Here is a 228,942-nt window from a genome sequence, read left to right on the forward strand (position 1 = left end):
GTGCCGGTGGGGGTGGCGGGTGAGTTGTATATCGGTGGGGTGCAGGTGGCTCGTGGGTATCTGGGGCGTCGCGGACTGACGGCGGAGCGGTTTGTAGCGGATCCGTTCGCCGGGGACGGGTCGCGGCTGTATCGGTCGGGGGATGTGGTGCGCCGGCGTGAGGACGGTGCGTTGGTGTTCGTGGGGCGTGCGGATGAGCAGGTGAAGATCCTTGGGTATCGGGTGGAGCCGGGCGAGGTCGAGGCGGTCGTGGGAGCGTGCCCCGGAGTGGCGCGGGCCGCGGTCATTGCCCGTGAGGATGCCCCTGGTGATCGGCGTCTGGTGGCGTACGTGGTTGCCGAGCCGGGTGCCGGTGATGATCTGGCGGGCTCGGTGCGGGAGTTCGTGGGGGTGCGGTTGCCGCAGTACATGGTGCCGTCGGCGGTGGTGGTGCTGGAGGAGTTGCCGTTGACGGTGAACGGCAAGGTGGACCGGGCGGTGTTGCCGGTGCCGGGCCGGACGGGCGTGGCGGTGTCGCGGGAGCCGGCGTCCGTGCAGGAAGAGGCGTTGTGTGTGCTCTTCGGTGAGGTGCTGGGTGTTGAAGAAGTGGGTGTGGAGGATGACTTCTTTGTTCTGGGGGGTCATTCGCTGCTGGCGACGCGGTTGATCGCGAGGGTGCGCAGTGTGCTGGGTGCCGAGTTGCGGATCCGGGATCTGTTCGACGCACCCACCCCCGCCCAACTCGCCACCCGCCTACCGGAGACGGCCTCGGCGCGGACCCCCCTCCGGCCGGTACGCCGGCCCGAGCTCGTGCCGCTGTCGTTCGCCCAGCAGCGCCTGTGGTTCCTCGACCAGCTCGAAGGACCCAGCTCGCTCTACAACACCTCCTTCGCCGTCCGCCTCACCGGGTCCCTCGACAAGGAGGCCCTCGAAGCGGCCCTGCGGGATGTGCTGGCACGTCACGAGGTGCTGCGCACGGTCTATCCGCACCAGGACGGACAGCCGTACCAGCGGGTGCTGAGCCCGGAGGAACTGGGCTGGCACCTTCCGGTGGTCGACGTGCCGGCGGACGGACTCCGCGAGATGCTGGCCGAGACCGCTGTCCACACCTTCGACCTGGCCGCCGACCTGCCCTTGTCCGCCCGGCTCTTCAGGACCGGAGCGGATGAGCAGGTGCTGGCCGTGGTGGTGCACCACATCGCGATCGACGGTTGGTCGCTGGGGCCGCTGGCGCGTGACCTGTCGGCTGCGTATGCCGCGCGTCGCCGGGGTGCGGCGCCGGACTGGGTGCCGCTTCCGGTGCAGTACGCCGACTACGCGATCTGGCAGCGCGACCTGCTGGGCGACGAGGACGACCCGGACAGTCTGCTGTCCGAGCAGGTGGCGTACTGGCGCAGCACACTGGCGGGGGCACCGGAGGAACTGGTGCTGCCGACCGACCGGCCCCGGCCTCCGGTCGCAAGCCACCGTGGGCACCTCGCGGGGTTCGAGGTCTCGGCCGAACTGCACTCCCGCGTCGCCAGGTTGGCCGCTGAGCGGGGAGTGACCCTGTTCATGGTGATGCAGGCCGCGCTGGCCGCTCTGCTGTCGCGGCTGGGCGCGGGGGCCGACATACCCATCGGTTCACCGATCGCGGGGCGTCCCGACGAGGCCCTGGAGGAACTGGTCGGGTTCTTCGTCAATACCGTCGTGCTGCGGACCGACCTGTCCGGGGACCCGTCCTTCACCGAACTGCTGGAGCGGGTGCGCGAGACAAGTCTCGGCGCGTTCACGCACCAGGACGTCCCCTTCGAGCGGCTGGTGGACGATCTGGCGCCCGCCCGTTCCCTGGCCCGGCATCCGCTCTTCCAGGTCATGCTCACCGTGCAGAACACCGAACGACCGGTGGTGGAACTCCCCGAGCTGACGGCGTCCGGCCTGTCCGAGGGGCCCACGGTGTCGAAGTACGACCTGGACGTCGTCGTGGACGAGGTGTTCGACGCCGATGGCGTGCCCTCCGGACTCCGAGGGGCCGTAACGGTTTCGGCGGACCTGTTCGACCCGCGTGGTGCGGAGGAGTTCGCGAGTCGGCTGGTGCGGGTGCTGGAGGCGGTGGCCGGGGATCCTGGTGTGCGGGTGAACGCGGTCGATGTGCTGGGTGCGGTGGAGCGTGAGCGTGTGTTGCGGGAGTGGAACGACACGGGTGTGGCGGTTCCTGTGGAGAGCGTGGTGGAGGGGTTCGAGCGTCAGGTGGCGTTGGGTCCGGATGTGGTGGCGGTGGTGTGTGCCGGGGGAGTGGAGGTGTCGTACGGGGAGTTGAACGGGCGGGCGAATCGGCTGGCGCGGTATCTGGTGGGGCTGGGTGTCGGGCCGGAGTCGGTGGTGGGGCTGTGCCTGTCGCGGGGTGTGGATCTGATCGTCGCGGTGCTGGCCGTGTTGAAGGCGGGCGGTGCCTACCTGCCGCTGGACCCGGACTATCCGGTGGAGCGGCTGGAGTTCATGCTCGCCGATGCCCGACCCGTGTGCGTCCTGACCGAGTCGGAGGTGGCGCAGTCGCTGTCCGGTGCGCGGTCATCCCTGGTACTGCTGGACGACCCGTCGCCGGTCGAGGCGCTGGAGGCGTGTTCGCCCGGCGATCTGGCCGACGCCGACCGCCTCGCGCCGCTCCTGCCGGCTCACCCCGCCTACGTGATCTACACGTCCGGTTCCACCGGCGTGCCCAAGGGCGTCGTCATCACGCACGGGAACCTGGCCAACTACGTGGCATGGTGCCGGCGGGCGTACCCGGAGGTCGCCGGGAACAGCCTGCTGCACGCTTCGGTGTCCTTCGACGCCGGCGTCACCGGGTTGTACGGCGGACTGACCAGCGGCGGCCGTGTGGTCGTCGCGGCGGTGGACGAACACCTGCCGGAGCTGCTGGAGGACCGGCCGTTGACCTTCCTGAAGGCCACGCCGAGCCATCTGCCGGTCCTCGAATCGCTGCCGGCGGGCTGGGCGCCCACGGGCCGCATGATGATCGGGGGAGAGGCGCTCGGCTCGGCGACGCTGCGGGCCTTCCGGGACCGCCATCCGGGCATCGAGGTAGTCAACCACTACGGCCCGACCGAAGTGACTGTGGGGTGCACGGACCATCTCACCGCCGACCTCGACGGCGACCGGCCCGGCACGGTGCCGATCGGCGGGCCGATGGCCAACACCCGTGTCTATGTGCTGGACCAGAGGCTGCGACCCGTACCGGTTGGCGTGGCCGGCGAACTGTATGTCGGCGGTGCGCAGGTGGCCCGCGGCTACCTGGGCCGCCGCGGGCTGACGGCCGAGCGGTTCGTCGCCGACCCGTTCGGCGCCGACGGGACGCGCCTGTACCGCACGGGTGACATGGTCCGGTGGCTTGCCGAAGGCGTGCTCGAATACCTGGGCCGCGACGACGACCAGGTGAAGATCCGCGGGTTCCGCATCGAACCGTCCGAGGTGCACACGGCCGTCGCCGCGCACCCGCAGGTGGACCAGGCGGTGGTCACGGTCCGGGAGGACACCGCGGGTGACAAACGACTGGTCGCCTACCTCGTTGCGGCGAGCCCCGCCGACGGAGCGGACATCGCGGCGTCGGTCCGCGCGTTCGTGGCCAACCGCCTTCCCGCCCACATGGTGCCGTCCGCCTTCGTCGTCCTCGACGCGCTGCCGCTGACCGTCAACGGCAAGCTGGACCGAGACGCCCTGCCCGCCCCGCACTTCGCGCCCGGCGCGCAGTCGCGCGGTCCGTCCACCGTGGTGGAGGAGGTTCTGTGTGCGACGTTCGCCGAGGTCCTCGGACTGGAGCGGGTCGGCGTGGACGACAACTTCTTCGCGCTCGGCGGGCACTCGCTGCTCGCCGTGTCGTTGGTCGAGCGGCTGCGGCAACGGGGCGTGTCGGCGAGTGTGCGGACCCTGTTCATGGACCCGACCCCCGCGGGGATCGCCGCGGGCTCCGGCGGAGCCGAGGTGGCGGTGCCGCCGAATCTGATCCCCGCGGACGCCACCGAGATCCGGCCGGAGATGCTGTCGCTGGTCGAGCTCAGCCAGGCCGAGATCGACCTGATCACCGCCGGTGTCCCCGGTGGCGCCGGGAACGTGGCGGACGTCTATCCGCTCGCGCCCCTGCAGGAAGGGATGTTCTTCCACCACCTGCTGTCCGAGGACGAGGACGGTGACGACGTCTACCTGCGGCCCACCGTGGTCGGCTTCGACTCCCGGGACCGCCTCGACGCCGTACTGTCGGCGCTGCGGCAGGTCGTCGACCGGCACGACATCTACCGGACCGCGATCGTGTGGGAAGGCCTGCGCGGCCCGGTCCAGGTGGTCTGGCGCAGCGCGGAGCTGCCGGTGACCGAGGTCGTCCTCCCGGAGAACTGCGACGACGCCGTCGCCGGACTGCTCGCATCGGCCGATGCCCGCATCGACCTCCAGCGGGCCCCCCTGCTGCGGGTGTCCTTCGCCGCGGAGCCGGGGACGGGCCGGTGGTTGGCCCTGCTGCAGACGCACCACATGCTCCAGGACCACACCGGGCTCGAGGTCGTCCTGGCGGAAGTGGCGGCGATCCTGCGCGGTGAGGGCGATCGGCTTCCCGAGCCGGTGCCCTTCCGGGATTTCGTGGCGCATGCGCGGCTGGGTGTCTCCCGTGCGGAGCACGAGGCGTATTTCGCCGGGTTGCTGGGCGATGTCACGGAGACGACCGCGCCGTTCGGGCTCATGGACGTGCACGGCGACGGCACCACGACGGCACGGCATGCCATGGCGCTCCCGGACGACATCGCAGAGCGTGTGCGGGAGCGGGCGCGGGCGGTCGGTGTGTCGCCGGCGACGTTGTTCCATGTGGCGTGGGCGCGGGTGCTGGCGTCGTTGGCGGGGCGTGAGGATGTGGTGTTCGGGACGGTGTTGTTCGGGCGTATGAACGCGGGTGCGGGTGCGGATCGTACGCCGGGGTTGTTCATGAACACGTTGCCGGTGCGGTTGCGGACGGGTTCGGTGGGGGTGTTGGAGGCGGTCGAGGCGATGCAGGCCCAGCTGGCCGGGCTGCTGGTGCACGAACACGCCCCGCTGCCGCTCGCACAGAGCGCCAGCGGTGTTCCCGCCCCCGCCCCGCTCTTCACCTCCCTGTTCAACTACCGCCACACCGTGGCTCCCGGCAGCCGACGCGCGACGTCGGGGACCGGGGGAGCCGACGGCATCCGCACGATGTACAGCCACGACCACACCAACTTCCCGGTGGACGTGGCGGTGGACGACCTCGGCACCGGCTTCGGCATCACCGCCGAGACGGTGGCACCGGTCGACCCCCGGTCCCTGTGCGAGCTGCTGAACACGGCCGTGTCCCACCTCGTCACCGCGCTCGAGGAAGCCCCCGGCACACCGCTGTGGCGGCTCGACGCACTGGCCGCCACCGAGCTGTGGACGATGCTCACGGACTGGAACGACACGGCCCACGGCACGGGGCCGTCCTCGGTGCCCGCTCTGTTCGAGGCCCAGGCCGTGCGACGCCCCGCGGCCGTCGCCGTGACGGCCCACGGTCGGCCGCCCGTCACCTATGCGGACCTGAACGACCGGGCGAACCGCCTGGCGCGACTGCTGATCGCCCAGGGGGTCGGCCCCGAATCGGTGGTGGGCGTGTGCCTGCCGCGAGACGCCGACCTCCTCGCGGCCGTGCTCGCCGTCCTGAAAGCCGGCGGAGCCTACCTGACCGTCGACCCGCACCACCCGGCCGAGCGCAGGGCGTTCATGCTGCGCGACGCCCGGGCCTCCTGTGTGATCACGGTCGCCTCCCTCACGGACCCGCCGGGCGCCGACACCCCCGCGCCGACGGTGCTGGCCCTCGACGAGCCCGACATGGTCTCGCGCCTGGCGGCGACGCCGGAGGGCGACATCACGGACGCCGACCGGCGCGCCCCGCTGCTGCCCGCGCATCCCGCCTACGTGATCTACACCTCCGGATCCACGGGGACGCCGAAGGGCGTCGTCGTCACGCACGAGGGCTTCGCGAACATGGCCGCCGCCGTGCGCGACCGCTTCGGCCTGGCACCGGGCCATCGGGTCGCCCAGTTCGCGTCGGCGGGCTTCGACCAGTTCTGCTCGGACTGGGCGATGGCCCTGCTGTCCGGCGCGACCTCGGCGATCGTCCCGGAGGAGCGCCGACTGGGCGCCGAACTCGCGGGGTTCTTCGCTGAGCACGGCGTGACGCACGCCGTCCTGCCGCCGGCCGTCCTGGCCACCTTGGCGGACGGCGCGATCGCGGACGGGGTCCTGCTGGAGGTCGGCGGCGAGTCCTGCCCTCCGGACCTGCTCGCCCGCTGGTCCGCCGGGCGCGTGCTGTTCAACACCTACGGTCCGACGGAGACGACCGTCGACGCGACGACCTGGCGGTACCGGCCTGACGCGCCCGAGGTGGCGATCGGCTCGCCGATCCCCAACACCCGCGTCTACGTGCTCGACGCACGGCTCCGCCCGGTGCCCCAAGGGGTCGTCGGCGAGTTGTACGTGACGGGTGTCCAGCTCGCCCGCGGCTATGCCGGCCGGCCCGGCCTCTCCGCCGAACGGTTCGTGGCCTGTCCGTTCGAACCGGGCGGGCGGATGTACCGGACCGGAGACCTGGTCCGCTGGACACCCGACGGGGAGCTGGTGTTCGCCGGGCGCGTCGACGACCAGCTGAAGATCCGCGGCTTCCGGATCGAGCCGGGTGAGGTGGAGTCGGCAGTCACCGCGCATCCGTCGGTGGACGGGGCGGCCGTCGTCCTCAGGGAGGACGGCACCGGCGATCGGCGTCTCGTCGCCTATGTCGTGACCGCCGCCGGGGCGGACCTCCAAGTGGCGCAGTCCGTACGGGACTTCGTCGCGCAGCGGCTGCCCGCCCACATGGTTCCCGCAGCGGTCGTCGTCCTCGACGCGCTGCCGCTGACCACGAACGGCAAGCTGGACCGCGCGGCGCTGCCCGTCCCGGTGTACCGAGCCGCCGGGACGGAGCGCGATCCGTCGTCCCGGGCGGAGCAGGCGTTCCGCACCGCGTTCGCCGAAGTCCTCGGCCTGGAGTCGGTGGGCCCCGACGACGACTTCTTCACCCTCGGCGGGCATTCCCTGCTGGCCGTCGCCCTGGTGGAGCGGCTGCGCGACTGGGGGATCCGGATCGGGTTGCAGGCACTTTACGAGGCGCCGACACCGGCCGGCCTCGTCGGGCGTGTCTCCCTCGACTCGATGCGGGACGCGTTCAGCGCCGTGCTCCCCATCCGACGGCACGGCCCCGGGCAGCCGCTGTTCTGCCTGCCCCCGGCCGGCGGCATGAGCTGGGGCTACATGCCGCTGGTGCGTGTCGTGCCCGAGGAATTCCCGGTCTACGGCCTCCAGGACCGCGGGCTGGCGGAGGGCGGCCGGCTCTTCGGCTCGGTGCGGGAGACGGCGCGGGAGTACATCGCGCATATCCGGTCGGTGCAGCCCTCGGGACCGTACCGGGTGCTCGGCTGGTCGTTCGGTGGGGTCGTCGCGCACGAGGTCGGCGTGCAGCTGCGGGCCGCCGGCGAAGAGGTCGCCCTGGTCATCCTGGACACCTACCCCCGGCCGCAGGCGGTCTTCGAGGACGGTGCCGAGCTGCCAGGGGAACTGGTCGACGACGAGCTCGACGACGTCATGGAACGGCTGCGCGGAGTACGCGACCGGGTGCTGCCGGTGGTGTCCGACGACGAACTCGCCGGCATGGCACGGGTCTACCTCAACAGCGGACGGATCCTGGACGAGCACGAGTTCGGGCGCTACGACGGTGACGTCCTGCTGGTCGTCTCCACGCTGGACAAGCCGGAGGACGTCTCCCCGGCGGCGCACTGGCAGCCGTACGTCGCGGGAGAGATCACGGAACACCGGATCGCCTGCACGCACCCGGGGATGATGCAGCCGGAGAACCTGGAGGTGGTGTGGGCGGCGATCGAGGAGTGGACGCGGCCGGCGCAGTGAGCGGTCCGAGGCGGCAGTGAGCCCAAACGCGAACGGGGACGCCGATGCGGCGTCCCCGTGGCCGGGCGAGCGGATGAGACCTCTAGTCCGCGGCCATCCGCAGCGACTCGGACTTCGACTGATCGGCCAGGGAATCGGCGAAGGCCGACCACGTCTGCGCGTACTGCAGCGCGAGTTCGCCGACCAGCGTGGCGCAGTGGGGCGGCACCGTGGACAGCAGGTCCTGCCACTCCTGATCGTCGACGGCGACGTTCCGCAGCAGCCGAAGCAGCCTTCGCCCCGCTTCCTTGTCCCGCAAGGACGGGTCTTTCAGGAGCTTGTCCAGGACCTGGGGAGGGGCCAGCGAGGCCGACGTCGGCCCGGGTCCGGAGCGCTGCAGCCGAGGGGCGCCCGTGGTCGGTGGTTCACCGCGGGCCAGACGTCTGCGGACGTCGCTCGCGGTCGCCGGAGACACCCCCGCCGTGCGCGCGACCTCGCGGACGGAGATCTCGGGATGCCGGGTGAGGAGTTCCGCGGCCCGCAGCCGGCCCGCCGTGTGGTCCAGCGGGCGGACCTTGCCGTCCCGGCCGACCCGGGCGGTGGTCTGCCGGCCCCCCGACTTCTGCCGCAGGGCGACGACGGTCTTGGTTCCCAGACCGGCCACCCTCGCGATGGACCGGTCGGACATGTGGGGGTGCGAGGCGATGATGCGCATCGCGGCCGCCCTGCGCTCCGCCTGCGACAGCGGGAGGCCGTGCCGGATGTTGGACTGCACGGCGTGCAGGAAGGCGTCCGCGACATCCCCGTCGAAGAAGGTCGCCGCGATCGTCCGGTCGCCGCGCGCCTCCGCGGCGGCGAGTCGGTGCATACCGTCGACGACCCGCATGGTCTGGCGGTGCACGAGAACCGGCGGAAGGGGCGCGTCGACCTCGGCGAGCCGGGCGACGTGCGCCTCGTCGCAGCCGTTGAGACGGGGCGAGTCGCCGGGGGCCAGAAGGTGGATGGGGACGTCGACACATTCCTGCGGCCAAGCGCCGGCTCTTCGGCGCGCGGGGACGATGACGTCCGCCGCCGGCTCCTGGATGGTGAAAGTGGTACCGGTTTCTGGGCGTTGCACTTCCATCGGTTCCTCCCCGTTGCGGATACCGCTACTGAATTCGCCGCCCTCGATGCCGCGCGGACGCGCTGCCCGCGCACAAGCATGTTCCTTCTCCAGTCGTGTTGGCTGATTTTTTTTGGTGCCTGAACATTTCCTTGTCCACTTATGTCAATTCATGGTGTTTTCCCTTACGACTCTACTTGCGTCGACGTGACGGCCGTCGAAGCGGTCAGCGCCTGTCCTCTGCCGAGCCGCTGGCCGCCAGGCCGTCCACGGCGTCCCCGGGGTCCGCTCCCAGCGCGAACTGGGTGCGGTACATGAGCGCGTAGAGGCCGTCCGCGGCGAGCAGTTCGGCATGCGTGCCGCACTCCCGTATCCGGCCGGAGTCCAGCACCAGGATCTGGTCCGCGTCGCGGATCGTGGACAGCCGGTGGGCGATCACCAAGGACGTCCGGTCGGCGAGAGCGGCCGTGAGACCGCGTTGGATCGCCACCTCGGACTCGGAGTCGAGATGCGCCGTCGCCTCGTCGAGGAGGACGACCGGCGGGGACTTCAGCAGCAGCCGGGCCAGGGCGACGCGCTGCTTCTCCCCGCCGGACAGACGGTAGCCGTGGTCGCCGACGACGGTGTCCAGACCGTTCGGCAGCGCCGAGATGACGTCCCAGATCCGGGCGGTGACGCAGGCCTCCCGCAACTCGGCGTCGGTGGCGTCCGGCCGGCCGTACGCGAGATTCGCGCGAAGCGTGTCATGGAAGAGGTGCGCGTCCTGCGAGACCACGCCCACGGCGTCGCGCAGGGACGGCAGCGTCAGCTCCCGAAGATCGTGACCGTCGACGCGCACCGTCCCGGCGACCGGGTCGTACAGCCGCGTCAGAAGCTGCGCGACGGTCGATTTTCCGGCGCCGGACGGCCCCACCAGTGCCGTGAGCGTGCCGGCGGGCAGGCGGAAGGACACGTCGTCGAGGATCCATCCCTCGCCGGGCTGCTCCGTCGCGGGCAACCCGATCGACTCCAGCGAGGCCAGCGACACCTCCGAGACCGTGGGGTAGCGGAACGAGACGCCCTCGAAGACGATCTCGGGTGCGGAAGGCGCTCTGTCGCCGGCGGCCGCCGTGCCGTGGAGCAGGGGCCGCGCGTCCTTCCGCTCGGTGACGAGGGGCCGCAGATCCAGAACCTCGAAGACCCGGTCGAAGCTGACCAGCGCCGTCATGAACGAGGCCTGCATGTTGGAGAGCTGGTTGATCGGGCCGTACAGCCGGGTCAGCAGGGCCGCCATGGCGACCAGGGTGCCGAGTTCCAAGGAGCCGCGGACGGCCAGCACACCGCCCAGGCCGTACACGACGGCGCTGGTCAGGGCGGCCAGCAGCGTGCCGATCACGACGAGCAGCCTGCTGTGCACCACCGCGACCACCGCGACGTCGCGAATGCGCCCCACCCGCTCGGCGAACCGGGCCGACTCGGTCCGCGGCCGGCCGTAGAGCTGGACCAGCATGGACCCGGCCACGGTGAAACGTTCGTTCATGAGGGAGCCGACCTCGGCGTCGAGCTGCATCTGCTCGCGCGACAGCCGCTGCATCCGCCGGCCGAGCACCTTGCCGGGGATCAGGAACAGCGGGATGAACAGCAGGACCACCAGGCTGATCTGCCAGGACAGATAGAACATCGCGCTGAGGACCAGCACCAGGGACAGGAGCGTCGACGTGGTCTGGGTCAGCAGAGCCGTGACCGCCTGCTCGGCCCCGACCACGTCGGTGTTCAACCTGCTGACCAGGGCGCCGGTCTGGGTGCGGCAGAAGAACGCCACGGACTGCCGCTGGACATGGTCGTAGACAGCGGTGCGCAGGTCGTAGATGAGTCCCTCGCCGACACGCCCGGAGAACCACGCCTGCGCGAGCAGAGCGGCCGAGTTCAGGACGGCGAGGGCGGTCACGACCAGCGCCCAGGCCACCACCGTGCCGGTCCGCCGGGGGATGATCCCGTCGTCGATGATCGCCTTGAGGATCAAGGGCTGCACCGCCGTCGCGGTCGCGTCGGCCGCGGTGGCAAGCAGCAGGAAGAGCACGCTCCACCGGTGGCGCAGCGCGTACGGAAGGATTCGGCGGATCGTGCCCGGGCGTATCCTCTGACGGGTGATCGACTCGTCGAGGCGGAGCCTCGACAAGGGGCCCCTGGCGTTGCGCATGAGAAGAAGACCTCCGTGCGACGACGATCCGGCCGGATGTTTTCGCTCCTTCAATGAAGCGTCAGGCGGGTGCCGCTGTTCAACCGATGCACGGCAGCGGTTGAACACCTGAGCGACTCCGCCGCCCTTGGCTTGTGTTGCCCGTCCCGGTGGTGCTCGGTCATAGTGACGCGGTCGGCCGCTGAGGCAGACGCGCTGAAGTCACCGCACGCACAGCCCTCATGAGGAGGCCGCGTCGTGTCCTTCGTCAAGGTCAACGGGGTTCGCCTCTCCTACGAGCGCTCCGGCAGCGGGCAACCGGTCCTCCTCGTCATGGGGACGGGCGCCTCGGCGCACGTGTGGACCATGCGCCAGACTCCCGCGCTCCATCGCGCCGGATACGAGACGATCACGTTCGACAATCGCGGGATGCCGCCGTCGGAGGTCCCGCAGGGCAAGTACTCGCTCGACGACATGGTCGCCGACACCGTGGGGCTGATCGAGGCACTGGATCTCGCACCCTGCCGGATCGTCGGCGTGTCGCTCGGGGCCATGATCGCTCAGGAGGTGGCCGCCGCCCGTCCCGAACTGCTCGGCGCCGCCGTTCTCATGGCCACCCGGCTGCGCGCGGACGCCTTCCGGCGCGCACTGCACCAGGCCGACCAAGTGCTGGCCGAGAAGGGGCAGCGCGTGCCCGCGGCACACAGCGTCATCGCCTCGGCGCTGCAGATGCTGTCGCCGCAGACCCTGAACGACGACGCCGCGGTCAGGACCTGGCTGGACCTCTTCGAGCTGACGTACGCGCCGACACCGCCCGGCGGGGGCCAGGTGTGGGTCGATTTCACGGGCGACCGGCGCCAGGCCCTGAGCACCGTCCGGGTGCCGTGCCGCGTCATCGCCTTCGCCGACGACGTGATCACCCCGCCGCACCTGGCCGCCGAGGTCGCCGAGACGATCCCCGACTGCGACTACCTGGAGATCGCCGGCTGCGGCCACCTCGGCTTCCTGGAGCGGCCGGACGAGGTCAACGCGGCGATCATCGAGTTCCTCGACAAGTTCTGAGAGTCCTCGACCCGTTCGGGACAAGGAAGGTGGCGGCCCCGTGAGCGACGAATGGGCTATCGACAAGGGCGATCTCCACCCCGCCGTCTCGGACGCCGTCCTGGACACCATGAACTTCCTGAACGAGGTGACGTTCCGCCATCCCGACGCGATCTCGTTCGCACCCGGCCGCCCCTACGACGGCTTCTTCGAGACCGAGCAGATCTTCCGTCACATCCGTCGCTACCTCGACCACTTGGCGCAGCAGGGCTCGACTCCGGAGCAGGTACGGGACGCCCTGTTCCAGTACGGCCCCACCGCCGGCCGGATCCGTGGCCTGATCGCCGACTCGCTGCGCATCGACGAGGGCATCGACGTACCGCCGGAATCCGTCGTGGTGACCGTGGGATGCCAGGAGGCGATGTTCCTCGCCCTGCGCGCCCTCGTGCCGGGCCCCGACAGCGTCGTGCTCGTGTCGAGCCCCTGCTACATGGGCATCACCGGCGCCGCCCGCCTGCTCGGCATCGGCCTCACCGCGGTCGCCGAGCACCCGGACGGGTTTCGCTGCGCCGACGTGGAAGCGGCGTTCCGCACCGAGACGGCCAAGGGACGGCGACCGCGCGCCCTCTACGTCATTCCCGACCACGCCAACCCGTCCGGCACGACGATGCCGCTCGCCGTACGGCACGAACTCCTCGCACTGGCCCGGCGGTTGGACTTCCTCGTCCTCGAGGACAGCCCCTACCGGCTGGTCAGCCCCGGCTCGCAGGTGCCGACCCTCAAGGCTCTCGACACCGGCCGCCGGGTCGTGCACCTGGGCTCGTTCTCCAAGTCCCTCTTCCCCGGCGCACGCCTGGGTTTCGTCGTCGCGGACCAGCCCGTGGTCGACGCCGAGGGCAGGACGAGCCTGCTCGCGGACGAACTCGCCAAGGTCAAGAGCATGGTGACGGTCAACACGTCCCCGATCAGCCAGGCGGTCGTGGCCGGCATGCTGCTGTCCGCGGGAGGCGGCGCGGCGGCGCTCAACGAGCGGACCTCCGCCTACTACGGCGAAACCCTGCGGGTCACGCTGCGGGAACTCTCCCGCCGGCTCCCGCCGGAGCGCCGGACCGCACTGGGCGTGCACTGGAACGAACCGACCGGCGGCTTCTTCCTCAAGGTCTCCGTGCCGTTCCGCGCCGACGAGGCCGCGCTCGCCCGCTCGGCCCGGGACTTCGGCGTCATCTGGACCCCCATGTCGTACTTCTATCCCGAGGGCGGCGGAGAGTACGCCCTGCGCCTGTCCACCAGCTACCTGACGCAGCAGGACATCGAGGAGGGAGTCGCCAGACTGATCCGCTTCATCGAGGCGGAATCGCGCGACCGTGACCAATCCCCTTCCATGGAGGACGTGTTGACATGACGACGGTGGTACCGCTCGTGCGCAGCAAGCCCCGGATGTGGCCGTGGACGTACCGATGACGATCCAGACCAGCCTCCCGGACCCGAACCTGGTGCCCTCGTGGCCTCCCGTGCCGGAACCCGCGCGGATCGCGGGCCTCGGCACGGCCGTGACCGATCACTCCTACTCGCAGTCCGACGTGCTCGACATCTTCGGCATCACCGACCCCAAGATCCGCTCCGTCTTCGCCAACAGCGCGATCGAACGGCGCTTCCTCTCCCTCCCGCCCACCGGGGCCGACGGCACCCCCCTGCCGGAGGACCAGGAGGACCTCCTGGCCAAGCACAAGCGGAACGCCGTCGACATGGGCATCCGGGCGCTGCGCGCCTGCCTCGCCGACATCGGCGCCGAGCCTGCCGACGTCGAGCATCTGTGCTGCGTCACCTCGACGGGGTTCCTCACCCCGGGGCTCAGCGCCTACATCATCCGTGACACCGGGATGGACCCCCGCTGCAGCCGCGCGGACATCGTGGGCATGGGATGCAACGCGGGCCTCAACGCCCTCGGCCCCACCGCCTCATGGGCCGTCGCGAACCCCGGCCGGCTGGCCGTGCTGATCTGCTCGGAGGCATGCTCGGCCGCGTACACCATGGACGCGACGATGCGCACCGCCGTCGTCAACAGCCTGTTCGGAGACGGCGCGGCCGCCATCGCGGTCATCGCCGGGGACGCCGCACGGACGCGCTCCACCCAGGCCGCCCGCGACGGCTCGTACGACACCTCCGCCGCACTCCGGCCGCGCATCCTGGGCTTCTCCAGCTACATCGTCACCGAGGCGATCGAGGCGATGCGCTTCGACTGGGACAGCGACCAGAACAGGCTGAGCTTCTTCCTCGACCGGGACATCCCCTACGTCGTCGGGGCGCACGCCGAGCGCGTCGTCGACCGGTTGCTGTCCGACGCCGGACTGCGCCGCAGCGACGTCCGGCACTGGCTGGTCCACTCCGGCGGGAAGAAGGTCATCGACGCCGTCCGCGTCAATCTCGGCCTCACCCGTCACGACCTGCGGCATACGACCGGTGTGCTGCGCGACTACGGCAATCTCTCCAGCGGTTCGTTCCTGTTCTCCCTGCAGCGGCTGCACACCGAAGGCGCGGTGCGCCGAAGCGACATTGGAGTCCTCATGACCATGGGTCCCGGCTCGACCATCGAAACGGCGCTGGTCCAGTGGTGACCGGCGGACCGGCACAGGCGAGCGGCCAGGACGCCGAGGAACTCGTCCTGCGGGTCGACGGCGCCCGGCCGCTGTCGGCAGGCACCCTGGCCGACCTCGCCGCACTCTGCGACCGCGCCGAGGACGGCGACGGGGACCACGTCGTCGTGCACGTGTCCGGCTCCCCCGGGCAGACCTGGCCCCACGACCTGACCATCGCGCTGGTGACCAAGTGGGAGCGCGAAGTCCGCCGGTTCGAACGACTGCCCGTCAGTACGATCGCCGTCGCCGACGGGGACTGCGGCGGTCCCGCCCTGGACGTGCTGCTGGCCACCGACTACCGGATCGCGACGCCTGGCACGCGCCTCGTCCTGCCCGTCTCCTCGGCGGCCGTCTGGCCGGGGATGGCGCTGTACCGGCTCGTCCGGCAGACCACGAACAGCGCCGCGATCCGCCGGGCGGTGCTGTTCGGCACCCCGACCCCCGCCGCGGACGGACTGGCCCAGCACCTGCTGGACGAGGTCACGGACGACCCGGCCACGGCCCTGGCCGCAACCCGGGCACGCACCCGGTATCTGTCCGGCCGGGAACTGGCCGTTCGGCGCCAGCTGCTGCACGACGCGGCGGCGGTCAGTTTCGAAGACGCCCTCGGTACGCATCTGGCCGCATGCGACCGCACCCTGCGGCGGGTCACCGCCGAGGTGCCGTCATGACCACACACAGCGCGCTCTCCGGTCAGCGACGCCCGGCGGAGCCGCCCGCCGACCCGGCGGCCGTCCGCGGCCCCCTGCCCGAGGCCCGCCGGGCCCTCGCCGCCGCCGCCCGGCGCGCGGCGGCGGCGATCGCCGCACTGCCGGAACCCGAGCAGCGGTCGCCGGCGGAACGCGCGGCGGCCGCGGCGGAGCAGAACGCCGTCCGGATCCTGCGGTGCGCGTTCCTGGACACGCACGTCGACGCGGTGTACGACGAACTGACCTGCGCCAGAACCCGCCACCTGAGGCTGGCGGAACTCGCCGGGGCCGCCGCTTCCGCGTTCCCGGGACTGGTCCCCTCGGCCGCGCAACTCGTCGCCGAACGCGCTCGCCGGCAGGCGGCGAAGGAGGGCCTGGAGATCGACCAGGGCATCTTCGTCAGCCGGGTGCTGCGCTCCGCACAGGCCGGCCCGCACCTGCTGGACGCCATGCTGCGGCCGACCCCGCGAGCTGTGGAACTCCTGCCCTCGTTCACCAGGACCGGGGTGGCCGACCTCGGTTCCGTGACGGTGGAGCGCAGGGACGGAGCGGCACGTCTGACCCTGTGTCGCGACGACTGCCTCAACGCCGAGGACGAGCGCCAGGTCGACGACATGGAGACCGCCGTGGACCTGGCACTCCTCGACCCGCAGGTGCGGGTCGGGCTCGTCCGGGGCGGCACGATGACGCATCCCCGCTACCGAGGACGGCGCGTCTTCAGCGCCGGCATCAACCTGAAGGCGCTGCACGACGGGAGCATCTCCCTCGTCGACTTCCTCCTGCGCCGGGAACTCGGCTACCTCCGCAAGGTGTGGCACGGGATGCTCGTCGACGATCCGGAACGCTGGTTCGCACGGACCGTCGAGAAGCCGTGGGTCGCCGCGGTCGACGGCTTCGCCATCGGCGGCGGGGCACAGGTGCTCCTCGTGTTCGACCATGTCATCGCCGCCGCGGACGTGTATCTCAGCCTGCCCGCGGCCCAGGAGGGCATCGTGCCCGGTGCCTCCAACCTGCGGCTGACCCGGGCGGCCGGGACGAGGCCGGCGCGCCAGATCATCCTCGGGGGCCGTCGCATCCGGGCGTGCGAGCCGGATGCCCGGTTCCTCGTGGACGAGGTCGTGGAGCCCGAGGAGATGGACGCCGTCGTGGAGCGCGGCCTGCAACGGCTGCAGTCGCCGTCGGTGGTCGCCAACCGCCGGATGCTGAACCTGGCGGAGGAGTCCGAGGACGCGTTCCGGCTCTACATGGCCGAGTTCGCGGTGCAGCAGTCGCTCCGGATCTACAGCGGGGACGTCATCGAGAAGACCGGGCGGTTCGCCGCCCGAAGTGACACCGCGTCACGGTGACGGAATGTCAGCAGGAGGGCGAAGGGGAAGGTGTGGTGCCGGGGGCCGGGCGGGCCGGGACCGCTCGCCGTGGGCGGTCAGTGGTCGCACAGTGCCGCGATCCCCTCGACGGTCTCCGCGTGCCGGACGGCCCCGACCGGGATACGCAGCCGGGGCGTCGCCGGTATCAGCGCGTGATCGGTGCCGAGCCGGGACCGGCCGCCGCCGGTGATGTTCAGCAGGACGACCGAGCCGTCGTCCAGCCGGCCGCGGGCGGCCGCGTCGGCGAGGCAGGCCACGGCCACACCGGCGGCCGGTTCGATGTCGATGCCTTCGGTGTCCAGGAACAGCTTCATGGCCTCCTGGACGGCGGCGTTGTCCGCGGCCAGCACATCGCCCGCGCTCTCCACGAGGCTGTCGCGGACCCCGCCCCCGATCGCATAGGGGGGCGCCAGGTTGGCCAGCTCGTCCGCGCAGGACTGGCGGAGGACCTCCCGGTAATGCCCGGGCGTCCGGTCCAGGGGCTCCGGTTCCGCCTGCCAGGCGTCGAGGATCGGGGTGAAGGGGAGATTCTGGCAGAGCATCAGCCGGGGCAGCGGCCCGTCGATGCCGGCCTCCATGAAGCGGCGGGCGGCCTCCAGCGCGGCGATCGCTCCGGTGCCGCTGCCCACTGCCTGGAAGTAGTGCGAGGGCAGGCGTCCCATCGCCTCGACCGCCGAGATCATCACCGTGGCCAGGCCGTCGCGCCGCCCGACGTTCTTCACGCCGCCCTCGAGCCGGAACGAGGGCAACCGCCCCAGACGCGCCGCGAGATCGATCGCGTCAGGGTAGTCGCCGTCCTCGATGACGACGAGGGTGACACACGGGTCGAGTTCCGTCCGGAAACGCAGCCGGGACAGGCCCTTCTCGGGGACGACGAGCAGGCACGGGATCCGGCCCTGCGAGGCGGCCCAGGCGAATGCCGCCCCGGTGTTGCCGGATGAGGCCACCGTCAGGATCCAGGGATCGTCCGGCAGCCGCCCCAGCACGGTGTGTGCCTCGAACTCCTTGAACGTACAGGTGTCGAGAGCGGCCCCACGCTCGGGCCAGTAGCCGTTGAAGGCGATCCAGAGCTCATCGACGTACAGGGCCCGGGCGAGTCCCCGGCTGCGGAAGACGGTGCTCCGGCCGGCGCTCCGGCCCGCCGCCACCACAGGAAGCCAGTCGCGGTAACGGAAGATCCCCTCCGCACCGGCCCGTGGGGTGAAGCGCCGGTCCCGGTACTCGGTGCGCAGCAGGGCGGGGGCGTGGTCGCCCTGGCACTCCAGGACGGTTCCGTCGTCGCCCTGCCGATGGCCGCACACGGAGCAGACCAGTACGTAGTGGCGTGCGGCGACGGCGGTACCGGCCGCGGACGCGCGGACGTTCTCGCTCAAGCCGGGCGCCTAGTTCGCCCGGGCGTTCTGCTCCATGGCCCGAATGAGACTGCTCGGCCGCATGTCGGTCCACGAGGCTTCGATGTAGTCGAGGCATTCCTGCCGTCCCGCCTCCCCGAAGACGACTTCCCACCCGCCGGGAACGTCCGCGAAAACAGGCCAGAGCGAGTGCTGTCCCTCGTCATTGACCAGAACCAGGAACGGGGCTTCTTCGTCGTCGAACGGGTTCGCCATCGTACCGTCCTCCCTAGGGCGAAGTTCACGTCATTCGTTCCGTGAGGACTATGGCCGACGGGCGTCCACGGCATCAATGCGTCACGTTGAACGTCGCGTTGAACACCGAGCTCGCCTGGATTGTCCGCCGCGGAGCGACTAGGCTCCCGGGAAGGTTTGCCGGGCAAGGGGTCCGGCATTGTTGGGGGTGTTTGTTGTGGCTGTCGGTCGAGTTGTGCGGTTCGACGCGGCGAAGGGCTTTGGGTTTATCGCTCCGGATGCCGGTGGCGATGACGTTTTCCTGCATGTGAATGATCTGCAGATCCCGCAGTCGGCGCTCCGCCCGGGACTTTCGGTCGAATTCGAGGTCGAGGACGGCGGCCGCGGCCTGAAGGCCTCGTCGGTCCGGCTTGCCCCGGATGCCGAGAACCCGTCGGTCGTCCCCGCCAGGGTGGCGGCGGCCGGCGAGGAGCAGATGTGCGATGTGCTCGGCGCTGACGAATACCTGCGGGATGTGACCGAGCTTCTGCTGAACACCGCTGCTGCGCAGCCGCTGGACGCGCGGCAAATCCTGGCGGTGCGTCGCGATTTGGTGGAGTTCGCGGTGAAGCACGGCTGGGTGGAGGGCTGACGCAGTCGGGAACGAAGCGGACCGGGTGCCCACCGGCGCCCGGTCCGTGTGTCGAACGGGATGGCGAAATCTGGTTTTTCAGCTGAATCCCTCCGTTTTCCTGTGGGTTTCTTCCTGCTTTCCGTGCGGCACCTGCGGAACCGGATGGGTAGGTACCGCTTACTGGGCGGAGAAGGGCCATGCGCGGCGCGTCATATTTTTTGTCTTGTATTTTCCGACATTTTACCGTCAGGTTTTGATCAACAAATCGCGCGGCGAAGGGTCGACAGCAGTGGTGCGGTCGGTGAAGATGGGAACCGCAAGGCCGTGATCGACCGACCGGGCGAGGGGCTCCAATGGATCTGCCAGCTGTTGGTTTTCCGGAATCCGAAACCTACGGAAAAGCGGCCGATCCGGCTGCCCCGTCCTTGTCCGCGGAATCCCGACGGCGCGAAGTCTTAACCGTTCCGATCGCCCTGTTGCTGCCGGGTGATACCCCTCGAGTGAACGGGCTGGATCACGAGCACGTGGCCCGCCTGGTGGAGAACGACGGGCCGCTTCCCGCCATACTCGTCGACCGGCGCACCATGCGGGTGATAGACGGCATGCATCGCCTCATGGCCGCATGCCTGCGCGGTCAGGACGGAATCGAGGCGGAGTTCTTCGACGGCACCCCTGAAGAAGCGTTCCTGTGCGCGGTCGAGGTGAACGTGACGCACGGACTTCCGCTGTCGCACGCCGACCGCCGGGCCGCGGCCACCCGGATCGTCCTCTCGCACCCGGAGATGTCCGACCGTGCCATCGCACGGGCCTCGGGGCTCGGTGCCAAGACCGTCGCGAAGATCAGACGCTCGACCGACTCGGTGCCGCAGGTCAACGCCCGCGTGGGCCGGGACGGCAAGGTTCGCCCGCTGAGCAGTGCGGAAGGGCGGCGCAGGGCCGCCGAGGTCATGGCGGAGCGTCCACAGGCGTCGTTGCGGGAGGTCGCGCGGCTGGCCGGTATCTCCCTGGCGACGGCAAGTGATGTCCGCAAGCGGCTCCAGCCCGATGAGGCGGACGAGACCGGCGCACCGGAGGACACCGCCCTGCCCGCGGACGGCCGGCAGGGGACGCGGCGGAAGATACGGATGGTGGAGTCGGACCCGGAATCCGTGCTCGTCAAACTGCGGCGCGATCCGTCACTGCGCCACAAGTCCGGAGGACGTCATCTTCTGCATCTGCTCCAGCAGCACGCGTCGGGGTTGCAGGAGTGGCCGGAACTGGCCGCGGCGGTGCCGCCGCACTGCGGAGACCTCGTCGCCTACCTGGCGCGGCAGTACGCCGACACTTGGCGGGACTTCGCCCAGGAGCTCGGCGCCCGCGTCCAGACCGTTCCCCCCTCGGCGGCCGGCGGCCTCTAGAGATCTTCAACGGCTGAGGTTACGCAGGCCGGACGTCGAGCCCGCTCTTGGCGATGAGGCCTTCGACGATGTCATGAGAATTCTTCCTGGGGTGTGTCAGGGCTTCTGACACACCCCTTTCGGCATGTTCGGGAGTGGATCGGTCACGGCTGGACGGGCATGCTCCAGCAGTTGGAGGAGGCCGCCTTGCCCGCGAAGCGGTCGGTGAGCCAGTCGATGGCGGGGCCCTGGTCGGTGAGCAGGGGGGCGAAGTGGTTGAGGAGGGCGCTGCCGACGCTGGGGAGTACGACGGGTGTGTAGGTGACGTCGGCCCCCTTGCGGCACCAGTCGACGGCGAGTTGGCGGGCCTGGGCGTGGGGGACGAGGTTGTCGCTGACGCCCGTGGCCAGGCGGACGGGTCCGGACGGCTTGAGGGTGCCGATGCGCTGGCTGTCGAGGAAGGCCTGGAGCGCGGGGGTGGTGGCGATGATGTCGCTGATGGACCGGCCGTCGGTGGTCCACTTGGTGCTCTTCGCGTAGCCGTAGCCGAGGAGCGCGTCGCCGACGCACATGGTCGACAGGTCGGTGAGGGCGGCCTTTCCGGCGTCGTTGAGGTGTGCCTCGGCGATGGGCTTGAGGGAAGGGTCGGACTGGAGGAAGCCGTTGAGGGACCAGCCCAGCGCACCGGCCAGTTCACTGCCGTCGATGGCCTTGGTGACGGCGGTCAGGTCGGCGGGCGGTGCGCCCGCGTAGGTACCGGAGAGGGTGACGTCGGGGGCGTAGGAGGCCTGGAGTTCGGCCGCGGCGGCGGTCGCTCCACCGCCCTGGCTGTAGCCGTAGAGCCCGACGGGGGAGGTGTCGGTGACGGAGGCGCCGTCAACCGCGCGGGCGGCGCGCACCGCGTCCAGTACCGCGTGTCCCTCGTCGACGCGGTTGACGTAGGTGTGCAGCCGGTCGGTGGCGCCGAGGCCGACGTAGTCCGTGACGACCACGGCGACGCCCTTCGCCAGGAGGCGGTAGATCGCGAGGTCCTCGTAACCGACGGACAGCGTCTGGCTGTTGACGGTCAGCGGGTGTTCCAGGCCGAGGGAGGCGGCGCACTGGTCGCCCTGCCCCATGGTGCCGGGGGCCAGGGCCACCAGCGGGCGTGGTCCGTCCCCTTTCCAGGCGGCGGTCGGTTCGATGTAGGCGCCGGTGACGGCGACGGGTTGGCCGTTGGAGTCCGTGGACTTGTACATCAGCCGGGTCGCGGTGCCGGGGAGCGGACCGTCGAGGCCGGGCAGGCTGAGGGCGAGCGGGAGGGGCTCGCTGCGGATCAGGGTGCCGTTCGCCGAGGGGAGTTCGGCGGGCGGGTTGTAGAACGAGGGGATGGTGACGCCCCGGGAGACCACCTCGTCCGCCGCCGTGGCGGCGGTGCTGGCGAGGGCCTGGGCGCCGAGGCAGGCGGCAGCGGTCACCGCTGCTGCCAAAAGCTTTCCGCGTGCGGGCATGGCGAACCTCCTGTGATGCGGCCGGCAGTGAGGTGCACAGGTGAATGCGGCGGGGAGAGCAGGCCGTCCCGGGCCGGCTCACACCGCGGTGAAGTGGTTCGCCAGGACATTACGCGCGAGTAAGTTACTCGTGGTACTACCGCGTAGGTTACGGTTCGGTAATTTGACGCAGTGTCTAACTGTGGGCAGGGGTGCCTGGTCGGACCGCCGAAGCCGTGAACGGCCCTCGCCGCGCGTTACGCTCGGGGACTGTGAGTGACGCGCGGCCGAAACGAGCGACAGAGCCCTCAGGGCCATCGCCGACGGAACCGGGGACCGCGCTGCGCGTCGCCGTCGTGCTGCTGGTGGCGGCCTCCGGGGCGGTGGAGACCATCTCCTTCACCGCCCTGGACCATGTCTTCGCCGGGGTCATGACGAGCAACCTGGCCCTGCTCGGGATGGCGGTCGGCCGGGCCCAGGCGACGGGGGTGACCGCGGCGGTGCTGGCGCTGGCGGGATTCGGCGTGGGCGCGGCCGTCACCGCCTGGTTCACCCGCCGGCCCCGGGGCGAGGTCACCCGCTGGTCGCCGCCGGTGCTGTGGTCCCTCGCCGGAGAGGCGCTGCTGCTGGCCGCGGGCGCGGTGACCTGGGCCCTCCTGGACGGAGCGCCGGGGCCGCTCGCCCGGGACGTGCTGCAGTGCGGTGCGGCGCTCACCATGGGCATCCAGTCGGGCGCCATGGTGGCGGCCGGGCACGCGGCGGCGCCGACCACCTATCTGACCGGCAGCCTGGCCACGTACATCGTCAAGGGAGTGGGAGCGGGCCGCCCGAACCGCTGGGTGCCCGCCCGGCTGGCCGCTCTGATGGTGGGCGCGGCGGCTTCCATGGCGGTACTGCGCAACGCGGCGGCATGGGCCGGGGTCCTCCCGCCGGTACTCGTGGTGTGCGCCCTCCTGGCGGCGGGCGTGCGCCGGGGTGGGGCCGCCGGGCCCGCCCGGTGATGTACGGCGTCACCGGGCGGGAGAGGACACCGACACCGGCCGGTGGGCGGCGAGTTCGCCCCAGGACCTGCTCGGTCGCGGCTGTCCGGAAACCGCCGCGGCGACGCCGGCGAACGGGCCCGCGCCGAGCCCGAATCCGGCCAGCAGGGTGGTTCCGGCGGAGAGAACGGCACGGCGGGACGGCGGAGTTGACTGATCCGACATGAACGAGGGCTCCGATCAGGGGAGTTCGAGCCGGGCACCGGGATGCTGACAACGTTGCCATGACGGCTGACAACGTTGCCGAACATGACTCCCCGAAGGTGGAGCCGTCAAGAGTCTGTGCATGCCTTTCGCGCTGTTTCTATTAAATTAGTAATTAATCTTGACGTGGTTTCGGCCTCGGGTCACAGTCTTCGCCGAGACGTTCCCATCCCCCGGGAGGCGCACGTGACCCTGCACCCGCCCGCACCCAGAACCCGGCACCACCGGTTCACCCGGCCCGTCCTCGCGACGGCGACCGCGGTGGTCCTGGCCGCCACCGTGACCCCCGACGCCCTCGCCGGGACGGCTTTCGACCAGGGCGCACCCGCCGCCTACGACAGCGGCCTCGCACCGACGCCCTACATGGGCTGGAACACCTACTACGGCCTCGGCGCGCCCACCGAGAAGGAGGTGCGCTCCGTCGCCGACAAGCTGGTCAGCAGCGGTCTGCGCGACAGCGGCTACGACATCGTGTGGCTGGACGGCGGCTGGCAGGCCGACAACCCCCGTGACGCACAAGGGAGGTTGGTGGCCAACCCGGATCGCTTCCCGTCCGGCATCCCGGCACTCGTGTCCTACCTGCACCGGCGCGGTCTGCGGGCCGGCATCTACACCGACGCCGGCGCCTACGACGGCGGCAGGAGCTGCGGCCTCGGCAGCCGTGGGTACTACGACCAGGACGCACGGCAGTTCGCGAGCTGGAAGATCGACGCCATCAAGGTCGACTTCCTGTGCGGGATCGGCGCCAAGCCCGATCCGGGGCCCGCGTTCAAGGAGTTCAGCGACGCGGTCGCCAAGTCCGGCCGCAGGATGCTGCTCAACCTCTGCAACCCGCTCACCGACGACTGGGGCCTGCCGCACACCCCCGAGCAGGACGCCCACAACACCTACGTCTACGCCCCTTCGATCGCCGACTCCTGGCGCACCGGCACCGACATCGCCTGGGGCACCCCCAGCCCCGGCCAGTGGCCCAACGTGCTCCGCAACATGGACGCCAACGCCTGGCACCCCGAGGCGCAGGGCCCCGGCCACTACAACGACCCCGACTACCTCATCCCCATGCGGAGGATGACCGACGGGTCGTACGAGCTGACGCAGGAGGAGTCCACCACCCAGTTCGTGATGTGGGCCGAGATGGGCTCCCCGCTGGTGCTCGGTTCCGACCCCCGGACCCTGTCCGACCCGATGCTCACCACCCTCCGCAACCCGGAGATCATCGCCGTCGACCAGGACCCCCTCGCGATCCAGGGGGTAAGGGTGGCGACGGACTCGGTCGGTGACGTCTACAGCAAGGTGCTGCGGGGGCAGGGGCAGCGGGCGGTCGTCCTGCTCAACCGCTCCGATCAACCGGCCGAGCGCACCGTGCGGTTCGCCGACACCGGCCTCGGCGGCCCGGTGCGCGTCCGTGACCTGCGGGCCCGCGCCGACCGGGGCACGCACACCGGGTCGTACACCGTGGAGGTCCCCGCGCACGGCACCGCCTTCCTGAAGCTGACCGGCGCCGACGCCCTCCCCGGGACGGACCTGGGCGTGACGGCCACCGCGAGCCCGGCGGTGACGGGCGACGGCGCCGTCTTCCTCCGGGGGCCGCACGGCTCGCTCGTCGAGCAGGCCGGCGGCAGGACGCGGGACCTCGGCGGTCCCGCGCAGGGCCGGATCCTCGGCCAGCCCGCCGTCCACGCCTCGGCCGGCGGCCGGATCGACGTCTTCGTGCGCGGCGCCGACTCCCGGGCCTACCGGCGCGTCCACGCCGACGGCCGCTGGGGCCCGTGGCAGTCCCTGGGCGGCGAGCTGACCGACGCGCCGTCCGTGGCCTTCACCGACCCCGCCCACTGGACGCTGTTCGCACGCGGGGCCGACGGCACGGTCGTGCAGCGCGGTCCGGCGACCGGCTGGTCCTCGCTCGGCGCGCCCGGTGACCGGACGACGTACGGCCGCCCGTCCGCCGTCGTCGACGCCCAGGGCCGGGTCCATGTCGCTGTCCGCACCGCCGCCGACGACGTGTGGACGCGGTCACGGGACACGTCGGGGGAGTGGTCGGCGTGGACCCCGCTCGGCGGGACCGTCAGCGGGAGCCCGACGCTGGTCGCCGCCGGGGACGGGGTGCTGCTCTACGCGCGCGCCGCCGACTACACGCTCTGGCAGCAGCGGTACGCCGACGGCGCCTGGCAGGGCTGGAGCAAGCGGCAGGAGTTCCCGAGCGCCGCGTTCGACGGATCGCTCGGCGCGGTCGCCGGCCCGGACGGAGCCGTGGACGCGGTCTTCCGCGGGGTCGACGGCCACGTGTACCGGACCACATTCAAGTAACCGAGGGATCCATCATGGCCAACCATCAGCCCAGCCGCCGCCGGTTCCTCGCCGGACTCGGTGGAGCCGGGACCGCGGCACTGCTCAGCGGCTGTGTCACCTCGACGTCCTCCGCGAAGAGCTCCTCGAAGGGCGCGGTGACCCTCCAGTCCAACCTCTCCGCCCCGCAGGCCAAGACCGCGATGGAGGACCTGGTCGCGGCGTACGCCAAGAAGGGGTCCGGCAGGGCCGGCCTCAACACGGTCGCCGCCGAGACCTTCCGCACCCAGCTGCCGACCTACCTCACCTCGGCCAACCCGCCGGACGTGCTCACCTGGTACCCCGGCTCGGTGGCGGACGCCTACGCCAGGAAGAACCTGCTGCTCGACCTCGACGAGGTGTGGAGCTCCTCGCCCGACCTCAAGAAGTACAGCAAGGCGCTGAACTCGCTCTGCACCTCCAGCGCCGGCAAGAAGGTCTTCGTACCCGCCACCTACTACTGGTGGGGCATGTTCTACCGGAAGTCCAACTTCGCCAAGTGGGGCGTGAGCGAACTCCCCAAGAACTGGGACGACTTCCTCGGCCTGTGCGAGAAGCTGAAGAGCAAGGGCGTCGCCCCGATCGGGCTCGGCGCCGGCGGCAACACCCCGTGGGTGGCCTCGGCCTGGTTCGACTACCTCGACATCCGGATCAACGGCGCCCAGTACCACCGTGAACTCCTCGCCGGGAAGCACCGGTTCGACGACCCCGAGGTGCGCAGGGTCTTCGACCGCTGGCAGGAGGCGCTGCCGTACTTCGATCCGAACGGCGTCGCCCTCCCCTTCCAGGACGCCACCACGGCCCTGCTCAACGGCAAGACCGGCATGATGCTCATCGGCACCTTCTTCGCCGACGCGGCCCCCAAGAGCGCCCTGGACGACATCGACTTCTTCCGCTTCCCGGTCGTCGACGCCAAGGTCCCGCTCGCCGAAGAAGCCCCCGTGGACGGCTACTTCGCCAGCGCCCGCACCGGCCGCACCGACCAGGTCCACGACCTGCTGAGCTACCTCGCCACCGCCGAGGCCCAGGAGATCTACATCAAGGGCTCCTCCGGCACTGTCCTGCCCTGCAACCCGGACGCCAAGGACGCCGGGACCGCGCTGGTGAAGAAGGGCCGCGAACACATCGCCGCGGCGGCCGAGATCACCCAGTTCTTCAACCGCGACTCCAGCGACGCCCTCCAGCCCACCGCGGACACCGCGCTCACCAAGTTCCTGGCCAGGCCCAAGGAGATCGGCGGCATCCTCACCGACTGGCAGCGCGACGCCCAGAAGATCTGGAACGCCTGACGTGGCCGTGCTCACCGCCCCCGACCGGAAGTCCCCGGCCCGTCCGCCCGCGAGCCGCGGACGGGCCCGGCGCTCCCGGCGCACCCCGCCCCTGGTCCTCGCCTTCGTCCTGGTCCCGCTGCTCGTCGAGGCGTTGTGGGTGTTCTGGCCCGCCCTGCAGGGCTTCTACCTCGCCCTGACCAAGTGGGACGGCGTCTCTCCGCCGCAGTTCATCGGGCTCGGCAACTTCCGGGAGATGGCCCACGACGACGTCTTCCGCAGCGCGGCCTGGCACACGGTCCTCTGGCTGGCCCTCTTCGGTGGCCTGTCCGCCGTGCTGGGCCTGGCCACCGCGCTGCTGCTCCAGCAGGAGCGGCGCGGGGTCGGCTTCTACCGGGCCGCGCTCTTCCTGCCGGTCGTCTTCTCGCTGGTCGCCACCGCCCTCGTCTGGCAGGCGATCTACCAGCCCGACGGCGTCCTCAACCGGCTGTTGCAGGGCGTGGGCCTCGGCAGCCTCCAGCACGCCTGGCTCGCCGACCAGGACACGGCCCTCTACGCGGTGATCGTGCCCGCGCTGTGGCGCCAGATCGGCTATGTCATGGTGCTGTACCTGGCCGGGCTCAAGGGCATCGACCCCGCGCTGTACGAAGCCGCCAAGGTCGACGGCGCGGGCGCCTGGCAGCGCTTCCGGCATGTCACCCTGCCCCAGCTGCGCAGCGTCAACGCGGTCGTCCTGTCGGTCATCGTCATCGACTCGCTGCGCTCCTTCGACGTCGTCTGGTCCCTGACCCGCGGTGGCCCCTACCACTCCTCCGAGTTGCTGAGCACGTACATGTACTCGACCGCCTTCCAGTCCCTGCGCCTCGGCTACGGCTCCGCCCTCGCCGTCGTCATCTTCGTGCTGGCCTTCGGGGTCATCGCCTCCTATCTCGTCCGCGCGTTCCGGGAGGCCGACTGATGTCCGCCCCTTCCACGGCGGTGCGCCGCAAGCGGGCCGCGACCGCCGGATTCCACCTCGGCGCCGGTGCCCTGGCCGTCCTGTGGCTGCTGCCCATCGCCCTGGTCCTGGTGACCAGCCTGCGCACCTTCGACGACATCGCCGCCCACGGCCTGGGCAGTCGGCCGCACTCCTTCACGCTGTCCAACTTCGGCCAGGCCTGGAGCGACGGCGGCCAGCAGCAGGCCATGATCAACAGCCTGCTGGTCACCGTCCCCTGCGTCCTGGTCACCCTCGCCCTCGCCGCGATGGCCGCGTTCGCCCTCAGCCGCTACGAACTGCCCTTCCGGCGGGCCCTGTTGCTCCTCATGCTCGGCGGCAACCTGCTCCCTCCCCAGATCCTGCTCATCCCGGTGTCCAAGCTCAGCGAGCTGATGGGCGTCTACGACACCCTGCCCGCCCTCATCGGGGTGCAGATCGGCTTCGGCGTGGGCTTCTACGTCTTCGTCCTGCACGGGTTCATGCGGTCGATCCCGGTGGAGATCCAGCACGCGGCGGTCGTGGACGGCGCCGGCCCCTGGCAGATCTTCCGGCGGATCATCCTCCCGCTGACCCGCCCCGCCCTGGCCGCGCTCAGCGCGCTCTCCTTCACCTGGATCTTCAACGACCTGCTCTGGGCGATCACCGTCCTGCGCAGCGACTCCAAGATGCCGATCACTGCCGCCCTCATCGGACTCCAGGGCCAGTACGTGTCGATGTGGAACGTGATCGCGGCCGGGTCGGTCATCGCCGCCGCGCCCACGGTCGCCGTCTTCCTCAGATTCCAGCGGCACTTCGTGGCCGGCCTCAACCTGGGAGCGGTCAAGTGACGGACCAGCGCTGGACCTTGCGGACGGCGAACACCTGCTACACCGTCCGGCTCTCCCCGGACGGGCCGTGGGCCGAGCTCGCCGCCTGGGGCCCGCCCGGCGTCGAGGACGGCCCGTCCGCCCTGGACTGGTCCCACCGCACGCACTTCATCACGCCCGCCGACGCGGCCCCGGCCGAGTATCTGCCGTACGGGCTCCGGCCGTTCACCGGATCCGAGGTCGTGGCCTCGCGCCCGGACGGCGACGAGCGGGGCATGTGGTGGGAGTTCGAGGGTGCGGAGGCCGCCGAGGGATCCCTGCGTCTTGCCTTCACGGACGACGTGACCGGGCTGCGGACGGTCCTCGGTTACGAGACCGTACCGGGCACCGACGTGATCCTCCGCTGGGCCGAGTTCACGGCCGGCGACGACGAAGTCCGCCTGGAACGGCTCGACTCGGCCGCCGTGACCGTCCCGGTCACCGCGGCGGCCCGGCTGACGTATCTCTCCGGACAGTGGTCCCAGGAGTTCCAGCGCACCCGACTCGACCTCACCAGGGGCACGTTCACCATCGGCAGCCTCCAGGGCGTGCCCGGACACGCGTACGCCCCCTGGCTCGCCGTGCAGGACGGGGACGCCCCGGCCGCCTACGGCGTCGCCCTCGCATGGCCGGGCAACTGGCACATCACGGCGGAGGCCGAGCCCGGCGGTGCCGTACGGGTCCGCGCCGGACGGGTCCCGCACGAGGGCGCCGTCCGCCTCGGCCCCGGCGAGACCCTGGTGACCCCCCGCCTCGCCTGCGCGTTCAGCCCGGACGGGCTCGACGGACTGTCCCGGGTCTGGCACCGCTACGAGCGCCGCCTCGCCGGCGAGCGGCTGTACCGCCCCCGCAAGGTGCTCTACAACTCCTGGGAGGCCACCGGCTTCGACGTCGACGCGGCCGGCCAGCTGGAGCTGGCGAAGGCCGCCGCGGACCTCGGGGCCGAGCTCTTCGTCGTCGACGACGGCTGGTTCACGGGACGCGCCGACGACACCGGAGGACTGGGCGACTGGTACCCGGACCCGGAGGCCTTCCCGGACGGCTTCGGCCGCTTCGTCGAGGACGTCCGGGCCCTCGGACTCGACTTCGGTCTCTGGGTCGAGCCGGAGGCCGTCAGCCCCGGCAGCCGGCTGCACACCGAACACCCCGAATGGGTCTACCGCGTCGACGGCCGCCCGGCCCGGCTCGTCCGCAACCAGCTGCTCCTCGACCTCGGCCGGACCGACGTCCAGGACTTCGTCGTCGGCACCCTCGACCGGCTGCTCACCGCGCACCCGATCGGCTATCTGAAGTGGGACATGAACCGGCCGCCCACCGAACGCGGGCGCCCCGGCACCGGCCCGGCCGACCTGGACGCCGAGCACGTCGCCGGCTACCTGCGCGTCCTCGACCACCTGCGCGCCGCCCACCCCGACGTCACCGTCGAGGGCTGCGCCGGCGGCGGCGGACGCGTCGACCTCGCCACCCTCGCCCGCACCGACGTCGTCTGGCCCAGCGACAACACCGCGCCCCTGGACCGGCTGCGCATCCAGCACGGCTTCCTGCACGCCCACGCGCCGCACGTCATGAGCTCCTGGGTCACCGACGCCCCCGGCATCCTCGACCCGCGCCCGCGCAGCCTCGCCTTCCGCTTCGTCAACGCCCTGTGCGGAGTCCTCGGCATCGGCGCCGACCTGCGCGCCTGGACCCCGGAACAGCGGGCGGAGGCCGCCCGGTGGATCGCCCGGTACAAGGAGGTGCGGGACGTCGTCCACCACGGGGAGGCCCGGCTGCTCGGCACGCCGGACGACACCACCTGCGGCGTGCAGTACGACGCCGGGGACCGGACCGTCGTCGCCGCGCTCTCCACCGGCCGCCTCGACGGCTCCCCGCTGCTGCCCGGCCGCCCCGACCGGCTCCGGCTGCGCGGCCTGGAGCCGACGGCGCGCTACCGGGAGACGGCGAGCGGAACCTCGTACAGCGGAGCCCATCTGCTCCACTACGGCCTGCCGTTCGCCTGGAATGCCGGGTACGACGCCGACCTGGTGGTGCTGACCCGCCTGTAGGGCGCATATGTTTCCAGCAGCTCACCCTCTAAGGAGCCCGATGGACCAGTCCGTACGACGGTACGGTGCCCGTTTCACCGGCCGAACCGCCGTGGTGACCGGAGCCGCCTCCGGCATCGGAGCCGCCACCGCCGAACGGCTCGCCCGGGAGGGGGCCGCCGTCGTGCTCGCCGACCTCGCGGACGAGCGCGGCCAGGCCGTCGTGGACGGGATCGCGCAGGACGGCGGCCGGGCCCGGTACGTGCACGCGGACGTCGCCGACGAGGCCGACTGGACGCGGATCGTCACCGCCGCCCATGACTTCGGACCGGTCGACGTGCTCGTCAGCAACGCGTACACCGTCGACGTGCGGCCCGCCCACGAGCTGTCCCTGGCGTCCTGGCAGCGGCAGCTCGCCGTCAACCTCACCGCCGGCTTCCTCGGCGTCAAGGCGGTCCTGGCCGACCTGCGCGCCCGGCGCGGCGCCGTGGTGCTCACCTCCTCCGTGCACGCGCACGCCGGCCTTCCCGGCCACCCGGCCTACGCCGCCGCCAAGGGCGGCCTGCTCTCCCTGTGCGGACAGCTCGCCGTCGAGTACGGGCCCGAGGTACGCGTCAACGCGGTGCTGCCCGGGCCGATCCTCACCGGCGCCTGGAACCGGGTCCCGTCGGAGGAACGGGACCGCAGCATCGCCCAGACGGCCGCCCGCCGGTTCGGCACGCCCGAGGAGGCGGCCGCCGCGATCGCCTTCCTCTGCGCCGACGAGGCCTCCTACGTCACCGGGGCCAGTCTCGTCGTGGACGGTGGCTGGAGTGTCGTGAAGGCCTCCGCATGACGCCCTATGAACAGAAAGGCTGTACGACATGACGCCCTACGCCCGCCGCGGTGTGCACGGCCAGACCGTGGAGGCCCTGGCGCGCCGCATCCTGGGCGGCGAGATCCCGGAAGGGGCCACGCTCGACCTGGTGGCGCTGCAGAGCGAACTCGACGTCAGCCTCACCGCCCTGCGGGAGTCCCTGAAGGTGCTCGCAGCCAAGGGCATGGTCGACGCCCGTCAGAAACGCGGCACCTTCGTGCGCGCCCGCGCGGACTGGAACCTGCTCGACGCCGACGTGCTGCGCTGGCAGTTCGAGGGCGGTCGCACCACCGACGCCGACCGGTCGCTGCTGCACAACCTCGCCGAGGTCCGGGCGATCATCGAACCGGCCGCCGTCCGGCTGGCCGCCGAGCGCCGCACCGAGGCCGACCTGGTGGCGCTGGAGGTAGCCCTGGCGGCGATGGGACGGCAGGAGGCCGACCCGGGCGACGCCGTCGACGCCGACCTCGCCTTCCACCGTGCCCTGCTCGCCGCCACCCACAACGAACTGCTCGAACGCATGGAGATGGTGCTGGAGTCGGGCCTGGCCCACCGCGACCGCATCGTGCACAGCGCCCCGCACAGCGAGGACCCGGTCCCCGCCCACCGCGCCGTCCTGGACGCCGTACGCGACGGCGACCCGGCGGCGGCCGAGACCGCGATGCGTGCCCTGCTCGACCAGGCCGGCCGCGACCTGGCCCGGCTCGACGGCCCCGACGCGACGGCACGCTCCGACGCGACGATCGGCTCCGACGCGACGACCGGTTCCGACGACGACACGAAAGGCGGCGGCGGTCAGTGAAGATCGACCGGATAGAGACCTTCCTCGTCCCGCCGCGCTGGCTGTTCTGTCGCGTCGAGACCGACGACGGGGTGGTCGGCTGGGGCGAACCCGTCGTCGAAGGGCGGGCCGAGGTGGTGCGGGCGGCCGTCGACGTCCTCGCCGAGTATCTGGTGGGTCAGGACCCGCTGCGCATCCAGGACCACTGGCAGGTGCTCACCAAGGGCGGCTTCTACCGGGGCGGCCCGGTCCTGTCGAGCGCCGTCGCGGGACTCGACCAGGCCCTGTGGGACATCGCAGGCAAGACCTACGGCGCACCCGTGCACGCCCTGCTGGGCGGACCGGTGCGGGACCGGGTGCGGGTCTACGCCTGGGTCGGCGGCGACGAACCCGCCGAGCTCACCGAGCAGATCGCGGCCCAGGTGGCGGCGGGCTTCACCGCGGTGAAGATGAACGCGGCCGGGGCCACCTCGCCGATCACCACGCCGGCCGAGACCGCGGCCGTCATCGCCCGGGTGGGCGCCGCCCGGGACGCCCTCGGCCCGGACCGCGATGTCGCCGTCGACTTCCACGGCCGCTTCACCGCCGCGAGCGCCCGCCGCGTGCTGGCCGAACTCGCCCCGCTGCACCCGCTGTTCGTGGAGGAACCCGTCCTCCCCGAACAGGGCCACCTGCTGCCCGGCCTGGTCACCGCGAGCCCGGTGCCGCTGGCCACGGGCGAACGCCTCTACTCACGCGCCGAGTTCCTGCCCGCCCTCGCCGCCGGCATCGCGGTCGCCCAGCCGGACCTGTCCCACGCGGGCGGCATCTCCGAGGTGCACCGCATCGCCTCGCTCGCGGAGACCTACGGCGCCCAGCTCGCCCCGCACTGCCCGCTCGGGCCCATCTCGCTCGCCGCCGCCCTCCAAGTGGCCTTCGCCACCCCGAACTTCCTGATCCAGGAGCAGAGCCGGGGCATCCACTACAACAAGGACGCCGACCTGCTCTCCTACCTCGTCGACCCCGAGCCCTTCCGCTTCGTGGACGGGCACGCACGGCGCGGCGACACCCCCGGACTCGGCATCACCCTCGACGAGGGCGCCGTACGCGCGGCCGACCGGACCGGGCACAGCTGGCGCAACCCGGTGTGGCGGCACCCCGACGGCTCCTTCGCGGAGTGGTGATGGAGGTGGTCACCGACCTCGCGCACGGCGGCCGTTGGACCTCCCTGCGGCACGGCGATCGCGAATGGCTGTGGCGGCGTGAGGACCCCGGACGCGACGCCGTGGCACCGGGCGACGTGTTCGCCGACGCGGGCGGACTGGAGGAGTGCGTCCCCACCGTGCGCGGCACCCCGGACCACGGCGACGCCTGGTCCCGCGCCTGGACCCGGGAGGGCACGACCGACCGCGTCCACTGCGAACGCTTCACCCTCACCCGCGAGTTGAGCGCCACCGCCGACGGTGTCGAAGCCGCCTACGCACTGACCGCCGAGCCCGGGTTCCGCTTCCTGTGGGCCGCGCACGCCCTGCTGGACCTCTCCGAGGACGCCGCCGTACGGGCCCGGGACGGGGCGCCCACCCGGCTGTTCCCGGAGGCGGCGCGCCTGCTGGACCACCCCTGGCCTGCCGACACGCCCTGGCTGGAGGGCGGTTGGCCCGATCCGCTCGGGCTGCGGCTCGACCGGTTCGGACCGGACGACGGCACGGCGGTCGGGGCCGTGGTGGCCGGCGGCCGGTGCTGTGTCCACGACGGCGCGGACCGGCTCGCCCTGGCCGTCGAGGCCGAGGGGCAGCCGCTGTCCGTCGCCCTCTGGCGCAACCTGGGCGGCTTCCCCGCCGGCCGGCCCTATCGCAGTACGGGCGTCGAGCCCATGCTCGGCCGCGTCTTCGACCTCGCCGACGCGGGCCCGGACGACGCGGCCCGCGTCCCCGCCTCGGGCGAGGTCCGCTGGCGGCTCACCCTGAGCGCCGCCTGCCACTGTCCGCACTGACCGAGGAAGGAGATGTGCTCGTGGATCTACGAGCCGCCCTCACCGCCCGTCGTCTGATCGCCATCGTGCGCGGCGGCGACCCGGACGCCGCCCTGCGCACCGTGCTGACCCTGGCCGAGGAGGGCATCGAACTGATCGAGGTGTCACTGAGCGGCGCCGACGCGCTCACCGTCCTCACCCGGGCCCGCAAGGAACTGGGCCCCGGTCGTCCCCTGGGCGCCGGCACGGTACTGACCGCCGCCGACGCGCACGCCGCCCACCGCGCGGGCGCCGCCTTCGCGGTCACCCCCGGCCTCGGCGCCGGCGTCGACACCGCCCTGCAGCTCGGCATGCCGGTCCTGGCCGGTGTGCTCACCCCCACCGACGTCATCGCCGCCCGGGCCCGGGGCGCGAGTGCCCTGAAACTCTTCCCGGCCGCCGAGGCCGGGGGAGCCGCGTACCTGAAGGCGTTGCGGGGCCCGTTCCCCGACGCGGCCTTCGTCCCCGTGGGCGGTGTCGACGTCGCCGCCGCCCGGGCCCACCTGGCCGCCGGCGCGACCGCCGTCGGCGTCGGCTCCCCCCTGGTCGGCGACGCGGCCGACGGCGGCGACCTCGACGCCCTGCGCGACCGGGCCCGCGCGTTCCGGACCGCCGTGGAGGAACGCCCATGACGGCGACCTGGCGTCCGCTCCCGGGTCCGGTCGTCTGCGTCGGCGAGACCATGGCGGCCCTGGCCCCCGACCCGCCCCGGCCGCTGGCGGACGCCGAGCAACTGCGGCTGTCCCTCGCGGGAGCGGAGTCGAACGTGGCGATGTACCTCGCGGACCACGGCGTTCCCGCCGTCTGGCTCTCGGCCCTCGGCGACGATCCGCTGGGCCGCCGGGTCCGCGCCGCGGTCGCCGCCGCCGGGGTGGACGTCAGCCATGTGCGCACTGACCCGCACCGGCCCACCGGCCTCCTCGTCAAGAACCCCGGCCCCACCGGGACGACCGTCCACTACTACCGCACCGGCTCGGCGGCCTCGGCCCTGGACCCCGGCCTGCTCGACGGCGAACCGCTGCGCTCGGCCGCCCTCCTGCACCTCACCGGCATCACCCCCGCCCTGTCCCCGTCGTGCCGCGCCCTGGTGTCCCGCGCCCTCGACGTCCCGGCCGCGCAACGGCCGTACGCCATCAGCTTCGACGTCAACCACCGGGCCGCCCTCTGGCCGGACGGCACCGCGCCGAGGGTGCTGCGCGCGCTCGCCGACCGGGCCGACATCGTTTTCGTCGGCCTCGACGAGGCACAGGAGCTGTGGGGCGCGGACCTGACCGTCACCGGGCTGCGGGGCCTGCTGCCCCTCCCGCGGATCCTCGTCGTCAAGGACGGTGCCCGGGCCGCGTCGGCCGTCACCGCGGACGGCGTGTGCACCGTGCCCGCGCTGCGCACCACGGTGGTCGAACCCGTCGGCGCGGGCGACGCGTTCGCGGCGGGCTTCCTCGCCGGTCTGCTGCGCGGCGAGACGACGACCCGCGCCCTCCGGCTCGGCCACATCACGGCCGTCTCCGCGCTCCGGGTCACGGGCGACCACGGCCCGCTGCCCGAGGCGGCGGACATCGACCGGCTCCTCGACCTCCCGGAACCGGACTGGCGGCGGTACGGCGACGGGGCGTCGGGCGGGGCGGGGCGCCGACGGCGGGAGAGGACTCCCCGGGGGTCCGAAGTCAGTTGATCAAGGCGAGGGAACAAAAATGGAACAAGGGGGGCCGTCACTGCGGCCCCGCGCGGGATTCGTAAAGCGCATTGACAAACTCGACCGCTCTTCATAGGTTCGCCGGGCAGCCCCTCCGACCCGCCCTTTCCCCGCAGACCGCCGCGCCCAGCCGTGCGGCGCAGATGGGAGCGTGCGTTCACCTTGACCACCGACATCCGGCGGGCGCTCGTCGTCCGCGGCGGTTGGGACGGGCATCAGCCCGTCGTGATCAGCGACGGATTCGTCCCCTTCCTCAAGGAGAACGGATTCGCCGTCGAGACCTCCGAGGACCTCGCGGTGTACGAGGACGCGGAGCGCCTGGCCGCCACCGACCTGGTCGTGCAGTGCTGGACCATGGGGACGATCACCCGGGCGCAGAGCGACAACCTCGCCGCCGCGGTGCGCGCGGGCACCGGCCTGGCCGGCTGGCACGGCGGCATCGTCGACAGCTTCCACGACCACGGCTACCACCTGCTGACCGGCGGCACGTTCGTCATGCACCCGCCGGGCTTCCACGACCACGCCGTGCACCTGCTGCCCGAACACGCCGACCACCCGGTCATCGCCGGGCTCGACGACTTCACCGTGCACACCGAGCAGTACTGGCTGCTCACCGACCCGCACATCGACGTCCTCGCCACCACCACCTTCCCGGCCGACGAACTCCGCGACCGGCCCGCGGTGATGCCCGCCGTGTGGACCAGGACCTGGGGCGCGGGCCGGGTCTTCGTCTCCACCGTCGGGCACAAGCCCGACGACTTCGACGTGCCCGAGGTCCGCACCCTGACCGAGAGGGGACTGCTGTGGGCGAGCCGCTGAAGCCCCTGAACATCGGCATCGTGGGCGCCGGGAGGATCAGCGGCGCCTATCTCCCGACGCTGGCCCGGACGACCTCCCTGCGGCTCACCGCCGTCACCGACCTCGACCCGGTCCGGGCGGAGTCGGTCGCGCAACAGGCCCCCGGCGAGGTGGCCGTGGCGGCGGACGTCGCCGCCCTCGTGGCCCGGGACGACGTGGACGCCGTACTCAACCTCACGATTCCGGCCGCGCACGCGGAGGTCAACCTCGCGGCGCTCGGCGCCGGCAAGCACGTGTACGGCGAGAAGCCCCTCGCCGCGAACCGCAAGGAGGCCGACGCCGTGCTGGCGGCGGCCCGGGAGGCCGGGCTGCGGGTCGGCTGCGCGCCCGACACCGTCCTCGGCACCGGAACACAGACCGCCCGCAAGGCGGTCGACGACGGCCTGATCGGCCGGCCGGTCGCGGCCACCGCCTTCATGACCACCGCCGGGCACGAGAAGTGGCACCCGGACCCGGAGTTCTACTACCGGCCCGGCGGCGGCCCCCTGCTCGACATGGGCCCCTACTACCTCTCCGCCCTGGCCCACCTGCTCGGCCCGGTGGTCAGGGTGACCGGCGCCGCCTCCCGGCCGCGGGCCGAGCGGACCATCGGCAGTGGCCCGCGCGCGGGCACCGCCTTCCCGGTGGAGGTGGACACCCACGTCACCGGCGTCCTGGAGCACGCCGACGGCGCGCTGACCACGCTGATCATGAGCTTCGACGTCCGGGCCGCCCGGCTGCCGCGCATCGAAGTGCACGGCACCGAGGCCTCGTTGTCCGTGCCCGACCCGAACGGCTTCGACGGCGCCGTCGAACTCCACCACGGCGACGGCTGGCAGACCCTGCCCGTGACCGCCGGCCATCGGGAGGCGGGCCGGGGCGTGGGTCTCGCCGATCTCGCCGAGGCCCTGGCGGACGGCCGCCCGCACCGCGCGTCGGCCGAACTCGCCGCCCACGTCCTGGACGTCATGCTCACCCTCCTGGACGCGGCGGACCAGGGCCGCGCACTCCCGGTGACCAGCACCTGCGAGCGCCCCGCCCCGCTCGGCTGACCCGCCGGCGCGTCGAGGCCGCCGCCACCCCCGACCTCGACGCGAGCGGTCTACCGCTGCGCCACCCTGATGATCGTCTTGCCGGGTGTGCGCCGCTCGGGGCTGAACGCGGCGGGCGCCTCGGCGAGGGGGCGTACCGCGCCGACGATCGGCTTCAGGCGCCCGTCGCGCACTCGCGCGGCGAGGTCGGCGAGGCGGGCGCGGTCGGGTTCGACGACGAAGAAGACAGCCCGCCCGTCCGCAGGGTGGACGGTGACCGGATGGGCGATGGTGACCAGTGTGCCGCCCGGGCGGACCAGTGCCGTGGAACGGTCGAGGATCTCGCCGCCGATCACGTCGAACACCACGTCGACGGCACCGATGTCCGCCAGGCGCCCGGCCTGGAGGTCCACGAACGTGTGCGCCCCCAGTCCCAGCGCGGTCTCGCGGTCGGCGGCCCGGCCGGTGCCGATCACCCGCGCGCCCGCCGCCCGGGCCAGCTGGACGGCGAGGGAGCCGACGCCGCCCGCCGCGCCGTGGATCAGCACGGTCTGGCCGGTGGTGAGGCGGGCGTGGTCGAAGAGGCCCTGCCAGGCGGTGAGCCCGGAGATCGGCAGGGCGGCGGCCGTGACATGGCCGACGTCGGCCGGGAGCGGCGCGAGGTTGCGGGCCTCGACGGCGGTGTACTCGGCCAGCGAACCGTCGCGGGTCCAGTCGGCGAGCCCGAACACCCGCTGGCCGACGGTCAGCCCGGTGGTGCCGTAACCCAGCTCGGCGACCACGCCGGACAGCTCGTGCCCGGGCACGCTCGGGGTGCGGTCGCGGCCGGCCCGGTCGGTCCAGGTGCCCGGCCAGGTCAGCTCGCCGGGAGTGAACCCGGCGGCGTGCACACGCACGATCACGTCGTTCTCCGCGGCGTGCGGATGCGGGAGTTCCCTGAGGGCGAGACCGGCGACTCCGGCCTCGCGGTCCTTGACGGTGATGGCTTGCATGAGGGATTCCTCCGGAGTGGGGCAGTCGCGGCCCGCCCGCTGCGCGGGGCACCGTCACCCATCTCAGCGCCCTCAGCCGAGCCTCGCCACCGCAGCCGCCCTGGTCCTCGGCCAGGCCCTCGACCGTGTGTTCGCTCCGTAGTCGTCGGCGGGAAAATGCGTGGACCGCCCGCCCCCCGTCGCGGGACACTTCCCTTTCCTGACCAGCCGATTCCAGGCCGCCGCGGACCATGTGGCGGCCGACTCGGCATGCCGTGCGACGACTACACAGGGTTGAGATGACATCCTCTGTCGATTTACCGGCGACGGGACCGCGCAAGGGCGCGGTGCTGCTCGCGCTTCGCTACTACGGACGGGAGTTGGCCCGCCTCAAACGGCTCACGCTGCCCGCGATGCTGCTGCCGGCGCTCGGCAACATCGGAATCAACTACCTGGCCCCGCTGGTCGTGGCCAAGCTGGTCGGCCGGATCGCCGACGGCCACGGCCTGGGCCTCGGCACCACACTGCCGTACGTCCTCGGCTTCGCCGGTGTCCTACTGCTGGCGGAGGCGCTCTGGCGGGTCGGTCTGCACTGCCTGAACCGCCTGGACGCCCTCGGCATCGAGCAGCTGTACGTCATCGGCATGGACGAACTGTTCGCCAAGGACGCCGCCTTCTTCCACGACAACTTCGCGGGGTCGCTCACCAAGCGGGTGCTGAGCTTCGCCACCCGGTTCGAGGAGTTCGGCGACACCCTGACCTTCAACATCGTCGGCAGCTTCGTGCCGCTGGCCTTCGGGTCCGTGGTGCTCTGGCGCTACGAACCGCTGCTCGTCGTCGCGCTCCTCACGATGATCACGGTCACGGCGGTGTGCGTGTTCCCGCTGATCCGCCGCCGCCAGCGGCTGGTCGACCAGCGTGAGGAGGCGATCGCCCGGGTGTCGGGGCATGTCGCCGACAGCCTGATGAACATGGACACCGTCCGGGCGTTCGCCGCCGAGGAACGGGAGGCCGCCGAACACCGGTCCCGGGTCGCCGAGTCCCGGCGGCGCACCCTGCGCTCCTGGGACTACGGCAACCTGCGCATCGACACCTTCGTCGCCCCGATGTCCGTGGCGACCAACGCGGTGGGACTGCTGCTCGCGGTGATACTGGCGGGCGGCGGGCACAGCGTGGAGGCGGTCGTGGTCGCCTTCACCTACTACTCCAACGCGACCCGGATCATGTTCGAGTTCAACCAGATCTACCGGCGCATCGAGAGCTCCATGACGGAGGCGGCCCAGTTCACCGAACTGCTCCTGGAACCGCCGACCGTGGTCGACCCGGAGGTTCCGGAACCGCTCGCGCCGCGCGCCGCCGGCGTCCGCTTCGAGAAGGTCTCCTTCACCCACGCGGGTGCCAAACCCCTGTTCGAGGGGCTGGAGCTGGACGTGCCCAGCGGGTCGAAGTTCGGGTTCGTCGGCCGGTCGGGCGGCGGCAAGACCACGCTCACCCGGCTGCTGCTGCGGATGACCGACATCGACGGCGGCCGGATCACCATCGGCGGTCAGGACATCAGCCGGCTGCGCCAGGCCGACCTGCGCGGCCAGATCGCCTACGTCCCGCAGGACCCGGCGATGTTCCACCGCACCCTGCGGGACAACATCGCCTTCGCCCGGCCCGGCGCCACCGACGCCGAGATCCGGCTCGCCGCCGAGGCCGCGCACGTCACGGAGTTCGCCGACGCCCTGCCGGACGGCTTCGAGACGATGGTGGGGGAGCGCGGGGTGAAGCTCTCCGGCGGCCAGCGGCAGCGGGTCGCGCTCGCCCGCGCGATCCTCCGGGACGCCCCGATCCTGCTCCTGGACGAGGCGACCAGCGCCCTCGACTCCGAGAGCGAACTCCTCGTCCAGGAGGCGCTGTGGCGGCTCATGGAGGGCCGCACGGCACTGGTGGTGGCACACCGCCTCAGCACGGTCGCCTCGATGGACCGGCTGGTGGTCCTGGACCGCGGCCGGATCGTCGAGCAGGGCACGCACCACGAACTGCTCGACGCCCAGGGTGCCTACGCCAAGCTGTGGCAGCACCAGTCGGGCGGCTTCCTCGACGAGGGCCCCGCGCGGGAAGCGGTGCACTAGACGGACGCCCGCCGGACACGGGCGGGTGGTAGACAGGTGATCATGAGCCACCTGAACGCCCCCGCCCGCCCGGCCGGCACCCGATGACCGCCGGGGCGGACACCCCCGACCGCCGGGGCCGCACCGGACTCGACCGCACCGGCCTGGACCTGACCGGCAACCCGCGCGTGAAGGTCCGGGAGGTGAAACTGCTTTCCAGCCACTGGTACGTCGAACGGGCCACCACCTTCGACCTCCAGCACGCCGACGGCACCTGGCACACCGAGCAGCGCGAGACCCACGACCGCGGCAACGGCGCCACGCTCCTCCTCTACGACGCCGACCGCGAAACCGTCCTCCTCACCCGCCAGTTCCGCTTCCCGGCGTACGTCAACGGCCACCCCGACGGCATGCTGATCGAGACCCCGGCAGGCCTCCTCGACGAGGAGGACGAGCACCCGGAGCACGCGGTCCGCCGCGAGGTCGTCGAGGAGACCGGCCACACGGTCGGCGACGTCCAGCATGTCTTCGACGTGTACATGAGCCCCGGCTCGGTCACCGAGCGGATCTCCTTCTACGCGGCCGCCTACAGCCCTTCCACCCACACCCACGAGGGCGGCGGCCTCGACGAGGAGGGCGAGGACATCCAGATCCTCGAACTCCCCTTCCGCCAAGCCCTCCAGATGATCCGCACCGGCGAGATCGCCGACGCCAAGACCATCATGCTCCTCCAATGGGCAGCCCTGGAGGGCCCGTTCGCTTCAAACTGACGCCGGCATCCCGCGCCCCAAAGGGGCGCGGGGAACTGCGCGACCAGCCACGACGAAGCCGCAGCCGCCGAACGACCGACCCGGCTCGGCGCTAGGCGGACACCCGACGCTCTCGTACGACGGCGATGTCGCCCGGCGCCACGACAACCGCCCCCTCCACCGGCTTCCCGGACAGCAACTCCACCGCCCCGTCTGCCACCGGCACCTCGGCGCCTTCCCCGGTGTGGTCGATCACGAACACGTAGTCGGCCTCCGCACCCCGCCGCACGACCACCTCGACCCCCTCCGGAGCGACCCGCCCCGGTGTCACGCCGGCCTCGGAACGAATCCGTTCGAGCAGCCCCGCCAGGGTCTGAGCATCCGGCAGCGTCGCCACGTACCACGCGGCACCCGAGCCGTACCCGCGCCGGGTCACCGCCGGCACCCCGGCCAACGGTCCCTCGGCGTACGACGCGACAGCGGCCGCCCCCGCCAGCCGCACCCGCTCCGTCCACAGCGACCCCGTGCCGCCGCCGTCGAGCGCCACACGCTCGTCCGGCAGCAGCGGGAACAGCTCGTCGGTGGACACACCGAGCAGCTCCCGGAAGGCCCCCGGGTAACCACCCAGCCGCACATGGCAGTTCTCGTCCACCGCACCGCTGTGGAAGCCGATGGCAAGGCTCCCCCCGGCCTCCGCGAACGAGGCCAGGTTCGCCGCGCCGGTGTCGTCGACGAGGTACAGGTTCGGCGCCAGCACCGCCTTGTACGCCGACAGGTCCGCGTCCGGCCGTACGAAGTCCACCGCCACGCCGGCCCGCCACAGCGGCTCGTACCAGGCGCGGACGACGTCGAGGTAGCGCAGCTCCCCGCTCGGCTGGGACGGCAGCTCGACGGCCCACCGGGCGTCCCAGTCCCAGACGACGGCGACCTCGGCCGTACCCGTGCTGCCGCGCACCTCGGCCAGTGCCCGCAGGTCAGCGCCCAGCCGGACCACGTCCCGCCAGATCTGGCTGTCGGTCCCGGCGTGCGGCAGCATCGCCGAGTGCCACTGCTCGGCACCCGCCTTCGCCGCCCGCCACTGGAAGTAGGCGATGCCGTCCGCGCCGTGCGCCACATGCGCGAGCGCGTTGCGGCGCAACTCGCCCGCCGTCTTGGCCCGGTTGACGGGCTGCCAGTTGACCGCGCCGGTCGAGTGCTCCATCAGCAGCCACGGCCCGCCCGCCAGCGACCGCATCAGATCGCCGCTCAGCGCGACGTCGATCTGCGACTCGGGGTCGGCGGACATCAGGTAGTGGTCGTTGGCGACCACGTCCAGCTCCGGTGCCCAGCGCCAGTAGTCGAGAGCGTCGAAGTTGTACATCACCATGAAGTTGGTGGTGGCGGGGATGGCGGGGGCCGCCTCCCGCAGGACGTCCCGCTCCGCCTTGTACAGCGACAGCAGCTCGTCCGAGCAGAACCGCCGCCAGTCCAGCTGGTGCGTCGGGTTGGGCACGGCACCGGTCGCGCGGGGCGGCAGGATCTCGTCCCAGTCGTAGTACCACTGGCTCCAGAAGGTGGTGCCCCAGGCGTGGTTGAGCGCGGCCAGGTCGTCGCCGTACCGGGCCCGCAGCCAGCGGCGGAAGGACTCCGCGCTGGTGTCGCAGTAGCAGGCCGCGTTGTGGCAGCCGTACTCGTTGTGGACGTGCCACATCGTCACGGCCGGGTGGCTCGCGTACCGTTCGGCGATCGCGCCCGTGATCCGCAGCGCGGCCTCGCGGTAGGCGGGGCTGCTCGGGCAGAACGTCTGGCGGCTGCCGTACGACAGGGTGCGGCCGTCGTGGTCCACCGGGAGCGCCTCGGGGTGGGCGCGGAAGAACCAGGCCGGCGGGGCGGCCGTGGGGGTGGCGAGGTCGGCGGCGATGCCGTTCTCGTGGAGCAGGCCGAGGATGCGGTCCATGCGGGAGAAGTCGTAGACGCCCTCGGACGGCTCCATGAGCGCCCACGAGAAGATGCCGACGCTCACCATGTTCACGCCCGCCTCGCGCATCAGACGGACGTCCTCCTCCCACACCTCCTCGGGCCACTGCTCGGGGTTGTAGTCGCCGCCGTAGGCGATACCGGGAACGGAAAGGGTGCGGTCGCTCATCGGTCAGCTCCGGTCAGAAGGCGGCGGGTCGTCTCCACGCCCCACGGGTCGAGGGAGAGCAGGCGGTCACTGGAGGCGACCAGCCCGCCGACGGCCTCCACATGGGCGGCCCAGCGGGCGCGGGTCTCCACGGCGGGGCGGGCCATCAGGCAGTCGGGGTCGTTGACCCAGAGGCGGCCGTGCTGCCACTGGCGGCCGACGCCGGTGAACTCGGCCGGGTCCTGGCCGGGTTGGCTGTAGTCGTCGGCCTCGGGGCGGCGGTGCGGGGCCGTGTCGGGGCTGACCCGCATCGCGTCGAACAGACCGAGGGAGGGGAGGATCGGCGCGCCGCAGCCGAGCAGATAGGCGTCCGCGCCGATCGCCTCGCGGATCAGGGCGATACCGAGCCGGTAGGCGGTCAGCGCGTCCGCGCCGGAGTGCCGTACGCCGTCCAGCGCGCCCGCGTAGAGGAAGTCGACCTTGAAGTAGTCGTACCCCTCGGCGCGCAGCGTCGCGAAGACGTCGGTGACGTAGGCCGCGGCGGCCGGGTGGGTGGTGTCCAGGACGTACAGGTCGTGGCCCCAGTTGCGGCCCGCGTGCAGCGGGTTGCCGTCGGGGGCGCGGACCAGCCAGTCCGGGTAGGTCTCGGCGAGCGCGCTAGCCGGGTCGACCAGGAAGGGCGCCGTCCAGATGCCCGCCCGGCGGCCGCGGCCACGGATCGCGTCCGCGATGCCCCGCCGGGAGCGGAAACGGCCGGAGAGGTTCAGCCAGTCGCCCAGCGCGCTCTGGTAGCCGTCGTCGATCTGCACCACGTCGATCGGCAGGTCGAGGGTGTCCATCGCCCGCAGGTTCTCGTGGATGTCGTCCTCGGTGACGGCCGTGAAGTACTCGTACCAGGAGCACCACACGGTGGGCGCGGGGCGCGGCGCCGGCAGGGCCAGGGCGTCGGCCCAGCCGGCCAGTACGGACTGGATGCCCGTACCGCTCCACTCCTTGACCGCGCCGTCGGCCGTCACCTCCGCGACCCCGTCCGCCACGGTCAGCCGGATCGACGGCACCTCGAGTGAGGGTTCCGTCGCCGCCCAGAGCCGGACGGGGGAGCCGTCCCCCGGGTCGAGCGCCAGCAGGCCCTCGCCCTGGAAGGCGCCGGCGGGGACGCTACGGCCGGGGCGGTAGCACACGGTCGCCCAGTTGGCGTTCGCCGGGCGGTACGGGGCGGCGCCGAGGGCGTAGCCACCGCTCGGCGACCAGGACTGCCAGCCCTCCTCGTGGACACGGGCGGTGCGCGTGTCCACGGGCACGGAGGCGACCGGGGTGAACGAGTTGTGCACGGGGTTCTCTTTCGGACGGGGCCGGATCAGCCCTTGGCGGAGCCCAGGGTCAGACCGCTGACGAACTGCTTCTGCAGCGCGAAGTACACGATCAGCGTCGGGATCGCGGTCAGCAGGGAACCGGCGGCGACCAGGTTCGGGTCGGTGAAGTACTGGCCGGAGAGGTTGTTCAGCGCCGAGGTGATCGGCATGTTCTCACCGGTCGAGATCAGCACCAGCGCCCAGAAGAAGTCGTTGTAGATCCAGATCGACAACAGGGTCGCCAGGGCCGCCATCGCCGGCCGGCACAGCGGCAGCGTGATCTGCCAGTACAGCCGCCACACCGACGCGCCGTCCACCAGCGCCGCCTCGGTCAGCTCGTGCGGCAGCGAGCGCATGTAGTTCGACAGCACGAACGCGCAGAACCCGGACTGGAACGCCACGTGGATCAGGACCAGGCCGAGCGCCGAGTCGTACAGCTTGCCGCTCGCGGTGATGCCCGGCAGGTTCGTCAGCAGGTACATCCGGTACAGCGGGGTGATGATGACCTGCTGCGGGAGCAGGTTGCCGGCCGTGAAGACCAGCAGCAGGAACAGGTTGACCCGGAAGTCGAACCGGGCGACGTAGAACGCGACCATCGACGACAGGAACAGCGTGAGCAGCACGGCCGGGACCGCGATGACCAGCGTGTTCATGAAGTAGTGGGTCATGTCCGACTGCTCGAACGCGTTCTTGAAGTTGTCGAAGTTCAGCGTGTGCGGCCAGGACAGGTAGCCGCGGTTGCTGGTCTCGCTGTACGGGCGCATGGCCGAGAAGATCGCCCACAGCAGCGGGGCGAGCCACGCCAGGGCCGTCAGGGCCAGGAACGTGTGCAGCAGGACGCGGGCCGGGCGGATCGGGTTGCGCTGCTTGGGCAGTGCGCTGCTCACGGTGCTCATGCGCGGCGCTCCTTCCGGAAGGTCGCGATCAGGTAGGGAATGATCACGATCAGGGAGATGAACAGCAGCACCACCGCGATCGCCGAGCCGTAACCGATGCGGCTGGACTCCCCGATGATGTTGTTGGTCACCAGGATGGAGAGCAACTCGGTGCCCTGGGCGCCCTTGTTGAAGACGAAGACCAGGTCGAAGGCGCGCAGCGCCTCGATGATGGTCACGACCAGGACGATGGTGTTGGTCGGCCGCAGCGTCGGGAAGATGACGTTCTTGAACGTCTGCCACTCGTTGGCGCCGTCCAGGGCCGACGCCTCCCGCAGCGACGGGTCGACGCTCTTGAGGCCGGCCAGGTACAGGATCATCATGTAGCCGGTGTGCCGCCAGGAGGCGGCGACCAGGACCGCCCACAGGTTGAGGTTCGGGTCACCGATCCAGTCGATGTAGTGGCCCGGCTTGTTGGCGCCGATGATGCTGTTGATCAGGCCCGTGTCCGGGTTGTAGATCAGCTGCCAGACGAACCCGATGCAGGCCAGGGAGATGACGACCGGGAGGAAGAACGCCGTCTGGTAGACCCGGCTGAACCTGATCTTCTTGTCCAGCTGCACGGCCAGGAACAGGCCGAACGGGGTCGGGATCAGGATGAGCACCACGAACCAGATGACGTTGTGCTCGACGGCCGGCCAGAACTGCGGGTTGTCGGTGAAGAGTTGATGGAAGTTGTCGAGCCCGACCCACTTGATGGAGTCGAAGCCGATGCCGTCCCATGAGGTGAAGGCCAGGAGGATCGAGGCCAGGGCGGTCACCCAGACCAGGAGGACATGGAGGACCGTCGGCACGCCCGCCATGAAGGCGAGAGTGATCCGGTCGCGGCGGGTCAGCAGGCGCTTGTGCCCCTGCTGGATCCGCTTGTTCTTGGACGCGCGCCCAGGAGGCGGCACGGCGGCCGCCTCCTGGGACTTCGTGGGGGTGTCAGTGGACATTCAGCAGGCTCACTCGGACGCGAAGATGGTCTTCTTCTGGCGATCGATGGACGAGAGCAGGCTGTCGATGCCCTTCGGGTTCTGCAGGAACTTCTGCAGACCGGGCTGCATCACCGTCGAGGTGAAGTCCGGGCGGGAGTCGCGGTCCATGAACTGGGTCAGGGACTTGGCGCCGCTGATCATCGTGTACGCCTTCTTCTGCAGCGCGGTGTACGACGAGGTGTCGGCCTTGCTGGAGGCGGCCACCACACTGGAGTCGGCCTTGAGGTAGATCTGCTCCGCCTCGGGGGTGCCCAGGTACTCCATGAGCTTGACGACGCCGTCGTGGTTCTTGGGCGACTTGCTGACCATGAAGCCGTCGGTGGGCGCTTCGACGGTGTCCTGGCCGTACGCGGAGTTGATCTCCGGGAAGGCGAAGAAGTCGAGGTCGTCCAGGTCGGCCTTGTTGGTGAACTGCTGGGCCACGAAGGAGCCGAGGACGTACATGCCGGCCTTCTTGGACACCAGGCCCTGGGCGGCGTCCTGCCAGGTGCGGCCCATGAAGCCGTCCTGGTGGTAGGGGAGGATCTCGGCCCAGTGGTCGAAGACGGCCTTGACCTTGGCGTCGGTCCAGGACTCCTTGCCCGCCATCAGCGACTTGTGGAAGTCGTAGCCGTTGAGGCGGAAGTTGATCTGGTCGAAGGTGCCCATCGCCGGCCAGGCGTCCTTGTCGCCGAACGCGATCGGGACCAGGCCGTCGCCCTTCATCTTCTTGCACAGGGCGACGAACGCGTCCCAGGTGGTGGGGACCTCGTAGCCCTTGGCCTGGAAGACGCTCTTGCGGTAGAAGATCGCCCACGGGTACGTGTACAGCGGGACGAAGTAGTACTTGCCGTCCTCGCCCTTGCTGAGCGCCTTCATCGCGTCGGGGAAGTTGTCCCCGATCTTCGCCCAGACGTCGTCGATCGGCGAGGCCAGGTTCTTGGCCGCGAAGAACTGCATGCGGTAGCCGGCGAACCAGGTGAACACGTCGTCCGGCGTGCCCTGCAGATACGAGTTGATCTGCTCCTGGAAGGTGTTGTGGTCCTTCGTGTTCACGTCGACCTTGATGCCCGACTGCTTGGTGAAGGCCGCGTAGATCTCCGCGAAGGCCTTCTTCGGCACCGCGTCGGAGGAGTTGGAGCCGAGGCTGACGGTCTTCGGGTCGGAGGAGGACCCGCTGCTACCGCAGGCGGACAGCAGGGGTATGCCGGCGCCGGCGAGAAGGGCGGCCGAACCGGCACCGCGCAGGACGTTACGACGGCTCGGACCCGGCACGTGAAGACCGGACGGGGAGATGCGCATGGCGGCTCCTGGGTAACAGGGTTCGGCAAGGGGAAGAGTTGATCTTCGAAAGGTCCCGAAACCGATCAGAAACCAACTCGGCCGAACATCGTGGGCGCAATAACAGCCTCTTGTCCGCTCATGCGTCAATAGCCTGCGGCTCTCTCGCCCGTCTCTTGCCCGAAACGTAATCGACATGGTTGCCTGCCGGTTTGTTGAACAAAGCGGTACGACGGAGCCTCCATGGGACAAACTTCATGGGGACTCGTGTGCGGGCGTGTTGGTTTCGCGGGGCGGGACCAGCGGTTAAACCGACTGCAACCGGCCCGGCGCGGGGCGTTCTACGGCCGTACGAGCAGCTGGAAGTCGAAGGCGTACCGGGACGCCCGGTAGACATGGCTGCCGTACTCCACCGGCCGCCCGGTGTCGTCGTAGGCCGTGCGCTGCATGGTGAGCAGGGCGGTGCCCTCCTTCTCGTCGAGGCGGGCGGCCTCCTCGGCGGTGGCGCTGCGGGCACCCACGGTCTGCCGGGCGCTGTGCAGGGTGATGCCGGCCGTGCGCATCATCCGGTACAGGCCGGTCGACTCCAGCCGGTCCGTGTCGAGTTCGAGCAGCGCCGCGGGCAGGTAGTTGCACAGGAACGCCACCGGCTGGCCGTGCGTGGAGCGCAGCCGCTCCAGGACGACCACCTCCGCGCCCTCGGCGATCCCCAGCGCGGCGGCCACCTCGGCGGTCGCCGGGATCCGCTCGTTGCGCAGCACCCGGGTGGTCGGGCCCTGCCCGGCCGACTCCAGGTCGTCGTAGAGACTGCTCAGCTCCAGCGGCCGCTTGACCTGGCTGTGCACCACCTGGGTGCCGACGCCCCGCCGGCGCACCAACAGCCCCTTGTCGACGAGGGACTGGATGGCCTGGCGGACCGTGGGCCGGGACAGGCCGAGCCGCACCGACAGGTCGATCTCGTTGCCCAGGAGGTTGCCCGGGGCGAGCACCCCGTGCTCGATGGCCTCCTCCAGTTGCTGGGCGAGCTGGTAATAGAGCGGTACCGGACTGCCGCGGTCCAGGGCGAAGTCCAGGGTGTCGAGCGCCGAGACGGTCGCGGCGCGGGCGGAATCACCGGTTCGGGCCACCGGGACACCTCCTTCCAGAGCGCGGTCGGGGTTCACAGCTGGCGGCGGCGGTCGGCGACCTGCCGGTCGTAGTCCGCACGGGCGTGCACGGCGGCCTCCCGGGAGGCGGTCTCGGCGACCGGCACGTCCCACCAGGCCTCCGCCCCGGGAGCGGTCGGCGTCGGGTCCGTCTCGACGTACACACAGGTCGGCCGGTCGCTCGCGCGGGCCGCGGCGAGGGCCTCGCGCAGCTCCCGCACGGTCTTGGCGCGCAGCACCTCCATGCCGAGGCTGGCCGCGTTGGCGGCCAGGTCGACCGGCAGCGGGGCCCCGGAGAAGGTGCCGTCGGCGGAGCGGAAGCGGTAGGCGGTGCCGAACCGCTCGCCGCCGACCGTCTCGGAGAGGCCGCCGATGGAGGCGTACCCGTGGTTCTGGATCAGGACCAGGTTGACGGGCAGGCCCTCCTGGACGGCGGTGACGATCTCGGTCGGCATCATCAGATAGGTGCCGTCGCCGACCAGCGACCAGACCACGGTGTCCGGGGCCGCCTGCTGGACGCCGATGCCGGCCGGGATCTCGTAGCCCATGCAGGAGTAGCCGTACTCCAGGTGGTACTGGCGCGGCGAGCGGGCCCGCCACAGCTTGTGCAGGTCGCCCGGGAGCGAGCCGGCCGCGTTGATGACAACGTCGTCATCGCCGACGATGCCGTCCAGCGCGCCGAGCACCTGCGTCTGGGTGGGGACGGCGTCCTCGTCGTCCGCGCGGTAGGCGGCCTCGACGACGGCCTCCCAGCGTTCCTTGCCGGTCCGGTACTCGTCCTCGTAGGCCGCGTCGACGCGGTGCCCGGTCAGGGCCTCGGTGAGCGCCGTGAGGCCGGTGCGCGCGTCGCAGACCAGCGGCAGGGCGGACTGCTTGTGGGCGTCGAAGCCGGTGATGTTCAGGTTGAGGAAGCGGACGCCGGGGTTCTGGAAGAGGGTGCCGGAGGCCGTGGTGAAGTCCGTGTACCGGGTGCCGGCGCCGATGACCAGGTCGGCGGTGCGGGCCAGGTCGTCGGCGACGGCGGTCCCGGTGTGGCCGATCCCGCCCAGGTCGGCCGGGTGGTCGTGGCGCAGCGAGCCCTTGCCCGCCTGCGTCGAGGCCACGGGGATGCCGGTGGCCTCCACAAGGGCCTTCAGGGCGTCTTCCGCGCGGCTGTGGTGGACTCCGCCGCCCGCCACGATCAACGGCCGACGGGCGGCCCGTACGGCGCGCACCGCGTCCGCCAGCTCGACCGGGTCGGGGGCGGGCCGCCGGACCCGCCAGACGCGCTCGGCGAAGAACTCCTCGGGCCAGTCGTACGCCTCCGCCTGGACGTCCTGGGGGAGGGCGAGGGTGACCGCGCCGGTCTCGGCCGGGTCGGCGAGGACCCGCATGGCGTTCAGCGCGGACGGGATCAGCGCCTCGGGGCGGGTGATCCGGTCGAAGTAGCGGGAGACCGGGCGGAGGGTGTCGTTCACCGAGACGTCGAACTCGCTCGGGTGCTCCAGCTGCTGCAGCAGCGGGTCGGGGGCGTGGCTCGCGAAGTAGTCGCCGGGCAGCAGGAGGACCGGCAGCCGGTTGATGGTCGCGAGGGCCGCGCCGGTCACCAGGTTGGTGGCGCCCGGGCCGATGGACGTGGTCACCGCCTGCGCGGAGAGCCGGTCCAGCTGGCGGGCGTGGCCGACCGCCGCGTGCACCATCGCCTGCTCGTTGCGGCCCTGGTGGTACGGCATCACGTCGCCGTACTCCAGGAGCGCCTGGCCGATTCCGGCCACATTGCCGTGGCCGAAGATGCCCCAGGTGCCGGCGATCAGCCGGTGCCGGACGCCGTCCCGCTCGGTGTACTGGGCGGACAGGAACCGCACCAGCGCCTGGGCGACGGTCAGGCGGGTGGTCGGCTGGCTCATGGGTGACCTCATTCGGACGGGGTGGCGTACCTGGGCAGGGGTACGTCCGGCAGGAGCGGGTAGATCGCCTTCGGAAGGGCCCTCTCAGGTGTAGATCGGGGCAGGTCGCGCTGTCAATGGTTTGTACTTACATTCGGACCTGAGTGTGAAATGATGTCTTAACAAAGTATTGACAGCGGGCCGCGCAGGGACTTGTATCCCGTCCCAACACAGCACGGACCCGGACCGTCACTTTTCGGCCCAGGTCCGGGGGATCCTCGCGGATCCCCTTCCTTTCCCCCGGTCGCACAGTGAGGTGCAGGAACGATGGACCGCTCTTCCCATTCCCGTACGCGGAGACTGGCCCCCTTCGTGGCGGTGGCCGCGGCGGCAGCCCTGACCCTCGCCGGCTGCTCCAGCAGCTCCGGAGGAAAGAAGTCCGAGGAGGGCGGCGGGTCCGCCAACGCGGGCAAGGCGAGCACCCCCCGCATGACGGTCGCGCTGGTCACCCACCAGTCGCCGGGCGACACCTTCTGGGACATCGTCCGCAAGGGTGCCGAGGCGGCTGCCGCCAAGGACAACGTCAAGCTGATCTACTCGGCCGACCCGAACGCGGGCAACCAGGCCAACCTGGTGCAGAACGCGATCGACCAGAAGGTCGACGGCATCGCGGTCACCCTCGCCAAGCCCGACGCCATGAAGGACGTCATCACCAAGGCGACCTCGGCGAACATCCCCGTCGTCGGTCTCAACTCCGGTGTGAGCGACTGGAAGAAGCTCGGCCTCATGGAGTTCTTCGGCCAGGACGAGACGGTGGCCGGCGAGGCGCTCGGCAACCGGCTGAACACGGAGGGCGCGAAGAAGGTCGTCTGTGTCATCCAGGAGCAGGGCAACGTCGGCCTCACCCAGCGCTGCGACGGCGTGAAGAAGACGTTCTCGGGCACGACGGAGACCCTGTACGTCGACGGCACCTCTCCGACCTCGGTCAAGTCCACGATCACCGCCAAGCTGAAGCAGGACACGGCCATTGACCACGTGGTCACCCTCGGCGCCCCCATCGCGCTGATCGCCGTGCAGTCGGTGTCCGACGCGGGCAGCAAGGCGAAGATCGCCACCTTCGACCTCAACAAGGACCTGACCGGCGCCATCAGCAAGGGCACCATCGAGTTCGCCGTGGACCAGCAGCCGTACCTGCAGGGCTACCTGGCGGTCGACTCGCTGTGGCTCTACAAGAACAACGGCAACTACATGGGCGGCGGTGAGCAGCCGGTGCTGACCGGCCCGGCCTTCGTCGACAAGTCCAACGTCGACAAGGTCGCCGAGTTCGCCGCGAAGGGCACCCGGTGATCGGTATGAGTCAGCAGGCGCAGCCGGCGGTGGCCACACCGCCGGCCCCCGGCCCCAAGGAGAAGGACGGCCGGACCGCGCAACGGCCCCTGGCGTTGCGGCTCCTGGCCCGCCCGGAGGTGGGCGTCTTCCTCGGCGCCGTCGCGGTCTACGTCTTCTTCCTGGTCGCCGCACCGCCGGTGCGCGAGGCCAGCTCGATGGCGAACATCCTGTACCAGTCGTCCACCATCGGCATCATGGCCATCCCGGTCGCGCTGCTGATGATCGGCGGCGAGTTCGACCTCTCGGCCGGTGTCGCCGTGGTCACCTCGGCGCTGACCGCGAGCATGCTGGCCTACCAGCTGTCCATGAACGTCTGGGTGGGCGTGATCGCCGCGCTCGTCGTGTCGCTCGCCATCGGCTTCCTCAACGGCTGGCTGGTGGTCCGCACCGGACTGCCCAGCTTCCTGATCACCCTGGGCAGCTTCCTGATCCTGCAAGGTGTGAACCTCGCGGTCACCAAGCTGGTCACCGGCAACGTCGCCACCGACGACATCAGCAACATGGACGGCTTCGGCCAGGTCAAGGCGGTCTTCGCGTCGTCCTTCGACATCGGCGGCGTCCAGGTGAAGATCACCATCATCTGGTGGCTGGTTTTCGCGGCCATCGCGACCTGGGTGCTGCTGCGCACCAAGTACGGCAACTGGGTCTTCGCGGTGGGCGGCAACAAGGAGAGCGCCCGCGCGGTCGGTGTCCCGGTGAACTTCACCAAGATCTCGCTGTTCATGCTGGTCGGCCTCGGCGCCTGGTTCGTCGGCATGCACCAGCTGTTCTCCTTCAACACCGTGCAGTCCGGCGAGGGCGTCGGCCAGGAGCTGATCTACATCTCCGCGGCCGTCATCGGCGGCTGCCTCCTGACCGGTGGTGCCGGTTCGGCGATCGGCCCGGTCTTCGGCGCCTTCATGTTCGGCATGGTGCAGCAGGGCATCGTCTACGCGGGCTGGAACCCCGACTGGTTCAAGGCCTTCCTCGGCGTCATGCTGCTCGGCGCCGTCATGATCAATCTGTGGGTCCAGCGCACTGCGACCAGGAGGTGACCCGATGACAGACAACGCGAACGGAACACACGGTGCCATCCTCCAGGACACGGCGCCCGCCAAGGACGGCCCGATCGTCGAACTGCGCGGCACGGGCAAGTCGTACGGCAACATCCGCGCCCTGCACGGCGTCGACCTCAAGGTCTTCCCGAACCAGGTGACCTGCGTGCTCGGCGACAACGGCGCCGGCAAGTCCACCCTGATCAAGATCATCTCGGGACTGCACCAGCACACCGAGGGCGACTTCCTCGTCGACGGCGCCCCGGTCCGTTTCACCACCCCGCGCGAGGCCCTCGACAAGGGCATCGCCACCGTCTACCAGGACCTCGCCACGGTCCCCCTGATGCCGGTGTGGCGGAACTTCTTCCTCGGCTCCGAGATGACCAAGGGCCCCTGGCCCGTCCGCCGTCTGGACATCGCGAAGATGAAGGAGACCGCCGACCGCGAGCTGCGCAACATGGGCATCGTCCTGGACGACCTGGAACAGCCCATCGGCACCCTCTCCGGCGGCCAGCGCCAGTGCGTGGCCATCGCCCGCGCCGTCTACTTCGGCGCCCGCGTCCTCATCCTCGACGAGCCCACCGCCGCTCTCGGCGTCAAGCAGTCCGGTGTGGTCCTGAAGTACATCGCCGCCGCCCGCGAACGCGGCCTCGGCGTCATCTTCATCACCCACAACCCCCACCACGCCTACATGGTCGGCGACCACTTCAGCGTCCTGCGCCTGGGCACCCTCGAACTGAGCGCCGAACGCAGCGAGATCACCCTGGAGGAACTCACCAACCACATGGCCGGCGGCGCCGAGCTCGCGGCCCTCAAGCACGAGCTGTCCCAGGTCCGCGGCGTCGACACCGAGGAGCTCCCCGAAGAGGAGGACCTCACCGCGCCCGTGGCGACCGGTCCGGAAGGAAAGTCCTGACATGGCCAACCCGCTCGACCGCATCCGGGTCGGCTCCGCCCCCGACTCCTGGGGCGTCTGGTTCCCGGACGACCCCCGGCAGGTCCCCTGGGAACGCTTCCTCGACGAGGTCGCCGAGGCCGGCTACTCCTGGATCGAACTCGGCCCCTACGGCTACCTCCCCACCGACCCGGCCCGCCTGACCGACGAGATCGCCAAGCGCGACCTCAAGGTCTCCGCCGGCACCGTCTTCACCGGCATGCACCGCGGCCCCGCCGTCTGGGACTCCACCTGGGAGCATGTCAGCCAGGTCGCCGCGCTCACCCAGGCGATGGGTGCCCGGCACCTGGTGGTCATCCCCTCCTTCTGGCGGGACGACAAGACCGCCGAGATCCTGGAGCCGCAGGAGCTGACCGGCGAGCAGTGGGCCCACCTCACCAAGGGCATGGAACGGCTCGGCCACGAGGTGAAGGAGACGTACGGCCTGGACATCGTCGTCCACCCGCACGCCGACACCCACATCGACACCGAGGCACACGTCGAGCGCTTCCTCGACTCGACCGACACCGACCTGGTCAACCTCTGCCTGGACACCGGTCACTACGCCTACTGCGGCGGCGACAGCGTCAAGCTGATCGAGACCTACGGCGAGCGGATCGGCTACCTCCACCTCAAGCAGGTGGACCCGGCGATCCTGGCCGACGTCCAGGCCAAGGGGACCCCGTTCGGGCCGGCCGTGGCCCAGGGCGTGATGTGCGAACCGCCGGCGGGCGTACCGGAGCTGGGTCCGGTGCTGACGGCGGCGCAGCAGCTGGGCGTGGACCTGTTCGCCATCGTCGAGCAGGACATGTACCCCTGCGAGCCGGACCGGCCGCTGCCCATCGCGGTGCGCACCCGGAAGTTCCTGCGGTCCTGCGGCGCCTGAAGGCCGCATCCCCGGGCCGGGCGGAGCGATCCGCGCGGCCCCGCGCGCCCCGGCGGGTTCGGGAACACCCGCCGGGGCGCGCGCGTTTGCAGGGTGACGGGTTACGTACGTGACGACGGGGAGGCCGGCATGACCCACGACGAGACCTCGACCGACGCGGTGCTCCGCAAGGAGCGCTTCGGCGCGCTGCCGGAGCGGATCCGCCCCGAGGAGATGATCGAGACCAGGCCGGCCATCCAGCACGACCCGGACCGGGACACCTACGACCCGGACGAGTTCGCGGTCCGCTACGGCCTCTGAGCCGCCGGGGTCCGGACACGGGTTTGTGGTCGGCGGCGGCCTGCGACCCGCCGGGGCTCGGAGCGGGGCGTGGTCGGCGGTCTCCGAGGCGCTGGAGTCCGGTCGGGGCCGCGGTTCGCTACGGCCTCTGAAGCGCCGGTTCGCTACGGCCTCTGAAGCGCCGGGGTCCGGACGGGGCCTTGGCCGGCGGCGGCCTCCGAACCGTCGAGGCCCCGGGCGGGGCGCGGTCGGCAGCGGGTTCCCGGGTGTCGGGGTTCCGGGAGAGTCCGCGGTTTGTGACGCCTCCGGGCCGGTTTTTTGTTCGCCGCGCTCGCTAGGCCGCCGGGAGTTCGACCGCGCCGTGGGCGAGGAGGCTCTCGGCGCAGTCCAGGACTGTCTCCCGGGCCGGGCGGGGCTGCCAGCCGAGCAGCTGGGCCGCCTTCTCGGTGCTGTGCCGGTTGCGTCGGCCCAGGGCCGGGGTGATCTCCCGCAGCGCGGGGTCCCGGAAGCGGGCCGCGAGCCGTACCGCGAAGTCCGGGAGCCGACGGGTGGACACCTGCCGGCCGCGCTCGCCGAGCCCCTCCCGCAGCACCCGCGCCATCTCGGCCATCCACACGAACTCACCGGTGGCGAGGAAGCGTTCGCCCGCGGCGGCCGGTGCGGTCATCGCCCTCAGGTGGATGTCGACCAGGTCCCGGACGTCCACCACCTCCAGCCCGATCCGCGGCACCCCGGGCATCGCCCCGGAGAGCATCCGGGCGACGATCCCGACGGAACCGGCGGTCTTCGCCGTCAGCACCGGCCCGAACACGGCCCCCGGCAGCACGGTGGCCAGCTCGGTCGGCCCGTCGTACCCGCGCATGAACTCCCAGGCCGCCAGTTCGGCCAGGGTCTTCGACCGCCGGTAGGGGATCAGCGTCGGATCCTCCGGATCGGTCCACAGCGTCTCGTCGGTGACGCCCTCCGAGGCGTACGACGACGGGCTCGCGGCGTTCGCGGCCGACGTCATCACCACCCGCCGCACCCCCGCCGCGCCGGCCGCGCGCAGCACGCGCAGGGTGCCGTCCCGGGCCGGGGTGACCAGATCGGACGAGCCCGCGGTCACGCCCAGCGGCGAGGCCACGTGGAGCACCCGGTCGACGCCCTTCATCGCCGCGTCCCAGCCGTCGTCTGCGGTGAGGTCGGCGACGGCGAAACCCAGCCGCCCGGCCGGGTCCACGACGGTCGAGACGGCGTCGACGACCGCCCGCTCACGGCCCGGGGCCCGCACGGTCGTCCGGACGTCGTAACCGCGCTTCAGCAGTTCGGCGACGCACCAGCCGGCGATGTAGCCGGTGCCACCGGTCACCAGAACGAGTTCGGGCATGACTGACCTCCACGGATGCTCAGGGATGTGCCAGAATCGGCAATGAAGCGGAGACCCCTCCGGTACGTCTTTCAACGTACCGGAGGGGTCTCCGGATAGCAATTCACTTCGGACGGACGCCTGACACCGTGAACCCGCAGCCCTCGAAGCCGGTCCGGAAGGACGCCCGCGACAACCGGGACCGGATCCTCGCCGTCGCCCGCGCGGAGCTCGCCGTCTCCGCCACGGCCTCGCTCTCCGCGATCGCCCGCAAGGCCGGCGTCGGCATCGGCACGCTCTACCGCCACTTCCCGACCCGGGAGGCGCTGATCCTGGAGCTGTACCGGCACGACCTCCAGCACCTCATCGACCTGGCGCCGAAGCTGCTGGCGGCCCATCCGCCGCTGGAGGCCCTGCGCCGCTGGTTCGACGAGGTCGCCCACTACGGCCGGCTCAAGTTCGGCGTCTCCGAGATCATCCACGCGGCGACCGGCGGCGGCGCCGACGACCCGATGTACGGGCCGTTCGTGCACGCCGTCTCCGTCCTGCTCGACGCGGGTGCGGCGGACGGCACGGTCAAGCCCGGCATCGATCCGGAGGACGTCCTCCTCCAGCTCAGCGTGTTGTGGCGGATCGACCCGGCGCGCGGCGACGCCGGGGCGCGTGCGGCGCGGATCCTCGGGCTGATCGTGGACGGGCTGCGGACCGTGTGACGAAAAGGGCGGCGGGGCGGGCCGCCGGGACCGCGTGCTCGGTCCCGGTGTCCCGCCCCGCCGCCGTGCGCGGGGTCAGGCTCCGCGCACCTCCGCGATCGTCACCGGACGGTGCTCGCGCAGAGACAGGGTGCAGGCCTCGGCGATCCAGCCCGCCTCCAGGGCGTCCTCGACCGTGCAGGGGGAGGGCCGGGTGCCGGCGACGACCTCGGTGAACGCGGTCAGCTCGGCGCGGTAGGCGGCCGTGAAGCGGTCCATGAAGAAGTCGTGCGGGGTGCCCGCGGGGAAGGTCACGCCCGGCTCGACCGAGCGCAGCGGGAGCTTGTCCTCCAGGCCGACGGCGATCGAGTCCTGGAAACCGTGGATCTCCATACGGACGTCGTAACCCCGGGCGTTGTGGCGGGAGTTGGAGACCACCGCGATGGTGCCGTCGTCCAGGGTGAGGATCGCGCCGGTGGTGTCGGCGTCGCCCGCCTCCTTGATGTAGTCGGCGCCCCGGTTGCCGCCGACCGCGTACACCTCGGTGACCTCTCGGCCGGTCACCCAGCGGATGATGTCGAAGTCGTGCACCGAACAGTCCCGGAAGATGCCACCGGAGACGGCCACGTAGGCGGCCGGCGGCGGGGCCGGGTCCAGGGTCGTGGAGCGCACGGTGTGCAGCTTGCCGAGCTCACCGCTCTGCACGGCGGCCCGGGCGGCGACGAATCCCGCGTCGAAGCGCCGGTTGTAGCCGATCTGGATCGGCACGCCCTTGCCCTGGACGGCCTTGAGCACCTCGACACCGTCACTCATGTGCTTGGCGACGGGCTTCTCGCAGAACACCGGGATGCCCGCCTCGACACCGGCCAGGATCAGCGCGGGATGGGCATCGGTGGCGGCGGCCACCACGATGCCGTCCACCCCGGCGGCCAGCAGCGCCTCCGGCGAGTCCACGACCTCGGCCCCGAACTTCTCGGCGGCGGCCTTGGCCGCGTCCGCGAACGGATCGGTGAAGACGAGCGACTCGACGCTGTCGAGCCCGGAGAGAGTCTCGGCGTGAAAGGCGCCGATCCGGCCGAGGCCGAGGATTCCAATACGCATGGGGGTGTAACTCCTTGAGATTGACGCGCCCCGTCAGGGGCGCGGGGCTCTGTCCATATGCGGCTACCGCCGCGTGGGCGCGACCAGCCACGACGCAGCCGTAGACGACTGACAACAAACCGTGGCAAATCCTTAGTCGAGACCCCCCAACACGTTCTGATCCCAGTCGATCACCGACCCGGTGACCACGCCCGACCGCTCCGACAGCAGAAAGACCACGAAGTCGGCGATCTCGCCCGGCTGCCCCAGCTTCCCCATCGGAAGCCTCGCCGCAGCCTCCTCCCGCCAGTCGTCCCCCGCCCCGTGGAACGCCCGCTGTGTCGCGTCCTCGCCCTCCGTCGCCGTCCAGCCGATGTTCAGGCCGTTGATCCGCACCCGGTCCCACCGGTGGGCGTGCGCGGCGTTGCGGGTCAGGCCGATCAGCCCGGCCTTCGCGGCGACGTACGGCGCGAGGAACGGCTGCCCGCCGTGCGCCGACGAGGTGATGATGTTGACGATCGTGCCGGGCGCCTTGCGCGCGACCATGTCGGCGACCGCCGCCTGCATCGCGAAGAACGGCCCCTTGAGGTTGATCGCGATGTGCTCGTCGAACAGCTCGGGCGTGGTGTCCAGCAGGGTGCCCCGGGAGGTGAGCCCCGCCGAGTTGACCAGGCAGTCGATCCGGCCGTACGCCTCGACGACCTCGGCCACCGAGGACCTGGCCCGGTCGGCGTCGGAGAGATCGGCCCGGACGTACATCGCGGTGCCGCCGGCCGCGGCCAGCTCCGCCACCAGAGCCTCGCCGGGCTCCGGGCGGCGGCCCGTCACGGCCACGGTCGCGCCCTCGCGGACCGCGGCCCGCGCGATGGCCGCGCCGACACCCTGGCTGCCGCCGTTGACGAGGACGACCTTGTCGTCGAGAAGTCCCATGGAGTGTCCCGGCCCTTCAGCTCTCGCGCCGGGTGGCGGCCGCCCGCAGCTCGTCCCGCAGCGTCCGGGTCTGCCAGCCCTCGCGCAGCGCCCGCCGCACCAGGTCCGCCTGGGAGGGCGGTGCCATGCCGTCGACCGGCGGGTCGCTGTCCAGGTTGGTCGGGAACGGGTAGCCCTCGGCGCTCGCGGCGACGACGTGCTCCAGCCACGACTCGGCCGCCCCCTCCGACCGGCGCCGGCGCAGCACCGGGTAGACCGCGTTGGCCACCGCCTCCCGGTCCACGCTCTCCATCGCCCGCCCGAAGGCCGAGGACACCTGGAGCAGGTTGGCCATCCGGCGGACGTCGACGGTCCGGTTGGTGCCGGCCGCGTGGAACACCGCCGGGTTGAAGAACGCCGCGTCCCCCTTGGCGAGGGGCAGCTGCACGTGCCGGGCCTTGAAGTAGTCCCGGAACTCCGGCAGCCGCCAGGCGAGATAGCCCGGCTCGTAGGTCTGCGAGTACGGCAGGTACATCGTCGGCCCCGACTCCACCGGCATGTCGCAGTGCGCGACCGCGCCCTGGAGGGTCAGCACGGGGGAGAGGCGGTGCACATGCGCGGGGTAGGCCGCCGCGGTCTCGTCGGAGAGGAAGCCGAGGTGGTAGTCGCGGTGCGGGAGCTGGGCCGCGCCGCCCGGGTTGACCACGTTGACCTGCGAGGTGATCTGGTAGCCGGGGCCCAGCCAGGCGCGGGAGACCAGGGCCACGATGTCGTTGGCGTAGTAGTCGGCGAACGCCTCCGGGTCGTAGAGCGCGGCCTTCTCCAGGGCGTTCCAGACCCGTTCGTTGGCCCCCGGCTTCGCGAAGTGGTCGCCGGCTCCCGCACCGGACTCGTTCTGCTCCTTGATCAGCGCCTCGAACACCGAGGTGGCCCGGTCGACGACCTTCGGGTCGGGGAACGCGCCCTTGAAGACGAGGACACCGGGGCCGTCGGTGAGGGCACGGACCAGCTCGGTGCGCACCGCGTGGGGCACCTCGGCGGTGCGCAGCCGCTCGCTGTCGTAGACGAGGACGTTGTCCTCGACGGCCGAGGCGTGCGGGTAGTCGGCCGGGTCGGTGGTCCGCTCGACCAGTGCGCGGAAGGTGTCGAGGTCGCAGTCCTGCTGCGAGAGCCAGGCACGGCCCTGTTCGGCGGCGAGGGACATCGGTGTCCTTCTTTCGGTCACGGTCACGGCCACGGTCAAGGCCAGGGGGCACGGCCACGGGATCGGCCGGGTTCTGTCATTCTTGTCAGCACAAACCCCTCGAACAACCAGCAGCGAGCCATCAAAAACCCCTCAAGGAGCCAGGTCGTGGGCCATCCCTTCCCGATCCGTGAGATCGCACGACAGGCAGGTCTCAGCGAGGCCACCGTGGACCGTGTGCTGAACGGCCGGGGTGGGGTCCGGGAGAGCACCGTGCGGGAGGTGCGGCAGGCGATCGCCGATCTGGACCGGCAGCGCACCCAGGTCCGGCTGATGGGCCGTACCTTCATGGTCGACATCGTGATGCAGGCGCCCGAGCGGTTCACCACCGCCGTGCGCGGCGCGCTGGAGGCCGAGCTGCCCTCGCTGCACCCGGCGGTGGTGCGCTCCCGGTTCCACTTCCGGGAGACCGGTCCGGTCGAGGAGCTGGTACGGACCCTGGACCGGATCGCCCGCCGGGGCTCGCAGGGGGTGATCCTCAAGGCGCCGGACGTCCCCGAGGTCACCGCCGCCGTCGGCCGCCTGCGCTCGGCGGAGATACCGGTCGTCACCCTGGTCACCGACCTGCCCGCCAGCGGCCGGCTCGCCTACGTCGGCAGCGACAACCGGGCGGCCGGCGCCACCGCCGCCTATCTCATGGGCCAGTGGCTCGGCGACCGGCCCGGCAACGTCCTCACCAGCCTCAGCAGCGGCTTCTTCCGCAACGAGGAGGAGCGCGAGATGGGCTTCCGCAGCGTCATGCGGGCCACCCACCCCGAGCGCGCGCTGGTGGAGATCGCGGAGGGGCAGGGGCTGGACGCCACCCAGTACGACCTGGTCCGCGCCGCCCTGGAACGCGACCCGGAGATCCGCGCGGTCTACTCGATCGGCGGCGGCAACATCGCGACCCTGCGCGCCTTCGCCGAACTGGGCCGGGAGTGCGCCGTGTTCGTCGCCCACGATCTCGACCACGACAACACCCGGCTGCTGCGGGAGCACCGTCTGTCCGCCGTCCTCCACCACGACCTGCGCCAGGACATGCGGGAGGCGTGCCACCTGGTGATGCGCGCCCAGGGCGCGCTGCCCCCGGCGGGCCCGAGCCTGCCGTCGGCGATCCAGGTGGTCACGCCGTACAACATGCCGACGGCACGCTGAAAGCGGTCACAGGTCGGCGGTCAAAGGTCGGCGGTCACAGGTTGATCGCGTACGCCTTGCGCAGCGTCTCGTGCACCGTCCAGGTCGTACGGTCGCCCGCGCGCAGGACGGCCAGGTCCCCGGGGCCCACCGTGAACGTCGGCCCGCCCTCGACCTCGATCGTCGCCGAGCCGCTGACCACCACGAACAGCTCGTCCGCCTCGGTGTCGGTGACCACCCCCGGGGTGATCTGCCAGATCCCGCGGATCCGGGTCCCGTCGGCCGACTCCCACACCACCTTCCCGGTGACCTCGGGCGTGCCGGAGACGATCTGCGCCGGGTCGAGCGGGTCGGGTTCGAGTTCGGCGTCGGGGATGTGCAGGGCGAAGCTGTGCGTCGTCATACGGCGACCCTAGCGAGCCCGGCGGGGCCAAGGCCGTGGACAGGGTGTGGGGCATCCGGCCTGATGGGAGGACACTTCGTCGGTCCGTGCTCCGTCCGTGCTCCGTCCCGGCGGGGCCCGGGCGGGGTGGCGGGCGGGCCCGCCCGGGGTGATCGTGGAGGGCATGGCCGACCCCACGGCGACCGTCGCCCAGCCACGCTCGCACGACACCCGTGAGGCCGTCCTGTTCGGCGGGGTGTACGGCGCCGTGCTGGCCTGCTCGATGGTGGCCGCGCTCACCCAGTACGGCCACACCTCCGCCGCCAGCCGCCGCTACGACGCCGTCTGGCTGGTCGTCACCGCCTGCGCCTCCGCCCTGGCGCACGGCTACGCCCACTACATCGCCGAGCGCGCCCCGCACCGCCGTTGGGACGTGCTGCGCACCCTGGCCGACGAGTGGCCACTGGTGGTGGCCGTGCTGCCCACGGTCTTCCTGCTCGCGGGCGCGGGCTGGGGCTGGTGGCCGCCGAAGGGCGTCGAGTACCCGGCGTTCGCCCTGAACATCGTCATCCTGTTCGGCCTCGGGCTGGTCACCGCCCGCTGGTCCGGACGGAGTTGGCCGGCCGCCGTGCTCATCGGCATGGTGGACGCGTGCCTCGGGGTGATCGTGGTGGTCGCCAACGCGCTCATCAAGTAGAACCGGCGGCAGACCCGGCAACAGACCCGGTTCATTGAACGGTAAACGGGTTTACGATCACTCATGGTCACTGTTCCTCCGGGCAAGGAGCCGGTATGACAACCGAAGACGCGGTCACCGCGGAGGCCGTCGGCAGTCTGGGCGGCACCGACGACGCCCGGCTGCGCACACTCCTCACCTCGCTCATCCGCCATCTGCACGCCTTCGCGCGGGAGACCCGGCTGACGCAGCGCGAGTGGGAGACGGCGGTCGAGTTCCTCACCGCGACCGGCCAGACCTGCACGGACACCCGGCAGGAGTTCATCCTGCTCTCCGACGTTCTCGGGCTGTCGATGCTCGTCGAGACCATCAACGGGCACAGCGACCCCGGCAGCACCGAGTCGACCGTGCTCGGCCCCTTCCACATGACCGAGTCCCCGGTGCGCGCGCTCGGCGCCGACATCGACCTGGTGGGCGGCGGCGAACCCTGCGTGGTCAGCGGCGTCGTCCGCGCCGCCGACGGCACCCCGCTGCCCGGCGCGGTCCTGGACGTGTGGCAGGCCGATCCGCAGGGCTTCTACGACGTGCAGCAGCTCGACGTCCAGCCGCCGGGCAACGGCCGCGGCCTGTTCACCGCCGACGCCGAGGGCCGCTTCTGGTTCCGCACCTGTGTGCCCAGCGCCTACCCGATCCCCACCGACGGCCCGGTGGGCGTGCTGCTGAAGGCCACCGGCCGGCACCCCTACCGGCCCGCCCACATCCACTTCATCGTCTCCGCCGAGGGACACCAGCCGGTCACCACGCACATCTTCGTCGCCGGCGGCGACTACCTGGACTCGGACGCGGTGTTCGCGGTCAAGGAGAGCCTGGTGAAGGACTTCGTACCGACCGACGACCCGTCCCTGGCCGCGGAGTTCGGGGTGCCGAACCCGTTCCGGCACGCCCGCTTCGACCTCGTGCTGGAGCGCTCGTGAACCCCTTCGACTCCTTCGACTTCGTTTACGAGACGAGGCCCGCCCGGGTCGTCTTCCGGCCCGGTGCCGCGCTGACCGCGACCGCCGAGGAGGCCCGGCACCTCGGGCTGCGGCGGCTGCTGGTGCTCAGCGGCGAACGTGGCGCGGACACGGCGCGGGCGGTCGCCGACTCGCTCGGCCCGGCCTGCGCGGGCCTGCACACCGGGGCCCGGATGCACGTTCCCGTGGAGGTCGCCGACCGGGGCGTCGAGGCGGCCCGGGCCGCGGGTGCCGACGGCTGTGTGGCGGTGGGCGGCGGCTCGGCCATCGGCCTCGGCAAGGCCATCGCCCTGCGCACCGGCCTGCCGCTGATCGCGGTGCCCTCCACCTACGCCGGTTCCGAGATGACCCCGGTCTGGGGCCTGACCGAGCACGGCGCCAAACGCACCGGCCGCGACCCCGTCGTACTGCCCCGCAGTGTCGTCTACGACCCCGAGCTCACCCTCTCCCTGCCGGTCCCGCTCGCGGTGACCAGCGGGATCAACGCCCTCGCCCACGCCGTCGAGGCGCTGTACGCCCCCGACGGCTCGCCGCTGGTCGCGCTGATGGCCGAGGAGGGCGTCCGGGCGATGGCGGGCGCGCTGCCCGAGGTCGCCGCCGCGCCCGACGCCGTACCGGCCCGCGCCCGCGCCCTGTACGGCGCCTGGCTGTGCGGGGCCTGCCTCGGCGCCACCACCATGGGCCTGCACCACAAGCTGTGCCATGTCCTCGGCGGCACGTTCGGGCTGCCGCACGCCGAGACGCACACCGTCGTGCTGCCGTACGCCCTCGCCTTCAACGCGGCGGCCGTGCCGGAGGCTGCCGCCGCGGTGGCGCGTGCGCTGGCGGTGGACGACGCGCCGGGCGCCCTGCAGGAGTTGGCCGGTGGGCTCGGCGCACCTCGTTCGCTGGCCGAACTCGGTCTGAAGGAAGCGGACTTGGTTGTGGCCGCTGAGCAGGTTGCGGGGCAGGCCTATGCCAATCCGAGGGCCGTCACGGAGGAGGACGCGCTGGGTGTGCTGCGGGCGGCTTATGAGGGCAGGTCTGTTCGGTGCGGTGACTTCGCCTGAGTGGTGACCCGTGGGGCGGTGGGGGCTGGTCGCGCCCGCGCGGCGGAGCCGCATATCGATAGGGCCCCGCGCCCCTGACGGGGCGTTCAGCGCACCGTTCGTACGCCGTCGAGGGCGATGCCCATCACGCGGTCGCGCTGGGTGGTGTCCTCGAAGGCCGTCGCCGCGATGCCCGAGACCATCCGCAGCAGGTCGCCGATCTCCATGTCGGTGCGGACCACGCCTGCCTTCTGGGCCCGCTCCAGGAGTGGGCCGCCGGCCGCGTACATGGAGTCCCGGCAGGCGGAGAAGATCTCCGACTCGTCGTTGAGGGCCTCCCGGACCGCCCGCTTGGTGACCATGTAGCCGGTGAAGCGGTCCAGCCAGGAGGTCAGTGCCTGCCACGGATCCAGTTCGGACAGTTCCACGGCTGCCCGGCACAGGGCGTTGACCTCGTCCGCGTAGACGCTCTCGAAGAGGTCGCGACGGGTCGGGAAGTTCCGGTAGAGGGTGCCGATGCCGACTCCGGCGCGGCGGGCGACGTCCTCCAGGGAGACGTCCGCGCCGTGCTCCGCGAAGGCCTCGCGGGCGGCCGTGATCAGGGCGTCGTAGTTGCGGGCCGCGTCCTTACGGTGCGGTCTGCGGGACGCGACGATCTCACTGACGGGGAAAGGGCCGGGGGCCGTCACTGTTGCCTCCTGGGGGACCGAAGGTGAACCGGAGGGTTTCCTCGACTTCGGTTGAAGCGGAGGGTTGCCTCCAGTAGAGTGGAGGAGTACCTCCACTTTAGCAGTGCGGAGCGGCACCGCCATGGCCGGACGCGGCCCGGTGTCTCCTTCCCGCACGCTCACCGACATTTCCCTCACCCTTCCCTCCGTTCCGATTTCGGAGAGGTCCTTCATGCCCCGGAAGTCCACCCGCCTCACCTTCGCGGTCCTCGCGACCGGTGCCGGCGTGTTCTCCATGCTCCAGTCGCTGGTCGCACCGGCCCTGCCGACCGTCCAGCACGCTCTGAACACCTCGCAGTCCACCGCGACCTGGGTGATGACGGCGTACCTGCTGTCCGCCTCGGTCTTCACCCCGATACTCGGCCGCGTCGGCGACCTGGTCGGCAAGAAACGCACCCTGGTCGCCGTCCTGCTGGCCGTCCTGGCCGGCTGTCTGGTCGCCGCCCTCGCGCCGAACATCGGCGTCCTGATCATCGCCCGGGTGATCCAGGGCATCGGCGGCGCCCTGTTCCCGCTCTCCTTCGGCATCATCCGGGACGAGTTCGCCCCGGGCGAGGTCAGCGGCAGCATCAGCAACCTGTCCGCGGTGATCGCGGCCGGCGGCGGCGTCGGCATCGTGGCCGCCGGTCCCATCGTCTCGGCGCTCGACTACCGCTGGCTGTTCTGGATCCCGGTCGCCGTCGTCGCGGTGACCGTCCTCATCGCCGCCCGCTACGTCCCCGAGTCGCCCAAGAGGGCCGAGGGCAGCGTCAGTTGGCTCGGCGCGGGGCTGCTCTCCGCCTGGCTGGTGGCGCTGCTGCTGCCGCTGAGCCAGGCCGGGCAGTGGGGCTGGGGCTCGGCGAAGGTACTCGGCCTGTTCGGCCTCGCCGTCGTCCTGTTCGCCGTCTGGCTGCTGACCGAGTCCCGCTCGGCCACCCCGCTGATCGACCTGCGCGTGATGCGGCTGCCCGCCGTCTGGACCACCAACGCGGCCGCCCTGCTCTTCGGCGCCGGAATGTACGCGATCTGGTCCTTCCTGCCCGGCTTCGTGCAGACCCCCGGCACGGCCGGCTACGGCTTCGGCGCCACCGTCACCGAGTCCGGCCTGCTCATGCTGCCGATGCTCATCGCCATGTTCCTCTCCGGCATCCTCGGCGGCCGCCTCGAACCCCGCGTCGGCGCCAAGGCGCAGCTCACCGCGGGCGCCGCGCTCGGTGCACTGGCCTGCGGCTTCCTCACCCTCTGGCACGACGAGCGGTGGCAGATCGGTGTCGTCGCGGGCCTGTTCGGCCTCGGCATCGGCCTGGCCTTCGCCTCGATGGCCAACCTGATCGTCGGCAGCGTGCCGCCCGAGCAGACCGGCGCCGCGACCGGTATGAACGCCAACATCCGCACCATCGGCGGCTCCATCGGCGCCGCGCTCACCAGCGTCCTGGTCACCGGCCGGCTCCAGTCCTCCGGGCTGCCCTACGCCTCCGGCTACACCCACGCCTGGGCCCTGCTCACCCTGTTCTGCCTGACGGCCGCCGGAGCGGCGCTCCTCGTCCCGGTCCGCCGTACGAACCGCGTCACCACCCCGGCCACGGAGCGGTCGGCGGCAGCACCCGTACGCGTGCGGTAGTGTTGACCTGCGTGATCACGCGGAAACCCACCGCGTGACTCCGCAGCGGGACGTGGCGCAGCTTGGTAGCGCACTTGACTGGGGGTCAAGGGGTCGCAGGTTCAAATCCTGTCGTCCCGACGCTGTTCACCAGCGGGTCTGCCGGAAACGGCAGGCCCGCTGGATGCGTTCATGTGACACGTGATGGCGGCGTGATGGCAAGCCCTGACCGTCTCGGCGTCCGGTCTCAAGCCGCCCGGTCTTCTGATGCCTGGCCGGTGTGGTGGTGTTTGCGGTTGGCGCGAGTGAGGGCCTTGTCGATGGCGGTGACGGCGTCGCGGGCGGCGTGGGGCAGCAGGTGGCCGTAGAGGTTGACCATGGTCGACAGAGTCGAGTGACGCAGGTCGTGGACGCCGATTCGGCGCGGGCCGCTCTCCTCGGGGCACCGGTGCAGCTCGGGCAGGACGCCGTGCGCGCGGAGCGGGGAGCTGTCCGGCTGGCAGACACCAGAGCGGCCGCAAATGCCCACGGGCCGCGCCCGGAAGGGGCCTTGCGCTCTTCGTAGGTAAAGCCTATCTGCTGTCCCCGTGCCGTCCGATGCGGCATCGTCTCGTGTAGCAGAGAGAATGCGGCGTTACCGAGCCTTACCCGAGCGCCGGCACTGCTGGGCATCGGGACAACGCCGGGATCACGGACATGCCATCATGGTGCTCATGGGGGACATGAATCTCACCTTTGACGACGGCTCGGTGGTGCGCCTGCACCTCACCCCGGTCGTCAAAGACACTGCCGAATCTGCTCGACCAACGCCTGCAAAGCAGACCGGTGCGAAGGCTCCGCTTGAGCTACCGCCGGACTTCGGAGTCGCGCAGCCCGTCAGTGTTCCGGCACGTGCGGCAGAAGCACTCACGCGAGGGGGCGAAGCGCTCGTGGAAGCACTCCACCCGTTGGGTGGTGTGCTGGACGGGATCCACCAGTCGTTCGCGGGTTCTGTCCAGCGCCCGGACGAGGTGACTGTGGAGTTCGGGGTGACGCTCGGCAGCGATCTGAGTCTCGGGATCTTCTCGGGCAAGGGGGAGGCGAGCTTCACTGTCTCGGCGAGCTGGAACTTCACTAGCGCCACGGATACCGCTCCGATCACGCAGCCCTCGCTTCCCGCGAACGAGACGACTGCTCCCATCGTCTCTTGAGGGAACTCCGCGGCGTGCTGTCTTCCCCATTGATGTCCTCGCAGAGTGACGCGGCGCTTCGCCGCGCGTTCGTCTCCGTGCTCGGGCCGGACGGCAGTTGCGTTGGAGCAGCTGTTCTCGTGGGCGATTCTCTGGTTCTCACCTGCGCCCATGTTGTCAACAGCGCACTGGGACGGGGCTACTTTGAGACGGCCACGCCGGGACCAGGGGACGTCGTTCGCCTGAGAATGCCCCATGTGGACCCTGACCGGGAACTGTCCGGTCGTGTCGATCACACGATGTGGCGCCCGCCAAGGCCGTATGCATCGGCCGAGCATCAGGCCTCCGCTGCCGGGACATTCCCGTATTTCGGTGATCTGGCAGTGCTCCGACTCGGCGAACCTGCTCCCGATGGCGCGGAGGTGGCGCCCTTCCTGCCCGAAGGGGACGGGCAGGAGGTCACCGCCCTGTGGGCGAGCGGCAACACCGCAACGACTCTCCGTGCGCTGCCGCGTGCTGTCGCCGAGCCGTGGATCGTGCTCGATGTCGTGGCGGGTTCGGTGTACGCCGGGTACAGCGGCGGGCCGCTCTGGGACCGAGGCCGTGAAGCGGTGGTCGGCATCGTCGTCGCCACCCACTTGACGGCCGGACGGGCGGTATCAGGGTCCGCGGAAACCCTCTACGCGATCGGGCTTCCCGCGATCGAGGCCGAGCTTCCAGAACTTCCGCCGCTGGCCGCACCCATGGCTGGACACGGCAGGCAGCAGATGCTGCAGATCCTCGAGCAGCTCCTTCCAGGCAGCCAGTCAGTGCGCGCATGTGAGGAGAGGCTGTCCGGCAAACTGCGTAGGGAGTCGGAGCGCGAGGCAGCGGACTGTCATAGGCTGCTCACGCTCGCCGTCGGAGTGCGCCGTGGTGTACCGGAACTGTTGGACGTGGTCCGGGAGCACTTGGCGGATAGGGGAGCCCAGGAGGACAACGCTCGTTACAGCGAGCTTGTGAGCGTGGCACGTACCGTGAGCTCGCGGGAGATACTCACCGCGCAGCAGCGCCGAGACCTGGTGGGTCTTCTGACGCACTGCCACAACAGCGATCCGCCGGAGCTCATGCGCTCTGTGCTTCCGTATGCGGACAGTTACCCGCCGGTGTCCGGACTGGTCGATGTCACCGATCTCCTGGAGGCGTACGACCCACCCGCTGGCCAACGGATGCCACCACTGTTGCAAGCGGTCGTCCGGATTGCTCTGGCGGAGCTTTCCGAAGGAAGTCCCGTGGCGGAAGACCTTGACGCGTGGGTGGCCAGGGTGGCACGCCGACTGGGTATACCTCTGGCAGCCGTCGAACAGTTCCGCGAAGACATCCGTCCGAAGGTCCTTGACCTTCACGCTCTCGCGGGGCCCCGTGTCCAGGTTGAGTTGCTGCCGCTTTCTCATGGCCATCGCTTCACCTACCAGATCTGGGTCTGGAACGGCGACGGTCGTCACGAGGTGGTGGCAGTACAGGACTCCGAGGTGTCCAGTGAGCAGGTGGTCGAGGGCATCCGGACCGTGTTGCGTAACGAGGTGCACGAATATGCGGACCAGGCGTTGGTGGAGTTCTTCCTGGCGCCTGCCTGGCTGCGGCTCGAGGTCGACACGTGGCAAGTGACCGGCAACGAGGACGACGGCGACTTCTTTCTCGGTATCAGCCGCCCAGTGGTCCTGCGTAGCTCCGGACGAACACGCGAGACGTACGCCCGCTGGAAGCGCCGAACCGAAGCCCTCCCGTCTTCTCACCCGCTCGTCCTTGACCAACGCTGTACGTCATCCATCGTCGCCCAGGCACAGTTGGAGGCGACACCGGATGCCGGCGTTGTCATCCTGTGCTGTGAACAGCAGCATCAAAGCCGCCTGCTCCGGCAGTGTCTCCAGGCCGGCGTGCCGACCGTTCTGTGGCACCGGCAGAATCACGACACGGACACTGCCAAGCGGCTTCTGGAACTCCTCCAGGGGGTCCAGCACGCAGACCTTCCCGAGACGGTACGCCTGGAACGGGCCAGAGCGTTGGCAGACCCCGACTGCTTGACCCACCACGGTCACCGCCTGTCGCTTCTGTACGACGGACCGGACCATAGGCCACCGCCGCTTGCCCCCGATGCCTGGGCGCTCACACAGCCCTGAATCGCCATGTCAAGGAGAGCGACCGTGTCGCACAGCGCAGCGTCCTCGCAGGATCCCGGCTCCGCAGCGGAGGACTGGTGGGTATTCCGTGGGCCCGCTGAACTGCCCGAACCGCCGCCCTGGCGGAATCTTGGAGGTTCCCCACGGCCATCGGGGATGCAGCAGTACCTGTTGAGCCCGGAGCATGTGGCGGTGGTCAATGCCGCACTGCACCTGCGCCGTCCGCTGCTGGTCACCGGGCGTCCGGGGACAGGCAAGAGTTCTCTCGCAGGTGCCGTGGCCGAGGATCTCGGACTGGGCGATGTGCTTCGCTGGCCGGTCAACAGCCGCTCGACGCTCGATGATGCCCTCTACCGGTACGACGCGGTGGGCCGGTTGCGCGAGGCGTCGATGGAACGCGAGAGGCGTCTCGCTCGCAGTGCGCCAAGAAGGCTGAGGCACCGCGCCAGGGGCCGGCATTCGGACATCGGGGACTACCTGCGGCTCGGCCCTCTCGGCACGGCGCTCGCCGCCACGGACCGCCCGCGGGTTCTGCTCATCGACGAGCTCGACAAAGCAGACATCGACCTCCCCAACGATCTTCTTGTGGTGCTGGAAGAAGGCAAGTTCGAGATCCCCGAACTTGCCCGGCTACCCGAAGAACAACAGAGCGTCAATGTACTGGTCACCGGGAGCAGGAAACGCGTCCAGGTGCGCCGGGGAACCGTAGCGTGTACACATTTCCCAATCGTGATCATGACAAGCAATGGGGAAAGGGACTTTCCGCCTGCTTTCCTCCGTCGTTGTGTACGGCTCGACCTGCAGGATCCCGACGAGAACAAGCTGCGCGAAATCGTCCGGCTCCATCTGGGCGACGAGGCCCTCGACGATGCCGAAGACCTCATCCAGAACTTCCTGCAGAGGGCTGCCACACAGACCCTCGCGACCGATCAGCTCCTGGCAGCAGTGCACCTTCGTCTCACCGGAGCCGATTTGAGCCGAGAGCAGTTGGTCAACACCGTGATGCATCGTCTTGACGAAATCTTCCCCGGATGATCGACCGTTTCCGCCGAATCCTGGACGACCTCGGTCATCCGCTTGACGGTGCGGAGTTGCTGGACCTGCTCCTGCTTGCCCGCACCATCACGGGGAACGGGAAGGACGTTGCACAGGCTTCGGCGGCGGACGAGGGAGACAACGTCGCTCCCCAATTCGAACCACCCGTGTCCGACTCGGATGTCGAACACATGGATGACTCCGCGGATTCCCCCGGCGCGGACCCGGAGCCAGCGCGAGAGCAGGAGCCGGGACAGGTGCCGGAGCAGCGCCGTCTGCTCTTTCCGGACGCCAGAGCGACAGCCCCGTCTGGGGGTGCGGCTGCGCACGTGGTGAGAGTTCCGGGGCCGCGTTCGATACCTGGCGCGCATCACCTGATCCGATCACTGCGGCCGCTGAGGGCGTACCGGGACGACCCGCACCGCCCGGCCGTCGATGTGGAGGCCACGGTCCGGCTCGCTGCCGAGTCGGAGAGCTTTGATGTGGTGCTGCGTCCCACACGCGAGCTGCAGAACGCCGCGGTTCTCCTGGCTGACGACTCCTCGTCAATGCGTGTGTGGCGGTCATTGCTGCCGGAAGTCCACCGCTTGCTGGAACGCAGCGGGATCTTCCGTACCGTCCACATCCGCAGGTTCTCTCCGCCAGATCTTGCCTGGGAGGCGCCTGGGCGACAACGCATGGGTGCCGGTCCGACGGTTACCCTCCTGCTGACGGACGGCGTACACCCGGCGTGGTCGAGTGCCGCCGTGGCCGCAGCCGTTGCAGGCCTGGGGACCCGCGGACCGCTTGCAGTCCTAACTCCGTTGCCTCAGCGGCTGTGGCGCGCGACCGCGTTCCAGCCCCAGCCGTACCTGTTCCGAGCAGCCCAACCGTTTCCCACGGTTCAGCAGCTCTTCATGCTGGACCCTCTGACCGAGGAGCGGCAGCTGCTTGCTCCAGGCCAGGTACCTTTGCCAGTCATCGGACTGTCGCCGTCCTCGCTCGGTTCATGGTCACAACTCGTGGCCAAGCCGAGTACGTCGCACCTGATCGACGCGGCGGTGCTTGACGCCGTCAGTCCGGACACACCAACGAAAGCAGAGCCCACTACCGGCACCGCTTCGCCGGACCGAATGATCGCCGCGTTCCGAGGGGCCTTCTCGCCACAGGCGTACAGGCTCGCGGTCCGCCTCTCCGCCATCAAGCCGCTCAGCCCCCCTCTGATGCAGCTCGTCCGTACCGCGACCCTGCCGGACGCCACCGCGACACATGTGGCCGAGGTACTGCTGAGCGGGCTGTTACGGCGCATGCACGACGACTCCGACACGCAGGGGCTGCCGGAGGCCCTGCACGGGCACGACCTGTACGACTTTCGCCCCGGTGTACGTGAGTTGCTGGCCTCTGGGATGAGCCGGGCTCAGACGCAGGAGGTCGCGGAGGCCGTGGGGCGCGCGCTCGCCCCCTATCTCGGCCGGCTGCCGGACTTCTCCGTGCTGACGCCAGGAATCAAGGGCACGATCAGGCTCTCGGACGAGGCATCGCCCTTCGCCGCTTTGGACGTCCCGAACACCACCCCTGAGCAGCCTCTTTCACTATCGGAGCCATCATCGGATGTCTCAGGCATGAGCTCCCGGGCGGAAGAGCGGCTCTCCGGACTCCCTGGCGTCGCGCTGGTCAAGGCATCGGCGAGAGCTGTCGCAGCTGGCATCCGCAACGGGTCGTTGATCCCCTTCCTGATCGAACAGCACCTTCTCGCTTATGGACGCAAACCGGGTCCCGCAGAGGTGCGAGCATGGGAGCGGTCCCTTCCGGCATTGGCGGCCGTGTTGACCGACGCCGACCTTGGTGATGTCCAGATGCTGGTCGAATACGCGCTGCCGAGAAGCACCGTGCGTGTCCAGGTGGTCCTGGCCGGCATGGAGCTCAGCGGGCTGGAGCCCTCGTACGTCTTGGTCGAACTGAAGGATTGGGTCGGTGCCGCGCCCGACGATGACAATCCAGACCTGTGCCGCGTGGACGGCAATTCTCACTACGTCCTCAATCCCCTGGAGTCGATGCGACGCTCATGTGAGTACCTGATCCAGTTCAATGAGGTGGCGCACCAGCATGTGCCGCGCGTCGCCGCCGCCGTCTATCTGCCGAATGCCACAGGACAGAGCGTGAACGGGCTGGCCGGAGAACGCGGGGACATCGGGGTCGGGCTGTTCACCGGGGAACGCCGCGGCGCGCTCCTCGACTTTCTGCGTGCGCGGTTCAGCGGCAGTCATCCCGGAGACCGCGCGGTCGACGAACTCGTGGCTGGGAAGATGGTCTCTCCGGCTGAGCTGTCCGCTGTAGCAGCGCAAGCGCTGAATGGGCGCAACCAATTCATCTTGCTGGGCGAACAGCAGATCGCGTACAGCGTGGTTCTGGACACCGTCCGCAAGGCACAACGGTCGGATCGCAAGGAAGTTGTCGTCGTCACCGGAGGGCCGGGGACAGGGAAGAGCGTGATCGCCCTGAAGCTGATGGGGGATCTGTACCAGCAGGGCGTGAGCGTCCTGCATGCATCCGGCTCGAAGTCGTTCACCCAGACCATGCGCAAGGTCGTGGGCGGCCGAAGCCGTCCGGTGGCGAACCTCTTCCGGTACTTCAACAGCTTCATGACGTCTGATCGGAACGCGATCGACGTGCTGATTTGTGACGAGGCACAACGGATGCGTGCCACCTCCGCTAATCGGTTTACCTCGGCTTCCCGTAGCCCGGAGCGGTCTCAGGTCGAAGAACTCATCGACGCGGCTCGCGTGCCCGTCTTCCTGCTCGACGAGCACCAGATCGTGCGTTCAGGGGAGATCGGCACGGTGGCGGAGATCGCAGCAGCGGCCAGGAGCATGGGACTGCCCGTCCACGTCGTGGAGCTGACAGACCAGTTCCGCTGTGGAGGGAGCGAGGCTTATCCGAACTGGGTGCGCAGACTTCTCGGCGTGGAGTCCGGGGGCGCCGTGCCTTGGGTACCGGATGGCCGGATGCAACTTCTCGTCGCGGATGGTCCGGAGGAGATGGAAGCGTTTCTCGCGGCCCGCCGCTCCGAAGGCTACAGCGCCCGTATGGCCGCGGGATATTGCTGGAAGTGGTCCCCCGAGCCGGAGAACGGTGACCCGCTCCCCCCGGACGTGGTGATCGGTGACTGGGCCCGGCCGTGGAATCTCAGAAGCGATCGGTCTGTTTCGTCGGCACCGCCTGCCGCACTGTGGGCAACCGATCCGGCGGGCTTCGGACAGGTGGGCACCGTCTACACGGCGCAGGGATTCGAGTACGACTGGAATGGGGTCATTCTCGGTCCCGACATGGTCTGGCGAGGAGACCGATTCGTCACGGACCGCACATCGTCGAGGGATCCGGAATTCACGAGGAAGTCGGTTTCGGACACAGACGCCGACCAGCTGATTCGCAACGTCTACAAGGTTCTGCTGACGCGTGGCCTGACAGGAACCATCATCTACTCCACGGACGAGGAGACCCGGGCGAAGCTACTTGCCCTGGGAGCCCTGCCCCTTGCCGCACACCCTCGCTGGCCCCAGAGCTCCGCGAACGCCGCACTCGCGAAGTGGCCGTACCGGCTCGCTGACCTCGGCCCAGGCATCACCAGCGGCTTCCATGAGCGTGACGGGCGTAGAGCCGGCCACTTCGAGTGGAAGCCTGGTCCGGCTAAGAGCTGGTGGGACGTCATCTTGCAGGCCCCCTTCATCGGTGTTGCCACGCCGTTCCACAAACAGCCCTCAGGAGGGGGATCGAGGAGCATACGTGACAATGAGAGCTGGGACCATGTGAGTCTCCCGACGGATTGTGTCCCGCGCACGAATTACCGTCCTGCCGGTTCCCGCGTCGGCTTCGTGAGTGCGCAGGATCGATGGGTGGAGCGCGACCGTCTCAATCAACTGCGGGGGGATCCGGCAGCCGCAGTGGCAGCACAGGCCGATGTCACCGCGACCGATCTCGCACTTGGGGAGGAGGACCGGGAGAAGGCCGTTGACGCGTTGTTGCAAGAGGCGAGTATGCGGCCCTGCTCGGAGTTCTACCGAGTGGCCTGGCGAGACATGATCTCCTCCGCCACAGAGCGGAGCCTGTTCGCCGCGCTCATCCCGCCAGGAGCGACCCACGTCCACACAGTGCACAGCGTCGCCCTGCTGTCGCGTCGCCTCACGGCACTCACCGCCGGTTTCTTCGCCGCCCTCCCGCTGGACTACTTTGTCCGGAACTCAGGCCGTGGCCGCCTGGGCTCGTCCGGCGCGATGGGTATGCCTGCACCTTCCCCAGGGCATCCGCTGGAATCGGCGCTTCTGCTCCGGACACTCCGGCTCAACTGCCAAACCAGTGCTTACGCGTCTCTCTGGGAAGAGCTATACGATCCTCTCTGGCAACAGGACACCTGGGCCGCTGCGGCGAACTGGTCCAAGGAGACACCTCCGCTCAACGAAGGTGTTGAGTCAACCTGGACACGCGACACGCCCCTCCGTACGGAATTCTCGCGCCGTGCGGCCCTCGTCGAGATCGACGCCCTGGTCGCCGTCTGGCTCGGCGTCAGCGCAGATCAGCTCCTCGCGCTGTACGAGGGCCGTTTTCCCGTCCTTCAACGATACGAAGAGAACCTGTGGTTCGACGCGACTGGGCGCCGCATTGCCAAGGACCACCAGCAGCACGGCTACGGCCAGCCCAAGGACGCCTGGAAGCAGTTGAGTTCACACGACGCGTTCCCGAATGAGTACAACCTCCCTGCTGGTTACGCCGGGCCCCTCCACCGAGCCAATCGCAAGGACGAGATGCGGGCCGCCTACGTGGAATTCAGCCGTCGTCTGAACGAGGCTGGCTGGAAATCGGGTGATGCGCAGCCCCCGGAAGCCGCTAACACATGATCCCCGCTCAGCGGCGGGGGTCATGGAGCGCAGGTTCAAATCTGTCCTCCCGACGGTATTCACCAGCGGTTTTGCCAACGACGGCAGACCCGCTGGAGGCGTTCGTGTGACGCGTGATGACAGCCGATGATCGCCCAGCGCCTCTGTCAGGTGGCGCGTTCGTCTGATGCCGGAGCGGCCTGGTGGTGGTGTTTGCGGTCAGCGCGGGTGAGGGCCTTGTCGATGGCGGTGACGGCGTCGCGGGCGGCGTGGGGGAGCAGGTGGCCGTAGAGGTTGACCGTGGTGGACAGCGTCGAGTGGCGCAGGGTCTTGGAGACCACGGCCAGGGGGACCCGTGAGCTGATCATGATGGTGGCGGCGGTGTGGCGCAGGTCGTGGACGCCGATCCGGGGCAGGGCGAGCTCCTCAGAGCGCCGGCGCAGTTCGGTCAGGATGCCCTGAGGGCGCAGCGGGGACCCATCCGGCTGGCAAAACACCAGGCCTTCGAGGGGAGTACCTGGGGGCTGGCTGGCCCGGGCGAGGGCGGCCTGACGCTCCAGCGCCGCGGCGACGCGCGCGGACAGGCTCACCCAATTGCGGCTGGCTTTCGTTTTGGGGTGGCCGAGGTAGAGCTGGTTGTTGTTGACGGCCGTGAGATTCCACCGCACCAGCAGGGTCTTCTCCGGCAGGTGGACATCCGTCCAGTGCAGGCCGAGGGCCTCGCCGCGGCGCATGCCGGTGCCCAGCAGCAGCTCGAACAGGTCCGCGACCTGGTCGGCGTAGTGGGTGTGGTTGTGCCGCAGGAACGCGGCTGCCTGGGTGGGGTTCCAGCAGATCCGCTCCTGCGCCGCGGGCCGCGGCAGCATCGCGTGCCGGCACGGGTTGTCTGCGATCAGCCGGGCGTGCACGGCGGAGCCGAGGGCGCTGGAGAGGGTGGCGCCGATCCGGTAGACGGTGGTGCGCCCCCGGCCGCGAGCGAGTTCGGCCTCCTGCCAGGCGACGATGTGCCGCGGGCGTAGATCCTGGACCGCGATGCCTCCGAAGGAGGGGATGAGATCGGAGCGGACGTAGTCGCGGTAGCGGACGAACGTGGTGGGCTTGAGTGACTCCTCCTTGGTGCGGATCCACTCGCTCAGGTAGGTGCCGAGGGTGAGGTCCTCATCGCCATACAGGCCCGTATGCTCGCACGTCAAAGCGTGCTCCAGGGCGGCGTGAGCGGCCTTGCGGGTGGGAAAGCCGCTGCGGCAGTGCGGCTTTCGTCTGCCGTCGATGGACGGCAGGTCGACGGCGAAGGCCCACGAGCCGTGCCGGGAACGGCCCTTGAGCTTCGGGCAGGCCGCGCCGAACTGGCGGCCGTCGGGCCGACGGCAACCGCAGCGTCGGTAAAGACGGCCGCGCTCAGGGGAGCGAGAAGCCATGATGCCCACCTCCAGCGGGGGAGTGCGTTGACTCCACGGTGACGTCGTCGCCCTGCGGCGTAGAAGTTGGCGGACCCTGGCGTCTCGTGGGCAGATGCCATCACCTCGCCGTCACATGACACTGTTCGCCGCTGTTGAGCAGCAGTGCCCCCTTTGGGTGGTTTTGCGGTCACTGGCGGTTGTCGAGGAGTCTGGGCCCGGCATGGTCTCCAACTTCCCCTCGTGGACGATCGGTTGCTGGAGTCACGGGATTGAACCGGCGCTCACCAGTCGCGGCCGTCCGGAGGGAGTTCGTCTGTTTCATGCTGGATACGGTGCAGGGCGGATTCTGCGAGGTCGCGGTAGAACTGGTCCTCGACGCTGCCCTTGGTGCATGCGTCGGCTAGTTCAGCGGCCTTGGCGTGTTGCTCGATGTCCTCGGGGTAGGGCTCTCCGGGTGTGCCTGAGCGCATTCCGCTGATGACGGCGGAGTGCAGAGCGCCCCTCATGCTGTTCAGGCTGGTGTCTCCGTGGCGGTCTGCGGCACGCAGGCAACGGCGTACGAACCGGGTGTCCCAGACGAGGGTCCGGGGGGCCTTGGACAGTATCGCCGCTGTGATCTTGATCTTCACCGGGTCGCTGTCGTCGAGATACTCGTCGATCACGTTGGTGACCTGGGTGTCGTAGGGGCCGGCGACGAGCGCAAAAAGGTTGGCTCCGAGGTAGTGCTTGATGGCTGAATCCGGGTCGGCGGCGAGCCAGTCGCGGATTTGCCGCAGTAGTGCCGGGAAGTCATCGTGGTCGCGGAAGGGCGGTGTCACCTGCCAGTGAAAGGGCAGGGGGAATCGCCCGGCTGTTGCCTGGGACGCGTAGCGCTCCACTCTCGTTTCGAGCAGTTCGATGACGGCGAGAGGCTTGGTGCGGGCGAGTTCGGCGAGGAATAGTCCGATCTCGTGGCTGTCGATGGACGGTGCATCGGTCAGAGCGCTGAGGAACGATTCCTGCTGGTCCTTGGCGAGGTCCGACCAGGCTAGCGGGCTGTATGGCGGACCTGCTATGGCCAAGGCGAACGCGTTGATATCCGGCGTCTCCACGGCGGGCGAAGTGGTGAGTAGTTCGACGGCTAGGTCTTTGTGCTCGGCGGCGATGGCGTGAACGGCGCCAAGAGCGGCCCTGCGCACGATGCTGTCTCCGTGGACGGCAAGTTTCCGCAGGAGATCCGCCTCGCCGTCGAGTAGATCGCCGCGTTGGCGTTGGATGCCGAAGGCGTGTGCTACCTCCCGCGTGAGTTCTGTGTGCCCCGTGTCCGTGAGCGTCTGGCCCCAGTGAACCGCGCGGTCGCCCGCAGTATGCCCCAGCGCGGCGAGGGTGACCGACACCAGCGACGCCAGGGAGCTCTCGGGCGCGGCCAGGGCCTGTTCACAGATGGCGTCGCCGACGGACGGGCGGTGGGTGACCAGTGCCCAGATGAATGGTCGAGCCCGTCCACTGTCGGTGCCGAAGACACGATCGTTCTCGCTGAGCAAGGCATCGACACGCGTGGCGATCTGATGGTCTGTCCACTCGTCGAGTGTGGCCGTCACGTCGCTGAACAGAGCTTCTTGCGCCGCGTGCCAATCCGAGGCGTCGGAGTAGCTGGCCGGGTTTGCCGGTCCGCCGTGCAGTGCTCGGGCGAGTTCGTTGTCCGGTGAGGTGGGGATCGCGCTCAGGAGTCCTAGGGCGGGGAAGCGGAGATCGTCGGGGCCGTATTGCGCGAGCCAGCGTAGCTCGGTGCGCACGGCGACCAGGATCGCCGGTGCCAGAGTGTGTTCGATGACGTGCTGGTGCAGTCGGTCGATGGTGCTCGCGAGGTGAGGGATCCATGGCTGGCGCGCGGCTTCGGTCGGCGTAGGCCCGAGATCGCCCGGCGGCAGGCTCAGTGCGCTGCCGATCAGCGAGCGGGCTGCCGAGGCGCGTTCGAGCTGCGGTTGCCCCAACTCCGCGAAGGCCAAGTCCATGGCTGCGTCGCGCATAATAAGGACGTCAGGGGTGGGTTCCAGCATGTAGCGGCGGAGTGTCAGGGTCCACTTGGCATGGGTCCAGATCTCGTCGTGCCCCTCCGTGGCCAGCAAGGGGGCGAGCACGCTCAGCGGCTGGTGGACGGAGGGAGTGGCGGGTACGCGGACCAGCCAGCGTTCGACCTGAGCGATAAGAATCCGTTGGTATTCGGTCGGGCCCCACCGGGTGTAGCTGGCGAGTTCCGCCAGAATCCGCATGGGGTGCGAGGGATTCTGGGGCAACGGACGCGGGTCATCTCGGCCCAGGTTCCAGAGAAGGGCGGCGGCCTGCGGCAGGAACTTCAGATGATATGCAGCGGCCTTGAGGACGGGGGCCAGGGCAAGGCGCACATCCGTATCGGTCCAGGTATGGGCCAACCCGAACCCCACTTCAGCGGTGACGGGAGCGCAGGGATTGCTCATGGCCCACGTGGCCAGCTCAATGGAGCGCCGCGGCTGGAAGAAGGCGACCTTCGCGACAACTTCCAGGAGACTCACCCGTTCGTGGGCATCCGCGGCGCGGAACGCTGCCATGATCTGCTCCCAGAGGGGCTCGATCAGTCCGCCGGCGCCGCTGTCCTGTTGCCAGTCCACACGACCGGCGTTGACCACAAGGTGGGCCAGCGCACTGCCTTGGGCTGCCTCCATGGCTCGGACGAGGTAGCCCGTGTGAAGCCCGGTGCTGCTGTGCCGCGCGGCTCTGACGAGCAGCGCATCGCCCAACAGGTCTGGCACCAGGCGCACCGTGGTGCCGTGGCTCAGCACCACCCCGGCATCCTCGAGAGTCTCCAAGTGCTGTGCGCAGAGGTCGAACGGCAATCCGGTCAGGGCTTCCAGCGATGTACAGACCTCCAGTTCCGCAAGGCGCACGGGCTGGAACGCGGCGACAGCGGAAAGGAGTTCCCTGGGTACCTGGCCGGATGCCGGAACGGTGGTCAGGGCGTCGGAGAGTCGGTCGGTGAGCTCCAGGTGGAGTTGCTCGTCGCCTTCGAAGCTCCGGGGATCCAGGTCACCGCTGTTGATCAGGGCCGCTCCGGTGACGATCAGCAGCGGGCAATCCCGTGCCGCGGCGGCGAGCCTCGGCGCATGGAGCCGCGCCGCTTCGTCCAGGATCTCGCCGGCCAGGGAGAGAGCGTCGTCGAACTCCAGGTCGCCGATGTCGACGACAGTGGCCTCGCTCGCATGCAGGCCGGCCTGGGCCAGCGCTCGGCGGGCATGGTCCATGCCATAGGGCCGCAGGGAGAGCAGCACGTTGGCGGAGCCGTTGACGCTCCGGACCCCGGAGACGATTTTTTCCAGAGGGAGGGTGTCTTCGTGAGCGTCGTCGACGATCACCAGCAGATTGCCCGTGCGCGGCAGTTCCTTGAACCCGCTCGGGCCAACGGCGGAGTGCGAGTCGAGCAGACGTACTTCGATGGCCGGCTCCGCACCGCGCAGCGCCTCGCACAGAGCCGTCACGATCTTCGTCTTCCCGATTCCGCCACTACCGACGAGAAGCGCGACGCGTCCTTGTTCGTTTCTGGCGAACGGCACGAGGCTGTCCATGGTCTGTGCGCGTCCCACGAGTCGCCAACGGTGCGTGTAGACCGAGCCCTTGTTCACCTTGCGGAGGTAGTCGTCGGGTTTCATCCAGGGGTCCGGCTCCGCGGGCCCATGGTGGTGATGGATGATCTGGTCGCCGTGCTGGACCGCGTAGACGGTGCCGCCGTTACTCGCGCTGTTGATCTGTACGTGCGCGGGCTCATCCGGGCGGCACGTGGACTGGCCACTGTCGAGCTTCTCGGCGTCCTCGCTCACCGGTCACCGCCCTGCGGCCCGTGGTGGATGGTCTGGCTGCCGTTCTGAACCGCATAGACCACTCCCGACCCGTCCGCCCGGTTGATCTGCTGCTGTCCGTCCGTACCGCTGTGATCTCGTTCGGGCCTGCCACTTTTGTCCGGTGCGGGCAGTGCTGCGATGACCGCCATGGTCGCGGCAGCCGCATGACGTGCGGCCGCCTCCTGGCCGCCTGCCGCGTCGGAGTCCGACTTGGTTCCGTTGGCCCGGTCGCTGATGCCGCGCACCACTAGGAACGGCACCCCGCCTGCCAGATGAGCGGCGCTGGCGAAGCCGGCTCCTTCGGTCTCGATGGCGGCCGCGCCGTTGTAGTGCCGGTCGAGGTATTCATCCAGTTCCGACCCGGCGGAGTCCAGGACGATCTCGCCGGCCAGGATGGGTTTGAGGCGAATGCGGGGCAGCGGGTCCGGAGGCGGGGAGATGTGCTCGGTCCAGGCACCGCGGTCGACGTAGCGCGCGACCTGCTGCAGCTCGAATGTCGTCTCCCAGGACCGCGGCCGCGCTTTGAGACCGTCCGCCTCCTGTCGGCCACCTTGGTAAGCCCAGACCTGAGTGGCGGCGACAACGTCTCCGAGAGCCAGGTCCTTCTTCCGCCCGCCCGCGATGCCGGTGAAGAACACCGCACGAGGGCTGAGCCAGCTGATGGCACGTTCGGTCAGCGTCGCCGCGGCGTGGTTGCCCTCTCCCGCTTCCGCCACGTAGATCTGCCACGGCGTACCCGGAAGCTCGCCACGCTCGAAGATCAGACCCGTTGGGTGATCGATTCGCTCCAGGTCCCTCAGATGCCTGGCGACCGCCCGGTACTCCACCGATAGGGCGGTCAGGATGACGATTGCTTTGGTACCTGTGCTCACCATCGAGTCCCCGAAACGTCAATCTCCGTGCGCAGGATTCCCGCCCGGACAGCGGCCGTCATCGACCGCGCGGCCCGGCAGTCTAGCCGAGTGGAGGGCCTCGCGGAGCCGTGGGACCGTTTGCGAAGCGCTTGCCAGGTCCGCCCGGTCTGGCGGCCGAAACCGGTGATCGCCATGCCGATGAGCAGGGCGATGGCCAGGATTCCGCAGGCGCAGGCGCAGGCGCAGGCGCAGGCGCAGGCGCAGGCGCAGCCCAGCACCGGTCCCGCCATGCCACGCCCAGCGGCGGGCTCGGGGTTCAGCCGCACGCCTGGGCGATGGCGGCAGTCACGGCCGCCGCGAGCGTAATGACCGCAGCGAACGTGACAGCCGCCTGTTTGAGGGCGATGGGGTAGCCGGCGCCATCCAGGCGGGCGAGTGTGGCCGCGCCGGCGGTGGCCAGCACCGCGATGGCGATGACGAGCGCGGCGGTGATCAGTACGACGGTGACCTTTGGCACGGCTAATTCCCTGTGCGCGATGGGACGTTGAAGTGGTCGAAGCTCGCGCTGCCGGTGTGCGCCGGGGTTCGTCCGGGCGATGATGAACTCTGGCGGGCACATCACGACCCGGGGGAGTACGTGTTGGGAGAGCAGAAGCAACGCAACCAGGACAAGCGCACCGCGGCTCTCGCCGAGCTGCGCAAGCGGCTGAGTGATGGGCTGGCCAACTCGGGTCGCAGCTCGCCCGCCGTGCAGCGTTGGGGCGTACGACGGTGTCCGAGGCGTTCCAGTTGGACGGTGCTGTGCCGTCCGCCAGGACGGTAGCGGTGCTCGCCCGCAAGCTGGGACTGCCGCCCGACGAACTGCTGGAGCTGCGCCGCACTGCGGCGGCCGAGGACAGCGACCAGATCAGCGAGGCCGAGGCCGGGCCGGGCAAGCCGATCGGCCAGTGGGAGCCTCATGACCTGGAAGTCCACCCCGCTGGCCTGGCCGTCGACGGACGCGGTATTGGCGGCGCGCTGCAGCTGCTGCCGGGTTATGTACGTCGGGCACACGACCTCGTCCTGGCACAGGCGGTCCAGGACGCCAAGGCTGGCCGAAGCCGAATGCTGGTCCTCGTCGGCACATCCTCGACGGGCAAGACTCGAGCCTGCTGGGAAGCCGTCCAGCCGCTCGCTGGTGAAGGGTGGCGACTGTGGCACCCTTTTGACCCGATCCGCGCCGAAGCCGCACTCGAAGACCTCGAACATGTCCGCCCGCACACGGTGCTTTGGCTGAATGAGGCTCAGCACTATCTCGGTGATGCCCAGTTGGGCGAGCGTATCGCTGCGTCGGTGCACGCCTTGCTCACCCATCCAGGACAGGCCCCGGTCTTGGTCCTGGGCACATTGTGGCCCGAATACGATCGCCAGTACTCGGCTCTGCCGCTGCCCGGCCGACCAGACCCCCACAGCCGAGCACGGGAACTCCTGGCTGGCCGCACGCTCTCCGTTCCGGAGAGGTTCGACGCGCAGGCACTGCGCTCCGCATTCGCCCTGGGCAAGGAAGGTGATCGGCTGCTGTCCGACGCTCTCACGAGAGCAGGCGCCCATGGGCGGGTGACACAGGACCTGGCCGGCGCTCCAGAACTGCTGCGCCGTTACGAACGCGGCACACCACCGGCCCGGGCGCTGCTGGAAGCAGCGATGGACGCGGGCCGCCTCGGCGTCGCGCTCCACCTGCTGCAGACCTTCCTCACCGACGCCGCGATCGACTACCTCACCGGTCCCGACTGCGACGATCTCACTGACGACTGGTCCGAGGCAGCAATCGCCGAACTGGCTCACCCCGTCCACGGCAAGCAAGCACCCATGCGCCGCGCCGCCCGGCGTCAGGGCTTGATCAAGTTTCCTAGGGGTCGAACTTGTTGGTGATGCCCAGAAGTGGGAGTGCTCGTTCGGGTTGGTCGCGGATTGCGCGGGTGGTCTTGGCGATGTTGTCGGCTCCGAGGATCTTGAGCAGGCCGATGGCGAGGTTGCGGAGAGACGCCATGGCGCGGGGTGCGGCACCGGTGTGAACGGTGGAGGCGTCCTCGGCGAAGGTCACGTCTCTCACATGGTGCAGGGCCTCCACCGCCCAGTGGCCGCGGATCGTGGTGGCCAGGTCTGCGGGGGTGGTCTGGTGGGCGTCGAGGCTGGTGACGGCGTAGACGGTCTCGCGACTCTCACGCCGGCCTGTCTGCCTGCGCCGACGATGGACACGGATCGCCAGGCAGGCGTGGGGGAAGGCGATCCCGCCGAGCTCGTCCGCGATGCCGCAGGTCTTGATCGAGCGGGACTCGCGGCGGCCGTGTCCGGTGGAGGTCGTCGTGTGCTGGACGGCGATGTCCCGCCAGGGCAGGGCGGCGAGCCGGCGGTATGCAGTCGGCTGGTTCGCCTTGATCACCGAGATGTAGTGGGCCTTCTTGGTCTCGACCAGCCAGCTGACGTTCGCCTGGACCGAGTGCAGGGCGTCGAAGGTGACGAGAGTTCCGTCCAGGTCCAGCGGTTCGAGCAGGGGCCGGAAGTGCGCGGTCTCGTTCGTCTTCGCGCCGACCTCGGCCTGGGCGAGGGTCAGGGCCCGGTGGTGGGTGACGGCGGAGAGCAGGTGCCTGCGGCCGGCGGACAGGCGGGCCGATCCTCTCAGCGATTTGCCGTCGACGGCTATCACCCGCCGTTGCTCCGCAGCCGTTCGCGGGGTTCGGGCCGGCGAGGCAGGCACCGACGGCCCGGTCCAGGGCGTCACCGTCGACGGCCGCCAGCACACGGCCGATCGTGGTCCGCGAGGGAGAACGACGCCACCGCAGCGGATGCCGCCGGACTCCGACGGCCGTCAGCACGTCGTCCGAGGCCCGTGCCGCCCACTCGGCGATCTCGTCGATGCTCCTCGCTCCCGACACGGCCGCGCAGGCACAGACGAGGAGGATGGCGGTCAGCGAGTACCAGCGGCCCCGCCTCGCACGCGGGTCAGGCACCAGGTCCAGGAAAGGCCGCAGGTCAGCGACTTGGCCGATGTCAAGCGGACCCAGCCTCACCAACACCGGCGGGATGAGAGAAGATACAGCGGCAGGCACGGGCCACCTCGTGATCGTTGAGCTTCGACACCCCAATGATCACCAAGCCCGTGCCTGCTCCGCTATGTACCCCAACCGGTCACGACCCGACCAACCGCCCGATCCCGGAACTCGCCCAAGCCCTGTCTCGGCGTAGGGAGGTGGCCGCCGCTGACATTCCGTTCCACAGGCCGCCCGGTGTGGGCCCACCAGGGGCAAAGCAGCGAAGCAGCCACGGTGCTTGATGCTCTAGCGTGGCAGGGCCTGCCCGGTATGGCCGCCCGGCTGCTCGTCCTGCTACGGCAGCATGGCGAGCCGGAACGGGCCATGTCCTGGTTCCGGCTCCGGTCGTCGGGGACGACGCGTGTGCGTGCGGCTGCACTGTGTGTCCGTGCGTCGCCTGGACAGAGGCTGGCGCGACGTGGTGCACCAACGACGCGGTCACAGCGCTAGCGTTCGATGTGGTAGCGGCTTTGGGAGACGACGGCTTGGCGGAGTTTGGTGGTGAAGTCGGCGGTGCGGGCGATGCGGTCGACGCCGCCGGCCTTGCTCTGGCGCAGTGCGCTCTTGAAGTTCTGTTCGAGGGTGCCCGTCATGCGGGACATGAGATCGTCGCTGAGGTGGTCGAGGTCGATGTTGAGCAGGTCCCGCGGGCTGGGCTGCCGCAGTCGGGTGAGGGCGTAGGCGGACATGGCAGCCAGGGGGTAGAGCCAGTTCTCAAGGGTTTCGCCCAGGAGCGGCCGGTCTTCGGCGTATTGGGTGAGGAAGCCGCGCAGTCGTGTGTGGACGTCGAGGCAGAGGCGGTAGATGTCCAGGTCCTGGCGTGTGGTGAAAATCTGGGCGTAGTGCTGGTCGTCTAGGAGCAGGGCGTCGGAGTGGCGTAGCGCGGTGTGCGGCTCGCGCAGGGCGAAGGCGGTGAACTCTTTTGCCATGCGGGCCATACTGACGACCCGGTCGAGGGGGAAGCCGAGGTTGCGGTAGTAGCCGGCGCGGCGTTCGTAGTAGTACCCGCCGGCGTGGGTGAGGCTCTCCTCGATGTCCTTCTGGATGGATTCGGTGGCCCGCAGCGCACCGGCCGGCAGCTGGGTCTGGCTGTTGGTGGCCCGGATGATGCGGTCGCGGGCCGTGCCGGATTCAGGAGCAACCACGATCTTGACCAGGAGCGAGCGGTCGCGGTGCTGGCCGCCGTTTTGGACGTAGCTGTAGATCTCGTGGCTGGTCTGCAGTCCGTTGACGATCTGCGGTTCCTTGATGACGATCCTCTTGCCGGCGATCTGGGCGGCATCGGCGACGACGGTGACGCCGTTGTTGAACCACCAGAAGTCCTCGCCGGTACCGGACTTGAGGGTCTGGCCAATGGCGTTGTTCACCGCGGTCGAACCGGCGTAGTCGCGCACGTTGGACTCGAACAGCTCAAGCCGCAGCGCCTCGTTGTCGGAAGTGATGAAGCGGTAGTACTCGTCCAGCCGGGCCAGGCACACGTAGCCCTCACCGAGTGAGGTGCTCATCGGGGTTTCGGTGAACACCAGCTGCGCGACTGCCTTTGCACCGCGGGCGGTCCGTTCGCGCAGATCGGCGGCGTTGAGGTATTCGAGTTCGGCCCTCGTGTCGGAAGTGATTTTCGCGAGTTCCCGGCGCAGCCGATCGCCTTTGGCCTTGACGTTGGGGTGGGGCGTCTCCGCCGACTTGTTGGCGTAGATCACCTTGATGCCGACCTGGGGGAACGAGGAAGCCAGCTCCTCGAGGACGTGCAGGAAGCGCCGTGTGCGGTCCAGAAGTTTGGCGTTGGTGTGGGCGACCAGGTCCTCTTCGTCCCGGTTCATGTCAAGCAGCGTCGGCAGATGGAAGTGCAGCTTCTCGATGACCGTTTCCTGGTAGCCCGAGTTGTTCTTGGCTTGCAGGATCACCAGCTCGATCCTGTCTGCCCGCGGTGGCAGGAACTGATGGGCATCGGCGGTGATGTAGCGCTTGTCCACGAAGGTCCAGATGCCGTCGATGCCGCAGTCGTGGGCGCCGTCCACGATGCCGTCTGTGATCTCGTCGTTGTCGAGGTCCCAGTCCTGAAGTGCTTTGTCGGCGGCGAAGAACGTGAAGAAGTCGTCCCTACTCCGGTCAGGCGCCAGCTTCCGGTGCTGGTCCTCCAGGATTCGGTCCAGCAGCCGCTGGTCGTTGTTCTGGACTGACGTCATGCAACACCCCCACCACACCATCAGAACCCGGACAAAAGGATGTTGGCAGGTTCCTCGGACGGTGAACACCCCGCGTGCTAAGGGGAGTTGATGGGAAACACCTCCATGGAGCCGAGGGCGCCCGGCCGGTTCCGCAAGACGGCAGCGTTGAGAGGGCAGGCCGCGGTCACCCTTGCGGGACGACTGACGATCGACGGCGACCGGTTCAGCCGGGAGGCTGCCTGAACAGAGCCTCGAGCGGATGGCGCAGCGGGCAATGATCCTGTATATGCTCCGACTTGCTGGGCTCTCGGCTGAAGTGCGACGATGGAGGCAACGGAGCTTGCAACAGCTGCCCTCGATCAGCGGAAGGCGGTGTGTGAGGCAGCGAGGCTGTCCAGCGGGAGCCTGAACAGACAAACTCCTTTACTCGGCCGAGTACGCTGAACACTGACCTCGAAGAACGACCCGTCGCACGCCGCTCAGTGACTCCGCAACTGGGGGTCAAGGGGTCGCAGGTTCAAATCCTGTCGTCCCGACCAGCTTTGTTGCAGGTCGGAGGCCGTGCTGGAGTGATCCGGCACGGCCTCGCGGTCATTCTTGGGGACCATTTGGGGACCAGCGCACTTGACTGCGCTGAAGCGCACCTTGACCCAGTCAAGGTGCGCCATACGGTCCGTCGACCCGCGCCCTTTCCGTCGTCCGCGGGCCGGTCCCCGCGCGGCCACGTCCATCCAACGCCCCTGCCGGTAGTGGTCGATGCTCGTGCCTGTGTTCCGGGTTGCCGGCCAAAGGCGCAGACGGTGCCGCCGCGGTGGTTGTGGGTGGTGTACTGCGGTCGTCACGAACGTCAGGCGGCTACCGAAGGCGACGCCGCCGTGGGCGGCGGTGGGGCGTGTACGGACCGCAGCGGGCCCCTCAATGCCGAGGCACACGACGCGGCCGCCCGCAGGGCCGCCCGCCGGGCATCGGCCTGCGCCGGGCCCTCGCCCGGTACGAGGAGGCCATCCGGCAGCTCGCCCTCGAAAACGACGCCCCGCGCCAGGGCGCCACCGTCGTTCCCCAGCCCGCCCGGCCGAACCTCCCACTCGATCACAGCCCTGACCCGGGCCCATCCGGGTCTGCTCAGCGCGTGAGGGCCGCTGGCACTGCGTAGATGTGTCCGTTGTCCGCTCCGTCCGGGGCGCTGTCGGTCGGCTCCTGGAACCCCCACGTGTCGGCGGAAGGACCGCCGGACATCAATGCTCGGCGCACGCGGATTGCATGGACGTCGAGGCCGTCGGCACAGTGCCCTGCCTCTTGCTCCCCTGGTGGGTTCCTGACGTCCGTCGGGGGTGGGGCGGCGATGCCACGTCTCGGTTGGGTCCGGTGTCGGTGGCGAGGCTTCGTGCGCGGAAGGCAGTCGCTTCCACGTGCTCGAGCAGGCGGCGGGCCCGGGCGCGTTCGGCGCGGTGGGGGTTGAGCGGGTGCATGAGGGGACGGCAGGCTCTGCGAAAGTCTTCCAGTGCTTGGTAAAGATCACGCGCGTCGGACGTGGGCCGCCGCATGCCGTCAGCCTGCGGCGTGCAGCGCGTGAGGTGGCCGAGAAGGACGAGCAGCTCCTTCAGATGCTCGTTGGCGACCGTGCGGACACGGGTGGGAACGACGAGTAGCGCGGCGAGGATCCCGCATCCGGCCCCCAGGGCGGTTTCCTGGATGCGCAGTGAGAGAAGTTCCGGTGAGAGTGTGTGCAGGAGTGCGAGCACCATGCTGAGGGAGCCAGTGATGAAGAAGGTCACCGCCCAGTAGCTGCCGGAGGGCGTGTAGAACATGCCGAAGATGCAGGCGAGGAGGAAGGCCAGGGCCAAGGACGTATGCCCGGCCGCCAGGACGGCGAGGCCGTATCCGAACGGCACGCCGGCGACTGTGCCGATCAGCCGTCGGCCGCTTTGCAGCAGGATGTCCCCGGTGTGCTCGGCGTTGATGAAGACCACCCATGCCGTGGCCACGGCCCAGTACCACAGGTGTGGGGAGACCAGATGCCCGCCGAGCATGGCGAGTGCGGCTGCGGCGGTCACCTGGCATGCCTGCCGTGTCGTGTACCGCGACGGACCTGCGGACGGTGCCGCCGCCGGACAGAGCTTGAGGTGGTTGCGCTCTGTGAGATTCGTCAGCTCCACCGGCTCCGGATCCAGCACGGCGACGGCGGACGGCGCCGCCGGATCCTTCGACGCGCGGATCGCATGCACTCCGAGGCGCTGCGTGGTCGCGTCCGCTCGTGCCGTCCGCTCCAGCTCCGCCATCGCGTCGCGGGGGTGCGCGGCGGGGGCCTCGTTGAGGAATTCCTGCATCAGCAGCGCGGAGGCGTGCAGTCGCTCAAGACGTCGTTGGAGCCGGCGGGCGTCGCCCGCGCCATCTGTCCTCAGCTCCTGCGTGGCCTGCTGGGCATCAAGAAGACGTGTGTCGAATGCCGCCCTGAGGCGGGTGAGAATGCCGTACGACGTCGCGGGTACCAGGCCGAAGCGAGCAACTCCGGCCGCGATGAAAGCGATGGCCAACGCACTGGTCAGTTGCGGGAGTTGATGGGGCCGGATGCCGGCGAACTGGGACAGGAAGTAGGCCATGAAGCCGAAGATCCCAAGGTCCAGGCCGCGCTGTCCGAAGCGGCGGGCGTAGACCGCGGCGAAGATCAGCAGCAGGAAGGCCGGGCGGGAGGCGACGGGGAAAGGGGCCAGCAGGCCCCCGGCGATCAGGGCGGCGAAGGTCACCGGCGCCCCTGCGAGCAGGGTGCGGAACTGGATACGGGGGTGCAGGTCGCTGCTCGCCAGAGAGGTGACCACGGTCGTGAATCCACCGGCCAGAAGGACGACAGAGGGCTGGTCCAGTGCGGTCAGCGCGGCCAGGGTGAGAGTGAGGCCGAGGACCGCTCGCAGCCCGGCGGCCAGGCGCAGCAGTCCCGGGTCGGCTGCGGCGAACCGGTCCCGGAGCGACGCTTTCTTCGCAGCCACCATGGATTTCCGTCCTTCGACGCGGTGGGCCCTCCCCGTCCGGCCGCGACGAAAGCGCGGCCGTGCGCAGCCGGAGAGGGGCTGGCCTTCGGTTGCGCGGGCGAAGGGGTTTGCTGCCGTCTTCGCCCGCGTGGCCAGTCTGGTTCGGCGGGATGCCGCGCGGTATGCGTCAGGTGACTGCTTCTGTCGCCGGGCGTGGCCTCAGCCCTGGTGGTCGGCGGCTGCGAGGGTGCCTTCGACGAGGTCGCGCAGCTGGGAGCGGGCGGTGATGCCCAGTTTGGGGAAGCTGCGGTAGAGGTGCGAGCTGACCGTGCGCGGGGAGAGGAAGAGCTTCTCGCCGATCTCGCGGTTGGTCAGTCCGCGGGCGGCGAGCCGGATGATCTGCTGCTGTTGCGGGGAGAGTTCGGCGAGGGCGTCGGGAGTGGCGTCCGTGACGTCGAGGCCGGCGGCGCGTGCTTCGGCGCGGGCGCGCTCGATCCACGGGCGGGCGCCCAGGCGCCGGAAGGTCTCCAGGGCCTCGGTGAGCGGCGCTCGCGCCTCGGCGATGCGTCGCCGGCGCCGCAGCCATTCGGCGAGGTCGAGCAGTGTCTGGGCGTGTTCGAAGGGCCAGTGTTCCAGTACGGGGTCGGCCAGGGCCGCCCGGAAGTGCGGCTCGGCGTCCTCGGGGTCGGCCAGCAGGCCACGGGCCCGCTCGATCAGCGCGCGCAGCCGGGGTGAGGCGCCCGCGGCCAGGGCGTGTGCGGAACGCTCCACGATCGTGGCGGCCTCCTCACGGCGGTCGCTGCGGACCGCGGCGGCGGCCAGATCCGCGAGGGCCGGATACGAGGCGTGGTAGTGCACGGGTGCGCCATCTGGCGTGAAGACCGTGCGCAGTCGGTCGTACGCCGCCTCGTGCGCGCCTTCCGCGAGGGCCGCGGCGCCGAGCGCACGACGGGCGTAGACGGCTACCGAGCGGCTCTCCAGCGGGTCGATCAGGGCGAGCGCGGTGGCGGCCCGCGCCCGGGCCGCGGACGCGTCCCCCTGGTAGGCGAGCACGGTGGCGTCCACGGCGGCCGCGCAGGCCACGGCGTGGTCGAGGCCGGCCGTGGAACCGAGCGCGCTGCTGCGTGTGCAGGCTTCCCGGGCGCGCCCCCATCTTCCTAGTTCCACATAGCTCCAGGCAGCCGCGCCGCCCAGACCATCCGGCAGCGGTCCCCGCATCCCCCAGCGGTCGAAGGCTTCGTCGAAGGCGCGGACGGCCTGCGGGGTCTCGTCCAGCAGCCAGGCCATGATCGCGAAAGCGGTGAGCCGGTCGGGGCGCCGTCGCGCCTCGGCGGCGACTCGCGGGAGCAGGGAGAGCAGTTCAGTCCTGTCGTCGGAGGGGTCGGACACGGCCCGCACCCAGGCGCGCAACCATGCCTGTGACGCCTCCTCGGGAAGCCTCCCCAGGACGGCCTGGATGCGGCGGTGTTGGGCGTCCTCTCCGCAGTAGAAGCGGACCACGGCGGCGCCGGCCAGAAGGTCCAGCGCGGTGGCGGGCCGCGCGGACGCCAACTCCTCGGCGGAGTCGGCCAGTCGGGAGAAGACCACGGTGTGGCGCACAGTCAGTGCTGCCAGTCGTCCGACTTGCATGGCGGCGTCGGCCAGGAGCGAGGCGTCGTTGGTACGCGCGCGTACTGCAGCAGTCAGTTCCTCGACCCAGGCGAGGTCACCGGTGAGCACGGCCTCCGCGGCGGCGTCGACCAGCAGGCGGGCCCTGTCCTCGCGTCGCGGTGCCAGGTCCGCGGCGCGTTGCAGGGCCTTGGCCGCTGCCGCGTGGCCGCCGCGGCGCCGGGCCCGGTCGGCGGTCTGCTCCAGCTCTGCCGATACGGCCGCGTCCGGGGGTGTGGCTGCGGCCGCGAGGTGCCAGGCGCGCCGGTCCGGTTCGTCCGACAGCAGTTCGGCGAGCGCCAGGTGCGCCGCGCGCCGGGCGTCGACGGGCGCGGCGTGATACACGGCGGACCGGACCAGCGGGTGGCTGAACCGGAGGTCCCGGCCAATCCGTCGAACCAGCCCGGCCTGCTCGGCGGGCGGCCATGCGTCGTCCTCGGCGTTCGGCAGCACGGCCGGGACGGCGATCGCGGAGTCGACGGTGTCCATGGCAGCCAGGAGCAGCAGGGCCCGAATGGTCGAGGCCGGCAGGCCGTTCAAGCGGGCAGCGAAGATCCGCTCCAGGTGATCCGTGAGGGGCAGCGGACCCGTGGACGGCTGCCCCGCAGCCGCCTCGCGGGCGGTGACCGCCCTGGTCAGTTCGGTCAGTGCCAGCGGGTTGCCGTCAGCCTCGTCGAGGATCTGCGTTCTCATCCGGCCGGTCGGGTGCTGCGGCTGAAGATCCAGCAGCTGGCCGGCCGCGGCGTCGTCGAGCGGTCCCAGGGTGAGCGTCGGCACCTGCCGGTCGAACCCCGGCAGGTGATCGCCGACGCGGGCCGCGATCAGCATCGTGACCGGTTCGCCTGCCAGCCGTCGGGCCGCGAAGGACAGTGCATCCAGGGACGCACGGTCGAACCACTGCGCGTCGTCGAGGACCACGACCACAGCCCGTCGGTCCCCGAGGGCTGAGAGCAGGCTCAGCACAGCGACACCGATCAGCATGAGGTCGGCTTCCGCCGGGGCCGGCCCCGCGCCGAAGGCGCCGTGCAGCGCAGCGCGCTGCCTGTCCGGCAGCCCGTCCACCTCAGTCGATACCGGCCGCAGCAGCTGGTGCAGGGCGGAGAACGCAAGGCTCGACTCCGACTCGCTGCCCTCGGCACGCAGGATGCGCGCGCCCCTCGCCTCGGCCCGGCGCGCCACCCGGTCCAGCAGCGCGCTCTTTCCCATACCCGCGTCACCGAGCAGCATCAGAACCCGGTCGGCCGATGCTGCATCCACCGTCTGAAAGAGGCGTGCCAGTTCCGTGTCCCGGCCGAAGATCGGCCTTTCACTGTCCGACTCCGGTCCCGCGGTCGCACGGGGGCCGCCTGCGTGCTCGTCCACGGGGTCTCCAGAGAATTGTGGCTCGTCGAGCGGAGCCGTCTTGCCTTGTCGCCCCCAGGCTACAAGCGGCCCGGCCCGGCGTCCGGGGCATGCGGACCGGTGCAGTCACGTGACGGATACCGCGCGCACGGGGGCTGCTCTTAGCGTTTCAGGAAAGCCTCCGAATTCTTGAGGAACCCCCATGGAACAGATCAAGCTCGGCAACGTCACCATCACCCGGGTCTGGGAATACTACGGTTCCGTCGAAATGACGCCCGACACCTTTTTCCCGGAAAGCTCGAAGGAAGTCTGGGAAGAAGGTGCTCCCTGGCTGACCCCGCATTTCCTGGATTCCGAGACCAATATCGTGAATTCTGCGATCCAGACCTGGCTGCTGCGCAGCGAGGGCAAGACCATCCTCGTCGACACGGGTGTGGGCAATCACAAGGAACGCCCGTACGCGCCGGTCTGGAGCCACCTCGACACCGGCTTCCTGGCCAATCTTGCGCGCGCCGGCGTCGAGCCCGAGGACGTGGACACCGTGATCAACACGCATCTCCACGTCGATCACGTCGGCTGGAACACCTACCTGGACGGGCGGCAGTGGGTTCCCACGTTTCCCAACGCCACGTATCTGATGCCGAAGGACGACTTCGACTTCTGGAACCCGGAGAACGGTCACAAGCCGCTGCTCGGCCGCGGCAACCAGAACGTCTTCGAGGACAGCGTGGCCCCGGTGCACCAGGCCGGCCAGACGCTGCTGTGGGAGAACAGTCACCAGATCGATGCCGACCTGCGTCTGGAGGCGGCTCCGGGCCACACTCCCGGCTCCTCCGTGCTGACCCTCACCTCCGGGACGGACCGCGCGGTGTTCGTCGGCGACATGCTGCACAGCCCGGTGCAGATCCTCGAGCCGGACGTCAACAGCTGCTTCTGCGAGGACCCCGAAGGCGCCCGCGCCACCCGCCGCAAGGTGCTGGGCTGGGCGGCCGACAACAACGCACTCGTGATCCCCGCGCACCTGGGTGGCCACGGCGCCGCCGAAGTCGTACGCGAGGGCAGCAGCTTCGCCATCAAGGGCTGGGCCCCCTTCACCCCATACACCGAGCAGGGCTGACGCCCGCAGAAAGGCATCACCGTGAACCACCACCCCGACCCCGTCGTGACCACCGCGCAGGGAGCCGTCCGCGGTCTGCGTCAGGACGACGGCACCGCCGCCTTCTTGAACATCCCGTACGCCGCCGCTCCCCTCGGAGCCGGCAGGTTCGCCCCGCCGCAGCCGCACGAGCCCTGGGACGGCGTACGCGACGCCACCGTGCCGGGGCCCAACGCACCCCAGTCCGAGCGCAAGCTCGGCAGCGTGGACATGTCCCCCTACTTCGGCGTCGGCTGGAGCCACGGGGAGGACTACCTCACCGTCAACGTCTTCACGCCCGCAGCCGCGAACGGCCACCTGCCCGTCATGGTGTTCGTCCACGGCGGCGGATTCGTCGCCGGATCGACACGCTCCGCCCTGTACGACGGCTCCGCCTTCGCCCGCGACGGCGTCGTCCTCGTCACGCTCAACTACCGGCTCGGCATCGCCGGGTTCCTCGACATCCCCGGAGCACCCGCCAACCGCGGCCTGCTCGACGTCGTCGCCGCCCTGCGCTGGGTCCGCGAGAACATCGCCGTCTTCGGCGGTGACCCGCACAACGTCACCCTCTTCGGCCAGTCGGCCGGGGCGACCATCGTCGGCGGCGTCCTCGCCACCCCCGAAGCCACGGGACTCTTCCGCCGGGCGGTCGTCCAAAGCGGCAGCGGCCTGGGCGCGTTCACCACCGAACAGGCCGCCCGCGTCACCCAGGCCGCCGCCGAGGTGCTGGGCATCGAGCCCCATGTCGACGCCTTCGCGGACATCCCCGACGAACGCCTGGTCGAGGCCGCCTCCCGGCTCGCGGGCATCGACCTGCAGACCGACACGCACCACGACCCGCTGATCGGCCTCAGCCCCTTCAGCCTGGTCCTGGACACCCAGCCCGCCGACTCTGTCGCCGCCGGCCTCGGCGCCGACATCGACCTGCTCATCGGGACCAACGCCGAGGAAGGAAACCTCTACCTGGTCCCCGTGGACAAGTACGCGACCTCGACCGCCGACGACATCGACGACACGGCGGCGCGCTCGCACCCGAACCCGGCGCAGCTCGTCGAGACGTACCGGAAGACACGTCCCGACGCGTCCTACGGCGAGCTCCGGTCGGCCATCATGGGCGACGCGCTGTTCGGCGCGGGCAGCCGGGCCCTGGCCGGCGCACACGCCGCCCATCCCGACTCCGCCACCTTCGCCTACGAGTTCGCCTGGCGCTCGACGGCCCTGAACGGAGAGCTCGGCGCCACCCACGCGGTGGAACTCCCCTTCGTCTTCGACCTCGCGCAGCTCCCCCAGTTGCAGGGTGCGAGCGCCCTCCTCGGCCCCGACAAGCCCCCAGTCGAGCTCGCCACCCGCATGCACGAGACCTGGGTCCGCTTCGCCACCACCGGCAATCCCGGCTGGGACCCGTACGACACCGAGCGCCGGGCCACGATGCGCATCGACACCGAATGGACCCAGGTCGACGACCCCCGCAGCCGGGAACGACGGGCCTGGATCTGAACCCGCCGCACCTACCTCCGCCACCTCCTTCAAGGACACACCAGCATGACCAGAACCGTCATCACCACCGAGAACGCACCCGCCCTGCCGGCCCCGCTGTCCCAAGGCATCCGCAAGGGCCCCGTCCTGCAGGTCTCCGGGCAGCTCCCCCTCGACCCGGACACCGGCGAGGTCGTCGGCACCACGGTCGCCGAGCAGACCACACAGACCCTGCGCAACGTCACCGCCGTGCTCAAGGCGGGCGGAGCGGGCCTGGAGGACGTCGTGATGCTCCGCGTCTACCTCACCGATCCCGCCCACCTGGCCGAGATGAACGAGGCGTACGCGACGGCCGTCGGCGAGCCGTTCCCCGCCCGCACCACCGTCTACATGCAGCTCCCTCCCGGACTGCTCGTCGAGGTCGACGCCCTGGCCGTGCTGGACGACTGACCAGGCATACAGAAGGGCCGGTCCGAGACGGTCCTCGCACCGCCGTCCGGACCGGCCGCACCAGCCCAGAAAACGAAAGGGGGGCGGGATGGGCGGCCGTCTGCCGAGGGCGTGCGCCAGTCTGAGGGTCGCACCGACAGACCTGCTGGACGCCATGTGCGCGCTGGCAGGGCGCCCCTCGCCGCCCTTGGGACCTCATCCGGTACGTCGCGTCCACGGCCAGGTGCTCCACGCAGTGGCGTCGCTGCCTCTGGGCATGCTGCAGTCGGGCGACGTCAGCGCGGCGACAGAGGTACGCGCCGGCCTCCTGAAGGCCGACGTCCCGCCCCCGGCGGACGCGGCCGCCCGCTGCATCCAGCAGACGGTCGACGACCTGGGGCCCGCCGACCTGTGGGCGCTGGCCCGCGGCACCGCCATGACTCGCGACGACCTCGCGTGGGGCGCTGCCGCAATCGCGGTACAGGGGCGTCTGGAGCAGTCGGACCCCCTGGACGACCTCGCCGCGCAGACCCTCGTGGACGAGATCGCCGAACGGACCCCATGCCAGTGGGGCCGGTCTCACGCCGACGCGGTACGCGCCGCGCTGTACCGGACGCTGGCCGACCTCGCCGACGCCCTCCTGGAGGTGTCAGAGTCAACCCCGACGCCTCTGGACTGGACCACCGACAACGACGGGAGGCGCGCCTCAGCCGTGATCGGCGGAGTGGTCCACGACGTACTGGTCCAGAAAGCGGAGAACGCGCCTCCTGCAGCACAGTCCGTCTGGTACCACCCCCCGCCTCCTGCCGCACACACCGCCTGGCAGTGGCGTATCACGAGCGGACCGGTCAGCCGCACCTCCCACGGTCGCGGGCCCTTCCCTTCCGCGCTCGCGGCACGGCATGCGGCCGAGTGCGCGATCACGGCACTCGCCGCCGGGAGATGCAGCCTGTGAGAGGTGTCGGCACGCGGACCCGTGCCGACACCCGCGCCTCACCCTGGCACCCACATGGGCACCTGCCCGGGCAACCTGCTCGCTCGCTCGGAGGGGCAACGCCCGTCGGCGAAGCGGCTGGAGCAGGAGATCAAGATGAGGATGCCAGTGCGCACGCTGATCGGGATCTGTGCCGGACCGGTGCGCCTCGTCCTGCCGAAGGTGCAAGGGTCCATGCACCAGGGTGAACGGGCCCATCTCAGGGCCCGCACCCCCTGAGCCCCTGTCGGGCCGGCGACGGCGTCTCTCACTCGCCGCCGTCGAAGAACGGCTCCAGACCGTGCGCACGCGCGCCCAGCACACCTCGCGACACCTCGGCCTCCATCGGCCCGCTGAACGTATCCCCTCCCGCCGCGCGGGAGGCGGCAGTGGCCCTGGCGTCAGCCGTCAGCAGGTCCATGTGGATCCCGGCCCCCGCCGTGCGTGCCAGCCGCTGCCATCGGGTTCGTCCACGGCCACTTGCTCCAACCGGCGGCCCTCCTTGCTCCCGTGGGGACCAATTGGGGACCACACGGTGCCCGCGCTCCTTCACTGTGTGCCCGGTGCTGCGCGTTGAAGTCCCTGGTTTATCACCGAAAGTACCGGCGAAAGGGGTACCGCCCACTCCTGGGGGTCAAGGGGTCGCAGGTTCAAATCCTGTCGTCCCGACTGGAGACAGTCGCAGATCAGGGCCGGTTTCGGAGGTATCCGAAACCGGCCCTTGATCATTTTTTTGTAAATATCATGGCCAGAAGTAGATTGCCGGCCCCGGCCCAAGGCCGATGCCGGAGTCCCGCGGAGCTGTGGACCGGGAGCTGAAACAAGCCGGTGTGCGAGCTGGGCACGCAGAGCTGCTTGCGGTGGCGCGAGCGGGGGGCACGCTCGTTCTCGTCATCCGGCGGGTCTCGGCGTCGCACGAGTTGAAGCATGCCGAGCCGATGACCTGGAAGGGGCCGGCTGCGCGGATGGCCTGCGGACCGTCGAACGCCCGCTCGGACACAGTGGCGCCGTTCAGGACGGTGAAGCTCACCTGCTGTGCTGACAGGTGGGGGTGTGCGACCTACTCGAGGTCCCGTCCTGCCGCTCGCCCACTCGGCAGCCCCACCCACCGCCTTGACGCAGCGGTGTTGCACCCGGCGGGACGCCATCACCGGGCGTGCGCGGCATGTCCGGTCACGGCGCGGCGACGGCGGTCGTGCGGCGACTGCGGCAGCCATGACCGCCGCGCCGGTCCGGCTCAACTGAACGCTGTGCTCGCGGCGTTCAGGGTCAGGGCAGCGCTTTGTTCTGTTTCCTTTGTCACTTCGATCGGCACGGGTGAACCATGTGAAAGCTGCAAATTTGGATTAGTGTGCGGCCATGAAGACACGGAGGCGGCTCTCCGACCTCGCACATCTCGTCCGGGCGCCCGCCGTGCTGAGCGTCCCCGGCGATGTCCTCGCGGGAGCGGCGGCCGCTGGTGGCCCCCTGAACTTCCGGACGTTCGGTGCCGTGGGTTCGTCCGTCTGCCTCTACTGGGCGGGGATGGCCCTCAACGACTACGCCGATGCCACGATCGACGCCGTGGAGCGCCCCGAGCGACCGGTGCCGTCGGGCCGGGTGCCCCGTCGCGCCGCACTCGCCGTCGCGGGCGGTCTGACCGCGGCCGGCCTGGGACTCGCGGCCGTCACCGGAGGGCGCCGCAGCCTGCTGGGTGCCGTACCTCTCGCGGGGCTGGTGTGGGCGTACGACCTGGGGCTCAAGGGTACTTCGGCGGGCCCGGCGGCCATGGCGGGCGCACGCGCCGTGGACGTTCTCGTGGGCGCGCCGGCGGCCGACCCCGGCGGGCGGGCCGGCAGCGTCCTGCGGAAAGGCGCGGGCCCGGCGGCGCTGGTCGGAGCGCACACGTACACGCTCATGGCCCTGAGTCGCCACGAGATCCACGGAGCCCCTGCCCGGCTGCCGGCCGCGACCCTGGCCGCCTCCACGGCCACGGCTGTCGCGGCGGTCGTTCCGGTTGTGAGCGGGGCCGTCCGTGACATGCGGCGTTCCGGACCCGGGCTCGCCGGCCAAGCCGCCCCGCGCCGGGCGGCCGCAGGCGCCGACGCCGCCCGGTCCGCCGCCCTCGTCACCGTCGGCGCCGCCCTCGCCTACCTCGGCACCTACGGAAGCGCCCAGCTCAAAGCCGTCCGCAAGCCCTCCGGTGAGAACGTCCGGCGGGCCGTGGGCTCCGGGATCCTCGCGCTCATGCCGTTGCAGGCGGCGCTGACCGCGCGGGCCGGGGCGCCGGCCGCCGCCACTGTCCTCGGCGTCGGCCATCCCCTCGCGCGACGGCTGGCTCGGCGCATATCCCCCACCTGAACGCTGTGTGAGGTACCACCAGCATGGAACCACCCCCCACGCCCCTGAAGTTCGGCTACGGCACCAACGGCTTCACCCAGCACCGGCTCGACGCGGTCCTCGGCATCCTCGCCGACCTCGGTTACGACGGCGTCGCCCTCACCCTCGACCACGTCCACCTCGACCCCTACGCCGAGGACCTGTCCCGGCGCCTCACCACCCTGGCCCGCTCCCTCAACCGCTACGGCCTGGACGTCACGGTGGAGACCGGCGCGCCCTATCTCCTCGACCCATGCGGCAAACACCTCCCCACGCTGATGTCCGAGACGGACGGGCGAAGAACCGACCTCCTGCGCCGCGCCGTTCGGATCGCCGCCGACCTGGGGTCTCCCACCGTCCACCTGTGCAGCGGCCCGGCGCCGGGCGGACTGCCGGAGGCGGACGCCTTCAAGCGGCTGGCGGACGGACTCACGGCAGTGCTGGAGACCGCGGAGCGATACGGCGTGGCTCTCGCCTTCGAACCGGAGCCGCACATGTTCGTGGACACCGTCGAGCGATGTCTGCGTCTGGCCGAACTCCTCGGCGGACACGAGCTGTTCGGCATCACCCTGGACATCGGGCACGCCCACTGCGTGGAGCAGCGGCCCGTGCTGGAGTGTGTTCGGATGGCGGCGCCGCGTCTGCTGAACGTACACATCGAGGACATGCGGCGCGGTGTCCACCAGCACCTCGAATTCGGCGCCGGCGAGATCGACTTCCCGCCGGTGCTGGCGGAACTGCGCGCCCTCGGGCATCGCGGGCTGGTCTCCGTGGAGATCCAGGGCGGTTCCCTGGACGCCCCCGAAGTCGCCCGGCGCTCCATCGACTTCCTCCGCGCCGCAGCAGCGTAACCCTCCCTCCATTCCCCACTCCTCCCGTGCCACAGGAGGTTCGGCCCGACATGCCGACCGCACCCCTTCGTCCACCGGCAGTACCCCCCGACCCCCGCCCACTGCTGTCCCCGGTTGCCCGCACCTGGCTCGACGAGTCGGCCGCCCGAATAGCCGCCCGCCCCACCGCGATCCGGGCTCTGTTCCCCGCGGCCCGAAGGCGCTGCGGACAGGCTCCGCTCGACGAGCACTGGACGACGGACGAGGCCGTCCGCGCTGTCCTGCTCGCCACGCTTCCCCTGCGCGGCCAAGACCTCGCCGACGAGGTGGCGGGTCTGTACCGGCACGGGGATCCGGCCGAACAGCGCGCGATCCTGCGCTCGTTGCCGCTGCTCGCCGCTTCGGGCGACGACCCGTTCCGCGACCTCGCCCTCACCCTGATCCGCGAGGCCCTGCGCGGCAACGACACCAGCGTCGTCGAGACCGCCCTCGGCCCGTACGCCGCGGCCCACCTCCCGGAAGGCGAGTTCCGCCAGGCCGTCCTCAAGTGCGTCTTCCTGGAGATCCCGCTCGCCCGGGTGACCGGACTCGACCTGCGCGCCGACCGGGAACTGGCCCGCATGCTGGCCGACTTCGCCCACGAACGCGTCGCCGCCGGCCGGGAAGTACCGCAGGACGTCTGGCCGCTGGTCCGTCCCCACCGCGACATCGCGGACACCCTGGCCGCCCGGGCCCGCGCCCTGGCACCCACTCGTCCCGAGGCCGTCACCCGCGCCCTGGCCGCACTTGGGGCGGCCGCGCCACTTGAGGAAGAGTCCTGACCGTGCGCATCTTCGACCCGCAAACCGTCACCGCCCCGCGTCAGCACGCCGAGGACGGCGCCCTCGCGGTCCGCCTGGGCTGACCCTGCGGACGGCACGCGGTGCGCGGGTTCCTTCCTCCGCGAGTCCCGCCGGGACCCGGTTGCCCGCGCACCGCGTGCCCTTACCGGAACACCTGCTGTCGGGGCGCGGTCAGGAGCGCACGAACGCCAGGATGTCGGGGTTGAGGACCTCGGGCCGGGTGGTGAGCATGCCGTGCGGAAGGCCCTCGTAGCTCTTGAGCGTGCCGTTCTTGAGGAGTTGCACGGTCAGCGGCGCCGAGTCCTCGTACGGGACGACCTGGTCGTCGGTGCCGTGGGCGACGAGGACCGGCACCTCGATCTGGCGGAGGTCCTCGGTGAAGTCGGTCTCGGAGAACGCCTTGACGCATTCGTAGTGGGCGTTGGCCGCGCCCATCATGCCCTGCCGCCACCAGTTGTCGATCAGCCCCTGGGACACCTGCGCGCCCGGGCGGTTGAAGCCGTAGAACGGCCCCGAGGGCACGTCGATGTAGAACTGCGAGCGGTTGCCGGCCACCCCGGCGCGGAAGCCGTCGAAGACCTCCATGGGCAGGCCGCCCGGGTTGGCGTCCGTCTTGAGCATGAGGGGCGGTACGGCGCCCACCAGCACCGCCTTCGCGACCCGGCCCGGTTCGGCGCGGGCCACGTAGCGGGTGACCTCGCCGCCGCCGGTGGAGTGGCCGATGTGCACGGCGTCCCGCAGATCGAGCGCCGCCGCGAGCGCGATCACGTCGTCGCTGTAGGTGTCCATGTCGTGGCCGCCGGACGTCTGGGTGGAGCGGCCGTGCCCACGACGGTCGTGGGCGATGACGCGGTAGCCGTGCGCCAGGAAGAACAACATCTGGTTGTCCCAGTCGTCGGCGCTCAGCGGCCATCCGTGGTGGAAGACGATCGGCTGCCCGTCGCGCGGGCCCCAGTCCTTGTAGAAGAGAGTGGTGCCGTCGCCCGTGGTGACTGTCCCCATCGCTTGTCCTCCGCTCGCTCGGGGTGCGCCCCGGCGACAGAGAGGTCCGGGCACGCGGGACCGACGAATGCACGCCCTCGGGGCGCGGTCCGGAAGTACCCGCCCAGCCTACGCCAGGGCCGTGCGCGGCACATCCGGGCGCGCCACATCCGGGCGCCGCTCAGCCGCGGCTGTCGGCGGACACCGGCCGGACGGGCGCGTCGGCCTGCCGCAGTTCGGCGAGGAGGACGTTCTGCCCGTCCAGCAGCTCGGTGAGGATGCGGCGGGCCGCGCGCAGGAGTTCGGCGACATCGCCGCCGGCCAGCGCGTAGCTGACGGTGGATCCCTCCCGGATGGAGACCACGATGCCGGACCGGCGCAGCACGGCCAGCTGCTGCGAGAGGCTGGACGGCTCGATCTCGATGTCGGCGAGCAGGTCCCGCACCGGGACCGGCCCGTGCTGGAGCAGTTCCAGGACCCTGATCCGCACGGGGTGTCCGAGCATGCGGAAGAAGTCCGCCTTGGCCTGGTACAGGGGGACTTGCATGACAGCTCGCTCTCTGCCGGGTCGGGTGGGTGGGGCCGCCGGGGTGCGGCGGCGCCTCGCGACACCGCCGCATCGGCCCTGCACAGCCGATCCTTGCCGCCCGCGGCCCGGTGCAGGCATGAATTGGGATCATGCTGATGTGGTCACTTGAAGAAGTTTTCACATCGTGGGCGCACGAAGCCCCGGGCTCTGTGTCGTCGCTAGACCTCGAGCTGTTCCTCGACCCGCTTGAGCTGGTGGCGGGCCATCGCCAGGTTCGAGCGGGCCTTGTCGAGCACCAGGTAGAGGAAGAGGCCGTTCCCGCTGCGCCCGGTGATCAGGCGGATGAGGTGGTACTGCTTCTCCAGCGTGATCAGGATGTCCTCGATCCGGCCCTTGAGGCCCAGCTCCTCCATGGTGCGCACCTTGGCCCGGATGACGTCCGTGTTCCCGGCCGCGGCGATCGTCAGATCGAGGTCCTTGCCCCCGCCCAGCGTCCCCAGCGCCATCCCGCTGGTGTAGTCGACGACGGCGGCGCCCATCGCCCCCTCGACCCCGGCCATCATTTCCTTCAGTGACACTTCCACGCTCGCCATGGCGGCGTCCTCCCCTTCGGTTGCCGGTGCGACGGACCGGCCCCGGCCGATCCGTCCGATGCATGGACCGTAGGGCCGGGGGAGGTTCCCCGGGTCGGCGTCTTTGGGGCTGACCCATGATGGTCGAAGAGGCGCGTTGTCTGTCCGTTCGGGTGACGCCAACTGTTGTGCGAGAGACCGAGGTTGACGTTGTCCGAGGAAGCGGTGCCGAAGGGTGCAAAAGGGTCGCTCACCCCGATTCCGGTCAGGGTGTCGACGGGGGAGTGTCACCAGGGAATCGTTTCGGCAAGTGAAGGTTCCGTTTCCGTGGTGATCTGATTACGTCACATAGGGGTCTGTGGCGTAGGGTTGCTGGCCTGATAACTGTCCACTTCTGGACGGGAGTTGACGGTTTGTTTGCGCTGCACGCTGTGTCTCTGAACTGGTTCATCGAGAGGGCTCCATGTCCGAAACCGCGACTCATGCAGGGCGTTCGGGACCTGGTCGGATGACCGTGCCGGGCTCGGTACACAACAGGCACGCCAGGCCTCCCGCGCAGGACGAACCGACAGAATCGGCCACCCGGTCCCGTACGGTTCGCCTCGCGGTCCTTCCCGCGCTGTCCATGGCGGTCCTCGCCGCCGTCCTGCTCGTCTTCGTCCTCAAGGCCCAGCGGGGCACCGCCGACGCGGCCACCTGGACGGTGCTCGTCGTCGGCGCCGTGATCGGCTGCGGGGTGCTGGCCGCCGCCGTGCGGGCCGGCCGCGCGGCGTCCCGGACGGCGTCCCGGCAGTACACGTCGCTGCGCCGTACCGTCGCCGCGAGCCAGGCCGGCCTGCAGGACGCCCTGCAGCGGCTGGAGCGGGGCGAGCCGGTGGAGCAGGTCGCGTTCACCCTGCCCGCGCCGTCCCGGACCGACCGGTTCGGGACGCTCGGGTACGAGATGAGCGTCGCCCTCTGGCAGGCCCGCACCGCCGTCGTGCAGCGTGCGCAGTACGCTCCGACGAGCGCGCAGGAGAGCGAGGAGCGGGTCGAGGTCTTCGTCAACCTCGCCCGGCGTCTGCAGTCGCTCGTCCACCGGGCCATCAACATGCTCGACCAGCTGGAGAACGAGGTCGAGGACCCGGAGCTGCTCAAGGGCCTCTTCCACGTCGACCACCTGGCCACCCGTATCCGCCGCCACGCGGAGAACGTCGCCGTGCTCGGCGGTTCGGTCTCCCGCCGCCAGTGGACCCGTCCGGTGACGCTGACCGAGGTGCTGCGCTCCTCGATCGCCGAGGTCGAGCACTACTCCCGGGTCAAGCTCGTGCCGCCGATCGAGGGCACGCTGCGCGGCCACGCCGTCGCCGACGTCATCCACCTGCTCGCCGAACTCGTGGAGAACGCCACGACGTTCTCCGAGCCCGGCACCCAGGTCCTGCTGCGCGCCCAGCGGGTGACCGCCGGGCTCGCCATCGAGGTCGAGGACCGCGGTCTGGGCATGCCCCTGGAGGAGCAGACCCGGATCAACGCCCTGCTCGCCGAGCCCGACCACATCGACCTCAGCAAGCTGCTCGCCGACGGCCGTATCGGCCTGTACGTGGTGTCCGCACTGGCCCGCCGGCACAGCATCGCGGTCCGGCTGCAGAGCAACATCTACGGCGGTGTCCAGGCGGTACTGGTCGTGCCGCGCGCCCTGCTGGGCGACGAGATCGACCGTGCGCCCGACCAGCAGGTCGTCGCCGACATGCCCCAGCAGGTCCGGATGCCCTCGGCGCCGCAGCCTCCCGTGCAGGCGTCCCACGGACGCCCCGTGGCCCCGCCGCCGGCCCTGCGCCGGCCGCTGCCGCCGGCGCAGACGCAGGCCGCGGCCGGACCGGCGCCCGCGGCGCAGCAGTACGGCCACGGCCACGGCGCCGGAGCGCCGTCGGCGTACGTCCCCGCCCCCCAGCTCGGCGGCCCGCCCCGCGACGACCGGCCGCAGCTCCCGCAGCGCCACGCCCAGGAGCACCTGGCGCCCGAACTGCGCAACGGTCCCGCGGTGCGCACGGGCGACGAGAAGGAGACGGAGCACGATCCGGGACTGATGGCCATGTTCCAGCGAGGAGTCCGCCTCGCCGACAACGAACCCGACGAGCCCCCCACCCACAGCGCTCGCTGATGCAGGCTCTGGACTCGCAACACAAGGAGAAGAACGCCACCGTGAGCGACATGCATGCCGGCCAGTCGCAGAACCTCGACTGGCTCCTGTCGGGACTCATCCAGAGGGTCCCCTTCACCCGCAGTGCCCTGCTGCTGTCCTCCGACGGACTGGCGAAGGCGTACGACGGGCTCGAAACAGTGGCCGAGGCGGAGCACCTGGCCGCCCTCGCGTCGGGTCTCCACTCGCTGGCGCGCAGCGCGGGCATGCAGTTCGCCCACGGCGCCGACGTACGGCAGGTGGTGGTGGAACTGGACACGGCTCTGCTGTTCGTCTGCGCGGCCGGCTCCGGCGCCTGTCTGGCCGTGCTGGCCGACCGCGAGGCCGACGCGGCCGTGCTGGGCTACGAGATGGCCATGCTGGTCAAGAGCGTCCGCCCGTACCTGGCGACACCCGTCCGGCAGCAGGCGGCCGGCGCGTCGATCGATCCGGGGCGCTGACCATGTCGGACGCGGAGGACGGGGCCTGGCTCGACGACGACGCGGGCCGGCTGATACGGCCCTACACCGTCAGCAACGGACGTACCCGACCCTCGTCGCAGTTCGATCTGCTCACCCTGGTCATGGCGACGGGTGAACGGCCGAAGACCTATCTCGGCCCCGACCACGACCAGGTGCTGGCCCTGTGCGGCGTGCCGCTGTCCGTCGCCGAGGTGGCCGCGCACCTGAAGTTGCCGGCCGTCATCACCAAAGTCCTGCTGTCCGACCTCGTCACCCACCGCGCGGTCACCACGAGTGCGCCGCGCGCCATCCTGGCGGGTTCCCCCACCGACCGACACCTTCTGGAGACGGTGCTGCATGGCCTTCGCAAGCGGCTCTGACCCCTTTCCCACCGCGCTCAAGATCCTCATCGCCGGTGGTTTCGGGGTCGGCAAGACCACGTTCGTAGGAGCTGTCAGCGAGATCGAGCCGCTGAGCACCGAGGAGCTGCTGACCCAGGTCAGCGCCCGTACCGACAGCCTGGTGGGCATCGAGGGGAAGTCGACCACCACCGTGGCGATGGACTTCGGCCGGATGTCCCTGGACCGCGACCACGTCCTGTACCTGTTCGGCACGCCCGGACAGGAGCGGTTCTGGTTCATGTGGGACGAGCTGTCCAACGGCGCCCTGGGCGCGGTCGTGCTCGCGGACACCCGCCGGCTGGACCACTGCTTCGCCGCGGTCGACTTCTTCGAACGGCGGGGCATCGGATTCATCGTCGCCGTCAACGAGTTCGACGGCGCCTACCGCTACACGTCCGACGAGATCCGCTCGGCTCTCGACCTCAAGCCCGACGTACCCGTGGTGGCGTGCGACGCACGCCAGTGCAACTCCGGAACGCGCGTGTTGATCGCGCTCCTCCAGCACCTTCTCGCCTCGACTCCCGGCACACCGCCCGCGGAGCTTGACCCGCTGCGCTGAGGCATCCTCAGCGCGGCCGAATGGAGCCTGCATGTCTGCCCCGGTTCCCTACCAGACGCCCCAGTACGACCCGACCCGCCATCTGCTGCTCACGCCGGACGACCAGGACGCCCCCGCCCGGGTCGCCAGGCTGCGCGAGCTCGGCATCGGAGACGTTCCGATCCCGGAGTTCGACGAGTTCGCGCGCAATCTCGCGCACGTCACCGGCGCCCCGTTCTCGATGGTCAACTTCATCGACGAGAACCGCCAGTACTTCGCCGGCCTGTATGCGGCCGGCCGGCCCGGGGTGCAGCTGGAGCCGCAGGAGAACCAGGTCGGCCGGACGATGACACGCGACCAGGGCTACTGCCCGCACGTCGTCGTGCGGAAGAAGGCCCTGGTGCTCGAGGACGTCTGCGACTACCCGCGGTTCGCGGGCAACCGGGTCGTGGACGAGATCGGTATCCGCTCGTACATGGGCACCCCCCTGATCGACTGGAAGACCGGGATGGCCCTGGGAACGATCTGCGTGGTGGACACGGAGACCCACCCGTGGGGGCGCGAGGGGCTGGCGACCATCAAGTCACTGGCGCAGCAACTGGTCGACCGTATCCATGAGATGGAGGAGCGGGGAGGGATCTGAGCCGGTGCGCGCTGGGGGTTCAGCCCGCGTGCCCGGCCGCTTCCAGCTGTTCTTCGCGCGGCCGCGGCGCCACGCTGCGCACGAGGTCGGCCAGGCGCTCGGACCACTGGCCCTTGGCCGTGCCGAGCGCGGTCTCGCCGAGGCGCAGCAGCTGGATGTCGGAGGTGCCGGCGGGCGCGTAGATGTGATGGGCGTCGCGCAGGTAGCGCTCCACCGGGCGGTCGGTGAACAGGCCGCTGGCGGCGTGGATCTCCATGCCGTCACGGGCGGACTCGATGGCTGCCTCGACGTTGAGGAGCTTGGCGTTCATCAGCTCGGTGTCGCACGACAACCCCTGGTCGAGCAGGTGTACGGCGTGGTAGGCGGCCAGTCTGGCGGTCATCAGCCGGGACTTCATCCGGCCGAGCCTGAGCTTGATGTTGGTGAGTTCGCCCAGGGGAGTGCCGTAGCGTTCCCGCTCGATGCACAGGGCGGTCGTCTCCTCGAACACGGCCTGGTGGATGCCGAGGGAGACCGCGGTCAGGTTGGGCCGGCCGTACAGGATGCTCGACGAGTAGGCGACGGCCAGGCCTTTGCCCTCGGCGCCGAGCAGGTTCGCGGCCGGTACCCGGCAGTTGTCGAAGATCAGCTCGCCGAAGCTGAAGCCGTGCAGCCCCATGGCCGGCTGGTGCTCGCCGAGCGAGAAGCCGGGGCGGTCGGCCTCGACCAGGAAGGCCGACAGCCCTCGCGATCCCTCGCCGGTCCTGACGACCACCCCGTGCAGGTCGCCGACATGGCTGTTGCCGACGAAGACCTTGCGGCCGTTGAGGACGTAGTCGTCGCCGTCGCGGACGGCGGTGCTGCCCATGCCCAGCACATGGCCGCCCGACTCCGGCTCCGTGACGGCGATGGTCGGCAGGCAGTCGCCCGCGGCGATACGCGGCAGCCACGTGCTCTTCTGCTGCGCGTCGCCGAAATGAATGATCTTGGCGACGCCGAGCTGGGAGGCTTGCACCATGGCTCCCATGGCGCCGCTCACGCGGGCAAGTTCCTCGATGATGATCGTCTTGGCGAGATGTCCGGCCCCCATCCCGCCGTACTCGGTGCCGATGGTGACGCCGATCCAGCCCTGCCGGGCGATGAGGCCGGAGAGCTCGTGGGCCACGGCCCGCGAACGCTCCATCTCCGCTATCCGCGGACGCACCTCGCGCTCGGCGAACTCGCGCACACGATGCCGCAAGTCATCGTGCCGCTCACTAGTGAAATAGCGTTCCACAACCCCTCCTGCGCGCTGCCTCCGGGTCAGTCCGGAACCGGAGGTCGTTCGTCGGGCAGTGGCTTTTCGTTCCCCCAGGTCGTTCGCCCAATTTATTGTCTACTTATCGACCCATCTCGGCCAAGATCGCAACGCGACTTTGACTGAAACGCGGCACCTTGCATTCCGCTTCGACTGTGCGATATGGGACGCAAGTTGTCCTCATTACGGCATGTCACGGAGGGATTCGACTCAAGTACGAACAGGATCCGTCCGATCCGGACATGGGTCTGCCCATCAGGCAATTGCCCGACGGGCAGACGGCGCTCCACGATGACAACCAGTCACGTTCTGCCTGGCCGATATGAGCGCCGCATCGGAATGGTCGTGACGGTCGACCGGTAGGGATTCAGCCACGGTCGACGAGGGCGAACCGAAGGCAGTCGCCCCACGGGCCACCTGTGTCACTCCGGTCTGGTACACCGCTTCGAGGATCCCGAGGACCTGCTCCCCGGTCGGCTGCCGCGGGGCGTTGCGGGTCACCGCGTCCGCCAGGGCGCCCGCGGTGATCGGGCGCAGCAGGCCCGGGCGGACGCCGAGCTCGCGCAGGGCTGCTTGAAGCGCAGCGCGCCGGAGATCTCAAGGACGGCGCGAGCGCGACACCGTGCGGGGTGCCGGTGTGCGCGGTCGGGGCGTGCTCGACACCGTGAACGAGACCCGGCCCGGAGAGGGTGAGCGCCCGGCCCGCCGGACGGGCGCCGAGCATCAGCCCGGCCCGGGCCTCCAGGTCCGAGTCGTCGGCGTGGGCGACGGGCAGTCGGCGGCCGACCAGGGCCACCGCCTGCGCCGCGTACGCCGCCGAGACCGGGTTCGTGCCCCGTGAGGCGAGCGCCGCGGTGCCGCAGGCCATGGCGCCGAGCACCCTGCGGAGTGATCCCCTTCCCGGGGCTTCCGGGTGAGCGTCCGTGCGCCGAGTCCATATCTTGCGGATCCCGCTATGCCTCACCGGCCCGCGCCCCGACGTAGCGTGGGCCCGTCGACGTACACCCGCCGCTACCCCGGGAGTTCCGGATGGCCCGCTCCGAAGCCCGTGTCACCACCGACCGCCCCGCCCGCTACGCCAAGCAGCTGGCCTCGCATCTCGGCCGCCGCGCCCGCACCGACTGGGACGAGGAGAGCGGCGCCGGCACACTCGCCTTCGACAACGGTGGCACCGGCACCCTCACCGCCACCGACGGCGCGCTGCTGCTGGCCGTGGAGGCGGAGCCGGAGCACCTCGACCTCCTGGAGGGTGTCGTCGGCCGGCACCTGGTCCGTTTCGGCGCCCGGGACGAACTCGTCGTCGAGTGGCACCGCGACAACGGCGAGCCGGGCACCGCCCAGCGCAACTCCGAGGAGCCCATGCCCCACTGAACCGACACCGAAGCGACCAGGAATAGCCCCGGCTCCGCCTCGTGTTGCCGAGATCATGACGACGAACGCGCCGCGACCCGAGGTCCTGCGATACACCGCCTTCTCCAGCACCCCCGCCGGGGGAAACCCCGCCGGTGTCGTCCTGGACGCCTCCGCCCTGGACGACAGCGACATGCTGGCCATCGCCGCCGACCTCGGATACTCCGAGTCCGCGTTCCTGACCGCACCCCCGCAGGGCCTCGGCGGCCCGGCGGGACGGGCGTTCACCATCCGCTACTTCAGCCCGAAGGCGGAGGTGCCGTTCTGCGGGCACGCCACCATCGCCACCGCCGTCGCGCTCGCCGAGCGGACCGGCCCCGGGGAGCTGGTGTTCGCGACGCGCGCCGGCACCGTGCCGGTGGAGGTGACCGAAGCGGGCGGGACGGTGCGGGCCACGCTCACCAGCGTCGAGCCGCACACCGAGGAGATCGCCGGGGCCGACCTCGCCGAGGCGCTGGCCGCGCTCGACTGGCCGGCCGCCGACCTGGACCCGGACTTCCCGCCGCGGATCGCGTTCGCCGGTGCCCGCCATCTCGTGCTCGCGGCGGCGACCCGCGCCCGGCTCACCGATCTCGCCTACGACTTCGCGCGCCTCGAAGCCCTGATGCACCGCCTGGACCTGACCACGCTGCAGCTGGTGTGGCGGGAGTCGGCGACCGTCTTCCACGTCCGGGACCCGTTCCCCGTCGGCGGCGTCGTCGAGGACCCGGCGACCGGCGCCGCGGCCGCCGCGTTCGGCGCGTACGTCCGCGAGCTGGGCCTGGTCCCCGAGGAGGCCGTCCTCACCCTGCACCAGGGCGAGGACCTGGGCCGTCCGGGCGAACTCACGGTGACCCTGCGCGCCCGCGACCCGCGTATCCGGGTCAGCGGCACCGGGGCCCGGATCGGCTGACGCGGATCAGTCGCACTGACTCAGTCCCACTGGCTCGGCAGCGGGGCGGGGGTCTTGCCGGACAGGACGTCCTTGAGGCGCTGGGCGCCGGCCTGTACGGCGCGGTTGGTGCTGTCGTGGTCGACGGCGGAGAGGCCGCCGTTGGTGACCGCCGCCCCGGAGGCGCCGACGCGCAGGACCGCGACGTCCGTGCTGAAGGTGGACGGCTGGCCCGCGGCGGTGCCCTGGACGGTCACGGTCAGGGCCTCGCGGGCGTCGCCCGCCTTCGGCACCTCCAACGCCACGACCTGCACCGTCCGCTTGCCGCCGTCCTGGCCGGTGGCCGTGAACTGGTTGCACTTCTCCGGCAGGGTCTTCATCCAGTCCAGGGTGGCGTCGACGTTCGCCGAGCCGTAGTCCCCGACCTGGTACAGCATCCGGGAGTCCTCCGAGGTGAAGCCGCGCAGCGCGGAGGCGCCGGTGGCGCGGCCGAGGAGGCTGTCGGAGTAGAGGCCGTCCAGCAGCCGCTGGCAGTCGGCGGCGTCGGACTTGGCGGTGAGGAAGCCGGCCACGTCGACCTTGCCGATCAGCATGGAGTTGCGCCAGGTCGCGGCGTCGGTGGCGACCTGCGAGTCGTTCTCGATGTCGGCCGGTGTGATCAGCGCGGCCTGCGCGCCGGCCCCGGTGAGGGCGGGCGTCGCCGACGGGGAGGGGGAGCGCTCGGCGGCGGCCGAGACGGACACGGCCTCGGGGGCGCCGCTCTGGTCCGCACAGGCCGCGGTGGCGAGCAGGGTTCCCGCCGCCAGGGCCGAGGCGAGAACACGCGCGGGTCGGGACGGACGGGTCATCGCGACTGCCTCCTCGGGAACGCGGTAGGTCCCTCCACGCCACCATCCGCCGGGAGCACGGACCACCCGCACGGGCCATTCGGGTGAGTGCCGCGGTGGGGCGGGGCGCGTCATGATCCGGGGGCGGTGATCCGCACCCTGCGGCTGCCGCAGCGCGGGCACACCGCGTCCGCGAGCGGCGAGCGGACCGCCCGGCCGGCCTCGTCGACGTACTCCTGGGTGCTCTGCAGGTCCGGGTCGGCGATCGGGTCGGTGAAGAACACCGCCTGGAAGGTGGCCTCCCAGGCCTTGCCGCACCGCCCGCAGGCGAACGCGAAGGTCTCGGGCACGGCCCCGGGCACGGGCTCGGGACCCGGGGCGTCGGTCATCGGATCCGGCTCCTGTCACTCGGCCTGCGTCTTAAGCGGACCGCCCCTGCCGTACGGCGGCAACCCGGGGCCGGGTGTCCCAGGCGTGGACGCCCCCTTGACGTCGGGCGGAGGCGGATCGACACTCCAGATGGGAATCCTAGTGAAAAGGTAGGGAAAGATGGGTCGCGTGCGCACGCTCACCGGCAGACCGCGCCGAGAGAGCCGTACGCCCTGGGCGGCCCCCCTGCTCACCTCCCGCCTGCACATCGATCTGCAGCGTGTGTGCAGCGCCATCAGCCTCGGCGCCACCGGCCGCAGCGCCCTCGGCCGCAGAGGCTGAGCGCCCGCTCGCCCCGCACGAGCCGGGCCCCCACCCACCGACGAACGCTTCCGCCGCGCGTACGTCCGCGCGCCCTCATCCGGGGAGACGCATGTCCATCACTCCGCTCGCCGCCCTCCCGTCCGTCCGCACCGCCCCCGGCTTCCGGGGCCGCATCGGCCGCGACGCACGCAGCGGCCACTACGCGGTGCCGCGCCGCTACCGGCTCCATCTGGCCACCGCCTGTGCCGACGGCCTGCGCATCGCCGTCGGCCACAGCCTGCTCGGCCTCGACGACTGTTGTCCGGTCACCTTCCTGCCCGCGGTCCCCGACTGTCCCGACGGCAGCCACACGGCGCTGCGCCCGCTGTACGAGGCGAGCGCCCACCGCTACGTGGGACCGGCCCTCGCGCCCGTGCTCAGCGACGACTGGTCCGGCCGGATCGTCAGCACCCACAGCCGGGACATCCTGCGCGACCTGGACCGGCACTTCGGCGACGGCGTCACCCGGCTCCACCCGTGCGGCGCCGAGGCCGAGATCGAGGCCGTCGAGCGGCTCTGCGCGGAGGGCGTCGAACAGGCCGCACAGCGCGCCGGGCGCGAGGGCGGCGACCCGGAGGCACTGGAGACCCTGCTCGCCACCCTGGACGAGCTGGAGCGCCGCCTGACCGGGGTGGAGTTCCTGATCGGCGGTCAGCTCACCGCCGCGGACATCGAGTTGTGGGTGGCGCTGGTGCAACTCGACACCGTGCACCGCACCCACCTGGACGCCTCCGCCGTGCACCGCATCGCCGACCACCCGGTGCTGTGGGCCTACGCCCGGCGGCTGGCCGCGCATCCGGCCTTCGGCGCCCACCTCGACCTCGACGGCATCGCCCGTCGCCACCACGGCCGTTGCCAGGGCCTGGAAGCCGCCGGCGCGGCCGTCCAGATCCTGGACTGGGCCGGCCATGCGGCGGACGTTTCCCGCAGGTGAGAGCGGCCCGAACCGTTCCGCCGGCTGGACAGGCGTTGACATTCGTTCGGGCAACTGCGTTACTTACGGACCAGAACGGTCAAGAGCGTCAGCATCAAGCCCTGGCTTGCTGACCGGCAACCCTCGCATCGCGGTGGGGTGCCCCAGGTGACGACCGGACCGGATGACGACGTTCGGTAAGCGCGAGGCCCCACCCCGGGGCCATCACACAAGACAGGTGACGGACATGTACGCAGCCTCCAGGACGGCCGAGCGCCGTGCCCAGGGCTGCGTACAGCCGTATCCGAGCCCGCTCGTCGCCGACCGTGCCGTCGACCTGCTCCGTGTCAACAGCGCCCTGTGTAGCGCGTGTACCGCACCGGGCCGTGCCCGCTGTCGGGTCTGACCAGGCTCTTCCGCCTTCGCCCCGCAGTTCTCGCGACTCGGCTTCCCTGACGTAGACACCGCATCTCTGACGTAGACACCGGCCGCCCGGTGTGACGCCGTCCGCCCACCCCCGCATCCCGCGCGCCCCGCGTGCCGTGCCGTGCCCGAACACGGCGCGGTACCGCGTTCCCGGCCGTGGGACCAGGGGTGTCCGACTCCGCCGGAGCCCGCCATGAGTGAACCCCCAGGCGCCACCATAACCGCGCCCGCCGCGCCCCCCGCTGACAAACCGTCAAAATCGCTGGTGGCACAGCGAGTTCTCCCGCTGCGCCGACCCGGACGGTGGATCGCCACCGCCGTCGTCCTGGTCCTGGTCGCCCAGTTCGCCCACGGGCTGGTGACCAACCCCTTCTACCAGTGGGACCGCTTCGGCTACTGGTTCCTGCGGCCGACCCTCCTCGACGGACTGCTCATCACCCTCGAAGTCACCGCCTACAGCGCGGTATTGGGCCTGCTCGGCGGCATCCTGCTCGCCCTGGCCCGGCTCTCGAAGAGCCCGGTGCTGCGCGCGGTCAGCTGGACCTACGTCTGGGCGCTGCGCTCCATCCCGCTCATCGTGGTCCTGCTCTTCCTCTACAACTTCAGCGCCCTGTACAAGACGCTGAGCGTCGGCGTCCCCTTCGGGCCGGCCTTCTTCTCCTTCGACGAGTCGAAGCTCGCCACCGACATGGTGATCGCCGTCGTCGGCCTCAGCCTCAACGAGGCCGCCTACGCGGCCGAGGTGGTCCGCGGCGGCATCCTCTCCGTGGACCAGGGCCAGCACGAGGCCGCCGCCGCGCTCGGCCTGCCCAAGGGCTACCAGTTCCGCAGGATCGTCTTCCCGCAGGCCCTCAGGTCGATCACCCCGAACTACGTCAACCAGCTGATCGGCCTGATCAAGAGCACCTCGCTGGTCTTCTACGTCTCCCTGCTCGACCTCTTCGGCACCGCGCAGAGCATGGGCTCCACCTACCCCGGCGACATCGTGCCGCTGCTCCTGGTGGTGACCGTCTGGTACCTGATCCTGACCAGCGTCGTCTCCGTGATCCAGTTCTACGTCGAGCGGTACTACGCCCGCGGCGCCACCCGGGCACTGCCGCCGACGCCCCTGCAGAAGCTCCGGGCCGGCCTCACCGACCTGCGGGCCCGCATCCGCCGGGAGGCCGCCGTATGAGCAGCACCGACACCCTGGAGACGGCCCCCGCCGCCCTGGAGATCCACGACGTCCACAAGTGGTACGGCACCCACCGCGTCCTGGACGGCATCGACCTGACCATCCGCCCCGGCGAGGTCACCGTCATCCTCGGCCCGTCCGGCTCGGGCAAGTCCACGCTCCTCAGGGTCATCAACCACCTGGAGAAGCCCGAGATCGGCCATGTCAGCATCAACGGCGAACCGATCGGGGTGAAGCGGCAGGGCGACCGGCTCAAGGAGCTGAGCGAGCGCGCCATCCTGGCCCAGCGCGGCCGGATCGGCTTCGTCTTCCAGAACTTCAACCTCTTCCCGCACCTGACCGTCCTCGACAACGTGGCCGCCGCCCCCGTCGCCACCGGGAAGCTCACCAAGCCCGAGGCGCAGGCCCTGGCCAAGGAACTCCTGGAGCGGGTCGGCCTCGGCGAGCGCGTCGGCGCCTACCCCCGCCAGCTCTCCGGAGGCCAGCAGCAGCGCGTCGCCATCGCCCGCGCCCTCGCCCTGCGCCCCGGCGTGATCCTCTTCGACGAACCCACCTCCGCCCTGGACCCGGAACTGGTCGGCGAGGTCCTCGCCGTCATCAAGGACCTGGCCACCAGCGGCACCACGCTCGTCATCGTCACCCACGAGATCGGCTTCGCCCGCGAGATCGCCGACCGGGTCGTCTTCATCGACGAGGGCCGGATCGTCGAGCAGGGCCCGCCCTCCGAGGTTCTCGACAAACCGCGGCACGAACGAACCAGGGACTTCCTCAGCAAGGTCCTGTGAACCGTCGCACCCCCAGATTTCCCCCCACGCCAACCCTCAGCACCCTCTTCCAGTGACAAGGAACGGCCATGCCCACCCACCTCACCCGACGCAGCCTGATCAGAGGCATCACCGCGGCGACCGCCGTCGCCACCCTCGCCACCGGGCTCGCCGCCTGCGGGGGCGACAGCGACGCGGCCACCACCACCGCCGGCGCCAAGTCCGGCGAGGTCGTCGTCGGACGGGTCTCCAACGGTGCCGGCACCCAGACCACCATCAAGGTCTCCGAGGTCAAGTCCATCAGTGCCGAACTGCCGGCGGCCGTCCGCAAGAGCGGCAAGCTCGTCATCGGCGAGGGCGCCCTGCCCGCCGGATTCCCGCCGCTGGCCTACGTCGGCAGCGACCAGAAGACCCTCACCGGCTCCGAGCCCGATCTCGCCCGCCTGATCGCCGCGGTCTTCGGTCTCACGCCGGAGATCAAGAACGCCACCTGGGAGAACATGTTCGTCGGCATCGACAGCGGCAAGGTCGATGTGGCCCTCTCCAACATCACGATCACCGAAGAGCGCAAGAAGAAGTACGAGTTCGCCTCCTACCGGCAGGACAACCTCGCCTTCATCGTGCCGAAGAAGAGCACCTGGAACTTCGACGGCGACTACGAGAACCTCGCCGGCAAGACGATCGCCGTCGGCTCCGGCACCAACCAGGAGAAGATCCTCCTGGAGTGGAAGACGAAGCTGGCCAAGGAGGGCAAGAAGCTCACCGTCAAGTACTTCCAGGACAGCACCAGCACCTTCCTGGCCCTGAACAGCGGGAAGATCGACGCCTCCTTCGGCCCCAACCCCGGCTTCGCCTACCACAACAAGCAGACGGCGAACACGCCCAACGCCACCCGCACCGCGGGCACCTACTCGGGCGCCGGCGCCAGCCTGCAGGGCCTGATCGCGGCCACCGCCAAGAAGGACAGCGGACTCGCCAAGCCGCTCGCCGACGCCATCAACTACCTGATCAAGAACGGCCAGTACGCCGAGTGGCTCAAGGCCTACAACCTCTCCGACGAGGCCGTCGCCAAGTCCGAGGTCAATCCGCCCGGCCTGCCCCTCGACAACTCCTGATCAGTCATCAAGAACACCCTGCACCATGTCGGTTGAAGCAAGAGAGGACTCCGCCACCGTGACCGTCCCCACCGACGTCCGCGGCGGCGGAGACCTCGGCACCGCCGTGCTCGACAACTCCGTCCGGTCCGCCCTGACCGGCCCGCTATCCCGACGACGTCCACGCGTACGCGGCCCTCGCCGACCCCACCGACCCGGCCGCCTGGGCCGACCTGCACGTGCTCGTCGATCCAGGCGCCACCGTGGTCGACACGGCGCTGCGGGCCGAGCCCGACCCCGATGCGGTACGACTGGGACCCGGCGACGTACCCGAGATGCCGGACCTCGTCGCCCGCACCGAGCCGGGACCGTTCCGCCGTGGGACCGTCGAGATGGGCACCTACCTGGGCATCCGGCACCGCGGACGGCTGATCGCCATGGCCGGGCAGCGGCTGCGGCCGCCGGGCTGGACGGAGATCAGCGCCGTCTGCACCGACCCCGACCACCGGGGCCGGGGCCTGGCCACCCGCCTGGTGCGCGCGGTCGCCGCCGGTATCCGGGACCGCGGCGACACCCCGTTCCTGCACGCGGCACCGGGCAACGCCACGGCGATCCCGCTCTACGAGTCGATCGGCTTCACCGAGCGCCTGCGCGGCCGCACCCTGCTGCTGCGCGCCCCGGGAACACCACCGAAGGACGGGGCGTTGTGACTCACGACGAGATGTGCGAGGCGCCACCGCAGGGCGCCCTGACGAGGGAGGAGACGGCAGTGACCTCGACATGCCACGCCGTGCACCTCCACTCCCGGCCCCACATCGACCTCCAGCGCGTGGCCGGCGCGCTCTGTTGCTCCTGACCCGTTCCCACCCCGCCACGCCCCCGCACCGGCGTGCCCCCGTACGGATCTTCAGGAAGGCACCTCCGTGTCCTCAGCACCCGTTTCTCCCCTGCATCTCGCCGTCGCCCTCGACGGCACCGGCTGGCACCCCGCCTCCTGGCGCGAGCCGGCCGCCCGCCCCCGCGACCTGTTCACCGCCGGATACTGGGCCGACCTGGTCGCCGAGGCCGAGCGCGGTCTGCTCGACTTCGTCACCTTCGAGGACGGCCTCGGCCTGCAGTCCTCGCACTTCGGCGAGCTGGACGGCCGCACCGACCAGGTCCGGGGCCGCCTGGACGCCGTCCTGACCGCCTCCCGGGTCGCGCCCCTGTCCCGCCACATCGGCCTGGTGCCGACGGTGATCGCCACCCACACCGAGCCGTTCCACATCTCCAAGGCGATCGCCACCCTGGACTACGTGAGCACCGGCCGCGCGGGGCTGCGGGTGCAGATCTCCGCCCGCCCGCACGAGGCCGACCACTTCGGCCGGCGCACCTTCCCGCCGATCGACCTGGCGGAACTGCGCTCCCCGGCCGGGCAGGAGCGGCTCACCGACCACTTCGACGAGGCCGCCGACTACGTCGAGGTCGTGCGCCGGCTCTGGGACAGCTGGGAGGACGACGCCGAGATCCGGGACGCCGCCACGGGCCGCTTCGTCGACCGCGACAAGCTGCACTACATCGACTTCGAGGGCCGCCACTTCAGCGTCAAGGGCCCCTCCATCACCCCGCGCCCGCCGCAGGGCCAGCCGCTCGTCACCGCCCTCGGCCACCAGAGCGTCCCCTACCGGCTGATCGCCCGCCAGAGCGACGTCGGCTACGTCACCCCGCACGACACCGCCGAGGCCCGCGCGATCGTCGCCGAGATCCGCGCCGAGCAGGAGGCCGCCGGACGCGCCGGCGACACCGTGCACGTCTTCGGCGACCTCGTGGTCTTCCTGGACGACGACCCGGCCAGCGCCGCCGCCCGCAAGGAGCGCCTCGACGCCCTGGACGGCGCAGCGCTCACCAGCGACACCCGGATCTTCACCGGCACGGCCACCCAACTCGCCGACCTGTTGGAGGAGTTCGCGGCCGAGGGGCTGACCGGCTTCCGGCTCCGGCCCGCCGTCCTCGGCCACGACCTGCCGCGCATCACCGCGGACCTGGTCCCCGAACTCCAGCGCCGCGGCCGCTTCCGGACCGCCTACGAGGCCGACACCCTGCGCGGCCTGCTCGGGCTCGCCCGCCCCGCCAACCGCTACGCCGCAGCCCTCGCCTGAGCCGGAAGGACCACACACCGTCATGAGCAAGCCGCTGAAGCAGATCCACCTCGCCGCCCACTTCCCCGGCGTCAACAACACCACCGTGTGGAGCGACCCGGCCGCCGGCAGCCACATCGAGTTCAGCTCCTTCGCGCACTTCGCGAGGACCGCCGAACGCGCAAAGTTCGACTTCCTGTTCCTCGCCGAGGGCCTGAGGCTGCGCGAACAGGGCGGGAAGATATACGACCTGGACGTGGTCGGCCGCCCCGACACCTTCACGGTCCTCGCCGCGCTCGCCGCCGTCACCGAGCACCTCGGCCTGACCGGCACCATCAACTCCACCTTCAACGAGCCCTACGAGGTGGCCCGCCAGTTCGCCAGCCTCGACCACCTCTCCGGCGGCCGGGCCGCCTGGAACGTGGTCACCTCCTGGGACGCCTTCACCGGCGAGAACTTCCGCCGCGGCGGCTTCCTGCCCCAGGACGAGCGCTACTCCCGCGCCAAGGAGTTCCTCACCACCGCGAACGAGCTCTTCGACTCCTGGCACGGCGACGAGATCATCGCCGACCAGGCCACCGGAACCTTCCTGCGGGACGCGGGCGCGGGCTCCTTCGTGCACAAGGGCGCCCAGTTCGACATCCACGGCCAGTTCAACGTGCCCCGCTCCCCGCAGGGCCGCCCGGTGATCTTCCAGGCCGGCGAGTCCGACGAGGGCCGGGAGTTCGCCGCCTCCGGTGCCGACGCGATCTTCAGCCGGTACGCGACCCTCGACGCCGGCCAGGCCTTCTACACGGACGTGAAGTCCCGCCTCGCCAAGTACGGCCGGGCCCCCGGTGACCTGCTCATCCTGCCCGCCGCCAGCTTCGTCCTCGGCGACACCGACGAGGAGGCCGAGGAGATCGCCCACCAGGTGCGCCGGCAGCAGGTCAGCGGGGCGACGGCCCTCAAGCACCTGGAGTTCGTCTGGAACCGGGACCTGTCGTCGTACGACCCGGAGGGCCCGCTGCCGGACGTCGACCCGCTGGTCGGCGAGGAGCACATCTCCCGGGGCCGCGCCCAGGTCAGGATGTACCGCGACCCGCTCGCCATCGCCCGTGAGTGGCGGGAGCTCGCCGAGGCCAACAAGTGGTCCATCCGCGACCTCGTGATCAACACCGGCAACCGGCAGACCTTCGTCGGCTCCCCGGCCACCGTCGCGAAGACGATCAACGACTTCGTGCAGGCCGACGTCTCCGACGGCTTCATCCTGGTCCCGCACATCACCCCCGGCGGCCTCGACGTCTTCGCCGACACGGTCGTACCGCTGCTCCAGGAACAGGGCGTGTACCGCACCGAGTACGAGGGCACCACCCTCCGCGACCACCTGGGCCTCGCCCACCCCGACCAGGCGCGCGCCGAACGGGCCGCGTCGTGAAGTTCCTCGCGATCACCCTGATCGTGCACCGCCCGGACCCGCTCACCGGCGTACAGAAGCCGACCCACGACCGGTTCCGGGAGGTCCTCGACAACGCGGTGCTCGCCGAGGAGCTGGGCTTCGACGGCTTCGGGGTGGGGGAGCGGCACGAGCGGCCGTTCATCTCCTCCTCCCCGACCGTCGTCCTCAGCCATGTCGCCGCCCGCACCCGGCGGATCCGGCTCTTCACCGCCGTCACCACGCTCAGCCTGCTGGACCCGGTCCGGGCGTACGAGGACTACGCGACCCTCGACCACCTCTCCGAGGGCCGCCTCGACCTGATCATCGGCAAGGGCAACGGCGCCGCCCAGCGCGAGCTGTTCCATGTCACTCCCGAGGACCAGTGGGACCGCAACGCCGAGAGCTACGAGGTGTTCCGGCGGATCTGGCGGCAGGACAAGGTCACCGCGGACACGCGGTTCCGTCCGCCGCTGACGGACGCCGAGGTCTGGCCGCGCCCCTACCAGCGGCCGGTCCGGGTCTGGCACGGCAGCGCCACCAGCAAGGAGTCCGTGGACCTCGCCGCCCGCTACGGCGACCCGCTGTTCTCCGCGAACGTCACCAACCCCATCGAGCCGTACGCCGAGTTGATCCGGTACTACCGGGAGCGCTGGGAGCACTACGGCCACGACCCGGCGGACATCGCCGTCGGCGCGGGCAGCGCGGGCCTGTACGCGGCGCCCACCTCGCAGGAGGCGGTGGAGGTGTACCGGCCGATCTTCGAGAGCAACCTCGCGTTCCAGAAGAAGGCCGGTCTGCCGGTGGTCTTCGAGACGGTCGAGGACTTCGTCGAGCGCAGCTCGGCGCTGGTCGGCAGTCCCCAGCAGATCATCGACAAGGTCCACCGCTACCACGAGCGGTTCGGGCACACGGTCCTGCATCTGCACGCGGACGCGGGCGGTCTGACGGATACTCAGCACCGCGCCTCCCTGGAGCTGTTCCAGTCAGCGGTCGCGCCGGTGCTGCGCGAGGAGATCCCGGACCCGCCGTTCGCCTGGGCCCCCGTGCTGCCGGCCGCCGAGGAGCCCGCACATGTCTGACATCCCCCTCGGTGTCCTCGACCTGGTGCCGATCCCGAGCGGCTCCACCGCCGCCGACGCCCTGCGCAACTCCATCGAACTCGCCCAGCGCGCCGAGGAGTTCGGCTACGCCCGCTACTGGTTCGCCGAGCACCATCTCAACCCGGGCGTAGCCGGTACGTCCCCCGCGGTCGTGCTCGCGCTGACCGCCGCCGCGACCTCCAGGATCCGGCTCGGCTCCGGCGCCGTACAGCTGGGCCACCGCACCGCGCTGTCCACGGTGGAGGAGTTCGGTCTGATCGACGCCCTGCACCCGGGCCGCCTCGACCTGGGCCTGGGCCGCTCCGCCGGCCGGCCGCCGGGGGAGCGGCCCACCCCGTCGACCACGGCTACCCCCGTCGTCGACGGCCGGGCACCCAACGGCCTCCTCATCCCGCCCCGCTTCTCCTTCGCCCACCTCCTCGGCTCCCCGCGCATCGCCCTCCAGCGCCGGCTGCTCCTGCTCCCGAACGCCGAGTCCCCGGAGTACGCCCAGCAGCTCGACGACATCCTCGCGCTGCTCGCCGGCACCTACCGCACCGAGGACGGCGCCGAGGCCCATGTCGTCCCCGGGGAGGGCGCCGACATCGAGGTCTGGATCCTGGGCAGCAGCGGCGGCGAGAGCGCCGAGGCCGCGGGCGCCCGCGGCCTGCCCTTCGCCGCCAACTACCACGTCAGCCCGGCCACCGTCCTGGAGGCGGTCGACGGCTACCGCTCCTTCTTCCAGCCCTCCGACCACCTCGACAAGCCCTACGTCAGCGTCTCCGCCGACGTCGTGGTCGCCGAGGACGGCACCACCGCCCGTGAACTCGCCACCGGCTACGGCCCCTGGGTCCGCAGCATCCGTACGGCCGAAGGGGCCATCCCCTTCCCCACGCCCGAGGAGGCCCGTGCCCACGTCTGGACGGCCGAGGACCGCACCCTGGTCCAGGACCGCCTCGACACCCAGTTCGTCGGCAGCCCCCAGCACGTCGCCGACTGTCTGGAACAGCTCCAGGAGGCCACCGGCGCCGACGAGTTGCTCATCACGACGATCACCCACGACCAACGCGACCGCATCCGCTCGTACGAACTCCTCGCCCAGGAGTGGGCGCGGCGGTGAGCCCCGCCCGGTTCACTCCTTCCAGTCCAGCTGATGCTCCGGCGTGCCCACCGACCGCCCGTACGCGACCGCGGCGGCACGCCCGGCCTCGTCCCCGCGCCGGTACCGGAACACCCTCCCGGCGAACACGACCACGCGCTCGTCCCCGGCCGTGAAGTCGGCGTACCAGCCGTTCTCCGCGCGCAACGCGTCGGCGAGCGCCACCGCGAGCGGACCGGCGAGAGCCTCGTCGGCCTCCCACTCGACGAGGGTCCACAGGTCCGGCTGCGCATCGGCGGCACTCGCCGAGACGTCGAGCCGCCGGACCGTGCGCAGCCGGACCCCGGCGGGAGCGAACTCGGCGCCGGGGCGCAGGCTTTCGCCGATGACATAGCCGTTGATCATGCGGAACTCCTCGGGAGCGGGAGCGGGAGCGAGACCGGGCTCACGCTAGGCTCCATACCTGACATCCCCTGTCGGGTATGGAGCGCTCCCCGTGCGTCGGACCTCCGCCGCCACCAGCTCCAGAAGCCCGCGCCCCGCCCGCCCGTGGAACCACTCGGCGTGCCCGTCGTAGTACTCGTACGCCAGCCGCGCGTTCTCCGGCGACCGGGTGATCCCGTGGAAGTAGTCCAGCTCGGAGAGGGCGAACTCGGCGTGGACCAGGGGGAGGAGGGCGGGGAGGGCCGCCGACTCGGGCGGTGAGAGGGGGCGGACCGACTGGTAGCCGCGCAGCAGTGCCACCGCGTCCCGTTCCCGGACCGGGCGATCGGGGCTCAGCCACTGCACGGTGTTGCGTTCCAGCGCGGTGGCCAGGTCGTGGACGGCCCTCGTGCGGTCGCTCATGCCGAAGTCCAGGACCGTGGACACCTCGCCGTCCTCGCCCCACAGGAGATGGGAGGCGTGCCAGTCGTTGTGGGTCCACAGCGGGGCCAGCCCGCAGAGCTGGGGAGCCAGGCGGTCATGGAGGGGGAGCAGGACGCGTTCGGTGTCCCTCCGCCACGGGAAGTCCGCCAACGCCGGTGCCAGAAGCGGCCGTTCGGCGATGTACGCACCCAGGACCGACCGGGGGTCCGGGGCCGCGAACACCGTGAAGGAGGCGACCAGGGGGCGCGGGGCACGACGGGGCGGGGTGAAGCCCGCCGCCAGACGGAGCCGGGCCAGTGCCGCGCCCGCCGCCCGGGCGTGGGCCGGGCCGGCGAACGGCGACCAGGACAGGGCGTCCCGGTAGAGGTCGGTGCCGGTCCCGGTGGAGTCAACCTCGTACGTCCACTCGCCGCGCGCCGCCGCGTCCAGCACCCGCACCACCGGCGCTCCGCGCGCCCCCAGATGGCGCAGGAAGGCGTGCTCCTCGGCGAGGGCCTCCGGTGGGCGCACCCGGACATGGTGCCGCTTCACGAACAGGCGTCGTCCGTCCCGCTCCACGACGGCAGCCGCCGACAGCGGGCGCGGGCTGCGCCACACCACCCGCGCCGGGCCCACCACGTCCGTGACCTCGGCGTCGGTCAGCGGCGGCCAGTTCCGCTCGACTAGTTAGGACCCGGCGTTCCACGGCCGTGAACTCCGGTGCGGTGAAGTCCCGTTCGCCGTACGGCAGCGGCACCGCCACCCGGTCGACCACGGTGGCCGGACGCGGGGACAGCACATGGACGGTGTCGGCGAGCAGGACCGCCTCCCGGATGTCGTGGGTCACCAGGACGACCGTCCAGCGGTGGCGCTGCCCCATCCCGGGGAGCGTCAGCCTGCCCGGCCGGGGGCTGCTCGACGAGACGGGACGGATGCTGCCCCGTCCCCGACTCGCCGAGAAGACAGGGGCGTTGAGCGATGCCTCACCGGTCGTCCTGTACTGCGGCGGCGGCATCTCGGCGGCCGGGGCGGCCCTCGCGCTCACCCTGCTCGGACGCACGGACGTCTCCGTCTACGACGGCTCGCTGGAGGAGTGGTCCAAGGACCCGGAGCGGCCGCTGGAGTCCGGCCGCTGAGAGGCTGCCGAGCGGTGGAACGGGCCGGTGACCGGCCGGGTATGGCTGCGGGACGTCTCCCTCCCCCGAAGGTGACGTCCCGCAGCCGCTTCCCCCGGCGCCGGACAGTGGTCCGACCTCCGCGTCGCGGGCCTGTGCCGGTCTCACCAGCACATGACCGCTGTCTCCCCCGACCCCCACGTGGAATGGAGACGGACGCGGACGAAGTAACGGCGGCCCTTGACGAGCCGGACCCTGATCCTCGTGTTGTGCGGGGTGCCTCCGTCGTCGTGGCCGGCGAGATAACGCGGTTCCCCGTCGCGCTCCTCGAAGACCACGACGACGCAGTCGCTCTCGCCGAAGGTCCCCACGGTGTAGACGCGGGTCTCCGACGGCTCCACGGCGAAGTCCGCCTGCTCGCCCGGGCCCAGCCGGAACGGCGCCGAGCGGAACGGCACCAGCGCGGCCGGGGCGTCGGCGGGCGGGTACCAGCGGAGCACGAACTCCTTGTCCGCCGGGGACAGTGAACCCGGCGGGTACAGACCGTTGTGGTACTGCTCCGGTTCCAGGATCAGCCCCGGACCGAACGGGTACTGCATCACCGACTGCGGATCCCACACCGAGCCGTTGGCCTCGGACGGGTCCAGCGTGCGCAGGATGTTGAAGTGCGTCTTGTCCCGGCTCCAGTGGTTCGGCGGGCCGAAGAGGTCGGTGTAGACCGCCTCGTCGTCCCAGTGCAGTCCGGCGAACGGGCTCTGGTGCTCGTGCCGCATGCCGAGCGCGTGCCCGATCTCGTGCAGCGCCGTCCACCGCCCGCCGGGCTCCGTCAGATCCCAGCCCAGGTTCATGGTGCGCTCGCCCCGGCCGACCGAGAGCGCGTCCCGGCCCACCGCCGACCAGGAGCCGTCACCCAGCTGGAAACCGATCCGCAGCTCGGCCTCGCGCCGGTCCGGGACCTCGGCGAACCGCACCCCGATGCCCAGGTCCTGCCACTCCCCGAAGCACTCGCGCACCATGTCCCGCTGCTCCTTCGCACCGGCCCACGGCACCGGCCGGGTCTCCGCGGTCCCCGGGACCGGGATCACCGACGTGTCGGTGTCGGCGTCGAAGAAGTAGTAGTGCAGCACCGTGCCGTTGACCCACATCCGCCGCCCGCCCACGAGCGCGCTCAGCCGCTCGGCGGCCAGGCCCGGCGCGAACACCGGGTCCGACTGCTGCGGAAGCGAGCAGTAGCGTCGGGTCATGCGCCCCAGACTGCCGTTTCACCCGGCCGGGCGCCTGAGTCGGAAGCTACTCAAGTCCCCCTGTATCAGAGCTGAGTAACCCGACTCATACTCGTGTGACGACTTACGAACAGGACGCACGGACCCTCGAACTGCCCTGGCCGTTCACCGGCCGGGAGGACGAACTGGAGCTGGTGAGGCGGTCGTCGGTGGCCGGCCGGCAGGGTGTCGTGGTGACCGGCCCGGCGGGCAGCGGCAAGACCCGGCTGATCACGGAGGCCGTCCGCGGCACCGACTGCGCCCGGGTGACCGGCACCCCCGCGACCAGCACCCTCCCGTTCGCGGCGTTCGCGCACCTGCTCCCCGACGGGGTCTCACTGCCCGGCGCGCTCCGGCACCTGTCCGGGGTACGGCTCCTGGTCGTCGACGACGCCCACCTCCTCGACGAGGCCTCGGCCGCCCTCGTCCACCAGCTCGCCGTACACGGCCGCACCCGCCTCCTGGTGACCGCCGCCGACCCGGCCCCCCTCCCCGACGCGATCTCCCGGCTCTGGACCGGGGAACTCCTCACCCATCTCGCCCTGGAGCCACTGCCGTACGACGAGACGGCCCGGCTTCTCGCCGGCGCCGACCTGGACCCGCTCACCGTGCGCCGGCTGCACCGGGTGTGCCGGGGCGATCTGCGGCTGCTGCGCGACCTGCTCGGCGCCCTGCGCGAGTCCGGCCCGCTGACCCGGGTGCCGGACACCGGCGCATGGGCCTGGCGCGGCCCGCTGCCGCTCACCGCGACCGTACGGGACCGCATCGCACCGCTGCTGGACCGGCCGGACCCCGCGGAGCGCGACACCCTCGAACGCCTCGCCTTCGCCGAACCCCTGCCGCCCCACCTCGACGACGACCTGGACCTCGGCACCCTCGAACGGCTGGAGACGGACGGCCTGATCCATGTAGACGAACGGGGCGCGGTCCGCCTCGCCCACCCCCTGCACGGCCCCGCGCTGCGCGCCCGCGCGGGCCGGCTCCGGGCCCGGCGCCTGGCCCGCACCCCCGACCAGTGCGAGCCCGCCCTCAAGGACGAGGAGCAGCAACTGGCAGACCGCATCGAGCAATTGGACGTACGGGAGGTGCCGGCCCCGGTGGGGGAGTGGCTGGCGTCGGGAGGCCTGCCCGTACCGGCCGGGTACGCGGCCGTGCGTGCCCGGTACTCGCGGCTTCGGGGGGAGCTGCGAGAGGCGGCGGCGTGGGCGAGGGAGGGACTGCGGACGGCGCCGGGCGACGCCTCCTGCCGTGCCGAACTCGCCCGGGCCGCCGCCGAGACGGGGGAAGGCTCCGTAGTGCGCGAGGACGGGGGTCTCGCGCACTACGGAGCCGTACGGCTCGGGGCGCCCGAGGAGGCCGCGGGGCGGCTGGACGGGGTGCTCGCGCGGCACGCCGAGGCCCTCGCCCGCGGCGACGGACCCGCCCTCGACCGGGCCGCCGAGACCCTGGCGGAACGCGGTCTGCTGCTGTTCGCGGCGGAGGCCCACGCCCAGGCCGTCCGCGCCCACCGCGACCCGCGCGCCGCCCGGACGGCCCGCACCCGCGCGGTCGCCCTCGCCCGCCGCTGCCAGGGCGCCCGCACCCCGGCCCTCTCCGGCCTCGTCCTCGGTGAACTCACCGCCCGCCAGCGCCAGATCGTCACTCTCGCCGCCGCCGGTCTCAGCAACCGCCAGATCGCCGACCACCTCACCCTCTCCGTCCGCACCGTGGGCAACCACCTCTACAGCGCCTACACCCGCCTCGGCACCACCGACCGCACCGCCCTGCCGTGGCTCCTGGACCAGCCGGACCGGAAGTCGGCGTAACCAGACTCCTGTCACCCGGCCGGAGTCGCTCAGGCCGCCCCGAACGCCGCGAACGCCCACCCCGTGGCCTGGTGGAGGGCGTCGCCCGGGAGGGCCGCGCGGGCGTCGCGGAGGGCCTCCGCGAGGGACAGGCCCGCGCCCAGGCCCTTGTGGAGGGCCAGCATCAGCGGGACCACGGCGGCGTCGTTGACGGGGGCGCTGCTCGCGACCACTCCGGCCGTGCCCAGCGGCAGCAACGCCGTGACGAGACCGAGGAGTTCGTCGGCGCCGACCGTGGCCAGGCGGGCGGTGTCGCAGCTGGAGAGGATGATCCGGTACGGGCTGCGGTCGAGGCGCTCGAAGTCGTGCACGATCAGCGGGCCGTCGGCCATCCGCAGGGAGGAGAAGAGCGGACTGTCCGCACGGAAGGTGCCGTGCGCGGCGATGTGCGCGAGCGCGGCCCCGTCCAGCTCCTCCAGGACCCGGGGGACCTGGACGTCGTCGTGCTCCAGGATCGTGGCCGTCGCGTAGTGGCCCGCCACCTCGGGCACCTCCGCCCCCTCGGAAGCCAGCCCCGGCCCGCGGACCAGCACATGCCGGCCTCCCGGCGGCGGCTCGGTCTCCCGGGCCCGCAGCCAGCTGCCCGCCGACGGCGACACACTGAGCACCCGCTCCCGCAGCGAGGGAAGCAGCGCCCAGGGCACCCGGTGCAGCGTGCTCGGCGGCACGATCACCACCGGCCCCGAGCCCAGATGGTCCGCCGCCGCGCCCAGCAGCAGCTCCTCCAGCCGCCGCCCCGCGGCCTCGACCACCGCCAGCCGCCCCTCCGCCCCGGGATGCGCGAGCCGCCGCAGCCCCGCCTGGACGTGCTCGGCCTCGGCGGCCGCCTCCGCCAGCAGACCGCCCTCGAACCGCCGTACCCGGCCCTGCCCGCACAGCAGGATGTGCACCCGGCCGTCCAGGACCGCGAGTTCGACCAGCCGGGCCTCGCCGAGCCGGTCCAGGAGGCGGGCCGGATCGAAGCGGTCGCCCCCGCCGGGCGCGCCGCCGCGGATGTGGTGGGTGCGGGAGCGGATCTCCCGTTCCAGGCGTCGCTGTTCGCGCTCCAGGGCGGGCACCGGACGGCCCTGCCGGCGGGCGTCCTCCGCACGGGAGGCGATCTCGCGGAACGCGGTGAGCGAGGCGAGCAGCCCCGGGTCCGCGGGCGGCCGGGTCGGCGGCGCGGAGAGGACCGTGGCCCGCCAGCGCTCACTCCACTCCAGCAGCCGGCGCGGCCCGCCGTGCGCCAGACTCGCCTGCTGGGCCAGCGCCGCCAGTTCCGCGCCCTGCGCGGTGGCCCGGGCCCGCAACTCCGAGGCGCCCAGCGTCATCCGGTGGTCGTCCAGGACGTCCAGGCCGCGCCGGCACGCCTCCAGCACACCCCGCCGCGAACCGGCGGCCCGGGCCCGCAGCGCCTGCGCGGCCCACCCGGTCATCCGGGCCAGCGGCGGCCCGACGACCCTGCTGCGCGCGGCCACCGCCAGATGCCGTTCCGCGTCCGCCGTCCAGCCCAGCGCCAACGCGACCCGCCCCGCGAGCAGCGAGGCCTCCGGCGCGGCCGGCGCACCGAACGACGCGAGCTTGTCGGCGACCGCCGACGCGTCCTGCACCAGCCGCCCCGACGCGGCCCCGCCCGCCACCCGCGCCTCGATCAGCACCAGCCGGGCATGCGTCTCCCACCAGGACCGCCGCTGCCCCGAGAACAGCCGTACGGCGACGGCGGCACGGGCGATCGCGGTCTGCGCGTCCCCGGTCGAGAGCGCGGACCGGGCGGCGGTCAGCAGCAGTTCGGCCTTGCGGGTGGACTGCCCGCCGATCCGGTCCAGGGTCGCGATCGCCGCGTCCGCCTCGGCCAGCGCCTCCGGGGCCAGCCCGGCCGCCATCAGCACGTCGCAGCGCGCGATGTACAGCATGAACGAGGGCGTGCCCAGCTCGTCGTACCGCTCCTTGGCCTCGGCCAGCAGCCGCAGCGCCGCCGGGATGTCGCCGGACCGGTACGCGGCCAGGCCCCGGTTCTCCACGGCGACCGCCTTGTCGTGCTCCTGGCCAGTCGTCTCCCACAGCAGCTCCGCCGCCGTGAAGTCCGCGTCGGCCCGCTCCACCGCGCCCATCGCCAGATGCACCGTGGCCCGCACGCTCAGCGCCCGCGCGGTCCAGATGACGTCGTCGGCCTGCCGCAGCACCGGTATCGCCCGCCGCAGGTCCTCCAGGGACTCCCGGTGCCGGCCCAGCACCCACCCGGCGAACGCCCGCCGGTACAGCACCCGCGCCCGGGTGTGCCCAGTGCCCCGGGCCACCCCGCGGTCCAACGCGGCCAGTCCCTGCCGCGTACGCCCCGCATGCACCAGGGCGACTCCGAGGGTGGCGAGGACGTCCGCCTCCCGGTCCGCCGAGTCCGCCCGGGCCGCGAAGGCCCGGGCGCGCCGCAGATGGTCGAGGGCCACGGCCAGGTCCCCGAAGTCCCGCTGCCAGATACCGATGACCTGGTGCGCGACGGACGAGTCGAGCGGCGACGGATCGGACCGAAGGACGTTCTCCGCCCGCGCCAGGGCCTCGCCGGGGGCGGCGAACACCATCGGCAGGAGTTCCGTAACCGAATCGCTTCGCGCACTCACCCCTCGGATGGTAGTGGCCTGGGCATACATGCCCCACAGGTTTGACGCTGTATCAAGCGGCGGCCTGGCGAGTCTGACTGAAGAACGCCGTTTCTGGGGGAGGAGACAGGCCATGGCACCTCAGCGATTCCATGAGCAGTTCGATCAGATCCAGCGCTCCATGCCGGACGTTCCACTGGCGATGGGGCCCGACGACGCGGCCGAGTTCCTGTACGAGAAGGGGGTCGTCCTCGCCCGCGACGGCGCCGAGGCCCGGGTCGTCGAGGACACCGTGCGCGCCCACTTCACCGCCACCGCCGACCTGGTCGAGGACCACGTGCGCAGGGCGGGACCGGAGACCAACCGCACCGGCGTCACCCGCATCCAGGTCGGCGACCCGAACCACGGCGACCGCACCGGAGACCGCGCCGTCGGCCACGCGCTGCGCGCCCTGCGGGAGGCGGAGGGCCGCACCGGGCGCCGCATGGTCAGCCGCAACCACATCGTGTCCACCACCGGGAACGCCAACTCCTGCAACCCGTGCGAACCGCTCCCCGCCCTGCTCACCCAGGCCCCCAACCCCGAGGCCGTGGAGGGAAGCTACGACCCGGACACCGCCGTCAGCGTCCTGGTGATGGACACCGGTCTGGTGCACGACTACCGCTCCTACCCGCTCCTCGCCCGCGTCCAGGGCGACCTGCAGATCGCCGAGACCGACGCCGAGGGCATCCTCCAGCAGTACGTCGGCCACGGCACGTTCATCGCCGGACTCATCGCCGCCCTCGCCCCGAACACCGACATCACCGTCACCAACACCCTCAACGACGCCGGCGCCATCCTGGAGTCCGAGTTCGGCGCCAAGCTCTTCGAGGCGGTCGACCAGCACGGCTGGCCCGACATCATCAGCCTCTCCGCCGGCACCTCGAACGGCAGCACCGACGGACTGCTCGCCGTCGAGGCCTTCATGGACGCCCTGCGCGACCAGTCCACGCTGCTCGTCGCCGCCGCCGGCAACAACGGCAGCGCCACCCACTTCTGGCCCGCCGCCTGCGCCGACCTGACCGGCTACGAGGACACGGTCCTCTCGGTCGGCGCGCTGCGCAGCGACGGCGAGTACGGCGCCTGCTTCACCAACCACGGCAGCTGGGTCAAGGTCTATGCCCCCGGCGAGCAGCTGATCGGGGCCATGGCCGGCTTCGACGCACCCGTGCCGTACGTGTACCAGCACACCACCTACGAAGCCTGCCGGTTCGGCTTCACCTACACCTGCACCTGCCAGTACCCGCGCCACACCGGCGTGTTGACCGACACCGGGACGACCGGCCCCGGCAAACCGGACCAAGTGATGTTCGAAGGGTTCGCACAGTGGAGCGGAACGTCGTTCGCCACCCCCATCACCGCCGGCCTCGTCGCCGACCGGATGACCACGACCCAGGAGGCCGACCCGCGCACGGCAGGCGCCCAACTCCTGCAGAACATCACGGAGTACGCCGAAGTGCGCGGGGCGACCGTCCCGGCGCTCCGCCCGGCGAGCTGGCAGCCGGTCCCGGTCGTTCGACTGGCACCGACGCCCTGAGGTCCGGAACACTCCCTTCCACGGCGTACGATGACTTGCCGTACACGAGGGGTGGGGCCGTGGACCGAGCAGAGGTCGGCGCGTTGGTCCAGTCCGCCGTCGACGGCGACGCGGCGGCCTGGAAGGCGCTCGTGGAAGGGCTGAGCCCACTGGTGTGGTCGGTGGTGCGCGCGCACCGGCTCTCCGACGCCGACGGGCACGAGGTCTACCAGACCGTGTGGTTCCGGTTCGCCCAGCACCTGGGCCGCATCCGGGAACCCGACAAGGCGGGCTCCTGGCTGGCCAGCACGGCACGCAACGAGTCCCTGAAGGTGATCCGCGGACTGACCAGGCTGCTGCCGACCGACGACCCCCAGGTCCTCGACCGGGTCAGCGACGACCGAACGCCCGAACAGTCCCTGATCGACGCGGAGGACGAGGCGGACCAGGCCGAGCGGATCCGCCTGCTGTGGCAGGAGTTCGAGGAACTCGGCGACCGCTGCAGGCAGTTGCTGCGCGTCCTGATGACCTCGCCGCCGCCCAGCTATGTCGAGGTGTCCGTCGCGCTGGGCATCGCCGTGGGCAGCATCGGCCCACTGCGCCAGCGCTGTCTGCGCCGGCTGCGGTCCCGGCTCGACGCGAGGGGAGCGGTGTGAGATGACCGACGACGACGGCTTCCCGGACGACGAGGGCCCGGGCGACGCCGAGTTCGGTGCCGATCTCCTGGAGGAGGAACTGCGCCAGGCGGCCGCCGTCCTCGATCCGCTCCCCGCCGAGCTGCTCCAAGTGGCCATGGACGCCTATGCGCTGCACGACCTGGACGCCCGTATCGCCGAGCTGACCTTCGACTCCCTCGTCGACGCCATCCCGGTCAGAGGCGTCGAGGACCCGCCCCGGATGCTGACCTTCCAAGCGGGCGAACTCACCGTGGACGTCGAGGTCACCGACGACGGGCTGCTCGGGCAGGTGCTGCCCCCGCAGTCGGCGCACATCGAGGTGCTCGGCGGCCCCGCCGCGGCACACCCGCTCACGGTCGACGGCATGGGCCGCTTCACCGCCGCCACCCCACCGACCGGGCCGTTCGCGCTGCGGCTGCGGGCCGGGGGGGACGTGATCGTGACGGAGTGGTTGCGGGCGTGAACCGGGCCCGGTGGTATGTCACATGGCGGTGTGAGTGGTATGTCACATACCGCCCCACCGTGCATGGCATGTGACATACCACCGTCCCGTCACCACGTGACAGGCAACGTCACCGGCCCCCGGATCATCGTCTTGCGCCGCCACTCCACCTCCCCGGCCGGCACCGCGAGCCGCAGCCCCGGCAGCCGGTCGAGGAGGGTGTCGACCAGCAGCTCGGTCTGCAGCCGGGCCAGGACCGCGCCGGTGCAGTAGTGCGAGCCGTTGCCGAAGGCCAGGTGCGGGTTGGGCTCGCGGTCCGGGAGGATGCGGTCCGGGTCGGGGAAGACGGCCGGATCGCGGTTGGCGGCGAGATAGGAGACGTACACCGGGTCGCCGGCCGCGATCCGGGTGCCGTCGCTCAGTTCGACGTCCTCCAGGGCGATCCGGGCCAGCCCGACCGTGCTGCGGTGGGGGATCCAGCGCAGCAGCTCGTCCAGGACCGGCCCGCGCTCCACCGGCCGGTCCCGCATCCGTGCCATCAGCTCCGGCCGGGTCAGCATCAGGAACAGCATCTGACCGCAGTTGTGGGTGACCGCCTCGCCGCCGATCTGCAGCGGCCCCGCCAGCCCCACGGCCTCCTCCTCGCCGATCTCGCCGCGGGCCACGGCACGCCCGAGCAACGAGTACACGTCGTCGCCCGACCCGTCGCCGCGTGCGCGGACCGCCTCGGTGATCCACCCGTACAGCCCCTGCTTGGCCCGGTCCGCGCCCTCCACCCCGCCGGACGTGGAGATGATCTGCCGGGTCCAGGCGTGCACCCGCTCCCGGTCTGCCGCCGGCACCCCCATCACCTCGCTGACCACGGTGATCGGGAACGGTTCGAGGACCCGCTCGATCAGATCGGCGGGCGGCCCGTCCCGCAGTACCCCGTCCACGAGTTCGTCGAGGATCTCCTGCGCCCGGGGCCGCAGCCGCTTCATTGCGCCCACCGTGAAGGCACCGGCGAGCGGTTTGCGCAGCCGGTTGTGGTCGGGCTGGTCGGCCCAGGCCAGCGAGCCCGGCCGGGGCTTGAAGTGCGGGGCGAGCCGGGTCACCTGGCGCCGGGTGACCTCGGCGCGGCCGAACCTCGGGTCGTTGGTGACGGTCCGGACGTCCTCGTACCGGGTGGCGAGCCACGCCCAGCCCTCGCCGAACGGCAGCCGGATCCGGGTCACCGGCCCTTCCGCCATCAGGGAGGCGAGGACCGGGTCGAAGTCCGTCCCCTCCAGATCGAGCGCGGGCCAGTCCCGCACCGGCGGCTCGACCGGCGGCGCGGTCTCGCGGACGGGCGCGAGCGGCTCCGTGGTGGCCGGCTCGGCCGTCTCCGTGGTCGTGGGCGCGGTTATCTCCGTGGTCATGCCTCCACAGTCGTACGGCCGCCACCCGGTGTCCTGCCGGAATGCTCCAGCCGGAGGGTCAGCGGCCGGCGGCGTCCACGAGCGCGGCGAGGGCGGCGGCCAGCCGCTCCAGCCCCGCGCCCGCCGGACCGCCCGGCTCGGTCATGTAGAGGTCCCGCCGGATCTCCACCATCAGCGCGCCGACCCGCGCGTCCGTCCCGTAGAACTCAAGCGGTACGTAGGTCCCGCCGAACGGGCTGTCCAGTCCCGTCTCCCCGCACTCGGCGAAGGCCGCGCGGGCCGCCGCCGTCAGCTCGGCCGGCGTGTGGAAGGCGTCCGTGCCCAGGCACACCGGCGGCCGGGGCCCCGCCGCGTGCAGTTCGTAGGGCAGCGCCCGGCTCGGGTAGGAGTGCACGTCGATCACCACGGCCCGCCCGGTCGCGGCCAGCCGCCCGGCGACGGCCCGGGCCATCGCCCGCGCGTACGGCCGGAAGTACCGCTCGACCAGCGGCTCCGCGGCGCAGGACGCGTCCCGCAGCACGTCCCGGTGCGTGGTCCGCGTGTACACGGCCCCCATCCCGACGGCGAGCATCTCCTCCCGCTCGTCCGGAAACCGCTCGGGATCGACCACCAGCCGCGACAGCCGGTTGACGAACCGCCAGGGGGTCACCCCGGCCAGCCCGGCCGCGGCCTCCGCGAGCTCGGCGGTGTGCGCGTCCGTGATGTGGTCCAGCTCCCGCTCCAGCGCGGTGTCGTCGAGCACGATGTCCGCCCGTACGGCGGCCGGAATCGTCCGTGCGGAGTGCGGGACGTGCAGGATCACGGGTGACTCGTCGGCGCCGGGCAGGAGCGCGTACGACGGCTGGGACACGGGCGGCTCCGGGGCGTTGTCAGTGGCGGGGTGCAGGATCAAGGTGTCACATCGACCACGGACGCGGGTGGGGCGGCACCATGCCGATCGGCAATCCCCGGATCACCGGGCACGCGTTCCTCGCGGGACTGTACAAGGACGGGTACTTTCCCCGATCAGGTGGTGGACCGGGGCCGGGAGATCCTCGTCCGGCTGTGCGAGCGCATCGAGGCGGACCGTCCCGCCGCCCTGCCCGCCCTGGAGGCCGAGTTCGAGGCGGCCGGCAGCGAGATCGAGACCGTGGCCCGCGGCGTCAGCGCGCGGCGGTGCACCCCGTGGTGGTGACACGCACGAGGTCGACGTCGCGTCGGGTCCCAAGCACCGTCATGCGACGAGCGAACCACAGCGGGTCACGGCGGGCCGGCCGCACGCCGGACGTGACCCGCAGACTTCACGAGCGGCGTACGCGTGTCACGCCTGGGGCCCGGGGGAGCCGCCGGGCGGGCGACGGCCCGTTGTCGGACCCTTCGCCTAGTCTCGGGCCATGACCGTCCACCAGCTCTCCCGCACCGACGCCCGCCGTATCGCCGTACGTGCTCAACTGCTGGACGCCGAGCGGCCGGACGGGCTGCACGACGTCGTCCGCGGGCTGAGCCTGCTGCAGATCGACCCGACCGCCGCCGTGGCGCCGACCGCCGATCTCGTGGCGTGGAGCCGGCTCGGATCCTCGTACGCCCCGGCCGAGTTGACCGCGGCGCTGGAGCGGCGGACGCTGCTGGAACTGCAGGCCATGATCCGGCCCGGCGAGGATCTCGCGCTGTACCGCGCGGAGATGGCCGAGTGGCCGGAGCGCGGTACGCCGTCGTCCTGGCGGGAGTACCACCGCGGGTGGGTGGCGGCCAACGACGCGTGCCGCCGGGACCTTCTCGCCCGGCTCGGTGAGGCGGGACCGCTGCCCTCCCGGGCCCTGCCGGACAGCTGCGCCGAGCCGTGGAGATCGAGCGGCTGGAGCAACAACCGCAACGTCACCAAGCTGCTGGAGCTGATGGTGCAGCGCGGCGAGGTCGCCGTCGCCGGACGGGCCGGCGGCGACCGGCTGTGGGACCTGGCCGACCGCGTCTACCCCGACGTCCCGCCGGTCCCGGTCGAGGAGGCGCTGCGCATCCGCGACGAGCGGCGGCTGCGCGCCCTCGGCATCGCCCGCGCCCGCGGGCCGGAGTGCCAGGTCGAACCGGCCGATGTGGGGGAGGCCGGCGAACCCGCCGTCGTCGAGGGGGTGCGGGGCAGCTGGCGGGTGGACCCCGCCCAGCTGGGGCGGCCCTTCGAGGGGCGGGCCGCCCTGTTGTCGCCCTTCGACCGGCTCGTCCACGACCGCAAGCGCGCCACCGAGCTGTTCGCGTACACGTACCAGCTGGAGATGTACAAACCGGCGGCCAAGCGCCGCTGGGGGTACTTCGCGCTGCCGATCCTCCACGGCGACCGGCTGGTCGGGAAGCTCGACGCCACCGCCGACCGCGCTGCCGGGCGGCTGCGAGTGGCCGCCGTCCATCAGGACGAGCCGTTCACCCCGGCGATGAGCGCGGCGATCGGCCGGGAGATCGAGGATCTGGCGAGCTGGCTGGACCTGGACCTGGACCTGGAGCAGGCGCTGCCGAAGTGACGGGCCGGACATGGCTCCGCCCCGGCGGGCGGGGTGCCTGCCGGGGCGGAGACTTCAGGGTCTACAGGAGGCGGCTGCGGCTCAGAGGGCCGCGAGCGCCGCGTTCCAGGTGGCCGACGGGCGCATGATCGCGTCCGCCTTGGCCTTCTCGGGCTGGTAGTAGCCGCCGATGTCGGCGGGGGAGCCCTGGACGGCGAGCAGCTCGTCGACGATCCTCTGCTCGTTGGCTGAGAGCGTCTCGGCGAGCGAGGCGAACGCCTTGGCGAGCTCGGCGTCGTCGGTCTGCTTGGCCAGCTCCTGCGCCCAGTACAGGGACAGGTAGAAGTGGCTGCCGCGGTTGTCGATGCCGCCGACGCGACGGGTCGGGGACTTGTCCTCGTTGAGGAAGGTCGCCGTGGCACGGTCGAGGGTGTCGGCCAGCACCTTGGCGCGGGCGTTGCCGGTGAAGTCGGCGTACTGCTCGAAGGAGGGGACGAGCGCGAAGAACTCACCGAGCGAGTCCCAGCGCAGGTAGTTCTCCTTGACCAGCTGCTGGACGTGCTTCGGGGCGGAGCCGCCGGCGCCCGTCTCGAAGAGGCCGCCGCCCGCCATCAGCGGGACGACCGACAGCATCTTGGCGCTGGTGCCCAGCTCCAGGATCGGGAAGAGGTCGGTCAGGTAGTCGCGGAGCACGTTGCCGGTGACGGAGATGGTGTTCTCGCCGCGGCGGATGCGCTCGACCGACAGCTTGGTGGCCTCGATCGGGGAGAGGATCCGGATGTCCAGGCCCTCGGTGTCGTGCTCCGGCAGGTACTGCTGGACCTTGGCGATCAGCTGCGCGTCGTGGGCGCGGCCCTCGTCCAGCCAGAAGACGGCCGGGTCGCCGGTGGCGCGGGCGCGGGTGACGGCCAGCTTCACCCAGTCCTTGATCGGCGCGTCCTTGGTCTGGCAGGCGCGGAAGATGTCACCGGCGGCGACCGGCTGCTCGATCACGACGTTGCCGGCCGCGTCGACCAGGCGGACCGTGCCGGCGGTGGCGATCTCGAAGGTCTTGTCGTGGGAGCCGTACTCCTCGGCCTTCTGTGCCATCAGACCGACGTTCGGGACGGAGCCCATGGTGGCCGGGTCGAAGGCGCCGTGGGCGCGGCAGTCCTCGATCACGGCCTGGTAGACACCGGCGTAGGAGGAGTCCGGGATGACGGCGAGGGTGTCGGCCTCCTGGCCGTCCGGGCCCCACATGTGGCCGGAGGTGCGGATCATGGCCGGCATCGAGGCGTCGATGATGACGTCCGAGGGCACGTGCAGGTTGGTGATGCCCTTGTCGGAGTCGACCATGGCGAGGGCCGGGCCGTCGGCGATCTCGGCGTCGAAGGAGGCCTTGATCTCGGCGCCCTCGGGCAGGTTCTCCAGGCCCTTGAGGATGCCGCCCAGACCGTCGTTCGGGGACAGGCCGGCCGTCTTGAGCGTCTCGCCGTACTTCGCGAACGTCTTCGGGAAGAAGACGCGCACCACGTGACCGAAGATGATCGGGTCGGAGACCTTCATCATCGTGGCCTTCAGGTGCACGGAGAACAGGACGTCCTCCTGCTTGGCGCGGGCGATCTGCGCGGCCAGGAAGTCGTTGAGCTGCGCGACGTGCAGCACGGAGGCGTCGACGACCTCGCCCGCGAGGACCGGTACGGAGTCCTTGAGGACGGTGGTGGTGCCGTCCTCGGCGACCAGCTCGATCTTGAGCTTGCCGGCCTCGGAGATCACGGCGGACTTCTCGGTGGAGCGGAAGTCGTTCTCACCCATGGTGGTGACGTTGGTCTTGGACTCGGGGGTCCAGGCGCCCATGCGGTGCGGGTGGGTCTTGGCGTAGTTCTTGACCGAGGCGGGGGCGCGGCGGTCCGAGTTGCCCTCACGCAGGACCGGGTTCACGGCGGAACCCTTGACCTTGTCGTAGCGGGCGCGGATGTCGCGCTCCTCGTCCGTCTTCGGGTCGTCCGGGTAGTCCGGGAGGGCGTAGCCCTTGCCCTGGAGCTCGGCGACGGCGGCCTTGAGCTGCGGGATCGACGCCGAGATGTTCGGCAGCTTGACGATGTTGGCCTCGGGGGTCTTGGCCAGGTCGCCCAGCTCGGCCAGCGCGTCGGGGATGCGCTGGTCCTCGTTCAGGTACTCCGGGAAGTGGGCGATGATGCGTCCGGCCAGCGAGATGTCGCGGGTGTCCACGGCGACACCGGCCTGCGAGGCGTACGCCTGGACCACCGGCAGGAACGAATGCGTCGCCAGGGCCGGGGCCTCGTCTGTGTAGGTGTAGATGATGGTCGAGTCAGTCACCGGGTGCTCCGCTCCACGTCTGCAACATTGCTCGACATCAAGATATCTCGTGAGCGACCCGGGCTCGACAGGGGTCCGCGACTCGGAAGATCCGGTTGTCCGGTTGTCATACGCCGGGCAACCGGACCGGTCAAAAGAGTGGTCAAGAAGAACGAGCCACCATCGACCGGCGGCCGGACCGACCACCCGGCCGCCCGAGCGAAAGCGGACCATGAGATTTCGCACCAGAGTGACGGCCCCGGCGGCCGCCCTGCTCGGCACGGCGACCGTACTGGCCACGGGGGCCCCGGCCCTCGCGCGTCCCTTCTCCGCGGGGGAGAAAAGCGGCGCCGAGGGGGCCGGGGGCAGGACGCACACCTGGGTGCCCGCAGCCGAACTCCGTGCACGCGGTCTTCCCGTGCAACGACCACCGTTCCTTGAGACCAAGCGGGCGTGAGCCCGGTCAGTTGCACACCCCGAACGGTCTTGGGCGCACTGGTCCCCGGCGTTCTCGACCCCGGGGCAGCGACACGGATCCTGTCCGTGGTCCGATCCCGGGAGGCCGGTTCCCTCACGGCCTGGCCAGGTGGGCATGGCCAGAGGCGACGGGGAGGCCCCGAACCATCACTCCGGTGGAGCGGGGGCCCCGCACACTGGCGCCGTGCCCGGCGTCCCAGATCGCGTGATCACCGTAGCCCGGACGGCCTGGAATCCCGCAAGCCCGGAACCCGACGATCACACGATTGAGCTACACCGGCCTCCCGTACGCTCGTTGGCAAATATTCGCCAACCCTTCGGACAAAGCCGACTTCACCTTCCGTATCACCGTCCCGAACGGCGTGCGCGGCGTCGCGAACGGCCTGCTCACCCGCACCGAGAACCTCCCGGACGACCGTACGGCGTACTCGTACCGCTCCCGGTCCCCGATCGCCACGGAACTCGTCCAGATCACCGTCGGTGGCTGTGGGGTCAGGATCGACAGGGCCGAATCCCGGCTTGTGCCGCGGGCCGACATGCGCGCACGGTAGTGTCGCGGTGTCAGGCGGTGACAGCCTAGCCGCCGGGACAAGGCAGGTCGCTGACCTGCTCGGCGGTCGGGAGGATCGTCGCCGGACGGACACTGAGTGCCGTCAAACCCGCCGGAGCGATCCAGGCGGGAGTCTCACGGGGCACCCGGGAGAGAGCTCCAAAAGCCGAACTTCCTGCACCAGCACCACCAGGAAGAGAGCGACGGCTTGCATGTGCTGCAGAGCACGGCCTGCTCCTCGTTCGGCTTGGGATCGGCCCCTTTTACCTGGGGCAATCCCTAGCTGAACGAGGGCCACGCCGACTTCTACGGGCTGCTCTACCGCTACGAACACGGCTGGGCGGACTCCCTGGGCCTGACCACCATGGAGGCCGCGGTCAACCTCTTCGAAAACCAGCGCTACCTCGGCGGCGTCCTGGTCCTGTACGCCCTTCGTGAACTGGTCGGCGAGGACGCCTTCCACACGGTCGAGGGCACCTTCCTGAACCGCTTCCGGCGCCGCTCGGCCTCGACGGCGGACTACATCGCGGTGGCCTCGGAGGCCACCGGCCAGGACCTGACCGGCTTCCTCCGCGACTGGCTCTACGGCACGACGACCCCGCGCATGCCCGGCCACCCCGACTGGACGGTCACCCCGGTCACCCCGTCCTCGGCCACCCCGCACAGCCTGCGCGGCGGCCACCACCACGACAACTCCGCGACCCTCTGACGGGCCGGCAGGGGGCTAGTCGGTGTGCGGCAGACCGGACGGCAGGTCGTCCGTGACGCGCTGCTGCGGGATCACCACGGCCCCCTGCTGGAGCGCCACCGTACGGGCCGGGGACGGGATGCGGATGCCCTCCTCGCGGTAGCGGCGGTGCAGGCGCTTGATGAACTCGTGCTTGATGCGGAACTGGTCGCTGAACTCGCCGACGCCCAGGATCACCGTGAAGCCGATCCGGGAGTCCCCGAAGGTGTGGAAGCGGATGGCGGGCTCGTGGTCCGGGACCGCGCCGGTGATCTCGGTCATGGTCTCGGCGATGACCTCGTGCGTGACCCGCTCGACGTGGTCCAGGTCGCTGTCGTAGCCCACGCCCACCTGCACCAGGATCGTCAACTGCTGCTCGGGGCGCGTGTAGTTGGTCATGTTGGTCTTCGCCAGCTGCCCGTTGGGGATGACCACCAGGTTGTTGGAGAGCTGGCGGACCGTCGTCTGCCGCCAGTTGATGTCCACGACATAGCCCTCCTCGCCGCTGCTCAGCTGGATGTAGTCACCCGGCTGGACGGTCTTGGAGGCGAGGATGTGGATGCCCGCGAACAGGTTCGCCAGGGTGTCCTGGAGGGCCAGCGCGACCGCCAGACCGCCCACGCCCAGGGCGGTGAGCAGGGGCGCTATGGAGATGCCCAGCGTCTGCAGCACCACCAGGAAGCCGATCGCCAGGACCAGTACCCGGGTGATGTTCACGAAGATCGTGGCGGAACCGGCGACCCCCGAGCGGGACTGGGTGACCGACTGCACCAGTCCGGCGATCACCCGCGCGGCCGACACCGTCACCGCGAAGATGAGCACCACTTGAAGGCACTGGTTGGTGTGGTGCTGGACCGATCTGGTCAGCGGCAGCACCGCCGCCGCGGCGGCCGCGCCGGCCGTGATCGCCGCCCACGGGATCGCCGTGCGCAGCGCGTCCACGATGACGTCGTCACCGCTCCAACGGGTCCGCTTGGCGTGCTTGGCCAGCCACCGCAGCATCCCGCGCGACAGAAAGGCCAGCAACAGGCCCGCCGCGAGGGCGATTCCGGCCAGTACCAGGTCATCGACGGTGAGCGCTCGGTTCACCGGTTACCTCCCATTCGAATGTGCAACCGCTCATCCTGCCGTATCCGCACGCGGGTTCGTACCGGGTGGACCCGTGCGCGCTTGTGCTGCCCGCGCCCCTGCGGCAGGCTGTCGAGCAGTGATCGTCAGGGAGGCTCGATGACAGGTCCGGTGCTCGCCGTCGACCAGGGCACGTCCGGCACCAAGGCCCTGGTGATCTGCCCCGAACGGGGCGTCATCGGCACCGGCTTCGCCGCCGTACGGACCCGGCACCTGCCCGGCGGCCTGGTGGAGGCGGACCCCGAGGAGCTGTACCACTCGGTGCTGGTCGCAGGCCGCCGGGCGCTCGCCGAGGCCGGTGAACCGGTGACCACGCTCGGCCTGGCCAACCAGGGCGAGACGGTCCTCGCCTGGGACCCCGGCACCGGGCGCCCGCTCACCGACGCGATCGTCTGGCAGGACCGCCGGGCGGAGACCGTGTGCGCCGGACTCGAAGAGCACGCCGAGGAGTTACGCGCCCTCACCGGCCTGCCCCTCGACCCCTACTTCGCCGCGCCCAAGATGGCCTGGATCCGCCGCCACCTCACCACGGAGGGGGTCGTCACCACCACCGACGCCTGGCTGGTCCACCGGCTCACCGGCGCCTATGTCACCGACGCCGCCACCGCGAGCCGCACCCAGCTCCTCGACCTGGACCGGGTGGAGTGGTCCTCCCGGGCCCTGGACCTCTACGGGCTGTCCGCCGAACATCTCCCCGAGATCGTCGACAACGCCCAACTGGTCGGCACGACCATGGAGTTCGGCGACAAGATCCCGCTCACCGGACTCGCCGTCGACCAGCAGGCCGCCCTCCTCGCCCACCGCATCACCGAACCCGGCGGCGCCAAGTGCACCTACGGCACCGGCGCGTTCCTGCTCGCGCACACCGGTGACACCCCCCGGCGCTCCATCTCCGGCCTGGTCGCCTGTGTCGCCTGGCGGCTCGGCGGACAGGCCGGCTACTGCCTGGACGGCCAGGTGTACACGGCCGCCTCCGCCGTACGCTGGCTCACCGACCTGGGCGTCATCTCCGGCGCCGCCGACCTGGACCGGGTGGGCGGCGGCGTCCCCGACACCGGCGGGGTCACCTTCGTGCCCGCGCTGGCCGGGCTCGCCGCTCCCTGGTGGCGCGGCGACCTGCGCGGCTCGCTCACCGGACTGGGCCTCGGCACCGGCCCCGGGCATCTGGTACGCGCCCTGTGCGAGGGCCTCGCCGCCCAGGTGGTGGAGCTCGTCGAAGCCGCCCGCACCGACCTCGGCACCCCGCTGACCGCGCTCCGCGTCGACGGCGGCCTGACCCGCTCGGCGCTGCTCATGCAGACCCAGGCCGACCTGCTGCAACGCCCGGTCGAGGTGTCCACCCTGCCCGACGCCACCGCCCTGGGCGTGGGCGCCCTGGCGCATCTCGGCAGCGACCCCGTCGACTTCCTCCCCAACGACATGCCCTCCGCCGTCTACGAACCGCGCATCTCCGCCGCCGAGGCCGCCGACCGCCTGGGCGTCTTCCGGGCCGCCGTCGCCGCGCTGATCGAAGGAGCGGGAGCCGGATCGGGAGCCCCGGTATGACGGTCACCGCAGAGGGGCCGCTGCCCGCCGTCCCGTACGACGTGACGGTCGTCGGCGCCGGAGTCGTCGGCAGCGCGATCGCCCGCGAACTCGCCGCCCGACCGCACCTGCGGGTCGCCCTGGTGGAGGCCCAGGACGATGTCGGCCAGGGCACCTCGAAGGCCAACACGGCCATCCTGCACACCGGTTTCGACGCCCACCCCGGCACCCTGGAGGCCCGCCTGGTCCGCGAGGGCTCCCGGCTCCTCGCCGGCTACGCCGCCGCCTGCGGCATCCCGGTCGAGCCGGTCGGCGCCCTGCTGGTCGCCTGGGACCAGGAGCAACTCGCCGCGCTGCCGGACCTCGCGCGCAAGGCCGTACGCAACGACTACCAGGACGCCCGCCTGCTGGACGCGCGCGAGCTGTACGCCCGCGAACCGCACCTCGGCCCCGGCGCGCTCGGCGCCCTCCACATACCCGGCGAGAGCATCGTCTGCCCCTGGAGCACCACCCTGGCCTACGCCACCCAGGCCGTCCGGGGCGGTGTCCACCTCCATCTCAACTCCCGGGTGGAACGGGTGGCCCGGCACGACGGCCTGCACACCCTGACCACCTCGCGCGGCCCGCTCCGCACCCGCCACCTGGTCAACGCGGCCGGCCTGCACGCCGACACCCTCGACCGGCTGCTCGGTCACCGCGCCTTCACCGTCACCCCGCGCCGGGGCCAGCTGATCGTCTACGACAAGCCCGCCCGCGACCTGGTCCGGCACATCCTGCTGCCCGTCCCCACCGCCCTCGGCAAGGGCGTCCTGGTCGCCCCCACGGTCTACGGCAACGTCCTGCTGGGCCCCACCGCCGAGGACCTGGACGACAGGTCCGCCACCCAGTCGACCGCCGACGGGCTGGCCGCGCTGCGCGAGAAGGGCCGCCGGATCCTGCCCGCACTCCTCGACGAGGAGGTCACCGCCGTCTACGCCGGACTGCGCGCGGCCACCGAGCACGACGACTACCGCATCTCCGCCCACCCCGGCCAGGCGTACGTCACCGTCGGCGGCATCCGCTCCACCGGCCTCACCGCCTCCCTCGCCGTCGCCGCCCATGTCATGGGCCTCCTGCGGGACTCGGGGCTGGACCTGAAGGACCCCGTCGAACTGCCACCGGTCCGGATGCCGAACCTCGGCGAGGCCTTCCCCCGTCCCTACCAGCGGGGCGGTGACGTCATCGTCTGCCACTGCGAGCGGGTGACCCTCGGCGAGATCCGCGACGCCCTCGCCGGCCCGGTCCCGCCGCGCGCCCTGGCCGGCCTGCGCCGCCGTACCCGGGCCGGGTCGGGACGGTGCCAGGGCTTCCACTGCGGGGCCGCCGTACGCGACCTGTTCGAGAAGGCAGGGCACCCGGGATGACGACCGCCGAACGCCACGTCGACGTCCTCGTCGTCGGCGCGGGGCCCGCCGGTCTCGCGGCCGCCGCCCGGCTCGCCGCCGGCGGCGCGGGCCGGGTGGAAGTCCTGGAACGGGAACAGCAGGCCGGGGGAGTGGCCCGGCACTGCGCCCACGGCGGATTCGGCACCTGGACCCGGCCGCTGACCGGACCTGCCTACGCCTGCCTGCTCGGCGAGGCCGCCGCGGCGGCGGGAGCGGTGGTCCGTACCGGGGTCACCGCTCTGGACTGGGCCGGGCCGCTCACCCTCGCCACCGTCGGCGAGCGGGGGCCGGAGACGGTCACCGCACGGGCCGTGGTCCTCGCCACCGGCGCCTACGAACGCCCCCGCGCGGCCCGGCTGATCCCGGGCACCCGGCCCGCCGGCGTCCGCACCGGAGGCGAACTCCAGCAGGCGGTGCACCGTTACCGGCAGCCGATCGGCGAGCGGGCGGTGGTGGTCGGTGCCGAGGACGTGTCGTACGCGGCCGCCGGGACGGTACGGGCGGCGGGCGCCGAACTCGTCGCGATGGTCACCGACCGGCCGCGCGCCGGCTCGCTGCGCGCGCTGGACGCCCGGCTGCGCGCCCGCGTCCCCCTCCTTACCGGCACGACCGTCACCGAGATCCTCGGCCACGGACGGCTGTCCGGCGTCCGTATCCGGCACCTCGACGGCCGGACCGGCGTCCTGTCCTGCGACACGGTCGTCTTCACCGGAGACTTCGCCGCCGAGAACGAACTCGCCCGCCGGGCCCGACTCACCCTGACCGACGGCCCGTTCACCGACCGGCCGGGCGTCTTCGCGGTGGGCGGCCTACGGCAGCCGGGACAGGACGCCGGGACGGCGGCCCGGGAAGGGGCCAGGACCGGCCGGGCGGTGCTGGAGTGGCTGGTCGGCCGCCGGTGACGGACTCGTGCGAGTGGTTGGGCGGTCGCTGGTGACGGGATCCGTGCGGGTGGTTGCTCCGTTGCCGGTGACGGGACCCGTGTGGTTGGCTGGTCGGCCGCCGGTGACGGACCCCGTGCGAGTGCCCGCTCAGTCGCCCGTGAAGGACCCGTGGCGCCCAGCCCCCGACGCGAACCGCGCCGCCCCCTCCAGGCCTTCCGCCAGTACGCCCATGCCGTGGCGGATCTCGGTGCCCATCGCCGTCTCCTCGTCCAGCCCCTCCTGGTCCAGCACCGACGCGCGGTCGCTGCGCAGGCAGGCCTGGGGGAAGTCCGCGATCGAGGCGGCCAGTTCCTCGGCGGCCTCGCGGGACCGGCCGGGCGGGACGAGCCGGTCGGCCAGGCCCATGGCGTGGGCCTCGGCGGCGGGGACCGGGCGGCCGGTGAGGATGAGGTCCATCGCCCGGCCGGTGCCGATCAGCCGGGGCAGCCGTACCGTGCCGCCGTCGATGAGCGGGACGCCCCAGCGGCGGCAGAAGACGCCGAACACCGCGTCCTCCTCGGCGACCCGCAGATCGCACCAGAGGGCCAGTTCGAGGCCGCCCGCCACGGCGTGCCCGGCGATCGCGGCGATCACCGGCTTGGTCAGCCGCAGCCGGGTCGGGCCCATCGGGCCGTCACCGTCCTCCGCGACCCGGTTGCGGTTCCCGCCGGCCATCGCCTTCAGGTCCGCGCCCGCGCAGAAGGTGCCGCCCTCGCCCCACAACACGGCCACCCGGGCGGTGTCGTCCGCCTCGAACTCCCGGAAGGCGGCGACCAGTTCGGCCGCCGTAGGCCCGTCCACCGCGTTGCGCACCTCGGGCCGGGAGAGCACGACCGTGCTGACGTGACCCTTGCGTTCCAGGCGGACCGGCATGTGGTGTCTCCTCCGCGGCGGGTTCAGATGACCTTCAGTCGTACCAGCGCTCCCAGTGTCAGGGCTCCCGGCAGCAACGGCACCCACACGGTGATGATCCGGTACGCGAGGACCACGGCCGTCACGACCGCCACCGGACCGCCCGCCGCCACCAGCGCCACGATCAGCGCCGCCTCCACCGAACCCAGGCCGCCCGGCGTGGGGATCAGCGCGACGGCGACCGTCGCCGCCAGGTACGCCAGCGCCATGTGCGCGGGCGGCACCGACAGACCCAGCGCCCGGCCCACCGCCACCAGACCGGCGGCCTGCAGCGCGGGGAAGGCCAGCGAGCCGCCCCACAGTGCCAGCGCGCGTGTCGGACGCGTGTGCACCGAGCGGGCCTCGCTCAGCGCGGTCCGCACGAACCGGAACACCGGCTCGCGCACCCGTCGCAGGAGGAACAGCACGCCCACCGCGGCGGCCGGCAGCGCGCCCGCCACGGCCAGGACCGGTCCGACGTCCCCGTCGGGGAGCAGCCCGTCGAGCCGCAGCGCGTCCGGGAAGGCCACGAACAGCACGGCCATCAGGCCCACCCGGGCGATCGACTCGGCGAGCAGATACAGGGCGAGGGCGGCCGAGGAGGTGGCGAGCGGCACCCCGCACACCGTCATGAACCGCAGGTTGACCGCGCCCGAGCCGAGGCCCGTCGGCAGCAGGTGGTTGGCCGAGCCCGCCGCGAGCTGCGTGGCCAGCAGCCGCCACCGGGGCAGCGGCTGGATCACAGCACCCTGCCGGGTGAACGCCGCGGCCACCCAGGTCAGACAGGTGGCGGCGCCCGCCGCCAGCAGCCAGGGCCAGGAGGCGTCGCGGAGATGGCCGAAGCCCTCGACGAGGACCGGCCAGTGCTGCACCGCGATCACCGCGACCAGCGCGAGCGGAATCAGGGTCAGGATGTGCCGCCAGGGGATGCGGCGGACGAGCCGGGGGAGACGGCCCGCACGGAAGCCGGGGATTCTTACCGCTGTCACACCGGGAGAGGTTTTCCGCGCCGACCCAACTGCGGGTGGCGGAAGAGGAGACACCGGATGACGGCCGGGAAGCGGCTGGGCGAGGAGGCTCACCTGGGGCTTCCCGGGGCCGGGCGGGACCTTCGGAGGGCTCATCGGGTCCTTCGTACGAGGGGACGGCGAGTGGAACTTGACCTCAACGATGCTTGAGGTCCTACGTTCTCTCCCATGAGTATGGAGACCACCGCCTGGATGCAGCTGCACAGTGTGATGACCGCCCAGCAGGAGCGGCGCCCGTTCGACCGGGCCACGCTGCGCCGTATCGCCGTCTTCGCCCGCCCGCACCGGGCGGGCATAGTCCGTTTCGTCCTGCTCGGGGTGGTCACCGCCCTGCTCGCCGTCGCCACCCCCGTCCTCGCCGGCCATGTCGTCGACGCGATCGTGTCGGGGCACGACACCGGTACGGTCGTACGGCTGTCGCTGCTGATCGCGCTCGTCGCGCTCGCGGAGGCGGCGCTCGGGGTGCTCGGGCGGCGGCTCTCGGCGACGCTCGGGGAGGGACTCATCCTCGACCTGCGTACGGCTGTGTTCGATCATGTGCAGCGCATGCCCGTCGCGTTCTTCACACGTACTCGTACGGGTGCGCTGGTCAGTCGTCTCAACAACGACGTCATCGGCGCCCAGCGCGCCTTCGCGGGCACCCTGTCCGGCGTGGTCAGCAACCTGGTCACGCTGGTGCTCACCCTCGCCGTGATGCTCACCCTGTCCTGGCAGATCACCCTGCTCGCGCTGGTGCTGCTGCCGGTGTTCGTGGTGCCCGCCCGCCGGATGGGCGGCCGGATGGCCCGGATGCAGCGCGAGGCCGCCGCCCTCAACGCCGACATGGGCACCCGGATGACCGAGCGGTTCTCCGCCCCCGGCGCCACCCTGATCAAGCTCTTCGGCCGCCCCGAGGAGGAGTCGGCCGAGTTCGCCGCCCGCGCCTCCCGGGTCCGGGACATCGGCGTGCGCACCGCCACCTCCCAGTCGGTGTTCATGACCTCGCTGACCCTGGTCTCCTCGCTGGCCCTCGCCCTGGTCTACGGCCTCGGCGGCTGGTTCACCCTGCGCGGCACGCTGGAGGCGGGCTCCGTCGTCTCCCTCGCCCTGCTGCTGACCCGGCTGTACGCCCCGCTCACCGCCCTCGCCGGGGCCCGCGTCGAGGTGATGAGCGCGCTGGTCAGCTTCGAGCGGGTCTTCGAAGTGCTCGACCTGAAGCCCCTGATCGAGGAGAAACCGGACGCCCGCGAGGTCCCCGAGGGACCCGCGGCCGTCGAGTTCGAGGACGTCCGCTTCGCCTACCCCGCCGCCGACCAGGTCTCCCTGGCCTCGCTGGAGGAGGTCGCGGTCCTCGACTCGCGCGGCGGCGCCGAGGTCCTGCACGGCATCTCCTTCCGCGCCGAACCCGGCCACACCGTCGCCCTCGTCGGCTCCTCCGGCGCCGGCAAGTCCACCATCGCGCAACTGCTGCCGCGCCTGTACGACGTCGACGAGGGCGCCGTCCGCATCGGCGGCGTCGACGTCCGCGACCTGACCGCCGGCTCGCTGCGCGCCACCCTGGGCATGGTCACCCAGGACGGCCACCTCTTCCACGACACCGTCCGCGCCAACCTGCTCCTCGCCCGGCCGACCGCCACGGACGAGGAGTTGTGGGCCGCCCTGGGCCGCGCCCGGCTCGACGAGGTCGTACGGTCGCTGCCCGACGGCCTGGACACGGTGGTCGGCGAGCGCGGCTACCGGCTCTCCGGCGGCGAGCGCCAGCGCATGACCATCGCCCGGCTGCTGCTGGCCCGCCAGCGCGTGGTCATCCTCGACGAGGCCACCGCCCATCTCGACAACACCTCCGAGGCGGCCGTCCAGGAGGCCCTCGCCGAGGCGCTGGAGGGGCGCACGGCCGTGGTCATCGCCCACCGGCTGTCCACCGTCCGGGCCGCCGACCAGATCCTGGTGGTGGAGGCGGGCCGGATCGTGGAGCGCGGCACCCACGACGAACTCCTCGCGGCGGCCGGCCGCTACGCGGAGCTGTACCGCACACAGTTCGCCGAGCGGGACGGCGAGCGGGACGCCGAGCGCAACGGCGAGGCACCGGACGCCGTGCCGGCGGCTTCCTGACGGCGGCCACCGGGCGTTGCTTCGCGGCGCGGCTCCGTGGCCCGGCTGCGGGGCCCGGCTGCGTGCGAGAGGTGAACGCCCGGGCGGTCAGCGGAAGGCGCGCTCGTCCGCGTGCAGGCGTGACGCGAGACGGACGGTGATGAACTCGTCGTCGTCCGGGGCGCCGGGCGTGCGGCCCGGGGAGAACGGGAAGTTGTTGTCGTTGAGCACCGCGATCGTCCGGTCGTCGAGGAGGGTGACGTCCTCGATCGTCTGGAACGGGAAGCGGAAGATGTCGCCGAAGCCGCCGAGGTTCTTCGGGCCGGTGAGGTCCAGCAGGTCGGCGACCAGCGTCTTGTCGACCAGTCCGTCACCGTCGCGGTCCGGGGTGTCGACCAGGTAGATCCGCTTGAACTTGGCGGTGTCGCCCTGGCCGCCGTCGCGCTCGATGACCAGGAAGCGGTGCTTGTCGACGGCGGTGGCGTCGCCGATCGAGTTCGAGGGCGACTCCGTGCGGTAGACGAAGCGCCGGCCCGTGTAGGCGCGCTTGCGCAGGTCGAACTGGCTGAAGCGCAGGTCGCCGGGGGTGTCACCGGCCACCGAGCCCTCCAGCAGCGGGTACAGGTAGCGGCCGTCGAGCGGGATCGGGGCCTCAAGGAGCCGGCCCGACGTGGAGGGGTGCAGGAGGAACGGGCCGAACTCGTCGCCCATCCAGTACGTTCCGTCGGCCCGGCGCGTGATCGACTCGACGTCGAAGTCGGCGCCGGTGAGCTCCCGGTCGGCCCGGGTGAGGGCGAACGGCACATGGTGGTCGGGGTCGCTGAGAGGGCGCTGTTTGCCTTGTTGCCGTAGCCGTTGTCCGACAGCACGTCGTAGGTGCCGTCGTGGCGGTCGACGACGCCGCTGAAGCCCTGGACGGGCTGGTGGGCGAAGGGCGCGGTGACGCCGTTGAACGGGCCGGTGCCGATGGCGGAGCCGGAGGGCTCGCTGCCGGGCGCGAAGGTGGCGGCGGGCAGGGCGGACCAGCCGGTCAGCGTGGCGCGGCCGTAGTCGTATGACGGGCGCGCCAACGCCGGGCGACGGCCCGGTGCGCACAAGTCCCTTCCCTCAATCCTTACTTCACTACTTGACGGAAGTGGTCCATACCTTTAGGTTCACGGGTCACGAAGGCCCCGTGAGCGCGTTCGACCTTCACAAGGTGAACGCGCTCCCGGGTGCCGCCATCCCCCCGCGTGAAAGGCCACCCCCCGCAATGGCCAGACCTCTGCCCACGGCTGTCGCCGTAGCCGCCCTGACGCTCTCCGCGGGCCTGCTCACCGCGTCTCCCGCGCAGGCCGCAACCGGAACCATCACCGGCCTCGCCGGCAAGTGCCTCGACGTCGCCGGCGCCAACTCCGCCGACGGCACGGCCGTCCAGCTCTACGACTGCAACGGCACCTCGGCCCAGCAGTGGACCGTCGGCAGCGACGGCACCATCCGCGCCCTCGGCAAGTGCCTCGACGTCACCGGTAATTCGACCGCGGACGGCGCCAAGGCCCAGCTGTGGACCTGCAGCGGCGGCGCCAACCAGCAGTGGACGGTCACCTCCGCCCACGACATCGTCAACCCGCAGGCCAACAAGTGCCTGGACGCCACCGGCAACTCCTCGGCCAACGGCACCCGCGCCCAGATATGGACCTGTACCGGCGGCTCCAACCAGAAGTGGACCGCCCCGGCGGCCGGCGGCGGCACCACCCCGTCCGCGCCGATGGCCGTGGCGCCGTACCTCTACAACGGCTGGGGCGACCCGCCGAGCCCGACCACGATCACCAACGCGACCGGCGTGAAGTACTACACGCTCGCCTTCGTCCTCAGCAACGGCTACTGCAACCCGCAGTGGGACGGCAGCCGGGCGCTGACCGGCGGGGTCGACCAGAGCACCATCAACACCGTGCGTGCCAACGGCGGTGACGTCATCCCGTCGTTCGGCGGCTACAGCGGCAACAAGCTGGAGAGCTCCTGCTCCAGCGCGAGCGAGCTGGCGGCGGCCTACCAGAAGGTCATCAACGCCTACGGCGGCCTCAAGGCGATCGACATCGACCTGGAGGCCGACGCCTACAGCAACGGGACCGTCCAGCAGCGGACCGTGGACGCGCTGAAGACCGTGAAGGCCAACAACCCGGGTCTGAAGGTGTACATCACCATCGGCACCGGCCAGAGCGGCCCCGACACCAGCCTGATCAACCGGGCCGCGTCCTCCGGGCTGACCGTCGACGCCTGGGCCATCATGCCGTTCGACTTCGGCGGCGCCGGGCAGAACATGGGCAACCTCACCACCCAGGCGGCCGAGGGGCTGAAGAACGCGCTGAAGTCCGCGTACGGCTACAGCGACGACACCGCCTACCGGGACATGGGCATCTCGTCCATGAACGGCATCACCGACAACAACGAGACCGTCACGGTGGCCGACTTCCGGACCATCCTCGCCTACGCCCAGCAGCACCACCTGGCCCGGCTCACCTTCTGGTCCGCCAACCGCGACCGGCCCTGCACCGGCGGCTCCGCCGACAGCTGCTCGGGCGTGAGCCAGTCGAACTGGGACTACACGCGCGTCTTCGCCGGGTACACGGGCTGACCCCCCCCAACCCTTCTCGCACCCCTCGTACTTCTCGTACTTCTCGTCCTTAGGAGAACCCGTGCTTCGCCTTCCCCGGCGGCGCAGATCAACGGCCGCCGCTGCGGTGGCCGTTGTCGCCGCCTCCCTGCTGACCGCGGCGGGCGCCTCCTCGCCCGCGTCCGCCGCCACGCTGCCCACCGGCAATGTCACGCTGCTCAACGCGGCGAGCGGCAAGTGCGTGGACGCCAAGGCGGCCGCCACCGCCGACGGCACCGTCGTCCAGCAGTACACCTGCAACAACACCACCGCCCAGCAGTGGAGTCTCACCTCCACCAGCGACGGCTACGTCCGGATCAACAACGGCAACAACGCCAACGAGGTCCTGGACGTCACCGGCGTCTCCACCGCCGACAGCGCGACCGTCCAGCTGTGGACCTACGGCGGCGGCAACAACCAGCAGTGGCTGCCCGTCGACGACGGCGGCGGCGCCTACCACTTCGTCAACCGCAACAGCGGCAAGTGCCTGGACGACCCCGGCGCCTCGACCGCGGACAGCGTGCAGTTCGTGCAGTACACCTGCAACGGCACCGCCGCGCAGCGCTTCCAGGTCGTCCCGGTGACCCAGTCGGGCAACCCGGACCTCGGCTCCAACGTGGTCGTCTTCGACCCGTCGATGTCCGCCTCGACGATCCAGAGCAAGCTGGACTCGATATTCCAGCAGCAGCAGACCAACCAGTTCGGCTCGCAGCGCTACGCGGTGATGTTCAAGCCGGGCGCCTACAGCGCGGACGTCAACGTCGGCTTCTACACCCAGGTGCTCGGCCTCGGTCTGTCGCCCGACGCGGTCTCGATCAACGGCGCGGTGCACGCGGAGGCCGACTGGTTCCAGGGCAACGCCACCCAGAACTTCTGGCGCGGCGCCGAGAACCTGTCCGTCAACCCGACCTCCGGCAGCGACCGTTGGGCGGTCTCGCAGGCGGCGGCCTACCGCCGGATGCATCTGCGCGGCAACCTCGCCCTGGACGACGGCGGCTGGTCCAGCGGCGGCCTGATCGCCGACAGCCAGATCAACGGGCAGGTCAACTCCGGCAGCCAGCAGCAGTGGCTGACCCGCAACTCCCAGCTCGGCAGCTGGACCGGCTCCAACTGGAACATGGTCTTCACCGGCAGCACCGGGGTCCCCGCCACCAGCTTCCCCAGCCCGCCGTACACCACGGTGGCGCAGAGCCCGGTGACCCGCGAGAAGCCGTTCCTGTACGTCGACGGCGCCGGCGCCTACCAGGTGTTCGTGCCGGGCACCCGCACCAACTCCAGCGGCACGAGCTGGAGTTCCGGAACCACGGCGGGCACCTCGCTCTCCCTGGACACCTTCTACGTCGTGAAGCCGGGCGCGACCGCCTCGCAGATCAACGCGGCCCTGACGGCGGGCAAGAACCTCCTGGTCACCCCGGGTGTCTACCACCTCGACCAGACCCTGCAGATCAACCGCGCCGACACCGTCGTGCTGGGCCTGGGTCTCGCCACCTTCGTCCCGGACAACGGCGTCACCGCCATGAAGGTCGCCGATGTGGACGGCGTCCAGGTCGCCGGGCTGCTCTTCGACGCCGGCACCACCAACTCCAGCACCCTGATGGAGGTCGGCCCCAGCGGTTCCTCGGCCTCGCACGCGGCCGACCCGACCTCGCTGCACGACGTGTACTTCCGCGTCGGCGGCGCGGGCGTCGGCAAGGCCACCACGAGCCTGGTCGTCAACAGCGGCAACGTCATCGGGGACCACATGTGGATCTGGCGCGCCGACCACGGCACCGGAGTCGGCTGGACCACGAACACCGCCGACACCGGACTGGTCGTCAACGGCAACAACGTGACCATGTACGGCCTGTTCGTCGAGCACTTCCAGAAGTACCAGACCATCTGGAACGGCAACGGCGGCCGTACGTACTTCTACCAGAACGAGATGCCGTACGACCCGCCCAACCAGTCGTCCTGGATGAACGGCTCGACGCAGGGCTACGCGGCCTACAAGGTCGCCGACTCGGTCACCAGTCACCAGGCGTACGGCCTCGGCAGCTACTGCTACTTCAACGTCAACCCGAGCGTGGTCGCGGCGCACGCCATCGAGGCACCGAACAACGCCAACGTGCGCTTCACCGACATGGTGACGGTCTCCCTCGGCGGCACCGGCACCATCAGCCACGTCGTCAACAACACCGGAGGACCGTCGAACTCGTCGACCAACGTGGCGAACCTGACCTCCTACCCGTGACCGGAGCGGGTGTGCCCCGGCGGACCTCCGCCGGGGCACACCGGTTTTCACGACGGTGTGTTGTGCCGAGGCCGGTCAGCGCGGGCCCGCTGCCGGTCCTTCGGTTCCTCCTGGTCCTGGCCGGCCCGGTGGCCGCCGCGCAGCGCGGAGGCCACGGCGGAGACCAGGGCCATGCCCGCGGCCACGCCGAAGACGATGCCCAGGCCGTGGTGGAAGGGGCCGGAGACCAGTTGCGGGAAGAAGGTGTGCCCGGTCAGCACGGCACGCTGGGCCGCTGGCACATGGCCGAGGACGCCCTCGGAGGCGAGCAGGTGCTGGATCGGGTTGTTGCCGAGGAACGTCGCGAACAGCGTGCTCACCGGGGGCAGCGCCGCGGCGTGCGCGGCGGTGCCGGCCGGCACGCCGTGCGCCATGAGGCCGCTCTTCAGGGTCTCCGGCAGTGAGGACGCGAGCCCCGAGACCATCAGCGAGAAGAAGACGCCGATGGACAGTGCCGTACCGGAGTTCTGGAAGGTCGAGCGCATGCCCGAGGCGACGCCCCGGTACTCGGCCGGCACACTCCCCATGATCGAGGAGGTGTTGGGCGCCGAGAACATGCCCTGGCCGAGCCCGTTGAGCAGCAGCAGCGCCGCGAACAGCCCGTAGTCGAAGTCGACGGGCAGCGCCAGCAGCCCCAGGAAGGACGCCATGACGACGACCAGCCCCGCCGTCGAGAAGAACCGGGCGCCGAACCGGTCCGAGAGATAGCCGGAGACCGGCCCCGCGATCAGGAAGCCCAGCGTCAGGGGAAGCATGAAGATGCCGGCCCACAGCGGGGTGTCCTCGAAGTCGTAGCCGTGCAGCGGCAGCCAGATGCCCTGCAGCCAGATGATCAGCATGAACTGCAGCCCGCCGCGCGCGATGGCGGTCAGCAGGGCGGCCAGGTTGCCCGCGGCGAACGCCCGGACCTTGAACAGGTCCAGGTCGAACATGGGCTCGGCGACGCGCCTCTCGATGACGCAGAAGGCCAGCAGCAGGGCGACCCCCCCGATCAGACCGCTCAGCACCCACGGGTTGCCCCAGCCGGTGGCGCTGTCGCCGTAGGGCTGGATGCCGTAGGTGATACCGGCCAGCAGGATGCCGGCGCCCGCCGCGAAGGTGATGTTCCCCAGCCAGTCGATCCGGCCGGGGCGCGCCGTCGAGGTCTCCCGCAGGCTCAGGTACGACCAGACGGTCCCCGTGATGCTGACCGGGACGCTCACCCAGAACACCGCCCGCCAGTCGACGGCGGCGAGCAGACCGCCCGCGAGCAGGCCGAGGAACTGTCCGGCCAGCGCCGTGATCTGGTTGATGCCCAGCGCCATGCCGCGCTGCCGGGCCGGGAACGCGTCGGTGAGGATCGCGGCCGAGTTGGCGGTCAGCATGGACCCGCCGAAGGCCTGCACGATCCGCCAGAGGATCAGCCACAGGGCACCCGCCCCGGCCCGGAACGGATCGAGCGACAGCGCGACCGAGGCGCACGCGAAGATCAGGAAGCCCAGGTTGTAGATCTTCACCCGCCCGAACATGTCGCCGAGCCGCCCGAGCACGACCACCAGCACCGCGGAGACCAGCAGGTATCCGAGGATCATCCAGAGCAGATAGCCGATGTTGCCGGGCGCGAGCGGGTCGAGGCCGATCCCGCGGAAGATCGCCGGCAGCGAGATGATCACGATCGACGCGTCCATCGTGGCGATCAGCACGCCGAGGGTGGTGTTCGACAGCGCGACCCACTTGTAGCCGGGCCCGGCCGCAGCGCCCGTACGGCGGGCCGAGCGCAGCGTGCCGAGCCGGTCGCGGGCGCTCACAGCCGGGCCGCCAGCCGGTCGAGCAGCGGCAGGGCCGAGGCGAGCGCGGCCCGCTCCGCGGCCGAGAACTCGCCCAGGACGGCCGCGAGCCGCCGCACCGATTCCGAGCGCCGCTCGGCGAGCACGGCCCGCCCCTCCTCGGTGACGGCCACGATGCTCCGGCGCCCGTCCGCGGCATCGGGGCTGCGGCGGACCAGACCGCGCTGTTCGAGCTGGGCGAGGGTGCTGGCCATGGCCTGCGGCCGTACCCGTTCCATCTCGGCGAGGGCGGTCGGGGAGTCCGGCCCGTCGGCGGCGAGCCGCGCGAGCACGGACACCCCCGACAGCGACATGTCCCCCACCGCGTGCGCCTGCCGCAGCCGCCTCGTGACACGGCCCACCGCCAGCCGGAGGTCGGACGCGAGCCGGGTGACCTCGCTCAGATCGCGGATGCCGCCTTCGTCGGCGGCCATGCCTGTCTTCACATCTACTAACAGTAGGTTTATCAGTCTGAACTGCTCAACCAGTCTTAAGTAAATACGACGGTCCGGTGTGCTGGGGAGCCGGCGGTGTAAGGTATGGACACAGCCCTTGACCTGCATAAACGCAGGCAGGGAGCCGAAACCTTGGAGCACTCATGCTGCGCACCATGTTCAAGTCCAAGATCCACCGCGCCACCGTCACCCAGGCCGACCTGCACTACGTGGGATCGGTGACCATCGACGCGGACCTCCTCGACGCCGCCGACCTGCTTCCCGGTGAGCTGGTCCACATCGTCGACATCACCAACGGCGCCCGGCTGGAGACGTACGCCATCGAGGGTGAGCGGGGTTCGGGGGTCGTCGGGATCAACGGGGCGGCCGCCCATCTCGTCCACCCCGGCGACCTGGTGATCATCATCAGCTACGCTCAGGTCACCGACGCCGAGGCGCGTACGCTTCGGCCGCGGGTCGTGCACGTCGACCACGACAACCGGATCGTGGCCTTCGGCGCCGACCCGTCCGAGCCGGTACCGGGCTCGGACCAGCAGCGCAGCCCGCAGGCCGTGTCGGCCTGACCGAGGACCAGGAGGGCGACATGAGCGACATCGAGATCCGCGACGACCGGGCGGCCGGCCGTCTGGAGGCGGTCGCCGGCGACGAGGTCGTCGGTCACATCGAGTACTTCGTCCTGGAGTCGCCCTCCCGAGCCTTCGTCCCCGTCCACACCATTGTGGAACCGGAGCACGAGGGGAAGGGCATCGCGGGCTCCCTCGCCCGCGAGCTGTACGCGATCTCGGAGCGCGAGGACACCCCGGTGGCCCCGCTCTGCCCGTACGTCGTCAGGTGGGCCGAGCGCCACCCCGACGTGGCGCCGACACCGGACCCCGAGCTGCTGCGCGCGGCGAAGGAGTGGCTGGTCGCCCACCCCGGCCGCTTCTGAGGGTCCGCGCGTGCTCGCCCTCCTTCACACCTCGCCCCTCCACATCCCCGTCTTCGACGCCCTGCGCGACGAGGACCACCCGGGTCTGGAGCTACGGCACCTCGTGGCACCGGAACTCCTGGCCCGGGCCCGCCGGGAGGGCCCCGAGGCGGTGGCCGGCGACGTCACCGCGGCCCTCCGCCGGGCGGCGGCGAACGCCGGTGTCCGGGCCGTGCTCTGCACCTGCTCGACGATCGGCGAGGTCGCCGAGCGGGCCGTCGGCGAGGTGGCCGTACCGGTCGTCCGCGGTGACCGCCCGATGGCGGCCGCCGCAGTGGCCGCAGGCCCCCGCGTCACCGTCCTCGCGACGGTCGAGAGCACCCTGGCCCCCACCCTTGCCCTGATCGAGGACGAGGCCCGCCGCGCGAACCGCCCGGTCCGCGCCCGCGCCCAGGTCGTCCCCGACGCCTGGACCCGCTTCGAGGCCGGCGACATCGAGGGCTGCGCCCGCCTGGTGGCGACCACCGCGGACACCGTCACCGACACCGACGTGATCGTCCTGGCCCAGGCCTCCATGACCGCGGCCACGAACCTCACCACGACAACGGTCCCGATCCTGTCCAGCCCCCGCCCCGGCCTGGCCGCCGCGGCGAAGGCGGCCCGCACGGCGTGAGTGCCCTGCCCATCGGTCGGGTAGGTGGCAGATAGACCCCAGAGGCGAAGTCCAGCCACTGGCCGGAGGACACCATGACCACCCCACACCCCCCGGACCCCTACCCCACCCCGGTACCCACCCCCGAACCATCCCCAGCCCCCGAACCAACCCCGGTCCCGCCACCCCCACAGCCGGGCCCCACCCCACCGGAACCCTCACCTTCCCCGATCCCCCCGGGCCCCGAACCGGTCCCCACCCCCGAGCCGGGACCGCCCCTCACCTGAGCAAGCCCGCCGAGCGGCGAAGCGAGGCCCACCCGCACTCGACGGCCGCCACCAGCCCGGCACCACCCCAGGGGCGCGGGGAACTGCGCACAACCACAGCTCACCCGCACCCACCCGACGAGCGGAACCCCCGCTACTACGCCGAGACCTCGCTCCGGTCCCCGCCCCACAGCGTGTGGTACGCCCCGTCCCGGTCCACCCTCCGGTACGTGTGCGCCCCGAAGAAGTCCCGCTGCCCCTGCGTGAGCGCCGCAGGCAACCGCTCGGCCCGCAGCGCGTCGTAGTAGGCGAGCGCTGCCGAGAAGCCGGGCACCGCCACGCCCTGCCGGGTCGCCGCGATGATCACCTCGCGCCAGTCGTCCTGCGCCCCCGCGATCTCCCGCGCGAACGTCTCGTCGGACAGCAGGCTCGGCAGGTCGGCGCGGGCGTCGTACGCCGCACGGATCCGGTCCAGGAACGCCGCACGGATGATGCAGCCGCCCCGCCAGATCGAGGACACCGCACCGAGGTCGATGTTCCAGTCGTACTCGTCGCTGCCCGCCTGGATCTCGTGGAAGCCCTGCGTGTACGACACGATCTTCGACGCGTACAGCGCCTGCTCCACCCGGTCGGCGAACGCCGCCGCCTCGGACTCGGACAGCGCCGTCGGCTTCGGTCCGGCCAGCCCGCGCGAGGCGCCCCGCAGGTCGGCGTGGCCCGACAGGGACCGCGCGAAGACGGCCTCGGCGATGCCCGACACCGGCACGCCCAGGTCGAGCGCGATCTGGACGGTCCAGCGGCCGGTGCCCTTCTGCTCGGCCTGGTCCACGACCACGTCCACGAACGGCTTGCCGGTCGCGGCATCCACGTGCGCCAGCACCTCTGCGGTGATCTCGATCAGGTACGAGTCGAGCCGGCCCGTGTTCCAGGTGCGGAAGATGTCCGCGATCTGCGCGGGGGAGTACCCGGCGACATCACGCAGCAGCTGGTACGCCTCGCCGATCAGCTGCATGTCGGCGTACTCGATGCCGTTGTGCACCATCTTCACGAAGTGCCCGGCACCATCGGGGCCGACGTGCGTCACACAGGGCGCGCCGTCCGCCGCCGCCTTCGCCGAGATCTTCTCCAGCATCGGGCCGAGCGAGTCGTACGACTCCTTGGGGCCGCCCGGCATGATGCTCGGCCCGTGCAGCGCGCCCTCCTCGCCACCGGACACGCCCATGCCGACGAAGTGGATGCCCTGCTCGCGCAGCGCCTTCTCACGGCGCCGGGTGTCCGCGAAGTGGGCGTTGCCACCGTCGATGATCATGTCGCCGGGTTCCAGGAGCGGGGCGAACTCCTCGATCACCGCGTCCGTCGGGTCACCGGCCTTGACCATGATGACGAGACGGCGCGGCCGCTCCAGCGCCGCCACGAACTCCTTGGCGGTCTCGGCCGCGATGAAGTCGCCCTCGTCCCCGAAGTTCTCCACCAGCTCGCGTGTCTTCGACACCGTCCGGTTGTGCAACGCCACCGTGTAGCCGTTGCGCGCGAAGTTCCGGGCGAGGTTGCGGCCCATGACCGCCAGACCCGTGACGCCGATCTGCGCCGAAGTGCTCATACCGCCTGCTCCTCAAAGATCAAGTAGATCCCGTAGCACGTGCAAGAGATGCTGCCGTCGCTCGTGCCCGCCAGTATTGCCCAAAGGCCATCCTGACTCGCCGTTCGACCGGCCGCACTTGCAGATACGGACGGCAGCGGCCGACGCCTCAGTAGCCTCACCGAACGCTTCGGAGAGGTACGGGAGGGGTGCGGGAGAAACACGGGAGAGCGCCTCGTGTTGAAGAGGCGTCAGTTCCGGGTTCCGCCGTGTCGCTTCACGGCGTGACGGCCGTTTCGCCAGGGGCGAGAGGCGGCTGATTGCCGTCTTGTCATGGCCTGTTCGGGGCGCTTACTTTTGGCCTTCCTGACGCGCGTGGCGAGGGGGGCTCCAGACATGGCCGAACGCGGCCGGCACCGCCGGTACCAGCCGAACCGGATCAACCGGGCCTCGCTCACCGTCACGGCGGGCGGCGCCGGTCTGGCGATCCCGCTGGCCGCCGCCGGGAGTGCCGACGCGGCCTCCGTGTCCACCTGGGACAAGGTCGCCGCCTGCGAGTCCAGCGGCGACTGGCACATCAACACCGGCAACGGCTATTACGGCGGGCTCCAGTTCACCCAGTCCACCTGGGAGGCGTACGGCGGCACCAGATACGCGCCGCGCGCCGACCTCGCCACCAAGGACCAGCAGATAGCCGTGGCTGAGAAGGTCCTCGACGGGCAGGGGCCGGGTGCCTGGCCCGTCTGTTCGGTGCGGGGCGGGCTCACGCGCGGCGGCGACGCGCCGGACGTGCACACCGAGAGCACCCGTACCCGTCCGGCCAAGAGCTCTGTGCGGGACGTACAGCCGCAGACGACACCCCAGTCCCGGGCCGGGAAGGCCGAGATGTACACCGTCGTGCGCGGTGACACGCTCTCCGGGATCGCCGAGGAACACGACGTCAACGGGGGCTGGCACCGGCTGTACGCCGCCAACCGCGCGACCGTCGGCTCCGACCCCGACCTGATCCTGCCGGGCCAGCGGCTCAGCCTGACCGGCGAGGCCGCCACCAGGACGAAGGCGGGGACGAAGACCAAGCCGAAGGCAAAGACCAAAACCGAGCCCAGGGCCAAGCCGGCCGCCGAGACCAAGAAGGCCGCCCCGCGCACCGGCCACTCCGTCGTCGCCCCGGTCGACGCCCCGATCGGCACGCCCTACCACGCGTCCGGCTCGCACTGGTCGAAGGGCTACCACACCGGCGTCGACTTCCTCGTACCCACCGGAACCTCCGTGAAGGCCGTCGAGGCCGGGCAGGTCGTCACGGCGGGCTGGGGCGGCTCGTACGGCTACCAGGTGGTGATCCGGCACGCCGACGGCCGCTACTCGCAGTACGCCCATCTGTCGGCGATCTCCGTACGGGCCGGCCAGAGCGTGTCCGCCGGTCAGCGGATCGGCCGCTCGGGTTCCACCGGAAACGCCACGGGCCCGCATCTGCACTTCGAGGTGCGGACGGGGCCCGGGTTCGGCTCGGACATCGACCCGGTCGCCTATCTCCGGGCCGGCGGCGTCAGTATGTGACCCGCGTCCGGTGCCGGTCGAACAGCGGGCCGTGCACGTAGTCGGCGGCGGGCAGCAGCACGTCGGGCACCTCCGCCGGGGACGAGGTGCGCTGCTGCGGCATCTCGATCCGTGCCGGGCCTGCCGCGTCGCCGTCCGCCGCGGCACCGACGGCGAGCACCGCGCCGCCCACCGGCTCCGGCTCCGCCGGATCTGACTTCGCCGGGGCCGCTTCCGCGAGCCCCGCCTCCGCCAGGCCGGCCTCCGCCAGTTCCACCAGTGCTTCGACCAGCGGCTCGGGGGACGCCTCGGGCAGGGGCTCCGGGACCGTCTCCGCCGGGTGCGGGGTGTGCTCCAGACGCTCGGTCGTCAGCAGGATCAGGCCACCCGCGGCCACCACACCGCAGCCGAGCGCCAGCAGGGTGCCCGTCGTGCCGTAGCGGAAGGCCTCGCCGAACATCGTGATGCCGACGGCGGCCGCCAGCACCGGGTTGACCACCGTCAGGGTGGCGAGCGGGGCGGCGAGGCCGCCGCCGCGGTAGGCGGCCTGGGAGATCAGCACGCCCGCGACGGCGTAGACGCCGATCACGCCCAGCCAGAGCAGGTCGGAGACGGCGATCCCGCCGTCCCAGTCGATCGCCACGACCTTGGTGAACACCGAGGACATGCCGAAGGCTATGCCGGACGCGGTGGCGAGCAGCACGCTGCGCACCGCAGGGTGCCGGTGCGCGGCCCGGCCCGCGATCAGCAGCGCGACCACCGCCCCGCCGGTGACCAGGGAGACCCCGATCCGCCCGGCGGAGTCGAGGGTGTGCGAGTCGGAGGTGCCGACCAGGGAGAGCAGTCCCGCCAGACCCACGGTGGCCATGATCGCGCCCCGCCAGGCGGTCGCCCCGGCCCTGCGGCCGACGAAGAGGGCCGCCATGGGGAGTGCGAACACGATGGTGAGCGCGCCCAGCGGCTGGACCAGGCTCAGCGGGCCGTAGGCCAACGCCACGACGTGCAGCAGGCCGCCGAGGCCGTTGAGCGCCATCGCGCCCCACCAGCTCGGGCGGCGCAGCGGCGCGTAGTGCTCGTCGGGGGAGGAGACCGCGACCTGCTCCTGCACGATCGCTCCGCCGGCGTAGGCGACGGCGGAGACGAAGGAGAGCAAGACGGACAACGCGAGGGCGCTCATGTACGGCTCCTCTGCGTCAGGCGCGGCCGTGAGGCCCCGCTCGGTGATCGGTCGGCTTCCATGAGCAACACTCTGCCGTCCCCGATGCTTCCCGTCGTCGTACCTGAGCACCCAATGAGTCGTACTACCGATGGAGTAGGACAGGGCCCTGATCATCCCCAGGGTGGGTGACGCCGGGTGGAGGAGCGGGCAGCCGGAATCCTAAGAACCCTGGTACTACTGCTGTTCGTGGACCTCGACCCCGATCTTGCCGCGCTCCGGCCGCTCGGCGGCTTCTTCGTGCTGCGGACGGTCCGATCGGCGGCCGGAGATCCGGGGGCGGCGCGGATCGACGAGCTGCCTACTCTCGCAAAGGCTTATAAAAAACCCAGGTCGGATGTTTATCGAGATGTCCTAACTTTCCGTGTCGAGGCTGTCGCGAGGGGTTTGCGGACCACCGAGCCCCGGGTTGCGGCCTCCATCGCCCATCAGGCGCTGGCCGCGCGGCTCTGGTCCGTGGCCCTGGGCTGCGCCGTCCGGTACGGCGGCCTCCCGGATCTCGACCCCCGCCTGCTCCGCTGGGACACCGGGGCCGGCGCCCCCGACGACCTCTGGCTCACCGAGGTGCGCCCGCTGCCCGGCGGTGCCGATCCGGCCACGCTCGCCGAGGCCGTCGTACACGGTCATCTCGAACCCCTGGGGGAGGCCGTGCGGGCCCGCTACGGGGTCGCCGACGGCCTGCTCCGGGGCAACGCGGGCTCCGCCCTGGCCGGGGCCGCACGGGAACTGGGCCGCTGGGCGCGTGCGAACAACCGTACGGATGTGGCCGCCCGGACCCGCGCCCTCACCGACGCCCTCTTCGCGCACTCCTGGCTGAGCGCCACCGGCACCCGCACCGGCCCGGCCTTCCGGCGCCGCAGCTGCTGCCTCTACTACCGGGTACCGGGCGGCGGGGTCTGCGGGGACTGTTGTTTCACACAACCACCGCGCTCTTCCCCGCGCGCCGCATCTGGGTGACCATGGACCAACCGGCCGTGGAGAGCGAGGGGTTGCGGGTGCGAGTCGGACTGCTGACCCGGGAGTACCCCCCGGACGTCTACGGCGGTGCGGGTGTTCATGTGGAGTTCCTCGCCCGGGAGTTGCGGCCCCTGGTCGACCTGGAGGTGCACTGCTGGGGCGAGGGCCGCGGGGTCGGCGTCGTCCGGCACCGCCCCTGGTCCGCCCTGGACACCGCCAACGACGCGCTGCGCACCTTCTCCGTGGACCTCGCCATGGCCGCAGGGCTCGAAGGCCGCGACCTGGTCCACTCCCACACCTGGTACGCCAACCTGGCCGGCCATGTCGCGAAGATGCTGTACGGCGTCCCGCACGTCGTGACCGCGCACTCGCTGGAGCCGCTGCGCCCCTGGAAGGCCGAGCAACTCGGCGGCGGCTACGCCCTGTCCAGCTGGGCCGAGCGCAGCGCCGTCGAGGCCGCCGACGCCGTGATCGCCGTCTCCGGGGCCATGCGCGCCGACATCCTCGGCTGCTACCCCGCCCTGGACCCGGCCAGGGTCCACGTCGTGCACAACGGCATCGACACCGCCCTGTACCGGCCGGACCGTTCCACCGACGTGCTCGCCCGCATCGGCATCGACCCGGGCCGCCCGTACGTGCTGTTCGTGGGCCGTATCACCCGGCAGAAGGGCGTGCCGCATCTGCTGCGCGCCGTACGGGACATCGACCCGGCCGCGCAGGTGGTGCTGTGCGCCGGGGCGCCGGACACGCCGGAGATCGACCGGGAGTTCCGCGAGCTCTTCGAGGAGCTGAGCCGGGTCCGCGAGGGCGTGCACTGGATCCCCCAGATGCTGCCGCGCGCCGACGTCATCCAACTGCTCACCCACGCGGCCGTGTTCGCCTGCCCCTCGGTGTACGAACCGCTCGGCATCGTCAACCTGGAGGCGATGGCCTGCGGCACGCCGGTCGTGGCGTCCCGGGTCGGCGGCATCCCGGAGGTCGTCGAGGACGGCAAGACGGGCCTGCTGGTCGATCTCGACGACGACTTCGAGGCGGGCCTGGCGCGGGCGCTGGACGCGATCGTCGGCGACCGGGAGACGGCCGGGCGGATGGGCGAGGCCGGACGCGAGCGCGCCGTCGGGGAGTTCGGCTGGGACGCGGTGGCCCGGCGCACGGTCCGGCTCTACGAGGAGATCCTCGAGCGGCCGTGACCGACGGACCGCCTCGGCGGCGAGATCCTCAAGCAGGCGTAACTGGCAGGCCGCCTGTTCGACGCGATCCCGGTGCAGGCTTAGCGGGTGTGCTCCCAGGGCAAGCATGGAGCACCAGGGTGAGGGGAGCGGCCATGCGTCGTGGTGGACCGTCGGTACTCGGGATCGTGCTGGCCGGCGGGGAAGGCAAGCGCCTGATGCCGCTGACCGCCGACCGCGCGAAACCAGCTGTCACCTTCGGCGGGACATACCGTCTGGTGGACTTCGTTCTGTCCAACCTGGTCAACGCGGACGTGCTGCGCATCTGCGTGCTGACCCAGTACAAGTCGCACTCGCTGGACCGGCACATCACCACCACCTGGCGGATGTCCAGCCTGCTCGGCAACTACGTCACACCGGTCCCGGCGCAGCAGCGGCTCGGCCCGCGCTGGTACCTGGGCAGCGCCGACGCGCTCCTGCAGTCCCTGAACCTCGTCAACGACGAACAGCCCGAGTACGTCGCGGTGTTCGGCGCGGACCACGTCTACCGCATGGACCCCCGGCAGATGCTCCAGCAGCACATCGAGGGCGGCGCCGGGGTCACGGTCGCGGGCATCCGCGTGCCGCGCGCCGAGTCCTCGGCGTTCGGTGTGATCAAGCCCGGCTCGGACGGGCAGACCATAGAGACCTTCCTGGAGAAGCCCGCGGACCCGCCGGGCCTGCCGGACGCCCCGGACACCGTGTTCGCCTCCATGGGCAACTACATCTTCAGCACCAAGACCCTGATCGAGTCGCTCCACCGGGACGCCGAGGACGACGACTCGGTCCACGACATGGGCGGCTCGATCCTGCCCCAGCTCACCGCCCGCGGCGAGGCCCAGCTCTACGACTTCGGCACCAACCACGTCCCCGGCGAGACCAGGAGCGACCGCGGCTACTGGCGGGACGTCGGCACGCTCGACGCGTACTACGACGCCCATATGGACCTGATCGCCGAGCGGCCGGCCTTCAACCTCTTCAACCGCAACTGGCCGATCTACACGCACTCCAACCAGCTCTCCCCGGCCCGTTTCAACGCCGGCGGCATGGCGAGCGAGTCCATCATCAGCGCGGGCTGCCTGATCCGGGGCCAGGTCAGCCGGTCCGTGCTGTCACCGGGGGTGCGGGTCGACCCGGGCGCGGTGGTGCAGGGGTCGATCCTGCACGACAACGTCATCATCGGACGCGGTGCGGTGGTGCGCGGCGCGGTCCTCGACAAGAACGTGGAGGTCCCGCCGGGCGCGACGATAGGCGTCAACCCGGAACGGGACACGGAGCTGTACACCGTCTCCAAGGGCGGGGTCATCGCCCTCGGGAAGGGCCAGCTGGTCACCTGACCCCCCGCTTTCGCGACGGGCCCGGCGCCGACCGCGCGCCGGGCCCGTCGCGCGCGACGCGCAGTGTTCGAAAACCCCTCCTTGCCGGGCTTTTCGGTCTTTCCCCCTCACGATGCAGACATCGATGTCGAGCTTCGGAGGTCATCCGACATGAGAGGGACCCGGCGCACACGGCTGTGCCTAGCCGGGGTGCTGACAGCGTCCGTGCTGTCCGGCACCCCCGCCGCAGTGGCCGCCGAACCGGCCGACGGCCGCCTCACCGACCTGGTGAACCCCTTCATCGGCAGCCAGGACGAGGGCAACACCTTCCCCGGCGCGGCCGTCCCCTTCGGCATGGTGCAGCTCTCCCCGGACACCGGGCACAGCACCGGCTACGACTACTCCCAGCACCGGATCCGCGGATTCTCCCTGGTCCATCTCTCGGGCGTGGGCTGCGCCATCGGCGGCGACCTGCCCGCCCTGCCCACCACCGGGGACGTGACGCGGACGGACTACGCCCAGTACGCCGCCGGGTTCAGCCACTCCGACGAGCAGGCGAGCCCCGGCTACTACCGCGTCGGCCTCGACTCCGGCATCCGGGCCGAGCTCACCGCGACCGCCCGCACCGGCGTCCAGCGCTACACCTTCCCGGCCACCGACAAGGCCAACGTGCTGCTCAACGCGGCCCAGTCGCTGCACAAGCCGGTGAGCGGCGAGGTCGAGATCCTCGACGACCACACCGTCCGCACCAGGATCACCGGCCACGGCTTCTGCCGGGACACCGGCCCCTACACCGTCTACACGGTCACCCGCTTCAACCGCCCCTTCACCACGTACGGCACCTGGAACGGCACCGCGATCACCCCCGGCTCCCGCACCGGAGCCGACGGCGCCTACGTCCGTTTCGACACCACCCGGGACCGTACGGTCGAGGCGACCACCGCCCTGTCGTACGTCGACGCGCACGGCGCCGAGGTCAATCTGCGCGCCGAGGGCGGACGTTCGTTCGACACGGTACGACGGCAGGCCCGGGACGCCTGGGAGCGACGGCTCGCCGACGTGCGCGTCCAGGGCGGCGGCCCGACCCTGCGCCGCACCTTCTACTCGTCCCTGTACCGCACCTTCCTCGCCCCCAACGTCGGCGGTGACGCCGACGGCCGCTACACCGGCTGGGACCGCCGGATCCACCGGGCCAAGGGGTTCACCTACTACCAGAACTGGTCCCTCTGGGACACCTACCGCACCCAGGCCCAACTGCTCGCCCTGCTCGCACCGCGCGAGGCCCGGGACATGGCACTGTCGGTGCTGAAGGTCGACGAGGAGGGCGGCTGGCTGCCCAGGTGGGGGTACGGCACGGTCGAGACGAACATCATGACCGGCGACCCGGTCACCCCGTTCCTGACCACCGCCTACCAGATGGGCCTGCTCAAGGGGCACGAGGAGCGGGCGTACCGGGCGCTGAAGAAGAACGCCGACGGCGTTCCGCCCGCCGCCAACCCCGGGATCGGCCGCGAGGCCAACGCCCAGTACCTCGCCGACGGCTTCGCGCCCTACCTCAAGGGCCGCCCGCACGCCAAGGTCGGCGACTCCGACTACGACCACGGCGCCTCCGTCACCCTGGAGTACGCCCTGTCCGACGCGATGCTCGCCCAGATGGCCCGGGACCTCGGCCACGGCGCGGACGCGGCCCGCTATGCCACCCGGGCGCAGAACTACCGCACCATCTTCGACCCCTCCACCGGCTTCTTCCGCGCCCGCGACGCCGCCGGCGCCTTCACCGGCAACCCCGACCCGGCCCGCGGCATCGGCTTCCACGAGGGCACCGCCTGGCAGTACCAGTGGCTGGTCCCGCAGGACCTGCCCGGCGTGATCTCCCTGATCGGCGGCGAGCAGGCCACCAACCGGCGGCTCGACTCCTTCTTCGCGTACGACAAACTGCTCGCCGACCCCGCGAGGACCGCCCGCGAGGTGTGGGTGCACGGCAACGCGTACGCCTACTACAACGCGGCCGTCTACAACCCGATGAACGAGCCCGACCTCATCGCGCCGTACACCTACCTCTCCACCGGCCAGCCCTGGAAGACCACCGACGTGGTGCACGCGGCGCTGACCCTGTTCACCGACGGGCCGACCGGGATGACCGGCAACGACGACCTCGGCACCATGTCCGCGTGGAACGTGCTGTCGTCCATCGGCCTCTTCCCCGTCCAGCCGGGCTACAGCACCTGGGGCCTGTCCACCCCCGTCTTCGACCGGGTCGACGTCCGTCTCGACCGCCGCTACTGGCCGAGCGGCGGCTTCACGGTCACGGCACCGGGCACCTCGGCCGCCGACCGCTACATCCAGCGCGCCCGGACCGACGGAACCGACTACCGCCGGACGTATCTGACGACCGGTTCGCTGCGCTCCCTGCGATCGCTGGCGTTCACGGTCGGCTCGCGCCCGTCAGAGTGGGGTACGTCACCCGAGGCGGCGCCACCGGCGCTGAGGTGACCTCAGGTGTCCCTTGAGTCCCGCCTCTTTCGGAGGAGGCGGGACTTAATCTGCTGTTAACTGAGCGTAGCGTAATCGTACTTGACCGTAATCGTGAGTCGGCGTTTGACTGCTGATCCACCCTCCGTCGGACGCGAGGCACCCTCTTTGATGACTGCGACTGCTGACCTGCTCGCCCCTCTCGATCTGGCGTTCTGGAACATCGAGTCCGACCGGCACCCGATGCACCTCGGCGCGCTGGGCGTCTTCGCGGCGCACTCGCCGACCGCCGGCGCCCACGCCGCCGATCTGCTCGCGGCCCGCGCCGCCGCCGTGCCCGGACTGCGCATGCGCATCAGAGACGTCTGGCAGCCGCTGGCGTTCGGCGGCGCCGCCCGCGAGACCGACCCGGACTTCGACCCCCTGAACCACGTCCGGCTGCACGCCCCGACCGCCGACTTCCAGACCGTCGCCGGCCGGCTGATGGAACGCCCGCTGGAGCGCGGCCGGCCGCCGTGGGAGGCGCATGTGCTGCCCGGCGAGGACGGCATCTCCTTCGCGGTGCTGTTCAAGTTCCACCACGCCCTCGCCGACGGGCTGCGCGCCCTCAAACTGGCCGCCGGGGTCATGGACCCCCTCGACCTGCCCGAGCGCACCGCCCGCGCGATCGAGCCGCCGCGCCCGATGCTCGCCCTGCCCGACGTGCGCAAGGTGCCCGAGCTGGTGCGCGGCGCCCTCTCCGACGTGGGCCGGGCCCTCGACATCGGCGCCTCCGTCGCCCTGTCCGCGCTCGGGGTGAGCTCCTCGGCCGCCCTGAAGTCCGAACCCACCGGCACCCGCTCCATCGCCGGGGTCGACCTCGACATCGACGACGTGCACCGCGTCCGCAAGGCCGTCGGCGGCACCGTCAACGACGTCCTGATCGCCGTCGTCGCCGGGGCGCTGCGGCGCTGGCTGGAGGAGCGCGGCGAGGGCACCGAGGGCGTCGCCCCGCGCGCCCTCATCCCCGTCTCCAAGCGCCGCCCGCGCACCGTCGCCCCACAAGGCAACCGGCTCTCCGGCTACCTGATACGGCTCCCGGTCGACAACCCCGACCCGCTCGCCCGCCTCGACCGCGTCCGCACGGCGATGGTCCGCAACAAGGACGCCGGCCCCAACCGGGGCGCCGGTGCCGTCGCCCTGCTCGCCGACCATGTGCCGGCGCTCGGGCACCGGCTCGTCGGGCCGCTCGTCGGCCAGGCCGCCCGGCTCTGGTTCGACATCCTCGTCACCAGCGTCCCGCTGCCCGGCCTCGGCCTGCGCCTGGGCGGCCACCCGCTCACGGCCGTCTACCCGCTGGCCCCGCTCGCCCCCGGCCAGTCCCTCGCCGTCGCCATCTCCACCTACCGCAACCAGGTCCACTACGGCCTCGTCGCCGACGCCACCGCCGTCCCCGACCTCGACGTCCTCGCCCGCGCGGTCACCGACGAGGTCGACTCCCTGATCGCGGTCTGCGACACCTGACGACCGGCCGACGACGGGGGCGCCGCGCTGTCGCGCCCCCGCCCGTGAGGACGGCGTTGCGCACCAGGCGGGGTCTGCCGGAGGTTCGCGAGGGCGGGGTCGCGCACGCCCCCGGCGCACCGCCCGCGGTTCGTCATGACGGCGACCGGTTCGGTGAAGGCGGCCGATGGTTGCGGTACCCGCTCGCGCTTCGTCAAGGCGGGGGTGGGTTCAGCGTCGGTGGTGACGGTTCGAGCGTCGGCCGGCGGCGGTTCGCGGGTTGTGGCCCGTGGGCCGGCGGGCATCGTGCCGCGCACGTCGGTGCCGGTGTCGGCGACTGGCGGTTTGTGGCGGCGGCTCGCGGTTTGTGGCCGTGGGCCGGCGGGCGTTATGCCGCGCACGGTTCGTAGGGGGCGGTGTCGGTGCTGGTGTCGGCGGCCCGTGGCGCCGGTCGCGGTTCGGACGGGCGGGTGCCGGCGGACGACCGCGGCGACGAACGGAGCGCGCCCGCCGAAGACCGCTGCCCGCGTACACCGAACCCGTTTCCGCTCATGCGAACGGCGAGCGGAATCACGATCCGCCTCCCCGCGCACACGAACCACGGGGTGCACGCCGCGACCGCACCCTGATCCGCAGCCCCGGAGAGGCGGGCCTCCTCGGGGCCGTCCGTCATCCGTCATTCGGGCGGGTTTGGTCGTGGGGCCCGGCGCTCCGTAAAATTCCCCGTTCGAAAGCGGGCGCGAGTCGGAGCGCCGCTGGTGGATCAGGGAAGCGGCAGCGCGATGACGGTGACACAGGACGGCTCGAGGGCCGAGGACGCGGTGGACGCGGTGGTCTACGGCCCCGGCATCGACCCCGAGCGGCTCGCGGTCTGCCTCGGCGTGCTCGAGGAACTGGACAAGCTGGACGTCGACCACCCGGACGCCATCACGGTGCGCCGGGCCACGGCCGGCATCTACCGCACGGTGAAGCAGCGCCGCCGCCAGGACCGCCGCGCCGCCAAGACCGCCCACGACAAGGCGGTCACCGAGGCCACCGCGACCGGCTCCGCCCAGCGCATCGACGACGAGACCGAGGGCCTGCTGCCCTCCTCGCAGACCGAGGAGGGCCGGGTCGCGGGGATACTCCAGCGCCCGCGCTCCTGCTACACCTGCAAGACCCGCTACGTCGAGGTCGACTACTTCTACCACCAGCTCTGTCCGGACTGCGCCCGGCTGAACCGCGCCAAGCGCGACGCCCGCGCCGACCTGACCGGCAAGCGCGCCCTGCTCACCGGCGGCCGGGCCAAGATCGGCATGTACATCGCGCTGCGGCTGCTGCGTGACGGCGCGCACACGACGATCACCACCCGCTTCCCCAAGGACGCCATCCGCCGCTTCACGGCGATGGACGACTCGGCGGACTGGCTGCACCGGCTGGAGGTCGTCGGCATCGACCTGCGCGACCCGGCGCAGGCCGTCGCCCTGGCCGAGCGGGTGGCCGAGGCGGGCCCGCTCGACATCCTGGTCAACAACGCGACCCAGACCGTACGCCGGCTGCCCTCCGCCTACGCCGCCCTGGTCGACGGCGAGAGCGCCCCGCTGCCCGCCGGTGAACTCCCCGCCCACCATGTCATCGGCGCCTTCAACTCCGGCGCCGTCGACGGCATCGCCGCGCTGCCCATCGGCACCAGCGGCCTCGACGCCCAGAAGGTCGCCGACCTCGCGCTCGTCGCGGGCAACGCCAGCGTCGCCCGGCACCTCGACGGCACCGCCATCGACGCGGGCGGACTCGTCCCCGACGTCGTGGACAGCAATACCTGGGTGCAGACCATCGACCAGATCTCCCCGGTGGAGCTCCTGGAGACCCAGCTCTGCAACTACACCTCGCCGTTCATCCTGATCAGCGCGCTGCGCCCGGCCATGGCGGCGGCCGCGAAGAAGGCGGCGCGCGGCCGGTCGTACGTCGTGAACGTCTCGGCGATGGAGGGTGTCTTCGGCCGTGGCTACAAGGGCGCCGGGCACCCGAACACCAATGCGGCGAAGGCGGCCATGAACATGGTCACCCGGACCAGCGCGGTGGAGATGTTCGAGTCCGACGGGATCCTCATGACCTCCGTCGACACCGGCTGGATCACCGACGAGCGTCCGCACTTCGACAAGCTGCGGCTCGCCGAGGAGGGCTTCCACGCGCCCCTGGACCTGATCGACGGCGCGGCCAGGGTCTACGACCCGATCGTGCGCGGCGAGGACGGCGAGGACGTGTACGGCGTCTTCCTGAAGGACTACGCGCCGGGCAAGTGGTGACCCCCGCTTAATCGTTGGCGGCCTCCGGCACCGGCGTCCTACTGTTCTGGCAGGCGCCGGTGTGCCCGGTGCGCAGGTCACGCGTACTTCGTGGTTCGATCCCATACGGGCCCACCCATGGGCCCGTCGCCCGTCGGGGGCAGCCGCGTTGCCGACTCGATCTCGGGCACGCCCGGCCGCTACCGCGCCGTGTGCGCCGCTCTCACCCGGGTGCCGCCGTCCACCACCAGGTCGGCTCCGGTCACCCATGCCGCGGCGTCCGACGCCAGCCACAGCACGGCCTCCGCCACATCCTCGGGCTCACCGATCCTCCCCATCGGCAGCCCCCCGGCGATCTCCGCCTCCCGCGGCTCCCACATGAACCGTGCCATCTCCGTGCGCACCAGCCCCGGCGACACCGAGTTCACCCGCACCCGGGGTGCCAGTTCCCCCGCCAGCTGCTGGGTCAGATGCAGCAGCGCGGCCTTGCTGGTGCCGTACGCGCCGACGTCGGGGCCGACATGGGCCGCGCCCTCCGTGCAGATGTTGACCACCGAGCCGCCGTGTTCCCGCATCCAGCCCCGCCACGCGCACTGCGTCAGCCGCAACGGTGCCTCGACGTTGACGGTGAACGCCTCCCGCCACACACCGAGGTCGGCGTCCATGAGGGGTCCGTACGGACGGTTCGTCGCCGCGTTGTTGACGAGGATGTCCAGCCGCCCGAACCTGTCGAGCGCCAGCCGGGTCAGCTCCCGGGCGTGCTCCGGCTCCGCCACACTGCCGGCCAGGCCGATGCCGCCCAGCTCCGCGGCCGTACGCCGCACCTCGTCGGCGTCCCGTGCGCTCACGCACACCAGCGCACCGGCCGCCGCCAGCGCCTCGGCGACCGCCCGCCCGATCCCGCGCGTGCCGCCGGTGACGACGGCCGCCCTGCCCCTGAGCCCGTACGACGACGTCATCGCCGTACCGTCTCATGACGAACCGTCAGTCGACAGCCCCGAGGCGGGAGTTGCGGGCCGCGACCAGTTCGAGCACGGTCCGCCAGTCCTCCAGGACGCCCGCGTCGAAGCCCGCGGTGCGGCTCTCCTCGCCGGCCTGGCGCAGCCGCAGGACGTCGTCGTCGGCGGGGGCGCCGTCGCCGCGGACGAGGTGGTAGACGCGCTCCCCGAGCAGGTGCCGTACGGCGTGGGCGGCGCCGTCGGCGGGGCCCAGCAGTTCCTCGATGCCGTGCACCAGGCCCGCCACCTGGAGTTCCTTGTCGGCGGGGCGGCCGCGACGCAGCAGGGCCGCGGTGCGCAGGGCGCGCTGGTGCCGGCAGGCGTACAGCAGATCCATCAGCTCCTCGACGCTGCGCAGCTCCATGCGTCAGTCCTTCCGCGAGACAGCCGTTGTCCTGTGCCATCGGATCATGTCGAGTTTTCGACCCGGCCAACGCAACCTGAACTGCACAGCCTGTGAAGGGAGCGGGGACCCATGGTTTCGAAGGTGTGTTCGTTCGGCTAGGCCGGGCGAGTGGACCGCAAACGGGGCATGATGTTACGAACGGGTGTATTTCCGGGCCGCCGAAATGCGGAGCGACTCGCGATAGTTACACCTTGTTTGCACTCCCTATCGAGCGGACCTGCGCTCATTTGGTTAATCTGGAGGGGACGGACAGCAGCACGGGGTCCCACCCACACCCACGGTCCGTCCCGGGACGAGCCGGCAGACAACGGCCTGCTCTCTTCTGAGTTACCGGCGCCACCGCGTCCGAACTGGCCTTCCATCCAGACCCGAGCGGGCGCCGGGCACCGGAACGCAGACCGTCCGGTACGTCCCGAGGGTGACCGACACATAAGGAGTGCGCGGTGACACCGGAGAAGACGAATCGCGAGCAGCGCCCCAAGGAACGCACGGAGCGCGCCGGCAGCAGGCCCGGACAGCTCGGCAGCCTCGACGTGTGGGCCCGGTCCGCCCCGATCCGCCTCGCGGGTTACGAGGAGGACCTCGCCGAGCCCCACATCCTGCCCAGCGTGGACTGACCGTCCGGTCAGACCCGTCGCGATCGCCGACGCGCATGGGCGTGCGAGACTCACGCCCATGCTGATCAGAGAAGCCGCCGCGGCCGACTGGCCGCAGATCTGGCCCTTCTGGCACCGGATCGTCGCCGCCGCCGAGACGTACGGATGGGACCCCGACACCTCGGAGGAAGCGGCCCGCGCCCTGTGGATGAGCCCGGCGAAACGGGTCTACGTCGCCGAGGACCCCACCGGCGCCGTCGTCGGCTCCGCCTATCTCACCCCCAACTACGGTGGCCCCGCCGCCGGTGTCGCCAACGCCGGCTTCATGGTCGACCCGGACCGCGGCGGCCAGGGCATCGGGCGCGCGCTCGCCGAGCACGTCCTCGCCGAGGCCCGGGCGCACGGCTACCGGGCGATGGTCTTCAACGCCGTCGTCGAGACCAACCCCGCCGTGGCCCTGTGGACCTCCCTCGGCTTCACGATCCTCGGCACGGTCCCGCGGGCCTACGACCACCCCAGGCACGGGCCGGTCGGCCTGCACATCATGTACCGCGCCCTGTGAGGCGCGTCAGCCGACGAGCGCCTCGGACAGGGCCCACAGCCGGGCCGCGTTCTCCCGGTCCAGGGCGTACGGCGCGACACCGCCGACGGTGTCGGCGGCCCGCTCGGTGACCGGCTTCGCCTCCGCGCAGTCCTCGTAGTAGCGGCCGCTGACCCCCGCCACCGACGGCGAGGCCGCCAGCAGCACCGAGGTCGCGGCGCCCTGCTCCACCGTCTTCTGCGGCGGCAGGGCGAGTTCGCCCGAGGCGATGAAGGCGGCGATCTGCTCCATGTCCATGTGCCGGGCCAGGTTGGTGTCGGCGATGTTCCCCGGCATCAGGGCGTTGGCCGTGATGCCGTCGTCGGCCCAGCGCTCGGCCGCGGCGACCGCGAACAGGATGTTGGCGGTCTTGGACTGCCCGTAGGAGGTCCACGGGTCGTAGGGGCGGAACCGGTAGTCCAGGTCGTCGAAGACGACGGGGGAGAAGAGGTGGCCGGTCGAGCTGACCGAGACGATCCGCGCGCCGCCCGCCGCCGCGAGCGCCGGGCGCAGTCCGACGGTGAGCGCGAAGTGGCCCAGGTGGTTGACGCCGAACTGCTGCTCCCGGCCGTCCGGGGTGCGGGTGACCGTCGACGGAGCCATCACCCCTGCGTTGTTGACCAGGATGTGCAGCGGGCCCTGCCAGTCGGCGACGAAGGCCGCGACCGTCGAGCGGTCGGCGAGGTCGAGCCGCCCCACGGTCAACCTGCCCGACTCTGGCGGCAGTTCGGCCGTCAGGCGGGCCGCCACCCGGTCGCCGGCCGCGGTGTCGCGCACGGCCAGGGTGACCTCTGCGCCGGCCGAGGCGAGCGCGCGGGCCGTCTCCACGCCGATGCCGGAACCGGCTCCGGTCACCACGGCCCGCAGGCCGTGCAGATCGACGCCGTCGACGACCTCGGCGGCGGTGGTGGTGGCTCCGAAGGCGCCGGGGGCCCGGGAGGGGGATACGGACATGAGGGGTGTCTCCTGGGGGCGTGGGGGGTCGGGCGGCCGGTGCTCAGCCGGTGAGGGTGATCCCGGTCGTAACTAACTGGATAGATACCTTGACCGTAAGCCTGCCTTCGCGGCATGTCAATAACTAGATAGTTACTTGGTACGGTAGTGGTCATGGCACGGGATTCCAGCGCCACCAAGGCCCGGCTGCTCGACGCGGCCTTCGACGAGTTCGCCGCCTACGGCATCGCCGGTGCCCGCGTGGACCGGATCGCCGAGGCCGCGGGGGCCAACAAGCGGTTGATCTACGTCTATTTCGGCAACAAGGAACAGCTCTTCGACGAGGTGCTGACCCGGGCGATGACGGCGGGCGCCGAGTCCGTCCCGTTCGACGTGGCGGACCTGCCCGGATACGCCGGCGCGATCTTCGACCACCTGGTCGCGCGGCCGGACCTGATGCGGCTGCGGCTGTGGAAGCTGCTGGAGCGTCCGTCGGCCACCGGGCTCGAACAGGACGCCTTCCGCGGCAAGGCCGCCCAGGTGGCCGAGGCGCAGCGGCGCGGCGACCTCGACCCGGCCATGGCCCCCGACGACCTCCTCACCATGGTGCTCGCCGCCGCCCAGGCCTGGTTCTGGGCCGCCGAGGGCGTCGACCCCACGGAGGTCGCCATGTCCTGGCCCGAGGAGCGGCTCGCCCGGCACCGCGCGGCGGTCGTCGAGTCGGCCCGCCGGATGACCGAGCCCAAGGCCTAGCGAGACTCAGTCGAGCGGCGCCGTCCGCTGCCACGGCCGCAGCGTCTCCAGCTGCCCGGCCACCTCCAGCAGCACTGCCTCCGAGCCCGGCCGCCCCACCAGCTGTACGGCGCAGGGGGCGCCCGAGGGCAGCGTGCCGAACGGCACCGACATCGCCGGCCAGCCGGTGAGGTTCCAGGGCGGGGTCAGCGGGGAGTAGTTGGTGTTGACCAGCACATTGCGCAGCCAGCCGCGCTCGTGCCACGGGCCCGCCTTGGGGGAGCGGCGGGCCAGGGCCGGGGCGAGCACGACATCGTGCTCGGCGAAGAACGGGGTGAGCCGGGCCCGCAGCCGCTCGCGCGAGTCGCCGCCCCGCACACTGCCGAGGAAACGGCGTCCGAGGGCCGCGTGCACCCGGGTCCGCCGGGTCAGCAGTGCCGGATCCAGCACCGCCGCGTCCACCGCCGTACCCGCGGTCCAGTGCTGGAGCGAGGTGATGCTCAGCGACATCGGGTACGGCGGCTCGGCGGGCTGCAGCCGATGCCCGGTGCCGGCCAGCAGACCGGCCGCCTCCCGTACGGCGTTCGTATACGGCTTGGTCACGCTCACCCCGGCCAGCGGACTGCGCACCGAGACGGCGATCTTGTACGACGGCCGCTGCTCCGCGCTCTCGAACTCGTTCTCCGCCAGGACCGAGAGCATCAGCCGGGCGTCCTCGACGGTGGTGGCCAGCGGCCCGTTCTCCGACATGCCGAACCAGTCGCCGTTGCCGATCCCGGCAGGGACCACCCCGAACCCCGGCTTGATCGTGACGAGGCCGCAGTTGGCCGCGGGGATGCGCAGCGAGCCCATGCCGTCGTTGCCGAGCGCGATCGGCACCATCCCGGCGGCGACCGCGGCGGCGCTGCCGCCCGAGGAGCCGCCGGCGTTGCGCGCGGTGTCCCACGGGTTGCGCGCGGTGCCGTGCACGCCCTCGGTGGTGCCGAAGACACACAGTTCGGGCACGTTCGTCAGCCCGACGACCACCGCGCCCGCCGCCCGCAGCCGGGCCACGGTGACATGGTCGGTGTCGGCCGGGGTGTCCGGCGTGGCGGCGGAACCGTCCCGGTGCGCCTCGCCCCGCACCGCCAGGTTGTCCTTGACGGCCAACGGCACACCGGCAAGGGGGAGTTCGGCGAGATCGGTGCGCGCCGCGACCTCGTCCGCCTCCGCGAGCGCCGCGTCGGCCCGGACCTTCCGGAACGCGCCGATCCGCCCGTCCAGCCGCGCGATCCGCTCCAGATGCTCCGCCACCACCTCCCGGGGAGTGACCCGCTTCTCGCGGACGGCGGCGGCGATCTCGGCGGCGGTCCGGCCGGTCCAGCTGGTCACGGGTGCTCCTAGGAGTGCGGGAAAGAGGCCTACTCGTCGGTATGAAAGGGCACTCTGCCCCGTTACCGGCCCCGCGTCGAGAGCGGGGACCGCGGGGGCGGACGCCGGACGTCGTCCCGGGAGGTACTCGGGCCACGCGCTTTCTTCGCGGATCATCCGATCACTGACTCAACTCCCGCACATGCGCGCCCCATTGACAGGCCTCTGGGTCCGCTCAATCATCAGACATCCGATGAATGGAGCCGCGCATGAGCATGTCTCCTGTCCCAAGACGCCAGGTCCTCGGGGTCGCGGCCGGTGCCGTCGCGGCGACCGCCCTCTCCCTCTCCGCGACGGCCGAGGCCCAGGCCGCCGAACCGGCCGGCGCGAGGAGCGGCGGGGGAGCGGACGAGGCGGCCGCAGCCTCCTGGGTCCCCGTCCCCGACCCGGTCCCCGTCCCACTCGACTCCCTCTACGACAACGACGGCATCGACACCGCCGCCGCCCGGGGCGGTGACTTCGACGGCTCCGGCTACACCTTCCCGGGCGAGGAGCTCCCGGCCGGCCGGGTCGAGGTCGACGGCATCTCCTTCGACTTCCCCGCCGCGACCGCGGGCGCCAAGAACAACGCTGTCGCACTGGGGCAGCGCATCGATCTCCCCCCGGGTCACTACCTCTCGGCCGTCTTCCTGACCGCCGGCAGCTACGGCAACGCCTCCGGCAGGGCCACCGTCCACTACGCGGACGGCACGACCACCACCGCCGGTCTGAGCGGCGGCGACTGGTACGCGGTGGGTGGCCCACTGGCGGCGCCGTACCGCTACCGGCCGGACGGCTCCAAGGACGAGCACGTCGTCGGGATCGGCACCTCGGAGGTGTGGATCGACCCGCGGCGCGAGGCGGTCGCCCTGACCCTGCCGGACACCGAGCCGGCCGAGGCCGGCAGGACCTCCCTGCACGTCTTCGCGCTCTCCCTCCAACCCGTCGCGACGGGACGGGCGTTGGTCCTGCGCGACGCCCGCTCCACCAGCTCCCTGCTGGCCGCCACCGGCGCCCAGAGCGTGGAGGCCACCGTCGTCAACGCGGGCACCGTGCCGATCCTGGCCGGTGACGCGGTGTCCGTGCGCGTCGACGTCCCCGGCGCCCGTACCGTCGAGCCCGCCCGCGTCCGCCGCCTCGACCCCGGCGAACAGGCACGCGTCCACGTCGGCATCCGCAACCGCACCGGCACCACGCCCGGCAGCGAGCAGGACGGCACGGTCGGCGTCCACGGCCGTGGCGGCCAAGTCACCTCAACCCGCCGCACGTTGACGCTCGGCACCGCCGACTACCAGGCCACCGAGACCTCGTTGGCCGGCCACCGGGCGCCGTACTGGTTCAACGACGCCAAGTTCGGCATCTTCATCCACTGGGGCGTCTACTCGGTGCCCGCCTGGGCGCCGGTCGGGGTGCAGTACGCCGAGTGGTACTGGGACCAGATGCAGGACCCGAACAACCCCACCTACACCTACCACCGGAACACCTACGGCGAGGACTTCGCCTACGACGACTTCATCCCGCGCTTCACCGCCGAGAAGTTCGACCCGCGCGCCTGGGTGGAGCTGTTCCGGGACGCCGGCGCCCAGTACCACGTGCTGACGTCCAAGCACCACGAGGGCTTCGCCCTGTGGGACACCAAGGTCTCCGACCGCAACGCCGTGAAACTGGGCCCCGGACGGGACCTTGTCAAGGAGCTGTTCGCCGCGTCCCGGCGCTACACGCCCGAACTCCACCCCGGCCTCTACTTCTCCATGCCCGAGTGGTTCAACCCCGACAACCCCTGGATGGGCCACGCCCCGCGCAACCCGTACACCCTGGAACCGCTGCCGTACACCGGATACACGGCGGGCAAGGACTACGTGAAGGACTTCCAGGCCCCGCAGATGCTCGAACTGATCCACGGCTACGACCCGGAGATCATCTGGTGCGACATCGGCGGCGCGAACGACAGCGTCCATGTCCTCGCCGAGTACTTCAACCACGCCAAGAACCGCGCCCGCCCGGTGGACGTGACCGTCAACGACCGTTCGGGCATCGGCTTCCACGACTACACGACCCCCGAGTACACGACGTACGCGGACACGGTCGTCGCCAAGTGGGAGGCCAGCCGCGGCCTGGACCCCCGCAGCTACGGCTACAACAGCGCGACCCCGGACGACGCCTATATGACCGCCGAGGAGGTCGTGCACAGCCTGGTCGACATCGTCTCCAAGAACGGCAACTTCCTGCTGGACATCGGCCCGCGCGCCGACGGCACCATCCCGGAGATCATGCAGACCCGGCTGCGCGAGACCGGCGCCTGGCTCGCGGTCAACGGCGAGGCGATCTACGGCACGACGTACTGGTCGCGCATGGCCGCACTCGGCGAGGACCTGCGGTTCACGGTCCGCACGAACGAGGCGTTCTACATCCACTCCCTGACCCGGCCGGGCTCCAGGCTCACCGTCGAGGCACCGGTGCCGGTCCGCGGCGGCGACAAGGTGACCATGCTCGGCCACGACCGTCCGCTGACCTGGACCGTCCGCGACGGAGCCCTGGTCGTCGACGTACCCGAGGCCGCCCGGCGGGCGGGACAACACGTCTGGGTGTTCAAGGTGGAGTGGCATGGGTGAGCTCAGGAGGAGACTGCTGCGGCTGTTCGGACTCGCGGCGGCGCTGACGCTGCTGGCGACACCGGTCCCGGCGGTCGCGCAGGAGCCGCAGCGGACCCCGGTCACCGTGCCCGCAATGACCGACTGGACCCCCGGGCAGGGGAGTTACACGTTCGGCTCCGGGACCCGTCTGGTCGCCTCCGGCGCCGCCGGACGCAGGGTCGCCGACACCCTCGCCGACGATCTCCACACGGCCGGACACGGCATGGTCCCGGTCGTCACGGGCGCCTCCCGCCCCGGTGACATCGTGATCGACGTCCGCCCGTCCGCCGAGCCCACGCTGGGCGCCGAGGGCTACGAACTCCGCTCCGGCCGCAAACTGTCCCTCACCGGCGCGACCGAGACCGGCGCTTTCTACGGCACCCGCACCCTCCTCCAGCTCCTCGCCCAGGGCGACCGGATCCCGGCCGGACACACGGTCGACGTACCGCGCTACCGCGAACGGGGCGTCGGCGTCTGCGCCTGCTACATCCACGTCTCCCTGCCCTGGCTGGAGAACCTCGTCCGCGAGATGGCGTACCACAAGCTCAACCAGCTCCTCCTGGAGCTCAAGGTCAAGAGCGACGCCCATCCCGAGGCCGACACCTGGGGCTACTACACCAAGGACGAGATACGACGGCTGGTCGCCCTCGGCGACCGCTACCACGTCGAGATCATCCCCGAGATCAACTCCCCGGGCCACATGGACCCGTGGATCGAGAACCGCCCCGACCTGCAGCTGACGGACTCCGACGGCGTGAAGCAGCCCGCAAGGCTCGACGTCACCCGGCCGGAGGCCTTCGACTACTACACCAGCCTCATGGACGAGTACGCCCAGGTCTTCACCGCGAAGTCCTGGCACATGGGCGCCGACGAGTACATGCTCGGCTCGGACTACGCCAAGTACCCGCAGATGCTGCAGTACGCGCGGGAGAAGTACGGCCCCGACGCCACCCCGCAGGACGCGTACGTCGACTTCGTCAACCGCGTGCAGGCCTACGCGGCGAGCAAGGGCAGGCACCTGCGCATCTGGAACGACGGCCTCACCGGCGCCAACACCGTCCCGGTGGCGGCCGGGACGACCGTCGAGCACTGGCTGGACGTGGCCGTGAAACCGAGCGGGCTCATCGCCCAGGGCTATGCCGTGATGAACGCGTCGTACTCCCTCTACCTCGTCCGCGGCGGCTTCCACAGCGACACCGAGGCGCTCTACGACCAGAGGTGGGACCCCCGCTCCTTCGAGGGCGAGAAACTCGCCTCCGCCGCCGGCATCACCGGCGCGAAGATCAGCCTCTGGCCCGACAACGGCCGCGGCGAGACCGAGAACGAGGTCGCCACCGAACTCTGGCCCGCCCTGCGCCACATCGCCCAGGCCACCTGGGGCGACCCGCATCCCGACGCCACCTACGCCGAGTTCACCGCGCGCGGCATGGCTGTCGGACACGCACCGGGTTGGCGGGACCTGACGACGGTGCCGGTGGCCGACGGGACGTACACCCTCCGCGCGGACGGGCTGTCGTACCCCGCGGCCGTGCTCCGCACGGCGGACGGGTACGCGACCCTGCGCGGGGCCGCCGGCTGCCTGGAGATCCGCGGCGGCAGGCTCACGCTCAACGTCCCGCTCCAGCCCGGCGTCGAGGCTACCTGGGAGCCCTGCGACAGCACGAACACCCTGCAGCGCTGGGAGGTGGAGCCCGCGGCCGGCGGCTACCACCTGATCAACGCGATCACCCGCATGGCGCTGTCGGTGACCGACGACGGCCGACCGGTCCAGTACCCGCCGGACCAGCGCGCCCCCGCCCTCTGGCACCTCTCCTGACCCGAGGAGCACCCCCATGGATCTCTCAAGGCGCGTCTTCGTCGCCTCGGCAGCCGCCGTGGCGGTGACGGCCGGCCTTCCGGCCCTCCCCGCCACCGCCGCGGACCCCGACCTCTCCCGTATCCCCGTCGGCCCCGACGACTCCCCGGCCGACCTGGTCCGCAAGGCCTCCCAAGTCCGCCCCACCGCACGGCAGATCACCTGGCAGGCACTGGAGCGCACCGCCTTCCTGCACTTCGGCGTGAACACCTTCACCGGCCTGGAGTGGGGCACCGGCGACGAGGACCCGAACGTGTTCCAGCCGACCGGCCTCGACACCGACCAGTGGGCCCGGGCCCTGCGCGACGGCGGCTTCCGCCTCGCCATCCTCACCGTCAAACACCACGACGGCTTCGTCCTCTACCCCTCGCGCTACACCGACCACACCGTCGCCTCCAGCAGGTGGCTGGGCGGCCACGGCGACGTCCTCCGCTCCTTCGCGGACTCCATGCGCCGGTACGGCCTGAAGGTCGGCGTCTACCTCTCCCCGGCCGACGAGAACCAGTACCTGCACGGCGTGTACGCCAACGGCAGCGCGCGCGGCACGCACACCATCCCGACCCTGGTCGACGGCGACGGCCGAACCCCCGACCGCTCCTTCACCCTCGACGCCACCGACTACGGCGCCCACATGCTCAACACCCTCTACGAGGTCCTCACCGAGTACGGCCCGGTCGACGAGGTCTGGTTCGACGGCGCCCAGGGCCACATCCCGCCGGACAAGGTGGAGAACTACGACTGGGACAGCTGGTACACACTGGTGCGCACCCTCGCTCCGGACGCGTCCATCGCCGTCACCGGCCCCGACGTCCGCTGGGTCGGCAACGAGGGCGGCCTCGCCCGCGAGGACGAGTGGAGTGTCCTCCCGGTCAAGGAGAACCAGTACGGCCGCACGGACTGGGCACTCTCCTACGACACCGCCGACGAGGGCAGCCGGGCGGCCCTGGTCACGGCCCAGCCGAAGACCGACTACCTGCAGTGGTGGCCGGCCGAGTGCGATGTGTCGATCCGGGACGGCTGGTTCTACCACGCCGACCAACAACCCAAATCCGTCGACGAGTTGACCGAGATCTACTTCGGATCCGTCGGCCGCAACGCCGTCCTGCTGCTCAACGTCCCCCCGGACACCGACGGCCGGTTGCACGCCACGGACGTCGTCCGGCTCCGTGAGTTCCGGGAGCGGGTGGACCGGGAACTGCCCGCGGACCTGACGCGGGGCGCGCGACGATCCGTGACTCCGGGCGGGGTGACCGCGGACCTGGGCCGTGAGCAGGAGGTGGACCGCATCCGGCTGGCCGAGGACATCCGGTTCGGGCAGCAGGTGGAGAGCGTCGTGGTGGAGGCGTACACGGCGGGCGCGTGGTCCCCGGTGGCCACGGCCGGCACGATCGGCGCGAGCCGGATCCTGCGGCTGGCGCAGCCGGTACGCGCACGGCGCTGGCGGGTGCGGGTCACCGCGGCGCGGGCGGGAGTGCGGATCGCGGAGTTCGGTTTGTACCGGTCGTCGGTCTAGGGGCGGGCGGCCGGTGCCGTGCTGCCCCGGATCGAGAGACGGGGCACCGGCACCCGCACCGCCCGGGCGGACCCGCCGTCCAGCAGGGACGTCAGTTCGCGGGCGGCTGTGCGGCCGAACTCGGTGCTGTCGCGGGAGAGGGCGGAGAGCCAGGGCTTGACCATGCGGCAGAGGGCGGAGTCCTCCCAGGAGACGACGGAGATGTCGTCGGGGACGGAGTAGCCGAGTTCGGCCGCCGCGGCGACACCGGCGACCGCCATCACGTCGTTGTCGTAGATGAGGGCGGTCGGGGGCGGGGTGGTGCGCAGGACGCGGCGGGTGACGGCGGCGCCCTCGGCGTCGGAGTAGTCGGTGGTGACGGAGCGGACCTCGGACAGGCCCCGGCCCTCGGCCTCGGTGCGCAGGGTGCGGATCCGGCGCTGGGTGTGGGCGAGGCCGGGCAGGCCCGCGATGTGCACGATCCGGCGATGGCCCAGTGCGGTCAGCTCGTCGACCACGGAGGCCATCGCGGCCGCGTCGTCGGCCCAGACCGTGGACAGCCCGGGATGGCGTTCGTCTGGGGCGCCGCCGATCACCACGGCGGGCAGGCCGAGTTTGTCGAGGAGGTCGGGGCGGGGGTCGTCGGCGCGGGGGTCGACCACCAGGATGCCGTCGACGCGGTGCTCGGCCCACCAGCGGCGGTAGACCGCGCACTCGTCGGCCACGTCCTCCGCCATCTGGAAGAGCAGGCCGAGGTGGCGTTCGGCGAGTACTTCCTGGATGCCGGAGACCAGTTGGAGGAAGAAGGAGTCCACGCCGAGGGAGTGCGCGGGGCGGGCGAGGACGAAGCCGACGGTGGCCGCGCCCTCGCCGGACAGGGCGCGGGCGGCCGTGCTGGGCCGCCAGCCGAGCTGCTCGGCCACCCGGTGGACCCGGGCCCGGGTGGTCTCGGAGACCCCGGGGCGGCCGTTGAGCGCGAAGGAGACCGCGCTCTCGGAGACTCCGGCCCGGCGCGCGATGTCCTTCATCGTCGGCCGGCGCGCGGGAGTGCGTTTCTCCGCCAACTCACTTCCTCATTCGATGGGGTCCCTGAACCGCTAATGCGCTTGAGTCCCAACACCCTAAAGCGTATTAGTGATCGGCCGCAATGCGCTGGTAGCACCTTTCTGAACAGGGGTTTTGAGTCACTAATGACTTTAGCTGCGCCGAATCCATTGACGCGGTGCGGAAACGGCGTGCAAGGTCTGGCGCGGCACCTCCGGCCGCCGCCGCAAAGCCGACCCCGCCGCAAAGGAGCAACGGACCATGCGCATCTCCCGCAGAGCCTTCGCCCTCGCCGCTGCCGCCGTCCTCGCCCTGCCGCTGAGCGCCTGCGGCTCCGGGGAGGACGGCGGCGGATCCTCCGACGCCTCGGGCAAGGTCGAGGGCGACATCACGTTCCAGACCTGGAATCTGCGCGCGAACTTCAAGTCGTACTTCGAGGGCGTCATCGCGGACTTCGAGAAGAAGTACCCGGACACCCGGGTGAAGTGGATCGACCAGCCGGCCGAGGGCTACGCCGACAAGATCAGCGCCGACGCGGCCGGCGGCACCCTCCCCGACGTCGTCAACGTCTCCCCGGACCTGGTCGCCCCGCTCGCCAAGGCGGGCCTCGCCCTCGACCTCGACAAGGCCGCGGCCACGTACAAGCCCGAGTATCTGGACGGGGCCTGGGCCAGCCACCGGATACCGGGGATGAGCGGGACGTACGCCTTCCCCTGGTACCTGAACACCGGGCCGCTCTTCTACAACAAGTCCCTGTTCAAGCAGGCCGGCCTCGACCCCGAGCAGCCGCCGAAGACGTACGACGACCTGTTCGCCGACGCACTGAGGATGGCGCGGCAGAGCGACGGCAAGGTGGCCACCCTCGCCAACGTGCCGACGATCGAGGACTTCGGGCGCTACGGCGTGGAGCTGATGAACAAGGCGGGGACCGGGTTCGCCTTCAACGACGCCAAGGGCGTCGAACTGCTCACCAAGTACAAGGAGTTGTACGACGCCAAGGCGCTCGACCCGCAGGCGCTGACCGCGACCCCCGAGTCCTCCGGCAAGAAGTTCCTCACCGGGGCCGTCGCCATGAACCCCGGCAGCGCCCTGGACCTGGACAACTTCAAGAAGCAGGCGCCGACCCTGTACAAGAACATCGGCATCACCGACCAGATCACCAGCACCGGGCACGTCAACATGTACGTGATGGGCGTGATGGTCAACACGAAGACCAAGCACACGCCGGCCGCCGTCGCCTTCGCGCACTTCGTGACGGACGCGCGGAACCAGATGTCCTTCGCCAAGCAGGTCGCCATCTTCCCCAGCACCGCCGGCTCCCTCGACGACCCGTACTTCACCAAGGAGGACGGCACCGACGAGACCCGGGTGCGGATCGCCGCCGCCAAGTCCCTGAAGAACGCGGTCAACTACACGCCGGTGCTGTTCAGCGACCAGATGAAGACCGCGCTGCGCAACGAGGTCGCCAAGGCCTTGCAAGGCAAGGAGAGTCCCAAGGCGGCCCTCGACAACGCTGTCAAGGCCTGCGACACCCTGCTCCAGCAGCAGGGGTGACGCGGATGGCCGGTGTCTCGCGGGTGCGGCGTCAACTGCCCACCAGTCCCTGGTTGTTCGCCGCCCCCGGGCTGCTGGTCGTCGGAGCCTTCGTGCTCTATCCGTTCGTCTCGACGGTCGTGAACTCGTTCACCGATCGCCGCACCCTCATCCCGGGGGAGTTCGTCGGTCTCGCCAACTTCCGCGAGCTGATCCACGACGACATGTTCTGGACCGGGCTGCGCAACAGCACCCTGTACGTCCTCGGGGTGGTGCCCGCCCTCGTCGTGCTGCCGCTGCTGCTCGCCCTGCTGGTGCAGAAGAACATCCCCGGCATCGCCTTCTTCCGGTCGGCGTTCTACACCCCGGTCGTCGCCTCGATCGTGGTGGTCGGGCTCATCTGGGTCTGGCTGCTCGACGAACGCGGGCTGGTCAACTCCCTGCTGGAGACCGTCGGGATCGGCCGGATCGGGTTCCTCAGCGACCAGTGGCTGCTCCTGCTGAGCGCGATGGCGGTCACCGTCTGGAAGGGCCTCGGCTACTACATGATCATCTATCTGGCGGCGCTCGCCAACGTCCCGCGCGAACTGCACGAGGCGGCCGCCGTGGACGGCGCCGGAGCGGTGCGCCGCTTCCTCGCCGTCACCGTGCCCGCCGTACGCTCCACGATGGTCCTGGTCGCCGCGCTCTCCTCGGTCGCCGCCTTCAAGGTGTTCTCCGAGGTGTACCTGATGGCGGGACCGACCGGCGGCCCGGCCGGCGAGGACACCACCCTCGTGATGCTCGTCCAGCGCACCGGCACCGGACTCACCGGCCGGGTCGGCTACGCCTCGGCGCTCTCCGTCGTCGTCTTCGTGGTGACGGTGACCCTGATGCTCCTCGTGCTCCGTGCGGACCGGAGGGAGCGCCCATGAGCGTGACCGACGAGCACGGCCGCCGCGTCCGGGTCGGCGAACTGGTCCTGCGGTACGCGCTGCTCCTGCTCGTCCTCGCGGTCACCGTCGGCCCGTTCCTGTGGCAACTGTCCACCTCGCTCAAGGGCCCGACCGAGGACATCTTCAGCTCGCCGCCCAGCTTCCTGCCCGAGCACCCCACCCTGCACAACTACCAGCGGGTCGCCGACACCATCCCCGTCTGGGACTACGTGCTCAACTCGCTGAAGGTCGCGAGCGCGAGCGTCGTCACCAACTGCGTCGGCTCGGCACTCGCCGGCTACGCCCTGGCCCGGCTGCGCTACCGGGGCCGCCGGATCACCACCCTGGTCTTCATCCTCGCGATGCTCGTGCCGGTGGAGGGCATCATCATCGCCCAGTTCACCACCATGCGCGAACTCGGCCTCAACAACACCCTGGTCGGCGTCGTGCTGCCCGGCTCGGTCGGCGCCATGAACGTGCTGCTGATGCGCAACGCCTTCCTCAACCTGCCCTACGAGATCGAGGAGGCGGCCTACGTCGACGGCGCCAACGTCTGGCAGCGGTTCCTGCGGATCGCGCTGCCGGCCGTCAAGGGCACCGTCGCGGTCGTCGCGATCTTCGCCTTCATGGGCGCCTGGGACGACTTCCTGTGGCCGCTCATCGTGCTCAGCGACCCCTCGAAGTTCACCCTCACCATCGGCCTCAACTACCTGCACGGCACCTTCGCCAACGACGAACGGCTGGTCGCCGCCGGCACCGTGATCGCCGTGGCCCCGCTCATCGCCCTGTTCGCCTGCCTCCAGCGGTACTTCTTCCGCGGGGTCGGCGAAGGCGCCGTCAAAGGCTGAACCCGTTCCCGCAAGGAGACCGCACATGCCTCCTGCCCTGCCGCGCTTCGGCGTCAACTACACCCCCAGCGAAGGGTGGTTCCACCACTGGCTCGACTTCGACCTGGACTCGGTCCGCGCCGACCTCGACTCGATCGCCGCGCTCGGCCTGGACCACATCAGGGTCTTCCCGCTGTGGCCCTACTTCCAGCCCAACCGCACCCTGATCCGCCCGCGCGCCGTGGAACAGCTCCTCGCCCTCGCCGACGCGGCCGCCGAGCGCGGCCTGGACGTCAACGTCGACGGCCTGCAAGGGCACTTGAGCAGCTTCGACTTCCTGCCCGCCTGGACCCGCACCTGGCACCGGCGCAACCTCTTCACCGCCCCGGAGGCCGTGGAGGCGGAGGCCGCCTATCTGCGCACCCTCGCCGCCGCCCTCGCGGACCGGCCCAACTTCATCGGGATGACGGTCGGCAACGAGGTCAACCAGTTCGCCGCCGGCCCGCATCCGGATCCGGACCGGATCACCGAGCAGGAGGCGGAGCGGTGGCTGGTACGGCTGCTCGCCGCCTGCGCCGAGGGCGCCCCGGACAAGCTTCATCTGCACGCCTCCTACGACGCCGCCTGGTACCAGGACGACCAGCCCTTCACCCCCGCCCACTCGGCCCGGCTCGGCGACCTCACCGCCGTGCACTCCTGGGTGTTCAACGGCACCGCCCAGCGCCACGGCCGCACCGCCCTGCAGACCGGCCAGCACGGCGCGTACCTGGTGGAGCTGAGCAAGGCCTGGGCCGACGGGCCGGCCCGGCCCGTGTGGCTCCAGGAGGTGGGCGCGCCCGCGCCGCTGATCCCCGCCGAGCACGCGGCCGCCTTCGCCGAGGCGACGATCACCGCCGTACTGGACTGCCCCGACCTCTGGGGCATCACCTGGTGGTGCTCCCACGACGTCAGCCGCACCCTCGCCGACTTCCCCGAACTCGAATACGGTCTGGGCCTGTTGACCAACGACCGCAAACCCAAGGACATCGCCCACGTCCTCGCGGCGGCCGAGCCCGCCACGGCGACGGCCCGCCGTACGGCTCTCGTCGTACCCGCCGACCCGGCCCGGCGCTCCCGGTGCGCTCCCGGCGGACCCGTCTTCGACGCCTGGTTCCGGCTCGCCGCCGACGGCGCCCGCCCCACCACCGTCCTCGACACCCGCGCGGCCGACCGGGACCATCTCACCGCGCGCGGCATCACCGAAGTCGTCACTCCCGACCAGGTACTCCCCACCCCACAAGGAGGCACCCGCTCGTGAACCCCAGCAGACGCACCGTCCTGATCGCCGCCACCGCGGCGGCCTTTTTACCCACCCCCGCCCTGGCCGCGACCTCGAAGGCCACCGCCGCCGCGAGCGCCACCCCGCCGTACGCCGCCTACTTCTACCCGGACTCCTTCCCCTCCGGCAGTCCCGGGGCCGGGATCACCTGGCGCAGCCTGAAGACCTGGACGGCGGCCGGCGACCCCGACCTCGCCTTCAACGCGGCCTCCGTGCCGCTCGCCGCCCGCTTCACCCCGACCCCGGCCAACACCACCGCACGCTCCGGGCAGGCCCGGGTCCAGTCGCTGGTGTCCTTCGGCCCCACCTCCGGCAACCCCTCGCAGGGTTCGGCCACCGCCGACTACTACGCCCTCACCCACTGGGCGTACCTCGACGAACTGGTCTTCTGGGGCGGCTCGGCCGGGGAAGGGCTGATCCTCGCCCCGAACGCGCCGATCGTCGACGCCGCCCACCGGCACGGGGTGCCCGTCCTCGGCAACATCTTCCTGCCGCCCACCGCCTACGGCGGCCAGCTCCAGTGGACCCGCGACCTGGTCCAGAAGGACTCCGCCGGGCACTATCCCCTTGCGGACCGACTCGTCGCCCTGGCCGCCGCCTACGGCTTCGACGGCTGGTTCGTGAACGCCGAGACCAGCGGCGGCAACACCGCCCTCGGCACCGACATGCTCGGCTTCGTCACCGAGCTCAAGTCGCTCGCGGCGGCCCAGGGGCAGCGCGTGACCTGGTACGACGCGATGACCGTGAACGGCACGGTCAGCTGGCAGGGCGCGCTCGACAGCCAGAACCAGGCCTTCTTCCAGGCCGCCGACGACATGTTCGTGGACTTCCGGTGGAGCACCTCGACCCTCGCCTCCTCGGGTACCAAGGCGGTCCAGCTCGGCCGCAGCCGCTACGAGCTGTGGGCCGGTGTCGACGTCGAGTCCAACGGCTCCAACACCTCCGTGAACTGGGACGCGATGGTGCCCACCGGCTCGGCGCACATCACCTCGATCGGCTTCTACCGCCCCGAGTGGACCCGCAACCACCTCCCCGCGAGCCGCACCCCCGGCGACTTCCACGCCGCCGACGACCGCTTCTGGACCGGCCGGTCACTGGACCCCTCCCGGCCCGACAGCACGGACCCCTGGCGGGCGCCGGCCGTGTCGGTGGCGGACCGGTCGACGGTGTCGGCGGTGCCGTTCGCCAGCGTCTTCAACACGGGCCACGGGCTGCGCTGGTACGAGGACGGGGCGGTCACCTCGGACGCGCCCTGGAACCACCTCGGGCTGCAGGACCGGCTGCCGTCCCGGCGGTGGGCGGTGCGCACGGCGGGCACCAGGCCGACGGTGACCTTCGACTTCTCCGCCGCCTGGCGGGGCGGCAGCAGCGTGCTGGTGAACGGCGCCCTGGACCAGCCCGTGGTCCTGGACCTGTACGCGACCCGGCTGCCGATCTCGGCCGGGACGGTGGTCGAGCTGACGTACCGGACCGACGCCGGCGGTGTGGACGTCGAACTCGCCGTCGCCACCGCCGAGCCGGACAGTGCCGGCGCCGCACCGCCGTACACCTATCTGCCGGTGGACGCGGGCGACGGTTGGTCGACCGCGACCGTCCCTCTCACCGGCCTCTCCGGCACCGTCCACGCCCTCGGCGTCCGCCTCACGGCGAGCGCCGGCCCCGTGCAGTGGCGGCTCGGCGGGATCGCCGTACGGGACGCGGTGAGCACCCCCGGCGCGCCCGCCGCCGCGCAGATCACCGCGGCGAACGGCGGCGACCTCCGCCTCGCCTGGGACGCGGCCCCCGGCGCGGTGCGGCACTACACCCTGCACCGGCTGCTGCCCGATGGCACCCGGCGCTTCCTCGGCGCCACCGGCCAGCGGGCCTCCTACCTCACCGGGCTCCAGCCGGAGCAGGGCGAGGACGCGGCACGGTTCGAAGTGCGCGCGGTAGGGGAGCTGTACACCTCGTCGGACCCCGTGACCGTCGCGCACACCTGGTAACCGGTAACGAACAAACGGAGCACCCCACATGCATGACGACCGCAGCCTGGTCGAAGCCCGCCTGAGGCGCGTCCTCGACGAGCGCATCCGCCCCGCCGTGTACCCCGAGTCCGTGCCGCTCGACGTCGCCGTCTGGCACGCCCCCGGCGAGCCCGTGCCGGTCGCCGAGGGACTCGCGGCCGAGCCCGAGCCGATCGCGGTGGGCGCCCGGTGGGGTGCTCCGTGGGGCACCAGCTGGTTCCGGGTGACCGGAACCGTCCCCGAGAAGTGGGCGGGCCGCACCGTGGAGGCCCTGCTCGATCTCGGGTTCGACGAGAACATGCCCGGCTTCCAGTGCGAGGGCCTGGTCTACCGGCCCGACGGCACCCCGGTGAAGGGCCTCAACCCACGCAACCAGTGGGTCCGCGTCGGCACCCCGGCCGAGGGCGGCGAGGAGGTACGGCTGCACATCGAGGCCGCCTCCAACCCCGTCATCCTCGACTACCACCCCTTCCGGCCCACCGCGCTCGGCGACAAGGACACCGCCGGCCGGGAACCGCAGTACACGCTCACCCGGATGGACCTGGCCGTCTTCGACGATACGGTGTGGAACCTGGTGATCGACCTGGAGGTGCTCGGCGAGCTGATGGCCGAACTGCCGGCCGACGGGGCACGCCGCTTCGAGATCCTGCGCGCGGTCGAACGCGCCCTGGACGCCGTCGACCTGCAGGACGTGGGCGGTACGGCGGCCCGCGCCCGTTCCCTCCTCGCCGACGTCCTCGCCGTGCCCGCCGCACCCTCCGCCCACCGCATCAGCGCCGTCGGCCACGCGCACATCGACTCCGCGTGGCTGTGGCCGCTGCGCGAGACGGTCCGCAAGGTCGCCCGCACCACCGCCAACATGACCGCCCTCATCGAGGACGAGCCCGACTTCGTGTTCGCCATGTCCCAGGCCCAGCAGTGGGCGTGGGTGAAGGAGCACCGGCCCGAGGTGTGGGCGAAGGTGAAGAAGGCGGTCGCGGAAGGGCGGTTCGTGCCGGCCGGCGGGATGTGGGTGGAGTCGGACACCAACATGCCCGGCTCGGAGGCGATGGCCCGTCAGTTCGTGCACGGCAAGCGGTTCTTCCTCGACGAGTTCGGCATCGAGAACGACGAGGCCTGGCTGCCGGACACCTTCGGCTTCGCCGCCGGACTGCCGCAGATCATCCGGGCGGCGGGGTCGACCCGGCTCCTCACCCAGAAGATCTCCTGGTCCCAGACGAACAAGTTCCCGCACCACACCTTCCAGTGGGAGGGCATCGACGGCACCCGGATCTTCACCCACTTCCCGCCCGTCGACACCTACAACTGCTCGATGAAGGGCAGCGAACTCGCCCACGCGGCCCGCAACTTCAAGGACAAGGGCCGGGCCCGGCACTCCCTCGCACCGACCGGGTGGGGCGACGGAGGCGGCGGCACGACCCGCGAGATGGTCGCCAAGGCGGCCCGGGTACGCGACCTGGAGGGCGCGCCGGCCGTGGTCTGGGAGACCCCCGAGGCGTTCTTCGACAAGGCCGAGGCCGAGTACCCGGACGCGCCCGTCTGGGTCGGCGAGCTCTACCTCGAACTCCACCGTGCCACCCTCACCAGCCAGGCGCAGACCAAGCAGGGCAACCGGCGCAGCGAACACCTCCTGCGGGAGGCCGAACTGTGGGCGGCCACCGCCGCCGTACGCACCGGCTTCCCCTACCCCTACGAGGACCTGGACCGCATCTGGAAGACGGTCCTGCTCCACCAGTTCCACGACATCCTGCCCGGCTCGTCGATCGCCTGGGTGCACCGCGAGGCCCGGGCGGCCTACCGGCGGATCGCCGCGGAACTGGACGAGATCATCGGCGCGGCCCAGCGTGCCCTTGCGGGGGAGGGGGACCGGCACCTGGTCTTCAACTCGGCCCCGCACGGCAGGAACGGTGTGCCCGCCGGCGGCGCGGCCGTCGCACAGCCCCCCGGCGGCGTGACCCTCTCGGAACGGCCCGAGGGCGGATACGTCCTTGCCAACGGCCTCCTGCGCGTCGAGATCGACGCCCGCGGCCTGGTCGTGTCCGCCTACGACCTCGACGCCGACCGCGAGACCGTCGCCCCCGGCACGGCCGCCAACCTCCTCCAACTCCACCCGGACTTCCCGAACATGTGGGACGCCTGGGACGTCGACGCCTTCTACCGCAACGCCGTCACCGACCTCACGGACACCGAGGAGCTCACCGCCGACGACCAGGGCGTCCGGATCGTGCGGTCCTTCGGCTCGTCCCGTGTCACCCAGGTGCTGTCGCTGGCGCCCGGCGAACGCCGGCTGCTGATCGACACGGAGGTGGACTGGCACGAGACGGAGAAGTTCCTGAAGCTGGCGTTCCCGCTGGACGTGCACGCCGAACGGTACGCGTCCGAGACCCAGTTCGGGCACTTCCACCGCCCCACCCACACCAACACCTCCTGGGAGGCAGCCAAGTTCGAAGCCTGCAACCACCGCTTCGTCCAGCTGGCCGAACCCGGCTGGGGCGTGGCCATCGTCAACGACTCGACCTACGGCCACGATGTGACGCGCAGCGTCCGCACCGACGGCGACCGATCCACGACGACCACCGTCCGCGTCTCCCTGCTCCGGGCCCCGCGCTTCCCCGACCCGGAGACCGACCAGGGCATCCACCGCTTCCGGCACGCCCTGGTCCCGGGCGCGGGCATCGCGGACGCGGTGCGGGAGGGGTGGCGGATCAACCTGCCGGAGCGCGGACTGACGGGCGGGCAGGACGTGACCCCGCTGGTCACGGTCGACAACGACGCGGTCGTCATCACGGCGGTGAAGCTGGCGGACGACGGCAGCGGCGACGTGGTGGTCCGCTTCCACGAGGCCCACGGAGGCAGGGCAAAGGCGACCCTCACGGCGGGCTTCGGGGTCGCGGAGGTCACGGCGACAGACCTGTTGGAGCGCCCGCTGAACGAACAGATCCAGGACCGGGACGGCAACCGAATCCCGCTGCGACTCCGCCCGTTCGAACTAGTAACGCTCCGCTTGGCGCCCCTTTAGGGGCGCGGGGCCGTGCCCGATATGCGGCTACCGCCGCGTGGGCGCGCTCAGCCCCCACCCACCCGCGGCCGCCACACGGCACTAGGCCCCTATCTGCGCACGCAACCACTCCTCCACCTCACCCACATGCGCCGCCGCCGCAGCCCTCGCCGCCTCCGGATCCCGGGCGACGAGGGCCCGGTGGATCGCCGCATGCTCCCGCCGCGTCCGCGCGAACGCCCCCTCCTCCTGGTACCCGCGCCACACCCGGGCCCGGAACGTCCGAGACGACAGCCCCTCCAGAATCGCGGCCATCGTGTCGTTGCCCGCCGCCCCCGCGATCACCCGGTGGAACGCGAGATCGTGCGCGAGGATCTCCTCGGGATCGTCCGTCGCGTTCATCGCGGCAAGATGCTTCTCCACCTCGGCCAGCTGATCGGCGCCGATCCGCGCGGCGGCCAGCGCCGTCGCCGTCGACTCCAGCACCCGCCGCACCTCCAGCAGTTCCACCAGGCGCGGCCCGCGCGACAGATCGGCGACCACCCCGAACGTCTCCAGCAGGTCACCCGCCTCCAGCTGGGTGACGTAGATGCCGGAGCCGTGCCGGGCCTCCAGCACACCCAGGACCGTCAGCGCGCGGATCGCCTCACGCATGGAGCTGCGGGAGATGCCCAGCTGGGCGGCGAGATCCCGTTCCGTCGGCAGTCGCTGGCCCGGCTCCAGGCGGCCTTCCCCGATCATCGCCTTGATCTGCTCGATGGCGCGCTGCGGCACCGTGCCCTTCTGCGGGGCTGTCTCGTCCACACCGCTCCTCCTGTCGCCGGTGGGCCGCAGTCTAGCCAGCGAGGTGGTCGGACCACTATGGCTCGTTCGGCGGAAAAATCGCGTCCGCAGGGTGTTGAAAGCGCCGAGTGGTCTGATAAGTATGCGGGCATCTGCTCGAACACGCTCGATGAGGAGCTGCCAGATGCCCGGCAGAACACTGAGGAAGCGGAACAGGTACCGGATCACCGGCGCGACGGCCCTGGCGGTCGGTGCCTCGCTGATGCTCGCCGCATGCGGCAGCACCAAGGACACCGGCAGCGGCAGCGCCGGTGGCGGCGGCACCGGCAAGGTCGGGGTGATCCTGCCCCTGCTGACCTCGCCGTTCTGGCAGTCGTACAACGACTACGTGCCGAAGATGGCGAAGTCCGAGGGGGTCGACGCGCTGAAGACGGTCAACTCCAACAGCGACCCCTCGCAGCAGATCACCGACATCAACAACGAGCTCAACCAGGGCGTGAAGGGTCTCGTCGTCGCCCCGCTGGACAGCGCCGCCATCGAGGCCGGCCTCGACCAGGCCGAGCGCAAGGGCGTGCCCGTGGTCGCCGTGGACGTGGCGCCCGACAAGGGCAAGGTCGCCATGGTCGTCCGCGCCGACAACGTCGCCTACGGCGAGAAGGCCTGCGAGTACCTCGGCGCGCACATCACCAGCGGCAAGGTCGTGCAGATCATGGGCGACCTCGCCTCGGTCAACGGCCGGGACCGCTCCGAGGCGTTCCGCGCCTGCGTGAAGAAGAAGTACCCGAAGCTCAAGGTCCTGGAGATCCCCGCCAAGTGGGAGTCCGACACGGCCGCCTCCCAGCTGGGCACCCTGCTCAACGCCAACCCCGACATCAAGGGCATCTACATGCAGGCCGGCGGTGTCTACCTGGCCCCGACCCTGCAGACCCTGAAGTCCAAGGGCATGCTCAAGACGGCCGGGCAGAGCGGGCACATAGTGATCGTCTCCAACGACGGCATTCCGCAGGAGTTCGACGCCATCCGCAAGGGCCAGATCGACGCGACCGTCTCCCAGCCCGCCGACGCCTACGCCAAGTACGGCATGTACTACATCAAGGCGGCGATGGAGGGGAAGACGTTCAAGCCGGGTCCGACCGATCACGACTCCACGATCGTCAAGCTCTCCAGCGGCATCCTTGAGGACCAGCTGCCCGCGCCGCTGGTCACCAAGGACAACGTGGACGACCCGAAGCTCTGGGGCAACACGGTCAAATGATCACGCCACTCGTTGAGGCCCGGGACATCGTCAAGCGGTACGGCCCCACCGTCGCCCTCGCCGACGGCCGGCTCACCGTGCTGCCCGGCGAGTCCCACGCCCTCGTCGGCCGCAACGGCGCCGGCAAGTCCACCCTGGTCAACGTCCTCACCGGCCTGCAGGCCCCGGACGAGGGCACGGTCCGCTTCGACGGCGAACCCGCGCCCGCGCTCGCCGACCGGGACGCCTGGCGGCGCAAGGTCGCCTGCGTCTACCAGAAGCCCACGGTCGTCCCGGAACTCACGGTCGCCGAGAACCTGTTCATCAACCGGCAGCCGCTGCACCGCGGGTTCATCAGCTGGCGGCGACTCCACAGGGAAGCCGCCGCGCTGCTCGACACCTGGGACGTGCGCGTCGACCCCGAGGCCCGCACCGCCGACCTCAAGGTCGAGGACCGGCAGATGGTCGAGATCGCCCGGGCGCTGAGCTTCGGCGCCCGGTTCATCGTCCTCGACGAACCGACGGCCCAGCTCGACAACCGGGAGATCGAGCGGCTGTTCGGCCGGATGCGGGCGCTGCAGGACTCGGGCGTGACCTTCCTGTTCATCTCGCACCACCTCCAGGAGGTCTACGAGGTCTGCCAGACCGTCACCGTCCTCCGCGACGCCCGCTGGATCACCACCGCTCCCGTCGCCGACCTGCCCAGGGCCGCCCTGGTGGAGGCGATGGCGGGGGAGGCGGTGACCGGACAGGAACAGCGGGCGCGGGACGTGGTGCCCACCGGGGCGCCCGTCGTCCTCAGCACCAGCGGGCTCACGTCGGAGTCGTACGAGGGCATCGATCTCACCGTCCGCAGCGGCGAGGTCGTCGGCCTGGCCGGCACCAGCGGCAGCGGCAAGATCGAACTCGCCGAGACCATCGCCGGGTTGCGCACCCCGACCGGCGGGACCGCGCGACTGCAGGAGAAGCAGCTGCCGTTCGGCGACGTGCGGGCCGCGCTGAGGGCCGGTGTCGGCTTCGTGCCCCGCGACCGGCACGACCAGGGCCTGGTCCCCGGCATGAGCATCGGCGACAACGCCACCATGACCGTGCTCGACCGGCTGGGCCGGCACGGGTTCGTCGGCACCGACCGCAAGCGCGGGTTCGCCACCGGGCTGATCGAACGCCTCGACATCCACGCCGAGGGCCCCGAACAGCCCGTCTCCGACCTGTCCGGCGGCAACGCGCAGAAGGTCGTCATGGCCCGCGCCCTCGCCTCCGACCCCCGGCTGCTCGTCCTGGTCAACCCCACCGCGGGTGTGGACGTGAAGTCCAAGGAGTCGCTGCTGGCCCGGGTGGACAGCGCCCGTGAGGACGGCACCGCCGTGCTGGTCGTCTCCGACGAACTCGACGACCTGCGGCGCTGCGACCGCGTCCTCGTCCTCTTCCACGGCCGGATCGTCGCCGAACACCCGGCCGGCTGGCACGACCACGAGCTGATCGCCTCCATAGAAGGAGTGGACCATGGCTGAGACCAAGGCTCCGCCGCTCACCCCGGTGCGCTCCCCGGACCCGCGCGCGGCCCGTACCGTCCTGCTGCGCCGGGCCCGTGAACTCGCCCTCGTCCCCGCCCTGTTGCTGCTGATGGTGCTCGGTGCGGTGGTCAACGACTCGTTCCTCACCGAGCGCAACCTGATCTCCATCCTCGGTGCCTCCGCGGCCCTCGCGATGGTGGTGCTCGCCGAGTCGCTGGTGCTGATCACCGGCAAGTTCGACCTCTCCCTGGAGTCGGTCGTCGGCATCGCGCCCGCCGTCGGCGCCCTGCTCGTGCTGCCCTCCGCGGAGTCCGGCTGGGGCACGGAGTTCCCGGCGCCCCTCGCCCTGCTGGCGATCCTGGTGGTCGGCGCGGCCGTCGGTGCCTTCAACGGCATCCTGGTCGTGAAGTTCAAGCTCAACGCGTTCATCGTGACGCTGGCGATGCTGATCGTGCTGCGCGGTGTGCTGGTCGGCGCCACCAAGGGCAAGACGCTGTTCGGGATGCCCGACAGCTTCTTCACCCTGGCCACCACCACCTTCCTCAACGTCCCGATGTCGGTGTGGCTGGCCGCGGTCGCCTTCGCGGTCACCGGGCTCGTCCTGAGGTACCACCGCGTCGGCCGCGCCCTCTACGCCATCGGCGGCAACGCCGACGCGGCCCGCGCCGCCGGCATCCGCGTCGACCGGGTGATGCTCGGGGTGTTCGTGGTGGCCGGGGTACTGGCCTCGGTCGGCGGCATCATGCAGACCGGGTACGTGGGCGCGATCAGCGCCAACCAGGGCAACAACATGATCTTCACGGTGTTCGCGGCGGCGGTGATCGGCGGCATCAGCCTGGACGGCGGCAAGGGCACCATGTTCGGCGCCCTGACCGGCGTACTCCTCCTGGGTGTCGTACAGAACCTGCTCACCCTGGCGCAGGTCCCGTCGTTCTGGATCCAGGCCATCTACGGCGGCATCATCCTGGTCGCCCTCATGATCGCCCGTGTCACCACGGGACGGGCGCAGGACTGATCCCCCGCGCCCCGAACTCCCCCCGACGGAAAGGCAGTCCGTGTCCCCGAGCCCCGGTTCCTCTGGTCGCGTCACCGCGGTCGACACCTATGACATCCGCTTCCCCACCTCGCGCGAGCTGGACGGCTCCGACGCGATGAACCCGGACCCCGACTACTCGGCGGCCTATGTCGTGCTGCGCACGGACGCGGGCGACGGGCACGAGGGGCACGGGTTCACGTTCACCATCGGGCGGGGCAACGACGTCCAGGTCGCCGCGATCGACGCACTGCGGAACCATGTGCTCGGCCGTTCGGTCGACGAGATCTGCGACGACCCCGGAACGCTCTTCCAGGACCTGATCGGGGACAGCCAGCTGCGCTGGCTCGGCCCCGAGAAGGGCGTGATGCACATGGCGATCGGCGCGGTGATCAACGCCGTCTGGGACCTCGCCGCCCGGCGCGCCGGAAAGCCGCTGTGGCAGCTGCTCGCCGACGCCGAACCCGAGTGGATCGTCCGCCAGATCGACTTCCGCTACCTCACCGACGCCCTCACCCCCGAGGAGGCCCTCGGCATCCTGCGCCGGGGCCGCGAGGGCGCCGGGGAGCGCCGGGCCCGCCTCCTGGAGCGCGGCTTCCCCGCCTACACCACCTCCGCGGGCTGGCTCGGCTACGACGACGAGAAGCTCACCCGGCTCGCCGCCGAGGCGGTCGCCGACGGCTTCCGGCAGATCAAGCTGAAGGTCGGCGCCGACCTGGCGGACGACATCCGGCGCTGCCGGGTGGCCCGCGCGGTCGTCGGCCCGGACATCCGCATGGCCATCGACGCCAACCAGCGCTGGGACGTCGACGAGGCCATCCGCTGGACCAGGGCCCTCGCCGAGTTCGACCCGTACTGGATCGAGGAGCCCACCAGCCCCGACGACATCCTCGGCCACGCCGCGATCCGCCGGGCGGTCGCCCCGGTCAAGGTCGCCACCGGCGAACACGTCCAGAACCGGATCGTCTTCAAGCAGATGCTCCAGGCCGGCGCCCTCGACGTCGTCCAGATCGACGCGGCCCGGGTCGGCGGGGTCAACGAGAACCTCGCCATCCTGCTGCTGGCCGCCAAGTTCGGCGTCCCGGTCTGCCCGCACGCCGGCGGGGTCGGACTGTGCGAACTCGTCCAGCACCTCTCGATGTTCGACTACCTGGCCGTCTCCGGCACCACCGAGGACCGGGTCATCGAGTACGTCGACCATCTGCACGACCACTTCCTCGATCCGGTGGTGATCCGCGAAGGTCATTACGCGGCGCCCACCGCACCGGGCTTCTCGGCCGCCCTGCGAACGGAGTCCGTCGCGGAGTACACCTACCCCGGCGGCACCTTCTGGGCCGCCGACCCCGAAACACAGAAGGGACAGGCGGCATGACCGACTTCGAGGGCCTCAAAGCCCTGGTCACCGGCGGCGCCTCCGGCATCGGGCGGGCCACCGCCGAACTCCTCGCCGAGCGCGGCGCCCAGGTCGCCGTCCTCGACCTCGACCCGTCCTCCGTGGAGAAGCCGCTGCTCGGCTTCCGGGCCGACGTCACCGACGACACCTCCGTGCGGACGGCCGTGCAGAGCGCCGCGGAGGCGCTCGGCGGCCTCGACGTGCTGATCAACAACGCGGGCATCGGCGCCCAGGGCACCGTCGAGGACAACGACGACGCCGAATGGCACCGGGTCTTCGACGTCAACGTCCTCGGCATGGTCCGCGCCGCCCGCGCCGCTCTCCCGCACCTGCGCCGCTCCGCGCACGCGGCCGTCGTCAACACCTGCTCCATCGCCGCCACCGCCGGTCTGCCCCAGCGCGCCCTGTACAGCGCCACCAAGGGCGCGGTCTACTCGCTGACCCTGGCCATGGCCGCCGACCACGTCCAAGAGGGCGTCCGCGTCAACTGCGTCAACCCCGGCACGGTCGACACCCCGTGGATCGGCCGGCTGCTCGGCAAGGCCGCCGACCCGGCCGCCGAACGCGCCGCCCTGGAGGCCCGCCAGCCCACCGGCCGCCTGGTCTCCGCCGACGAGGTCGCCCTCGCCATCGCCTACCTGGCGAGCCCCCTGTCCGGCGCCACCACCGGCACCTCCCTCGCGGTCGACGGCGGTATGCAGGGCCTGCGGCTGCGCCCGGCGGGCCGGTGAACGCCCTCGGCCGGAGCGGCGTCCGGGTCAGCCCCCTGGGCCTCGGCGCCGCAGTGATCGGCAACCTGTACACGGAGGTCCCCGACGAGCAGGCGTACGCCACCGTCGGCGCCGCCTTGCAGCAGGGGATCCGCTACTTCGACACCGCCCCGCACTACGGCCTCGGCCTGTCCGAACGGCGGCTGGGCGAGGCGCTGCGGGGGTACGACCGTACGGCCTACGCGCTCTCCACCAAGGTCGGCCGGCGCCTGGAGCCCGGGCCCGGAGACGGGGACGACCTCGCCAACGGCTTCGCCGTGCCCGACACCCTCCGCCGGGTCTGGGACTTCACCGCCGACGGCATCCGCCGCACCCTGGAGGCCAGCCTGGAGCGGCTCGGTCTGGACCGGGTCGACGTCGTCTACCTCCACGACCCCGACGAACACGCCGAACAGGCCTTCCGCGAGGGCTACCCGGCCCTGGAGAAACTCCGCTCCGAGGGGGTCGTGGGCGCGATCGGCGCCGGCATGAACCAGACGGCCATGCTCACCCGGTTCGTCCGCGACACCGACGTCGACGTGGTGCTGTGCGCGGGCCGCTACACCCTCCTCGACCAGAGCGCCCTCGCCGACCTGCTGCCGGCCGCCGAGGAACGCGGCGCCTCGGTGGTGATCGGCGGCGCCTTCAACTCCGGCCTGCTGGCGAACCCGACGCCGGACGCGACCTACAACTATGCCCAGGCGCCACAGGAGTTGCTCTCCCGCGCGCTGCGCCTCAAGTCGCTCGCCGAACAGCACGGCACCACCCTGCGCGCCGCCGCCCTCGCCTTCTGCGCCGCCCACCCGGCCGTGGCGAGCGTCCTGGTCGGCGCCCGCTCGGCGGCCGAGATCGAGGACGGCGCACGGCAGTTCGCCACGCCCGTGCCCGCCGCCTTCTGGCAGGAACTGCGCGCCACCGGACTCCTGCCCGCCGACGCGCCCCTGCCGACGGAGGGCCCGGCATGAGAGTCGCCCTGCACACCAGGGTCAGGGCGGACCGCATCGCCGCCTACGAGGCCGCCCACCGCGAGGTCCCCGCCGAACTCACCGACGCCATCCGGGCGGCCGGTGTCACCTCCTGGACCATCTGGCGCAGCGGCACCGACCTCTTCCACGTCCTGGACTGCGCGGACTACGGCCGCCTCCTCGGCGAACTGGAGAGACTCCCGGTCAACATCGCCTGGCAGGCCCGGATGGCCGAGCTCCTGGACGTCGTCCACGACTACTCCGAGGCGGGAGCGGACGCCGGCCTGCCCGTCGTATGGGAGCTGCCATGACGATCGACGCCCACCACCACGTCTGGGACCTCTCGGTACGGGACCAGGACTGGATCACCGGCCCCGAACTCCAGCCGCTCCGGCGGAATTTCACCGTCGAGGACCTCGAACCCGAGGCACGGGCGGCCGGGGTCACCGGCACGGTCCTCGTCCAGACGGTCACCGTCGCCGAGGAGACCCCCGAGTTCCTGGCCCTCGCCGACACCCACGAGCTGGTCGTCGGAGTCGTCGGCTGGACCGACCTCACCCACCCCGGCATCGCCGACGAACTCGCCCGCCTGCGCGAACTCCCCGGCGGCTCCTACCTGAAGGGCATCCGCCACCAGGTCCAGGGGGAACCGGACCCGGAGTGGCTGCTGCGCCGGGACGTGCACCGGGGCCTGACCGCGCTCGCGGACGCGGGTCTCGTCTACGACCTGATCGTCCGGCCCCACCAGCTGCCGGCCGCCGTCAAGGCGGCGCAGGCCCATCCCCACCTCACCTTCGTCCTGGACCATCTGGGCAAGCCCCCCATCGCCTCCGGCACCCTGGACCCCTGGGCCACCGCCGTACGCTCCCTCGCCGCCCTCCCCCACACCTTCTGCAAGCTCTCCGGCATGGTCACCGAGGCCGATCCCGCCTCCTGGACGGTCGACGACCTCCGCCCGTACGCCGACACGGTCCTGGACGCCTTCGGCCCGGACCGCCTGATGTTCGGCTCGGACTGGCCGGTGTGCACTCCGGCCGCGACGTACGGCGAAGTCCTCGACGCGACCACCCGGCTGATCACACCGGCCGACCGCACCGCCGTCTTCGAGACCACCGCGACCCGCGTCTACGGCCTCTGAGCCCGTCAGTCGTCCGCCAGCCGCGTCGGCGGCAGGAACTCCCGTACGTACGTCCGCTCCCAGCACGCGCCGGTCTCCCGGAGCTCACGCCAGCTGGTGTAGCGGTAGCGGAAGAGGCGGGCGCGGACGAAGTGCGGGGGCCGGTCGGGCGGGAAGGGGGAGCGGCGCAGCAGCCGCAGGGTGTCGCGGTCGTTCTCCAGGAGGCGTTCCACCAGGCCGCCGAACCACTCCCCGGCGTACGCGGGGGAGAGGGCCGCGAACCACATCAGCCAGTCCAGGCGCAGGTGGTAGGGGGCGAACTGGCGCGGCCAGTGCCGGGGATCGCCCGGCTTGCCCTTGAACTCGTACTCCCGCCACTCCGCGTCCTCGTGCGGTGTCCGGTCCAGGGTGCCCTCGACCACCACCTCGTAGCGGATCCGGCTGACGCTGCCGAACGCGCCGTAGGTGTTGACCAGGTGGAGCGGGTCGAAGGAGCGGTTCATGACCTGCCGGCGGGAGATCATGTTCCGCACCGGGTGGTAGCTCAGGAAGAGCAGCAGGGCGGTCACGGCGAGGACGGCCACCTCGTACCAGAGCGGGGCGGGCGGCGCCGTGCGGTGGCCGGTGGGCAGCCGGACGGCCGACAGGGCCAGGACGATGGTGATCCAGTTCAGCCAGGAGAAGTTGCCGGAGACCACCAGCCAGAGCTGGGTGAGGATCATCAGGGACGCGGCCGCCGTCGCGACCGGCTGGGGGGTGAACAGCAGGACCGGGACCACGAGCTGGGTGACGTGGTTCGCGGCCACCTCGGCCTTGTGCACCGGCCCGGGCAGGTGGTGGAAGAACCAGCTCAGCGGCCCCGGCATCGGCTGGGTCTCGTGGTGGTAGTGCAGGCAGGTCAGCTTCCGCCAGCAGGCGTCGCCGCGCATCTTGATCAGGCCCGCCCCGAACTCCACCCGGAACAGGATCCAGCGCAGCAGGAACAGCACGACGACCGGCGGGGCCACCTCGTCGTTGCCCAGGAAGACAGCGAGGAAGCCGGTCTCCAGGAGCAGGGACTCCCAGCCGAACGCGTACCAGGTCTGGCCGACGTTGACGATCGAGAGGTACAGGGCCCAGGGGAGCAGCCACAGCAGCATCCCGGCCCACAGGGGGAGCAGCGAGTCCGCGCCCGCCAGCAGGGCCGCCGACACCGCGCAGCCCGCCCAGGCGCAGGCCGCGAAGAACCGGTCCGAGTAGTGCAGGTGGAACAGGCTCGGCGCCCGGCGGAACGGGATCCGTTCGACGTACTGGGGGATCGGCAGCATCCCGCGCTCGCCCAGCAGTGCCCGGAACTGCAGCGCCGCCACCAGGAACGCGCAGAGGTACACCCCGGCCAGGGCCCGCTGGAAGACCAGCCGGCTCAGCCAGTACCCGGGTGCGGTGAACCAGTCCACGGCCGTGCGCTCCTGCCTTCTCCATGGTGCGGCCCCGGAGTCCGGACGGGCCTGTCACCCTGTGTACCGCGCCTCCCCGCTTGCGTAACCCGGGCGAGTGATGTGGACAATAGGGGAGGAATTGCCCATAGGGGGTTCCCCTGGCATGGTGGCCCCATGGCTGATCGGGGAGCGCGCGCTCCGTCTCTCCCGGACGACTGGCCCGCCCATCCGGACCACCCGATCCTGGCGCTCAACCACATGGGGACCTTCGACTGGGACCTGGACACCGGTCTGTTCCACATGGACGCCCAGGCGCACGAGGTGTTCGACCTGACCCCCGAGGAGTACGACGGGCGCCCCGAGAGCCTCGCGGTCCGGGTGCCCTCGGCGGAGTCCAGCAGGCTGGACGCGGTGGTGTCCCGGGCCATCAAGGACGGCAGCGAGAACTACGGGGCGTACTTCCGCATCCGCCGCCGCGACGGCACCCCGCGCTGGACCCACACCCAGGGCTACATCCGGCGCGACGCCACCGGCCGCCCGCGCCGGGTCGTCGGGATCGTCCGGGACGCCACCCAGGAGCTGGAGGACAGCGAGGCGCGCAGTCTGCGGGCCGCCCAGGACGAGGCGCTGCGCCAGCAGACCGGCGTCGTCCAGGTGGTCACCGCCGCCCTCGCGCACGCTCGCAGCGTCCAGGAGGTCATCGACGTCCTCAAGGACACCCACGGCATCCCCAACCTGGGCGCGACCAGCCTGGTGATGGGCCTGGTCGAGGCCGGCCGGATCCGGCTGGTCGCCGAGGGGCCGGCGGGCAGCTTCGTGCCGGGCACCCGGATCACCCGGATAGACGAGCCCTACCCGATGGGCGAGGTGGTGCGGACCCTCAGCCCGCGCTTCATCGAGTCCCCCGAGGAGTTCGCCGACGGCTACCCCATACTGTGGCCGCACATCACTGACCTGCGGATCACCTCGGCCGCCTATCTCCCCCTGATCGCGCAGGCCCGCCCGATCGGCGCCATGGGCCTGCTCTACAACGACCGGCTCGGCTTCTCAGCCGAGGAACGCGCCGTCCTGGTCGCCCTCGGCAGCAGCATCGCGCAGAGCCTGCAGCGGGCCATGCTCTTCGAGCAGGAGAAGGACCTCGCCCAGGGCCTCCAGCAGGCGATGCTGCCCCGCACCATCCCCAGCGTGCGCGGCGCCGACGTCGCCGTCCGCTACCGCTCCGCGAGCGCCGGCGGCTCCCTGGGCCGGGACATCGGCGGCGACTGGTACGACCTGATCCCGCTGCCCGGTGGCCGCGTCGGCGCGGTCATCGGCGACGTCCAGGGCCACGACACGCACGCGGCGGCCGTCATGGGCCAGCTGCGCATCGTGCTGCGCGCCTACGCCGCCGAGGGCCACGCCCCGGCCACCGTGATGGCCCGCGCCTCCGTCTTCCTGGACGAGCTCGACACCGACCGCTTCGCCACCTGCCTGTACGCCGAGGCCGACCTCGCCACGGGGGTCGTCCAGGTGGTCCGTGCCGGGCACATCGACCCGCTGCTCCGGACCGCCGACGGCGGCTGCCGCCGGGTCCCCGTCGAGGGCGGGCTGCCGCTCGGCCTGTCCGCCGAGTTCCGGAGCCTCGAATACCCCGTGTCCACGCTGGAGCTCGACCCCGGCGAGACCCTGCTGCTGTGCACCGACGGGCTGGTCGAGCAGCCCGGCACCGACCTGGGCGAGGGGATGCGGGCCCTGACCGAGCAGGTCGCGCAGGGCCCGGAGGACGTACGGGACCTCGCCGACCTGCTGATCGACGTCGCCGAGGGCCGGGGCGGTGACGACGACGTGGCCCTGCTCCTGCTGCGCCGCCGCGGCGCGGACAGCGCGCAGGCCGTCGGGCGCCTCCAGCAGCACGTGGCCTCCGGCGACCCCGAGGCGCTCGCGCTGGCCCGGCACATGGTCCGCGCCGCCGTCCGCGCCTGGGGCGCCGAGGAGCGGGCCGACGAGATCGAGCTGGTCGCCGACGAACTGATCACCAACGCGCTGATGCACACCGAGGGCTCGGCGATCGTCACGCTCCGGGTCCTCGGCGGCAGCGACCGCCGCCTCCGGGTCGAGGTCGAGGACTCCTCCAGCGCCCTACCGCGCCGGCGCGAGGCCGGGGAGGACGGGGTGTCCGGGCGCGGGCTGCTCCTCGTCGACCAGCTCGCCGACGTGTGGGGCGTGGAGGCGCGCGGCGGCGGCAAGGCGGTGTGGTGCGAGTTCCGGATGCCGGAGAAGGCCGACGCGGACTGACCCCGGAAGCCCCGGGTGGCACTCTGGACCCATGCCCGAACTGCCCGAGGTCGAAGCGCTCAAGGACTTCCTGACCGAGAACCTGGTCGGCCACGAGGTCGTGCGCGTCCTGCCGGTCGCCATCAGTGTCCTGAAGACGTACGACCCTCCGGTCACCGCCTTCGAGGGCCGCGAGGTCGTCGCCGTGCACCGGCACGGCAAGTTCCTGGACGTCGAGAGCGACGGCGGGCTGCGGTTCGTCACCCATCTGGCCCGCGCGGGCTGGCTCCAGTGGAAGGACCGGTTGCCGGACGGGCCGCCCCGGCCCGGAAAGGGCCCCCTGGCGCTACGGGTGGCCCTGGAGACCGGTGCGGGCTTCGACCTCACCGAGGCCGGCACCCAGAAGAAGCTCGCCGTGTACGTCGTACGGGATCCGCAGGAGGTCCCGGGCATCGCCCGGCTCGGTCCCGACCCGCTCGCCGCCGACTTCGACGAGGCCCGGCTGGCCGCCCTGCTGAAGGACGAGCGGCGGCAGCTCAAGGGCGCCCTGCGCGACCAGAGCCTGGTCGCCGGGGTCGGCAACGCCTACAGCGACGAGATCCTGCACGCCGCGAGGATGTCCCCGTTCAAGCTGGCCGCGTCGCTGACGCCCGAGGAGGTGCACGGCCTGTACGAGGCGCTGCGCAGCACCCTCACCGAGGCGGTGGAGCGCTCCCACGGCCTGGCGGCGGGCCGGCTCAAGGCGGAGAAGAAGAGCGGGCTGCGGGTCCACGGCCGGACCGGCGAGCCCTGTGCGGTCTGCGGCGACACCATCCGCGAGGTGTCCTTCAGCGACTCCTCGCTCCAGTACTGCCCGACCTGCCAGACCGGTGGCAAGCCGCTCGCGGACCGCCGGATGTCCCGGCTGCTCAAGTAGCCGGCGGTCATTTGGGGTCGATGCTCACGAGACGCTGCCCGTCGGCGTTGCGCACCTCGTAGTGGTCGATCTCGTCGGGGTGCATCGAGGAGCCGCCCGTCATGGTGCTCACCCGGTCGTCGTGGTCCCGCTCGGCCCAGGTGGTCACGATCTGCTCGGAGCCGTCCCGGCCGATCGCGATCAGCCGGCAGGAGCGCGGCCCGTCCGCGTCCTTCACCTGCAGCTCGATGTCGGTGCCCGAGTCGGTGTCCGCCGCCCTCACCTGCGCCCACACGCCCGACTGCGCGTCGGTGGTCGCCGCGACCTGCACGGTCGGGGCGGCGTCGTGGCCGACGTAGCTCACGATGCCGGGCCCGGCGACCGCAAACACCACGGAGGCGGCGAGGCCGTAGAGCAGCCTGCGGCGCTTGGCGCGGTGCCGGGTCGCGACCTCGGTCAGCAGCCGGTCCAGCAGTCGGGGTCCCGGCTGGGCCATGGGGTGCACGAAGCGCGGCGTGGCCCGGCGGTACAGCATCAACTGCCGTGCCGCGGGGCCGAATTCAGTCACGTGTGCCGCGCAACGAGGGCACTCCATGAGGTGGTCCTCGAAGCGGAAGGCCTCCGCCTCGTCCAGCACGCCGAGCGCGTACGCGCCGACGTCGCGATGCCTTTCCAGGGACCTCATGACGAATCCTCGTGCCGAAGGGTGGGGGTGGGGTTACTCGTTGTTCCTTGCTCCCACCCGTACGCAGTCGGCAGCCGTTTCACTCAAGCCACGTACAGAATCGTAATCAACGGATTCGGAGCGGCCGGGCCCGCGGATTGGTCCTGAATCAAAAAAGATGGATGGCGAGGTGTCCGAGGGGCAGACCGAGCCGCCAGGCGGGGGTCCACACCTTCGGTCCGTCGTCCTCGCCGAAGACCGAACCACCGCCCGGCACCGCGTCCAGGTCGGGCGCGAGCAGCTCGGTCTCCTCCAGCCAGCGCCAGGCCGCCTCGGCCAGATCCAGGTCCGGTGACGGCCCGCCCGACCGGACGGCCTCGGCGCTCAATCCGTTCATACGTTCCGCGACCCACTCCTGCCACGGCTGGTCGTACGCCGTGAGCGAAAGCCAGTTCTCCAACTGGGAGACGACCCGGATGCCCGACAGTTCGCCGTCCGTGTCGGAGAGAAAGATGGTCAGCGCCAGCGCGTCACGGCCGGCCCGGAACTCGAAGGACGTCGGTGGCATGAGATCGCCGGTGCGCAGCAGCTCGTCCGCGATGTACTCGGCGTACAACCACGCCATCGGGACCGCCAGTTCCCCGCTCCCGGCCCCGTCCGTGCTTTCTTGACCTCTGTGCAGCATCCCGTCCTGCCTTCCTCCGGTGCGCGCGTGGCCCCGACCCCGGGTCCGTCCCTCTCCCGGTGCGGAACACGGATGAAGACAGCTGATTGCTCAAACACGGTCCTCAGCAAGGCGCTTTACCGAGGTTTGACCTGACTTACGGTTTCATCGCAGGTCGGGTGCGTAACCGGGAAGGACCCGGCGCAGGGCGCGCAGCGCGTAGTAAGCGCGCGATTTCACGGTACCGGGTGGGATGCCGAGGGCCTCGGCGGCCTCCGCCACACTCGCCCCCTGGAAGTACACCAGCACCAGGACGTCACGGTGTTCGGGAGTGAGAGTCTTCACAGCCTCCCGTACGTCCAGCGCCGCGGCGGCGCGTTCGGCGTGGTCGCCGACGGCCCGGGTGTTCTCCAGCACCGCGTCGGGCACCTCGGGCGGCCGCGCCTGCCGGGCCCGGCGCGCATCGATGGCGAGCCGCCTGCCGACCGTCAGCAGCCAGGGCCGTACGGAGTCGAAGGCGTCCGCGCGCAGCGCCTCGGGATGCTGCCAGGCGCGTACGAGCGTCTCCTGGACGAGATCCTCGGCCCGCTGCCGGTCCCCGTCGCTGAGCCGCAGCAGCAGCGCGAAGAGGGGTCGGCCGTGCTCGCGCTGGAGCGCGGCGAGCTCGTGCTCGGCGGTCGTCGTCCCGTGGGGAAGCCCGTGGGGGAGCCCAGGGGAAAGGGTTGTTCCGGCCGTCATGGCCGTATGGCATCGCAGGGCCGGGCCGGGGGACAGGGGCCGCACAGGGATCTGCGGCGGACGGTCGATCGCGTCGGCGAACGGTGCGACGAACGGTCCGTCACCCCCCGTACCCGACCCGGATGGGTCAATCGGGGCGCCTGAGTTGTTTGCGGTCCCGCTCACCTTCGTACCCATTGATCTGTAAATAGGACGAGCCTTGCGACTCTGGGGTGCTCCTGATGATCAATCGCAGACGACAGGCGGCCCTGGCCCTGACCGCCCTCCTCGCCACCGCGGCCGCCTGCCAGAACCACGAGCGGCAGGAGGGCGGCGCCCCGCCCGGCCCTCCGGCACCGGCCGTGGCCGCCGCCGGCCGCTTCACCCTCGTGGCCTCCGGTGACGTGCTGCCGCAGAAGTCCGCGATCGACCACGCGAACCTCGACGCGGGCGGCAACGGCCACGACTTCGGCCCGATGCTCGCCGGCGTCCAACCCGTGGTCTCCCGCGCCGACCTGGCGCTCTGTCACCTGGCGACCGTCTCCGGCGCGGTCGGCGACGAGTCCGGCCGCACCTCGCCGCCGCAGCTCGTCCAGGCCCTGGCCGCGGCCGGCTACGACGGCTGCTCCACCGCCTCCGACCGCGCCCTGGACGACGGCTTCGCCGGTGTCCAGCGCACCCTCGCCGTCATGGACCAGGTGGGTCTGAGGCACGCGGGTACCGCCCGCACCGAGTCCGAGGCGGGCACCCTCACCCTGCTGACCGCGGGCCGCGCCCGGGTCGCCCACCTCTCGTACACCTTCGACGTCAACGGCAACTCGCTGCCGCCCGGACAGCCCTGGGCGGTCGGTCTGCTCGACGAGAACCGCGTCCTCGCCGACGCCCGCGCTGCCCGGAAGGCCGGCGCCGACGTGGTCGTCGTCTCCGTGCACTGGGGCACCGAGGGCAAGGACGCCCCCGACGAGCAGCAGCTCACCCTCGCCAAGCGGCTCACCGCGTCACGCACCGGCGGCCGCCCCGACATCGACCTGATCCTCGGCACCCACGCCCACATCCCGCAGGCGTACGAGAAGATCAACGGCACCTGGGTGGTCTACAGCCTCGGCGACCAGATCGCCGGCGAGATGTACAACAGCCAGGGCCGCCAGGACCCGCGCGGCAACGAGTCCACCCTCGCCCGCTTCACCTTCGCCCCGCCCGCGCGCCCGGGCGGCCGCTGGGAGGTGGCCAAGGCCGAGTTCGTCCCGCAGCTGTACGACCTGGACGCGGGCCGGGTCGTCGACCTCAACGCGGCCATCGCCCAGGGCGCCGACTACACCGCCGCCCGCGACAGCATCCGGGACATCGTGCTCAGCCGCGGGGCCGAGAAGGACGGGCTGGTGATGGGGGAGTAGCGGCCCTCACTCCACGTCCACGTGGTCGAACGTCCTCAGCAGCTGCTTCAGCACCCGCACGCACGCCGCGATCTCGGCGTCCGTCAGATCGCCGCCGACCTGCCGGTTCAGGGCGTGCTCACGGGCGAGGACCGCGGTGATGACGGTCCGGCCCTCGTCGGTGAGCCGGATCAGGGAGGAGCGCTGGTGCGCCGGGTTGGGGGTCACCTCCGCCCAGCCGCGCGCCACCGCGTCGTTCACCGTGCGCTGCACGAACTGCCGGCTCAGCGCCATGATCCGGCCCATCTGGGGCACCGTCATGGGCTCGTACCGGCGCAGCAGGTCCAGCACGGAGCGCACGCCGACGGAGGCCCCCTCGATCTGCTCGCCCTGCTCGATCTTGCGGAAGGCGCGCCGGTAGAGCGGGCCGATCAGATCGAACACCTCGGTGATGCGGTCGCCCAGCTCGTCCGGGGGGAGGGGCTTGTCGATGTCGTTCACCCGGCCATCATGCACCCCGGCCAACATGACAACCCAGTTGTCAAAATCCCAGAAAGATGACACCTTGGTTGTCATGAATGGTGCTGCGGACCTCCGCTTCCTCCCGTCCTCCGACGGCGACCTCGCCTACCTCGACACCGGCTCCGGCGCCCCGGTGGTCCTGCTCCACTCCGGGTACGTCGACCACCGCTTCTGGCACGAGCAGATCCGTGTGCTCGCCGCCGAGTTCCGGGTGATCGCACCGGACGTGCGCGGCCACGGCTGGTCCGCCAACGCGAGCAGGCCGTTCCGCTGGGCCGACGACCTCGCCGAACTCCTGCGCGGTCTCGACGCCGGGCCCGCCGTCCTCGTCGGGCTGTCCATGGGCGGGGTGATCGCCACCGACACCGTGCTGGAACACCCTGAGCTGGTCCGTGCGGTGGTCACCTGCGGCGCCGCCACCGGCGACTTCCAGTACACGGACCCGTGGCACGAGGCGCTCCGGGCCGAATACGCCCGCACCCTCGGCGCCGGTGACATCGAGGGCTGGCTCGACGCCTTCGTGAAGGTCGTACCGGGTGAGCACCGCACCCTCGACGCCGTGGACCCGGAGATCCCGCGCAGGCTGCGGGAGATGGCCCTGCACTCCATCTCGAAGCACACGCCCGACGAGCCCGACCGGCTGGTGCGGGTGACCGACTCCTGGCCCCGGCTGCCGAAGATCGACGTCCCGGTCCTCGCGATCAACGGCGGCCTGGAACCCGCCGACCTGCTCGCCGCCGCCGAGCGCCTCGCCCGCGAGGTCCCGGACGGCCGCGCCGAGGTCGTCGAAGGAGTCGGCCACTATCCGAACCTGGAGAAGCCGGAGGTCTTCAACGCCCTCCTGCTCGACTTCCTCCGCGCGCTCTAACGCCCGGCCAGCCGCGACCGCTTGTACGAGTAGCCGAAGTAGATCACGCACCCGACCACGAACCAGACCGCGAACCGCACCCAGGTCTCCCACTTCAGGAACGTGATCAGCCAGACCGAGAAGACCACACCCAGCGCGGGCACGAACGGCATCCACGGCGTGCGGAAGGAGCGCGGCAGCTCCGGCTGCCGGTAGCGCAGCACGATCACCGCCACGCACACCACCACGAACGCCAGCAGGATGCCGATGTTGGTGAGTTCGGCCGCCTCGCCGATCGGCACGAACCCGGCGAGCAGCGCCGACGCCACCCCGACGATCCAGGTCACCCGGGTCGGCACGTGCCGTGTCGGGTGTGTCTTCGCGAACCATGTGGGCAGCAGCCCGTCCCGGGACATGGCGAACCACACCCGGGTCGCCCCCAGCATGAACGTGAACATGACAGTGAGGATGCCGATGATCGCGCCCACCGCGATCACGTCCGCGAGACCGCTCAGCCCCACCGACTTGAAGGCCGTCGAGAAGCCGCTCTCCGGGTCGATGTCCTTGTAGTTCTGCATGCCGGTCAGGACCAGACAGGCCGCCACGTAGAGCACCATCGAGATCGCCAGCGAATAGATGATCGCCTTCGGCATGTGCCGCTGGGCGTCCCTGGACTCCTCGGCCGCCGTCGACATCGCGTCGTACCCGAAGACCGCGAAGAACACCGTCGCCGCCCCGGTGAACGCGCCGCTGATACCGAAGGGGAAGAAGGGGTGGTAGTTCGCCGTGCTGATGTGGAACACGCCGACACCGATCACCAGCAGCACCACGAGGACCTTGAGGACCACCACGAACGTCTCGAAGCGGGCCGCGCTGCGGATGCCCTGGTTCAGCAGGTAGGCGATCAGCAGGCAGAGCACGGCGGCGAACAGGTCCACCCGGTGGCCCGCCCTGGTGCCCGGGGCGCCCAGCATCCAGTCCGGCAGGTTCGCCCCCATCTCCTCGACCAGGAAGCCGAAGTACCCGGAGATGCCGATCGCGACCACCGCCACGATCGCCGTGTACTCCAGGAGCAGGTCCCAGCCGATGAACCAGCCCGCGAACTCGCCGAGCACCGCGTAGCCGTACGTGTACGCCGACCCCGCCTTCGGGATCAGCCCGGCGAACTCGGCGTACGACAGCGCGGCGCAGGCGCTCGCCAGACCGGCGATGAGGAACGAGACCAGGACGGCGGGACCGGCCGTCTCGTTGGCCACCGTGCCGGCGAGGGTGAAGATGCCCGCGCCGATGATGCCGCCCACGCCGATCGCCGTCAGTTGCACCAGCCAGCGACCGGTCCAGCCGGGGGCCCTCGGTGACCTCCGTCTCCTCGATGTGTTCGATGGGTTTGCGACGGAGAATTCCTTCCCCCATGCGGAGCTTGGCCATGTGCCTCACCTCTTCGCCGATCGCGAACGGCTGACGGCCGATCATGATGGCCCAGGCGCGTCACGGACGGAAGGCGCCACGCAAAGCCCAGTGGGGGGTCCAGGTCGGGGCGCCAGTGGGCGTCGGCCGCGCGTCGGCCAGATGGGCGCGCAGCGCGGCGAGCCCCGGATGCGGGTTGGCGGTCGACCAGAGCAGGGAGTGCGGGTAGACCGGGGTGGGGTCGGCCAGCGGGACGCGGCGCAGATCGTGGGCGTCCGGCCAGACCAGCCGGGTCCGCTCGCTCACCAGGGTCGCCAGCGTGTCGGAGGCGGCGACCGCGTCCTGCACCGCCCCGGTGAAGTTGGGGCCGGAGGAGTCGATGGTGAGCCCGAACTCGGCCGCCAGGGAGGCGTAGTAGGCGGCCCACTCGGTGCCGTCCACCAGCCCCGGCATCCAGATCCGGTGCCCGGCCAGCTCCCCGGGCGAGACCGACGCGCGACCGGCCAGGGCGTGCCCCGGGCCGGTGAGCAGCTGGACGGGCTCGTCGTACACCCGGACGCACTCCACACCCCTGGGCAGCGGACGGCCGGGCATGGCGACGGCGCGGAAGGAGGCGTCGACCCCGCCGGAGCGCAGGGTGGTGAGCGCCGAGTCCACGTCGAAGAGGGTGACCACGTCCAGTGCGATCTCCGGGTGCGCCCGGTGGAAGTCGCGGAGCAACTCGGCCGGGGCGAGCCGCGCGCCGACCACGTCGACCCGCAGGGCGCGCCGCCCCGGCCGTACCGAGGCCCTCGCGCGCTCCTCGGCCAGCAGCAGCTCACGGGCGTACGGCAGGAAGGTGTCGCCGTCGACGGTCAGGGCGGCGCCCCGGGCGGTCCGCACGAACAGCCGCACCCCCAGCTCCTTCTCCAGCGCCGCGATCCGCTTGGAGACCGCCTGCTGGGTGATCGCCAGGACGGCGGCGGCCTCCTGGAACTGGCCCGAGTCGGCCACGGTGACGAAGGTGCGCACTGCCTTGAGGTCCACGTCGTCACCGTACAACCCACGGTTGTGGCAGATCGCCCGGTAGTTGTTTGATTCGGCGGCCACCTGCACGTTTTCATGTCCCGGGTCAACGGGAGGTTGTGCATGGGACGGCGGTTCGGGTGGCTGTGGGCCGCGTACTCGGCGAGTGCGCTCGGCACCTATCTCGCCTTCGACGCGTTCTCGGTGATCGCGGTCATCGCGCTGCACGCCGGATCCGCCGAGGTGGCGCTGCTCGCCGCGACCGGGCCCGCCGTCGGCGCCGTGGCGGCGGTGCCGCTCGGGCCGTGGGTGGAGTTCCGGCGCAAGCGGCCCGTGATGATCGGCATGGACCTGCTCAGGTTCGCCGCGCTGCTCACCATCCCGGTCGCCTACGCGCTCGGCGGCCTCGGTCTCGGCCAGATGCTGCTCGTGTCCGTCGTGGTGGCGGCCGCCGACATCACCTTCAACGCGGCCTCCGGCGCCTTCCTCAAACGGCTCGTCCCGGCCGACCGGCTGCTCACCGCGAACTCCCGGTTCGAGTCCACCAACTGGACCGCGCTGGTCCTCGGACCGCCGCTCGGCGGCGCCGCGATCGGCCTGTTCGGCCCGGTCACCACGGTCGTCGCGAACGCGGTCAGCTTCCTGCTGTCGGCCCTCGGCATCCGGGCCGTCGGCGGCGGCGAGCCCCGCCCCGAGCGCACCCGGGTGGAGCGGCTGCGGGCCACCGACCTGCTCGACGGCTGGCGGCACATCCTCTCCAGCCCGGCCCTGCGACCGCTGTTCTTCAACAACCTCGCGGGCAACGCCCTGATCATGGTCGCCACACCGCCGCTGGCCGTCCTGATGCTCGGCTCGCTGGGCTTCGCCCCCTGGCAGTACGGTCTCGCCTTCGCCGTGCCCTGCCTCGGCGGGCTCCTCGGCTCCCGGCTGGCCCGCCCGCTGGTCGCCCGGTACGGACAGCGGCGGGTCCTGCGCACCGCGGGCACGCTGCGGGCCGTCTGGCCGCTGGGGCTGGCCTTCGTCGGGCCCGGGCTGCCCGGCCTGCTGCTGGTGATGGCCGTGGAGTTCGGGGTCATCACCAGCTCCGGCGTCTACAACCCGGTGTACGCCACCCGCCGCCTGGAGTGCACCCCGGACGACCGGGTCGCCCGCACCCTGTCCGCCTGGTCGATCACCGGCAAGGCCACCACGGCCGTCCTGACCGCGCTGTGGGGTCTGCTGGCGACGCTCACGGGGCCGCGTACCGCGATCGCCGTCGCCGGTGTCCTGCTCCTCGCGACCCCGGCGCTGCTCCTGCGGGAGCCCCGGGAAGCTACGGCACCACCGTCACCGGCCACCGTCCCGCCTTCACCAGACGGATCGCGACCGAGCCGATGAAACGGTGGCCGGCCTGCTCCGAGGCGCCCACCACGACCGCGTCCGCCTTCAGTTCGTCGGCCGCCTTCACCAGTCCGTTGTAGGCGTCCCCGCGGAACGTGTGGAACTCCCAGCGCACCTCGAATATCCCCTTGAGCCGCTCGGTCGCGTCCCTGATCTCGGCTACCAGGCCCTCCGCGATCTCGTCGGTCGTCTCCGCCACCGGAGCCCCGAGCGCCGCCCCGGCCGCCAGCACCGGCTGCACGTACACGATGGCGAGCAGCGCGTGCTGGCGCCGGGCCAGCCCGGCGGCGTACGACGCCGCGCGCCACGAGGAGTCCGAGCCGTCCACCCCGACGACGATGACCTTGGGGCCGTCCGTGCCCCGCTCGAACTGGTGTTGTTCCGCCATGCTCCGAGGCTATCGGAATACGCAGGTCCGGATAATGCCCCGGACCGAACGAAGATCAACCGAATTCCGCCGACCGCGGGCCGCCGGGCGAATCGGGTCCCGGCCGCACGCCCCTGAAAGGGGCGCTGGGGGTACCCCCGGCCGAAGGCTGGGGGAGGAACTGCGCGAGCAACCACCCACAGCCCGCAGCCGTCCGTCGGCCGCGCGCCGCTCGACGGGCGGGCCCGGCGGGCCCTTCCTACAGTCGGAACATGAGTGCCGCCGTGGAGCCCGCCACCAGCAGGGAGCCGGCGGGCCCGATACGCCCGTCCGGCGGCGGGCGGCTGACCTGGGTGCCGGAGGCCTTCGGGAGTTTCTTCGGCGCCCTCGCGCTGCTGTGCGCGCTGCTCTCCTTCGTCGCCCCGCTGCGCGTGCTGCTCCACCCGGTGGTGCACTTCCTCAACGCCGTCGTGGTGCCGGTCAGCCCCAATCTGGCCTACGCCGTCTTCCTGTTCCTGCTCGGCGGCGCCACCGCGGCCCGCAAGAAGGTCGCCTGGTGGCTGGTGGTGATCTACCTCGGCCTGCTGGTGCTGGCCGACGTCCTGACGGTCGCCTTCGGCTTCGACTGGTACTCGTTCAGCTCACTGGTGGTGTGCGGGCTCGCCCTCGCCCTGCTGATCGTGGCGAGACGGGAGTTCTACGCCGCCTCCCGCAAGGCCGCCGTACGCCGGGCCCTCGGTGTTCTCGTGGTGGGGCTCCTGGTGGCGATCCTGGCCGGCTGGGGCCTGGTCTCGCTCTTCCCCGGGTCCCTCCCGCACGGCCGGCACCTGGCCTGGGCGGCCGACCGGGTCTGCGGCGGTCTGGTCTCCGGTTACGGCTACGGCGGCCGCCCGCCCCGCTTCGTCGCCTTCCTCCTCGGCCTCTTCGGCGCCCTGGCGCTGCTCAACGCCGCCGCCACCCTGTTCCGTTCGCAGCGCCTGGAGGCCGCCCTGCACGGCGACGAGGAGGCCCGCATCCGCGCTCTCCTCAGGGCCTACGGCGACCGGGACTCCCTCGGCTACTTCGCCACCCGCCGCGACAAGGCCGTGGTCTTCTCGGCCAGCGGCAAGGCCGCCGTCACCTACCGCGTCGAGGCCGGTGTCTGCCTGGCCAGCGGTGACCCCGTAGGCGACCCGGAGGCCTGGCCGCACGCCATCGCCGCCTGGCTGGACAGGGCCCGCGGGCACGCCTGGGTGCCAGCGGTGATGGGCGCCTCCGAGGACGGCGCCCGGGCCTACGTCCGCGCCGGACTGGGCGCCCTCCAGCTCGGCGACGAGGCGATCGTGCACGTCGCCGCCTTCGACCTCGGCGGCCGCGAGATGCGGGTCACCCGGCAGGCCGTCAACCGGGTCCGCCGCACCGGCGCCACCTGCCGGGTGCGCCGGCACGCCACCCTCACCGAGGCGGAGATGGAAGAGGTCGTCGACAAGGCCGACGCCTGGCGCGACACCGAGACCGAACGCGGCTTCTCCATGGCCCTGGACCGGCTCGGCGACCCCGCCGACGGCGACTGCCTGCTCGTCGAGGCGCTCGCCGAGGACGGCCGGCTGCTCGCCCTGCTCTCCTTCGTGCCCTGGGGCGGCGACGGCATCTCCCTCGACCTGATGCGCCGTGACCGGGCCGCCCCCAACGGGGTCATGGAGTTCATGGTCGCCGACCTGTGCGCGGCCGCCCCCAAACTGGGCGTCCGCCGCATCTCGCTGAACTTCGCCGTCTTCCGCTCGGTCTTCGAGGAGGGCGCCCGCATCGGCGCCGGTCCGGTGCTGCGGATGTGGCGCCGGCTGCTGCTGTTCTTCTCCCGCTGGTGGCAGTTGGAGGCCCTGTACCGCTCCAACGCCAAGTACCGCCCCGAGTGGTACCCCCGCTTCCTCTGCTACGGCGAGGCAGGCTCCCTCGCCCGGGTCGGCCTCGCCTCCGGAATCGCCGAAGGCTTCGTCTCCGTACCGTCCTTGCGCAAACTCTGGGGAAAGGGGCACCCGAAGACCGGACCGCGGCCCGCGCTCCCCGAGGGGCCGCCGTCTTCGCCGGTGCCCGGTCCCGACGGAGGGGAGGGGGCCGGGCCCGGTGGCCGGGGCAGCGATCTGCCGGAGCAGTTCCGCGTCCGCCGCCGGAAGCTGGACCGGCTGCGCGCGGCGGGCGTCGACCCCTACCCGGTGGCGACGGTACGGCCCACCCGCGCCCTCGCCGACGTGCGCGAGGGCGGGACGGCCACCGTCGCCGGGCGGATCATGCTGGTCCGTGACTTCGGCGGCATCGTCTTCGTCGTGCTGCGCGACTGGTCCGGCGACCACCAGCTCGCCCTCACCCGGGACGGATCCGGTCCCGCCCTCGACCGGTTCACCGCCGACACCGACATCGGCGACCAGATCACCGCGACCGGCCGGGCCGGCGTCAGCGACCGGGGCGAGCCCACCCTCTTCGTCACCGACTGGCAGCTCACCGCCAAGTGCCTGCGCCCGCTGCCCGACAAGTACCGCGGCCTCGCCGACCCCGAGGCCAAGGTCCGCCGCCGCTACCTCGACCTCGCCACCAGCCCCGCCGCCCGGGCCGTCGTCCGGGCCCGCTCCACCGCCGTACAGGCGCTGCGCCAGGGCCTCCTCGACCGTGGCTACCTGGAGGTCGAGACCCCGATGCTCCAGCAGATCCACGGCGGCGCCAACGCCCGCCCCTTCACCACCCACATCAACGCCTACGACCTCGACCTCCATCTGCGCATCGCCCCCGAGCTCTACCTGAAGCGGTTGTGCGTCGGCGGGATGGAGAAGGTCTTCGAACTCGGCCGTACCTTCCGCAACGAGGGCGTCTCCTACAAGCACAACCCCGAGTTCACGATGCTGGAGGCCTACCAGGCGTACGCCGACTACGACGTGATGCTCGACCTGGCCCGCGAACTGGTCCAGGGCGCCGCGACCGCCGCCTTCGGCGCTCCGGTGGCCCGCAAGGCCGGGCTGGAGTACGACATCTCGGGCACCTGGCCGGTCAAGACCGTGTACGGGGCCATCTCGGAGGCGCTCGGGGAGGAGATCGGCCCCGGCACCGAACTGCTGCGGCTGCATCGGCACTGCGACCGCGTCGGGGTGCCGTACACCGGCGACGACGGGCCGGGCGACGTCGTCCTGGAGATGTACGAGCGGCTGGTGGAGGCGCGGACCGAGCTGCCCACCTTCTACAAGGACTTCCCGACCGACGTCTCCCCGCTCACCCGGCAGCACCGCACCGACCCGCGGCTCGCCGAGCGCTGGGACCTGGTCGCCTTCGGCACCGAACTCGGCACCGCCTACTCCGAGCTGACCGACCCGGTCGAACAGCGCCGCCGGCTCACCGCCCAGTCGCTGCTCGCCGCCGGCGGTGACCCCGAGGCGATGGAACTCGACGAGGACTTCCTCGACGCCCTCGAGTACGCGATGCCGCCCACCGGCGGGCTCGGTATCGGCGTCGACCGGCTGGTCATGTTCCTCACCGGCCTGACCATCCGTGAGACGCTGCCGTTCCCGCTGGTCCGCCGCCGCTGAGCCGCCGCGGCCCGCGCGAACGGGCTGCCGAAACCTTCCGGCTCTGGGCCGTGCGGGTGCTTTCCTGCCGCCGCACCGGTGTCGATGTGGTGCGCCGGACCCCGGCCGGGCGACTGATGAGTCATGCAGAAGGATCAGTTGTTCACCCGCCGCCGGCTGCTGCTCGCCGGCACCGCCGCACTCGGGGCCGCGGCCACCGCGGGGGTCGTGGTGGCGAGCGACGGCGAGGAGGCGGCCGGTACCGTAGCGGCCGCCGCCGGACCGCCGGCCCGCCAGGCGCTCAAGTCCTCCGCCTTCCGGCTCCAGCCGCTCACCGGATACGGGCCGCCGCCCACCAGTCCGGGCAGGCTCAAGGTCCGCAAGCAACCCATCATGGAGATCGACGGCAGCGGCAAGCGCATGATGCTCACCTTCGACGACGGCCCCAACCCGAACTACACCCCGCACATCCTGGACACCCTCGCCAAGTACGACGTGCGGGCGATGTTCTTCCTGTGCGGGGAGTGCATCGTCGTGAACCGGGAGCTGGTCGCCCGGATGGCCGACGAGGGCCATGTCGTGGGCAACCACACCTGGACGCATCCGCTGCTGACCACGTTGAACCGCAGTGAGATCCGCGACGAGATGGTGAGCACCAGCGACGCCATCGAGGACACCTACGGCGAGCGTCCCCAGTGGTTCCGCGCCCCCTACGGCGCCTGGAACCGCGCGGCCTTCCAACTCGGCGCCGAAATGGGCATGGAGCCGATGGCGTGGACCGTGGACAGCACCGACTGGACCGTCCCGGGCACCCGCACCATCGTCGACACGATCGAGAACGGCGCCGCCCCCGGTGTCGTGGTCCTCTCCCACGACGCCGGGGGCGACCGCTCGCAGAGCGTCAAGGCCCTGCGCGAGTACCTGCCCTACCTGCTGGACAACGGCTACCACCTGACCGTGCCGCGCCGACGCGTCTGACGGGGGCTCCTCGCCCGCCCGGTGGCGGCCTCAGCGGACCTCCACCAGGCGGGCGAAGACCACCACGTTCCCGTCGTAGCCGTTCTGCTTCGAGAAACCGCCGCCACAGGTGATGACCCGCAACTCCGGCGTGCCCTTGGAACCGTAGACCCGGTCGCCCGGGAAATCGGCCTTCGCGAAGACCTCGATGCCGTAGATCTCGAACACCGCGGTCCGCCCGTCGGCGCGGTCGATCTCGATCTTGTTCCCCTTCTTCAGGGAACCGAGTCCGTAGAAGACCGCCGGGCCCTTCGTGTTGTCCACATGGCCCACCACGACGGACGTGCCCTTCTCACCCGGTGAGACGCCTCCGTTGAACCAGCCGGCCAGATTGGGGTCGTCCGGCGGCGGCGCCGCGATCCAGCCGTCGGCGTCCAGGCCCACCGGCATCACGGGCGCGTCGACCCGGATCGAGGAGATCCTGATGTGGTTCGCCGGCGAATAGGGGAGCGTCGCGGCTGCCGTGGCGAAGGTGTCCGGGACCGTGGTACGACTGTCGGGGGCGGCGGCCGAGGCCGGCTGCGGCGGACCGGTGTCGAACTCTCCCGAGCCATTGCGGATGAGTGCCAGACCGGTCAGCAGAACCAGCGCTATCACGCCCCAAGGGGCACGCTTTCTGCGCCGATCCTCCTCTTCGGCCAGCTCGGAAAGTTCGGACGCGGACATTCGCCTTCCCCTCTCGACGCGGCCGTCGCGATCTCCGTATCGCGCATGGGGAAACGCTAAGTCCCGCGCGCGCGAGCGGCGACGGGGCGACGGGCGAACGGGTGGCCCGCGCGCATTCCGGTGCGCCATCCGAGTTGCCGTTCACAGGATTTTTCTGACGGTCCGTGACCTGCGGCAATATCCGATTGTGCGCTTTTCTGACGGCGTGTCCCCTCACCAGGACGGACCATTCTCGAAATGCGGGCGTGTTCAGGGCATCTGAGGGTCTATTCGGGAGGTGCTTTCTCGCCGATCTTCCGGGGACGGTTCCCGGGGCGCCTTCCGCGGAGGAAGAGATGCGAAACTCACGTGCCCTGGCGGCCGCGTGCACAGTGGTCGCCGTACTCGGAGCCGCCGCCCCCATGGCCGTCGCGGACGGCATGGGCAACGGCGGCGGCCCGGCCAACACCCAGGCCCCGGTCGTCGGAGGGACGGGCGTCGCCCCGGGGACCGGCGTCGCTCCCGGAGTCGGCGGCGTCGGGGTCGCTCCCGGGGTCGGCGGTGTCGGGGTCGCCCCGGGCATCGCGGCGGTCCCCGGCGTCGTCGTTCCCGGCTTCGGTGTCGGCGGCGACGGGCGGTTCAACAACGGCTTCGGCGGACGGGGCAACGAAGGCTTCGGGGGACGGGGCAACGAGGGCTTCGGCGGGCGGGGCGGCAACGGGTTCGACAACGGCCGGGGCAACGAGGGCTTCGGCGGGCGGGGCGGCAACGGGTTCGACAACGGCCGGGGCAACGAGGGCTCCGGCGGACGCGGCAACGACGGCTTCGACGACTTCGGCGGCCGCGGGGACGACGGGCGGTTCGACGACTTCGGCGGCCGGGGCAACGGCGTGCGCAACATCGTCGCCCAGCCGAGTGTGATCTCCAGCGGCGCCCGGCTGACCGTCACCGTCAACGGCTGCCGCAGCGGCGTCATGTCCTCCCGCGCCTTTCGCACCACGTCGCTGTTCCCGTTCGGCGGCGAGATGGCCCGCGGTGTCGCCACCATCGACCGGGACGCCCGCCCCGGCCCCTACGACCTGACGGTCCGCTGCGACAACGGCCGGACCCTGACCCGGCCGGCCGCTTTCTCCGTGCTCGGCGGGGTGCGCGGCGGGCTCGGCGGCAGTGTCTCCAACGGCGCCACCCCGGCCGACATGGCGATCGGCGGCGGGCTGGTGGGCGTGGCCGTGCTGGCCGGCTGCGGGTTCTGGCTGCGCCGCCGTCACGAGAAGCGCATCTGAGCGCCGCGCGCCGTCAGCGGGTCTTCGCTCCCGTCCCCGCCGAGGGGGTCGGAGGGAAGACCCGCACGGCCCGGTGACGGTCAGGCTCCGTCCTCGGTGGCCTGCCTGCGCGAGACGCGGTACGCCGTACCGACCGCGCCCACGACGAGCGCCGCGCCGAGGCCGATCTCCTTGAGGTCGAGCCCTCCGAAGCTGCCGCCCTCACCGGCCTGCACGCCGCGACTGGGCGGAAGCGGCTGCGGGTTGAGCTCCTCACGGCTGTCCGTACCGCCGCCGTCGGTGCCGCTGCCGTCGGTGTTGCCGCCGCCGCTGTCGTCGGTCCCGCCGTCCGTGCGGTCACCGGTCTGGTCGTCGGTCCGGCCGCCCGTCTGGTCGTCGCCACGGCCGCTCTCGTGTCCGTTGCCGTTGCCGTTTCCGCTGTCGTGGCCGTCCGCACGGTCGCCGCTCTGGTCGTCGCCGTGTCCGTCGGTGCGACCGTTCGTGCGGCCGTCGCCGTGGTCGTCCGAACCGCTTGCCGCGCGGGCGGGTTCGGCCGGGGCGCTCAGCCCGGCGCAGGTGAACAGCATCGGGTACAGGGCCTGCGACCCGGCGTTCAGGGCCCCCGCGCCCTGCCCCGGCGGGATCAGGACCGTACCGAACAGGCCGGGGGTGACCGTCGAGGCGGCCCGGCAGCCGCCGTCGGTCGCGTGGGCGGCCGGAGCGGAGAGGACGAGGGCGCCGACGCCCAGCAGTGCGGCCGAAGCGACGCGTATCGCGCGCATGGTGGTTCCTCCGGTCCCGAGGAGCAGCATGCGGACCTGTTCCGCCTGTGCCGGAAATGCACCTCGATGTTCGGAACGCTAGGAACATCCGCACAGGCGCGCGAACGTAGTCGGTCGAACGGGTGAGACGACTGGGCCGCCCAGGGGACATCGACGGCGTGGCGCGGTGCGATTCCCCCGGGCGGCCCGTGGCGTGCGGGCGCGACCGCTATCCCCTGATGTGCGGGAAGAGGTTCAGGAAGGGCTGCGATGTCGCCGTGATGCCCCGGCTGTAGGGCTCGTCGAAGTCCCAGATCAGGAAGAGCATGAAGGTGATGGTCGCGGAGAACAGGCCCGCCAGGATCAGCTCGCGCCGGGTACGCCTGATCTGCAGGGCGAACACCATGCCGATGGTGATCGCGGCCCCGGTCAGCAGGCCGAACCACACCACGTTCGGCATGGTCGCCCCGGTCGAGTCGGCCCGGGCGCTGCGCGACTGGTCGACCGCGGCCACCTGGTCCACCAGCGGCTGGTAGGCCTGCGCCTGGAAGTCGGTCTTCGGCTCGTAGTCGGTGACGTCCTCGCGGATCCTCGCGAGCAGGTCGGCCCCCTGCGGGGTCAGCCGGCCCTTGTCGGCCATCACCTTCCACTCCTTGTCGACGACCTGTTTCGCGTAGGCGTCCACGTCCGCCCGGATGCGGCCACGGACGTCGGGCGGATACACCCGTACCCGCTCGTAGATCTCGTGCAGCGCCTGCGCCTCCGCCTGCACGTGGTCCTGGGCGGCGCTGCGGGCCTCCCACACCCCGGCCACCGCCAGACCGAGCACGATGGCGTAGATGACGCCGATCCACATGGTCATGTACTCGATGACGTCCGGCGTCTCGGAGGGATCCTCGTCCTCCGCCGCCGTCTTGTGCCGTACGAGGGTGATGACGACCACCACGGCACAGGCCGCGAGCATCGCGAGGACGAGAACAAGCCAATCCGGCAACGGAAGCCTCCAGAATTCGGTGCGGCGGCCGTCAGCGCGCGCGGAACGCGGCGACGGCGATGATCGCGGGTACGGCGATGAGCAGGACGTAGGTGACCGGGGAGGTGCGGTTCGGGGCCGTCGCACCGGTCGACCGGACGTGGTACGGCGGGTAGACCACCGGGGTCGGTGAGGGCCGCGGGGTGGGCTTGGGCGGCGGGGTGGGGGTCGGCGTCGGCGCAGGTCGTGGCGCGGGCCGGGGGGCCGGTGGCGGGGTGGGTGTCGGCTTCGGGGCCGGTGCCCGCCGGGGTGGTGGTGGCGGCGCCGGCGGCTTCGGCTTGGGGGTCGGCTTGGGCTTGGGGGGCGGTTTCGGCGGCGGGGTGGGAGTCGGTGTCGGTGTCGGGGTGGGCGTCGGAGCGGGCGTGGGGCACGGTGGCGGGGTGGGCTCCGGACAGGGCGGGGGAGTGGGCCAGGAGTCGCCGGCGACGGCCACGGCGTGGATGCCGTCGGGGCCCGTCGACGCGTAGGCGCAGGCGTCGGCCGACGCCGTGCCGACCGGGCAGCCCACCAGGGTCCACGTCAGCGCCAGCAGGGCCAACGCCCTTGGGGCGGGCGCGAGTCGGGTCGCTTCGGGTGCATGCACGACGGAGATCATGAGGCGTCGGGCGCCGTCGCACGCCGGAGTACGGATGGATTGGCCCGAACGGGGGACAGGCGGCGTAAACCGGTTTGAATCAGACCGTCCGCCGATTGGCGCGAAGCGTACGCCCGTGCGGGACGAGGCCCGCGGCCACAGTGTCCCGAAAGAATTTTGTGCGGCTGTTGAACACTCCGGCCCCCACCATCCGTACCTGGTGTCGTGCGGCGGCGCAGAGGCGCTGCAATATCCAGGCGATTATGGGGAGTTGGAAATGAAGACCTCCTGGAGGAGCGCCTCTTTGGTGGCCACGGCCGCAGGCGTGCTGGCGTTGACGACGGCGTGCGGTCAGGGCAACACGCCCACCCCGTCCTCGGCGGCGCAGAATGTGGGTGCCACGGCGCCGGCCGGGATCGGCAGCATCACCGACCCCTCCGCCTCCACCGGCGCGGGCAACGGCTACGGCGCCGACGGCAGTCAGGCCTCCAGCTCCCCGGCCGCGGTGCAGCCCGCGGGCAAGCTGACCGTCGCCAGCAACCCCGACCTGGGCAATGTGCTGACCGACGGCAGCGGTCTGACCCTCTACCGCTTCGACGCGGACACCGCGAACCCGCCGAAGTCGAACTGCGACGGCGACTGCGCGACCACCTGGCCGCCGGTCCCCGCCGACGACGCCACGGCCGGCGCGGGCATCGACAAGGCGCTGCTCGGCGAGGTCACCCGCACCGACGGCACCAAGCAGCTGACCGTGGGCGGCTGGCCGGTGTACCGCTACGCCAAGGACGTCAACGCCGGTGACGTCAACGGCCAGGGCGTGGGCGGCAAGTGGTTCGCGCTGGCCCCCGACGGCAAGAAGGCCACCCTGGCCGACCTGCCCGGCCTCTCCGTCCGCAAGGACGCCAAGCTCGGTGACATCGTCGTCGACAAGAACGGCATGACGGTCTACCGCTTCATCAAGGACAAGGCGTGGCCCAAGGTCGTCTCGAACTGCACCGGTGACTGCCTGGCCAAGTGGCCGGCCGTCGGCGAGGTCTCCTCGGACGACACCAAGGGCATCGTCAAGAAGGGCCTGATGGGCTTCACCCGCCCCGACAACGGCGAGAAGCAGCAGACGGTCGACTGCTGGCCGATCTACACCTTCTCCGGTGACGCGAAGGCCGGGGACACCAACGGTCAGGGCGTCGGCGGCACCTGGTACGCCGTCTCGCCCGAAGGAAAGCTGGTCGGCGCGCCGAGCAATTAGGGATCACCTCCCCAGGGTTGATCGCCCCGCCCACATCCACATTCGCGCATCGCGGAAGGGAGGGCAGAGGCCAGCGAGAGTCCCGGACGACGACACAACGGCGCGTACGACCGCCCGCCCCCTCCACACCGCACGGAGGGGGCGGGCTCCTTCGCGTTCCCGGGCGCCCCCCGAACTCCCCCAAACCGAACACCGAATTCCCAGCTCCTGACCGGGAACGGATGGTCAATTTCCGTTTCGGCTCGCCCTGTTCGCAGGCGATCAGTAGCCTCTGCTCGAACACCGGATCGCCTAAGCCCTTGGAGAGATACATGGAGCGTCCCGCCTGGGCCCCACGGAGCATCGACATCTCGGTGCCGAGCGTTTCGCGTATCTACGACTACTACCTGGGCGGTTCGCACAATTTCGAGGTCGACCGGGAGGCGGCCCGCAAGGCGATGCAGCACCTGCCGGGCCTGCCGAAGATCATG

General features: G+C 71.2%; 189 protein-coding genes, 1 tRNA gene, 4 pseudogenes and 1 riboswitch (1 of these 195 only partly in view). Of the genes and pseudogenes, 123 read left to right on the forward strand and 71 right to left on the reverse strand.

All coding sequences use genetic code 11. The features are described from left to right. Nucleotides 1-12: 12 nt before the first annotated feature. Nucleotides 13-7,926 (forward strand): amino acid adenylation domain-containing protein, encoded by a 7,914-nt coding sequence (locus ACFZDK_RS20450; RefSeq protein ID WP_390974273.1) that lies wholly within the window; start codon nt 13-15, stop codon nt 7,924-7,926. Between the two features lie 82 nt (nt 7,927-8,008). Here ACFZDK_RS20450 and ACFZDK_RS20455 read toward each other — a convergent pair whose 3' ends face one another. Together ACFZDK_RS20455 and ACFZDK_RS20460 are read right to left on the reverse strand one after the other, a co-directional pair. Further along, complete coding sequence (locus ACFZDK_RS20455) at nt 8,009-9,028, reverse strand: transcriptional regulator (RefSeq protein WP_390974274.1); 1,020 nt, start codon at nt 9,026-9,028, stop codon at nt 8,009-8,011. Nucleotides 9,029-9,233: 205 nt separating this feature from the next. Continuing rightward, nucleotides 9,234-11,186, reverse strand: a complete 1,953-nt coding sequence (locus tag ACFZDK_RS20460; protein ID WP_390974275.1) for an ABC transporter transmembrane domain-containing protein — start codon at nt 11,184-11,186, stop codon at nt 9,234-9,236. A gap of 237 nt (nt 11,187-11,423) precedes the next feature. Here ACFZDK_RS20460 and ACFZDK_RS20465 point away from each other — a divergent pair, with 237 nt between their 5' ends. Genes ACFZDK_RS20465 through dpgC form a run of 5 tightly spaced genes read left to right on the forward strand, consistent with a single transcriptional unit; the run spans nt 11,424 to nt 16,877 of the window. After that, a complete protein-coding gene (locus ACFZDK_RS20465; protein WP_390974277.1) occupies nt 11,424-12,227 on the forward strand; it encodes an alpha/beta fold hydrolase in 804 nt (267 codons plus the stop codon). Nucleotides 12,228-12,267: 40 nt separating this feature from the next. After that, the gene (locus ACFZDK_RS20470) at nt 12,268-13,608 is read left to right on the forward strand and encodes an aminotransferase class I/II-fold pyridoxal phosphate-dependent enzyme (protein ID WP_390974279.1); all 1,341 of its coding nucleotides are present in this window, start codon (nt 12,268-12,270) and stop codon (nt 13,606-13,608) included. Nucleotides 13,609-13,663: 55 nt separating this feature from the next. Continuing rightward, nucleotides 13,664-14,821, forward strand: a complete 1,158-nt coding sequence (gene dpgA / locus ACFZDK_RS20475) for a 3,5-dihydroxyphenylacetyl-CoA synthase DpgA (RefSeq protein WP_390974281.1) — start codon at nt 13,664-13,666, stop codon at nt 14,819-14,821. Continuing rightward, nucleotides 14,818-15,513 (forward strand): enoyl-CoA-hydratase DpgB, encoded by a 696-nt coding sequence (gene dpgB, locus ACFZDK_RS20480; RefSeq protein ID WP_390974283.1) that lies wholly within the window; start codon nt 14,818-14,820, stop codon nt 15,511-15,513. The genes dpgA and dpgB overlap by 4 nt, the downstream gene beginning before the upstream one ends. Next, the gene (dpgC, locus tag ACFZDK_RS20485; RefSeq protein WP_390974285.1) at nt 15,510-16,877 is read left to right on the forward strand and encodes a (3,5-dihydroxyphenyl)acetyl-CoA 1,2-dioxygenase DpgC; all 1,368 of its coding nucleotides are present in this window, start codon (nt 15,510-15,512) and stop codon (nt 16,875-16,877) included. Before dpgB ends, dpgC begins: the two co-directional genes overlap by 4 nt. Nucleotides 16,878-16,954: 77 nt before the next feature. Here the strand turns inward: dpgC and ACFZDK_RS20490 are convergent, their stop codons facing one another. Continuing rightward, nucleotides 16,955-18,271 carry a cysteate synthase gene (locus tag ACFZDK_RS20490; RefSeq protein ID WP_390974287.1) on the reverse strand — a complete coding sequence of 439 codons (1,317 nt, stop codon included), beginning with the start codon at nt 18,269-18,271 and terminating at the stop codon, nt 16,955-16,957. Nucleotides 18,272-18,280: 9 nt separating this feature from the next. After that, nucleotides 18,281-18,505, reverse strand: coding sequence for an MbtH family NRPS accessory protein (locus tag ACFZDK_RS20495; protein ID WP_390974289.1), 225 nt, complete (start codon nt 18,503-18,505; stop codon nt 18,281-18,283). 196 nt (nt 18,506-18,701) lie between these two features. Between ACFZDK_RS20495 and ACFZDK_RS20500 the strand changes: the two genes are divergently transcribed. Together ACFZDK_RS20500 and ACFZDK_RS20505 are read left to right on the forward strand one after the other, a co-directional pair. Beyond that, entirely contained in the window at nt 18,702-19,115 is a 414-nt protein-coding gene (locus ACFZDK_RS20500) for a cold shock domain-containing protein (protein ID WP_390974291.1), read from the forward strand. 335 nt (nt 19,116-19,450) lie between these two features. Beyond that, nucleotides 19,451-20,494, forward strand: a complete 1,044-nt coding sequence (locus tag ACFZDK_RS20505) for a transcriptional regulator (protein WP_390974292.1) — start codon at nt 19,451-19,453, stop codon at nt 20,492-20,494. Between the two features lie 143 nt (nt 20,495-20,637). Here ACFZDK_RS20505 and ACFZDK_RS20510 read toward each other — a convergent pair whose 3' ends face one another. Continuing rightward, a complete protein-coding gene (locus ACFZDK_RS20510; RefSeq protein WP_390974294.1) occupies nt 20,638-21,963 on the reverse strand; it encodes a lipase family protein in 1,326 nt (441 codons plus the stop codon). A 251-nt stretch (nt 21,964-22,214) separates the two neighbouring features. Between ACFZDK_RS20510 and ACFZDK_RS20515 the strand changes: the two genes are divergently transcribed. Then, complete coding sequence (locus tag ACFZDK_RS20515) at nt 22,215-22,943, forward strand: DUF1275 family protein (RefSeq protein WP_390974296.1); 729 nt, start codon at nt 22,215-22,217, stop codon at nt 22,941-22,943. A 9-nt stretch (nt 22,944-22,952) separates the two neighbouring features. Here ACFZDK_RS20515 and ACFZDK_RS20520 read toward each other — a convergent pair whose 3' ends face one another. Further along, nucleotides 22,953-23,147 (reverse strand): hypothetical protein, encoded by a 195-nt coding sequence (locus ACFZDK_RS20520; RefSeq protein WP_390974298.1) that lies wholly within the window; start codon nt 23,145-23,147, stop codon nt 22,953-22,955. Nucleotides 23,148-23,378: 231 nt separating this feature from the next. Between ACFZDK_RS20520 and ACFZDK_RS20525 the strand changes: the two genes are divergently transcribed. The 13 genes from ACFZDK_RS20525 (at nt 23,379) to ACFZDK_RS20585 (ending at nt 37,836) form a co-directional block, all read left to right on the forward strand. Beyond that, nucleotides 23,379-25,493, forward strand: a complete 2,115-nt coding sequence (locus ACFZDK_RS20525; RefSeq protein ID WP_390975012.1) for a glycoside hydrolase family 27 protein — start codon at nt 23,379-23,381, stop codon at nt 25,491-25,493. A gap of 14 nt (nt 25,494-25,507) precedes the next feature. Next, nucleotides 25,508-26,800: an extracellular solute-binding protein gene (locus tag ACFZDK_RS20530; protein WP_390974300.1), complete on the forward strand. Its 1,293-nt coding sequence runs from the start codon at nt 25,508-25,510 to the stop codon at nt 26,798-26,800. A gap of 1 nt (nt 26,801) precedes the next feature. Then, nucleotides 26,802-27,737, forward strand: a complete 936-nt coding sequence (locus tag ACFZDK_RS20535) for an ABC transporter permease subunit (protein ID WP_390974301.1) — start codon at nt 26,802-26,804, stop codon at nt 27,735-27,737. Then, entirely contained in the window at nt 27,737-28,585 is an 849-nt protein-coding gene (locus ACFZDK_RS20540; protein ID WP_390974303.1) for an ABC transporter permease subunit, read from the forward strand. Before ACFZDK_RS20535 ends, ACFZDK_RS20540 begins: the two co-directional genes overlap by 1 nt. Continuing rightward, nucleotides 28,582-30,648 (forward strand): alpha-galactosidase, encoded by a 2,067-nt coding sequence (locus ACFZDK_RS20545; RefSeq protein ID WP_390974305.1) that lies wholly within the window; start codon nt 28,582-28,584, stop codon nt 30,646-30,648. Before ACFZDK_RS20540 ends, ACFZDK_RS20545 begins: the two co-directional genes overlap by 4 nt. A 40-nt stretch (nt 30,649-30,688) precedes the next feature. Next, entirely contained in the window at nt 30,689-31,462 is a 774-nt protein-coding gene (locus tag ACFZDK_RS20550) for a glucose 1-dehydrogenase (RefSeq protein ID WP_390974306.1), read from the forward strand. Nucleotides 31,463-31,490: 28 nt separating this feature from the next. Further along, nucleotides 31,491-32,285, forward strand: a complete 795-nt coding sequence (locus ACFZDK_RS20555) for an FCD domain-containing protein (RefSeq protein ID WP_390974307.1) — start codon at nt 31,491-31,493, stop codon at nt 32,283-32,285. Next, nucleotides 32,282-33,427, forward strand: a complete 1,146-nt coding sequence (gene dgoD / locus ACFZDK_RS20560) for a galactonate dehydratase (RefSeq protein WP_390974309.1) — start codon at nt 32,282-32,284, stop codon at nt 33,425-33,427. Before ACFZDK_RS20555 ends, dgoD begins: the two co-directional genes overlap by 4 nt. Then, on the forward strand, nt 33,427-34,236 hold the full coding sequence (locus ACFZDK_RS20565; RefSeq protein ID WP_390974310.1) for a hypothetical protein: 810 nt from the start codon (nt 33,427-33,429) through the stop codon (nt 34,234-34,236). The genes dgoD and ACFZDK_RS20565 overlap by 1 nt, the downstream gene beginning before the upstream one ends. A gap of 20 nt (nt 34,237-34,256) precedes the next feature. After that, nucleotides 34,257-34,886, forward strand: coding sequence for a bifunctional 4-hydroxy-2-oxoglutarate aldolase/2-dehydro-3-deoxy-phosphogluconate aldolase (locus ACFZDK_RS20570; RefSeq protein ID WP_390974312.1), 630 nt, complete (start codon nt 34,257-34,259; stop codon nt 34,884-34,886). Next, complete coding sequence (locus ACFZDK_RS20575) at nt 34,883-35,926, forward strand: PfkB family carbohydrate kinase (protein WP_390974314.1); 1,044 nt, start codon at nt 34,883-34,885, stop codon at nt 35,924-35,926. Before ACFZDK_RS20570 ends, ACFZDK_RS20575 begins: the two co-directional genes overlap by 4 nt. A gap of 183 nt (nt 35,927-36,109) precedes the next feature. Next, entirely contained in the window at nt 36,110-36,766 is a 657-nt protein-coding gene (locus ACFZDK_RS20580) for a ThuA domain-containing protein (RefSeq protein ID WP_390974316.1), read from the forward strand. Then, complete coding sequence (locus ACFZDK_RS20585) at nt 36,751-37,836, forward strand: Gfo/Idh/MocA family oxidoreductase (protein WP_390974318.1); 1,086 nt, start codon at nt 36,751-36,753, stop codon at nt 37,834-37,836. The genes ACFZDK_RS20580 and ACFZDK_RS20585 overlap by 16 nt, the downstream gene beginning before the upstream one ends. Before the next feature lie 50 nt (nt 37,837-37,886). Here ACFZDK_RS20585 and ACFZDK_RS20590 read toward each other — a convergent pair whose 3' ends face one another. Continuing rightward, nucleotides 37,887-38,807, reverse strand: coding sequence for a zinc-binding dehydrogenase (locus ACFZDK_RS20590; RefSeq protein ID WP_390974320.1), 921 nt, complete (start codon nt 38,805-38,807; stop codon nt 37,887-37,889). A 278-nt stretch (nt 38,808-39,085) separates the two neighbouring features. Between ACFZDK_RS20590 and ACFZDK_RS20595 the strand changes: the two genes are divergently transcribed. Both ACFZDK_RS20595 and ACFZDK_RS20600 read left to right on the forward strand, forming a co-directional pair. After that, nucleotides 39,086-40,903: an ATP-binding cassette domain-containing protein gene (locus tag ACFZDK_RS20595; RefSeq protein ID WP_390974322.1), complete on the forward strand. Its 1,818-nt coding sequence runs from the start codon at nt 39,086-39,088 to the stop codon at nt 40,901-40,903. 83 nt (nt 40,904-40,986) lie between these two features. Then, nucleotides 40,987-41,652, forward strand: a complete 666-nt coding sequence (locus ACFZDK_RS20600) for an NUDIX domain-containing protein (RefSeq protein WP_390974324.1) — start codon at nt 40,987-40,989, stop codon at nt 41,650-41,652. Nucleotides 41,653-41,743: 91 nt separating this feature from the next. Here the strand turns inward: ACFZDK_RS20600 and ACFZDK_RS20605 are convergent, their stop codons facing one another. The 7 genes from ACFZDK_RS20605 to iolD form a co-directional block, all read right to left on the reverse strand. Further along, complete coding sequence (locus ACFZDK_RS20605) at nt 41,744-43,756, reverse strand: beta-galactosidase (protein ID WP_390974326.1); 2,013 nt, start codon at nt 43,754-43,756, stop codon at nt 41,744-41,746. After that, nucleotides 43,753-45,066: an alpha-galactosidase gene (locus tag ACFZDK_RS20610; RefSeq protein ID WP_390974328.1), complete on the reverse strand. Its 1,314-nt coding sequence runs from the start codon at nt 45,064-45,066 to the stop codon at nt 43,753-43,755. Before ACFZDK_RS20610 ends, ACFZDK_RS20605 begins: the two co-directional genes overlap by 4 nt. 26 nt (nt 45,067-45,092) lie before the next feature. Beyond that, a complete protein-coding gene (locus ACFZDK_RS20615; protein ID WP_390974329.1) occupies nt 45,093-45,983 on the reverse strand; it encodes an ABC transporter permease subunit in 891 nt (296 codons plus the stop codon). After that, nucleotides 45,980-46,960 carry an ABC transporter permease subunit gene (locus ACFZDK_RS20620; protein WP_390974331.1) on the reverse strand — a complete coding sequence of 327 codons (981 nt, stop codon included), beginning with the start codon at nt 46,958-46,960 and terminating at the stop codon, nt 45,980-45,982. The genes ACFZDK_RS20615 and ACFZDK_RS20620 overlap by 4 nt, the downstream gene beginning before the upstream one ends. A gap of 9 nt (nt 46,961-46,969) precedes the next feature. Continuing rightward, complete coding sequence (locus ACFZDK_RS20625; protein WP_390974333.1) at nt 46,970-48,283, reverse strand: extracellular solute-binding protein; 1,314 nt, start codon at nt 48,281-48,283, stop codon at nt 46,970-46,972. 320 nt (nt 48,284-48,603) lie between these two features. Next, on the reverse strand, nt 48,604-49,389 hold the full coding sequence (locus tag ACFZDK_RS20630) for a UTRA domain-containing protein (RefSeq protein WP_390974335.1): 786 nt from the start codon (nt 49,387-49,389) through the stop codon (nt 48,604-48,606). Nucleotides 49,390-49,421: 32 nt separating this feature from the next. Then, complete coding sequence (iolD, locus tag ACFZDK_RS20635) at nt 49,422-51,293, reverse strand: 3D-(3,5/4)-trihydroxycyclohexane-1,2-dione acylhydrolase (decyclizing) (protein ID WP_390974337.1); 1,872 nt, start codon at nt 51,291-51,293, stop codon at nt 49,422-49,424. A 306-nt stretch (nt 51,294-51,599) separates the two neighbouring features. Between iolD and ACFZDK_RS20640 the strand changes: the two genes are divergently transcribed. The 5 genes from ACFZDK_RS20640 to ACFZDK_RS20660 all read left to right on the forward strand — a co-directional run bounded on the left by ACFZDK_RS20640 (nt 51,600) and on the right by ACFZDK_RS20660 (nt 55,815). After that, nucleotides 51,600-52,619 (forward strand): substrate-binding domain-containing protein, encoded by a 1,020-nt coding sequence (locus tag ACFZDK_RS20640; protein WP_390974339.1) that lies wholly within the window; start codon nt 51,600-51,602, stop codon nt 52,617-52,619. A 5-nt stretch (nt 52,620-52,624) separates the two neighbouring features. Beyond that, nucleotides 52,625-53,695 carry an ABC transporter permease gene (locus tag ACFZDK_RS20645; protein ID WP_390974341.1) on the forward strand — a complete coding sequence of 357 codons (1,071 nt, stop codon included), beginning with the start codon at nt 52,625-52,627 and terminating at the stop codon, nt 53,693-53,695. A gap of 4 nt (nt 53,696-53,699) precedes the next feature. Then, nucleotides 53,700-54,611, forward strand: coding sequence for an ATP-binding cassette domain-containing protein (locus tag ACFZDK_RS20650; RefSeq protein ID WP_390974342.1), 912 nt, complete (start codon nt 53,700-53,702; stop codon nt 54,609-54,611). Between the two features lies 1 nt (nt 54,612). Beyond that, a complete protein-coding gene (locus ACFZDK_RS20655; RefSeq protein WP_390974344.1) occupies nt 54,613-55,515 on the forward strand; it encodes a TIM barrel protein in 903 nt (300 codons plus the stop codon). Between the two features lie 129 nt (nt 55,516-55,644). Then, nucleotides 55,645-55,815, forward strand: a complete 171-nt coding sequence (locus ACFZDK_RS20660; RefSeq protein WP_390974346.1) for a hypothetical protein — start codon at nt 55,645-55,647, stop codon at nt 55,813-55,815. 313 nt (nt 55,816-56,128) lie between these two features. On the opposite strand, the gene ACFZDK_RS20665 is transcribed toward ACFZDK_RS20660, so the two are convergent. Beyond that, nucleotides 56,129-57,160 (reverse strand): NAD-dependent epimerase/dehydratase family protein, encoded by a 1,032-nt coding sequence (locus tag ACFZDK_RS20665; RefSeq protein ID WP_390974347.1) that lies wholly within the window; start codon nt 57,158-57,160, stop codon nt 56,129-56,131. 128 nt (nt 57,161-57,288) lie between these two features. Between ACFZDK_RS20665 and ACFZDK_RS20670 the strand changes: the two genes are divergently transcribed. After that, nucleotides 57,289-57,852: a TetR family transcriptional regulator gene (locus ACFZDK_RS20670; protein WP_390974349.1), complete on the forward strand. Its 564-nt coding sequence runs from the start codon at nt 57,289-57,291 to the stop codon at nt 57,850-57,852. A 75-nt stretch (nt 57,853-57,927) separates the two neighbouring features. On the opposite strand, the gene ACFZDK_RS20675 is transcribed toward ACFZDK_RS20670, so the two are convergent. The 3 genes from ACFZDK_RS20675 to ACFZDK_RS20685 all read right to left on the reverse strand — a co-directional run bounded on the left by ACFZDK_RS20675 (nt 57,928) and on the right by ACFZDK_RS20685 (nt 61,024). Beyond that, nucleotides 57,928-58,932 carry a Gfo/Idh/MocA family oxidoreductase gene (locus ACFZDK_RS20675; RefSeq protein ID WP_390974351.1) on the reverse strand — a complete coding sequence of 335 codons (1,005 nt, stop codon included), beginning with the start codon at nt 58,930-58,932 and terminating at the stop codon, nt 57,928-57,930. Between the two features lie 132 nt (nt 58,933-59,064). Continuing rightward, the gene (locus ACFZDK_RS20680) at nt 59,065-59,841 is read right to left on the reverse strand and encodes an oxidoreductase (RefSeq protein ID WP_390974353.1); all 777 of its coding nucleotides are present in this window, start codon (nt 59,839-59,841) and stop codon (nt 59,065-59,067) included. Nucleotides 59,842-59,857: 16 nt separating this feature from the next. Continuing rightward, entirely contained in the window at nt 59,858-61,024 is a 1,167-nt protein-coding gene (locus ACFZDK_RS20685; RefSeq protein WP_390974354.1) for a phytanoyl-CoA dioxygenase family protein, read from the reverse strand. A 147-nt stretch (nt 61,025-61,171) separates the two neighbouring features. Between ACFZDK_RS20685 and ACFZDK_RS20690 the strand changes: the two genes are divergently transcribed. Continuing rightward, a complete protein-coding gene (locus ACFZDK_RS20690; RefSeq protein WP_390974355.1) occupies nt 61,172-62,197 on the forward strand; it encodes a substrate-binding domain-containing protein in 1,026 nt (341 codons plus the stop codon). Between the two features lie 34 nt (nt 62,198-62,231). On the opposite strand, the gene ACFZDK_RS20695 is transcribed toward ACFZDK_RS20690, so the two are convergent. After that, nucleotides 62,232-62,579: a cupin domain-containing protein gene (locus ACFZDK_RS20695; RefSeq protein WP_390974357.1), complete on the reverse strand. Its 348-nt coding sequence runs from the start codon at nt 62,577-62,579 to the stop codon at nt 62,232-62,234. A gap of 163 nt (nt 62,580-62,742) precedes the next feature. Here ACFZDK_RS20695 and ACFZDK_RS20700 point away from each other — a divergent pair, with 163 nt between their 5' ends. The 3 genes from ACFZDK_RS20700 to ACFZDK_RS20710 all read left to right on the forward strand — a co-directional run bounded on the left by ACFZDK_RS20700 (nt 62,743) and on the right by ACFZDK_RS20710 (nt 65,296). After that, on the forward strand, nt 62,743-63,255 hold the full coding sequence (locus tag ACFZDK_RS20700; protein WP_390974359.1) for a hypothetical protein: 513 nt from the start codon (nt 62,743-62,745) through the stop codon (nt 63,253-63,255). 95 nt (nt 63,256-63,350) lie between these two features. Beyond that, the gene (locus ACFZDK_RS20705) at nt 63,351-64,208 is read left to right on the forward strand and encodes a dioxygenase (protein WP_390974360.1); all 858 of its coding nucleotides are present in this window, start codon (nt 63,351-63,353) and stop codon (nt 64,206-64,208) included. Then, a complete protein-coding gene (locus ACFZDK_RS20710) occupies nt 64,205-65,296 on the forward strand; it encodes an iron-containing alcohol dehydrogenase (protein WP_390974362.1) in 1,092 nt (363 codons plus the stop codon). The genes ACFZDK_RS20705 and ACFZDK_RS20710 overlap by 4 nt, the downstream gene beginning before the upstream one ends. Nucleotides 65,297-65,382: 86 nt before the next feature. Here ACFZDK_RS20710 and ACFZDK_RS20715 read toward each other — a convergent pair whose 3' ends face one another. Beyond that, a complete protein-coding gene (locus ACFZDK_RS20715) occupies nt 65,383-65,964 on the reverse strand; it encodes a TetR family transcriptional regulator (RefSeq protein WP_390974364.1) in 582 nt (193 codons plus the stop codon). A gap of 211 nt (nt 65,965-66,175) precedes the next feature. Between ACFZDK_RS20715 and ACFZDK_RS20720 the strand changes: the two genes are divergently transcribed. Together ACFZDK_RS20720 and ACFZDK_RS20725 are read left to right on the forward strand one after the other, a co-directional pair. Then, on the forward strand, nt 66,176-67,603 hold the full coding sequence (locus ACFZDK_RS20720; RefSeq protein ID WP_390974366.1) for an MFS transporter: 1,428 nt from the start codon (nt 66,176-66,178) through the stop codon (nt 67,601-67,603). Nucleotides 67,604-67,649: 46 nt separating this feature from the next. Beyond that, nucleotides 67,650-67,723, forward strand: a tRNA-Pro gene (locus ACFZDK_RS20725). 106 nt (nt 67,724-67,829) lie between these two features. On the opposite strand, the gene ACFZDK_RS20730 is transcribed toward ACFZDK_RS20725, so the two are convergent. Then, nucleotides 67,830-68,111, reverse strand: coding sequence for a hypothetical protein (locus ACFZDK_RS20730; RefSeq protein WP_390974368.1), 282 nt, complete (start codon nt 68,109-68,111; stop codon nt 67,830-67,832). 184 nt (nt 68,112-68,295) lie between these two features. Here ACFZDK_RS20730 and ACFZDK_RS20735 point away from each other — a divergent pair, with 184 nt between their 5' ends. Genes ACFZDK_RS20735 through ACFZDK_RS20750 form a run of 4 tightly spaced genes read left to right on the forward strand, consistent with a single transcriptional unit; the run spans nt 68,296 to nt 76,816 of the window. Then, nucleotides 68,296-68,772, forward strand: coding sequence for a CU044_2847 family protein (locus ACFZDK_RS20735; protein ID WP_390974369.1), 477 nt, complete (start codon nt 68,296-68,298; stop codon nt 68,770-68,772). 32 nt (nt 68,773-68,804) lie between these two features. After that, entirely contained in the window at nt 68,805-70,910 is a 2,106-nt protein-coding gene (locus ACFZDK_RS20740) for a trypsin-like peptidase domain-containing protein (RefSeq protein WP_390975014.1), read from the forward strand. A gap of 6 nt (nt 70,911-70,916) precedes the next feature. Beyond that, on the forward strand, nt 70,917-71,945 hold the full coding sequence (locus ACFZDK_RS20745) for an AAA family ATPase (RefSeq protein WP_390974371.1): 1,029 nt from the start codon (nt 70,917-70,919) through the stop codon (nt 71,943-71,945). Further along, nucleotides 71,942-76,816, forward strand: coding sequence for an SAV_2336 N-terminal domain-related protein (locus ACFZDK_RS20750; protein ID WP_390974372.1), 4,875 nt, complete (start codon nt 71,942-71,944; stop codon nt 76,814-76,816). Before ACFZDK_RS20745 ends, ACFZDK_RS20750 begins: the two co-directional genes overlap by 4 nt. Nucleotides 76,817-76,962: 146 nt before the next feature. Here the strand turns inward: ACFZDK_RS20750 and ACFZDK_RS20755 are convergent, their stop codons facing one another. The 4 genes from ACFZDK_RS20755 to ACFZDK_RS20770 all read right to left on the reverse strand — a co-directional run bounded on the left by ACFZDK_RS20755 (nt 76,963) and on the right by ACFZDK_RS20770 (nt 83,417). After that, entirely contained in the window at nt 76,963-78,213 is a 1,251-nt protein-coding gene (locus ACFZDK_RS20755) for a tyrosine-type recombinase/integrase (protein WP_390974374.1), read from the reverse strand. A gap of 263 nt (nt 78,214-78,476) precedes the next feature. Beyond that, entirely contained in the window at nt 78,477-82,025 is a 3,549-nt protein-coding gene (locus tag ACFZDK_RS20760) for a hypothetical protein (RefSeq protein WP_390974376.1), read from the reverse strand. Continuing rightward, on the reverse strand, nt 82,022-82,918 hold the full coding sequence (locus ACFZDK_RS20765) for a nucleosidase (RefSeq protein WP_390974378.1): 897 nt from the start codon (nt 82,916-82,918) through the stop codon (nt 82,022-82,024). The genes ACFZDK_RS20760 and ACFZDK_RS20765 overlap by 4 nt, the downstream gene beginning before the upstream one ends. A gap of 298 nt (nt 82,919-83,216) precedes the next feature. Beyond that, nucleotides 83,217-83,417: a hypothetical protein gene (locus tag ACFZDK_RS20770; RefSeq protein ID WP_390974380.1), complete on the reverse strand. Its 201-nt coding sequence runs from the start codon at nt 83,415-83,417 to the stop codon at nt 83,217-83,219. Between the two features lie 308 nt (nt 83,418-83,725). On the opposite strand from ACFZDK_RS20770, the gene ACFZDK_RS20775 reads away from it, so the two are divergent. Then, a complete protein-coding gene (locus ACFZDK_RS20775; RefSeq protein ID WP_390974381.1) occupies nt 83,726-84,811 on the forward strand; it encodes a hypothetical protein in 1,086 nt (361 codons plus the stop codon). On the opposite strand, the gene ACFZDK_RS20780 is transcribed toward ACFZDK_RS20775, so the two are convergent. The 3 genes and pseudogenes from ACFZDK_RS20780 to ACFZDK_RS20790 all read right to left on the reverse strand — a co-directional run bounded on the left by ACFZDK_RS20780 (nt 84,789) and on the right by ACFZDK_RS20790 (nt 88,157). After that, complete coding sequence (locus ACFZDK_RS20780) at nt 84,789-85,586, reverse strand: ISAs1 family transposase (RefSeq protein WP_390974383.1); 798 nt, start codon at nt 85,584-85,586, stop codon at nt 84,789-84,791. The genes ACFZDK_RS20775 and ACFZDK_RS20780 overlap by 23 nt on opposite strands. A gap of 109 nt (nt 85,587-85,695) precedes the next feature. Next, a pseudogene (locus ACFZDK_RS20785) lies at nt 85,696-85,989 on the reverse strand (transposase family protein); the annotation flags it as partial. 428 nt (nt 85,990-86,417) lie between these two features. Beyond that, the gene (locus tag ACFZDK_RS20790) at nt 86,418-88,157 is read right to left on the reverse strand and encodes an AIPR family protein (protein ID WP_390974385.1); all 1,740 of its coding nucleotides are present in this window, start codon (nt 88,155-88,157) and stop codon (nt 86,418-86,420) included. Nucleotides 88,158-88,247: 90 nt separating this feature from the next. Here ACFZDK_RS20790 and ACFZDK_RS20795 point away from each other — a divergent pair, with 90 nt between their 5' ends. Next, nucleotides 88,248-88,382 (forward strand): hypothetical protein, encoded by a 135-nt coding sequence (locus ACFZDK_RS20795; protein ID WP_390974387.1) that lies wholly within the window; start codon nt 88,248-88,250, stop codon nt 88,380-88,382. A 992-nt stretch (nt 88,383-89,374) separates the two neighbouring features. Here ACFZDK_RS20795 and ACFZDK_RS20800 read toward each other — a convergent pair. Together ACFZDK_RS20800 and ACFZDK_RS20805 are read right to left on the reverse strand one after the other, a co-directional pair. Beyond that, nucleotides 89,375-91,126 (reverse strand): FUSC family protein, encoded by a 1,752-nt coding sequence (locus ACFZDK_RS20800; RefSeq protein ID WP_390974389.1) that lies wholly within the window; start codon nt 91,124-91,126, stop codon nt 89,375-89,377. A gap of 198 nt (nt 91,127-91,324) precedes the next feature. Next, the gene (locus ACFZDK_RS20805) at nt 91,325-94,114 is read right to left on the reverse strand and encodes an AAA family ATPase (RefSeq protein ID WP_390974391.1); all 2,790 of its coding nucleotides are present in this window, start codon (nt 94,112-94,114) and stop codon (nt 91,325-91,327) included. A 181-nt stretch (nt 94,115-94,295) separates the two neighbouring features. Between ACFZDK_RS20805 and ACFZDK_RS20810 the strand changes: the two genes are divergently transcribed. From ACFZDK_RS20810 to ACFZDK_RS20825, 4 genes are all read left to right on the forward strand, one after another. Then, nucleotides 94,296-95,210, forward strand: coding sequence for an MBL fold metallo-hydrolase (locus ACFZDK_RS20810; protein WP_390974393.1), 915 nt, complete (start codon nt 94,296-94,298; stop codon nt 95,208-95,210). A gap of 21 nt (nt 95,211-95,231) precedes the next feature. Beyond that, nucleotides 95,232-96,725: a carboxylesterase family protein gene (locus ACFZDK_RS20815; protein WP_390974395.1), complete on the forward strand. Its 1,494-nt coding sequence runs from the start codon at nt 95,232-95,234 to the stop codon at nt 96,723-96,725. A 45-nt stretch (nt 96,726-96,770) separates the two neighbouring features. Beyond that, nucleotides 96,771-97,154 carry a Rid family detoxifying hydrolase gene (locus ACFZDK_RS20820; protein WP_390974397.1) on the forward strand — a complete coding sequence of 128 codons (384 nt, stop codon included), beginning with the start codon at nt 96,771-96,773 and terminating at the stop codon, nt 97,152-97,154. A 235-nt stretch (nt 97,155-97,389) separates the two neighbouring features. Beyond that, nucleotides 97,390-98,088, forward strand: coding sequence for a hypothetical protein (locus tag ACFZDK_RS20825; protein WP_390974398.1), 699 nt, complete (start codon nt 97,390-97,392; stop codon nt 98,086-98,088). 286 nt (nt 98,089-98,374) lie between these two features. On the opposite strand, the gene ACFZDK_RS20830 is transcribed toward ACFZDK_RS20825, so the two are convergent. Further along, on the reverse strand, nt 98,375-98,527 hold the full coding sequence (locus ACFZDK_RS20830; RefSeq protein ID WP_390974400.1) for a hypothetical protein: 153 nt from the start codon (nt 98,525-98,527) through the stop codon (nt 98,375-98,377). 938 nt (nt 98,528-99,465) lie between these two features. On the opposite strand from ACFZDK_RS20830, the gene ACFZDK_RS20835 reads away from it, so the two are divergent. The 3 genes from ACFZDK_RS20835 to ACFZDK_RS20845 are packed head-to-tail and all read left to right on the forward strand — an operon-like array spanning nt 99,466 to nt 102,115. After that, entirely contained in the window at nt 99,466-100,446 is a 981-nt protein-coding gene (locus ACFZDK_RS20835) for an SCO3242 family prenyltransferase (RefSeq protein WP_390974402.1), read from the forward strand. Between the two features lie 23 nt (nt 100,447-100,469). After that, on the forward strand, nt 100,470-101,315 hold the full coding sequence (locus tag ACFZDK_RS20840; RefSeq protein WP_390974404.1) for a TIM barrel protein: 846 nt from the start codon (nt 100,470-100,472) through the stop codon (nt 101,313-101,315). 50 nt (nt 101,316-101,365) lie between these two features. Next, the gene (locus ACFZDK_RS20845; protein WP_390974406.1) at nt 101,366-102,115 is read left to right on the forward strand and encodes an EboA domain-containing protein; all 750 of its coding nucleotides are present in this window, start codon (nt 101,366-101,368) and stop codon (nt 102,113-102,115) included. 192 nt (nt 102,116-102,307) lie between these two features. Here ACFZDK_RS20845 and ACFZDK_RS20850 read toward each other — a convergent pair whose 3' ends face one another. From ACFZDK_RS20850 to ACFZDK_RS20860, 3 genes are all read right to left on the reverse strand, one after another. Continuing rightward, entirely contained in the window at nt 102,308-103,138 is an 831-nt protein-coding gene (locus ACFZDK_RS20850) for an alpha/beta fold hydrolase (RefSeq protein WP_390974408.1), read from the reverse strand. A gap of 160 nt (nt 103,139-103,298) precedes the next feature. Beyond that, a complete protein-coding gene (locus ACFZDK_RS20855; protein ID WP_359222911.1) occupies nt 103,299-103,664 on the reverse strand; it encodes a metalloregulator ArsR/SmtB family transcription factor in 366 nt (121 codons plus the stop codon). Nucleotides 103,665-103,864: 200 nt separating this feature from the next. After that, nucleotides 103,865-104,239, reverse strand: coding sequence for a hypothetical protein (locus ACFZDK_RS20860; RefSeq protein ID WP_355717992.1), 375 nt, complete (start codon nt 104,237-104,239; stop codon nt 103,865-103,867). A 604-nt stretch (nt 104,240-104,843) separates the two neighbouring features. Here ACFZDK_RS20860 and ACFZDK_RS20865 point away from each other — a divergent pair. From ACFZDK_RS20865 to ACFZDK_RS20885, 5 genes are read left to right on the forward strand one after another with little or no spacing between them, the layout of a single operon-like run. Next, nucleotides 104,844-106,358, forward strand: a complete 1,515-nt coding sequence (locus ACFZDK_RS20865) for an ATP-binding protein (RefSeq protein ID WP_390974410.1) — start codon at nt 104,844-104,846, stop codon at nt 106,356-106,358. Nucleotides 106,359-106,408: 50 nt separating this feature from the next. Continuing rightward, on the forward strand, nt 106,409-106,837 hold the full coding sequence (locus ACFZDK_RS20870) for a roadblock/LC7 domain-containing protein (protein ID WP_390975016.1): 429 nt from the start codon (nt 106,409-106,411) through the stop codon (nt 106,835-106,837). Between the two features lie 2 nt (nt 106,838-106,839). Next, nucleotides 106,840-107,217, forward strand: a complete 378-nt coding sequence (locus ACFZDK_RS20875) for a DUF742 domain-containing protein (RefSeq protein ID WP_359222915.1) — start codon at nt 106,840-106,842, stop codon at nt 107,215-107,217. Beyond that, the gene (locus tag ACFZDK_RS20880) at nt 107,195-107,797 is read left to right on the forward strand and encodes an ATP/GTP-binding protein (protein ID WP_390974412.1); all 603 of its coding nucleotides are present in this window, start codon (nt 107,195-107,197) and stop codon (nt 107,795-107,797) included. Before ACFZDK_RS20875 ends, ACFZDK_RS20880 begins: the two co-directional genes overlap by 23 nt. A 31-nt stretch (nt 107,798-107,828) precedes the next feature. Then, nucleotides 107,829-108,419 carry a GAF domain-containing protein gene (locus ACFZDK_RS20885; RefSeq protein ID WP_390974414.1) on the forward strand — a complete coding sequence of 197 codons (591 nt, stop codon included), beginning with the start codon at nt 107,829-107,831 and terminating at the stop codon, nt 108,417-108,419. Between the two features lie 19 nt (nt 108,420-108,438). Here ACFZDK_RS20885 and ACFZDK_RS20890 read toward each other — a convergent pair whose 3' ends face one another. Then, on the reverse strand, nt 108,439-109,674 hold the full coding sequence (locus ACFZDK_RS20890; protein ID WP_390974416.1) for an acyl-CoA dehydrogenase family protein: 1,236 nt from the start codon (nt 109,672-109,674) through the stop codon (nt 108,439-108,441). Between the two features lie 388 nt (nt 109,675-110,062). Beyond that, entirely contained in the window at nt 110,063-110,563 is a 501-nt protein-coding gene (locus ACFZDK_RS20895) for an iron-containing alcohol dehydrogenase (protein ID WP_390974418.1), read from the reverse strand. Between the two features lie 161 nt (nt 110,564-110,724). Here ACFZDK_RS20895 and ACFZDK_RS20900 point away from each other — a divergent pair, with 161 nt between their 5' ends. Then, the gene (locus ACFZDK_RS20900; RefSeq protein WP_390974420.1) at nt 110,725-111,066 is read left to right on the forward strand and encodes a DUF2218 domain-containing protein; all 342 of its coding nucleotides are present in this window, start codon (nt 110,725-110,727) and stop codon (nt 111,064-111,066) included. A 55-nt stretch (nt 111,067-111,121) separates the two neighbouring features. Next, nucleotides 111,122-111,997 (forward strand): PhzF family phenazine biosynthesis isomerase, encoded by an 876-nt coding sequence (locus ACFZDK_RS20905; protein ID WP_390974421.1) that lies wholly within the window; start codon nt 111,122-111,124, stop codon nt 111,995-111,997. A gap of 20 nt (nt 111,998-112,017) precedes the next feature. On the opposite strand, the gene ACFZDK_RS20910 is transcribed toward ACFZDK_RS20905, so the two are convergent. Then, nucleotides 112,018-112,824 carry a hypothetical protein gene (locus ACFZDK_RS20910; RefSeq protein ID WP_390974423.1) on the reverse strand — a complete coding sequence of 269 codons (807 nt, stop codon included), beginning with the start codon at nt 112,822-112,824 and terminating at the stop codon, nt 112,018-112,020. A gap of 110 nt (nt 112,825-112,934) precedes the next feature. Next, nucleotides 112,935-113,192, reverse strand: a complete 258-nt coding sequence (locus tag ACFZDK_RS20915) for a hypothetical protein (RefSeq protein WP_390974424.1) — start codon at nt 113,190-113,192, stop codon at nt 112,935-112,937. A gap of 160 nt (nt 113,193-113,352) precedes the next feature. Between ACFZDK_RS20915 and ACFZDK_RS20920 the strand changes: the two genes are divergently transcribed. The 11 genes from ACFZDK_RS20920 (at nt 113,353) to ACFZDK_RS20970 (ending at nt 123,639) form a co-directional block, all read left to right on the forward strand. Continuing rightward, nucleotides 113,353-113,514, forward strand: a complete 162-nt coding sequence (locus ACFZDK_RS20920) for a putative leader peptide (protein ID WP_390974425.1) — start codon at nt 113,353-113,355, stop codon at nt 113,512-113,514. A 91-nt stretch (nt 113,515-113,605) separates the two neighbouring features. Then, nucleotides 113,606-114,469 (forward strand): glutathione S-transferase C-terminal domain-containing protein, encoded by an 864-nt coding sequence (locus ACFZDK_RS20925; RefSeq protein WP_390974426.1) that lies wholly within the window; start codon nt 113,606-113,608, stop codon nt 114,467-114,469. A 77-nt stretch (nt 114,470-114,546) separates the two neighbouring features. Next, nucleotides 114,547-114,658, forward strand: a riboswitch (SAM riboswitch). 409 nt (nt 114,659-115,067) lie between these two features. Continuing rightward, nucleotides 115,068-116,048: an ABC transporter permease subunit gene (locus ACFZDK_RS20930; RefSeq protein WP_390974428.1), complete on the forward strand. Its 981-nt coding sequence runs from the start codon at nt 115,068-115,070 to the stop codon at nt 116,046-116,048. Continuing rightward, nucleotides 116,045-116,833 carry an ATP-binding cassette domain-containing protein gene (locus ACFZDK_RS20935; protein WP_390974430.1) on the forward strand — a complete coding sequence of 263 codons (789 nt, stop codon included), beginning with the start codon at nt 116,045-116,047 and terminating at the stop codon, nt 116,831-116,833. Before ACFZDK_RS20930 ends, ACFZDK_RS20935 begins: the two co-directional genes overlap by 4 nt. Nucleotides 116,834-116,901: 68 nt before the next feature. Beyond that, on the forward strand, nt 116,902-117,927 hold the full coding sequence (locus ACFZDK_RS20940) for a transporter substrate-binding domain-containing protein (protein ID WP_390974432.1): 1,026 nt from the start codon (nt 116,902-116,904) through the stop codon (nt 117,925-117,927). Between the two features lie 218 nt (nt 117,928-118,145). Then, nucleotides 118,146-118,616: a GNAT family N-acetyltransferase gene (locus ACFZDK_RS20945; protein WP_390974433.1), complete on the forward strand. Its 471-nt coding sequence runs from the start codon at nt 118,146-118,148 to the stop codon at nt 118,614-118,616. Nucleotides 118,617-118,627: 11 nt separating this feature from the next. Beyond that, on the forward strand, nt 118,628-118,762 hold the full coding sequence (locus tag ACFZDK_RS20950; protein WP_390975018.1) for a putative leader peptide: 135 nt from the start codon (nt 118,628-118,630) through the stop codon (nt 118,760-118,762). Nucleotides 118,763-118,829: 67 nt separating this feature from the next. Next, nucleotides 118,830-120,044 carry an LLM class flavin-dependent oxidoreductase gene (locus ACFZDK_RS20955; RefSeq protein ID WP_390974435.1) on the forward strand — a complete coding sequence of 405 codons (1,215 nt, stop codon included), beginning with the start codon at nt 118,830-118,832 and terminating at the stop codon, nt 120,042-120,044. A gap of 22 nt (nt 120,045-120,066) precedes the next feature. Further along, complete coding sequence (locus ACFZDK_RS20960) at nt 120,067-121,440, forward strand: NtaA/DmoA family FMN-dependent monooxygenase (protein ID WP_390974436.1); 1,374 nt, start codon at nt 120,067-120,069, stop codon at nt 121,438-121,440. Continuing rightward, a complete protein-coding gene (locus tag ACFZDK_RS20965; protein WP_390974438.1) occupies nt 121,437-122,519 on the forward strand; it encodes an LLM class flavin-dependent oxidoreductase in 1,083 nt (360 codons plus the stop codon). Before ACFZDK_RS20960 ends, ACFZDK_RS20965 begins: the two co-directional genes overlap by 4 nt. Beyond that, nucleotides 122,512-123,639, forward strand: coding sequence for an LLM class flavin-dependent oxidoreductase (locus tag ACFZDK_RS20970; protein WP_390974440.1), 1,128 nt, complete (start codon nt 122,512-122,514; stop codon nt 123,637-123,639). Before ACFZDK_RS20965 ends, ACFZDK_RS20970 begins: the two co-directional genes overlap by 8 nt. A 12-nt stretch (nt 123,640-123,651) precedes the next feature. Here the strand turns inward: ACFZDK_RS20970 and ACFZDK_RS20975 are convergent, their stop codons facing one another. Then, nucleotides 123,652-124,023, reverse strand: coding sequence for a hypothetical protein (locus ACFZDK_RS20975; protein ID WP_390974442.1), 372 nt, complete (start codon nt 124,021-124,023; stop codon nt 123,652-123,654). A gap of 45 nt (nt 124,024-124,068) precedes the next feature. After that, complete coding sequence (locus tag ACFZDK_RS20980) at nt 124,069-125,103, reverse strand: phosphotransferase (protein WP_390974443.1); 1,035 nt, start codon at nt 125,101-125,103, stop codon at nt 124,069-124,071. An 86-nt stretch (nt 125,104-125,189) separates the two neighbouring features. On the opposite strand from ACFZDK_RS20980, the gene ACFZDK_RS20985 reads away from it, so the two are divergent. Next, entirely contained in the window at nt 125,190-125,600 is a 411-nt protein-coding gene (locus tag ACFZDK_RS20985) for a rhodanese-like domain-containing protein (protein WP_390974445.1), read from the forward strand. A 143-nt stretch (nt 125,601-125,743) separates the two neighbouring features. Here ACFZDK_RS20985 and ACFZDK_RS20990 read toward each other — a convergent pair whose 3' ends face one another. Beyond that, on the reverse strand, nt 125,744-126,823 hold the full coding sequence (locus ACFZDK_RS20990) for a M12 family metallopeptidase (RefSeq protein WP_390974447.1): 1,080 nt from the start codon (nt 126,821-126,823) through the stop codon (nt 125,744-125,746). 95 nt (nt 126,824-126,918) lie between these two features. Between ACFZDK_RS20990 and ACFZDK_RS20995 the strand changes: the two genes are divergently transcribed. Beyond that, nucleotides 126,919-128,646, forward strand: coding sequence for a LuxR C-terminal-related transcriptional regulator (locus tag ACFZDK_RS20995; RefSeq protein WP_390974449.1), 1,728 nt, complete (start codon nt 126,919-126,921; stop codon nt 128,644-128,646). A 29-nt stretch (nt 128,647-128,675) separates the two neighbouring features. Here the strand turns inward: ACFZDK_RS20995 and ACFZDK_RS21000 are convergent, their stop codons facing one another. Next, nucleotides 128,676-131,240: a CHAT domain-containing protein gene (locus ACFZDK_RS21000; protein WP_390975020.1), complete on the reverse strand. Its 2,565-nt coding sequence runs from the start codon at nt 131,238-131,240 to the stop codon at nt 128,676-128,678. Nucleotides 131,241-131,391: 151 nt separating this feature from the next. On the opposite strand from ACFZDK_RS21000, the gene ACFZDK_RS21005 reads away from it, so the two are divergent. Genes ACFZDK_RS21005 through ACFZDK_RS21015 form a run of 3 tightly spaced genes read left to right on the forward strand, consistent with a single transcriptional unit; the run spans nt 131,392 to nt 133,953 of the window. Then, a complete protein-coding gene (locus ACFZDK_RS21005) occupies nt 131,392-132,834 on the forward strand; it encodes a S8 family serine peptidase (protein WP_390974451.1) in 1,443 nt (480 codons plus the stop codon). A 35-nt stretch (nt 132,835-132,869) separates the two neighbouring features. Beyond that, nucleotides 132,870-133,469 carry a sigma-70 family RNA polymerase sigma factor gene (locus ACFZDK_RS21010; protein WP_390974453.1) on the forward strand — a complete coding sequence of 200 codons (600 nt, stop codon included), beginning with the start codon at nt 132,870-132,872 and terminating at the stop codon, nt 133,467-133,469. A 1-nt stretch (nt 133,470) separates the two neighbouring features. Next, nucleotides 133,471-133,953 carry a hypothetical protein gene (locus ACFZDK_RS21015; RefSeq protein ID WP_390974455.1) on the forward strand — a complete coding sequence of 161 codons (483 nt, stop codon included), beginning with the start codon at nt 133,471-133,473 and terminating at the stop codon, nt 133,951-133,953. A gap of 89 nt (nt 133,954-134,042) precedes the next feature. Here the strand turns inward: ACFZDK_RS21015 and ACFZDK_RS21020 are convergent, their stop codons facing one another. Both ACFZDK_RS21020 and ACFZDK_RS21025 read right to left on the reverse strand, forming a co-directional pair. Then, on the reverse strand, nt 134,043-135,329 hold the full coding sequence (locus ACFZDK_RS21020; protein WP_390974457.1) for a cytochrome P450: 1,287 nt from the start codon (nt 135,327-135,329) through the stop codon (nt 134,043-134,045). A 58-nt stretch (nt 135,330-135,387) separates the two neighbouring features. Beyond that, on the reverse strand, nt 135,388-136,179 hold the full coding sequence (locus ACFZDK_RS21025; protein ID WP_390974459.1) for an N-formylglutamate amidohydrolase: 792 nt from the start codon (nt 136,177-136,179) through the stop codon (nt 135,388-135,390). An 80-nt stretch (nt 136,180-136,259) separates the two neighbouring features. Between ACFZDK_RS21025 and ACFZDK_RS21030 the strand changes: the two are divergent. Then, a pseudogene (locus ACFZDK_RS21030) lies at nt 136,260-136,467 on the forward strand (DUF5713 family protein); the annotation flags it as partial. Between the two features lie 235 nt (nt 136,468-136,702). Then, the gene (locus ACFZDK_RS21035) at nt 136,703-137,818 is read left to right on the forward strand and encodes a DNA glycosylase AlkZ-like family protein (protein ID WP_390974461.1); all 1,116 of its coding nucleotides are present in this window, start codon (nt 136,703-136,705) and stop codon (nt 137,816-137,818) included. Between the two features lie 81 nt (nt 137,819-137,899). On the opposite strand, the gene ACFZDK_RS21040 is transcribed toward ACFZDK_RS21035, so the two are convergent. After that, nucleotides 137,900-140,116 carry an NADP-dependent isocitrate dehydrogenase gene (locus tag ACFZDK_RS21040; protein ID WP_390974463.1) on the reverse strand — a complete coding sequence of 739 codons (2,217 nt, stop codon included), beginning with the start codon at nt 140,114-140,116 and terminating at the stop codon, nt 137,900-137,902. An 818-nt stretch (nt 140,117-140,934) separates the two neighbouring features. On the opposite strand from ACFZDK_RS21040, the gene ACFZDK_RS21045 reads away from it, so the two are divergent. After that, nucleotides 140,935-141,123 (forward strand): hypothetical protein, encoded by a 189-nt coding sequence (locus tag ACFZDK_RS21045; protein ID WP_390974466.1) that lies wholly within the window; start codon nt 140,935-140,937, stop codon nt 141,121-141,123. Nucleotides 141,124-141,486: 363 nt separating this feature from the next. Beyond that, nucleotides 141,487-141,831, forward strand: a complete 345-nt coding sequence (locus ACFZDK_RS21050; RefSeq protein ID WP_390974467.1) for a hypothetical protein — start codon at nt 141,487-141,489, stop codon at nt 141,829-141,831. Nucleotides 141,832-141,846: 15 nt separating this feature from the next. Here the strand turns inward: ACFZDK_RS21050 and ACFZDK_RS21055 are convergent, their stop codons facing one another. Continuing rightward, entirely contained in the window at nt 141,847-142,938 is a 1,092-nt protein-coding gene (locus ACFZDK_RS21055; RefSeq protein WP_365683161.1) for a mechanosensitive ion channel family protein, read from the reverse strand. A gap of 138 nt (nt 142,939-143,076) precedes the next feature. Here ACFZDK_RS21055 and ACFZDK_RS21060 point away from each other — a divergent pair, with 138 nt between their 5' ends. The 3 genes and pseudogenes from ACFZDK_RS21060 to ACFZDK_RS21070 form a co-directional block, all read left to right on the forward strand. Beyond that, the gene (locus tag ACFZDK_RS21060; protein WP_390974469.1) at nt 143,077-144,522 is read left to right on the forward strand and encodes an FGGY family carbohydrate kinase; all 1,446 of its coding nucleotides are present in this window, start codon (nt 143,077-143,079) and stop codon (nt 144,520-144,522) included. Beyond that, a complete protein-coding gene (locus ACFZDK_RS21065) occupies nt 144,519-145,904 on the forward strand; it encodes an FAD-dependent oxidoreductase (protein WP_390974471.1) in 1,386 nt (461 codons plus the stop codon). Before ACFZDK_RS21060 ends, ACFZDK_RS21065 begins: the two co-directional genes overlap by 4 nt. Next, nucleotides 145,901-146,812: pseudogene (locus ACFZDK_RS21070) on the forward strand (FAD-dependent oxidoreductase); the annotation flags it as partial. The gene ACFZDK_RS21065 and the pseudogene ACFZDK_RS21070, both read left to right, overlap by 4 nt. Nucleotides 146,813-146,956: 144 nt before the next feature. Here the strand turns inward: ACFZDK_RS21070 and ACFZDK_RS21075 are convergent. After that, nucleotides 146,957-147,721, reverse strand: a complete 765-nt coding sequence (locus tag ACFZDK_RS21075; RefSeq protein WP_390974473.1) for a crotonase/enoyl-CoA hydratase family protein — start codon at nt 147,719-147,721, stop codon at nt 146,957-146,959. Between the two features lie 23 nt (nt 147,722-147,744). After that, nucleotides 147,745-148,728, reverse strand: a complete 984-nt coding sequence (locus ACFZDK_RS21080) for a lysylphosphatidylglycerol synthase domain-containing protein (protein ID WP_390974475.1) — start codon at nt 148,726-148,728, stop codon at nt 147,745-147,747. Nucleotides 148,729-148,941: 213 nt separating this feature from the next. On the opposite strand from ACFZDK_RS21080, the gene ACFZDK_RS21085 reads away from it, so the two are divergent. Next, nucleotides 148,942-150,858, forward strand: coding sequence for an ABC transporter transmembrane domain-containing protein (locus ACFZDK_RS21085; protein WP_390975022.1), 1,917 nt, complete (start codon nt 148,942-148,944; stop codon nt 150,856-150,858). Between the two features lie 87 nt (nt 150,859-150,945). Here the strand turns inward: ACFZDK_RS21085 and ACFZDK_RS21090 are convergent, their stop codons facing one another. Continuing rightward, nucleotides 150,946-151,641: an esterase-like activity of phytase family protein gene (locus tag ACFZDK_RS21090; RefSeq protein ID WP_390974477.1), complete on the reverse strand. Its 696-nt coding sequence runs from the start codon at nt 151,639-151,641 to the stop codon at nt 150,946-150,948. Nucleotides 151,642-151,713: 72 nt separating this feature from the next. Here ACFZDK_RS21090 and ACFZDK_RS21095 point away from each other — a divergent pair, with 72 nt between their 5' ends. From ACFZDK_RS21095 to ACFZDK_RS21105, 3 genes are all read left to right on the forward strand, one after another. Further along, a complete protein-coding gene (locus ACFZDK_RS21095) occupies nt 151,714-151,887 on the forward strand; it encodes a hypothetical protein (protein WP_390974479.1) in 174 nt (57 codons plus the stop codon). A 202-nt stretch (nt 151,888-152,089) separates the two neighbouring features. Continuing rightward, nucleotides 152,090-153,451, forward strand: coding sequence for a ricin-type beta-trefoil lectin domain protein (locus ACFZDK_RS21100; RefSeq protein WP_390974481.1), 1,362 nt, complete (start codon nt 152,090-152,092; stop codon nt 153,449-153,451). Between the two features lie 61 nt (nt 153,452-153,512). Further along, a complete protein-coding gene (locus tag ACFZDK_RS21105; protein WP_390974483.1) occupies nt 153,513-155,699 on the forward strand; it encodes an RICIN domain-containing protein in 2,187 nt (728 codons plus the stop codon). A 47-nt stretch (nt 155,700-155,746) separates the two neighbouring features. On the opposite strand, the gene ACFZDK_RS21110 is transcribed toward ACFZDK_RS21105, so the two are convergent. Beyond that, entirely contained in the window at nt 155,747-157,405 is a 1,659-nt protein-coding gene (locus tag ACFZDK_RS21110; protein WP_390975024.1) for an MFS transporter, read from the reverse strand. 116 nt (nt 157,406-157,521) lie between these two features. Then, nucleotides 157,522-157,977 carry a MarR family transcriptional regulator gene (locus ACFZDK_RS21115; protein WP_390974485.1) on the reverse strand — a complete coding sequence of 152 codons (456 nt, stop codon included), beginning with the start codon at nt 157,975-157,977 and terminating at the stop codon, nt 157,522-157,524. 164 nt (nt 157,978-158,141) lie between these two features. Here ACFZDK_RS21115 and panD point away from each other — a divergent pair, with 164 nt between their 5' ends. The 3 genes from panD to ACFZDK_RS21130 are packed head-to-tail and all read left to right on the forward strand — an operon-like array spanning nt 158,142 to nt 159,578. Then, nucleotides 158,142-158,561 carry an aspartate 1-decarboxylase gene (gene panD / locus ACFZDK_RS21120; protein WP_390974487.1) on the forward strand — a complete coding sequence of 140 codons (420 nt, stop codon included), beginning with the start codon at nt 158,142-158,144 and terminating at the stop codon, nt 158,559-158,561. A 20-nt stretch (nt 158,562-158,581) separates the two neighbouring features. Beyond that, on the forward strand, nt 158,582-158,926 hold the full coding sequence (locus ACFZDK_RS21125; RefSeq protein ID WP_390974489.1) for an N-acetyltransferase: 345 nt from the start codon (nt 158,582-158,584) through the stop codon (nt 158,924-158,926). A 10-nt stretch (nt 158,927-158,936) separates the two neighbouring features. Beyond that, entirely contained in the window at nt 158,937-159,578 is a 642-nt protein-coding gene (locus tag ACFZDK_RS21130; RefSeq protein ID WP_390974490.1) for an aspartate/glutamate racemase family protein, read from the forward strand. A gap of 402 nt (nt 159,579-159,980) precedes the next feature. Here the strand turns inward: ACFZDK_RS21130 and gndA are convergent, their stop codons facing one another. Further along, nucleotides 159,981-161,423 carry an NADP-dependent phosphogluconate dehydrogenase gene (gene gndA / locus ACFZDK_RS21135; protein WP_390974492.1) on the reverse strand — a complete coding sequence of 481 codons (1,443 nt, stop codon included), beginning with the start codon at nt 161,421-161,423 and terminating at the stop codon, nt 159,981-159,983. Between the two features lie 375 nt (nt 161,424-161,798). On the opposite strand from gndA, the gene ACFZDK_RS21140 reads away from it, so the two are divergent. Further along, nucleotides 161,799-162,959: a transglycosylase family protein gene (locus ACFZDK_RS21140; RefSeq protein WP_390974493.1), complete on the forward strand. Its 1,161-nt coding sequence runs from the start codon at nt 161,799-161,801 to the stop codon at nt 162,957-162,959. Here ACFZDK_RS21140 and ACFZDK_RS21145 read toward each other — a convergent pair. After that, the gene (locus tag ACFZDK_RS21145; RefSeq protein WP_390974495.1) at nt 162,949-164,115 is read right to left on the reverse strand and encodes a DMT family transporter; all 1,167 of its coding nucleotides are present in this window, start codon (nt 164,113-164,115) and stop codon (nt 162,949-162,951) included. The two genes, ACFZDK_RS21140 and ACFZDK_RS21145, sit on opposite strands and share 11 nt — an antisense overlap. 210 nt (nt 164,116-164,325) lie before the next feature. Between ACFZDK_RS21145 and ACFZDK_RS21150 the strand changes: the two genes are divergently transcribed. The 6 genes from ACFZDK_RS21150 (at nt 164,326) to ACFZDK_RS21175 (ending at nt 173,874) form a co-directional block, all read left to right on the forward strand. After that, on the forward strand, nt 164,326-165,111 hold the full coding sequence (locus ACFZDK_RS21150) for a (2Fe-2S)-binding protein (RefSeq protein ID WP_390975026.1): 786 nt from the start codon (nt 164,326-164,328) through the stop codon (nt 165,109-165,111). A 38-nt stretch (nt 165,112-165,149) separates the two neighbouring features. Continuing rightward, nucleotides 165,150-166,301 carry a glycogen synthase gene (gene glgA, locus ACFZDK_RS21155; RefSeq protein WP_390975029.1) on the forward strand — a complete coding sequence of 384 codons (1,152 nt, stop codon included), beginning with the start codon at nt 165,150-165,152 and terminating at the stop codon, nt 166,299-166,301. Between the two features lie 134 nt (nt 166,302-166,435). Next, nucleotides 166,436-167,656 (forward strand): glucose-1-phosphate adenylyltransferase, encoded by a 1,221-nt coding sequence (glgC, locus tag ACFZDK_RS21160; RefSeq protein WP_390974496.1) that lies wholly within the window; start codon nt 166,436-166,438, stop codon nt 167,654-167,656. A gap of 150 nt (nt 167,657-167,806) precedes the next feature. Further along, a complete protein-coding gene (locus tag ACFZDK_RS21165; RefSeq protein WP_390974498.1) occupies nt 167,807-170,128 on the forward strand; it encodes a GH92 family glycosyl hydrolase in 2,322 nt (773 codons plus the stop codon). A gap of 150 nt (nt 170,129-170,278) precedes the next feature. Then, nucleotides 170,279-171,610, forward strand: a complete 1,332-nt coding sequence (locus ACFZDK_RS21170) for a wax ester/triacylglycerol synthase family O-acyltransferase (protein ID WP_390974500.1) — start codon at nt 170,279-170,281, stop codon at nt 171,608-171,610. A gap of 761 nt (nt 171,611-172,371) precedes the next feature. Further along, nucleotides 172,372-173,874, forward strand: coding sequence for an SDR family NAD(P)-dependent oxidoreductase (locus ACFZDK_RS21175; protein ID WP_390974501.1), 1,503 nt, complete (start codon nt 172,372-172,374; stop codon nt 173,872-173,874). Nucleotides 173,875-174,053: 179 nt separating this feature from the next. Here the strand turns inward: ACFZDK_RS21175 and ACFZDK_RS21180 are convergent, their stop codons facing one another. Both ACFZDK_RS21180 and ACFZDK_RS21185 read right to left on the reverse strand, forming a co-directional pair. Further along, a complete protein-coding gene (locus tag ACFZDK_RS21180) occupies nt 174,054-174,812 on the reverse strand; it encodes a glucose 1-dehydrogenase (protein WP_390974502.1) in 759 nt (252 codons plus the stop codon). Nucleotides 174,813-174,837: 25 nt separating this feature from the next. Further along, complete coding sequence (locus tag ACFZDK_RS21185) at nt 174,838-175,215, reverse strand: hypothetical protein (protein WP_390974503.1); 378 nt, start codon at nt 175,213-175,215, stop codon at nt 174,838-174,840. Between the two features lie 485 nt (nt 175,216-175,700). On the opposite strand from ACFZDK_RS21185, the gene ACFZDK_RS21190 reads away from it, so the two are divergent. Next, on the forward strand, nt 175,701-175,874 hold the full coding sequence (locus ACFZDK_RS21190; protein WP_189267454.1) for a hypothetical protein: 174 nt from the start codon (nt 175,701-175,703) through the stop codon (nt 175,872-175,874). A gap of 58 nt (nt 175,875-175,932) precedes the next feature. Next, complete coding sequence (locus ACFZDK_RS21195) at nt 175,933-176,415, forward strand: GNAT family N-acetyltransferase (protein ID WP_390974505.1); 483 nt, start codon at nt 175,933-175,935, stop codon at nt 176,413-176,415. 6 nt (nt 176,416-176,421) lie between these two features. Here ACFZDK_RS21195 and ACFZDK_RS21200 read toward each other — a convergent pair whose 3' ends face one another. Beyond that, nucleotides 176,422-177,387, reverse strand: coding sequence for an SDR family NAD(P)-dependent oxidoreductase (locus ACFZDK_RS21200; protein ID WP_390974507.1), 966 nt, complete (start codon nt 177,385-177,387; stop codon nt 176,422-176,424). 153 nt (nt 177,388-177,540) lie between these two features. Here ACFZDK_RS21200 and ACFZDK_RS21205 point away from each other — a divergent pair, with 153 nt between their 5' ends. After that, nucleotides 177,541-178,119 carry a TetR family transcriptional regulator gene (locus ACFZDK_RS21205; protein ID WP_390974509.1) on the forward strand — a complete coding sequence of 193 codons (579 nt, stop codon included), beginning with the start codon at nt 177,541-177,543 and terminating at the stop codon, nt 178,117-178,119. A 6-nt stretch (nt 178,120-178,125) separates the two neighbouring features. On the opposite strand, the gene ACFZDK_RS21210 is transcribed toward ACFZDK_RS21205, so the two are convergent. Beyond that, nucleotides 178,126-179,469: an amidase family protein gene (locus ACFZDK_RS21210; RefSeq protein WP_390974511.1), complete on the reverse strand. Its 1,344-nt coding sequence runs from the start codon at nt 179,467-179,469 to the stop codon at nt 178,126-178,128. A gap of 254 nt (nt 179,470-179,723) precedes the next feature. Between ACFZDK_RS21210 and ACFZDK_RS21215 the strand changes: the two genes are divergently transcribed. The 3 genes from ACFZDK_RS21215 to ACFZDK_RS21225 are packed head-to-tail and all read left to right on the forward strand — an operon-like array spanning nt 179,724 to nt 185,488. After that, nucleotides 179,724-182,099, forward strand: coding sequence for an alpha-L-fucosidase (locus tag ACFZDK_RS21215; RefSeq protein WP_390975031.1), 2,376 nt, complete (start codon nt 179,724-179,726; stop codon nt 182,097-182,099). Beyond that, the gene (locus ACFZDK_RS21220; protein ID WP_390974513.1) at nt 182,092-183,936 is read left to right on the forward strand and encodes a family 20 glycosylhydrolase; all 1,845 of its coding nucleotides are present in this window, start codon (nt 182,092-182,094) and stop codon (nt 183,934-183,936) included. Before ACFZDK_RS21215 ends, ACFZDK_RS21220 begins: the two co-directional genes overlap by 8 nt. Nucleotides 183,937-183,952: 16 nt before the next feature. After that, nucleotides 183,953-185,488: an alpha-L-fucosidase gene (locus ACFZDK_RS21225; RefSeq protein ID WP_390974515.1), complete on the forward strand. Its 1,536-nt coding sequence runs from the start codon at nt 183,953-183,955 to the stop codon at nt 185,486-185,488. On the opposite strand, the gene ACFZDK_RS21230 is transcribed toward ACFZDK_RS21225, so the two are convergent. Further along, nucleotides 185,485-186,495, reverse strand: a complete 1,011-nt coding sequence (locus tag ACFZDK_RS21230; RefSeq protein ID WP_390975033.1) for a substrate-binding domain-containing protein — start codon at nt 186,493-186,495, stop codon at nt 185,485-185,487. The genes ACFZDK_RS21225 and ACFZDK_RS21230 overlap by 4 nt on opposite strands. Nucleotides 186,496-186,772: 277 nt before the next feature. On the opposite strand from ACFZDK_RS21230, the gene ACFZDK_RS21235 reads away from it, so the two are divergent. The 6 genes from ACFZDK_RS21235 to ACFZDK_RS21260 are packed head-to-tail and all read left to right on the forward strand — an operon-like array spanning nt 186,773 to nt 196,125. Next, a complete protein-coding gene (locus ACFZDK_RS21235; RefSeq protein WP_390974517.1) occupies nt 186,773-188,065 on the forward strand; it encodes an extracellular solute-binding protein in 1,293 nt (430 codons plus the stop codon). Between the two features lie 5 nt (nt 188,066-188,070). Then, nucleotides 188,071-188,958 (forward strand): sugar ABC transporter permease, encoded by an 888-nt coding sequence (locus ACFZDK_RS21240; RefSeq protein WP_359225693.1) that lies wholly within the window; start codon nt 188,071-188,073, stop codon nt 188,956-188,958. Beyond that, entirely contained in the window at nt 188,955-189,806 is an 852-nt protein-coding gene (locus ACFZDK_RS21245) for an ABC transporter permease subunit (protein ID WP_390974519.1), read from the forward strand. Before ACFZDK_RS21240 ends, ACFZDK_RS21245 begins: the two co-directional genes overlap by 4 nt. A 25-nt stretch (nt 189,807-189,831) precedes the next feature. Then, nucleotides 189,832-191,082 (forward strand): glycosyl hydrolase, encoded by a 1,251-nt coding sequence (locus ACFZDK_RS21250; protein ID WP_390974521.1) that lies wholly within the window; start codon nt 189,832-189,834, stop codon nt 191,080-191,082. Beyond that, nucleotides 191,079-193,085 carry an endo-beta-N-acetylglucosaminidase gene (locus tag ACFZDK_RS21255; RefSeq protein WP_390974522.1) on the forward strand — a complete coding sequence of 669 codons (2,007 nt, stop codon included), beginning with the start codon at nt 191,079-191,081 and terminating at the stop codon, nt 193,083-193,085. Before ACFZDK_RS21250 ends, ACFZDK_RS21255 begins: the two co-directional genes overlap by 4 nt. Before the next feature lie 28 nt (nt 193,086-193,113). Further along, complete coding sequence (locus ACFZDK_RS21260; protein ID WP_390974524.1) at nt 193,114-196,125, forward strand: glycoside hydrolase family 38 C-terminal domain-containing protein; 3,012 nt, start codon at nt 193,114-193,116, stop codon at nt 196,123-196,125. 81 nt (nt 196,126-196,206) lie between these two features. Here the strand turns inward: ACFZDK_RS21260 and ACFZDK_RS21265 are convergent, their stop codons facing one another. Then, nucleotides 196,207-196,908, reverse strand: a complete 702-nt coding sequence (locus ACFZDK_RS21265) for an FCD domain-containing protein (RefSeq protein WP_390974525.1) — start codon at nt 196,906-196,908, stop codon at nt 196,207-196,209. A gap of 163 nt (nt 196,909-197,071) precedes the next feature. On the opposite strand from ACFZDK_RS21265, the gene ACFZDK_RS21270 reads away from it, so the two are divergent. Genes ACFZDK_RS21270 through ACFZDK_RS21305 form a run of 8 tightly spaced genes read left to right on the forward strand, consistent with a single transcriptional unit; the run spans nt 197,072 to nt 204,913 of the window. Next, entirely contained in the window at nt 197,072-198,142 is a 1,071-nt protein-coding gene (locus ACFZDK_RS21270) for a substrate-binding domain-containing protein (RefSeq protein WP_390974526.1), read from the forward strand. Then, on the forward strand, nt 198,139-199,632 hold the full coding sequence (locus ACFZDK_RS21275; RefSeq protein ID WP_390974528.1) for an ATP-binding cassette domain-containing protein: 1,494 nt from the start codon (nt 198,139-198,141) through the stop codon (nt 199,630-199,632). The genes ACFZDK_RS21270 and ACFZDK_RS21275 overlap by 4 nt, the downstream gene beginning before the upstream one ends. Next, a complete protein-coding gene (locus ACFZDK_RS21280; RefSeq protein ID WP_355711111.1) occupies nt 199,625-200,650 on the forward strand; it encodes an ABC transporter permease in 1,026 nt (341 codons plus the stop codon). The genes ACFZDK_RS21275 and ACFZDK_RS21280 overlap by 8 nt, the downstream gene beginning before the upstream one ends. A gap of 40 nt (nt 200,651-200,690) precedes the next feature. Then, entirely contained in the window at nt 200,691-202,040 is a 1,350-nt protein-coding gene (locus ACFZDK_RS21285) for an enolase C-terminal domain-like protein (RefSeq protein ID WP_390974530.1), read from the forward strand. Then, nucleotides 202,037-202,792 (forward strand): SDR family oxidoreductase, encoded by a 756-nt coding sequence (locus ACFZDK_RS21290; RefSeq protein WP_390974531.1) that lies wholly within the window; start codon nt 202,037-202,039, stop codon nt 202,790-202,792. Before ACFZDK_RS21285 ends, ACFZDK_RS21290 begins: the two co-directional genes overlap by 4 nt. Continuing rightward, nucleotides 202,789-203,775: an aldo/keto reductase gene (locus tag ACFZDK_RS21295; protein WP_390974533.1), complete on the forward strand. Its 987-nt coding sequence runs from the start codon at nt 202,789-202,791 to the stop codon at nt 203,773-203,775. The genes ACFZDK_RS21290 and ACFZDK_RS21295 overlap by 4 nt, the downstream gene beginning before the upstream one ends. Continuing rightward, a complete protein-coding gene (locus ACFZDK_RS21300) occupies nt 203,772-204,086 on the forward strand; it encodes an L-rhamnose mutarotase (RefSeq protein ID WP_390974534.1) in 315 nt (104 codons plus the stop codon). Before ACFZDK_RS21295 ends, ACFZDK_RS21300 begins: the two co-directional genes overlap by 4 nt. After that, on the forward strand, nt 204,083-204,913 hold the full coding sequence (locus ACFZDK_RS21305; protein WP_390974536.1) for an amidohydrolase family protein: 831 nt from the start codon (nt 204,083-204,085) through the stop codon (nt 204,911-204,913). The genes ACFZDK_RS21300 and ACFZDK_RS21305 overlap by 4 nt, the downstream gene beginning before the upstream one ends. A gap of 5 nt (nt 204,914-204,918) precedes the next feature. Here the strand turns inward: ACFZDK_RS21305 and ACFZDK_RS21310 are convergent, their stop codons facing one another. Next, entirely contained in the window at nt 204,919-206,328 is a 1,410-nt protein-coding gene (locus ACFZDK_RS21310; protein ID WP_390974537.1) for a lipase maturation factor family protein, read from the reverse strand. A gap of 156 nt (nt 206,329-206,484) precedes the next feature. On the opposite strand from ACFZDK_RS21310, the gene ACFZDK_RS21315 reads away from it, so the two are divergent. After that, nucleotides 206,485-208,584 carry a SpoIIE family protein phosphatase gene (locus ACFZDK_RS21315; protein ID WP_390974539.1) on the forward strand — a complete coding sequence of 700 codons (2,100 nt, stop codon included), beginning with the start codon at nt 206,485-206,487 and terminating at the stop codon, nt 208,582-208,584. Between the two features lie 31 nt (nt 208,585-208,615). Further along, nucleotides 208,616-209,479: a DNA-formamidopyrimidine glycosylase family protein gene (locus ACFZDK_RS21320; protein ID WP_390974541.1), complete on the forward strand. Its 864-nt coding sequence runs from the start codon at nt 208,616-208,618 to the stop codon at nt 209,477-209,479. 7 nt (nt 209,480-209,486) lie between these two features. On the opposite strand, the gene ACFZDK_RS21325 is transcribed toward ACFZDK_RS21320, so the two are convergent. The 3 genes from ACFZDK_RS21325 to ACFZDK_RS21335 form a co-directional block, all read right to left on the reverse strand. After that, nucleotides 209,487-210,143: a zf-HC2 domain-containing protein gene (locus ACFZDK_RS21325; protein ID WP_390974542.1), complete on the reverse strand. Its 657-nt coding sequence runs from the start codon at nt 210,141-210,143 to the stop codon at nt 209,487-209,489. A 148-nt stretch (nt 210,144-210,291) separates the two neighbouring features. Further along, the gene (locus tag ACFZDK_RS21330) at nt 210,292-210,807 is read right to left on the reverse strand and encodes a hypothetical protein (protein WP_355711101.1); all 516 of its coding nucleotides are present in this window, start codon (nt 210,805-210,807) and stop codon (nt 210,292-210,294) included. Between the two features lie 144 nt (nt 210,808-210,951). Next, entirely contained in the window at nt 210,952-211,524 is a 573-nt protein-coding gene (locus ACFZDK_RS21335) for a sigma-70 family RNA polymerase sigma factor (protein WP_390974544.1), read from the reverse strand. 221 nt (nt 211,525-211,745) lie between these two features. On the opposite strand from ACFZDK_RS21335, the gene ACFZDK_RS21340 reads away from it, so the two are divergent. After that, the gene (locus tag ACFZDK_RS21340) at nt 211,746-212,897 is read left to right on the forward strand and encodes a CapA family protein (protein WP_390974545.1); all 1,152 of its coding nucleotides are present in this window, start codon (nt 211,746-211,748) and stop codon (nt 212,895-212,897) included. Nucleotides 212,898-212,903: 6 nt separating this feature from the next. On the opposite strand, the gene ACFZDK_RS21345 is transcribed toward ACFZDK_RS21340, so the two are convergent. Next, nucleotides 212,904-213,377, reverse strand: coding sequence for a MarR family transcriptional regulator (locus tag ACFZDK_RS21345; protein WP_390974547.1), 474 nt, complete (start codon nt 213,375-213,377; stop codon nt 212,904-212,906). 73 nt (nt 213,378-213,450) lie between these two features. On the opposite strand from ACFZDK_RS21345, the gene ACFZDK_RS21350 reads away from it, so the two are divergent. Then, the gene (locus ACFZDK_RS21350) at nt 213,451-214,266 is read left to right on the forward strand and encodes an alpha/beta fold hydrolase (protein ID WP_390974548.1); all 816 of its coding nucleotides are present in this window, start codon (nt 213,451-213,453) and stop codon (nt 214,264-214,266) included. Here the strand turns inward: ACFZDK_RS21350 and ACFZDK_RS21355 are convergent. Beyond that, nucleotides 214,263-215,673 (reverse strand): annotated as a pseudogene (locus ACFZDK_RS21355) (amino acid permease). The gene ACFZDK_RS21350 and the pseudogene ACFZDK_RS21355 sit on opposite strands and share 4 nt — an antisense overlap. A gap of 60 nt (nt 215,674-215,733) precedes the next feature. Then, entirely contained in the window at nt 215,734-216,678 is a 945-nt protein-coding gene (locus tag ACFZDK_RS21360) for a LysR family transcriptional regulator (protein ID WP_390975035.1), read from the reverse strand. Nucleotides 216,679-216,780: 102 nt separating this feature from the next. Here ACFZDK_RS21360 and ACFZDK_RS21365 point away from each other — a divergent pair, with 102 nt between their 5' ends. Continuing rightward, entirely contained in the window at nt 216,781-218,034 is a 1,254-nt protein-coding gene (locus ACFZDK_RS21365) for an MFS transporter (protein WP_390974550.1), read from the forward strand. Here ACFZDK_RS21365 and ACFZDK_RS21370 read toward each other — a convergent pair. Then, the gene (locus tag ACFZDK_RS21370; protein WP_390974552.1) at nt 217,970-218,425 is read right to left on the reverse strand and encodes a universal stress protein; all 456 of its coding nucleotides are present in this window, start codon (nt 218,423-218,425) and stop codon (nt 217,970-217,972) included. The two genes, ACFZDK_RS21365 and ACFZDK_RS21370, sit on opposite strands and share 65 nt — an antisense overlap. 251 nt (nt 218,426-218,676) lie before the next feature. Between ACFZDK_RS21370 and lysX the strand changes: the two genes are divergently transcribed. After that, on the forward strand, nt 218,677-221,955 hold the full coding sequence (gene lysX / locus ACFZDK_RS21375; RefSeq protein ID WP_390974553.1) for a bifunctional lysylphosphatidylglycerol synthetase/lysine--tRNA ligase LysX: 3,279 nt from the start codon (nt 218,677-218,679) through the stop codon (nt 221,953-221,955). 123 nt (nt 221,956-222,078) lie between these two features. Then, nucleotides 222,079-222,912, forward strand: coding sequence for a polysaccharide deacetylase family protein (locus tag ACFZDK_RS21380; RefSeq protein WP_390974554.1), 834 nt, complete (start codon nt 222,079-222,081; stop codon nt 222,910-222,912). A gap of 30 nt (nt 222,913-222,942) precedes the next feature. Here ACFZDK_RS21380 and ACFZDK_RS21385 read toward each other — a convergent pair whose 3' ends face one another. Continuing rightward, a complete protein-coding gene (locus ACFZDK_RS21385) occupies nt 222,943-223,617 on the reverse strand; it encodes a class F sortase (protein WP_390974556.1) in 675 nt (224 codons plus the stop codon). A 335-nt stretch (nt 223,618-223,952) separates the two neighbouring features. Between ACFZDK_RS21385 and ACFZDK_RS21390 the strand changes: the two genes are divergently transcribed. Beyond that, on the forward strand, nt 223,953-224,879 hold the full coding sequence (locus ACFZDK_RS21390) for a hypothetical protein (protein WP_390974557.1): 927 nt from the start codon (nt 223,953-223,955) through the stop codon (nt 224,877-224,879). An 80-nt stretch (nt 224,880-224,959) separates the two neighbouring features. Here the strand turns inward: ACFZDK_RS21390 and ACFZDK_RS21395 are convergent, their stop codons facing one another. The 3 genes from ACFZDK_RS21395 to ACFZDK_RS21405 form a co-directional block, all read right to left on the reverse strand. Further along, a complete protein-coding gene (locus tag ACFZDK_RS21395; protein ID WP_390974558.1) occupies nt 224,960-225,640 on the reverse strand; it encodes a hypothetical protein in 681 nt (226 codons plus the stop codon). Nucleotides 225,641-225,848: 208 nt separating this feature from the next. Continuing rightward, nucleotides 225,849-226,613 (reverse strand): DUF4239 domain-containing protein, encoded by a 765-nt coding sequence (locus tag ACFZDK_RS21400; protein ID WP_390974560.1) that lies wholly within the window; start codon nt 226,611-226,613, stop codon nt 225,849-225,851. A gap of 31 nt (nt 226,614-226,644) precedes the next feature. Continuing rightward, a complete protein-coding gene (locus ACFZDK_RS21405) occupies nt 226,645-227,235 on the reverse strand; it encodes a hypothetical protein (protein WP_390974562.1) in 591 nt (196 codons plus the stop codon). A 268-nt stretch (nt 227,236-227,503) separates the two neighbouring features. Between ACFZDK_RS21405 and ACFZDK_RS21410 the strand changes: the two genes are divergently transcribed. Together ACFZDK_RS21410 and ACFZDK_RS21415 are read left to right on the forward strand one after the other, a co-directional pair. Then, a complete protein-coding gene (locus ACFZDK_RS21410; protein WP_390974564.1) occupies nt 227,504-228,472 on the forward strand; it encodes an SCO0930 family lipoprotein in 969 nt (322 codons plus the stop codon). Between the two features lie 311 nt (nt 228,473-228,783). Next, nucleotides 228,784-228,942, forward strand: the 5' portion of a protein-coding gene (locus ACFZDK_RS21415; RefSeq protein WP_390974566.1) for an SAM-dependent methyltransferase. Its footprint extends 654 nt past the window's final position; only the first 159 of its 813 coding nucleotides appear in the window; its start codon is at nt 228,784-228,786; the stop codon falls past the right edge of the window.

It is taken from the genome of Streptomyces sp. NPDC007901 (assembly GCF_042959465.1).
In the GTDB taxonomy this organism is placed as follows: domain Bacteria; phylum Actinomycetota; class Actinomycetes; order Streptomycetales; family Streptomycetaceae; genus Streptomyces.

Excerpts from the sequence above, each read along its gene's own strand:
- ACFZDK_RS20455 (WP_390974274.1), bottom strand. The coding sequence starts at position 9,028 with ATGGAAGTGCAACGCCCAGAAACCGGTACCACTTTCACCATCCAGGAG.
- ACFZDK_RS20460 (WP_390974275.1), bottom strand. The coding sequence starts at position 11,186 with ATGCGCAACGCCAGGGGCCCCTTGTCGAGGCTCCGCCTCGACGAGTCG.
- dpgA (WP_390974281.1), top strand. The coding sequence starts at position 13,664 with ATGACGATCCAGACCAGCCTCCCGGACCCGAACCTGGTGCCCTCGTGG.
- dpgC (WP_390974285.1), top strand. The coding sequence starts at position 15,510 with ATGACCACACACAGCGCGCTCTCCGGTCAGCGACGCCCGGCGGAGCCG.
- ACFZDK_RS20495 (WP_390974289.1), bottom strand. The coding sequence starts at position 18,505 with ATGGCGAACCCGTTCGACGACGAAGAAGCCCCGTTCCTGGTTCTGGTC.
- ACFZDK_RS20505 (WP_390974292.1), top strand. The coding sequence starts at position 19,451 with ATGGATCTGCCAGCTGTTGGTTTTCCGGAATCCGAAACCTACGGAAAA.
- ACFZDK_RS20510 (WP_390974294.1), bottom strand. The coding sequence starts at position 21,963 with ATGCCCGCACGCGGAAAGCTTTTGGCAGCAGCGGTGACCGCTGCCGCC.
- ACFZDK_RS20520 (WP_390974298.1), bottom strand. The coding sequence starts at position 23,147 with ATGTCGGATCAGTCAACTCCGCCGTCCCGCCGTGCCGTTCTCTCCGCC.
- ACFZDK_RS20530 (WP_390974300.1), top strand. The coding sequence starts at position 25,508 with ATGGCCAACCATCAGCCCAGCCGCCGCCGGTTCCTCGCCGGACTCGGT.
- ACFZDK_RS20540 (WP_390974303.1), top strand. The coding sequence starts at position 27,737 with ATGTCCGCCCCTTCCACGGCGGTGCGCCGCAAGCGGGCCGCGACCGCC.
- ACFZDK_RS20550 (WP_390974306.1), top strand. The coding sequence starts at position 30,689 with ATGGACCAGTCCGTACGACGGTACGGTGCCCGTTTCACCGGCCGAACC.
- ACFZDK_RS20555 (WP_390974307.1), top strand. The coding sequence starts at position 31,491 with ATGACGCCCTACGCCCGCCGCGGTGTGCACGGCCAGACCGTGGAGGCC.
- ACFZDK_RS20565 (WP_390974310.1), top strand. The coding sequence starts at position 33,427 with ATGGAGGTGGTCACCGACCTCGCGCACGGCGGCCGTTGGACCTCCCTG.
- ACFZDK_RS20575 (WP_390974314.1), top strand. The coding sequence starts at position 34,883 with ATGACGGCGACCTGGCGTCCGCTCCCGGGTCCGGTCGTCTGCGTCGGC.
- ACFZDK_RS20590 (WP_390974320.1), bottom strand. The coding sequence starts at position 38,807 with ATGCAAGCCATCACCGTCAAGGACCGCGAGGCCGGAGTCGCCGGTCTC.
- ACFZDK_RS20595 (WP_390974322.1), top strand. The coding sequence starts at position 39,086 with ATGACATCCTCTGTCGATTTACCGGCGACGGGACCGCGCAAGGGCGCG.
- ACFZDK_RS20600 (WP_390974324.1), top strand. The coding sequence starts at position 40,987 with ATGACCGCCGGGGCGGACACCCCCGACCGCCGGGGCCGCACCGGACTC.
- ACFZDK_RS20605 (WP_390974326.1), bottom strand. The coding sequence starts at position 43,756 with ATGAGCGACCGCACCCTTTCCGTTCCCGGTATCGCCTACGGCGGCGAC.
- ACFZDK_RS20615 (WP_390974329.1), bottom strand. The coding sequence starts at position 45,983 with ATGAGCACCGTGAGCAGCGCACTGCCCAAGCAGCGCAACCCGATCCGC.
- ACFZDK_RS20620 (WP_390974331.1), bottom strand. The coding sequence starts at position 46,960 with ATGTCCACTGACACCCCCACGAAGTCCCAGGAGGCGGCCGCCGTGCCG.
- ACFZDK_RS20625 (WP_390974333.1), bottom strand. The coding sequence starts at position 48,283 with ATGCGCATCTCCCCGTCCGGTCTTCACGTGCCGGGTCCGAGCCGTCGT.
- iolD (WP_390974337.1), bottom strand. The coding sequence starts at position 51,293 with ATGAGCCAGCCGACCACCCGCCTGACCGTCGCCCAGGCGCTGGTGCGG.
- ACFZDK_RS20640 (WP_390974339.1), top strand. The coding sequence starts at position 51,600 with ATGGACCGCTCTTCCCATTCCCGTACGCGGAGACTGGCCCCCTTCGTG.
- ACFZDK_RS20645 (WP_390974341.1), top strand. The coding sequence starts at position 52,625 with ATGAGTCAGCAGGCGCAGCCGGCGGTGGCCACACCGCCGGCCCCCGGC.
- ACFZDK_RS20650 (WP_390974342.1), top strand. The coding sequence starts at position 53,700 with ATGACAGACAACGCGAACGGAACACACGGTGCCATCCTCCAGGACACG.
- ACFZDK_RS20655 (WP_390974344.1), top strand. The coding sequence starts at position 54,613 with ATGGCCAACCCGCTCGACCGCATCCGGGTCGGCTCCGCCCCCGACTCC.
- ACFZDK_RS20660 (WP_390974346.1), top strand. The coding sequence starts at position 55,645 with ATGACCCACGACGAGACCTCGACCGACGCGGTGCTCCGCAAGGAGCGC.
- ACFZDK_RS20665 (WP_390974347.1), bottom strand. The coding sequence starts at position 57,160 with ATGCCCGAACTCGTTCTGGTGACCGGTGGCACCGGCTACATCGCCGGC.
- ACFZDK_RS20675 (WP_390974351.1), bottom strand. The coding sequence starts at position 58,932 with ATGCGTATTGGAATCCTCGGCCTCGGCCGGATCGGCGCCTTTCACGCC.
- ACFZDK_RS20680 (WP_390974353.1), bottom strand. The coding sequence starts at position 59,841 with ATGGGACTTCTCGACGACAAGGTCGTCCTCGTCAACGGCGGCAGCCAG.
- ACFZDK_RS20685 (WP_390974354.1), bottom strand. The coding sequence starts at position 61,024 with ATGTCCCTCGCCGCCGAACAGGGCCGTGCCTGGCTCTCGCAGCAGGAC.
- ACFZDK_RS20695 (WP_390974357.1), bottom strand. The coding sequence starts at position 62,579 with ATGACGACGCACAGCTTCGCCCTGCACATCCCCGACGCCGAACTCGAA.
- ACFZDK_RS20700 (WP_390974359.1), top strand. The coding sequence starts at position 62,743 with ATGGCCGACCCCACGGCGACCGTCGCCCAGCCACGCTCGCACGACACC.
- ACFZDK_RS20705 (WP_390974360.1), top strand. The coding sequence starts at position 63,351 with ATGACAACCGAAGACGCGGTCACCGCGGAGGCCGTCGGCAGTCTGGGC.
- ACFZDK_RS20720 (WP_390974366.1), top strand. The coding sequence starts at position 66,176 with ATGCCCCGGAAGTCCACCCGCCTCACCTTCGCGGTCCTCGCGACCGGT.
- ACFZDK_RS20735 (WP_390974369.1), top strand. The coding sequence starts at position 68,296 with ATGGGGGACATGAATCTCACCTTTGACGACGGCTCGGTGGTGCGCCTG.
- ACFZDK_RS20740 (WP_390975014.1), top strand. The coding sequence starts at position 68,805 with ATGTCCTCGCAGAGTGACGCGGCGCTTCGCCGCGCGTTCGTCTCCGTG.
- ACFZDK_RS20745 (WP_390974371.1), top strand. The coding sequence starts at position 70,917 with ATGTCAAGGAGAGCGACCGTGTCGCACAGCGCAGCGTCCTCGCAGGAT.
- ACFZDK_RS20750 (WP_390974372.1), top strand. The coding sequence starts at position 71,942 with ATGATCGACCGTTTCCGCCGAATCCTGGACGACCTCGGTCATCCGCTT.
- ACFZDK_RS20755 (WP_390974374.1), bottom strand. The coding sequence starts at position 78,213 with ATGGCTTCTCGCTCCCCTGAGCGCGGCCGTCTTTACCGACGCTGCGGT.
- ACFZDK_RS20790 (WP_390974385.1), bottom strand. The coding sequence starts at position 88,157 with ATGACGTCAGTCCAGAACAACGACCAGCGGCTGCTGGACCGAATCCTG.
- ACFZDK_RS20795 (WP_390974387.1), top strand. The coding sequence starts at position 88,248 with ATGGGAAACACCTCCATGGAGCCGAGGGCGCCCGGCCGGTTCCGCAAG.
- ACFZDK_RS20800 (WP_390974389.1), bottom strand. The coding sequence starts at position 91,126 with ATGGTGGCTGCGAAGAAAGCGTCGCTCCGGGACCGGTTCGCCGCAGCC.
- ACFZDK_RS20810 (WP_390974393.1), top strand. The coding sequence starts at position 94,296 with ATGGAACAGATCAAGCTCGGCAACGTCACCATCACCCGGGTCTGGGAA.
- ACFZDK_RS20820 (WP_390974397.1), top strand. The coding sequence starts at position 96,771 with ATGACCAGAACCGTCATCACCACCGAGAACGCACCCGCCCTGCCGGCC.
- ACFZDK_RS20830 (WP_390974400.1), bottom strand. The coding sequence starts at position 98,527 with ATGGACCTGCTGACGGCTGACGCCAGGGCCACTGCCGCCTCCCGCGCG.
- ACFZDK_RS20835 (WP_390974402.1), top strand. The coding sequence starts at position 99,466 with ATGAAGACACGGAGGCGGCTCTCCGACCTCGCACATCTCGTCCGGGCG.
- ACFZDK_RS20840 (WP_390974404.1), top strand. The coding sequence starts at position 100,470 with ATGGAACCACCCCCCACGCCCCTGAAGTTCGGCTACGGCACCAACGGC.
- ACFZDK_RS20845 (WP_390974406.1), top strand. The coding sequence starts at position 101,366 with ATGCCGACCGCACCCCTTCGTCCACCGGCAGTACCCCCCGACCCCCGC.
- ACFZDK_RS20850 (WP_390974408.1), bottom strand. The coding sequence starts at position 103,138 with ATGGGGACAGTCACCACGGGCGACGGCACCACTCTCTTCTACAAGGAC.
- ACFZDK_RS20855 (WP_359222911.1), bottom strand. The coding sequence starts at position 103,664 with ATGCAAGTCCCCCTGTACCAGGCCAAGGCGGACTTCTTCCGCATGCTC.
- ACFZDK_RS20860 (WP_355717992.1), bottom strand. The coding sequence starts at position 104,239 with ATGGCGAGCGTGGAAGTGTCACTGAAGGAAATGATGGCCGGGGTCGAG.
- ACFZDK_RS20865 (WP_390974410.1), top strand. The coding sequence starts at position 104,844 with ATGGCGGTCCTCGCCGCCGTCCTGCTCGTCTTCGTCCTCAAGGCCCAG.
- ACFZDK_RS20870 (WP_390975016.1), top strand. The coding sequence starts at position 106,409 with ATGCATGCCGGCCAGTCGCAGAACCTCGACTGGCTCCTGTCGGGACTC.
- ACFZDK_RS20875 (WP_359222915.1), top strand. The coding sequence starts at position 106,840 with ATGTCGGACGCGGAGGACGGGGCCTGGCTCGACGACGACGCGGGCCGG.
- ACFZDK_RS20880 (WP_390974412.1), top strand. The coding sequence starts at position 107,195 with ATGGCCTTCGCAAGCGGCTCTGACCCCTTTCCCACCGCGCTCAAGATC.
- ACFZDK_RS20885 (WP_390974414.1), top strand. The coding sequence starts at position 107,829 with ATGTCTGCCCCGGTTCCCTACCAGACGCCCCAGTACGACCCGACCCGC.
- ACFZDK_RS20895 (WP_390974418.1), bottom strand. The coding sequence starts at position 110,563 with ATGGCCTGCGGCACCGCGGCGCTCGCCTCACGGGGCACGAACCCGGTC.
- ACFZDK_RS20900 (WP_390974420.1), top strand. The coding sequence starts at position 110,725 with ATGGCCCGCTCCGAAGCCCGTGTCACCACCGACCGCCCCGCCCGCTAC.
- ACFZDK_RS20905 (WP_390974421.1), top strand. The coding sequence starts at position 111,122 with ATGACGACGAACGCGCCGCGACCCGAGGTCCTGCGATACACCGCCTTC.
- ACFZDK_RS20910 (WP_390974423.1), bottom strand. The coding sequence starts at position 112,824 with ATGACCCGTCCGTCCCGACCCGCGCGTGTTCTCGCCTCGGCCCTGGCG.
- ACFZDK_RS20915 (WP_390974424.1), bottom strand. The coding sequence starts at position 113,192 with ATGACCGACGCCCCGGGTCCCGAGCCCGTGCCCGGGGCCGTGCCCGAG.
- ACFZDK_RS20920 (WP_390974425.1), top strand. The coding sequence starts at position 113,353 with ATGGGTCGCGTGCGCACGCTCACCGGCAGACCGCGCCGAGAGAGCCGT.
- ACFZDK_RS20925 (WP_390974426.1), top strand. The coding sequence starts at position 113,606 with ATGTCCATCACTCCGCTCGCCGCCCTCCCGTCCGTCCGCACCGCCCCC.
- ACFZDK_RS20930 (WP_390974428.1), top strand. The coding sequence starts at position 115,068 with ATGAGTGAACCCCCAGGCGCCACCATAACCGCGCCCGCCGCGCCCCCC.
- ACFZDK_RS20935 (WP_390974430.1), top strand. The coding sequence starts at position 116,045 with ATGAGCAGCACCGACACCCTGGAGACGGCCCCCGCCGCCCTGGAGATC.
- ACFZDK_RS20940 (WP_390974432.1), top strand. The coding sequence starts at position 116,902 with ATGCCCACCCACCTCACCCGACGCAGCCTGATCAGAGGCATCACCGCG.
- ACFZDK_RS20950 (WP_390975018.1), top strand. The coding sequence starts at position 118,628 with ATGTGCGAGGCGCCACCGCAGGGCGCCCTGACGAGGGAGGAGACGGCA.
- ACFZDK_RS20960 (WP_390974436.1), top strand. The coding sequence starts at position 120,067 with ATGAGCAAGCCGCTGAAGCAGATCCACCTCGCCGCCCACTTCCCCGGC.
- ACFZDK_RS20970 (WP_390974440.1), top strand. The coding sequence starts at position 122,512 with ATGTCTGACATCCCCCTCGGTGTCCTCGACCTGGTGCCGATCCCGAGC.
- ACFZDK_RS20975 (WP_390974442.1), bottom strand. The coding sequence starts at position 124,023 with ATGATCAACGGCTATGTCATCGGCGAAAGCCTGCGCCCCGGCGCCGAG.
- ACFZDK_RS20990 (WP_390974447.1), bottom strand. The coding sequence starts at position 126,823 with ATGACCCGACGCTACTGCTCGCTTCCGCAGCAGTCGGACCCGGTGTTC.
- ACFZDK_RS21000 (WP_390975020.1), bottom strand. The coding sequence starts at position 131,240 with ATGGTGTTCGCCGCCCCCGGCGAGGCCCTGGCGCGGGCGGAGAACGTC.
- ACFZDK_RS21005 (WP_390974451.1), top strand. The coding sequence starts at position 131,392 with ATGGCACCTCAGCGATTCCATGAGCAGTTCGATCAGATCCAGCGCTCC.
- ACFZDK_RS21015 (WP_390974455.1), top strand. The coding sequence starts at position 133,471 with ATGACCGACGACGACGGCTTCCCGGACGACGAGGGCCCGGGCGACGCC.
- ACFZDK_RS21020 (WP_390974457.1), bottom strand. The coding sequence starts at position 135,329 with ATGACCACGGAGATAACCGCGCCCACGACCACGGAGACGGCCGAGCCG.
- ACFZDK_RS21035 (WP_390974461.1), top strand. The coding sequence starts at position 136,703 with ATGACCGTCCACCAGCTCTCCCGCACCGACGCCCGCCGTATCGCCGTA.
- ACFZDK_RS21050 (WP_390974467.1), top strand. The coding sequence starts at position 141,487 with ATGGAGGCCGCGGTCAACCTCTTCGAAAACCAGCGCTACCTCGGCGGC.
- ACFZDK_RS21060 (WP_390974469.1), top strand. The coding sequence starts at position 143,077 with ATGACAGGTCCGGTGCTCGCCGTCGACCAGGGCACGTCCGGCACCAAG.
- ACFZDK_RS21065 (WP_390974471.1), top strand. The coding sequence starts at position 144,519 with ATGACGGTCACCGCAGAGGGGCCGCTGCCCGCCGTCCCGTACGACGTG.
- ACFZDK_RS21075 (WP_390974473.1), bottom strand. The coding sequence starts at position 147,721 with ATGCCGGTCCGCCTGGAACGCAAGGGTCACGTCAGCACGGTCGTGCTC.
- ACFZDK_RS21085 (WP_390975022.1), top strand. The coding sequence starts at position 148,942 with ATGGAGACCACCGCCTGGATGCAGCTGCACAGTGTGATGACCGCCCAG.
- ACFZDK_RS21100 (WP_390974481.1), top strand. The coding sequence starts at position 152,090 with ATGGCCAGACCTCTGCCCACGGCTGTCGCCGTAGCCGCCCTGACGCTC.
- ACFZDK_RS21110 (WP_390975024.1), bottom strand. The coding sequence starts at position 157,405 with ATGGACGCGTCGATCGTGATCATCTCGCTGCCGGCGATCTTCCGCGGG.
- ACFZDK_RS21115 (WP_390974485.1), bottom strand. The coding sequence starts at position 157,977 with ATGGCCGCCGACGAAGGCGGCATCCGCGATCTGAGCGAGGTCACCCGG.
- panD (WP_390974487.1), top strand. The coding sequence starts at position 158,142 with ATGCTGCGCACCATGTTCAAGTCCAAGATCCACCGCGCCACCGTCACC.
- ACFZDK_RS21125 (WP_390974489.1), top strand. The coding sequence starts at position 158,582 with ATGAGCGACATCGAGATCCGCGACGACCGGGCGGCCGGCCGTCTGGAG.
- gndA (WP_390974492.1), bottom strand. The coding sequence starts at position 161,423 with ATGAGCACTTCGGCGCAGATCGGCGTCACGGGTCTGGCGGTCATGGGC.
- ACFZDK_RS21140 (WP_390974493.1), top strand. The coding sequence starts at position 161,799 with ATGGCCGAACGCGGCCGGCACCGCCGGTACCAGCCGAACCGGATCAAC.
- ACFZDK_RS21145 (WP_390974495.1), bottom strand. The coding sequence starts at position 164,115 with ATGAGCGCCCTCGCGTTGTCCGTCTTGCTCTCCTTCGTCTCCGCCGTC.
- glgC (WP_390974496.1), top strand. The coding sequence starts at position 166,436 with ATGCGTCGTGGTGGACCGTCGGTACTCGGGATCGTGCTGGCCGGCGGG.
- ACFZDK_RS21165 (WP_390974498.1), top strand. The coding sequence starts at position 167,807 with ATGAGAGGGACCCGGCGCACACGGCTGTGCCTAGCCGGGGTGCTGACA.
- ACFZDK_RS21170 (WP_390974500.1), top strand. The coding sequence starts at position 170,279 with ATGACTGCGACTGCTGACCTGCTCGCCCCTCTCGATCTGGCGTTCTGG.
- ACFZDK_RS21175 (WP_390974501.1), top strand. The coding sequence starts at position 172,372 with ATGACGGTGACACAGGACGGCTCGAGGGCCGAGGACGCGGTGGACGCG.
- ACFZDK_RS21180 (WP_390974502.1), bottom strand. The coding sequence starts at position 174,812 with ATGACGTCGTCGTACGGGCTCAGGGGCAGGGCGGCCGTCGTCACCGGC.
- ACFZDK_RS21185 (WP_390974503.1), bottom strand. The coding sequence starts at position 175,215 with ATGGAGCTGCGCAGCGTCGAGGAGCTGATGGATCTGCTGTACGCCTGC.
- ACFZDK_RS21195 (WP_390974505.1), top strand. The coding sequence starts at position 175,933 with ATGCTGATCAGAGAAGCCGCCGCGGCCGACTGGCCGCAGATCTGGCCC.
- ACFZDK_RS21200 (WP_390974507.1), bottom strand. The coding sequence starts at position 177,387 with ATGTCCGTATCCCCCTCCCGGGCCCCCGGCGCCTTCGGAGCCACCACC.
- ACFZDK_RS21205 (WP_390974509.1), top strand. The coding sequence starts at position 177,541 with ATGGCACGGGATTCCAGCGCCACCAAGGCCCGGCTGCTCGACGCGGCC.
- ACFZDK_RS21215 (WP_390975031.1), top strand. The coding sequence starts at position 179,724 with ATGTCTCCTGTCCCAAGACGCCAGGTCCTCGGGGTCGCGGCCGGTGCC.
- ACFZDK_RS21220 (WP_390974513.1), top strand. The coding sequence starts at position 182,092 with ATGGGTGAGCTCAGGAGGAGACTGCTGCGGCTGTTCGGACTCGCGGCG.
- ACFZDK_RS21225 (WP_390974515.1), top strand. The coding sequence starts at position 183,953 with ATGGATCTCTCAAGGCGCGTCTTCGTCGCCTCGGCAGCCGCCGTGGCG.
- ACFZDK_RS21230 (WP_390975033.1), bottom strand. The coding sequence starts at position 186,495 with ATGAAGGACATCGCGCGCCGGGCCGGAGTCTCCGAGAGCGCGGTCTCC.
- ACFZDK_RS21235 (WP_390974517.1), top strand. The coding sequence starts at position 186,773 with ATGCGCATCTCCCGCAGAGCCTTCGCCCTCGCCGCTGCCGCCGTCCTC.
- ACFZDK_RS21240 (WP_359225693.1), top strand. The coding sequence starts at position 188,071 with ATGGCCGGTGTCTCGCGGGTGCGGCGTCAACTGCCCACCAGTCCCTGG.
- ACFZDK_RS21245 (WP_390974519.1), top strand. The coding sequence starts at position 188,955 with ATGAGCGTGACCGACGAGCACGGCCGCCGCGTCCGGGTCGGCGAACTG.
- ACFZDK_RS21250 (WP_390974521.1), top strand. The coding sequence starts at position 189,832 with ATGCCTCCTGCCCTGCCGCGCTTCGGCGTCAACTACACCCCCAGCGAA.
- ACFZDK_RS21260 (WP_390974524.1), top strand. The coding sequence starts at position 193,114 with ATGCATGACGACCGCAGCCTGGTCGAAGCCCGCCTGAGGCGCGTCCTC.
- ACFZDK_RS21270 (WP_390974526.1), top strand. The coding sequence starts at position 197,072 with ATGCCCGGCAGAACACTGAGGAAGCGGAACAGGTACCGGATCACCGGC.
- ACFZDK_RS21275 (WP_390974528.1), top strand. The coding sequence starts at position 198,139 with ATGATCACGCCACTCGTTGAGGCCCGGGACATCGTCAAGCGGTACGGC.
- ACFZDK_RS21280 (WP_355711111.1), top strand. The coding sequence starts at position 199,625 with ATGGCTGAGACCAAGGCTCCGCCGCTCACCCCGGTGCGCTCCCCGGAC.
- ACFZDK_RS21290 (WP_390974531.1), top strand. The coding sequence starts at position 202,037 with ATGACCGACTTCGAGGGCCTCAAAGCCCTGGTCACCGGCGGCGCCTCC.
- ACFZDK_RS21300 (WP_390974534.1), top strand. The coding sequence starts at position 203,772 with ATGAGAGTCGCCCTGCACACCAGGGTCAGGGCGGACCGCATCGCCGCC.
- ACFZDK_RS21305 (WP_390974536.1), top strand. The coding sequence starts at position 204,083 with ATGACGATCGACGCCCACCACCACGTCTGGGACCTCTCGGTACGGGAC.
- ACFZDK_RS21315 (WP_390974539.1), top strand. The coding sequence starts at position 206,485 with ATGGCTGATCGGGGAGCGCGCGCTCCGTCTCTCCCGGACGACTGGCCC.
- ACFZDK_RS21320 (WP_390974541.1), top strand. The coding sequence starts at position 208,616 with ATGCCCGAACTGCCCGAGGTCGAAGCGCTCAAGGACTTCCTGACCGAG.
- ACFZDK_RS21325 (WP_390974542.1), bottom strand. The coding sequence starts at position 210,143 with ATGAGGTCCCTGGAAAGGCATCGCGACGTCGGCGCGTACGCGCTCGGC.
- ACFZDK_RS21330 (WP_355711101.1), bottom strand. The coding sequence starts at position 210,807 with ATGCTGCACAGAGGTCAAGAAAGCACGGACGGGGCCGGGAGCGGGGAA.
- ACFZDK_RS21335 (WP_390974544.1), bottom strand. The coding sequence starts at position 211,524 with ATGACGGCCGGAACAACCCTTTCCCCTGGGCTCCCCCACGGGCTTCCC.
- ACFZDK_RS21340 (WP_390974545.1), top strand. The coding sequence starts at position 211,746 with ATGATCAATCGCAGACGACAGGCGGCCCTGGCCCTGACCGCCCTCCTC.
- ACFZDK_RS21350 (WP_390974548.1), top strand. The coding sequence starts at position 213,451 with ATGAATGGTGCTGCGGACCTCCGCTTCCTCCCGTCCTCCGACGGCGAC.
- ACFZDK_RS21365 (WP_390974550.1), top strand. The coding sequence starts at position 216,781 with ATGGGACGGCGGTTCGGGTGGCTGTGGGCCGCGTACTCGGCGAGTGCG.
- ACFZDK_RS21370 (WP_390974552.1), bottom strand. The coding sequence starts at position 218,425 with ATGGCGGAACAACACCAGTTCGAGCGGGGCACGGACGGCCCCAAGGTC.
- lysX (WP_390974553.1), top strand. The coding sequence starts at position 218,677 with ATGAGTGCCGCCGTGGAGCCCGCCACCAGCAGGGAGCCGGCGGGCCCG.
- ACFZDK_RS21380 (WP_390974554.1), top strand. The coding sequence starts at position 222,079 with ATGCAGAAGGATCAGTTGTTCACCCGCCGCCGGCTGCTGCTCGCCGGC.
- ACFZDK_RS21385 (WP_390974556.1), bottom strand. The coding sequence starts at position 223,617 with ATGTCCGCGTCCGAACTTTCCGAGCTGGCCGAAGAGGAGGATCGGCGC.
- ACFZDK_RS21390 (WP_390974557.1), top strand. The coding sequence starts at position 223,953 with ATGCGAAACTCACGTGCCCTGGCGGCCGCGTGCACAGTGGTCGCCGTA.
- ACFZDK_RS21395 (WP_390974558.1), bottom strand. The coding sequence starts at position 225,640 with ATGCGCGCGATACGCGTCGCTTCGGCCGCACTGCTGGGCGTCGGCGCC.
- ACFZDK_RS21410 (WP_390974564.1), top strand. The coding sequence starts at position 227,504 with ATGAAGACCTCCTGGAGGAGCGCCTCTTTGGTGGCCACGGCCGCAGGC.